Below are 220,031 nucleotides of genomic sequence, written 5' to 3'. Positions count from 1 at the left end.
GGCGTAGTGGTCCATGTCGTTGCCGTCCCAGGGCTGGCTGGAGCGGCCGTGGCCGCGGCGGTCGTGGGTGATGACGCGGAAGCCGTTGTTGGCCAGGTGGAAGGCGGCCGATTCCCAGCTGTCGGCGTTCAGCGGCCAGCCGTGGCTGAGCACGACCGGTTGGCCGGTGCGCGGACCCCAATCCTTGTAGTAGATCTCGACGCCGTCGCGGGTGGTGATGGTGCTCACCGAGTGGGCCACCGGGCCGCCTTTGGCGGCGGGCGCCGCTTCGGCAGCCGTGGTCACGGCGGCCAGCGGCAGCGCGGTGGCGACGGCCGCCGCCGCGGCGACGGCGCCGCCGACCATGGCGGAGCGGCGCGCTGGATTGACTTGGTTGTTTTCGTTATTGGACACGGTGTTTTCCTTATTGGTGATTGCCGTCAGGGGTTGAATTCAGTTCAGGTGCCGCGTGAAGAAGGCGTCGGTGCGGCCGTTGGCCAGGGTCGCGGCGGCGGCGTCGTAGTGGTCGCCGCCCGGGCGCGCGAAGGCGTGGTTGCAGCCCGGGTAGGTGTGCATCTCGATGTTGGCGTTGTCCTTGAGGGCGGCGTGGATGACCGCCTGGGCGTCCTTGCCGATATATTCGTCGTCGCCGGCCAGGTGGTAGAGCAGCGGGCGTTTGACGCCGGCGCCTTCGGCCGCGTAGTTTTCGGTGGCGCCGCCGTAGTAGGCGACGAAGGCGTCGGCGTCGGCGCGGGCGGCGGTCAGGAAGGTCATCAGCCCGCCCAGGCAGTAGCCGGTCACGCCGACCTTGCCGGAGGCGCCTTGCATGGCGCGGGCGGCGGCCACGGTGGCGGCGACGTCGCCGACGCCGGCGCCGAAGTCGTAGGCGCCGTACAGCGCGAAGCCGCGCTCCCAGTCGCCGGGATTGGCCTCGGACATGTCCAGCCCCGGCGCGGCGCGCCAGAACAGGTCGGGGGCGACGGCGATGTAGCCCTTGGCGGCGTAGTCGTCGCAGATGCTGCGGATGCCGGCGTTGACGCCGAAGATCTCCTGCAGCACAACGATCACCGGCGTGGCCGGCGCGCCGCCGCTGCCGGCCGGCCGCGCGACGTAGCACTGGAAGCTGCCTTCGGCGACCGTGACGGTGAGGGATTCGTTGGAGGATGCGTTCATGTTTTTGCTCCGTGGTGTTGGGCGCTGCCACACAGTTGCGGGCTGCCGATCGAGTGCATGGTAGGGCCGAATTGCGCCGCTGGGAACGGCCATTCGTGCAAAGCTGGATTGCAAAAATGCATATCCCGACATCGGGGTGCCGGGGCCCATCCCCTAAGTGATACGCGCCGCCATCCCGGTCCGAGCGACGACGATTTTCAGCGCCGGATTGCGTTTTTTGCAAAACTGCTCAATACTTGCCGGGCCGATCCGCATATGGCCGGATCTCCCCTATGAGACAGACGAAAAACGATGGCCTTTTTCACCAAGAAAAAGATCGCGCTGGCGGTTGGCGCGATCGTGATCGGCGGCGCCGCGCTGGCGTTCTATACCAAAAGCCAGACCCCCGTGGTGGAGCCGCCACGGTTCCGCGTGGCGGCGGTCGATACCGGCACCATCACGCAGACGGTGACGGCCACCGGCACCATCAACCCGGTCGCCCTGATCAACATCGGCTCCCAGGTCTCGGGCACCGTCAACGTGCTGAAGGCGGACTTCAACGACCGCGTGAAAAAGGGCCAGGTCCTGCTGACGCTCGACCCGACCATCTTCAACGCGCAGATCCGCCAGGGCGAGGCGCAGCTGGCGTCGGCGCGCGCCTCGCTGCGGCTGGCCCAGGCCACGCACCAGCGCAACCAGACCCTCGTGACGCAGAGCTTCATCTCGCCGCTGGCGCTGGACCAGTCCAAGCGCGAGGTCGACGTGGCGCTGGCCAACATCCAGCTGACGCAGGCGCAGCTGGCGCGCGCGCAGGCGGACTTGAACAACAGCGTGATCCGCTCGCCGATCGACGGCGTGATCATCAAGCGCACCGTCGACCTGGGGCAGACGGTGGCGGCGTCGTTCACCACGCCGACCTTGTTCCAGATCGCGCAGGACCTGACCAAGATGCAGATCGACACCAGCGTCTCGGAGGCGGATGTCGGCGCGTTGAAGGAGGGGCAGCAGGCGCGCTTCGTGGTCGACGCCTATCCGGACCGGGAATTCGAGGCGCGCATGCGCCAATTCCGCCTGGCGGCCAACGTGGTGCAGAACGTCGTCACCTACAACGTGGTGCTCGACGTCGACAACCAGGACGAACTGCTCAAGCCTGGCATGACGGCGCAGGTGCGCCTGTTGGTGGGCAACCGCGAGAACGTGCTGCGGATTCCGACCGCCGCGCTGCGCTTCCGCCTCAGCGACGAGGAACTCGAGCGGCAGGCCAAGGCGGCCAAGGGCAAGGGTGCGGCCGGCGCCGACGCCGACAGCGCGCTCGACGCGCCGCCGCCGGACGACGATGCGGCGTTCCGCACCAAGGCCGACCTGACGCGCACCTTCAAGATCTACACGCTCGACGCCAAGAATCAGCCGCAGCCGGTCGACGTCAGGATCGGCCTGTCGAACTTCCGCTACACGGAGGTGGTGGGCGGCGCCCTGAAGAAGGGCGACAAGGTCGTCACGCGCGCGATCGTCGAGAACAAGGACGGTGTGCGTTGAGGACGCCACACGCCGGCGCCGAGGCGACCAACGCGGCCGATGCCTTGATCGACATCCGCGGCGTCACCAAGAGCTACTTCTCGGGCGGCGTCGAGACCCGGGTGCTGTTCGGGATCGACCTGGCGGTGCCGCGCGGCGACTTCCTGGCGGTGATGGGGCAGTCCGGCTCGGGCAAGTCGACCTTGATGAACATCTTCGGTTGCCTCGACCAGGCCACCGGCGGCAGCTACTTCCTCGACGGCGTCGATACCCTGACCTTGTCGCGCGCCGAACTGGCCACCATCCGCAACCGCACCATCGGCTTCGTGTTCCAGAGCTTTAACCTGATCAAGCGCATGAGCGTGGCGGAGAACGTCGCGCTGCCGCTGATCTACGCCGGCGTGTCGCGCGCCAGGGCGCACGCCAAGGCGCTGGTGGAGCTGGAGCGCGTCGGGCTCAAGGAGTACGCCAGGCGCACGCCGAACCAGCTGTCCGGCGGCCAGCAGCAGCGCGTGGCGATCGCCCGCGCGCTGGTCGGCGATCCGCCGCTGATCCTGGCCGACGAGCCGACCGGCAATCTCGATACGCAGACCAGCGAGGAGATCATGCGCTCGTTCCAGCAGTTGAACCAGGAGCGCGGCATCACCATCCTGCTGGTCACGCACGAACCGGACATCGCCGCCTACAGCAAGCGGCTGATGCGCCTCAAGGACGGCCATGTGCTGTATGACGGCCCCGCCGCCGAAGGCCTGCGCGAGATGGCGCTGAGCCAGGAGGCGGCGCTGAACCTGCCACCGATCAGCACGGCGGCGCCATGAATCCCCTGCAGATCACCATCGAGGCGTTCCGCTCGATGCTGGCGAACCGCCTGCGCACCTTGCTGACGATGCTGGGCATTATCATCGGCATCGCCTCGGTGGTGCTATTGCTGGCCGTCGGCGACAGCATGAAGCGTTTCATCTCCAAGCAGCTGGAGCAGCTGGGCACCAACATGCTGTTCATCTCCCCCGGCGGCGATCGCGCGCAGCAGCAGCGCCTGCGCAACGGCGCCGCGCCGGCGCTGACGATGCTCGACGCGGCGGCGCTGAACCGGCTGCCGTCGCTGGCCGGCGCGGCGCCGACCTTGCAGGGCGGCTTCAATCTGGCGGTCGGCAACGAGAACGCGTCGAAGACGGTGCACGGGGTCACGCCGGACATGTTCAAGATCCGCGGCTGGAAGATCGACAAGGGCAGCGCCTTCAGCGACGCCGACGTGCGCGCGGCCGCGCGCATGGTGGTCATCGGCCGCAAGATCGCCGACCAGTTCTTCTACAAGATCGACCCGCTGGGCAAATACATCCGCATCGAGAACGTCTCGTTCCAGGTGGTCGGGGTGCTGTACGGCGAGGGCAAGCAGGTCGACGGCGGCGATTTGAGCGACTACGTGCTGGTGCCGATCACCGCCGCCGCCGCCAACCTGGTGAAGATGCCGTTCCCCGGCAATGTGCACTACGTGGTCGCGCAGGGCAAATCCGGCGGCAACCTGCAGGACGCCATCCAGGACATCAACGACACGCTGCGCGACCGCCACCGCATCAAGTTCGAGCAGCCGGACGATTTCCGCATCGATAACCTGGCCTCGTTCGCGGAGACGGCCAAGACCATCAGCGCCGGCCTGGCCGCGCTGCTTGGCCTGATCGGCGCGATCTCGCTGATCGTCGGCGGCATCGGCATCATGAACATCATGCTGGTGTCGGTGACCGAGCGCACCCGCGAGATCGGCATCCGCATGGCGATCGGCGCCAAGCCGCGCGACGTGCTGCTGCAGTTCCTGACGGAGGCGGTGGTCATCTGCCTGGTGGGCGGGGTGTTCGGCATTCTGGTGGCCACGGGCGCGGCGGCGGCGATCACGGCGAGCGGCAAGTTCGACGTGTTCATCACCTTGCAGGCGGTGGTGGTGGCGTGCGGCTTTTCCAGCCTGGTGGGCGTGTTCTTCGGTTTTTACCCGGCGCGGCGGGCCTCGAAGCTGCTGCCGGTCGATTGCCTGCGCTACGAGTGACGTGGCGCGGTGGCCGAACTTAGTAGTCGAATTTCTTGCTGCGCGCGGCGCTCTTGAAGAACAGCACCGGGTCGCGGTCCTCTTCCAGTTTCTTGCGCCGCTCGCGGGCCTCGAGCGCCCGCTGCGCGCGCCGCTCGTTGTGCTCGTCGATGCGCAGCTGGACTTGGAAACCCTGTTTGCTGTTCGCCAGCAGCCCCATTTTTTGCCGCATCGCGGCCACCCAGATACAGAAAATGATCAGCAGGGAGAGCAGATAAGCGGCTTGCCAGATGCCATAATTCTGGCTGATGACGGGAAACAGCGGCGCCGCGTGCTCCAGCCAGCCTTGGCCCAGCACGCCGAGCACGGCCGCGCAGGCGCCCAGCCCGATGGTCTTGGTGATCAACCAGCGGCTGGCTTTGATGCGCTGCTGCCAGAATGCCAGGGCGGCGTCTTGCGGCGGAGTGTCGGGGATGTCAGTAGTCATGGCGGCATTTTTTAGGCGCGGGTGAGGCGGGTGACATTATATGTCATATTTTCCAATGGGAAACTAAGGTTGCAATTGATGTGGGTCAATGAGGATGCCAAGATGAGGAAAAGCTGGTGGTCGGCGGCGTTGCTGGCCGTCTGCATCGCCGCCGATGCCGAGGCGGTCGAGCGCGCCACGGCGCCGGTGGAATCGGTGGTCGGCCCCGGCTGGGCCAACAATTCGGTCAACGCCGTGGTGTTCCGCAAGAACTCGCTCGTCTCCGACCGGCACACGCAGTACGTCGGCTACTACGACGCCGAACGCTATCTGGTGCTGGGCAAGCGCAAGCTGGGCACGTCGCGCTGGACCACGCGCCGCACGCCATACCGCGGCAACGCCGCCGACGCCCACAACGCCATCAGCCTGATGCTCGATGGCGCCGGGTATTTGCATGTGTCCTGGGACCACCACAACAACGCGCTGCGCTACGCGCGCGGCGTCAAGCCTGGCTCGCTGGAGCTGGGTGCCAAGCTGGCGATGGTCGGCGCCGACGAGGAGTCGGTGTCGTATCCCGAGTTCTACCGCCTGCCGGACGGCAACCTGCTGTTTTTCTACCGATTGGGCGGTTCCGGCCGGGGCGACCTGGTCATCAACCGCTACGACGCGCAAACGCGGCGCTGGTCGCGGCTGCACACTAACCTGATCACCGGCGAGGGCCGGCGCAACGCCTACTGGCAAGCCTTCCTCGACCACCGGGGCACCTTGCACCTGTCCTGGGTGTGGCGCGAATCGCCGGACGTGGCCAGCAACCACGACCTGGCCTACGCGCGTTCGCGCGACGGCGGCGTGACCTGGGAAACCTCCGCCGGCCGGCCGTACGCCTTGCCGATCAGCGCCGACAGCGCCGAGTACGCGCTGCGCATTCCGCAAAACAGCGAACTGATCAACCAGACCTCGATGGCGGCCGACAGCGACGGCCATCCCTACATCGCCAGCTACTGGCGCGACGCCGGCTCGGCGGTGCCGCAGTACCACGTGGTGTTTCATGACGGCGACGGCTGGACGGTGCGCCCCTTCGATTTCCGCAAGACGGCGTTTTCGCTGAGCGGGGAGGGCACCAAGCGCATTCCGATCGCGCGCCCGCAAATCATGGTCGATGCCGGACCCGGCACCGGCAAGCCGGGCGGCCTGCTGGTGTTCCGCGACGAGGAGCGCGGCAGCAAGGTGTCGGTCGTCAGCATCAGCGATTTTGTCGGCGGCAAGTGGCAAGTCGGCGATCTGACCGCCGCGTCGGTGGGCGCGTGGGAGCCGAGTTTCGATACCGAGTTGTGGCGGCGCAACGGTATGCTCAGCCTGTTCGTGCAGGACGTGCAGCAGGTCGACGGCGAGGGACAGGCGGCGGCGCCGCCCCGGCCGGTGCGGGTGCTGGACTGGCGGCCGCGTTGACACCGCATTGACACCGTCTTGAAACAATACGTGACAAATCGGCACCGCCGGCAGCACGTATTTTGTTGTCGGTTGGTATTTGATTGGACTACCATTGATTTTTTAACGTCAAGAGTAGCCCATGAAATCCACGCTTGCCCTCCTGCTGCTGGCCCTCAGCGCCGCCGTCTGCGCCCAGGACCACGAGTCCGACAAAGCCGACAAAGCGGCGTCCACGCCGGCGCCGGGCAAGGAGCGCGCGGCCGATCTGCTGGCCAACGAGCGCGTCATCAAGGCCGACTCGCGCGTGAGCAAAACCGCGACCGTCACCATCAAGGGCAAGGCGGTGCCGTACAAGGTCACGGCCGGCACGCAGCCGGTGTGGGACAAGGATGGCAAGGTCAGCGCGACCCTGTTTTATACCTACTACCAGCGCACCGACGTCGCCGACAAGAGCAAGCGTCCGCTGGTGCTGTCGTTCAACGGCGGCCCGGGATCGGCGTCGGTGTGGATGCACGTCGCCTACACCGGCCCCAAAGTGCTGAACCTCGACGCCGAAGGCTATCCGACCCAGCCCTACGGCGTGCGCGACAATCCGCACTCGATCCTCGACGTCGCCGACATCATCTTCATCGATCCGGTCAACACCGGCTTCTCGCGCGTGTTGGATGGCAAGAGCGACCGCGCGCGCTTCTTCGGCGTCAATGCCGACATTTCCTACCTGGCCGAATGGGTCAGCACCTTCGTCTCGCGCGAAGGCCGCTGGACGTCGCCTAAATACTTGATCGGCGAGAGCTACGGCACCTCGCGCGTGGCCGGCCTGGCGCTCGAATTGCAGAACGCCCAGTGGATGTACTTGAACGGCGTGGTGCTGGTGTCGCCGACGGAGCTGGGCCTCAAGCGCGACGGCATCGTTGGCGACGCGCTGGCGCTGCCGTACTTCGCCGCCACCGCATGGTATCAAAAGGTGCTGCCGGTCGACCTGCAGGCGCGCGACTTGAAGGATCTGCTGCCGGAGGTCGAAGCCTTCACCGTCGACGAACTGCTGCCGGCGGCGGCGCGCGGCGGCTTTATCGATCCGCAGAAGAAGGCGCAGATCGCGGCCAGGTTCGCGCGTTACTCCGGCTTGTCGGAAGCGTATGTGCTGCAGAATAACCTGTCGGTGCCGGTCGATAGTTTCTGGAAGGAGCTGTTGCGCAAGCAGGGCAAGACCGTCGGCCGCCTCGACTCGCGCTATCTGGGCATCGACAAGACCGATTCCGGCGACAAGGTCGATTACAACGCCGAGCTGACCTCGTGGCTGCATTCGTTCACGCCGGCCATCAACCAGTATCTGCGGGTGGACCTGGGCTACAAGACCGACATCAAGTACAACCTGTTCGGCGACGTCCATCCATGGGATTTCAAGAACGAAAAGACCGGCGAGAACCTGCGCCTGGCGATGGCCGCCAATCCCTACCTGAAGGTGATGATCCAGTCGGGCTACTACGACGGCGCCTGCACCTATTTCGACGCCAAGTATACGATGTGGCAGCTGGACCCGAGCGGCAAGATGAAGGACCGCCTGCGCTTCGAAGGCTACCGCAGCGGCCACATGATGTATCTGCGGTCGGAGGATCTGGCGCGCGCCAACGACGATCTGCGCGACTTTATCCGGCAGGCCACGCCGGCGCCCAACGCGCCGGCCAAGTACTAAACCGAATCGCGGTCCGGCGTGTGCGAACGCCGGACCGCGCGGTCGTCATTATTGTTGTTGCTGGTTGCGCTTGGCGATCTCGTTGCCGGCGTAGGCGCCGCCCATCGCGCCGGCGATGGTGGCCAGCGTCCTGCCCTTGCCGCCACCCACCTGGTTGCCCAGCAGCCCACCCACCACCGCACCCAGGCCGATACCGACCGCGCTGTTCTGTGGCGCCGGCGCGGGCGCGCGCTGCGGCGGCGCTTGCGCAACCTCGTTGCGGTCGTCATTGCGGCTCGCCTGGCGGGCCGGCGCATAGGTGTGATGGACCACCGTGCGATGCTCGACCACCTGGCGTGGCTGCGGCTGCGGCGCCTGTCCTTGCGCGCTCAGCGGCTGGTTCGCCTGCATCATTGGCGCGGTGGCGCTGATCTCTGGCTGCACGCTGCCTTTCGCTTGCGAGTACGGCAGCAGGCCGAGGATGGAGGCGGCGCCCACCAGGCTCACCAGGGTGACGGAAAACGCGGCGACGGCCAGCAGCGGGTGCATGCGGTTAGGTAGGGTATGTTCCATTTTCTTCTCTCCAGATATCGCCATGGCTGGCGCTTGCTCCTATAACGGGGCCGGGAGCGAACAGGGTGACCAGGAAAGTGTTTCCGGAGTAAGCAGATGTTACGGCGCGCTCTTGGCGGCGCCGCGTCGCTCCAGCCATTCGCGTCCGCCCCGGTCGAGCGCGCGTTCGACCACGGCCGCCGGCAGGCTGTAGACGGTGGCCCAGGTGGCGCGGCCATCGGCGCCGTTCGACGGAAAGCTGCTCACCTCGACCGGCCAGTGATATTTGCGCTTCAGGCTCTTGATGATGGCGGCCAGCGAGGTGCGGCCTTGCAGCGGCGGGTTGCCGGACTGGTCGCTATCGGAAAGCAGCACCGCCAGCACGGCGCCGCGCGCCGTCAACGGACCGGGAAAGGTGGGGGATTTCGGGGATTTGGTAGCCATGGCGACATTCTACGCCGGGGGCGGACCCCACGCGACGGCGAGGCCCGCCCCGCGGCGCCCGCTCAAGCGCGCAACTGACGCCTGCGCGCGTAGCCGACCATGCCCAGTCCGAACGCCATCATCATGTAGACGCTTGGTTCGGGCACGGCGGCGGCGCTGATTTGCACCGTGTCGATACCGATGTAGTTCGAATTGGCGCCAAACAGGCCGCCGTCGGTGACCGTGTAGCGGAACGCGAACGCGCCCGTGGTCGGGCCGGTCAGGCCGCTCAGGGTGGCGCTGTAGCGGGTCCATTCCTCCGGATAGCCGCCCACCTGCAACGTCGGATTGATGCTGATGAGGAGCGTCGAGAAGGTGCCCACGCTGGTCGCCGTGCTGCCGACATCGGTCCCGCCGGCGTTGCTGAAGCGGACCTCCAACCGGTCCGGCCATTCGGAGAACTCGGCGGTGCGGCTGTAGAAGGACAGCGTGTCGCCGTTGCGGTAGGTGGAGGTGGGCAGTATCAGCCAGGTGCTGATGGTGGAGAACTCGGCGCCGGATTCAAAATTGGCGGCCAGGTAGGAGTTCGGCGCCCCCTGCTGCGCGTCGAAAACGAACTCGTTGCCCTGGAACCAGGCGAGCGTGCCCGGCGGTTGACTCAGGTTGTTGACGGTCCAGCCCGCGGGCAGGCCGGTGTCGAAGTTTTCGGTCAGCGGATCGGCCGAGGCGCCCGTGCTCAGGCCCAAGGTCAATGCCAACGCGAAAGCGGACAGCAAAGCGGATTTGAATGAAACAGCCATCTTAACCTCCAGTAAGTGGAAAACGGCGAGCGGGCGCCCGCCGTCATGGCCAAAATAGCATGCTTAATTAATTGTCATTAAACCCAGAACAACCGGGCCGTAGTTTGATCGCCGCTTTGCCGCTTCGGCGCCCCTTGTTAATGCACCTGGGCCATCTTGCCCAGCGCGACCTTCAGGCTGGCGCTGTCCAGCAAGTTGACCAGCTGCGGGTGGTCGGCAAAAAAGGTCGCGACGCGCTCGACCACGCCCGGGTTGTGCTGCTGCGCGGTGGTGGCGATTTCGGCCACTTGCGGCGGCGTGATCTCGGCGACTTGCTGGGGCGTGAGCTGGGCGTGGCCGTTGGCGGTGAACAGTTCGCCGACGCTGCCGGCGAGGGCGGTGAGCATCGCCGGACTGACGTGGTCCAGCAGCTGGTTCAGCAAGGCAGTCTGCAACTGCGGATCGCTGCGCACGAACAACTGGCTGACCAGCTGGCCGAACGGCGGCGTTTCGTTCGACAAAAAGGCGGACGCCAAGCCTTGCGCGATGGAAGAGCGCGGCGTATCGCCGACCACGTGCGAGAACGCCTGCGCGACGCCTTCCGGATCGGCCGCGGTTGGATGTCCCGCGAACTGCTGCAATAAGTTTCCAAGGTCAAAGCCCATGACTGCTCCCGTGTTTAAAACCCCAGCGTAAGGCGGAAGCCGGGCGGCGTCTGTTCGGGGCCTAACGGAGGGTTGGCGGCATGGTTGCGGAAATTGTCTTTTTATACAGTATAATATGGCACTATAGTTCGCATGCTACATTGTTTTTATTTTTATGATAACTTGCGTGTCTATTGGGAGAGAGCACATGCAAACAGAGCAACGACACAACGCTTCGCTGAGCGCGGCGGTGGAACATGGAATTTGGTTGGCCGAGTCGCAAGGCAGCGCGATCGCCTGGGCCTATATGCAAACGTATAAGGTCCCTGCGGAAGCGATTCGCCGCGTGCTGGCCTATCCGGAGACACGCCGCAAGAGCGACGCGCTGCGCCGCTATCAGTGATGTGGCTGGCGCGCTGACGCCATACGCAAAAAAAACCCGCGGAGCCTGTTGGCGCTGCGGGTTTTTTTTTGGTGACGCTGTGTCACGCGTATGCAATTCGTATTCATGGTGCCGGGAGCCGGAATCGAACCGGCACGCCTTGCGGCGCGGGATTTTGAGTCCCGTGCGTCTACCTATTCCGCCATCCCGGCAACGCGACCCGCATTATCACTGATTTGGTTCGCAGCCGCAAGCCTTGATGCGCACTATTTGGTTTTTAAGCAAGTGGCAGGCCGTCCCGGCCAACACCGCTCCTGCTCGACGCAGATCAAAGCGCGCTGTTTTTGTCGGATGAGCCCGTTTTTTCGGGCCCCATAATGGCTGCTTGAACGACCATCGTATTGCCGCAAACAGTGTAAACTTGTGTCGTGCACCGGAAAGAGCGGAGGGGCGCTATGGAATTGTCCGAGAGAGTGGATATGCTGGCCGCGCGGGTCGATGCGCTCACCGACCTGGTGAACGCGGCGCACACCGAGCAACTTGAATCCCACGGCGAGCAACTGGGCGATCAGGACGAGCGCCTGGCTGCACTCGAGCGGGTGCTGCACACCCACAGTGAAATGGTGGGCGCGATGCGCAAGGAGGTCGCCGCGCTGACGGTCAAAGCGACGGTGCTGGAGGAGCGGCTGAACGGTTTGGTTTGGCGCTTGCAGACGCTCGAACACGAGGTCTCGCTATTGCGTGCCGATGTGGCGGCCCTGTCCGCCAGGATCGACAACCTGACCACGCGGGTTGACAAGCTCGACCAGCGGGTCGAAGGGGTCGACCAGCGGGTGGAAAGGGTCGATCAGCGGGTCGGAGGGGTCGACCAGCGGGTGGAAAGGGTCGACCAGCGCGTCGGTAGTGTGGACCATCGGCTCGGCCGCGTCGAACTCATCATGTGGCTCTTGGTCGCGGTCAACGTTTCCCAACTGGTGCTGGCCCTGTCCCAGGGATTGAGCCGCTAGGCGGCCTTCAACAAGCGCTGCTGATGCTGCTGCTCCAGCAGCGCGAAGATGGCGTCCTTCGACAGCACATACTGATCCATCAGAACATCCTTGAGTTCGTTGATCTGTTCGCGGTAGTCGTTGATCGACTGCAAGGTATATGTGTAGAGCTCGTCGGCCTTGGCCTGAACCTGGTCGAGGTCGTTTTCCTTGTTCTTGAATTGCGAATAGTCCAGCTTGGAGCGCGAGTACATCGACAGCTTGTTGACCATCATGTCGAGCATCGAAGTGGCCTTCTGGATATCGTTCTGGCTGCCGACCGAGATGCCGCGCGCGCCGTAGAACAATTCCTCCGCCGCCACGCCGCCGTACAGCTGGATCACGTCGCGCTCGAGCTCCTCGAGCGTGCGCAGCGCGACGTCGTCCGACGCCGACAACACATAGCCGAGCGCGCCGAGCTTGGATACCGACTCGGTGCTGATCTTGAGCAGCGGCGAACGTTCCTTCACCTCGGCCAGCGGCAAGCCTTCGCGCAGCCACGGATCGATCTGCATGAAGAAGTGGCCCAGCTCGTGCAGCGCGACGCGTTCGCGCTGGCGCGTCTTCTCGGCCGTGGTGGCACGGTCGGTCAGGCCGATGGTGGCGCGCTCGAAGGCGCGGAACATCAAGTCGGTGTTGATCATGGCCTTCTCCTGGATGGCGATCATGCTGGCGCGCTCGACCACCGTCTGCAGCAGCGCCGGGCTGAGGTTGGCGGTGATCTCGGCCACGTGGTCGAGGTTGAGCGCGTCCCAATCGACGCAGCCCTCGGCCTTGCGCGACAGGAAGGAGCGCAGCAGTTCGCTGCGCTCGCCCTTGTTGGGCAGGCGGAAGTTGATCTTGACGGAGAAGCGGCGCAGCATCGCCTCGTCCATCTGCGACGAGGCGTCGTCGAAGTTGGAGGCGACCACCCAGATGACGCCGGCGCCCTGGTCGCTGCGCACGCCGTCGAGCAGGCCCAGCAGCGTGTTGGCGGTGTCGTCTTCCCATTTTTTTTCGCCGCGGCCGCGCGGCATGAACAAGCCCTGCGCCTCGTCGAGGAAGATGATGCAGCTGCCGCGCGCGCACGCCTTGCGGTGCAGCGCGTGCAGCGCCTTGGAGCCGCCGCCGATATAGCCCGATTCGAGCGCCGACGCCGACGCCTGGATCAGCGGCACGTTGAGGCGCTTGGCCAGGTAGCCGGCCAGCTTGGTCTTGCCGGTGCCGGCCGGGCCCGTCAGCATGACGTTGAACGGCTTGTCGATGTCGTGCTCGCGGTAGACGGCGCGGTTGCGGATCATGTCTTCCAGGTGCAGCACTTCCTGCTTGATATCCTCCATGCCGATCAGGTCGTCCATATTGCCCTTGAGCTGCTCCGGATTGAGCACGGTGGCGCTGACGCCGGTGCCGGGGATGCCATGGCGCAGCAGGAACAGCACCAGCCCGATCAGCAGGATATCGACCGCGTGGCGGCGCAGGAAGCCGCCGGCGCGCGCCAGCTTGCTGTCGTCCTCGTCGACCAGCACCGCCTTGTGCGACGCCAGGTAATCCTCGCGCGCGATGGAATAGGGGATGTTATTGCGCAGCAGGACTTCGCGCTCCAGGCTCAGGTGCGAGGTGCTCGGCACCTTGATCACGCGCAGCATCGGGTCGCCCTTGAGCTTGAAGATGTAGCGCGGCGCCTCCGACAGCGGCGCGGCCACCATCAGGTATTCGAGCTTGTCGCGCTGGGCCGCCAGCGCGGTGATCTGCGAAATGTCCTGCGAGCGCATGATCGGGCCGGTGTCCTGCGGCACGTCGCTGCGCCAGCTGAACAGCGCGGCGGCGGCGAGCGCGGCCAGCAGCAGCGCGGCGCGCACGTAATTGTTGCGTAGTGCGGATTGAAGTTTGTGAAGAGTAAACATATGCGCTATCCAACCTGGAGTGGGCAGCTAAGTGTCGGGCTGGTGCGCGGGAGTCGGGCGCAGCAGCCGAGGCCGCCGTTGCCGGTGCGCGGTGTGGCGCAGCCGGGTGTTGCTAAGGGTTAACTTGGGACGAATCTTGTGAAACTAACATGCCGTGCGGCAACTCGTCGTAGGTGAACTATAGCGGTCCTTTTTCGTTTTGTCTCGCGTTTGCTCAACAAAAAAGCGTGGCGCGCAACAGCCGGCGGCGCGCGCCGCCCGCCGCCGCGGTACGGCCCGGGCGCGGTCTGCGCGGCTCCGGTTTGTCGCCGTTTTTTGCTTTTGACGCCCGCCGTTTTACCGCTCGTCGCAAACGCCGGATATCGGCGCCGGCATTTGCTAATGTGATCACGTCAGCCGCTGAACAGCACATTCCAGCGGTGATCCCCGAGCAGTTTATTGAACCAACAACCTTACGGAGCACACCATGAAAAAGACCCTGTCCAGCATCGCCGCCGCCGCCCTCGTCATGACCTCGCTGGCGTCCATGGGCGCCGCCCACGCCGAAGACAGCAGCGTGCACATCAATGCCAAGCCGACCCGCCATTACATGACGCCCGGCGATTTTGCCGAATTCAAGAACACCTATGAGTTGACCAACGGCCAGATGCTGCAGTTCACGCAGAACGGCAACCATTTCTACACGCAGCTCGACAATGGCGAGCGCGTGCGTATTTTCGCGTCGTCGCCGACCGAGTTCGTCACCGAGGCCGGCACCCGCATCAAGTTCACCGACGAAGGCGACACGGTGGGCCTGAGCAACTTCGAAAAGCTGCCGATGGCGGCCAAGCTGCCGGCCAACACGATCATGATGGCGCGCCGCTGATGCGGCCGCGCTGCGGGCGGACGCCGGCCGCCGGCGTGCGGGTTTTTCCGCCGGGTTAGTCGACCCGGCGGTACAGGCGGAAGCGCTCGGAGCGGTCTGCCGGACGGCGGCCTTCCCAAATCAACACCCACTGCTTGCCGCGATGTTGCGGCTGGATCTCGCGGTTGTCGCGCACCTTGGTGCTGTCCTGCAGCAGCAACAGTTCGCAGCGCCCGCCCTCGACGCCGGTGAACGGCAGTTGCGCGTAGTAGGCGAACGAGGCGCGTTGCGCCGGTCCCACATTGGTTTCGATGCAATCGGCCTTCGACGGAATTTTCTGGGCGATCTGGCGCGCCACGCTGGCGTAGCTCTTGCTGTAGTTGACGTCCGGCAGGAACAGCGTCATCAGCAAGATCCAGATCAGGATCACGCCGCCGGACGACAGCACCACGGCGCGCCACAGCACGGTAGGACGGCGCGACACGCGCCAGTGCACCAGCGCGAACCAGCCGGCCGTGGCCAGCAGCGCCACCGGCACCGCCACCAGTCCCACCTCGGGCGTGAAGCCCGGCACCAGTTTCAACGCGTTCTTGGCGAACTGCGCCGGCCAGCCGGTCAGCTTGGCGATCCAGAACAGCCAGATGACGGCCCCGCACAAGGTCAGCGCCATCACCGAGAACCAGTCGATGGCGTTGATGGCGCCGCGCTTCATCGTCAGCAGGCCGAACGCGGCCATGACGGCCAGCGGCGGCAGCAGCACCAGCAACTGGCCCTGCTCGGGCGTCTCGGTGGACAGGCTCAGCAGCGTACCCATGGTGACGAAGGCCAGCGGCACGACGATGTGCAGCGCCAGCCGCTGGCGGCGCCAGGCCCAGACGGCCCAGCCGGCGAACGGCCACGCCGGCCAGAAGAACCAGACGCCGACGCGGAAGAAGTATTTAAAGGCGGCCAGCGTGGGCAGCGCGACCTGGTGCAGGTTCCAGTCCATCCACGCCTGCAGCGGCTGCTGGTGGTAGGGGTGCAGCGCCTCGGCCGGCACCAGCCACACGGCGGCGACGGCGGCGGCCACCAGCAGCGCCAGGCCGAGGTCGCGCAGCGCGCGCAGCACCGGCTGGGCCAGCAGGCGGGTGCAGGCGAACACGGCCAGCATGAGGAACACCGGCGTGACCCAGCCGCGCGTCAATGTCAGCAGGCCGATGGCCAGGCCGCTGAGGGCGGCGTTGCGCAGCGACGGCGCCTCGACGTAGCGCACGGTGCGGTACAGCATGAACGCCGTCAGCGACACCTGCAGCGCCTCGGAGGTGGTCTCGTGGCTGTGCAGCAGCAAGCCCAGGCAGCCGAGGTAGATCAGGACGGCGGCGTCGGCCAGCGTGCGGCCGAAGTCGTCCGGCTCGGGCTGGCCGCCGAATGCCAGGCGCAGCGGTTGCGCGTCCTGGCGGCGGCCCAGGTTGAAGGTGGCGAACCACAGCGACGATACGCCGATCAGGAAGATGGCGATGGTGCCGACGCGGGCGGCCATGACGTCGCCCAGCAGCCAGCCGAACAGTTTCATGCCCAGCGCGCCGAGCCAGAACGCCAGCGGGCCCTCGTCGGGCATCGACAGGCCGGCGATGTTGGGCCACAGCCAGTCCTGCCAGGTGCCGTGCGCCATCGTCCACATGATGCCGAAGCTGGCGGCGTCGTCGTTCTTCCACGGGTCGCGGCCGATCAGGCCGGGCAGGATGTAGAGCAGGCCGAGGGCGAACAGGGCCCAGCGTGGCAGCGCCAGGGTGGCGGCGGCGGGAAGACGAACTGGCTTCATCGATCAGTGTGCAAATTGAGGTAGACGGGAGTATGAAGGAAAACCGGCGGCAGGCGAGGCCGACAAACAAAAAAAGCAGCCAGAGGCTGCTTTTTTCGATCGCGGGAAGGAATTAACCTTGGGCGACTTGGGTCTTCGAACCGACGGCGCCGAATTTCTGGCGGAATTTCTCAACGCGGCCAGCGGTGTCGACGATTTTGTGCTTACCGGTGTAGAACGGGTGCGATTCAGCCGACACCTCGATCTTGACCAGCGGGTATTCTTTACCTTCGTGCTGGATCTTTTCGCGGGTCTGGATGGTCGAACGGGTGACGAACTTGAAGTCGCACGACAGGTCGTGGAACACGACGTCGCGGTATTCTGGATGGATTTCTGGTTTCATGTTGAAGCCTCGGTAGGTTAGGTAGCCAAACAGCACTTCGTCGGTCGATCCTGCTTCTTGACCCGATTGCCGATCACTTGCCAGTGGTTTAGATAGTGCGACCGGGGATTATACAGCCGTAAACGCAAACAGGCAACCGAGGTTGCCTGTTTGTCATGATGCGCTTCGTTTTTCCCAACCCGGCCTCGCGCGGCGGTTAAAACCGCTCGCGGCGAGGCGCCCCGACGCAGCCAGTGCGAATAGCACGGCAAGGAGGGGCAACGAAGCTGCGGGCGGTTTTAACCGCCGCGGCGCATCATGTCGAAGAACTCACCGTTGTTCTTGGTGGCCTTCATCTTGTCGAGGATGAACTCCATCGCTTCGATCTCGTCCATCGAGTACAGCAACTTGCGCAGGATCCAGATCTTCTGCAGCTGGTCCGGCTTGATCAGCAGTTCCTCGCGGCGGGTGCCCGATTTGTTCAGGTTGATCGCCGGGTAGACGCGCTTCTCGGCCAGGCGGCGCTCCAGGTGCACCTCCATGTTGCCGGTACCCTTGAATTCCTCGTAGATGACGTCATCCATGCGCGAACCGGTTTCGATCAGCGCGGTGGCGACGATGGTCAGCGAGCCGCCTTCCTCGATGTTGCGGGCGGCGCCGAAGAAACGCTTCGGACGCTGCAGCGCGTTGGCGTCGACACCACCGGTCAAGACCTTGCCCGAGGCCGGGATCACGGTGTTGTAGGCGCGCGCCAGGCGGGTGATCGAGTCCAGCAGGATGACCACGTCTTTTTTCATCTCGACCAGGCGCTTGGCTTTTTCCAGCACCATCTCGGCGACCTGCACGTGGCGGGTGGCCGGTTCGTCGAAGGTCGAGGCGACCACTTCGCCGCGCACCGAGCGCTGCATCTCGGTCACTTCTTCCGGGCGTTCGTCGATCAGCAGCACGATCAGCGTCACGTCCGGGTGGTTGGCCGTGATCGCGTGGGCGATGTGCTGCAGCAACACCGATTTGCCGGATTTCGGCGACGCCACCAGCAGGCCGCGCTGGCCCTTGCCGATCGGCGCGATCAGGTCGACGATGCGGCCGGTGATGTTTTCGGTGCCGTTGATGTCACGTTCCAGGCGCAGCGGCTCGTTCGGGTGCAGCGGCGTCAGGTTCTCGAACAATATGCGGTGCTTCGAGGCTTCCGGCGATTCGCCGTTGACCTTGTCGACCTTGACCAGCGCGAAGTAGCGCTCGCCATCTTTCGGGGTCCGTACCTCGCCCTCGATCGAATCGCCCGTGTGCAGGTTGAAGCGGCGGATCTGGGAGGGGGAAATGTAGATATCGTCGGTGGAGGCCATGTAGCTGGCGTCCGGCGAGCGCAGGAAGCCGAAGCCGTCGGGCAGCACTTCCAGGGCGCCGTCGCCGAAGATCTGTTCACCGGATTTCGCGCGCTTTTTCAGGATCGCGAACATCAGTTCCTGTTTGCGCAGACGCGCCGCGTTGTCGATATCAAGACCGATGGCCATCTCCAGCAATGCCGAGACGTGTAGGGCCTTTAATTCAGATAGATGCATATGTGTTGAGTGTCCCGTGACGGGAAAGTAAAGGTAGGGGAGGGAACTGCGTGGTGTTGTCTGTTTAATTATAAAACGGGCTGCGGTCTGGCCGGGCCATCGTTTTCCGCCTGGTGAGCGACGGCGCCGCGGGCGCGGCGCCGTCGATGCAGGCAAATACTATCGTACTTAGATATTACTGTCGATGAAAGAAGTCAGTTGACCTTTTGCCATCGCGCCGACTTTTTGAGCGGCGGGAACGCCGTTCTTGAACAGGATCAGGGTCGGGATGCCGCGGATGCCGAACTTGGCAGGCACTGCCTGGTTCGAATCGACGTCCATCTTGGCGATCAGGATCTTGCCGTCGTATTCCTTGGCCACTTCTTCCAGGATCGGGGCGATGCTCTTGCAAGGACCGCACCATTCGGCCCAGAAATCGACCAGCACGGGGCGGTCGGACTTCAGGACGTCGGCGTCAAAAGAAGTATCGGTGATGTGTTTGATATTTTCGCTCATATATTCCTCAATCGAGGTCTGTGTGGGTCAATAACGCCTGGAGATTATGCCATGTTGTCCGCAATCGCCTACAACGTTGCCGGTTAGAGGCAACAGATGGTGGCCAATTGCGCGAATTCAATGTCTTGGATGGGATGGCAACAAGGTCGGCAGGCGGGGATGGCTGAAATAATAACCCATTTTTTAAAAATGTGCGGCGGAATGTCGAAAGACCTCAATTGTCGTCGGCGAAGGTGGTGTTGGTCATGATCTGCTCGGTGATCTTTTCCAGCAGCGGCCACAGGTCCGCCAGCAGCGCGCGCGCCTTCGCGGCGCTGGCCGGATCGTCCGGCGCCAGCTCCTCGAGCTCGAGCAGCAGCTCGCCCATGCCCAGCGCGCCGACGGTGCGCGCCGGCGATTTCAGGCGGTGGCTCAGGTCGCGCACCGCCGTCATGTCGCCGCGCTTGAGCGCCGATTCCATGCGGGTGATGACGTCCTGGCTGTTTTGCAGAAACTTGAAGGCGAATTTGCGCACCTTGTGCGGGTGGTAGCCGAGCAGCTTGGCCAGGATCGACAGGTCGATCACCGCCGGATCGCCGCCCAGCGTGGTCTTGAAGGCCGGCCGCGCCGGCGCCGGCGGCCGGTCGCGCGCGCCGTCGCGCTCGGGCAGCCAGTTGGCGATGGTCTGGTACATCAACGCCGGCTGGATCGGCTTGGAGATGAAATCGTCCATGCCGGCCTCGATGCAGCGCACCCGGTCCTCGCTGGTGGCCGTGGCCGTCATGGCCAGCACCCGGATGTCGGCCAGGCGCGGGTCGGCGCGGATGCGGCGGGTCGCCTCCAGGCCGTCCATCAGCGGCATTTGCACGTCCATCAGCACGCAGTCGAAGGCGGTCTGGCGCAGCAGCTCGAGCGCCTCCATGCCGTTGGCGGCCAGGCACACCGACGAGCCCACTTCCTCCAGCATCTCGAGCGCGATCTGCTGGTTGAAGGTGTTGTCCTCGACCAGCAGGATGCGGGCGTTCTTCAGCGCCGCCATCACCGCCGCGCTGCGCGAGGACGCCAGCAGCTCGGCGGCGGCGTCCTTGACCCGGTCGATCAGCGCCGGCACGCTGGCGCTGGACAAGCCCAGGCGGGCGGTGAACCAGAAGGTGCTGCCGTGGCCGGGCCGGCTGCGCACGCCGACCTCGCCGCCCATCAGCTGCGCCAGTTGCTTGCAGATCGACAGGCCCAGGCCGGTGCCGCCGTATTCGCGCGTGGTGGAGGTGTCGGCCTGCTGGAACGACTGGAACAGCTTGTCGATCTCGCCCTCGGACAGGCCGATGCCGCAGTCGCTCACCTCGAAGCGCAGCAGGCAGCCGGTGGCGTCGGCGGCGACCTGGCGCACGCGCACGTCGATGCGGCCCTTTTCGCTGAACTTGATGGCGTTGTTGGTGTAGTTGATCAGCACCTGGCCGAGCCGCAGCGGATCGCCGCGCAACACCCTGGGCAGGGTCGGGTCGAGGTCGAACACCAGTTCGAGCTCGCGGCTGGCGGCCTTGGGCGCGACCACCGTGGTCAGGGTCTGGATCACGTGTTCGAGCGCGAAGTCGACCTGCTCGATCTCCAGCTTGCCGGCCTCGATCTTGGAGATGTCGAGGATGTCGTCGATGATGCCCAGCAGGTGCTCGCCGGCGAAGCGGATCTTTTCCAGGTAGTCGCGCTGGCGCGGATCGAGGTCGGTCTTGAGCGCCAGGTAGGCCATGCCGATCACGCCGTTCATCGGCGTGCGGATCTCGTGGCTCATATTGGCCAGGAACTGGCCCTTGGTCTGGCTGGCCTCCTCGGCCACCTGGCGCGCCTGGTCCAGTTCCAGCGTGCGCTGGGCCACGCGCTCCTCCAGGTGTTCGTTCAACTCGCGCAGCGCGTCCTCGCCGCGTTTGCGGTCGGTGATGTCGGTCAGGCTGGCCACCACCAGCGGCACCGCGCCGCCCTGGTCGGGAATCGGTTCGGCGTTGATCGACAGCCAGTGCAGCGCGCCGTCGGGCTGGGCGATGCCCATCACCACGTCGCGCACCGACAGGCCGGTGACGATCGCCAGGCGCACCGGATGGCTGGCGGCGTCGACGCGGGTGCCGTCCTCGCGCACCCCGCACCATAGGCCGCCGCCGCCGCCGTCCCGGCCGCACGGCTCGATCGGCAGCGCGTGCGCCAGCATGCGGGCGGCGGCGGCGTTGCGCTCGAGGATGGCGCCGTTGCCGTCGACCATCACCAGGCCGTTGGTGACGGCGTTGAAAATCGACGCCAGGCGCTGGCTCGAGCCGCGCAGCGCGCCCTCGGCCTGGCGCCGCGCCGTGATATCGGTCAGCATGGCCAGCGTGCCGGCGTAGTGGCCGGCGTCGGAGTTGATGACGGTGGTCGACAGCAGGCACCAGACGGTGGTGCCGTCGCTGCGGCGGAAGCTGACGTCGCCCTGGATCGCCTCGCCGGCCAGGCGCCGTTGCAGGTGGTGGTGCAGCTGCAGGCGACCGTCGGCGTCCATGAAGTCGGTCATCGCGCGGCCCATGATCTGCTCGACGTCGTAGTCGAGCATGCGCGCCATGGTCGGATTGACGAACGTGGTGCGGTCGTCGGCGTCGCTCATCCAGATGCCCTCGGCGGCGGTCTGCACGATCAGGCGGTAGCGCTCGGAGCTGGCGTGCAGCGCCTCCTCGGCGCGCTGGCGCTGGGTCATGTCGCGCAGCGCCATGATCACCAGCTCCTGGCCGCCCAGCTCCACCTGCGAGATATGCACCATGGCCGGGAAGGTGCTGCCGTCGGCGCGGTGCGCGCTCAGCACCCGGCCCGGCAGGTTGCGGCGGGCGAACAGCTCGCGTCCGCGGCCGTTGCTGCGCATCGCTTCCGGCGCCAGGTGGTCGACCGAGCGTCCGGCCATGTCGCCCTCGTAGCCGAAGCTGGCGGCGCAGGCCGGATTGGCGTGGCGCACGCGCCCGCTCTTGTCGGCGATCAGCACCGCGCCCGGGGTGGCGTCGACCACCGCGCACAGGCGCGCGTGCTCGGCGGCGGCGCGGTCGCTGATGTCGGCCAGCGTGCCGACCGCGCGCAGCGCCCGGCCGGCGGTGTCGCGTTCGATGACCATGCCGCGCATCAGCACCCATTTCCAGGCGCCGTTCTGGCAGCGCATGCGGTGTTCGCTGCTGATCTGGACGTTGCCGTCGGGCGCGGCGGTCAGGCAATCCTGGATGCGGCGTTCGACCTGCGCCAGGTCGTCGGGATGGACGTGGCCGCGCCACTGGTCGATCGACTGCGCGAACGGTTGCGCCAGCGGCGCCGTGGTCGCGCCGTGGCCGCCGCCGTAGCCGAGCAGCTCGCAATAGCGCGCCGACAGCTTCAGCGCGCCGGTGTCGACGCGCCATTCCCACATGCCGGCGCCGGAGCCTTCCAGCGCCAGGCCGGCGATGCGCTCCGCGCTGTTTTGTTCGGCGCGCGCCGCGCCCAGCGCGGCCGCTTGTTTGCGCAGGCGCCAGGCGCCGGCCACGGCCACCAGCAGCAACAGCGCGCCGAGCGCGGCGCCGCCCTGGCGCAGCAGCCGGTTCGATCCCTCGGGCTGGTACAGGAAGCCGTCGAGCTTGAAACCGGCCGGCAGCATGCCGTGCTGGATGTAGGCGCCGGCGATGGCGCTCCAGCGTTCGGGATTGCTGTAGCCGGGTTCGATCAAGTCCTGCTCCAGCAGCGCGGCGATCTGGCGCGCCTCGAACATCAGCAGCTCGCGGCTGTTGCGTTCCGGGTAGCGGGCCCGTATCAGGTCGGCGATCTCGCCCGGGTGGGCCATGGCGTAGCGCCAGCCGCGCAGGGTCGCCTCGCGCACCGCGCGCGCGCGCGCCGGATGCTCGCGCAATTCGCTTTCTGTCGTATAGAGCACGTCGCCGTAGAAATCGAGGCCGAGGGCGCGCGGCGACTGGATCTCGTAGGACAGGTTGGTGCGTTCGAGGACGAACGGCGCCTCGGTGGTGTAGACCGACATGGCGTCTACACGGCCCTGCAACAGTTCTTCGTAGCCGTGGGTGTGGGCGAGCTGGTACACGCTGTCGCCGCGCACGCCCAGCCTTTGCAGGTAGACCGTCAACTCTTCGTTGTTGGGCGCCAGCATGACGCGGCTGCCGGGCCAGGGGCGCGGCTTGCCGTCGGGGCCATGGCGCACCAGCAGCGCCGCGCCGGAATGCTGGAAGATCGAGGCCAGCACCACCACCGGCTGGCCGGCGCCGCGCGCCAGCAGCAAGCCGGTGTTGCCGACCCCGTACTGCGCGGCGCCGCCGACGACGTTTTGCAGCGGATCGCTGCCGGGCACCGCCTCGGCCAGGGTGACGTCGAGGCCGGCGTCGCGGTAGTAGCCCTGGTCCTGGGCGGCGTAGTAGCCGGCGAACTGGAACTGGTGCCGCCACTTGAGCTGGATGGTGACTTTTTCGGCCGCCTGCGCGCCCGCGACCGCGCAGGCGAGCAGCAGGACGAGCAGCAGGGCGAGCGCCGCCACCTTGCGCGGTAAACGGCGCCAGGAGCTCGTGCGAACGCGGGGACGGCTGTGCAACAAGAGCTTCCCTTTCCGATGACAGTGGGTGGCCTTGGGGGCAGCCAACTATAGCAGTTTTAACCGCTGTGATCTCATCGACAAGAAAAGAAGGGAATGGCGCCGCGGCGGGGCCGCCGCGCCCCGAAAAAGACACATTTCGCGCCTGAAAACGGCCGTTGCGGACATCCCCGCGTGACATTCGGTGAGAATGCGGCGCGCACCGCGACTTGCCGGCTGCGAGTCACGCGCCGGGGCCGGGCGTTTGCGGCGGCTAGTGGGCGAAGCTGCCGGCGAACTGGTAGCGGTGGCCGGGGTGCCACATGGTGGCGATGCTGGCGATGCGTCCGCCCGACAGCGTCTGGCGCCGCAGCACCAGGCAGGCCTGCCGGGTGTCGATGGCCAGCATGTCGGCGATGTCGCGCGGCGTGGCCAGCGCCTCGATGCTGTAGGTGGCGCCCTGCAGCGGCGCCGCTTTCATCAGGTATTCGTTGGGGGTGGTGCTGGCGAAGTCCTGTTCCATGTAGTCGGGCGCGCACAGCGGGTTGACCCAGCGGTCCTCGACCTGGATCGGCACGCCGTTCTCGAAATGGATGATCACCGAATGGAACAGCGGGTGGCCGGCCGGCAGGTCGAACTGCTTGGCCATCAGGTCGCTGGCCTTGGCGCGCTCGAGCTGTTGCAGGCTGCTGCGGTGGACGTGGCCGCGCGCGCGCACCTCGTCGGCGATCGATTTGATCTCCAGCAACGTGGCCTGGTATTTTTGCTGGGCGACGTAGGTGCCGGAGCCCTGGCGGCGCGTGAGCACCTGTTCGGCCGTGAGTTCGCGCACGGCGCGGTTGACGGTCATGCGGGAGACGCCGAATTGCTTGACCAGCGCCTGTTCGGACGGGATCACGTCGCCTTCCTTCCAGACGCCGGCGGCGATCTGCGCCAGCAAATGGTCTTTGATGCGCTGGAAAATAGGGATGCCGTCCGGGATGGCCGGCGAGGGGGCTGCTTGCTGATGCTGATCGCTTTGATCGTCCAACGGGTTCTCCTGGCGCGCCTCCGCAGGCGGCGGAGCGGGGCATTTTAGCATCGGCGCGGGTACAATTCAAAAGCAAGGATTCAAAAGCAAGAGTTGAGGTGCGCCGCCATCCGCCGCCCGCTAGCATGGCACCATTCCAATTCAACGATGGAGTCCGCGATGGACAAGGTAATCGATAAACCAAGCGTGCCCTACGCCGACGAGCAGTCGCGCTGGGCGGCCGTGCAGGGGCGCGACGCCGGCGCCGATGGCGTGTTCTGGTATTCGGTGCGCAGCACCGGCGTGTACTGCCGGCCGTCGTGCGCGGCGCGGCCGGCCCTGCGCAAGAACGTGGCGTTCCACGACAGCCGCGAGGCGGCGCTGCAAGCCGGGTTCCGGCCCTGCCTGCGCTGCAAGCCCGAGCAGCCGCCGCTGGCCGAGCGCCGCGCCGCGCTGGTGGCCGAGGCCTGCCGCCTGATCGACGCCGCCGACGAGGCGCCCGACCTGGACCGCCTGGCCGCCGCCGTCGGCGTCAGCCGCTTCCATTTCCACCGGCTGTTCAAGGCCGTCACCGGCATCACCCCCAAAGCCTACGCCCAGGCGCGGCGCGCGCGGCGGGTGCAGGACGGACTGGCGCGGCAAGCCACGGTGACCGAGGCGATCTACGACGCCGGCTTCAATTCCAGCGGCCGTTTCTACGCCAGTTCGCCGGCGGTGCTGGGCATGACGCCGACCGCGTTTCGCGCCGGCGGCGCCGGCACCGTGATCCGCTTCGCCATCGCCGCCTGCTCGCTGGGCGCGATCCTGGTGGCCAGCACGGCGCGCGGCATCTGCGCGATCCTGATCGACGACGATCCGGACTTCCTGGTGCGCGACCTGCAGGACCGCTTTCCGAAAGCGGAGCTGATCGGCGCCGAGGCCGAATACGAACAGGTGGTCTCGCGCGTGGTGGGCATGGTCGAGCGGCCGGAAATCGGCCTCGATCTGCCGCTGGACGTGCGCGGAACGGCGTTCCAGCAGCGGGTATGGCAGGTGTTGCGCGAGATACCGGCCGGGCGCACCGTCAGCTACGCCGAGCTGGCCGAGCTGGTCGGCTCGCCCAACGGCGCCCGGGCCGTGGCCGGCGCCTGCGCCGCCAACGCGCTGGCGGTGGCGATTCCCTGCCACCGGGTGGTGCGCAACGACGGTTCGATTTCCGGCTACCGCTGGGGCGTGGACCGCAAGGCGGCGCTATTGGACAGGGAGCGGCCGGGCAATGAGTAGTAATAATGGCGAGTTCGATTTCGGCGCCGGCGCGCCGGCGCGCCAGCCGCGCAAGACGCCGCCGGTGAGCGTGGCGCCGGGCAAACCGGCCACGGCGCTGGCCGCCGGCACGGCCGAAATCGCGGCCCCGGCCGGCGCCGATGCCGCCGCCGTCGCCGACCCGGCGGCCGGCGCGCTGGCGCTGGCCAACGCGCGCCGGGCGGTGGGGGCGGCCGCCGGCATCGCCGTGCACGTGGCGGGGCTGGACTGGCAAGCCATCGCCGACGAGCTGACCGCGCACGGCTACGCCATCGTCCCCGGCATGCTGAGCGCCGACGAAAGCGCCGCCATGGCCGCGCAGTACGCGCAGCCGCGGCTGTTCCGCAGCCGCGTGGTGATGGCGCGGCACGGCTTCGGCAGCGGCGAGTACCAGTACTTCCGCTATCCGCTGCCGTCGATGGTCTCGGCGTTGCGGCAGGCGCTGTACGGGCCGCTGGCGGCCATCGCCAACCGCTGGCACGCGGCGCTCGGCATCGACAGCCGTTTTCCGGCCGAGCACGCCGATTTCCTGGCGCGCTGCCACGCCGCCGGCCAGCACCGCCCGACGCCGCTGCTGCTGCAATACGGCGCGGGCGACTACAACTGCCTGCACCAGGACTTGTACGGCGAGCACGTGTTCCCGCTGCAGGCGGCCATTTTGCTCAGCGAACCGGGAACCGACTTCGGCGGCGGCGAGTTCGTGCTGACCGAGCAGCGTCCGCGCATGCAGTCGCGGGTGGAGGTGGTGCCGCTGCGGCGCGGCGACATGGTGATTTTCCCCGTCAACCACCGGCCGGCGCAGGGCGCCCGCGGCGTCTACCGTGTTGCCATGCGGCATGGCGTGAGCCGGGTGCGCGCCGTGGCCGGCGCCGCCGGCCCCGACGCCGGGCCGCTGCGCCATACCCTGGGCGTCATCTTCCACGACGCCCTCTGAATTTTCGAATATTCCCTCGGTTTCCCCGCCACGCCGGCTTGCCGCCTGTTATGCTGCATGCGCGGCGGCGCACGCGTGGTTAATTGAACATCGAAATGCCGCAATGCTTTGGTACTATTAGTTGCTACTATTTAATTTGCACGACAACATTCCGGGGATTTGATGACCACCAACGATAACGCGCGCCGTATCAGCGCCCTGATTCAACAGCACCAGGCCGAGATCGGCGCCGATTGGATCGCCAATCTGGAAAGCATGGCCTTCCGCAGCGACAGCGCGTCGCAGGAACAATTGCGCCGCCACTGCCGCCAATTGCTGGCGCTGTTGCCGGAAGCGTCGCTGAATGGCGGTTTCGACAGCATCGAAGGCCGCGCCTGGGACGAGGTGCGCGACCAGCTGACCGAGATCTCCGGCCAGCGCGCCAAGCAGGGCTCGACGCCGAGCGAGACGGCCACCTTCGTATTCTCGCTCAAGCAGTCGTTGTTCGGCAGCCTGCGCCAGTCGCTGGCGGCCGAGCCGGAACTGCTGGCCGAGGCGCTGTGGAACGTCAGCACGCTGCTCGACAAGCTGGGCCTGTTCACCATCGAAGTGTTCCAGAAGAGCCGCGACCAGATCATCGTGCGCCAGCAGCAAGAGCTGCTGGAGCTGTCGACGCCGGTCGTCAAGCTGTGGACCGACATCCTGGCGCTGCCGCTGATCGGCACCCTCGACAGCGCCCGCACCCAGGTGGTGATGGAGAGCCTGCTCGAGAAGATCGTCGAAACCGGCGCCGCCATCGCCATCATCGACATCACCGGCGTGCCCACCGTCGACACGCTGGTGGCCCAGCACTTGATGAAAACCATCGCCGCCGCCCGCCTGATGGGCGCCGACTGCATCATCAGCGGCATCCGCCCGCAGATCGCCCAAACCATCGTCCACCTGGGCGTGAACCTGGACGACGTGGTCACCAAGGCGACCCTGGCCGACGCCTTCATCGTGGCGCTGGCGCGGGTCGGCTCGACCATTTCCCGCAAAGCCTGAGGCGCCGATGGAACGCATACCTATTCTGCGTATCGGCGACCTGCTGCTGGTGACGATCCAGGTCGACATGCATGACCGCCTGGCGATGACCTTGCAGGACGACTTGACCGAGCGCATCGTCAAGGACCAGGCCAAGGGCGTGCTGATCGATATCTCGGCGCTCGACCTGGTCGACTCGTTCATCGGCCGCATGATCAGCAACACGGCCGCCATGGCGCGCGTGCTCGACGCCCAGACCGTGCTGGTGGGCATGCAGCCGGCCGTCGCCATCACGCTGGTCGAGCTGGGCTTGACCCTGCCGGGCGTGAAAACCGCGCTCAATGTCGAAAAAGGCATGGCACTGCTTGGCAAGAGTTATCAATGAACGGTGCGTCGTCAGCGGACCCGGTCCGCTTCGCCTCGCCGTTGCTGGAAGCGGACCGCACGGTGCGCGCCAGCCAGACCTTGCCGTTGCGCACCGACGAGCACGTCGTGGCCGTGCGCCGCGTGGTGCGCGAGCACGCGCTGGCGCTCAAGCTGAGCCTGGTCGAGCAGACCAAGCTGGTCACGGCCGCCAGCGAGCTGGCGCGCAACACCATTAAATATGGCGGCGGCGGCATGGTCGTCGCGCAGGAATTGACCGACGGCGTGCGCCACGGCCTGCGGCTGGTGTTCGCCGACGACGGTCCCGGCATCGCCGACATCGCGCAGGCGCTGCGCGACGGTTTCACCAGCGGCGGCGGCCTGGGCCTCGGCCTGGGCGGCGCCAAAAGACTTGTTGACGAGTTCGACATCGATTCACGCAGTGGAGAGGGCACCGCGGTCGCGGTCGTCAAATGGAAAAAATAGCCAGTTCGTTCGACGGTCAGCAGTGGTTTTCGATTGTGCACCCGAGTGATATCGCCAGCGCCCGCCGTTGCGGCCAGCGCATGGCGCAGGACGCCGGCTTCGACGATGTGCGCAGCGGCCAGGTGGCCATCGTCATCAGCGAGGCCGCCACCAACGTGTTGAAGCACGCCGGCGAGGGGCGCATCGCGCTGGCGCCGGTGTTCAGCGGCGGCAGCGCCGGCGTCGAGGTGCTGGCGCTCGACAAAGGGCCCGGCATCGCCAACCTGGGGCAGGCGCTGCGCGACGGCGTCTCCAGCGCCGGCACCGCCGGCACCGGCCTGGGGGCGATGCGCCGCTTGGCCGACGAATTCGACGTCTACGCCGTGCCGGGCAAGGGCGCGGTGTTTTGCATGCGCCTGTGGCCGCGCGCCGGCGCCGGCGCGCCGCTGCCGTCGGCGGCGCCGGCGCCGTCCCTGTCCGGGGCGGTGTGCCTGCCGCTGGCCGGCGAGACCGAGAGCGGCGACGCCTGGCTGGTGGCGCGCCAGCGGCACGCCATCGCGCTGATGGTGGTCGACGGCCTGGGACACGGACCGGAGGCGGCCAAGGCCGGCCGCGCCGCCGTCGACACCATGGCGCTGCAGCCGGGCATGCGTCCGGCGCAACAGATCGAGGTGTGCCACGCGGCGCTGCGGGCCACGCGCGGCGCCGCGCAGGCGATCGCGCTGCTGGACCTCGAGGCGCGCCAGCTGTCGTTCGCCGGCGTCGGCAACATCGGCGCCTGCATTATCGATAGCGACGGCGACGTGCGCCGCCAGATGATGTCGCACAACGGCATCGTCGGCCATAACATCCGCAAGGTGCAGGAGTTCGTGCTGCCATGCCCGCCGGGCGCGCTGGTGATCCTGGCCAGCGACGGCATCGCCACGCAGTGGGACCTGGCGCAGTATCCGGGCCTGGCCGCGTGCGATCCGGCGATCGTGGCGGCGGTGCTGCTGCGCGACCATGCGCGCGCGCGCGACGACGCCTGCGTGCTGGTACAACGCTGTCCGGGAGAACGTTGATGTCGCTTACCCGCATCCTGCAAGTCGGCATCGACAGCGAGCCTGACGTGGTGCTGGTGCGCCAGCGCGCGCGCCAGATCTCCGGCCTGCTCGGCTTCAGCGTGCAGGACCAGGTGCGGGTGGCGACGGCGGTGTCGGAGGTGGCGCGCTGCGCCTACGGCCGGCTGTCGGGCGGGCGCGGGCAGTTCGCGCTCGACCAGCGCGGCGCGGTGGCGCAATTGACGGTGTCGATCCGCGCCGAGAACCGGCCCACGGGTTCGGTGTCCGGCGCCGCCGCCGCGCCGGCGCCGGCGGGCGGCGTCGAGATGGAATCGGCAGCGGCGCAGTTCGACAACGCCATCCTCACCGCCCGCCGGCTGATGGACGACTGCGAGGTCGAACACGCGGCCGGCGGCGGCCTGACGGTGGTCATGCGCAAGGACCTGCCGGCCGGCCACCGCATCGATGGCGCCGGCCTGGCGCGCGTCGGCGCCGAGCTGGCGGCCAGCCCGGTGCAGAACACCTACTCGGAGATGCAACAGCAAAACCGCGAACTGGGCGCCGCGCTGGCCGAGCTGCGCGAGCGCCAGGACGACCTGCTGGCGCTCACGCGCGAACTGGAGGACACCAACCGCGGCGTGGTGGCGCTGTACGCCGAGATCGAGGAAAAGGCCGAGCGCCTGCGCAAGGCCGACGAGATGAAGTCGCGCTTCCTGTCCAACACCAGCCATGAACTGCGCACGCCACTGAGCTCGATCCGGGCGCTGGCCAAGCTGCTGCTCGACCGCATGGACGGCGACCTCACGCCCGAGCAGGAGCGCCAGGTCGGCTTCATCGCCAGCGCCGCCTTCGACCTGTCGGAGCTGGTCAACGACCTGCTGGACCTGGCCAAGATCGAGGCCGGCAAGGTCGAACTGACGATCGCGCCGGTCGACATCGAAAACCTGTTCAGCACCCTCAAGGGCATGCTGCGCCCGCTCACGCGCAACCCCGACGTCGAACTGGTGTTCGTGGCGCCGGCGGCGCCGCGCCGGTTGCTGTCGGACGAGCCCAAGGTGGCGCAGATCCTGCGCAACTTCATCTCCAACGCGCTCAAGTTCACCCAGGCCGGCCAGGTGACGGTGGCGCTGCACGACGACGGCGCCGACCAGGTCACCTTCACCGTCACCGACACCGGCATCGGCATCGAGGCCGACAACCTGCAACTGATTTTCGAGGAATTCAGCCAGATCGCCCATCCGCTGCAGGCCGGCGCCAAGGGCACCGGCCTGGGCCTGCCGCTGTGCCGCCAGCTGGCGCAGCTGCTGGGCGGTTCGGTGGACGTGGCCAGCGTGATCGGCGCCGGTTCGACCTTTTCGCTGCACCTGCCGCGCCGGCCCGAGGGCGCGATCGACGGTGCCCCATGAAAGACAAATCCATGAGCAATGACAGCATATTGATCCTGAATGTCGACGACAACGACGGCGCGCGCTACGTCAAGACGCGCATCCTGCACGGCGCCGGCTTCCGGGTGGTGGAGGCGGCCAACGGCACCGACGGGCTGGCGCTGGCGCGCCAGATGCTGCCGGCGCTGGTGCTGCTGGACGTCAAACTGCCCGACATCAACGGCATCGAGGTGTGCCGCCGGATCAAGGACGATCCGCTGACCGCCGGCGTGCTGGTGCTGCAAACGTCGGCCGCGCTGACGGGGCGCGACGACAAGATCCGCGGCCTGGAGGGCGGCGCCGACAACTACCTGGCCGCGCCGATCGAGGCCGACGAACTGGTGGCCAACGTCAACGCGCTGCTGCGCCTGCAGCGCACCCAGACGGAGCTGCGCAACAGCGAGGAGCGCTTCCGCCAGCTGACCGAGAACATCGAGGACGTGTTCTGGATGTTCGACCTGCAAAGCGGCGCCGTGCTGTACGTGAACAACGCCTACGATTCCTTCTGGGGCCGGGCGGCGGCGCAGCTGCAGCAAAACACCGGCGACTGGCTCGGCGCCATCCACGCCGACGACCGCGTCGCCGTCGCCGCCCGCTGGGAAGCGGCGCAGCACGGCGAGCATTACGACGAGGAGTACCGCCTGCTGCTGGCCGACGGCACCCTGCGCTGGGTGCGCGACCGCGCCTTCCAGGTGCGCGACGCCGCCCACACGCCGTACCGCATCGCCCGCATCAGCAGCGACATCACGCAGCGCAAGACCATGGAAGGCCTGCTGCGCGCGGCCGACGACAACAAGAACGACTTCCTGGCGACCCTGGCGCACGAGCTGCGCAACCCATTGAGCCCGATCCGCAACGCGGTCGCGCTGATGGGCGTGGCCGACGCCAGCCAGGTCGAGGTGCACCGCAAGGCGCGCCAGGTGATCATGCGCCAGGTCGGCCATCTGGCGCGGCTGGTGGACGACCTGCTCGACGTGGCCCGCATCTCCGAGGGCAAGCTGGCGTTGAAGCTGGAGGACCTGGAGCTGCAGTCGGTGCTGGAGCCGGCGCTGGAGACGGCGCGGCCGTTGATGGAATCGCGCGGCCACACCTTGACCGTCGCCGTGCCGCCGCAGCCGATCCGCCTGCACGGCGATCCCGTTCGGCTGGCGCAGGCGGTCGGCAACCTGCTGCACAACGCCGCCAAGTTCACCGTCGTCGGCGGCGAGATCCGGCTGGAGGTGACGTTGCCGGCGCCGGACCGCGTGCGCATCGCCGTGCGCGACAACGGCATCGGCATCTCGACCGAGAACCTGCCGCGCATCTTCGACATGTTCGCGCAGGGCGCGTCGGCGCACGACCGCGCGCACGACGGCCTGGGCATCGGCCTGTCGCTGGTGTCGAAGATGGTGCAGATGCATGGCGGCACGGTGTACGCCGAGAGCGCCGGCCCGGACCAGGGCAGCAGCTTCGTCATCGAACTGCCGCTGCTGGCCGCGCCCGGCGCGGCGGCGGCCCCGGTGGCGGGCGCCGGTGCGCCGGCGCCGGCGTCGGCCAAAGGCTTGAACCGGCTGCTGGTGGTCGACGACAACGTCGACTCGGGCGAGGTGCTGAGCGACCTGCTGCAGTTGCTGGGTTACGAGGTGCGGCTGGCGCACGACGCGGCGGCCGCGCTGGCGAGCGCGCGCGAATTCGCGCCGCACGCGATGATCCTCGACATCGGCATGCCCAACATCGACGGCTACGCGCTGGCGCGCATGCTGCGCGCCGATTCGGCGCTGTCGCGCATCCGGCTGATCGCCCACACCGGCTTCGGCTCGGCCGAGGACCGCGAGAAGACCGCCGCCGCCGGCTTCGATTTCCACCTGGTCAAACCGGCCGCGCTCGACGAGCTGCAGCAGACCTTGCGCCTGCTTTAAGCCGTTTGCACGCTCTTTTGCGTCTGGTATAAGCGCGCGTAGATGCCGTTTTGCGCCAGCAGCGCGGCGTGGCTGCCCGCTTCGGCGATGCGGCCGCCGTCGAGCACCACGATGCGGTCGGCGTTCTCGATGGTCGACAGGCGGTGCGCGATGACCACCGTGGTGCGGCCCTTCATCAACACTTCCAGCGCCGACTGCACCAGCCGCTCCGATTCGGTGTCGAGCGCGCTGGTGGCCTCGTCGAGGATCAGGATCGGCGCGTTCTTGTACAGGGCGCGGGCGATCGCCAGGCGCTGGCGCTGGCCGCCGGACAGGCGCAAGCCGTTTTCACCGACCGGCGCCAGATAGCCGCCCGGCTGGCGCTCGATGAATTCGTGCGCGTGCGCGGCGCGCGCGGCCGCCTCGATGCGCGCCATCGACGGCGCCGGGTCGCCGTAGGCGATGTTGGCCGCCAGGGTATCGTTGAACAGCACCACATCCTGGCTGACCAGCGCGATCTGGCTGCGCAGCGACGCCAGCGTGTACTCGCGCAGGTCGACGCCATCGAGCTTGATGGCGCCGGCGCCGACGTCGTAAAAGCGCGGCAGCAGGCCGGCCAGGGTGGTCTTGCCGCTGCCGGAGCTGCCCACCAGCGCCACCGTTTCGCCGGCGGCGATGTCGAGCGAGACGTGGTCCAGCGCGGGGTGCGCGTCCGGCGCCAGCGGCCGGCCGTCGGCGCCGCGGTAGTGGAAGCTGACATCGTCGAGTTGCAGGCGGCCCGCGGCGCGCTCCAGCGTCCTGGTGCCGGTGTCGGCCTCGGTGTCGGTGTCGATCAGGCCGAACACCGATTCGGCGGCGGCCAGGCCGCGCTGCATCGGTTCGTTAATCTTGGTCAGGTTCTTGATCGGCGACTGCATCGCCATCAGCGCCGACATGAAGGCGACGAAGTCGCCCGGCGACAGCGCGCCGGCCTGGCTGCGGATCAGCGCGAAATAGATCACCGACGACAGCGTGATGCCGATCAGCAGCATGATGATGCCGGAGTTGAGCGCCGACGTCGCCGCGTGCTTGACGGCCAGCTGGCGGTTGGTCTTGACCACGCTGTCGAAGCGGGTCTGCTCGTAGGTCTGGCCGCCGAAGATCTTGACCACGCGCTGGCCGCTGATGCTCTCGTCGAGCACATTGGTCAGCTCGCCCATGGCCGCCTGCGCGCTTTTGCTCAGGTGGCGCATGCGCCGGCCGGTGAAGGTGACGATGGCCGCCACCAGCGGCAGCAGGCCGAGGCAGAACACCGCCAGCTGCCAGTCGACGACGAACAGGGTGATCAGGTAACCGATGGTGGCCACCGAGTCGCGCACGGCGACGTTGACGACGTTGAGCACGGCCTGCGACACCTGGGCCGCGTCGAACGCCACGCGCGAGAGCGTGGTCCCGGTCGAGGACTGGTCGAAGTAGCCGTTCGGCAGGCGCATGATGCGGGCGAACATCTGCTCGCGCAGGTTGGCCTGCACCCGGCTGCTGAGCCAGGCGGCGCCGTATTCGCCGACGAAGCTCGAGACCATGCGCATCACCGCCAGGCCGAGGATCACGGCCGGGATGGTCCACAGCGCCACGCGCGCCGGGTCGCTCGGCAGCAGGGGGGCGAGCACTTCGCGTACCCAGGCCAGGATGCCGGTGGCGGGGGCGCCGCCGGCGTTGTGGGCCGGCGCCAGCGCGTCGATCACGTTCTTCAGCTGGTTAATCAGCAGCACGTCGGTGGCCGCCGCGACGCCGACCGCGAACAGCGTGACGGCGACGATCCCGGCGTAGGGACGGAACTGGTTGAGCAGGCGGATATAGAGTAGGCGGCTGGACACGTGTGGCGTTCTGAGAGCGGCGAATCCGCCATTGTACCCCTCCGGCCCGGGCGCCAGCGTGTAAAACCCCGACACCCGTGGCGAGTTCGGTTGACCCGGGCGCAAACTTGGTTACACTCTGATCTTGCTTCCGAATGGAGAGATTTGATGCGCACCGCCCCTTTGCAACCTTCCCCGCTGGCAGCGGCAATGGCTTTTGCCCTGTCCACCTTCCTGGCGCCGGCCCACGCCGACACCATCATCGACCACGCCAACGGCTACACGCTGACGGCGGCGGGCGCCTTGCAGCGCTTCACGTCGCTGGGGTTCGACGATCTGGGACGGGTGATCGCGGTGGGCAGTGAAAAGGACACGGCGGCCAGGCTGCCGGACGCGCAGCACATCGACGCCCAGGGCAAGACCCTGCTGCCGGGGCTGATCGACGCCCACGGCCACGTGTTCGAGCTGGGCGAGATCGCCTCCGGCGTCGACCTGTTCGGCGCGACCAGCCTGGGCGGCGCGGTGCGCGCGGTGGCCGAATTTAGCCGGACCCATCCGAAGAACGCCTGGATCGTCGGCTACGGCTGGAACCAGGAAGTGTGGAAGCTGGGCCGCTTCCCGACCGCCGCCGAACTCGACGCCGTGGTCAACGACCGGCCCGTGCTGCTGCACCGGGTCGACGCCCACGCCAGCTGGGTCAACACCAAGGCGCTGGAAATGGCCGGCATCGGCAAGGATACGCCCGATCCGGCCGGCGGCAAGATCGAGCGCGACGCCACAGGCAAGCCGACCGGGGTGCTGGTCGACAGCGCCATGGAGCTGGTCAACAAGGTGGTGCCGCTGCCGACGCCCGCGCAGGCGCGCGGCACGCTCGACAACGCGCTGGCGGCGCTGGCCAAGGTGGGCCTGACCAGCGTGCACGACGCCGGCATCAAGGTGGCGCAGGACGATCTGTACCGCGACTACGCCGACCACGGCAAGCTGACCACGCGGGTGTATGCGATGATCGGCGACACCGCCGGCGACTTCGACGAGCTGGCCAGGGAAGGGCCGCTCAAATCCTACGCCAACGACGTCTACGCGCTGGCGGCGGTCAAGCTGTATTCGGACGGCGCGCTGGGCAGCCGTGGCGCGGCGTTGCTCTCGCCCTACAGCGACATGCCGTCGACCAAGGGCTTGCTGTTCTACCCGAACGCCGAGATGCTGGTCAAGATGAACAAGGCGATGAAGGCCGGCTACCAGGTCAATATCCACGCCATCGGCGACGCCGGCAACCGCCAGATCCTCGACGCCTACGCGCAGCTGATCCCCCAATATAAGAACGTGCAGCTGCGCCACCGGATCGAGCACGCGCAGGTGGTGGCGCCGGAAGACATCCCGCGCTTCAAGGCGCTGGGCATCATCCCGTCGATGCAGCCGACGCACGCGACGTCGGACCAGAACATGGCCGAGCACCGCGTCGGCCCGGAGCGCATCAAGGGCGCCTACGCCTGGCGCACCTTTTTGGACCAGGGTTCGCGGATCGCCTGCGGATCGGACTTCCCGGTGGAGTCGCCCAACCCGTTCGAGGGCTTGCACGCCGCCGTCACGCGCCAGAACAACGCCGGCGTGCCGGCCGGCGGCTGGTACAAGAACCAGGCGATGACGATGACCGAGGCGTTCCGCTGCTTCACGCTGGACGCGGCCTACGCGGCCAGCCAGGAGAACGTCATCGGCTCGCTGGAGCCGGGCAAGTGGGCCGATTTCATCCTGGTCGACCGCGATATCTTCAAGGTCGCGCCCGAGCAGATCGGCAAGACGGTGGTGCTGCAGACCTGGATGGGCGGTAAGCGCGTGTACAAAAGGTAACGGTCAGGCGCGGAAATAGTGGCTTGACTTGGTTGTCTATACAACTTATCCTTGTGGCTATCATCCACAGGAGGAGGCCCCATGACCAGCCATTTAGACAGCGATCCACGCTACGACGCCAGCCGCGAGATCCGCGCGCCCCGTGGTCCGGAACTGACTTGCAAGAACTGGGGCGCCGAGGCGGCCTACCGCATGATCCAGAACAATCTGGACAAGGAAGTGGCGGAAAATCCCAGGCATCTGGTGGTCTACGGCGGCATCGGCCGCGCCGCCCGCAACTGGGCGTGCTACGACCAGATCCTGGCCTCGCTGCGCGAGCTGGAAGACAATCAAACCTTGTTGATCCAGTCCGGCAAGCCGGTCGGCGTGTTCCAGACCCACGAGGACGCGCCGCGCGTGCTGATCGCCAATTCGAACCTGGTGCCGAAGTGGGCCAACTGGGAGCACTTCAATGAACTGGACCGCAAAGGCCTGTTCATGTACGGCCAGATGACCGCCGGCAGCTGGATCTACATCGGCACCCAGGGCATCGTGCAGGGCACCTACGAAACCTTCGCCGAGGCGGGGCGCCAGCATTTTGGCGGCGACCTCAAAGGCCGCTGGGTGCTGACGGCGGGCCTGGGCGGCATGGGCGGCGCGCAGCCGCTGGCCGCGACCATGGCCGGCGCGGTGTCGCTGACCGTCGAGTGCCAGCAAAGCAGCATCGACTTCCGCCTGCGCACCCGCTACCTGGACAAGCAGGCGCACAGCATCGACGAGGCGCTGGAGATGATCAAGCTGCACAAGGCCAACGGCGACGCGATTTCGATCGGCCTGCTGGGCAACGCCGCCGACGTGCTGCCGGAGCTGGTGCGCCGCGCCAAGGCCGGCGCCGATGGCCTGGTGCCCGACATCGTCACCGACCAGACCTCCGCGCATGACCTGATCAACGGCTACCTGCCGCAGGGCTGGAGCGTCGATGAATGGAAGGCGGCGCAGCACGACGAGGCGCGCCACGCGGCGCTGAAGGAAGCGGCCACCGCCTCCTGCGCGGTGCACGTGCGGGCGATGCTGGACTTCCAGACCCTGGGCGCCAGGGTGGTCGATTACGGCAACAATATCCGCCAGGTGGCGTTCGACCATGGCGTGCAAAACGCCTTCGACTTCCCCGGCTTCGTGCCGGCCTATATCCGCCCGCAGTTCTGCGAGGGGCGTGGTCCGTTCCGCTGGGTGGCGCTGTCCGGCGACCCGGAGGATATCTACAAGACCGACGCCAAGATCAAGGAACTGTTCCCGCACCACGCGCAGGTGCACCGCTGGCTCGACATGGCGCGCGAGCGCATCGCCTTCCAGGGCCTGCCGGCGCGCATCTGCTGGCTCGGACTGGGCGAGCGCCATATCGCCGGCCTGGCCTTCAACGAGATGGTGCGCAGCGGCGAACTGAAAGCGCCGGTCGTCATCGGCCGCGACCATCTGGATACCGGCTCGGTCGCCAGCCCCAACCGCGAGACCGAGAGCATGAAGGACGGCACCGACGCCGTCTCCGACTGGCCGCTGCTGAACGCCTTGTTGAACACCGCCGGCGGCGCGACCTGGGTGTCGCTGCACCACGGCGGCGGCGTCGGCATGGGCTATTCGCAGCACTCCGGCGTGGTGATCGTTGCCGACGGCACCGAGGCCGCGGCGCGCCGCCTGGCGCGGGTGCTGGTCAACGACAGCGGCACCGGCGTGATGCGCCACGCCGACGCGGGATACGAGACGGCGGTCGCCTGCGCCAAGCGCAACGGCCTCAATCTGCCGATGATCAAATAATTAGAGAACCTACATGACCACCAATGCATTGACCTTGAAGCCCGGCGCGATGACGCTGGCCGAATTGCGCGCCGTATGGACGAGCGCCGCTCCGCTCTCCCTGGCCGCCGAAGCCTGGCCGGTGATCGAGGCCTCGGCCGCCGCCGTGCGCGCCATCGTCGCCAAGGGCGACGCCGCCTATGGCATCAACACCGGGTTCGGCCTGCTGGCCAAGACCCGCATCCCGGACGACAAGCTGGAACAACTGCAGCGCAACCTGATCCTGTCGCATTCGGTCGGCACCGGCGAGCTGCTGCCGAACGCCGTCTGCCGCCTGATCATGCTGATGAAGATCGGCAGCCTGGCGCGCGGCTACTCCGGCGTGCGCCCGCTGATCGTCGAGACGCTGATCGCGCTGTACAACGCCGGCATCATGCCCGCCATTCCGGCCAAGGGCTCGGTCGGCGCCTCGGGCGACCTGGCGCCTCTGTCGCACATGACCTTGGCCATGCTGGGCGTGGGCGACGTGCGCTTCAATGGCGAGATCACGCCCGCCGCCGACGCCCTCAAGGCCGCCGGCATCGCGCCGGTGGTGCTGGCCGCGAAAGAAGGCCTGGCGCTGATCAACGGCACCCAGGTGTCGGCCGCGCTGGCGTTGCATGGCCTGTTCATGGCCGAGCGCCTGCTGGAGGCGGGCATGGTGTCCGGCGCCTTGTCGCTGGACGCCGCCAAGGGCAGCGATTCGCCGTTCGACGCCCGCGTGCACGAGGTGCGCGGCCAGCCCGGCCAGATCGCCGCCGCGTCGATCTACCGCCAACTGGTGAGCGACAGCGCGATCCGCGCCTCGCACCTGGTCGGCGACGAGCGCGTGCAGGATCCGTATTGCCTGCGCTGCCAGCCGCAAGTCATGGGCGCCTGCTGGGACATCATCGGCAACGCCGCCCGCACCTTGCTGATCGAGGCCAACGCCGTGACCGACAATCCGCTGCTGTTCAAGGATGGCGAGCTGTCGGTGGTGGTCTCGGGCGGTAACTTCCACGCCGAGCCGGTGGCCTTCGCCGCCGACACGCTGGCGCTGGCCATCGCCGAAATCGGCAGCATCTCGGAGCGCCGCATCGCGCTGCTGATCGACGCGACGTTGTCCGGCCTGCCGCCGTTCCTGGTGCGCGAGCCGGGCTTGAATTCCGGTTTCATGATCGCCCATGTGACCGCCGCCGCGCTGGCGTCGGAAAACAAGTCGCTGGCCCATCCGGGCAGCGTCGACACCATCCCGACCTCGGCCAACCAGGAGGACCACGTCAGCATGGCGACGTACGCGGCGCGCCGTCTGGACGACATGGCGCAGAATACGGCGGTGATCATCGGTATCGAGCTGCTGGCGGCGGCGCAGGGGATCGATTTCCATCGTCCGCTGACGACTTCCCCGCATCTGGAGCACGTGCACGCCCAGCTGCGCCAAAAGGTGGCCGTCTATGAACAGGACCGCTTCTTCGCGCCGGATATCGAAGCGGCCAAGGGCATGGTCATGCGCGGCGAGTTGAGCGCGTCGTGCAAGGAGTTGTTCGCATCGCTGCATCCATAACCGGGGGCGCCATGGATTATCAGTTCAAAGCAGGCAGCATTCCCTTGCTGGTGTCCATGCCGCACGTGGGCACGGATATTCCCGACGACGTGGCGGCGGCGATGACGCCGGCCGCCGTCGACAAGCAGGACACCGACTGGCACCTGGCGCGCCTGTACGACTTCCTCGGCGAGATGGGGGCGTCGACCTTGTCGGCGCGCTGGTCGCGCTACGTGATCGATTTGAACCGGCCGCCGGAGAACACCAACCTGTATCCGGGGCAGGACACGACCGGTTTGTGCCCGGTCGACACCTTCCACCGCGAGCCGCTGTATCTGGAGGGCCGCGTGCCGGACCAGGCCGAGGTCGAGCGCCGCCTGGGCCTATACTGGAAGCCGTACCACGAGCGCCTGCGCGCGGAGCTGGACCGCTTGCTGGCGCTGCACGGCGCGGTGGCGCTGTGGGACGCCCATTCGATCGCCTCCCACGTGCCGCGCTTCTTCGAGGGCAAGCTGCCCGACCTGAACTTCGGCACCGCCGACGGCGTCAGCTGCGCGCCGGGGCTGGGCGAGGCGGTGGTGTCGCGCGCGCTGGCGCAGCGGCGCTACAGCGTGGCCGTCAACGGCCGCTTCAAGGGCGGGCATATCACGCGCTTCTACGGCAAGCCGGAGGCGAACGTGCACGCGATCCAGCTGGAGATGTGCCAATCCACCTATATGGACGAGGAAGCGCCGTACGGCTACCGCGCCGACCGCGCCGACCAGGTGAGGGGGCTGCTGCGCGAGATGACGCGGGCCGCCGCCGACTGGGTGCGCCGATGAACAGGCTCTTGGCCCGGAACGCGCTGCTGCCCGACGGCTGGCGCACCGACGTGCTGATCGAGTGGGATGCGGCGGGCGCCATCACGACGGTGCGGGAAGGCGGCGCGGGGGAGGGCGCGGAAACCGTCGAGTATGCGCTGCCGGGCATGATCAACCTGCATTCGCACAGCTTCCAGCGGGCGCTGGGCGGGCGCACCGAAAAGGCCGGACCGCACAAGGCCGGCGGTGTGCACGACAGTTTCTGGACCTGGCGCGACCTGATGTACCGCTTCGCCCGCAATATCACGCCGGCGCACATCGAGGCCATCGCGGCCCAGCTGTTCTCCGAATGCCTGCGCCACGGCTACACCTCGCTGTGCGAATTCCACTATGTGCAACGGGCGCCGGACGGCGCCATGTACCCGCGCCCAGCCGAGACGGCCGAGCGCGTGATAGCCGCCGCACGGTTGGCCGGAATCGGCGTGACGGTGCTGCCGGTGTTGTATAGTTATTCCGGTTTTGGCGAAAGCGCGCTGAAACCGGAACAGCAGCGTTTCAAGACCGACGTCGCCGATGTGCTGCGCGTGATCGAGGCGCTGGAGCCGTTGCGCGACGCGCAAACCGAGGTCGGCGTGGCGCCGCATTCGCTGCGCGCGGCGTCGGTGGGGCAGATCAACGCCGTGCTGGCGGCCTTGCCGCCGGACCGTCCGGTGCACATCCACATCGCCGAGCAGCAGCCGGAGGTGCGGCAGTCGCTGGACTGGAGCGGGCGGCGTCCGGTCGAATGGCTGCTCGACCATGTCGATGTCGACCAGCGCTGGTGCCTGGTGCACGCCACCCACCTGACGCGCGCCGAAGTCGACCGCATGGCCGATAGCGGCGCGGTGGCCGGCCTGTGCCCGACCACCGAGGCCAACCTGGGCGACGGCCTGTTTCCGCTGGAGCATTTCCTGGCGGCGGGCGGGCGCTTCGGCATCGGCAGCGACAGCCATATCTCGCAAAGCCCGGTGGAGGAATTGCGCTGGCTGGAATACGGCCAGCGCCTGCAGCACCAGCGCCGCAATATCGCGGTGTCGGCCGCGCAGCGCAATGTCGGCGACTTTTTGTGGCAGGGCGCCTTGCGCGGCGGCGCGCAGGCGGCGGGACGGCCGGTCGGCGCCTTGGCGCCGGGTCGCCGCGCCGATGTGATCGTGCTCGACGGCGATCACCCGAATCTGTATGGCTTGGCGCTGGACGAGGTGCTCGGCAGTTTTGTCTTCAGCGGCAACGACAATCTGGTCAAGGACGTCATGGTCGGCGGCCAGTGGGTAGTACGCAACCAGCAGCACGTGGCGCAGCAGGCGATCGCTGCGCGCTTCAAGCAGACGATGGCCGAACTGAGGGAGTTCCGATGACCCAGCTGATCCAGTATGCAAGCCTGATGCCCGCGCCGTGGAAGAACGGCGGCGGCAGCACCACCGAAATCGCGGTCTCTCCTGCCGGCGCCGGTTTCGACGATTTCGACTGGCGCGCCAGCCTGGCGACCATCAGCCAGGACGGGCCGTTTTCTATTTTCCCCGGCATCGACCGCACCCTGGCGCTGGTCGACGGCGACGGCGTGCTGCTCGATTTCGGCGACGAGCGCGTGGTGCTCAGTCCCAGCGAACCGCTGATCGAATTCGCCGGGGAGGACGCGGTACACGCCACCGTCACCGGCGCCAACACCACCGATTTCAATGTGATGACGCGGCGCGGCCGCTGCCGCCACCGGCTCGAGGCGTGCGTCGTGCGCGGCACCCTGGAGCTGAACCGGCGCGCCAGCACCACGCTGGTGTTCCTGGCCGACGGCGAAAGCCTGTCCGTCAGCAGCGCGCGCGAACGCATCGCCATGGTGCGCTACGACATGCTGGTGATCGAATCCGAACAGGTGTGGAGCCTGGAGGCGGCGCAGGCGACCGTGTTCGTGGTCGATATCGTCAACAACTAGAACCAGAATAATTCGAAGGCATGGCATGACCGCGTGGGATGTGTTGTTTACCAATGTGCACCTGGCCACCATGGACCGCGGCTACGGCGAAATCCGCGATGCCGCCATCGCCGTCAAGGATGGCCGCATCACGTGGCTGGGACCTGTGGCGGCGCTGCCGTCCGACGCGCGCGCCGCCGCCACGCATGACGGCGAGGGCTGCTGGCTGACGCCCGGCCTGATCGACTGCCATACCCATATCGTCCACGCGGGCAACCGCAGCGATGAATTCGAGGCGCGCCTGAACGGCGCCACCTACGAGGATATCTCCCGCGCCGGCGGCGGCATCATGTCCACCGTGCGCGCCACCCGCGCCGCGTCCGAGGACGAATTGCTGGCGCAAAGCCTGCCGCGCGTGCGCAGCCTGCTGGCCGAAGGCGTGACGACGATAGAAATCAAATCCGGCTATGGGTTGACCCTGGAATCGGAAGCGAAGATGCTGCGCGTGGCGCGCCGTATCGGCCGCGACGAGTCGGGCAAATTCCCGGTCGCTGTCGCCACCACCTTCCTCGGCGCGCACGCGCTGCCGCCGGAGTTCGCCGGCCGCGCCGACGCCTACATTGACGAAGTTTGCGCCATGATCGCGCCGCTGGCGCAAGAGGGCCTGGTCGACGCGGTCGACGCCTTCTGCGAACGGATCGGCTTTTCGCACGAGCAGACCGATCGCGTGTTCCAGGCCGCGCAGGCGCACGGCTTGCCGGTCAAGCTGCACGCCGAACAGCTGTCCGACCAGCGCGGCGCGCAGCTGGTGGCGCGCTACGGTGGCCTGTCGGCCGACCACCTCGAACATTTGAGCGGCGACGGCGTCGCCGCGATGGCGGCCGCCGGCACGGTGGCGGTGCTGCTGCCGGGCGCCTACTACTTCCTGCGCGATACCACGCCGCCGCCGGTGGCCGCCTTGCGCGCGGCCGGCGTGCCGATGGCCGTCGCCACCGACTGCAATCCCGGCACCTCGCCGATGACATCCCTGCTGCTGGCGATGAACATGGCCTGCACCTTGTGGCGATTGACGCCACTCGAGGCGCTGGCCGGCTGCACCGCGCACGCGGCGCGCGCGCTGGGCCGGCAGGGAGATATCGGCACCCTGGAAGTGGGCAAGCGGGCCGACTTCGCGCTGTGGCGCATCGCCCGGCCGGCCGACCTGTGCTACGCCATCGGCATGAATCCCTGCGCGGGCGTGGTCAACGCCGGCGTATGGCGTGCGCCACACGGCTAGGCGTGCGCAGGGCGGGTTTGCAAAAAAACGTTCCGTTGCCGGGGCTTTCGGTTACATTATCCCGATCCCACAACCTGTAACAGGACACCATGTTTGCCTTGAATTCGCTGCGCGTCGCCGTTTTGCTGTCATTGGGCGCGCACGCGCTGGCGTTCGCGCAGGAACCTGCGCCGCCGGCGCCGCCGGCGCCACCTGCGCCGTCGCCGTCGACCGAGGTGCCGGTGGTCGCCACCACGCCGCTGCAACCGGCCGCCGCGCCGGCGCCGGCCGTGGCGGCGCCCGCGGCCACCCGGCCTTTCGCGGAGCTGGTGCGCGGCGCCAGGCAGCACCCGGGCTTCCTCAATCTCTATCAGAAAGAAGAAAAGGTCTGGATCGAGCTGCGGCCCGACCAGTTCGACCGTCCGCTGTTCATGTCCGTGAACATGCCCAACGGCCTCGGTGAGCGCGGCGTCTACGGCAGCCAGATGGGCTTCAGCCGGGTGGTGACGTTCCACCGCATCGGCAACCTGGTGCAGATGATCGCCAAGAACACGCAGTTCAAGGCCATTGGCGGCACACCCGAGGCGAAAGTGGTGGCGCAGGGTTTCTCGGACAGCCTGGTGGCGATCGCGCCGGTGTCGAGCGGCCCCAATCCGAAGAACCAGTCGGTGCTGATCGACGCGAACATCCTGCTGTTCGGCGACATTCCCGGTTTTTCGACCCGGCTGGAATCGGCCTTCCGCCTGCAGTACGCGATGGATGCGCGCAACAGCAGCTTCACATCGGTGCGCAGCGACGAGGCGATGACGGGATTCCAGGTCAACGCGCATTACGCGGTGGCGCGCATCCCGGCGCCGCCGCCGGTCATGCCCGCCATGCCGGCGGCGATCGCCAGTCCGCCCACCACGTTGCCGGACCCGCGCAGCATGTTCCTTGGCTTCTATTACACCTTCATGCCGCTGCCGGCCGAGCCGATGGCGAGCCGCCGCGCGGATGACCGGGTCGGTCATTTCGTCACCACCAACCAGGACTTCTCGGACGACGTGGCGCCGACGACGGCGGTGCACATGGTGTCGCGCTGGCGCCTGGAAAAGAAGGACCCGGCGCAGGCATTGTCGGAGCCGAAGCAGCCCATCGTCTACTGGATGGACGCGAACATCCCGGACAAATACCGCGAGTCGGTGCGCCAGGGCATACTGGCCTGGAACGCGGCGTTCGAGAAGATCGGCTTCAAGGACGCGGTGGTTGTCAAGCAGCAGACCGCCGCCGACCGCTTCGATACGATGGACGCGCGCCACGCGTCGGTGCGCTGGTTTGTCGGCAGCGACGTCGGTTTCGCCATCGGACCGCGCCAGGTCGATCCGCGCACCGGCGAGATACTCGATGCCGACATCGGCATGTCCGACGGCTTTTCGCGCACCGCGCGGCGCATGGTGAGCGAGGATGGCATGGGCGGGACGGTAGCTTTCGCGCCCCATGACGGCGACGCGGCACATGAAGACCGCTGCGATTACATGCTTCAATCCGGCGACGAGATGGGCTTCGCCATGGGCTTGCTGGAGGCGCGCGGGGAGCTGGAAATGGGCAGCCCGCAGGCGGACGCCGTGGCGCAGGCGTACGTGCGCTCGGTGATCATGCACGAGGTGGGACATACGCTGGGATTGCGGCACAACTTCCGCTCGTCGACGATCTACACCATCAAGCAGTTGCAGGATGCGGCGTTCACCAGGGAGCACGGCATGACCGGCTCGGTGATGGATTACACGCCGTTCAACCTCGCGCTCAAGGGCGAGCGGCAGGGCGAGTATGTGGCGTCCGCGCTGGGGCCTTACGATTACTGGGCGATCGAATACGCGTACAAGCCGATCGAGCCGGCGCGGGAGAAGCAGGAGCTGGCGAGGATCGCGGCGCGCTCGAACGAGCCGCTGCTTGCCTTCGGCACCGACCAGGATGCGGGCGGTTTCAATTCCGATCCGGACGTGAATGTGTTCGATCTGGGCAGCGATCCGCTGGCCTACTTCCAGCGCCGCCTGGCCATTTCGCGCGAGCTGTGGGACCGGATACAAAACCGCACGCTCAAACCGGGCGAGAGCTACGAATCGCTGCGCCGCAGTTTCGACTACGGCTTCCAGCAATTCGCGCGCACCATGCCGGTGGTGGTCAAGTACGTGGGCGGCGTGACCTATCTGCGCGACCACGCCGGCACCGGCCGCGCCACCTTCACCCCGGTGCCGCTGCCGCGCCAGCGGGCGGCGTTGAAAATGCTGACCAATAGCCTGTTCAAATCCGACAGCTTCACCTTCACCCCGGCGATGATCAGCCGCCTGGGCGCCGACACCTTCGCCATGCGCGGCAAGGCCGACGTGTCGGTGGGCGGCAGGGTGCTTGGCTTGCAGGCCGGCGTGCTCGATCAGTTGATGTCCGACGCCGTCGCCGTGCGCCTGATCGACTCGCGCGAGAAGTTGGACAACCCCGGACTGGGCCTGGGCCTCGACGAGTTGTACTCCACCGTGCAGGACGCGGTGTGGAGTGAACTCAAGACCGGCAAGGACATCACCGGCATGCGCCGCAATCTCCAGCGCGAGCATCTGAAGCGCGTCGCGGTCATGCTGCTGCGCGCCACGCCGTCGATGCCGGCCGACGCGCGCAGCCTGCAACGCGAGAATTCGCTGGCGCTGCAGCGCGATCTGCGCGGCGCGATGGCGCGGCCGGCGAGCCGCGAGGTCAAGGCGCACCTGTCCGAGAGCTACGAGACGCTGAGCCAGGCGCTGAAGGCGCCGATGCTGCGGGTGGGCACCTGATGCGGGGCTGGTTGGGCGGGGCGCTCTTGATGCTTGGGCTGTTGAGCGGCGGCGCGGCCGTGGCGCAGCAGGGGGACACGCTGCATATCGGTTCCAAGCGTTTCACCGAATCGTACATCCTCGGCGAGGTGCTGACGCAGACGGCAGCGCCGCACGCCAAGGTCACGCACTTGCAAGGGCTGGGCAACACGGCCATCGTGCTGGCGGCCTTGCAGGCGGGGCGCATCGACGTCTACCCGGAATATCTCGGCACCATCGATCTGGAAATCCTCAAGCACACCAAGGCCGCGCCGCTGGAGCAGATACGGCGCGAACTGGCGCCGATGGGGCTGGGCGTGGCGGTGCCGCTGGGGTTCAACAACACCTATGCGCTGGCCACGCGCGGCGACGCCGAGGGGGTGCGAAAACTGAGCGACCTGACCGCGCGCGACAAGCTGCGTTTCGGGCTGTCGCACGAATTCATCGGCCGCGCCGACGGCTGGCCGGGACTGGCCGCCCGCTACGGTTTGAAGCAGCGCCCCGAGGGCCTCGATCACGGCCTCGCCTACGAGGCGTTGATGCAGCGCCAGGTCGACGTCATCGATATCTATTCGACCGACGCCAAGATACGCCAGTACGGGCTGCGGGTGCTGGACGACGACGGCGGCTACTTCCCGCGCTACGACGCGGTGCTGCTATACCGGCTCGATGCGGCGCGGCGCTTTCCCGCCGCGTGGAAGGCGATCGGCCAGTTGGAGGGTCGCATCGGCGCGGACGACATGATCGCCATGAACGCCGCCGCCGAAATCGACGGCAAGAGCTTCACCAACGTCGCGCGCGACTGGCTGGCCGCGCGCGCCGCCAAGGCCGGCGCAACGGCCGCAGCGACGGCCGGCGCCCACCCGCCACCGGCCGCGCGCGACGGCCTGCTGGCCAAGATCTTCGACAAAAATCTGTGGACGCTGACGCGCCAGCATCTGACCTTGGTGCTGTTCGCGGTGGCGATGGCGTGCGTGATCGGCATTCCGCTAGGCGTGATGGCGGCGGTGTTCCCGCGCCTGCGGCAACTGGTGTTGGGGTTGACGGGCGTGCTGCAAACCGTGCCGTCGCTGGCCCTGCTGGCGCTGCTGATTCCCTTGCTGGGGCGCATAGGCACGGTGCCGGCGCTGGTCGCGCTGGTGGTCTACGCGCTGCTGCCGATCGTGCGCAATACCTGCACCGGCCTGCTGCAGGTATCGGCGGGGCTGCGCATGGCGGCGCTGGCGCTGGGCCTGCGGCCGTCGCAGCGGATGATGCTGGTGGAGCTGCCGCTGGCGCTGCCGGTGATCCTGGCCGGCGTCAAGACGGCGGCGGTGCTGAGCGTGGGCACGGCGACCATCGCCGCCTTCATCGGCGCCGGCGGCTACGGCGAGCGCATCACGATCGGCCTGGCGCTCAACGACAACGACATGCTGCTGGCCGGCGCGATTCCGGCGGCCGTGCTGGCGTTGTTGACGCAGGCCGTGTTCGAATTGCTGGAGCGGCTGGCCGTCGGTTCCCGGTCAGGCGGCAAGGTCGGTGGATAATCTTTCGCTGAATCAAGTTGCTCGTTTTTGTAAAGCAAATGTAAGCGGATTTGAAGGCGGGTAAGGGTTTGTAAGGGGGGAGGCGGGGCGCCGGCGGCGCGGCTATAGTGAAGCCGTTGATTCAATCTCCCTCCCACTGACACCGGGTTCTTCCCACGGGCGCACACGCCGCGTGGGATTTTTTTTGCCGGTGTCCGCCGCTATGCTTGCGCCGACAGCTCGGTCAGCGCCTCGCCGGTGACGCGGCAGATGCGCCACTCCGGCATGACGGTGGCGCCCATGCCTTCGTAGAGTTTGATGGCGTTGGTGTTCCAGTCCAGCACCGACCATTCGAAGCGGCCGCAGTCGCGCTCGACGGCCAGGCGCGCCAGCGCGACCAGCATCTGCTTGCCGTAGCCCCTGCCACGGCAGGCTTGCTTGACATACAAGTCTTCCAGGTACAGCCCCTTCTTGCACAGGAAGGTGGAGAAGTTGTGGAAGAACAGCGCGAAGGCGACGACCTCGCCGTTGGCTTCGCCGACCAGCGCCTCGCAGCCCGGCTTGTCGCCGAACAAGCTTTCGTGCAACATGGACTCGTTGGCCACGACCATGTGTTCGAGTTTTTCAAACACCGCCAGCTCGAAGATCATGCCGAAAATGGCGGAGACGTCGGCCGGCTCGGCCGGGCGGATGGTCAGGTCGGAGTTGTTCATCAGGCTGCTTCTACACTTTCTTTTCTAACGGGGGAATCGGATTTGAGCGCCGATGCGACGCTCGCCAAACACAATACCATGCCGATCCATTCCAGCGGTCCGGGACGGAAGTGTTCGAGCTGGATCGACAACAATACCGAAATCACCGGCGTGACCACGCCTATGTAGACGGCCTTGTCCGAACCGATGCGGTGGATCAGCGTGAAATAGGCGGCGAACGCGATGACCGAGCCGAACAGCGACAGGTAAAGCAGGCCGCCCCAGTATTTCGGTTCGCTCGACAAGGTGAACGCCTGGCCGCTGGCGAGCACCCAGGCGGCGACGATCAGGGTGCCCCACATCATCGACCAGGCCATCGTCAGCAGCACGTTGGACGACTCCACGCGCACCTTGACGACGACCAGGTTGCCGACGGTGCTGGCGATGGTGGCCGTCAGCGCCAGTCCCAGGCCAAGCAGGAAATGGCCTTCGCCGCCGGCCATGATGTCTTTCCAGGCGCCCTGGATCGAGTGGAAGAACAGCAAGGTGACGCCGGCGATGGCGATGATGCCGGCGTTCCAGGTGCGCCAGCTGACCGGCGTGCCGAAGGCGATGCGGTTGAGGATGGGACTCCAGAACACCATCAGCGCGAACAGTACGGCGACCAGGCCGGACACCAGGTATTGCTCGGACGAGTAGGTGCAGATGTAACTGAGCGCGAAGGTGGCGCCGCCCTGCAGCATCAGCCAGCGCTGGGCGCGCCAGGGCAGCATCAGCTTGTCGCCGCGCACGGCGCACCAGGCGAACAGCGCGGCGGCGGCCAGGCCGAAGCGGTAAGCCACCGAGACGGCCGGCGCGACGTCGCCCAGTTGCAAGGTGATGGCGAAGAAAGTGGAGCCCCAGATCAGGCAGGCGATAACGAAGAGCAATGGGGAGGACATCGGCCAAGTATAGCTGGCTTGATGGCAGCTTGCCTAGCGGCCATCTTTTTGGCGCCGGTTCCTCTAAACCACGTAGGGCGGATTAGCGCAGTGTAACCCGCCAAGCGCCGCCTGCGGCTCCTGATGAACTGCTAATAAGCGAGCTTATATCGCCGGTACAAAAAACCCAGCACGAACAGCGGCCCGATCAGCAAAAAGCGCAAGTCGTCGAAGAACGACGGTTTCTTGCCTTCGATTTTATGGCCGATGAACTGGCCGATCCACGCCAGCACGAATATCGCCAGCGACAGCGGCAGCACCGCTGGCTGCGGCAGCGCGGCCAGCACGGCGAGCATGACGGCGGACATCGCCAGCATGCCCAGCGCGAACGGTTTGGACAGCGTGAAGTAGTAGACCAGCGAGGCCACCGTCACCGCCACGGCGGCCAGCGGATGGATGGCCCACACCAGTCCCAGCAAGGTGAACACGATGACCGGCACGCAGATGAAATGGATCACTTCGTTGGTGGGGTTCAGATGACTCTCGCTGTACTTGGCGAGCAACAGATCGATGGTGCGCGGTTGCGGCATGGTGGTCTCCTCCGATTTGTTTTTATGGCGGTCTGGCCGCCGGTAAATTCTACACCCGTTTTTCACGGATGCGGCAGAGGCCGATTACGCCTGCGACGCGCCGTGGCCGGCTCCGGTAAAATGCCGGCATGCCCGACGACACCGATTTGATCTCCCCGGCGCTGGCCGGCCTCGCGCCCGTGATCGACGCGCGCACGCGCATCCTGGTGCTGGGCAGCTTTCCCGGCGCCGCCTCGTTGGCCGCGCAGCAGTATTACGCGCATCCGCGCAATTTGCTGTGGCCGATCCTGTCGGCGTTGACGGGGGAGCCGCTGGCCGAGTTGCCCTATGCCGAGCGGTTGCCGCGTCTGCTGGCCCATGGTTTCGGGTTGTGGGATGTGCTGGGGGCGTGCGAGCGCCAGGGCAGTCTCGACTCGGCGATCCGCAAACCGGCGGCCAACGACTTCGCTCGCTTGCGCGAGCTGTGTCCGCTGCTGGAGACTGTCGGCTTCAACGGGCAGACTTCCGGCAAGTTCGCACCGCAGTTTGCCGCAGAGGGCTACAGGGCGCTGGTGCTGCCATCGACATCTCCGGCACATGCCTCGCTTACTTTGGCTCAAAAGCTGGAGCGTTGGAAAGTGCTGCTGTAGTCAATCATCTCCCCATTGTCGGAAGCTTCTGCAGCGCTTCATGAGTCCTTGCCTGAGGCTTGTGCCGATGTCCATTTTGCCTCAGCAGTCTCAACAAGTTGTCGAATTGCCTTGAGGTCGGCTACTGCGAACCCATATGTGAAACTCGGTTCAACATGATTTTTCTTAGACTTGCTCAAATCGCGATGAACATGGTCTGGACCATATTCGACTTCGTGGTGATCCGCCGAGTCTATCCGCGAAATCGGCTTCCTCGTCGGGTCTTGAATATTGTATGCGTAATCATTTATCGCATCTTGGCGAATGATCACGCGAAACCCTGACTTGCGCACGGCAGTTATGGTTTGACCGTCAATTTTCTCAATCACGCAATTCAATTCGTCGCGCACCGCATCGCAGGTCATGTCGATGGTTTTCTGCCCGTGCCGCACGATCTTTGCACCCACGAGGAAGGGGACAGGCACGCCCATCTTTTCTGAAATGTAATTTAACAGTGTTGAGTGATCCATAGCTTCGGCCTCATGCTGGCCGCAAAGCTGCAAACCAATCATTATGCCCGTCGCGCCGATAACTGTAGTCGTAGACATCAGATCAGTCTTGTCTCCACACATCATACAACCGCCATTGGAAGACAACCAAATACCTTGCTCGACAGCTGTGTTCTTGACCCGCCCGTCCAGCAAGCCCTTGAATGCCTTGCTGTTCGCCTCCCACCGTGTATGCCATTGCTGGTAACGTTCGGCATAGCGCTGGTCCTCGATCAGTGGCGAGAACCGTTGGTCGTTCATAGGTGTAAGCGCCACACCGTGCTGCTGCATGTATGTGCCAATCGCGCCGACAGCGGTCAGGTCAGCCGCCTTCATATAGTAAATTCGTGGTGCAGGGAAGTTATCGGCTGCTGCATAGAAAGCATTGAAGTGGAATACGCCGGCACCGATGTAGATGTGGGTATTATCGGCTGTCTTCATCATTCGCAGAAGATCACTTTGACTCTTCATCTCAATTGCGACCACGGGCATGTTCGGCTTTAGCACGTTTACCGCCATGCTCTTTACGCATGTGTCCGTATTTCGTCCGTCAAGGCCATGACTGAAACAAATCTGGATCAATTGGTTGATGCTCAAGTTATTCCTTCATTTTCAACTGGTGGAGTACCGAACCGATATGTGTCTACATTATACAAACCAAGTAGATATCCGAAGCCTCTAGGTACGTCGAGATTCCATCGGCGGAAAACTCGAAGGACAAGCGAGACCTTGGGCAAGGCGTGGAAAACCGGGGTGCGCGGCGGGGGGGATTTCATTTGGAGTCGCGGCACACCGTTGCGCGTGGCATGGCTGGTCGCCTGTGGTTGAAGTGCTTGCCGGGGAGAATAGAGATAACTTCACCGATGCTTTTGCGATGGAACGATGCTAGCTCCTTGGCGGCAGCGAGGGACATCGTCGTCAGTTGCTAAAATATGGTGCGCATGTTCCCTCTGGTGATTGAGCGATCAACATCGCTCGTCTTGCGCCACTTGAATACGCCGGTCCTGCATCACAAATCAATGCGCGACAATACGAAACTCTGTGGCTTTGGCTACTGGGCGAACTTGATTCCGCTCCCGTCTCAATTCCACGATGCCGTAGTTGGACATGGTTTTCAACGTGCGCGACAAGTTGCTTGGTTTGCGGCCGGTCACTTCCGCCAATGCCGAGATGGATTCGGGTTGGGTTTCCATAATCACGTGAAGCAATGCCCGGTTTTCGTCGCTCAGGACCTCGGCAAGCGATTTCATGGAGGTGAACCAAACCTTTGGCTCGTTTGGCTTCGGTTTGTAACTGCCGCGGGCGATCGCGAGCACGCGCTCGCGCATTTTTTCTTGCGACAAGATGCCAATAAAAATCGGTTTCATCACTTCCTTACCTCCTGCAGTATGCGGTCCACGTCCGCAAAGAAATCGTTGATGAGTTGCTGCGCATCCCTGAACTCATATGGCACTCCTAGATCTGATGGATGCCTGTGTTTGTGGTCGAAAGCCAAGATGCGTCCTGCATATTTGAATTTCTTCGGCGGCTTTACCATGTGGGCATTGTCGTAACCCAGAATGCGTTTTCCATATGGTTCGTGCAGCGTCAGCGAGTAGCGGACGCCATGCGGGACCTCGATTGAGACGTCAGTCCGCCTGGCCTATATTTTGATCCAATAGCCGTTACCTTGGTCGAGTATTGACCCGTCCAAGTCGAGCAAGGTGTCAATGGCAGGATCCGTCCTCATGAGGTAAGTTTATCATCTGCTGATACGCAGCTCCCAACTTGGTGCCAATAATTCATGCATTGTCGCTGGGTGAGACGTAAGTAGCAACACCATGGGGGCTGGCTTGGATGTGAGTGGCATCAACGGACCGAGGTTTCTTCGCGCACCACCACCCGCACCACCGTCTCCAGATAGTCCTCGAAGCCCATGCGCAGATACACTTCGTGCGCCGGGTTGGTGCGCATGACGTGCAGGAAGGGCGTGTCGCCGCGCAGCATGTGGCGCCGGATCAGCTTGCCGATCAATTGCTTGGCCAGTCCGCGGCCCTGGTGGTCGGGATGCGTGCACACGCCGCTGATCTCGCACAATTCCGGCGCGCGCAGGCGCTCGCCGGCCATCGCCACCAGCCGCTCGCCGTCGAAGTAGCCGAAGTAGTCGCCCAGCTCGATGGTGCGGATGCCGAACGGGCCCGGCTTGCACAACGTCGCCAGTTCCAGCGCCTGCTGCGCGTGGTGCGTTTGCAGCGGCAACGCCTCGGGCGCGGGATCTTCGGCCGGCATGGCGCCGGCCCAAACCATGCGGAACATCGTCGTTTCCGCGTCGATGCGCCAGCCCGGCGGGGCGGCGCCGGTCCAGTTTTCGCAATAGAAGTGTTCGCCCGGCGCGCAGTGCGGCGCGAGCGCGCCGAAGTCCGGCGCGGCGCTGTCGGCGAAGGCGAGGATGGGCGAGAAGCCGGCGGTGTAGCGGCGCGCGCCGCCGTCGCCGCTGGCGTGGCGGGCGTGCGCGCCGGTCAAGGTGTGCCAGAAGATGTGGTCGAGGAGTTGGTTGTTTTGCATGTCCTCCAGATTACCATTACTTGATCACCTTCGCTTCATGGGCGCGGATGCGGTCGAGCTTGGCGGCGTACAGGTCGTTCTGCCCGCGCGTCGTGCTGTTCTCCAGCGCCTTGCGCATGTGCTTGTCTGCGGCGCGCAGGTTGCCCAGCTGGTAGTGGGTCACCGCCAGCCAGTAGTGGAACTCGTGGTAGTCGGGCGAGCGCTCGAGCTCGCGTTCGAACAGGTTGCGGGCGCGCTGGTAGTCGCCGAGTTCGACCGCTTCCAGGCCCAGCCGGAAGAAGTGGAACGGCGGGAACGGTTCGAGCCGCGCCAGCCGCTCGCGCACCGCCGCCGCTTCGGCCGGACGCTGCAGCGACTCCAAGGTCTGCGCCAGGTTCGACAGGTAGATGGTGTTGTCGGGCGCTTGCCGCAAAGCGTAGCGCAAGGTCTGCTCGGCCTGCATCGGGTTGCCGTGGTTCTGGTAGATGACGGCCAGGGTGTTGTAGCCGTTCATGAAGCCCGGGTCCGCCTGGACGGCTTGCCGCGCGGCCCAGTAGGCGTCGTCGATGCTGCCGGCCGACAGCAGTTCGGCGGCGCGGTTGTTCAGGTACATGGCGACGATGGTGTGCTCCTCGAGCAGCCGCGCGCTTTCGCGCGCCTTGGGCGGGATCGGGATGAAGTCCACCGTCAGCGCGTTCGCGGTGTTGACCTGGTAGCCGTCGAGGTAGGCGGTGCGCTTCTTGCCGAGCATCAGGTTGACGTGGTTGGCGGCGAAGTACAGGTTGCCCGAGCGGCTCCAGCTTTCGTCCATCTGGATTTGCTGGAATTGCACGGTGAAATTGAGCTCGCGCGCCAGGGCGGCCGTCATGATGACCAGCGACAGGCAGTTGCCGGCGCGCGCGTCGAAGGTCTCGGCGGCGTTGCGCGTCATGGCGGAGTCGTATTCAAGCTTGAGCTGGTCGCGCGTGTAGAGAGCGTCGAACAGCGCCCGGCGCGGGTCCTGGCCGGCGCCGCGCTGCACTAGGTTGTGCTTGAGGTAGTCGCGCATGCGCTCGCTGACGGCGAAGATGGCGGTGGTGTCGATCGGCGCGGCGGGCGCCTGGAACAGCTGGTCGTGGAAGAGTTCGGATAGCGGCGCGCGCTGCGCCGCGGTGTGGCTGGCGCAGCCGCTGACACAGAACGCGACGGCGCACCAGAGCATGGCCCATGGCTTCATGACATGTCTCCCTTTGCTGCGGAGCACAAGGCCGGCGCCGCACCAGGCAGCGGACTCTGTGTTCCGCTTCAGGAAAGTATCTGCCGCTAATCCGGTGCTGTCAACGAGTATCCATGTTGCGTCGCGGGCGGTTTAAGCTACCCCAACGGGCGCACATCGACCGCCTGCCCCTGGCTGTCGAAACGCAGCGCGACCGACACCGCCTCGATGCCGATGCTGGCGAGCGCGTCGCGCAGGTCGTCGACTTCCACTTCGAGGTCGGCGGTGATGTCGAGCGGCTTGTCGCACGTGGCCAGCACCTCGGCGCCGGCCGACAGTTGCACGCGCAGCAGCATTTCATCGTCGACATCGGTGGGCGCGATGATGGCGCCGACCTGGTCCGGCGCGTGCGCGCCCAGCGCCTGGTTGAGCTCGGACAGGATGCGCAGCATGTCGTACTCGGACTGGCCTTGCGCGCGGGCGCCGAAGAACAAGTCCTGATAGAGGAAATTGAGCGTCAGCGCCGGATCGGCGCCACGGCCGCGTCCCAGGCAGCGCGCCACCAGCGCGCCGTATTGTTCCGTCCATTTCTGGTAGCGCTCGGCGCGCTTGGCGAAGTAGGCGTCGGCCGCCTTCTCGCCGGCCGGCACCTGGTAGAAGGCGTCGTCGGCGCGCTTGAGCGAGAAGCCGAGCAGGAAGCGCAGCTCGACGGCGCTGTCGTCCGGGCCGAAGCCGGCCGACGTCCAGCCGGCCGCCATGCTGCGCTCGAGCGCCGGCGCGGCGGTGATTTTCTTCTCCGTCAGCGACTGCGCGGCCTCGCGCACCATGCTGTGCAGCTGGCCGTAGCTGACCCGTTCGAACTCGGTCAAATCGTAGGCGTGGCTGACCAGCACCACCTTGGCCTTCGGGCTTTCCAGGCCGGCGTCGTTGAAGCTGGCGAGCAGCGCCTCGTAGGCGTCGCCGTCCTGGAAGTCGGCGGCCGGGTCGAGCCCGCCCTGGCTGTGCACGAACACCGGAATGGCGAAGGCGTCGATCTCCATCTCGGGCGCGCCCTCGCGCCGCAACAGCAGGCTGGCGGCGCCTTCCTCGACGGCGGTGCGCAGGTAGCGGTAGCCGTCGACCGATTCGTCGCGCGCCAGCTCGATGGCGCCGTACAGCACCTCGTCCTTGCCCTGGTTGAGCAGCTTGCGCAGCAGGCGCTGGAAGTCGAGCGCCTTTTGCGCCAGTTCGGCGCGGGTGCTCTCGGCCACGATATCGTTGTTGAATTCACCGTCCGACAGGTCCAGCGCGAGCGCGCACAGTTCGGTGGTTTGCTGCTCGTCCTTGAGCTCCGGCGAGTTGGCGGATTTGCGCGGTACGGGGCGCTTGTTCTTAGGCATGTAGGTGGGGTCGTCTTATCGTTCGTGGTGGAAGGCTTCGTGCAGTTCGTCGAGCAGGTCGGCGGTTTCGTCCTCGGTCAGGCCGAGGTGCTGGCAGGCCAGCGCGCCGCCTTTTTCCCATTCGCAGGACATGCGGCGGCCGTGGAAGCGTTCGATGCCTTTTTCGGCCAGCAGCGACAGCGCCACCAGCGAGCGCACGGCGTCGTCGGTGGCCGGGTCGTCGAGCACGCGGTAGTCGTGGTGCAGCAAAATCGCCCACGAGACGTCCGGCGACAGCCCCCAGTTGCGCGCCAGCAGGCAGCCGATGGCGGCGTGGTTGGTGCTGTAGCGCTGGTCCTCGACGGCGGTGAACGGCAGCTCGGCCTCGTGGCAGGCGTCGGCGTAGGTCTCGGCGTAGTCGGTGAAGCGGTTCATCAGCAGCGGCACGCCGATGTCGCAGAACAGGCCGAAGGTGTGGGCGATGTCGGGCGGGGCGATGCGCAGCTTGCGCGAGATGAACACCAGCGCCTGGGCGCGCCGCGCCGACACTTCCCAGAACGCGTTCAGGTCCGATTCCTTGCCGTCGATGGCCTGGCGCGCGAGCAGCCCGGTCAGCAGCGCGGCGCACTGGTCGACGCCGAGGAAGTTGATGCCCTGTTCGACCGACTTGGCCTTGCGGGCGGCGCCGAAGAACGGCGAGTTGGCCAGTTTGAGCAGCGCGCCGGACATGCCGACGTCGTTGCCGATGATGCGGGCGATGCGGCGCGGCGACGGGTCGGACTGGGCCAGCTCGCGCTGCAGGTCGACAAGCAGGCTGGGCCTTGGAGGAATCCGGATGGAGCGCATCAGCGCTTCTTCCACCGCGTTTTCGACTGGCATGGCTGGGGCTGCAACTGGCGTCATGTTGTTCTTCAGGGGTAAGGCTGCGCGCGGCCCCGATGGACGGCCGACGCGGGCAAATGTTAGGCGTGCGAATGAGCATGCATGCCCAACATTATCGCCGCAACTGTGCGCCGGTTGCGCGAATTTCTCCCAATTTTGTTGCTCCAGGGCTAGACCGATTTGAAATTTGTCGTAAATTTTCGCCCATGACACAAATTCGATGGTGCTTTGACAACGATTCGATAGGCCGCCCGTGGTCGCGCGGTCCAGATTGGCATTTACAATATCGCCCATGACCAATGTTATCGCAGGGATTAATTTTGCCGCGCCGGCGCACGAGGTGGCGCGCCGGCTCATCGGCGTGACGGTGCTGGTCGACGGTGTCGGCGGGCGCATCGTCGAGACCGAGGCCTACGACCGCGAGGAGCCCGCTTCGCACTGCCATATCGGCGAGACGCCGCGCAATTTCTCGATGTTCGGCCCGCCCGGGCGCAGCTATGTCTACCGCTCGCACGGGCTGCACTGGTGCCTCAACTTCGTCTGCCGCGAGCAGGGCCATGGCGCCGGGGTGCTGATCCGCGCGCTCGAGCCGGTGGCCGGGTTGGACTTGATGCGCGCGCGCCGCGGCATGGACGACGAGCGCCTGCTGTGCGCCGGGCCGGGGCGGCTGTGCCAGGCGCTGGGCGTGACGCGCGCGCATAACAACCTGCCGCTCGACGCGCCGCCGTTCCTGCTGCTGCCGCCCGACCGCGCGTTGCCGGCGGCCGAGCCGATCGTGGTGCTAGCCGGCCCGCGCATCGGCATTTCGAAGGCCATGGAGCTGCCGTGGCGCTTCGGCGTGGCCGGTTCGCGGTTTTTGAGCAAGCCCATGCGCGCCTGACGCCGGCGCGGGGGCGGGCGTGGCCGCCGGCGGTTCGACCTTGAACACCGACACCGCCTGCGACAGGTGCACCGCCTGGTCCTGCAAGCTTTCCGCGGCCGCCGCCGCCTGTTCCACCAGCGCCGCGTTCTGCTGCGTGACGTCGTCCATCTGGCCGACCGCCTGGTTGACTTCGGCGATGCCCAGCGCCTGCTCGGCGCTGGCGTCGCTGATGCGGGCGATGATGTCGTTGACCTCGCGCACCGAATCGACGATGTCGCCCATGCGCTCGCCGGCCTGGTGCACCGAGGCGCTGCCGCTGTCGATGGTGGCCACCGAGGCCGCGATCAGGGTTTTGATTTCCCTGGCCGCCGCCGCCGAGCGCTGCGCCAGGGTGCGCACCTCCGACGCCACCACCGCGAAGCCGCGCCCCTGTTCGCCGGCGCGCGCGGCCTCGACGGCCGCGTTGAGCGCGAGGATATTGGTCTGGAACGAGATGCTGTCGATGACGCCGATGATGTCGACGATCTGGCGCGAGCTGGCGCGGATCGACGTCATCGTCTGCACCGCCTGCTGCACGGCGGCGCCGCCGCGCTGGGCCATGTCGGTGGCGCTGGCGGCCAGCCTGCAGGCCTGCTGGGCGTTGGCGGCGTTCTGCTGCACCGCCCGGGTCAGGCTGTCCATCGCGCTGGCCGTTTGTTCGAGCGAGCTGGCCTGCATTTCGGTGCGGGTCGACAGGTCGAGGTTGCCGCTGGCGATCTCGTGGGCGGCGGTGTCGATCGAGCGCACCGCCGTCAGGATCGTGCCCAGGGTTTGCGTCAGGTTGCTCATGGTTTGGTCGAGCATGCGCGCGGTGTCGGCGATTTCATCGCGCCCGTCGTTGCGCCGGCCCGTGCCGAGCCGGCCCGCCGCCAGCGCCACGACGACGTCGGCGATGCCGCGGATGTCGCGCAGCATGGCGCCGCGCACGGCCATCGTCACGCCCAGCGACAGCGCGATCGACAACAGCACGATGACGGCCATGGTGGTGGTGAGCGTGGCGAAGTCGCCGGTGGCGCGGGCGTGCGCCTGTTCGCTCAACTGCTTTTGCAGCGCCGACAGTTTCGCCAGCTGGTCGTTCAGTTGCAGGAACTGCGTCTCGGCCTTGGCCATCGAATTGGTTGCGATGCTCTGGTCCATCTGCGCCATCTCCATCGTCTCGAGCACGGCCTTGCGGTAGGCCGTCAGCGACTGCAGCGATTGCTCGATGATTTTGCGCTCGGCCGCGTCGACGCCGGATTCGGCGGCCAGCCGGCGCAGGCCGGCCTCGACGCCGGCGTGGCGCGCCTTGATCTGCCGGCCCAGCGCGTCGAGCCGGGACTGCGCGAAGCTGCCGTTGACCCAGGCCAGCAACTGGTAGATGTGGGCATGGGCGTAGCGCGCCTCGCCGGAGACGTCGGCCGCCGCCTTGAGGCGCTCGGCGCGCACCTGCACCAGGTTCTGCATCGAGGCGTTCTGGCGCACCATGCCGTAGTAGCCGGCGGCGGCGGTGAGGATCAACAGCACCAGCACCAGGCCGGGCGCGAGCAGCAGTTTGGGACCGATACGTAATTTCTTCAACATGGCGCCCTCCGGCGGTTGCGTCGCGATTACTTCTTGTAGATGCCCGCCTCCAGCACGACGTCGCCGACGCGCAGGATGTAGGTGGTCTTCGGCTCGATCTTGCCGGTGGTTGGATTCTTGTACTGGTAGTCGACCCAGCCGCTGCCTTTTTTGGCGGCCAGCTCGATGATCTCGCGGCGGTATTTCTTGCCGCTGGCGTCGGGCACGTCGGTCAAGTCCTTGCCGACGATCGACGGGTTGATCGGATGCGCCAGCACGATGCCGGTGTTGATGTCGCGCATGTCGACGTACAGCGAACCCTGCACGTAGTCGGGGTCCTTGGCGCTGATCTTTTTGATCATCGCTTCCTTGCCGTTGGCCTTCATGAAGGCGGCGCCTTTTTCGGCCATGGCGATGGCGTCTTTCTCGGTCGGCTCGGCGGCGTCGGCGGCCGGCAGGGTGAACAGGGCGGTCGCGGCGACGGCGGCCGTGGCGAAGTGCGCGAAGTGAAATTTCATGGCGGTTCCTTGTCAGGTGGGGGGATTGCTCGGGTCAACTTTACGCGTCCGCCGGTCGCCGGGATTGCGCTGCCGCAAGGTGTGGCCGTATGGCAATTGCAGACGTGGTTTTCTTGCCGCTTGCTCCGGGTCCCTAAGTATTTCCAATTGTCACTTGATTTTGGGCAATTTGAATGGGCTTGGGGCAGCCTAGCATGCAGTTTCCGCCACCCAACAAAAGCGATAGGAAACCGCCATGACCACCATCCTGAATCCGTCCGGGACCCCCAGCGCCGAGCAGGCGCCCAAATTCAAACCGTTCATCCGCCAGACCATCGCCAATTCGCGCCAGTGGGAATGGATACCGCCCGATTTGCAGGAGGCGGTGCAGGTGGTGTCGCATGTGCTGCCGTTCCGCACCAACGAATATGTGCTCGACCACCTGATCGACTGGAACAACATCCCCGACGACCCGATCTACCGCCTGGTGTTCCCGCACAAGGACATGCTGCAGGCGGACGACTACGCCCAGTTGCGCGAACTGGTGCTGGGCCGCGCCAACCAGCCGGCGATGGCCGAACTGGTGCGCAAGATCCGCATGCGCATGAACCCGCACCCGGCCGGGCAGATGACGCACAACGTGCCGCGCGTGAACGACGCGCCGGTCAAGGGCCTGCAGCACAAGTACAAGGAAACGGTGCTGTTCTTCCCCAGCGCCGGCCAGACCTGCCACGCCTATTGCACCTTCTGCTTCCGCTGGCCGCAGTTCGTCGGCATGGACGACATGAAGTTCGACGCCCGCGAGTCGCACGAGCTGGCGGCCTACCTGAAGCTGCATCCGGAGGTGACCGATGTGCTCATCACCGGCGGCGATCCGTTGATCATGAACACCCGCTCGCTCGAGGCCTATATCGAGCCGCTGCTGGTGCCGGAGCTGGCGCACATCCAGAACATCCGCATCGGCACCAAGTCGGTGGCCTACTGGCCGCAGCGCTTCGTCACCGACCGCGACGCCGACGACTTGCTGCGCCTGTTCGAGCGCGTGGTCGCCAGCGGCAAGAACATGGCCATCATGGGCCACTACAACCACGCCGTCGAGCTGCGTCCGGAGATCGCCCAGCGCGCCGTCAAGCGCATCGTCGGCACCGGCGCCACCTTGCGCATGCAGGGCCCGCTGATCCGCCACATCAACGAAGACCCGAAAAGCTGGGCCGAGTTGTGGCAGACCGGGGTGCGCCTGGGCGCCATTCCCTACTATATGTTCGTCGAGCGCGACACCGGCCCGCGCGAGTATTTCGAGCTGCCGCTGGCGCGCGCGCACGAGATCTTCCAGCAGGCCTACCAGATGGTGTCGGGCCTGGCGCGCACCGTGCGCGGCCCGTCGATGAGCGCCTTCCCCGGCAAGGTGGTGATCGACGGCGTGGTCACCATCGGCGGCGAGAAGGTGTTCGCGCTGCAGTTCCTGCAGGCGCGCAATCCGGACTGGGTGCGCCGTCCGTTCTACGCCAAGTACGATCCGAAAGCGACCTGGATGGACCATCTGAAACCGGCCTTCGGCAAGGAGAAGTTCTTCTTCGAGGAGGAGGGCGGCAGCCGCAGCGAGTACGGCATCGAGGCGCCGGGCCAGCGCAAGGTGATCCCGCTGATCTCGGCGCGGCAGGAGGCCGCCGCCGCCGCGGTGTCCGCCGGTTGCAGCGCCCCCAACGCCGCCTAGGTGACGCCATGCTGACCGGCGAAAGGACGCGCGAGGGCATGGTGGGCATGCCGCCACCGGCGGCCCGCAATGCGGCCACGGGGGCCGGCCCGCGCGCGGGGGCCGCGACCCCGGCGCCGGCGGGCGCGGTGGGCGGGGCGCCGAAGCTGTCGGGAAGCGCCGTGTTCCTGCTGGTGTTTCTGCCGTTCGCGCTGGGCCACTATTTGTCGAGCCTGATGCGCACCGTGAACGCGACGCTGGCGCCGCAGCTGGTGACGTCGCTGGCGCTGACGCCGGGCCAACTGGGGCTGCTCACCAGCGCCTTCTTCTTTTCGTTCGCGCTGGTCCAGCTGCCGGTCGGCATCGCGCTCGATCGCTGGGGGCCGGCCAAGGTGCAGCTGCCGATGTTGATCGTGGCGGCGCTGGGCGCGCTGGCCTTCTCGGGCGGCCACACCTTCGTCGAACTGCTGGTGGCGCGCGCCGTCATCGGCCTGGGCGTCGGCGGCTGCTTCATGTCGGCGGTGAAGGCGATTTCGACCTGGATCGCGCCGTCGCGCATGCCGTCGGTGCAGGGATACCTGATCGCCGTCGGCGGCCTGGGGGCGGCGTCGGCCACGTTGCCGGTGCGCCTGGCCTTGCACTACACGGACTGGCGCGGCCTGTTCGTCGTGCTGGCCGTGGCGGCGGTGACCACCGGCCTGCTGATCCGGGCGCTGGCGCCGTCGCAGCCGGTGTCGCCGGCGGCCGGAGCGGGCAAGGCGTCGGTGCTGGCGGCGATGGCGCAGGTGTACCGCCATCCGGCCTTCCGCGAGGTGGCCATGCTGGTGCTGATCCCGCACATGGTGTTCTTCGGCATGCAGGGCCTGTGGATCAGCCGCTGGCTGACCGACGTGGCGCGTTTTTCGGAAGACGCGGTCGCCTATCTGCTGTACCTGGGCATGGCCGCGATCATCTTCGGCGCCATCGCGGTGGGCATGATCACCGAGTGGGCCGGCCGCCGCGGCGTGCCGCCGATCCGTGTGGCGGCGGCCGGCGTGGCGCTGTTCATCCTGGTGCAACTGGGCTTCGTGTTCAACTGGTCGCCCAGCTACCAGACCTTGTCGGTGCTGTTTACGCTGGTGGGCACGGTCACCGGCATCGAGTACGCGATCGTCGCGCAGAACCTGCCCGGCCACTTGACGGGACGGGCCGCGACCTGTCTGAACCTGCTGATTTTCCTGGGCGCGTTCGCGGTGCAGGCGGGCTTCGGCATGGTGGTCGGCTGCTGGCGTCCCAACCTGCTGCAGCAGTACCCGGCCCTGGCCTACCAGGTCGGCTTCGCGCTGCTGGTGTTGCTGCAATTGCCCGGGTTGGGCTGGTTCGTCTGGCGCCACTGGAGACGGCCGGCCGGTTCCGGTAGAATGGAAGTCCATTCCGGCAACCCGGCGACCAGCCCTCCATGACGCGATGACCACACTTCAACAGGCCCAGAACGGAAACGGCGCGGACGACGCGTTCACCTCGCTGCCGCGCAGTTGGCAGGATTGGATCACGGAGAACCTGGCGCGCGCGTGCAGCCCGCTGGACATGGCCAACAGCATGGCCCGCTCGGGCCAGTACGGCATGGCCGCGGCCAGCGCCGCCATCGACGTAGCCTTGCGCATGCGGGCCGCGGCCGATGCCGGCGCCGGGTTCGTTGCGCCGGCGGCGCAGAGCGTGTTCGTGGCGCCGCAGCAGATGCCGTTCATCGACATCGAACGCAATCGGGTCGCCGCCCCGGACCGCGAGGTGGAGCTGCTGTTCGTGCTCAAACAGCCACAGGTGATCCTGCTCGGCAATGTGCTCAGCATGGAGGAATGCGACGCCATCGTCGCCCACTGCGGCTCCCGTTACACGCGCTCGACCGTCACCGGCGAGGCCGACGGCGCCAGCGTGGTGCACGAGGGCCGCACCAGCGAGATGGCCTTCATCCAGCGCGGCGAAGCCGAGGTGGCCGAGCGCATCGAACGGCGCCTGGCGGCGCTGGCGCACTGGCCGGCCGAATGCGGCGAGCCGTTCCAGCTGCAGAAGTACAACAGCACGCAGGAGTACCGGCCGCACTTCGACTGGCTCGACCCGGACAGCAGCGGCCATCAAAGCCACCTGCAGCGCGGCGGCCAGCGCCTGGCCACGTTCATCCTCTACCTGAGCGATGTCGAGCAGGGCGGCGGCACCGTGTTCCCCGGCATCGGCCTGGAGGTGTACCCGAAAAAGGGCAACGCGCTGTGGTTCCTCAACACCGACGCCAACCACCAGCCGGACCGCCAGACGCTGCACGGCGGCGCGCCGGTGGTCAGCGGCACCAAGATCATCGCCAACAAATGGTTGAGACAGGGACGCTACGGTTAGAATGTCGCAGACATCTTAACCAAGGAACTGTATGAGACTTGTGCGTTACGGCCGTCCCGGCAAAGAGAAACCAGGCCTGATCGACGACGAAGGCAAACTGCGCGACCTGTCCGGCGTGATCGACGACATCGGCCCCGAGCAGCTGTCGGCCAAGGCGCTGCGCAAGCTGGAGAAAATTGCGCAGGCGTCGCTGCCGCTGGTGCGCGGCAATCCCCGCTACGGCGTGCCGGTCGCGCGCGTCGGCAAATTCATCGGCATCGGCCTCAATTATTCGGACCACGCGGCCGAAATCGGCATGCCGCCGCCGAAGGAGCCGGTGGTGTTCATGAAGGCCGTCACCTGCGTCAACGGCCCGGACGATCCGGTGATGCTGCCGCAAGGGTCGAAGAAAACCGACTGGGAAGTGGAGCTGGGCGTGGTGATCGGCACGCGCGCGCGGTACGTCAGCGAAGAGGACGCGCTGAAATACGTGGCCGGCTACTGCGTGGTCAACGACGTCTCGGAGCGCGCCTTCCAGCTGGAGATGGGCACGCAGTGGGACAAGGGCAAGGGCTGCGACACTTTCGGCCCGATCGGTCCGTGGCTGGTGACGCAGGAGGACATCTACGACGTGCAAAAGCTCGACCTGTATCTCGATCTGAACGGCAAGCGCATGCAAACCGGATGCACCGAAACGATGGTGTTCTCGGTGGCGCAGATCATCAGCTACCTATCGAAGTTCATGACGCTGGAGCCGGGCGACGTGATCGCCACCGGCACGCCGCCGGGCGTGGGCCAGGCGCGCAAACCGCAGCGCTTCCTGAAAAAAGGCGACACGCTGCGCCTGGGCATCGCCGGCTTGGGCGAACAGCAGCAGGACGTCATCGCCTGGCAAGCGCGCTAAGCTTGCTGTCATCAACGCCGGGGTCAAGTCTGTCATTCGGACACGGGTTCAACCGTCGCAGTGGCTTTACCGACGGGGTCGTGTCCGAATGACAGACTTGACCCCGATGTTGCGTTGTTTACAGCACGCTGGCGAACGCCCGTTTGACGGCATCGGCTAGCCGCGTGGTGATCTCGGCCAGCTCCGCCTCGGTGCTGGTGAACGGCGGCGCCAGCAAGATATGGTCGCCCAGCCGGCCGTCGATGGTGCCGCCCATCGGATATACCATCAACCCCACCGCCATCGCCTGCTCCTTGATCGCCGCGTGCAGCTTGAGCTCCGGATCGAACGGCGCCTTGCTCTCGCGCTCCTTGACCAGCTCCATGCCGATGAATAGCCCGCGCCCGCGAATGTCGCCCACGTGCGGGTGCTCGCCGAACGCCTCGCGCAGCATGCGCCGGAACGCCGCGCCGCGCACCGTCACCTCGCCCAGCAGGTTGTCGCGCTGGATCACCTTCTGCACCGCCAGCGCGGCGGCGGCGGCGATCGGATGGCCCATGTAGGTGTGGCCGTGCTGGAACGCGCCGCTGCCCTCGCGCAGGCGTGCGACGATGTGGTCGCGCGCCAGCACCGCGCCGATCGGCTGGTAGCCGGCGCCCAGGCCCTTGCCCAGCACCACCAGGTCGGGCAGCGCGCCCTCCTGCTCGAACGCGTACAGCGTGCCGGTGCGGCCCATGCCGCACATGACTTCGTCGGCGATCCACAGGATGCCGTACTGGTCGCACAGCTGGCGCACGCCGCGGAAGTAGCCCGGCGTCGGCGGCACGGCGCCGGAGGTGGCGCCGACCACCGTCTCGGCGCAGAAGGCGATCACGCGCGACGGCCCGGCGGCCAGGATGCGCGCCTCCAGCTCGCGCAGCAAGCCGTCGGTGTAGTCGTCGACGCTCTGGTCCTTGGCGCGGTGCCGGTATTCGTAGCAGGGCGACACGCGCGGCACGTTCATCAGCAGCGGCTCGAAGGGCCGGCGGCGCCACTCGTTGCCGCCGATGGCCAGCGCGCCTAGCGTGTTGCCGTGGTAGCTCTGGCGGCGGGCGACGAAGACGCTGCGTTCGGTGTCGCCCGCCTCGACGAAGTACTGGCGCGCCAGCTTGAGCGCCGTCTCCATCGCCTCCGAGCCGCCGGAGACGAGGTAGACGTGATCGAGGTCGCCGGGGGCGTCGTTGGCCAGGCGGGTGGCCAGTTCCTCGGCCGGCTCGCAGGTGAAGAAGGCGGTGTGGGCGTAGGCGTTGCGGTCGATCTGGGCGTGCATCGCGGCCAGCACGTCGGGGTGGCCGTGGCCCAGCGACGAGACGGCGGCACCGCCGCTGGCATCGAGATAGCTATTGCCCCGGCTGTCGCGCACCGTCAGCCCGGAGGCACTGACGGCCAGCGGCGGCGGGCGGCGCAGGTTGCGGTGGATGATGTGGCTCATGGCGTCCTTTCTGGCGTGGGGAAGAGTGTGACCGACAGCAGAAGATAGCGCCGATCGGCTTGTATTCCCTTGATAAATGCCTGAACATAAGTAAATTGTTTCCCAAAGCCACAAGGAAGAATGTTATGAACGATCGACTGGGCCCGATTCCCTTCGCACACATGAGCGCGAGCCAGCAGGTGGCGGCGCAGGCGGTCATCGACGGTCCGCGCGGCGCGTTGTACGGGCCGTTCGTGCCGCTGATCCGCAGCCCGGAATTGATGGCGGCGGCGCAGCGCATGGGCGAGTACCTGCGCTACCGCAGCGCCATCGGCACGCGGCTGACGGAGCTGGCGATCCTGGTGACGGCGCGCCAGTGGAGCCAGCAGGTCGAGTGGGCGATCCACGAGCCGATCGCGCGCGACCATGGCATCGGCGACGGCGTGATCGCGGCGATCGCGGCGCGCCGGCGACCCGGGGACATGGCGCCGGACGAAGCGCTGGTGCACGACTTCTGCGTGATGCTGCACCAGCGCCAGCGGGTCGATGACGACACGTACGCGGCGGCGTTGGCGATGTTCGGCGAGCACGGCGTGGTCGATTTGATGGGGATCAACGGCTACTACACGTTTCTGGCGATGGTGATGAACGCGGCGCAGACGGAGGTGCCGGCATCGGCCGCCGTGCCCTTGCCGGAATAGTTTTATACTGGTGCCTAACGTTCAAGGAGATCGTCATGGCGGAAATCAATGTGAAGGAGGCGGTGAAAGCTGCCAAGGGCGCGTTGCTTGAGTTATACGAGGACGATCCTCCGAAGGCGATGGCCTTGGAGGAGATCGAGAAGATCAAGGATAACGGGCGTGAGCTGTGGGCGGTAACGCTGGGCTTTCTACGGCACAATGGGGTGGACGTGCAAACCCCGAACACTATCGGCGCCATCTTTAATCCTGCGCCCAGCCACATCGAACATCGCGTTTATAAAACTGTTTTTATCGATGCTGCTTCGGGTCAGTTCGTCAAAATGGATATTCGGCAGGTATCGTAATGTCGAGCCTGGAGCAACAATTGCTCAAGTTGGTCAGTAAGCATAGCGCGCGTGGCATTCTTATTGATACCAATGTCTTGCTGCTATACCTATTCGGCAATCTGTTGCCGTCGGCGATAGGCCAAAAGCGGTTGTCCAAATATGGCACGCAGGATGTGGACCTCGTATCCCAGTTTGTCGGCCGGTTCGGCCAACTTCTCACCACGCAGCATGTACTGGCGGAGACGAGCAATTTGGCCAGACAGATCATCGGCGGCGGGCTGAGACATGAACTGTCGTTGCGGCTGCATCCCTTGTTTTGTTTGGAAAAACCCGGCTCGCTCAAGTCCTGCAATGTGGATGGCGCAGCGATCGATGCCGACCTGTTTGCGCGGCTAGGGTTGACCGATGCCGGTCTGACTTCTTTGGTGCAGGCCGACACCTTGTTGTTGACGGACGATCTCGATCTATACGTTTCCGCTGTCTCGGCTGGTGGTGACGCCATTAATTTTACGCACATGCGCGAGGCCGCAGGCACCGTGTAGCGCTAGAATGGCGCTTCAAATCATCTTGTTCTGAAGCACAATGTCACCGTCAATCATTCCTCATTTTTCACGCTTACAATCCACCTTGCCCCCCGATGGCCCCGGGTTCAGCGCCGTGGTAGTGCAAGACGGCGAGATCGTCTTTGAGTTGCATCATGGTTTGGCGTCGCTGGAGCTGGAGGTGCCGCTGTCGGCCCGCTCGGCGTACTACCTCGCCTCGGAGTCCAAGCAGTTCATGGCGGCGGCGATCCTGGCGCAGGTGCGCGCCGGCGCGATCGGGCTCGATGACGACGTCCGCGCCTACTTGCCGGAACTGGCCGGCTTCGAACAACCGTTCGCGTTGCGCGGCCTGCTCAACCACAGCAGCGGTATCCCAGACTACTTCCAGTTCCTGCAATGCCAGCGCGGCCGCCACGACGACGACTACTTCTGCAACGCCGACATCCTGGCGCTGATCGCGCGCATGGATACGGTGGCGTTCCCGAGCGGCAGCGCGCACCGCTACAGCAACAGCAATTACATCCTGCTGGCGGCGCTGCTGGAACGCTTGACGGGGCAAACGGCTGCGCGCCACGTACGCGAGACGCTGCTGCTGCCGCTGGGGATCACGCGCATGGGCTTCGACGACGATCGCGGTGCCGTGCTGCCGCAGCGCGTGGCCAGCTACGAGATCGACGAGGCGCGCCCGGGCGGCTACCGTCAGCACCTGGGCAACGCCAACACGGTGGGCGACGGCGGCATCTATGCCAGTACCGGGGAACTGGTGTTGTGGGAGCGCGAATGGCACCGCCAATGGGCGCAGCCGGACAGCCTGCTGCAGGCGATGCTGCAACCGTCGCCGCTGGCCGACGGCACGGTGCCGGACTACCGCTTCGGCCTGGAATGGACCCGGCGCGGCGGCCAGGACGTCATCTTCCACGGCGGCTCGCTATGGGGCTTTCACACGCTGCTGCTGCGCCTGCCGCAGCAGCGCATGTCGGTGATCCTGCTCTCCAATTCCGACCGCGTCGAGCCGGACTGGGATCAACTGGCCGACGCCGGTATCAGAGAATGCGCTTGAGCCAGGCGCTGATGTCGACGATCTCCTGCTGGCACAGCGAGTGCTGCATCGGATACTCGTGCCATTCGACGTCGTAGCCGAGCTGCTTCAGCGCGTCGCGCGACTGCTCGGCGCGTGCCAGCGGCACCACCGGGTCCATGCGGCCGTGCGCCATGAAAACCGGCGTGGCCAGGCTTTCCCTGGTGTGCTCGGCGCCGGCCTTGGCGGCGATCGGCAGATAGCCCGACAGGCACATCATGCCGGCCAGCTTTTCCTTTTGACGCAAGCCGGTTTGCAACGTCATCGCCGAGCCTTGCGAGAAGCCGGCCAGGATGATGCGCGAGGTGGGAATGCCGCGCGCGTTTTCGCGGGCGATCAGCGCTTCCACCTTCAGCTGCGAGGCGCGCAGGCCCGCTTCATCCTCCTGGCGACCCAGGTCGCTGGCGACGATGTCGTACCACGAGCGCATCACGTAGCCGCCGTTGACCGTGACCGGCATCGTCTCGGCGTTGGGGAAGACGAAACGGATCGGCGGCAAGCCGCGCAGGTCGAGCTCCTGCGGCATCGGCGCGAAGTCGTTGGCGTCGGCGCCCAGGCCGTGCATCCAGATGATGGCGACACTTGGATTGGCGCCGGTTTCTTTTTCGATCGTTTGCAGCAGCGTGCTCATGGGGCTCCTTGGGGATGCGGATAGTCGTTGGGCGAAATATAGCAGGCCGGCGGCCCCGGCGGCGCCCAGCCAGCGGCGGCGCCTCGGACCCGGTGGGCGCGGGCCGGCCATCGGGTGTCGCTTCAGGCGGCCGGCTGCGGGCGCAGCGCGGATTTGGGACGGAACGCCTTGCACACGGCCGGGTCGGTTTCCATGTACGGGCCGCCGATCAGATCGATGCAGTAGGGCACGGCGGCGAAGATGCCGCCAGTAATGATCGCGCCGTCGGCGTCCTTCAGTCCGCCCAGCGTCTCGGCGATGGCCTTCGGTTGCCCCGGCAGGTTCATGATCAGCGCCGCGTGCCCGGGCGTCTCGCGGATCACCGCGGTCTGGCGCGACAGGATCGCGGTCGGCACGAAGTGCAGGCTGATCTGGCGCATCTGCTCGCCGAAACCGGGCATTTCCTTGGTGCCGACGGCCAGCGTGGCCTCCGGCGTGACGTCGCGCCGCGCCGGGCCGGTGCCGCCGGTGGTCAGCACCAGGTGGCAGCGGTCGATGTCGACCAAATCGGTCAGCGTCGCTTCGATCAGCGCCCGTTCGTCGGCGATCAGGCGGGTTTCAAGCCGATAGGGGGTGGTCAGCGTGCGCGCCAGCCAATCCTCCAGCGCCGGGATGCCCTGGTCTTCATAGACGCCGCCGCTGGCGCGGTCCGAGACCGACACCAGGCCGATGACCAGCAATTGCGCCGGATCGACGGCGGTGACGGCGTCGGTGGTGGTATTACTTGTCATCTATTACTCGTCATCCTGCTCGTCGTCGACCGCGTTGTCGCTTTCGTCGGTGGCCGCCTGCTTCTTCTTGCCGTCGATCTGCTTGAGGATCTGGAAGATCTCGCGGTAGGCCTTCGGCGGCTTGTTCTCGGCCTGCTCCTTGCGGGCGTTGCGGATCAAGGTGCGCAGCTGCTGCACGTCCAGTTCCGGGTTCTCCTCCAGCAGCACGGTCAGCGCCTTGTCATCGGCAAGCAGCTTGTCGCGGCGGCGTTCCATCGCGTGCATGGCGGCCGTCTCCGACTTGGAGGCGCCTTTCCAGCTGTCGATGGCTTTCTGGATCTCGGCCACTTCGTTCTCGTCGAGGGTGCGCATCTTCTTGCCGACGAACTGCATCTGGCGGCGGCGGCCCTCGTGGTTGGTGATTTGCTGGCACTCGAGGATGGCGTCGCGCACGTCCTCGGGCATCGGCACGCGCTTGACGCGGTCACGCGCCGCTTCGACCAGCGTTTCGCCCATTTTCTGCAGGGCGTCGGACTGGCGCTTCATCTCGGATTTGGAAGGGCGTTCGTATTCTTGCTCGAATTCGGTGGAGCTGAAGCCGACCGCGCCGCGATTTGGATTTACCATAATATCAACTTTCGGTGGGGCGTGTACCTGCCCCTGTAAACTGTAAACGACTGCTATGATAACTGTTTTAGCGGCCAACCGACGAAAACAGCCCATGAGCGATACCCATTTCACCCACACCCAGGACCAGTTAAGGCAGCTCGCGCGCGATGTGCTGGCGTTTGCCAAGGCGCAGGGCGGCACCGATTGCGCCGTCGAAATCAGCGAAGGCAGTGGTCTGTCGGTGTCGGTCCGCAAGAGCAAGATCGAGACGATCGAGCAAAACAAGGACAAGGGGATGGGTGTGACGGTGTTCATCGGCCAGCGGCGCGGCAACGCCAGCACCTCCGATTTTTCGCCGGCGGCGCTCAAGGCGACGGTGGAAGCAGCCTACAACATCGCCCGCTTCACCGCCGACGACGATTGCGCCGGCCTGGCCGACGAGGACATGCTGGAAATGTCGCCGCGCGACCTGAAGCTGTTCCATCCGTGGGATTTGAACACCGAGCAGGCCGTGGCGCTGGCCCAGCGCGCCGAGGCGGCCGCCTTCGACGTCGACCCGCGCGTGACCAATTCCGAAGGCGCCAACGTGCATGTGCAGCAGTCGCATTTCGTGTCGGCCAACTCGCGCGGCTTCATCGGCGGCTATCCGTTCTCGCGCCACACGCTGTCGGTGGCGCCGATCGCCGGCAAGGGCTCCAAGATGCAGCGCGACGACTGGTATTCGTCGGTGCGCGACGCCAAAAAAATGGCGTCGCCCGAGTCCATCGGCCGTTACGCCGCCGAGCGCGCGCTGGCGCGCCTGAACGCGCGCACGATCGATACGCGCACTTGCCCGGTGCTGTTCGAGGCGCCGCTGGCGGCCGGTCTGCTGGGCGCGTTCGTGCAGGCGACGTCCGGCGGCGCGCTGTACCGCAAGTCGAGCTTTTTGATCGATTCGCTGGGCAAGCAGGTGCTGCCCAAGCATGTGCAGATCATCGAGGACCCGCACATCGTCGGCGGCGTCGGTTCGGCGCCGTTCGACGACGAGGGCGTGCGCACCGCCCGGCGCGACGTGGTCAAGGATGGCGTGGTGCAGGGCTACTTCCTGTCGACCTACACCGGCAGGAAACTAGGCATGAAGACCACCGGCAACGCCGGCGGTTCGCACAACCTGTCGCTGACGTCGACCTCGACCAGGAAGAACGACGACTTCGTGGCGATGCTGAAAAAAATGGGCACCGGCCTGCTGGTGACCGAGTTGATGGGCCAGGGCACCAATTACGTGACCGGCGACTATTCGCGCGGCGCGTCCGGCTTCTGGGTCGAGAACGGCATCATCCAGTATCCGGTCGAGGAGATCACCATCGCCGGCAATATGAAGGACATGCTGGCGCAGATCGTCGCCGTCGGCACCGATACGCTGGTGCGCGGCAACAAGGAAACCGGCTCGATCCTGATCGAGAACATGGTGGTGGCCGGCGGCTGACGTTCCGCCGCCCGCGCTACTCCCGCTTGCAAAGCCGGCTGGACGGCAGGCCGCAGGCGATCAGCCGGCCGACGTCGGGATTGTCCAGGTATTCCAGGTGGGCGCGGTCGGGGCGTTCAAGCAAGCCCAGCCATGTCGGCGCGTTGGACACGAGGATGTTGTAGACCGTGACTTCCTCGCTGGCGTAGCGCTCCACCGGCAGCGTGTACGACAACAGATCGTTGGGATCGGTCAACGCCACCAAGGTCAGGCGCCGATCCAGCAGGGAACGGGGCCGCCTTGCCCGGCGCTCTTGCAACAGCACCTGCAAACTATCGGGCGGAACCGGCACAGCCTGGATGAACGCGCCGACACCCCCTGATCCAATCTGCTGCTCGGCCAGCGACAGCAGCGGCGCCGGATTCGCCGCCATCACCAGAAAGCGCAAGCGGTCGACTGCGCGCCGCGCCAGTTGCGATGCAGGCGAGCCGGCTTGCTCGTGCGTCATGTTGAGCAACGTATCCCACAGGATCTTGCTGCCCAGGCTCTCCGACACCACCATCAGCGGCAGGCCGGCCGGCGCGTCGCTGGCGGCCAGCACCTGCAAGATCGCGTCCCGCATGCGGCGCTGGATGTCGTCGCGCGCCACGCCCTGATAGATCAAGGGATCGGGCAGGCAATCGTCGATCAGCACATCCTTGACGCGGGCGTTGATGCGCGCGCGGATGAACGGATACGGCGGCTCGCCCGCGCAGATGGGCGACTTGTCGGTCTGGTCGTAGCATAGCTGGCGTTTGAGCGGCACCGTCAACGGCGACCAGATCAGCGCATCGAAACGCAAACGGCCGGCCGGGGTCTCGACCGTCGACGGCACGATCTGGATCTGCGGATCGACGGCGGCAAAGGTCGGTGGCCTGGCGCCTGGCGGCGTGGTGGCGTCCGTCAGCGCCCGCGTCAGTTGGCCGACCACGTGCGCCGCCCAGCCGGCGTCGTGCGTGCACATGCCGTGCACCAGCAACACGTCGGCGACTCGGCCTTCGGCGCCCGCGGCGAGATCGATCAGGCCGGGAAACTGCGGGTCGGGTTCGACAAATTGTGGCGGCCGGTAGGGTGTGCCGCAGGCGCCCAGCAGCAACACGGTCGCGGGCAATATGGCGCACGCGAGCGCGCGGCGCATCGACGATATCAAGGTGATCATGCTGAACCTCCCGAAACGGCACGCGGGATGCGCCGTATGAGGTTCAGTGTATTTTTCCCTGCGACAGGCACATTGTCGCGCCGCAGGGCTTGGGCTCAAGCGCAGCTCAAGCGCAGCTCAAGCGCCGGCCGGACCGCCATGGCGGCGGTCCGGGTTTTCAGCGTTACTGCTGCGCCAGCAGCGACTGCAACACCGGCTGCAACACCGCGCGGCCCAGCTCGGCGCTGCGGGCGCCGTTCCAGCCCGTGTCCGGGTCCGGATCGTTGGCGTTGTCCTTGAACGGCAGCTCCACGGTCAGCGACAGGCAGCCGAACGCGTGGGTGATGTGCGGCGAGCCCATCGTCAACGTCTCGGGCGTGTACGGCGTTTCGCCGTAGCCATATTCGTCCTGGAAGTCCGGGCTGGCGATCAGGAAGTTGTCGATGAAATACTGTTGCGCCTCGGCCTGATCCGCCGTGAAATTGGGCAACGACTCGCTGCCGGCCACGAACACGTACGGCAAGCCTTCGTCGCCGTGGATGTCGAGGCACAGGTCGCAGCCGATTTCCAGCATCTTGTTCTTGACCAGGAACACTTCCGGGCTGCGTTCCATCGTCGGATTGAGCCATTCGCGGTTGAGGTTGGCGCCGGCCGCGTTGGTGCGCAGGTTGCCGCGCACCGAGCCGTCCGGATTCATGTTCGGTACGACGTAGAACACCGCTTCCTTCAGGCACTGGCGGCCGAACGGATTGGCCGGGTCGAGCAGGGCGTCGACCATGCCTTCGACAAACCACTCGGCCATCGTCTCGCCCGGATGCTGGCGCGCGATGACCCATACCTTTTGCTCCGCTTCCGGATCGCCGATGACCAGCATGTTCAGGTCGCGGCCGTCGATGGTGCTGCCCAGGTCGACCTGCTTGACCAGCGGCGACAGTTGCGCGTTGTCCAGCAGCGCCAGGTGGCGTTCCCACGAGTACGGCTCGAAATAGGCGTAGTAGACGCTGTCGTATTCCGGCGTGTGGTTGATCGTCATGACCTGGCCGTCATAGGTGGTCGGCACGCGGAACCAGCTGTCGCGGTCGTAGCTGGCGACGGCCTGGTAATCCTTCCAGCCGTCCGGGTAGGCGGCCGAACCGGCGTTGAGGAAACGCAGGTTCAACGGCGTGGCCTGGGCGCCCTGGACGCGGAAATAAAACCATTGCGTGATGTCGGCGTGGGAATCCTTGCGGATGTTCAGGTCGATGGCCGCCGGATCGTCGGCGCGCACGACTTCGATGGCGCCGGCGTCGAAGTGCTGGCTGATTTTGATAGACATTGCGTAAGTCCTGGTGGATTCAGTGTAAAGAGTATTTTTGCACTTTTGGCGCAGTGCCGACATCATACAGGCTCGCGGCGGCGCCGGGCGCCCGCCGATGGACGGCTGGTCAAAGTGCGCCTGCGCCAGCGCAAGCCGGAGCGCGGCCGGTTTGCTAAGTTGAAGTGACTTCAACGCCGCGCAGGAGCCCGCCATGAACCCGCCGCTATTCCAGGCCGACGACTTCCGGTATTACTTTTTCGCCCGTGGCGACAAGCGCATGCACATCCACGTCTCGCACCCGGACGGCACGGCCAAGTTCTGGCTCGAGCCCGATGTGGCGCTGGCGTGGCACACCGGCTTATCGAACGGGCAACTGCGCGAGGCCGAGCAATTCATCGCCGACCATGTTGTGCAAATGCGCCAGATCTGGCGCACGTGGCTACGCTAGTGCTTACCCCAGGCCGCCAAAGCGGTCGAAGAACGCCGGCTCGGCGGCGGGCGCGGCGTCATCCTCGCGCCGCAACACCGCTTCGACATGCCGCTCGGCGTCCGCATAGACGGCTTGATAAACGCCGCGCGCCAGCTCATAGGCCAGCGCGCCCGGCCACGGCGTCGGCAACAACTCCACCGGCAGTTGCGGATCGTGCAACTGCACGCGCCGGTAGGCGTGGATCAACAGTGTCCGTATCACAAACGCCTGCTCCGGCGTCGGCTGCGCGTCGCCATCTTGCCCGCGCAGCGCTTCCAGCAGCGGCTCGAAGCGCTGGATGAATCCCTCGTATCCCAGCGCGACGTCGCTGACATCCCAGCCGCTGGCGACCAGATCGCTCAACGGCCGGCCGGCGACGCGCTCCATCGACTTGGCTTGCACCACGAACAACTTCCCGGCCACGCCCAGCCGCTTGAGCAGCTCGTTGAGCGCGCCGCCGTCGGCCGCCGGATGCCCCATGATGCCGGGCGCGATCACGCTATAGCCTTCCCACAGCAATTCCTTGCGCACGGCGCTGCGCTCGGCCGCGTTGAGCGCGCCGTCGCCGTTCAGCACCAAGGTCCAGCTGCCATCCCAATGCACGTTGAGCGGCGCATAGATGCGGCGGTAGGCGTGCACGAAGCGCGCCATCGCGTCCGGCGTGATCGCGTACGAACTGCGCCGGCCATCTCGCTGTGCGCCCAGCCAACCTTCCTGCGCCAGCCGGAACACGGACGTGCGCAGCAGCCGGTCGTTGACGCCGAACGGCGCCAGCAGCTCGATCAGGCTGCCGAGCCACACCATGCCGCCGTGCGGCACGATGGCGTCGCCGAAGATGGTCACCACCAGCGACTTCGAGCGCGGCGGATCGCCGGCAAGGCAATTCGCTATCCAATCGGAATAATTCATAGGCAAACGTCGGGTCTTTTCATGGAAACAATAGTTTACTTTGCCCCGGCCGCGGCGCAGCATTTATTTGTGGCCGCTTGTGGCCTCTTTCTCTCGGGATACTCTATTCTAATATGATTCAAAAAAATCGTAGCAAAATCAGATTGCGTATCGTAATATGATGTGACACGAGGAGACAGCTATGTACGCACAAATGGTGGAAACCGGCCTGAGCACCGTACGCACGGCCGACGACATGGCCGCCGACGAGCGCGCCTTCCAGGCCCGCATCGACGACGGCGTCAAGATCGAAGCCAAGGACTGGATGCCGGACGCCTACCGCAAAACCCTGATCCGCCAGATTTCGCAGCACGCGCACTCGGAGATCGTCGGGCAGCTGCCGGAGGGGAATTGGGTCACGCGCGCGCCGACGTTGAAGCGCAAGTCCATCCTGCTGGCCAAGATCCAGGACGAGGCGGGCCATGGCCTGTATTTGTACAGCGCCGCCGAAACCCTGGGCGTCTCCCGCGACGAGTTGCTGGCGGCCCTGCACAGCGGCAAAGCGAAGTATTCCAGCATCTTCAACTACCCGACCCTGTCGTGGGCCGACATGGGCGCCATCGGCTGGCTGGTCGACGGCTCGGCCATCATCAACCAGATTCCGTTGTGCCGCTGCTCGTACGGACCGTACGCCCGCGCCATGATCCGCGTCTGCAAGGAGGAGTCGTTCCACGCCCGCCAGGGCTACGACATCATGATGTCGCTGGCGCGCGGCACGCCGGAGCAGAAAGCGATGGCGCAGGACGCGCTCAATCGCTGGTGGTGGCCGTCGCTGATGATGTTCGGTCCCTCGGACGCCGAATCGGTCAACAGCGCGCAATCGGCGCAGTGGCGCATCAAGCTGTTCTCCAACGACGAACTGCGCCAGCGCATGGTCGACCAGACCGTCCCGCAGGCGGAGTTCCTCGGCCTGACGGTGCCGGACCCCGACCTGAAATTCAACGCGGAGACGGGCCACTACGAATTCGGCGCCATCGACTGGAGCGAGTTCCACAATGTCTTGAAGGGCAACGGCCCATGCAACCGCGAACGCCTGCGCACGCGCGTCAAAGCCTGGGAAGACGGCGCATGGTTCCGCGAAGCGCTGGTCGTCCACGCCGAAAAACATGCCGCTAAAGCCGCCGCCTGAGTCGAATCACCCACGGCGGATTGGCGAAGCGTATTCGGCCAAGCGCCGCCACCAGAATAAAAAGTTGAGGAGCACAACATGAGCAAAGAATGGCCCCTGTGGGAGGTGTTCATCCGCAGCCAGCATGGCCTGGCGCACAAGCACGTGGGCAGCCTGCACGCGCCGGACGCCGAAATGGCGGTCAACAACGCGCGCGACGTCTACACGCGCCGCAATGAAGGCGTCAGCATCTGGGTGGTGCGCGCCGCCGACATCGTCGCCAGCAGCCCGGGCGACAAGGGCGCGCTGTTCGAGCCGGCCAACAGCAAAGTCTATCGCCACCCGACCTTCTTCCCGATGCCGGCCGAAGTCAAGAACCTGTAAGCGGAGCTTAGCGTGGACACCAAAGTAAACTATCTGCTGCGCCTCGGCGACAACGCCCTGATCCTCAGCCAGCAGCTCTCGCAGCTGTGCGGCAAAGGTCCCGCGCTGGAAGAGGACATGGCGTTGACCAACGTCGCGCTCGACCTGCTCGGCCAGACCCGCCTGTGGTACGAATACGCCGCCGAACTGGAAGGCGCCGGCCGCGACGAGGACAAGCTGGCCTACCACCGCGACGCCCACGATTTCAAGAACTGCCTGCTGCTCGAACAGCCGAACGGTAACTACGCCGACACCATGATGCGGCAGTTTTACTTCGACACCTGGCACTACTTCCTGATCGAAGGTCTGACGCGCAGCGCCGACCCGCGCATCGCCGCCATCGCCGAGAAGTCGCTCAAGGAGGTCACGTACCACCTGCGCCGCAGCGGCGACTTGATCGTGCGCCTGGGCGACAGCACCGAGCTGGCGCACGCGCGCACGCAGAGCGCCGCCGACGAGCTGTGGATGTACAGCGGCGAAGTGTTCGCCTACGACGCCATCGACAACGCCATGGTGGAAGAGGGCATCGCGCCGCCGGCCGACGAACTGCGCGCGCACTGGCTGGCGCACGTGGCGGAGATCTTCGCCGAGGCCACGCTGACCATGCCGGCGGCCGACGCCTGGATGCAAAAGGGCGGCAAACAGGGACGGCACACCGAACACCTGGGCTACATCCTGGCGGAGATGCAGTTCCTGCAGCGCGCCTATCCCGGCGCCGAGTGGTAGGAGTGTCGCGATGACAGCCGCCGTTGTGGAAGCCCCCGTGTTGAGCGCAGCCCAGGTCTGGTCCTGGCTGGCCGAGGTATCCGATCCCGAGATCCCGGTCATTTCGATCGTCGACCTGGGCATCGTGCGCGACGTGCGGCTGGACGATGCGGTCTGCACGGTCACCATCACACCGACATATTCAGGCTGCCCGGCGATGCAGGTCATCGCCGACGCGATCACCGAGGCGCTGCACGCGCATGGCGTCCCGGATGTGCGCCTGCAAAACCAGCTCTCGCCCGCCTGGACCACCGACTGGATGAGCGAGGAGGGCAAGGCCAAGCTGTCGGGCTATGGCATCGCGCCGCCGGCCGAACAGGTGATCGACATCAGCGGCCTGCGAGCTGGGACGCGCGGCGGCGCGCTGGCGGCCATCTCGCGCAGTCCGCGGCCGCGTGTTGCCATCGTATGTCCCAACTGCGGCTCTTCCCACACCGGGATCACCAGCCAGTTCGGCTCGACGCCCTGCAAGGCGCTGTACAAGTGCCTGGATTGCCGCGAGCCTTTCGACTACTTCAAGTGCCACTAACGACCATGAGCAAATTCCACCCGCTGACCGTCTCGCAAGTGCGCAACGAAACGCGCGACACCATCGCCGTCACCTTCGCCGTGCCGCCCGAGCTGCAAGACAGTTTCCGCTTTCAGCAAGGGCAGCACCTGACCCTGCGCGCCATCATCGATGACGAGGACGTGCGCCGCTCGTACTCGATTTGCTCGGCCGTCCACGAGGGTGCGCTGCGCGTTGCCATCAAGCGCACGCAGGGCGGGCTGTTCTCCAGCTGGGCCAACGAATCGATCAAACCCGGCTTGACGCTTGACGTCATGCCGCCGATGGGGCACTTCAACGTGCCGCTGGATGCCGCCAACCACAAGCACTATCTGGCCTTCGCCGCCGGCAGCGGCATCACGCCGATCCTGTCGATCATCAAAACGACGCTGGCGGCCGAACCGCACAGCCGCTTCACGCTCTTTTACGGCAACCGCGCTTCGTCGTCGGTGATCTTCAAGGACGAACTGTCGGACCTCAAAGACACCTACATGGATCGCCTGAAGCTGGCCTACGTCATGAGCCGCGAGCAGCAGGACATCGAATTGTTCAACGGCCGGATTACCAAGGAAAAATGCGCGCAGTTCCTGCGGCATTGGGTGCGCGTGGACGACATCGACGTCGCTTTCATCTGCGGCCCGGAGGACATGATGCTGGGCGTGTCAGAGGCGTTGCAGGAAGCCGGCATGCCGAAGTCGAACATCAAGATCGAACTGTTCGCCGCGAGTATCCCCAAACACCAGCACAAGCCGCGCGCGCTCGATCCGGCAGCGGCGCGCCATGAAACCGAGGTCACCGTCATCATGGACGGTAGCGCCAGCAGCTTCACGATGGACCAGGACAAAGAGTCGCTGCTCGACGCCGGCCTGCGCGCCGGTATCGACATGCGCTATTCCTGCAAGGGCGGCGTGTGCTCGACCTGCCGCTGCAAACTGCTCGAAGGTAAAGTCGACATGGACGTCAACTACGCGCTGGAAGACTACGAGATCGCGCGCGGCTATGTCCTCAGCTGCCAGAGCTTCCCCATCACCGACAAAGTCGTCATCGACTTCGACCAGGCCGAATAAAACGGAGACGCCATGAACTACGAGAACATCCTTTTTGAGATCACCGACGGCATTGCCCAGCTCACGTTGAACCGTCCCGATAAGCTCAATAGCTTCACGCAGGCGATGCACGACGAGGTGCGCCACGCTGTCAATAAAGTCGGCGGCGACAAGAGCGTGCGCGTATTGATCCTGACCGGCGCCGGACGCGGTTTCTGCGCCGGCCAGGACCTGTCCGACCGCGCGGTGGAGCCGGGCGCGCGCGCCGTCGACCTGGGCGACTCGGTCGAGAAGAACTACGCGCCGCTGGTGCTGGCGCTGCGCGGCTTGCCGATGCCCGTCATCTGCGCCGTCAACGGCGTGGCCGCCGGCGCCGGGGCCAATCTCGCGCTGGCGTGCGACATCGTCCTCGCCGCCAAATCGGCGTCGTTTGTCGAAGTGTTCTGCAAACTGGGACTGATTCCGGATACCGGCGGCACCTACTTCCTGCCACGCCTGATCGGCAGCGCGCGCGCGATGGGCCTGACCATGCTGGGCGAGAAACTGAGCGCCGAGAAGGCCGAAGCCTGGGGCCTGATCTGGAAGGCCGTGCCGGACGAGGAGTTGGCCGCCGAGACGATGGCCATGGCGCGCCATTTCGCCACCGCGCCGACCAAGGGGCTGGCCTTCACCAAACAGGCGCTGTACGCCAGCCCCCACAACACCTTGCAGCAGCAGCTGACGCTCGAATGCGGCATGATGAGCGAACTGGGTCGCACCGAGGACTACCGCGAAGGCGTCGCCGCCTTCATGGAAAAACGCGCACCGCAATTCCAGGGGAAATGAGCATGGCAGCTTTGAGCAAGGACCATCTGGTCGCCGTCATCGGCAGCGGAGCGATGGGCGCCGGCATCGCGCAGGTGGCCGCCGTCGCCGGCTACACCGTCAAGTTGTACGATACCCGTCCCGAAGCGGTGGCCAAGGCCATCTCCGATATCGCGCTGGTGTTCAACAAGCTGGTGGCGAAGGAGCGCATGAGCGCCGTCGCCGCGGCCGCCGCCATCGCCCGCCTGCGGGCCGCCGTCACGCTGGACGACGTGGCCGGCGCGGGGCTGGTGGTCGAGGCCATCGTCGAGAACCTCGACGCCAAACGCGGCCTGTTCGCGCAGCTGGAAGCGATCGTAGGCGACGACTGCATCCTCGCCACCAATACGTCGTCGATCTCGGTCACCGCCATCGCCGCCAAGCTGCGCAAGCCGGAGCGCCTGGTCGGCATGCACTTCTTTAATCCGGTGCCGTTGATGGCGCTGGTCGAGGTGATCAGCGGCCTGGCGACCGACGCCGCCGTCGCGCAAGCCGTGTGCGACACCGCCGCCGCGTGGGGCAAGAATCCCGTGCACGCCAAGTCGACGCCGGGCTTCATCGTCAATCGCGTCGCGCGGCCGTTCTATGCCGAAGGCTGGCGCCTGCTCAGCGAGCAAGCCGCCGATGCCGCCACCATCGATGCCGTCATGCGCGAAGCGGGCGGGTTCCGCATGGGGCCATTCGAGTTGATGGACTTGATCGGACATGATGTCAACTTCGCGGTCACGCAGTCTGTGTTCCACGCCTACTTCAACGATCCGCGGTTCACGCCGTCGGTGCTGCAGCAGGAGATGGTCAACGCCGGATATCTCGGTCGCAAATCGGGGCGGGGTTTTTATAGTTACGGCGATGGCTCCACCGCCTTGCCGCAGCCTCAAACCGAGCCTGCGCGGCCGGTTCCGGAATTCGTCAGCTACACCGTCGAGCAGGGCGCGAAGGCCGGCGCGCCGCGTGTGGCGGGTAGCTCCGTGGCCGATGCGCTGGCCGAGCGTCTGCGTGCGGCTGGCATCACCGTCACCCATCGCCAGTCGCCCGAGGCGCGCGGACACGCCGCCGGTGCGGACGGCGCGCCGGCGTTTCACTGCAACGGCGCGGCGGTCTACCTGACCGACGGCCGCAGCGCCACCGAGCGCGCGCGCGACAACCAGCATCCGGATACCGTGTTGTTCGATTTGTCGCTGGATTACGCGAGTGCCACCCGCATCGCCGTCACTTGCGCCGATCAATGCTCGCCGGCCGCTTATCAGTCGGTGGTGGGGCTGTTCCAGGCCGCCGGCTTCGCCGTGACGCGGCTGGACGACGTTCCCGGCATGGCCGTCATGCGCACCGTCGCCATGCTCGCCAACGAGGCGGCGGATGCCGTCAACCAGGGTGTTTGCAGCGCCGAGGCGGCGGACATCGCCATGCAAAAGGGCGTCAACTATCCGCGTGGACCGCTGGCGTGGGCCGATGCGATAGGCATAGGCCAGATCGTGACCGTGTTGACCAATCTCGCCGCCAGCTATGGGGAGGAACGCTATCGCGTCTCGCCACTGCTGCGCCGCAAGCACGCCAGCGGAGCGGTTTTTCATGCATAACCCACATTCCTCGTCTGCGGTCCCGTCGTCCGCCGATGCGCAAGCATTGGCGGAAAAGGTCGCCGACGCGATGTTCTCGCGCGATCCCGCCTCAAAGGGGCTGGGCATGACGATCAACGCGGTCGGTCCCGGTCGCGCCATCATGTCCATGACGATCCGCGCCGATATGCTCAATGGGCACCAGAGCTGCCATGGCGGCTTTATCTTCACGCTGGCCGACAGCGCTTTTGCCTTCGCCTGCAACAGCTACAACCTGAACACCGTCGGCGCGGCCTGCACCATCGATTACCTGGCGCCGGGCAGGCTGCACGACGTCCTCACGGCCGAAGCGGTGGAGCTGGCGCTGAGCGGCAAGAGCGGCGTCTACGACGTCAAGGTCAGTAATCAGGAAGGCCGGACGGTTGCCCTGTTCCGGGGTAAGTCGTTGAGGGTCGGCGGCGAAGTCATATAAAAAATACGGAGGAGACACCGATGGTCCAACGCATCCCCGAACTGTCCGAGCTGGAACCGATCGAGCGCGCCAGCAAGGACGAGCTGCAAGCCTTGCAGCTGCAACGCATGCAATGGTCGCTGAAGCACGCCTATGACAACGTCCCGCACTACCGCGCCGCCTTCGACGCCGCCGGCGTGCATCCGCACGACCTGCGCACGCTGGCCGATATCGCCAAGTTTCCGTTCACAGGCAAGAAGGAACTGCGCGACAACTACCCGTTCGGCATGTTCGCCGTGCCGCGGGACCGCGTGGTGCGGGTGCACGCGTCTAGCGGCACCACCGGCAAGCCGACGGTGGTCGGCTATACGCAGAACGATATCGACACCTGGGCCAACGTGGTCGCGCGATCGATCCGCGCGGCGGGCGGGCGTCGCGGCGACATGGTGCACATCTCCTATGGCTACGGCTTGTTCACCGGCGGCTTGGGCGCGCACTATGGCGCCGAGCGGCTTGGCTGCACGGTCATTCCCATGTCCGGCGGCCAGACCGAGAAGCAGGTGCAGTTGATCGAGGACTTCAAGCCGTCGATCATCATGGTCACGCCGTCGTACATGTTGAACATCATCGAGGAGTACCAGCGCCAGGGGCTCGATCCGGCCGCCAGTCCGCTCAAGGTGGGCATCTTCGGCGCGGAACCGTGGACCGACGCCATGCGCGCCGAGATCGAACGGCGCGCCGGTATCGACGCGGTCGACATCTACGGGCTGTCGGAGGTCATGGGACCGGGTGTCGCCAGCGAATGCATCGAAAGCAAAGACGGTCCGGTGATATGGGAGGACCACTTCTACCCGGAGATCATCGATCCCGAAACGGGAGAGGTGTTGCCGGACGGTGAGGAGGGCGAGCTGGTATTCACGTCGCTGAGCAAGGAGGCGCTGCCGATCATCCGCTACCGCACGCGCGACCTTACGCGGCTGCTGCCCGCCACCTCGCGCTCGATGCGCCGCATCGGCAAGATCACCGGCCGTTCGGACGACATGCTGATCATCCGGGGCGTCAACGTCTTCCCGTCGCAGATCGAAGAACTGATACTCAAGATGCCGAAACTGGCGCCGCAATACCAGTTGATCGTGTCCCGCGACGGCCATCTGGACAAGCTCGATGTGCTGGCCGAACTGCGCGCCGAAGCCGGCGACCTGCCGGCCGGCGAAGACGAGGCGCTGGCCCGCGAGCTGGAACAACGCATCAAAACCAACGTCGGCGTCACCACCAAGGTGCGGGTGATGGCGCCCGACGGCATCGAACGCACGCTGACCGGCAAGGCGCGGCGCGTGGTCGACCAGCGGCCGCGCGACCGGGCCTGAGGAGCGGACATGGTCAAGGTCTATGAGATCAATGGCGTCACCCCGGTGGTCCACCCGACCGCCTACGTACATCCCAGCGCGGTGCTGATCGGCGACGTCATCGTCGGGCCGCGCTGCTATGTCGGCCCGTTGGCGGCGCTGCGCGGCGACTTCGGACGGTTGATACTGGAGGAGGGCGCCAACCTGCAGGACACCTGCGTCATGCATGGCTTCCCCGGCGCCGACACCGTCGTCGAACAGGACGGCCATATCGGCCATGGCGCGGTGCTGCACGGCTGCCGCGTCGGCCGCAACGCGCTGGTCGGCATGAACAGCGTGATCATGGATAACGCCGTCATCGGCGCCGACAGCATCGTCGCCGCCATGACCTTCGTCCGCGCCGGCATGGAGGTGCCGGCGCGCAGCCTGGTGGTCGGCACGCCGGCCAAGGTGGTGCGCGAGCTGCGCGACGACGAAATTCAATGGAAGAGCGCCGGCACCGGCCAATACCAGGAGCTGGCCGTGCGGTCCATGCAAACCATGCGCGAGGTCGACGCGCTGACCGAAGTGGAAGCGGACCGCAAGCGCATCGAGTGGGAAAGCTCGCTGCCGCTGCATCTGCACAAAAACGCCTCGGCATAAATCACGGAGAACACCTATGACCCAAGTATCAACCCTGCAAAGCCTGATCGGCGGCCGCTGGATCGGCCGCGAAGCTTCGACGCCGCTGCACAACGCCTTGAACAACTCGCTGATCTACCATACCCACGCCGAGCGGATCGACTTCGACGAAGCCGTCACCTACGCCCGCAAGACCGGCGTGCCGGCGCTGATGAAGCTCGACTTCCAGCAGCGTGCCGCGCGACTGAAGGCGCTGGCGCTGTATCTGGTCGGCCGCAAGGAGGAGCTGTACGCGATCTCGCACCTGACCGGCGCCACCCGCGCCGACAGCTGGGTCGACATCGAAGGCGGCACCGGCACCTTGTTCGCTTATGCCAGCATGGGCGGGCGCGAACTGCCGTCGTCGAACGTGCTGCACGAAGGCCCGGCCATGGCACTGGGTAAGAACGGCGGCTTTTCCGGCACCCACATCCTGGTGCCGCGTGGCGGACTGGCGGTGCACATCAACGCCTTCAACTTCCCGATCTGGGGCCTGCTGGAGAAGTTCGCGCCCAGCTTCCTGGCGGCGATGCCGTGCATCGGCAAGCCCGCCACCGCGACCAGCTACCTGACCGAGGCGGTGGTGCGCATGATGCACGAATCCGGCCTGCTGCCGGAGGGCGCGCTGCAGCTGGTCATCGGCGGCACCGGCGATTTGCTGGACCGCCTCGGTGGCGCCGACGTCGTCACCTTCACCGGGTCCGCCGACACCGCCGCCAAGCTGCGCGTCAACCGCAACCTGATCGCCAACTCGGTGCCGTTCACCGCCGAGGCGGATTCGCTCAACTGCGCCATCCTGGCGCCGGACATCACGCCGGACGACGCCGAGTTCGACCTGTTCGTCAAGGAGGTCGCGCGCGAGATGACCGGCAAGGCGGGCCAGAAGTGTACCGCGATCCGACGCATCATCGTCCCCGAGAACCTGGTCGACGCGGTCGGCACGCGGCTGCGCGAGCGCCTGGCCAAGGTCAGCGTCGGCGACCCGTCGGTCGACGGCGTGCGCATGGGCGCGCTGGCGTCCCGGGACCAGCAGCGCGACGTCGCCGAGCGGCTGGCGATGCTCGCGCGCGGCAACGAGGTGCTGTTCGGCGAAGGCGACGGCTTCAGGCCGGTCGGCGAGGGCGTCGCCGATGGCGCCTTCTTCGCGCCGACGCTGCTGCTGTGCCGCGACGGCATGGCCAACGACGCCGTGCACGATGTCGAAGCCTTTGGTCCGGTCAGCACCATCATCAGCTACAACGGCATCGACGAAGCGCTGGCGCTGGCCGCGCGCGGCAAGGGCAGCCTGGTTTCTACCCTGGTGACCAAGGAGCCGGCCATCGCCGCCTATGCGGTGCCGGTGGCCGCAGCCTCGCACGGCCGCGTGTTGATACTGGAGCGCGAAGCGTCGGTCGACTCCACCGGCCACGGCTCGCCGCTGCCGCAGCTTAAACACGGCGGCCCGGGACGCGCCGGCGGCGGCGAGGAACTTGGCGGTATCCGCGCGGTGCGCCACTTCCTGCAGCGCGCGGCGGTGCAGGGTTCGCCGACGATGCTCGCCGCCGTCACCGGCGAATACGTGCGCGGCGCCAGGGTGCAGGAAAGCGAAGTGCATCCGTTCCGCCGACACTTCGAGGAGCTCAAGATCGGCGACTCGCTGCTCACGCACCGCCGCACGGTCAGCGAGGCGGACATCGTCAATTTCGGCGGCGTTTCGGGCGACTACTTCTACATGCACTTCGATGACATCGCCGCCAGGGACACGCAGTTCGGCAAGCGCATCGCGCACGGCTACTTCGTGCTGTCGGCGGCGGCCGGCCTGTTCGTCTCGCCGGCGCCGGGGCCGGTGCTGGCCAACTATGGGCTGGACAATCTGCGCTTCATCACGCCGGTCGCGATCGGCGACACCATCCGCGCGCGGCTGACCTGCAAGCGCAAGGTGGACCGCAACCGCACCGACGACAAGGGCGTCGGCCAGGGCGTGGTCGCGTGGGATGTGCAGGTCACCAACCAGCATGACGAACTGGTTGCCAGTTACGACATTCTCACCCTGGTGATGAAGCGCGCTTGATGGGGGAGGGTGCTTTCCTTTTTGGCCGTCGCCGGTCACAATAGCGCTTTATTTTTAAGCAGGCGGCAGTCATGGCGAGCACCATCACCCAACACAAGATCGTTCTCAACCCGCTGGAAAACCCGCGCAGCTGGCTGACCATCGCCGTGGCGGTGTTATGTCTGTTTGTGGTGACGCAGCTGCCACGCGGCTGGGATCTGGTCGGCGTGCTGCGGATAGTTTTGCTGGGTTTTGCCGGCTACATCGCCTCGGCGGCGATCGAGCATCTGCCGGTGCGCGGCATGGTGTCGGCGGAGGCCGGCACGGCCTTCCTCGGCCGGATCGCCCAATTCGGTTACATCCCGGCGGAGGAGACGGCGCAGGGCCGCACCTTCGTGCGCAAGAGCGCCTCGCCGCTGCGCGCGATGTTCGGCCCGATCATCGTCGGCCGGCCGCTAGGGAACGAATTCCCCGTCACCGTCCCGCTGCGCTTCCACCGCGCCCTCAAACGCATCCAAGCCTAAAATCGGGGTCAAGTCTGACATTCGGACACGGACTGAAGCACTATGCTGCCCAGCTCGTGTCCGAATGTCAGACTTGACCCCGTTTCTCGTTTCTTTTTTCAGCTGAGGACGACCTTGCGGAAAACCTCGTAGCCCACCAGCGCGAAAAAGATATACGCGCACCAGGGGATGACAAACGCCGGCACCGCCGCGATGTAGATCGCCTTATCCAGGATCGTGTAGATCGAGGAGAACGCGAAAGCCGCCGCCAGCACCCAGTTCTTCTGTTTCGTGAAAAGGCCGACACACGTGATCGATGCGGCCAGGCTGAGTATTGTCGCAGTCTGCATCGCCACTCTCAACGCGCCAGGCCGAAAGGATCGTCGATGCTGTGCGCCGGCTCGGTGAACCACTTCGGACCGTTCTCGGTCATGTAGAAATGGTCCTCGTGGCGCACGCCGAATTCGCCGGGGATGCAGATCATCGGCTCGTTCGAGAAGCACATGCCCACGTCCAGCGGCGTCTTGTTGCCGCCGACCAGATACGGCCACTCGTGGATATCCAGGCCGATACCATGACCGGTGCGGTGCGGCAGGCCTGGCAGCTTGTAACCGGGGCCGAAACCGTCGGCCTCCAGCGACCGCCGCGCCGCCTGGTCCACTTCCTCGCACGGCACGCCCAGTTGCGCGGCGTTGAAGGCCGCCAGCTGCGCCGCCTTCTCGCTGTTCCACACCGAACGCTGACGCTCGCTGATTTCGCCGTACACGTAGGTGCGGGTGATGTCGGAGATGTAGTTGTGCAGCTTGCAGCCGGTATCGATCAGCACCGTGTCGCCCGGCTTGAGCGTCTGCACATAGCTCACGCCATGCGGATACGCGGTCGCCTCGCCGAACAGCACGATGACGAAATACGAACCCGAGGCGCCGACCTTGCGGTGCGCGCGGTCGATGAATTCCTCCACTTCGACCGTGGTGATGCCTTCGCGCAGAATGCTGGCGGCGGCCACGTGCACCGCCATCGTCATGTCCTTGGCACGCTGCATCAGGGCGATTTCGTTGGCCGATTTGCGAGTGCGGCAATGCGCGGTCACGCTGCTGGCGTTTTCCAGTGCGTAGCCCTCGGCCAGCGGACGGATGCCGTCGTATATGAAGAATGCGGCGCTTTCGCAAATGCCCACGCGCGGCGCGGCCTCGCCTGCGGCGGCGGGCGCGATACCCATGCGCTTGAGCGTATCGATGAACAGCTGGTACGGGCTTTCATGCTCTTGCCAGCAGTTGACCGCGCCGTCGACCAGCATGAAGTCCTTCAGCGTGCTTTCCTCGAACGCCGGGGCGATGTATTCGACCGCGCCACTGGCGGGGATGATCGCGCCGACCATGCGCTCGCTGGCATGCCACTTGGTGCCGGTGAAGTAGGTCATATTGGCGCCGGCATTGACATAGATCGCCGCGATGCCCTGCTGGCGCATGAAGACCTGGGCGCGTTGAACGCGCTGCAGATGCTCTTCCTTGCCGATCGGGACCGCGCCCGCGGTCATATCGGATAACGTCGACAAAGCCTGCTCCATGGTCTTTCCGCCAATAGTCATTTTTCTAACATCCCTGTTTGAGTTTTCGAACGCGCGCGGAGCCGGGCCGCGGCAGTCCACGATGATAGCAGTTTTGCGACCGGCGCTTGCCGCTCCGTCATCGTGCCGTAACACGCAAATGCTAGTGTGCCGGCTTCTCCGCATTCACTTTCAGGACAATAGCATGCAGCGCAAAAAAGCCTTCTCCACCCGTCTCCTGTTGATTCCGACGGCCGCCGCGATCCTGGTGGCGGCCGTCGCCTGCGGCGGTGGCGATCAGCCGATCGGCGGTAACGCGCCGCCGTTGCCGAGCGGCCGCTGGATCGCCGGCGATCTGCATACCCACACCACGCAGTCGGCCGACGCGGACGTCAGCCAGACCCTGGACAAGGTGCTGGGCAAGGCATTTACCACTTTTGGCCTGGACTGGATGGCCGTGTCCAACCATCTGCGCGTATCGACGCGCGACGAGAAGGGCGCCAAGCTCGATACCTCGATCCCGATGTCGATCGGCGCGGAGCGCTACGAGATCCCGCGCCTGCAGGCCTTGCAGGCGGCCGGCACCTACGCCGATAAACTGGTTTTCAGCGGCTTCGAATGGGACATGCCGACCCACGACCATATCGGCGTGGGCATCTTCCAGGGCGCCGACAAGCTGACCACCAGCACCAAGGGTATGAAGGAATTCGAATACCTGTTCACCACCCGCGAGCCGGCCATGTTCGACGCCGCCGACGTCGCCGCGTGGAAGGCGAAGTACGGCGAGACCCGCTACAACAAGACCGCCGACGACGCGCTCAAGGCGATCAGCTGGTTGAAGGACAACTACCCGGACACCAGCTACGCGGTGATCAACCATCCGTCCCGCAACAAGGGCAGCTACACGGTCGACGACTTCCGCCGCTTCAACGACATCGCGCCGAACATCATGTTCGCCATCGAAGGCATGGTCGGCAACCAGATGGAGCCCGATCGCGGCGGCTACACCGCCGCCTACACGCCGGAAAACGCGCCGCTGCGCGCCTACGGCGGCGTCGATTACGTGGTGGCCAAGGTCGGCGGCGTGTGGGACGCGCTGCTGGGCGAGGGACGCCGCGTCTGGAACCTGACCGATTCCGACACCCACTTCAAGATCGTCAACGGCAACAGCAGCGGCTACTTCCCGGGCGAGTACGCGAAGAACTATGTGTTCAACGCCGCCCTGGGCGCGCCGGCGGTGAAGGACCTTCTGCAAGGTCTGCGCTCGGGCAAAATGTTCTCGGTTTACGGTGATCTGATCAACGCGCTGGACTTCAACCTGGCCAGCAAGGACGACCGCAAGGAGATGGGCGGCGAGTTGAAGGTCGCCAGCGGCGAGAAGGTGGTCGTCACGATCCGCTTCAAGACCCCGGCGAAGAACAACTACGAGAAGCCGGTCGACAGCGGCACCGCCGCCAACGTCAAGCCGGTGGTCGACCACGTCGACCTGATCGTCGGCGATGTCGGGCCGAAAGCTGCGCAGGGCAGCGCGGCCTACGGCGTGGCCACCAACGCCAGCGCCAAGGTGGTCAAACGCTTCACCAGCGCCGACTGGAAGGTCGACGCCGATGGCTACTTCACCGTCACCTACGAGACCACCGCCAGCAAGAACCAGTACTATCGCCTGCGCGGCACCAATCTCGGCACCGATGTCGCCGGCTTGACACAAGGCGGCGAGCCGCTGGCCGACCAGCGCACCGGAACCACCGACAACACCCAGCGCTTCAACGACATCAACGACCGTAACTACCGCAGCCTGTGGTTCTATTCGAACCCGGTGTTCGTCACGCTGCGGTAATCGGGACGGCTCCTATTTGGCGAGCAGGCTGACCTTGTCGAGGACGAAGGAGGTTTTCAGCGACGCGTTTTCGCGCATCGCGAAGTGCAAGGTGACCTGCCTGCCCTTGAACTCGCTGAGATCGAAACTGCGGATTTTGTAGCCATCCGCGGCATCGACGTTGGAGTAGGTGGACAAGGTCCGCAGTACCCGTCCCAGGCTGCCGCGCACGGTGACCGTCAGCGTGTCGTGCGCGGTGTCGGTGGTGTCGGCGCTGTCGACATGCAGCGCGAAGCTCAGCTCCGCGCTGGCCGCTTCCGCCGGTATCGTCACCGCCTGCGACAACGTCTGGGTGGTCTTCCTGCCCTTGCCGCCCATCCAGGCAAAGCGGGTGCCTTCGTGCGCGGGTTGACCGGGCAGGCTGCCGATGGTGCTGGTGGTGCCGCGCCAGCCGCTCGTCCCGTCTTCGAAGCCGCCGTTGACCACAAGTTCGGTGGCGTCCCCGCCACCGTCACCACCCGATTCGTCGATGTCGGCGCCGACGTTGATGGCCGCGTAGGCGCGCTTGACGGCGATGGCTTCCTTGGAATTGGCGCCATACAGTTCCTGCGCCGACGCCAGTACCTTGTTGCGTGCATCCGCGTAATTGGTCGACGACGTGAACTTGGTGGTCAACGCCTTGAACCAGATGCGATAAGCCTTATCGTTGCCGATGCCGCTCATCGCCGCCGGCTGCTTGACCAGGTATTTGCTGTAATAGTCGCTGGCGGGATCGGCGTTCGAGCCCTGCGACAGGAAGTAGAACATGCGGTTATTCGGTCCGCTGGAGTAGTGGACGTCCAGATTCTTCAGTGAGCTGTTCCAGGCGTCCGGACTGCTTCCGTCCTTGCTTGGCTTGTACATCCAGCGCAGCGGCTCGCCGCTTTTGCTGATCTCTTTGCCCGTCATCCAGTCGTTGCCGGTCGCCGGCACGACGTTGCCCGTGCCGCCGGCGCGCGCATAGGCCTCCACCATGTCGCCACCGATGTCGGAGTTCGATTCGTTCAAGCCACCCGACTCGCCGGCGTAGACCAGGTCCGCCGTGGCCGCGGTGACGCCGTGCGACATCTCGTGGCCGATCACGTCGATCGATCCCAGGCTGTAGAAAAAGGAACCGTCGCCGATGTACATGCACCTGCAACTGTCGTCGTAGAAGGCGTTGTCGTAGTCTTTGTCGACGTGGACGGCGATGTAGGTCGATGTGTTGTTCCCGTCCAGCGACTGCCATCCCAGCACGTTCTTGTTGGTGTCGTAGGTGTTCATCAGGCCCCACAAGGCGTTGACGGCGGCGGTCTGGCCGTTGGCGTCCGTGGTGCTGCCACCGGTGTATTGCAAGCCGTCGCCCCAGTCGTTGGTGCTGTTGGTGTAGACGCTGCCGGGGTTGGGATTGTTGGACGAGCTGTGATTGGCGTTGGTGATGGCCATGCCGCCGAATTTGCCGCCTGTGCCGCGCGTCGCGTCGAGCATCTGGAACATGGCGCCCGATTGCGAGGTACTGATCGGCACCACGCCGTTGTACTGGCTCTTGCCCTGGCCGATGGCGGTTTGCAGCGCCTGCCATTGGGCGATGATGGCGCCGGTTTTGGCGTTGACGACGGTGTCGTAGTAGTACGGTTTGCCGTCTTGCGCCATGCGGGTCTGCACGTAGTAGGCCAGCTCGTGGCGTTCGACCACTTCCTGCACATCGAGTGCATTGAGTTCGGCTTCGGGCTTGCCGGCCGCCGAGGCCACGCGCACAGTTTTCATGATCGGATAGAGCAGCAGTTCGGCGCTCGGCGTCCAGCGGTGCACGCCGCGCGGCGATACCGACCTCACGGCGACGTCGATCGCCTGTTCGGACGTCAGCGCCGGCGTCATGTCCACCGGCGTGGCGGCCGCGCTGGGGACCAGGCCGGGTCTGCGGTCCGAGACCGAGGAGCTGACGATTTCGCCGGCGCTGTTGGTCACCACCACCGACTCCGACCCGAACACCCGCAGGCCCTTGAAGGTGTGCTGCGCGCGCGTGATCTTTTGGCCGACGACGCCGGGGTGCTGCCCGCTGATGCGGAAGCTGTAGTCGGCCGGGATGCCGCGCGACCTTTCGAGCGCCGTCAACTTCGATACCAGGCCGGCGCTCTCCTGCTGGGAGGGCGGCGCGATCGGCGCCGCCATCAGTTGGATACCCGGTTGCGCGCCGGCGCTTGTGGCCATGGCGGCCATCGCGATACATGCGGCGACGGGTGTGGTAATGCGTGTGATAAGTAAGGGCGTGTGCGGCTTCATCTCATCCTCCCGAATCCGTTCCGGCGGGCATCGATTGATGGCGCCGAGTCCGCGAAAGCGGATGAGTCACGCTAGACCGTCCGCGCCCGTGGCGTTATGTCACAGATCAAAATATTATTAATTATGCACTACTTCTTGTCGCCACCTTGGGATACCGTGAAAAGGTCGTGGGGATAGGTGAAGAGCCAGTCGGCGTAGCGCGACTTTCGGGCCAACCCCGCATCGTCATCGTCGAAGTTATCCTGCTTGATCGGCCGTTGCGTCGACGTCGACCGGATGCCGACGATGCGGCCCTGCTGCCGCTCCAGATGCCATTCGGCCTTGCCGGTGACCGGGTCGGTGTACAGCCGGCGCAGGTGGCGCCTGGGCTGGGCGAAGCGCGGGTCCTTGAGCAAATCCTCGATCGTCAGCGGATACTGGTTCTGGCCCGCCGCGCCGGCGTTGTAGTAGCGCTCCAGCGCGTGACGGAACTCGTGGCCAATGAAGAGCAGCTCGCGCTCCTTGTCCCGCCGCGCGGCGGTTGCGTACAGGTCCGCGCCGATGGTCAGGCCGACGCCCATGAACGCCACCAGCATCAGCGTCCACAGATAGGCAAAGCCGCGTTGGCGGCGCTTTGCGCATGGTCTAGAGCTGTTGATACGGCGTGCCATCGCGTGTCTTTCCCTTTGCTCCGCTGCGGACGTCGGCCACGCCGGGCTTCTCGGCGTCGGCGGACGGCAGCAACTGCCAGGTCGATGCGGATTCGGTCACCGGGTCCAGCGGGATCTTACGAAAGTAGTGGTGATTCACCAGATCGGCCAGCGCGGCCGGGTACTCGCCCTTGTCGGCGTAGTATTTGTCGATGCCGCTGCGTAGGACCTGGAGGTTCTCCCTCAGCGCGATCTCCCTCGATTTGTCGACCGAGCTGAAATAGCGGGGCAGCGCGATCGTCAGCAGCAGCGATATGATCGCCAGCACCACCAGCAGTTCGACCAGCGTAAATCCCTTGTTTAGACGGTTCATTTGTTCACCATAGACGGAGCGGAATGCCGTTCAATCCCGTTTTCGTGGAGCGGGAACTGATGTCGAAAACGTCCTCGCCTTCGGTCGGGTTGTCCGGCGGCGACGCGTAGGAACGCAGCGCCCAGCCGCCGCCAGCGCCGCCGCCGGCGAAACCGTGGCCGTTGCCCTCGGGCGGCGCGAAGGGATCGCGCGGCAGGCGGCGCAGGAAGTACATATTCTGTTTGCGCGGGCTGCGCAGGTCCGGCACGCCGTTGACCAGGTCTTCCAGCTTCTTCGGATAGCCGGAGTCGCCGATCGCCAGTTTGATGCGGCCATTGTCGGCGGCCCGCTTGTAGGCGTCGATGGCTTCGCGGATCTCGATCAGCGCGGTGCGCAGCTGGCGTTCGTGCTCGCGCTGCACCGCCACCTGCGCCATCGGCGCGGCCACCATCGCCAGCGTGGCGAGGATGGCCAAGGTGATCATCAGTTCGATGAATGTGAAACCGCGCTGGCTTGCGCGAGGCATGTCATTGTCCTTTCTTCGGCGCGTATGGCGCCTGGCCGGTGGGCTCCGGCTTGGCCGCCTGCGGCGTCAAGGCGCTATCGGCGCCGGTCATGCCGGATCCGCCGCCGCCCGTCGCCGGGTTGTCGACCGTGGGTTGCGTCGGCACGCCGTCTTGCGCCGCGCCCTGCGCCATGTCACCGGTCGAGGCCAGGGCAAGGCCGGACTGGCCGCGCCCGCCGACATCGGATTCCGTGCCCGAGTAGAATTCCGCCGCCGGCAGCTCCGGACGCTGTATCGAGCGCAGGATGCGGGGCGTGATCGACAGCACGATCTCGCTGCGGGTCGAGTCGTCCTTCTGGCTGCCGAAAAGGCGGCTCATCATCGGCAGATCGCCGATGCCGGGGATCTTGTTGGCCGTGGTTCTGTCCTCGTCGTTGATCAGGCCGGCCAGCACCTGGGTCTCCCCGTCCTTCAGCCGCAGTACGGTAGCCGCGCTGCGGGTACCGATCTGGTAGGCCTGTGTGCCGGACTTGCTGATGATCTCCTTGACCACGCTGCTCACTTCCAGGTTGATCTTGATCGCCACCTCGTCGTCCAGATACACATTGGGTTCGACATCGAGTTTCAGGCCTACGTCCACGTAGTTGACGCTGTCGGCGCTGACGCCATTGTTGGTGGTCACGGTGATCACCGGCACGCGGTCGCCGATCAGCACCTTGGCCTTGTCCTTGTTGCGCACGCGGATGCGCGGATTGGCGAGGATATTGCTGTCCGTGTCGGTCTTGTTGGCGTTTAGTTTGACGGAGCCCAGCTCGAGGCCGATCTTGCCGCTGTTGATGTGCCGCAGATCTCCCACGTTCAAGGCCCCGAATTCGCCGCTGCCCAGCAGGGTCAAGCCGGCCGAATCGGGCCAGCGGATACCCAGCTCCTGGCCGCGCGTGCGTTTCACCTCCAGCACTTCCACCTCCAGCATGACTTCCGGATCGGCCACGTCCTGCATGGAGATGATCCGTTCGGCCATGCGTATCATGGCCGGGGTGTCGCGCATGATGATACTGCCGATACGTTCGTCGGTGACGATGTCCCTGGCCTTGAGCAGCGTCTTGAGCGAGAACGCGACCGTTTTGACGTCGGCGTTCGCCAGAAGGAAATTGCGCACCACCAGCTGCTGGTAGTCCTTCACCTTTTGCGGATTGTTCGGATAGATGGTGATGGAACGGTCGCCGGTGACGCTTTGCTCGAGCTGATTGGCGCTCAACAGCATGCCGATGGCCTCCTCGATGCTGGTGTCGCGCACCGAGATCGTCGCGCGCAACGCGGGATCGACCTCGCGGTCGAAAACGAAATTCAGGCCAGACACCTTGCCGATGAAATCGAACACCGCCCGCACCGGGGCGTCGCGGAACTCCAGCGTCACCGGTTTGCGGTAGGCTGCGGCCAGCCGTCCGTTGGCCGGCCGCAGGCGCGTTTGCGCGTCGTTCAGGCGCGTTTTGAGCCGCAGCAGGTCGCGCTGGCCGGGACGCTCGGCGAGCAAGGGGCGCAGCAGTTCCTGCGCCTGGGCCAGTTCCGCTTCGCCGCCACGCTGGTAAAGCGCTTCGGCGTCCGCCATCACCTGCTGGTGGCGACTATCCTGCGTCAGCGCGGACAGTCCCTGGCGCGCGACCTGGTTGGCGGGATCGATCGTCAGCGCCCGTTCATACAGCTTGGCCGCGTCCGCGCCCTGTCCCTTGAGGCGCAGCGCGTCGGCGCGGCTGTTCATCGCGTTGACCAGTTTGAGCCTGCGGTTCAACAGCACGATGCGGTACTCGGCGTTGTGCGGATCTTCCTGCGCCGCCTGTTCCAGCTTGGCCAGTCCCTGGTCGATCTGGCCGGCATCCAGCAGCGCGTTGCCTTCCTTGAAAGTCTGGTTGCCGGCGCAGGCGCACAGCAGCAGGCTGGCGGCGATCGCGTGGAAGCGCGTGGCGATGGTCTTGTTCAATTGGTGTCCCCTACGGCGAGAGATTGTTTTTGATTGAGCGGCAGGTAGATGAAATTCATCGTGTCGCCGCTGACGCTGTCGAGCAGGTAGCTGTCGTTGATCTTTTCGCCGGGGCGGGCGACGACGTTCTGGCCGTCGATTTGCAGGAAGTATGCGGTCTTGCCATCGTCGGTGAAGCGCCCCATGAACTGGAACGGCAGCGGCGGAGGACCCGATGGCGTCGCACCCTGGCGTGGCGGCGCCGTTTGTTCCGCCATCACCTTGAGCGGGGACTGTGGCGCCCAGCTTTGTTTGGCGAAGACGTTACCCAGTTCATCGTCCGCCACGCGCGAGTGGATTTGCAGATCGACGCCGGGCGCAGGCGCCATTTCCGCCGCGCTGATTTCAGCTGGAGCCACGTCCGGCCGCGGCGCTATGGCGGGGGCGGACAGCTCGCGGGGGGTGGCTGCCGCCGGCCCGACCACGCCTCCATCCTGCTCGGGCGCGAACCACGCCGCCAGCAACGTCGCCACGGCTGCCGTGCCAAGTACGATTTTCCTCATCGCCGCTCCTCCTGCCGCCGCACCAGCAGAACGAACTGGATGCGGGCCTCGACGTCGCCCGCCTCGATCTGCTCACGCTTGAACGTGACCGACTCCAGCGTCAGCGTCGGCAGTGTTTGCAGCGCGGTGATGAGGAAGCTTTGCACATTGGCGAAATCGGCCTTGACGGGCAGCGTGATTCGGTAGCGCAGAAATCCCGCGCTGGCGTCCTGCTCAGGCTTGTATTCCGCCTTGGACAGGGGGATGCCGCTTTGCTGCGCCACCCGCACCAGTTCCTTGAGCTGGTCGGGAATCATGTCGTGGGGCGGCAAGTGATTGAAGAACGCGGCGACGCCGCTGGCGGTGGTCACCACCGGGGCGCGGGGTGTCGCGGCCGTGCGCGCCGCGGTGTTCAGCTGCGCGGTCAGTGCGGCCTGTTGTTGTTCCAGTTGGGTCGCGTGCCATTGGGCCAGCAGCGCGAGCATGGCGCTCGCCACGCCGATGACCGCGCCGGCGCCGGTGAGACGCAACTGGCGCCGCGCTTCCCAAACCACGCGGCTCGCCACATTCGGGGCTATTCCCAGCTTGGTAGCTTTGCCGGTTTTTACTGCCGCCATTGCGCCTCCAGCTGGAATTGATACGGGCGTTCCCCGCCACCGACTGGCGGCGCGCCGGTCATCTCGTGCTTGAGTAAGTAGACGGACCGGAACATCCGCTGCTGATTCAGGAAAGCGAGGTAATTGATCATGTCTTGCGCGGTCTCCGCTTCGGCGCTGATTTTTAAAGTACCGGCCGGCGTCGATGGCGCGGCCGCTTCCACGTCCGGGGCCGGTTCGCCATTCAGATCGAGTCCCAACAGCGCGATGCGCATATCCTCGCGGGCTTCGATGGTCTTGAGCAGGCGCGTGACAGGCAGGTTCAGTTGACGCACCGCCTCCGCCACCGCCTTCACCTGAAGCTCGATTTGTTGTTGCTGCGCCGGCGCCAACGCGGGGCGGGTAAGGCGCTGCGGTTGCAGCGCCGCCGACTGCGCGTCCAGGCGTGCCTGCAGGCGGGCGACGGTTTGCCATTGCGCCGTCCAGTTGATGGCCGCGGGTAGCAGCATCAGCACGCCGATGGCGAGCATCGCCAGGCGCCAGCCGGCAAGCGGCACGCCGCGCGGAACGAAGTCAAGGCGCGTCATGCCGCGACTCGCGCTGACGCAACGCCGGGGCATGGCTCCGCCAAGGACGTGTCGGCAACGCCGAATGGGTGGTCCAGGAGGCGGAACCGGGGCGGCAGCGTCTCCGCGACCAGTTGCGCGATGGCGCCCGGCGCGATGTCCGCCGTCGCTCCAAGATCCACAACGGCGACGCGTTCGATGGCGGTCAACTCCGGCACGCGCAAGGTCCAGCGCTGCCAGGCTTGCGGCAGCTCCTGCCGCCATGCGCCGCCGGCCGGTTGCGACTGGATAGCCACGATACGTCCGCGATCCAGCGCCGCCATCGTGATACGTCCCGTTTCGATCAGCGCCAGGGCGGCGGAACGGGCGCGGGACTCCTCCGCAGGCAGACAACGCAGCGCGGTGCAAAGCAGCGGCTCGATGACGCGGCAGAAGCGGCCGCAATCACCGGCCAGCTCCGCGAGCGCCCGCAGCAGCGTGGCGTCGATGCCGCAGACCGTGCGCGCCTGGCCGTACGGCGCATCGTCGCCGACGACATGCCAGCCGCGCGCGGCGTCGCCATACAGCGCGGTCAGCTGCGATTGCAGGAAGCGTGCCGCACCCGGCTCCGACAGCAGCGCGTCGCTCCACGGCGCCACCACCATGTGGCTCCAGCGGCCGGACAGGCTGATCTCCAGCGGCAGACCCGCCCATGCCTTCGTCGTTCCGTTCAGCATCGCGCCCAGCGCATCGAGGCCGGCTTGCCAATGCCCGCCTGGATTAACCAGCGCGATGCGCTGGGCGCTGCCCTCGACCACACGCCGGCCCTGGCGCGCGACGCAAGACAGCTGTCGGGGCGCCAGCATAATATGCAGGCTGCGTGCGGCCAGCGGGCCTGGCGTGGCCGCGCGCAGAGGCCGGGTTAGACGTTCAATAAGTGACACGATTGAGCTCCAGTAGCGTGGTTTCGCCTTGCCGCACCAGATCCAGCCCGGCGCCGCGCGCCAGACGGAAGCCCATCGTCGCCGCTTCCTCCTTCATGCGGGAGACCGGGGCGCGGGTGCAGATCATTTCGCGCATGGCGTCGTTCAGTATCAGTACTTCAGCGACCGCCTTGCGGCCCTTGTAGCCGGTGCCCCGGCAATGACCACATCCCGCGCCGGCCTTGAAGCGCCACTCGCCGAGGTCCTCGCGCGCCAGGCCGCTGTCCTTCAAGTCCTGCGGATCGGGTTCGATATCTGCGGCGCAGTGTTCGCAATTGAGCCGCAGCAGCCGTTGCGCGACGATGCCGTTCAACGCGGCGGCAAAGCTGTAAGGGTCCACGCCCATGTGCAGGAAGCGGCCGACCACGTCGAATACATTGTTGGCGTGGACCGTCGTGAAGACCAGGTGGCCCGTCAGCGAGGCCTGCACCGCGATCTGCGCCGTTTCGTCGTCGCGGATCTCGCCGATCATGATCTTGTCCGGATCGTGCCGCAGGATCGAGCGCAGGCCGCGCGCGAAGGTCAGGCCCTTCTTTTCATTGACGGGGATTTGCAGCACGCGCGGCAAGCGGTACTCAACCGGGTCTTCGATGGTGACGATCTTGTCGCGCCCCGTGTTGATCTCGGTGATGGCCGCGTACAAGGTGGTGGTCTTGCCGGAGCCGGTCGGCCCGGTCACCAGCAGCATGCCGTGCGGCTTGGCGGCCAGGCGCCGGATTTGCACGATGGCGTCGCTGTTCAGGCCGAGGTTCTCCAGCCGCAGCGCCTGCGCGGCCTCGGTCAGCGCGCGCCGGTCCAGCAATCGCAGTACCGCGTCCTCGCCGAAGATGTTGGGCATGATGGAGACGCGAAAGTCGATCTCGCTGCCTTTCACGCGCACCTTGAAGCGGCCGTCCTGCGGGATGCGGCGTTCGGCGATGTCCAGTTCCGCCAGCACCTTGATACGGGAAATGATCTGCTCCGCCATCTGCAAGCCCTGCACCTGGCCGGCCTGCACCAGCACCCCGTCGACGCGGTATTTGATGATCAGGCTCGCCGCGTCGCACTCCAGGTGGATATCGCTGGCCTGGAATTTGAGCGCGTCGTAGATGGTGGAGTTGACCAGCTTGACGACCGGGCTGCTATCCTCGCTGATGCGTATCAGCGAGATGTCCTCAATGCTCTGATCGAGGCCGGACAGCTCGCCGTGGCTGCCGTCCTCCATCATGTCCTGCATGGCCTGCTGCACGTTCTCCTGCTGCGCCAGATAGGCGGTCAGGTCGTCCGGGTGCGCCAGCGCCACGGTGTAGCCGGCGCCGATCGCGTATTCGGCCCATTGCAAGGTGTCGTCGGCGAACGGATTGCCGATCACCAGCACCAGGGCGCCGCCGTCGATGCGCAGCAGTACGCATTCGCGCTGGGCGCAGTCGGTGAAGGGCAGCAGGTCGAAGGCCGGCGGCGCCGCCTGCAGGCTGGCCATCGGCCAGGCCGGGTAGCAGAACAGCCGCGCGAGCTGGCGCGTGAACTCCTCCGGCGTCAGGCCGGACATTTCTTCCATCACCGTCATCGGCGCACGGCCCTGCGCCAGCGCGGCGGCGCGCGCAACGTGCAGCATGTCGGGGCCGAGGACGGCCGGTTCGCGTGCATTCATGACAAACTCCCCGCCAACTCGAAGATCGGCATGTACATCAACACCACCACGCCGCCGATCACCACGCCGATCAGCGTCATCAAAACCGGTTCCAGCAGGCGCGAAGCCCAGTCGACCCAGCGCGCGAACTCCTCGTCGTGGAATTTGGCCGAGCGTTCCAGCATGTCGCCCAGGCGGCCGGTATTCTCGCCGACCTTGAGCAGCGATTGCGCCACCGGGGTGGCGAGCGCGTTCTGTTCCAGCGCGGTGGAAAAGGGCAGCCCCTGTTCGACCGCGCGGCGTGTTTGCACCAATTGTGGTTGCTGCGACGGCAGCAGCATGGCGTTGGTCATCGCCAGCGCCCTGGCCAGCGGTATGCCCGCGTGCAGCAGCAAGCTAAGGGCGCGGTAAAAGCGCGCCAGGCGGAATTCCGCCGCCTTGGCCGACAGTACCGGTAGCCGCAGCAGCGCCAGCACCAGCCGCTGGCGCAGCGCGGCATTGGTCAGGCCGAGCACCGCCGCCAGGCAAACGGCGGCCAGCGCGCCGGCGCACAGCCAGGGATGGGCGGCCAGCGCCTGGCCGAAGCCGAGCAGCATCCGCGACGCCCAGGGGATGTCGCGGCCGGAGCCTTCGTACACCACGCTGAATTTCGGCACCACGTAGCCGAGCAGGAACAACGTCACGAGGCCGCCGACCACCAGCAGCATGGCGGGGTAGATCGCGGCCGAGACGAGTTTTTTGCGGATGGCGTCGAACTGCAGCTGGTAGCCGACGAAGCGCGCCAGCGCCTCCGGCAGGTTGCCGGAGCGTTCGGCCGCCCGTACGGTGGCGACGTACAGTTCCGGGAACACGGCGGGGAAGTCCGCCAGCGTGTCGGAAAAGCTTTTGCCTTGCTGGAGCGAGCGCTGGATCGCCGTCAGCGTCGCGCGCGCGCCGGCGCGGGTTTCCTTGTTGAGCAGCGTGGCGGTGGCCTCGCTCAGATTGAGCCCCGCTTCGAGCAGCGCCAGGAGCTCCTGGCTGAATTGCAGCAGCGGGAAGGGCTGCTTGCGGAGGCCGGAGCGCGCACGCTCCCCCGCACCCGCGTTGTTGGTGCCGATGGTGCTATCGATGGCCAGCACGCGCCAGCCGCCGCGCGCCGCTTGCCGGACCGCTTCCGCCTCGCTGGCGGCGTCGATCGCTATGGTTTGCCGGCCCCCAGGCCCGCCCTGCACTTGTAATCGAAACTGCATCGCATACTTTGCATACCGAGTGGCTTCAAAAACAGGGCGGCGACGATGCTGCCGTCGCCGCCCACGTCCGCGCTTATTGCGTGACCAGGCTGACCTTATCGACCACGAACGAGGTTTGCAGCGACGAGTCCTCGGTGGCCGCGAACGACACGGTCACGGTCTGGCCCTTGTAGGCGGCCAGGTTGAAGGTGCGCGTCTGATAGCCGCTGGCCGCGTTGGCGTTCGAGTACGTGGCCAGGGTCCCCAGCACGCTGCCGGCGCTGTTCTTCACGGTCACCACCAGTTTGTCGTAGGCGGTGGCGCCGCTCTCGGCGGTGTCGATGTGCAGCGCGAAGGTCAGCGTGGCGCTGGTGGCGGCCGACGGAATCGCCACGCTTTGCGTCAGCGTCTCGGTCGCGGTCCGGCCGTTGCCGCCCAACCAGGCGTAGCGCGCGCCTTCGAAGGCCGTCTGGCCGGTGAAGGTGCCGATCGCGCCGGTGGTACCGGCCCATCCGGTGGTGCCGGATTCGAAGCCGCCGTTGACGATCTTCTCGGCCCCGCCGCCGCCGCTGCCGACGGTCAAGGTGGCGTTGCCCGACGTCGCGGTCTTGACCGGCGACGACGAGTCGCTGACGACGGCGTTGAAGACCGCGCCGTTGTCGGCCGCTTGCGCGGTCAACGAATAAGTGGCCGAGGTGGCGCCGCTGATCTGCGCGCCGTTGCGGTACCACTTGTAGGTGTACGGCGAGGTGCCGCCGCTGGCGCCGACGCTGAACGATGCGGTCGCGCCAGCGGCCACGGTCACGCTGGCCGGCTGGGTCGAGATCGAGACGCCGGAGCCGCCAGCCGTTTCGTCGACGTCGGCGCCGACGTTGATGGCCGCATAGGCGCGCTGCACGGCGATGGCTTCCTTCGAACCGGTGCCATACAGCTCTTGCGCCGCCAGCAGCACCTTGGCGCGGGCGTCGGCATAGTTGGTCGACGACGTGAACTTGGTGGTCAGCGCCTTGAACCAGATGCGATAGGCCTTGTCGTTGCCGATGCCGGTCATCGCGGCCGGGCTCTTGACCAGATACTGGCTGTAGTAGTCGCTGGTGGTGGTGGCGTTCGATCCCTGCGACAGGAAATAGAACATGCGGTTGTTTGGACCGCTCGACAGGTGGACGTCGATGTTCTTGATCGTGCTGCTCCAGGCGTTCGGGCTGCGGCCGTCCTTGCTCGGTTTGTACAGCCAGCGCAGCGGCTGTCCGTTGCGGGCGATCTCCTTGCCGGTCATCCAATCGTTGCCGGTGGCCGGGATCACGGTGCCGGTGCCGCCGGCGCGCGCGTACGCTTCAACCATCTCGCCGCCGATGTCCGAGTGCGATTCGTTCAAGCCGCCCGATTCACCCGCGTAGGTCAGGTTGGAGGTGGCGTCGGTGATCCCGTGCGACATCTCGTGGCCGATCACGTCGATCGAACCGAGGTTGTAGAAGCTGCTGCCGCCGTCGCCGATGTACATGCATTTGCAGTTCGGATCGAAGAAGGCGTTGTCGTAGGCGGTATCGACGTGGGCGGCGATGTAGGTCGCCGTGTTGTTACCGTCGAGCGATTGCCAGCCCAGGACGTTCTTGTTGGTGTCGTAGGTGTTCATCAGGCCCCACAGCGCGTTGACGGCGGCGGTCTGGCCGTTGGCGTTGGTGGTGCTGCCGCCGTTGATGTACTGCTGGCCGTCGCCCCAGGTGTTGCTGCTGTTGGTGTAGATGGTGCCTGGCGTCGGATTGTCGGCCGATGCGTGGTTGGCGTTGGTGATGGCCATGCCGCCGAATTTACCGCCGGTGCCGCGCGTCGCGTCGAGCATCTGGAAGCTGCTGCCGGACTGCGAAGTGTTGATCGGGACCGCGCCGTTGTACTGGCTGTTGCCGGTGCCGACCACCGTTTGCAGCGCTTTCCACTGCGCGACGACGGTGCCGGTCTTGGCGTCGACGATGGTGTCGTAGTAGACCGGCTTGCGGTCCTGCGACATGCGGGTCTGCACGTAGTAGGCCAGCACGTAGCGGTCGACCACTTCCTCCAGGTCCAGCGCGTTGAGCGCGGCCTCCGACTTGTTGACGGCGGAAGGCACGCGCACCGTTTTCATCACCGGGTAGATCAGCAGTTCGGCGCTCGGCGCCCAGCGGTGCACGCCGCGCGGCGCGACGGTCTTGGCTACCTTGTCGATCGCGTCGCTGGAACTCAGCGCCGGCGTCAGGTCCGTCACGGGCGCGGCGAGCTGGCGGCCCGCTTCCGCGCCAGCGGCGCTGGTGCGGTTGGCGTTGGCGTCCAATCCGGCGCGGCGGTCCGCCACCGACTCGCTGACGATGTCGCCGGCGCCGTTGGTCACCACCACCGATTCGGAGCCGAACACGCGCAGGCCTTTGTAGGTGTGCTGCGCGCGGACGATCTTCTCGCCGACGACGCCGGGATGCTGGCTGGCGATCCGGAAGCTGTTGTCGCTGCCGACGCCGCGCCGGGCGTCGAGCGCCGCCAGTTTGGCGACCAGTCCCGCGCTCTCTTGTGGAGAGGCGGGGTTGACCGGCGCCGCCATCAGCGGGCCGGCGGCGCAGGCGGCGTTCGAGGCCAGGACCGACAATGCGGCGACGACGGATGCGGCAAGTAGGGTCTTACGTTGGTTCATCTCTTCTCCAGGTGGGTGGGTGCGCGAAGGGTTGCCTGGCCATGGTGGCGGCCGACTCGGCGTCTGCGGCGCCGCGCCGGCGGATGGCTGCGCGACGGTTCGTATGTGTCAAAAACGGCGAGTAGGGCCGACACTATTCGTTTCGCGATTGCGTTGTCAAAAAACTTTGAAAATTGGTCGCGGACGAAAAAAATGTCTCAAATGAGACATGGCGGTGGCGGCGCCCATGCTTTGGAGGGACCGGGCGCTAACACGGAAGGCGGGTTAGCACGCGCACGATTGCCGTGTTTTGTCGTAAATCAATCATGAACATGATCGTCGATCCAAGTTTCGGTTGCTACGCAACACTATGCTCATGTTTTCAGCAAGCCTGTTGCAAATTTTTAATCTTGCGAATTAAACTAGGCCACACCAGCCGCGGCTTTTTGCCACGAGCCGGTGCATAAAAAGCGCAGGGGCACGACCCCGCAAGCGCGACCCGGGAACTTCAGGAAAAGAGAAAATGACCACACACCCTCGACACGTTTGCCCCGCTCCCCGCGCCCTGCGCGCCAACCGCACCGCGCTGCCGCCTCCCGCCTAGCGCCACCGCGTAGTTCGTCACGTTAGCTGCATACCGGCCGCCGGCCAGTCCCTATCCGGGACGCCGGCGCGGGTATCGCATCGTCCGCGGCAGCCGATCACGGTGGGCCGCAGGACGCAGCGCCAGCTAGTTGTTCAGGTTTTGTCCGCCGGCGCGCGGGCAGGGGGATCTTTTATGCTGTCGATTGCCACCAAGGTGGAACGCATTGTTATGGAGTCGTCCTTTCTGACGGAAGGACTGAGGCGGGGATTGATCAATTTGTCGGAGCTGGCGCGCCAGCTGCAGCCGCAGATCGAGAGCGATCTGTGGAAGCCTGTGGGGCAGGCCGCCGTCGTGATGGCGCTGCGGCGCGTGGCCGAACGGCTGCCGCAGCAGCCAAGCCGGGGGATCTCGCTGGTGCACAAAACCGGGGAGCTGACCACCCGCACGGAGCTGACCGAATACACGTTCCGCAACTCCGACAGCATTCACGAATGCCATCGCGAATTGCTGGCCAAGGCCGAGCCCTTGCGCGGCGCCTTCGTGACGGTGACGCGCGGCGTCAACGAGGTGATGGTGATCTGCAGCCGGGTGCTGATGCCGGTGGTGGAGGAGGTGTTCGCCGGCGAGCGCCTGCTCGCGCGGCAGGACGATTTGAACGCCGTGACCTTGCACCTGAATCCCGACACCAGCCGCGAGTCGGGCATCTACCACGCCATCCTCAAGCAGCTGGCGTGGGACAAGATCAACCTGGTCAACATGATCTGCACCTACACCGAGCTGACCATCCTGCTCAAGCAGGAGCAGACCGGCGCGGCGTTCTCGGTGCTGTCACGGCTGGCGATGCACTAGCCTTTTTTGCTGCTTGGTTGGCCGCTTACCTGGCCAATTGCCCGCGCACGCGGGCGATGGCCTTGCGCACCTGGTTCGGGGCGGTGCCGCCGACGTGGTCGCGCGCGGCCACCGAGCCCTCGAGCGTGAGCACGGCGAAGACGTCGTCCCCGATCAGGGTCGAATAGGCGCGCAGCTGCTCCAGCGTCATTTCGGACAGGTCGATCTTCAGATCGTCGCAGGCGCGCACCGCGTGGGCCACGGCTTCGTGGGCGTCGCGGAACGGCAGGCCTTTCTTGACCAGGTAGTCGGCCAGGTCGGTGGCGGTGGCGTAGCCTTGCAGCGCGGCGGCGCGCATCGCCTCCGGCTTGACGCTGATGCCGCCGGCCATGTCGGCGAAGATGCGCAAGGTGTCGACCACGGTGTCGACGGTGTCGAACAGCGGTTCCTTGTCTTCCTGGTTGTCCTTGTTGTAGGCCAGCGGCTGGCCCTTCATCAGGGTCAAAAGGCCCATTAGGTGGCCGTAGACGCGGCCCGTTTTACCGCGCGCCAGTTCCGGCACGTCCGGATTTTTCTTTTGCGGCATGATCGACGAGCCGGTGCAGAAGCGGTCGGCGATGTCGATGAAGCCCACGCGGGGGCTCATCCAGATCACCAGCTCCTCGGACATGCGCGACACGTGCGTCATGATCAGCGCGGCGGCGGCGGTGAATTCGATCGCGAAGTCGCGGTCCGAGACGGCGTCGAGCGAATTGTGGCAGACGTCGTCGAAGCCCAGCGTTTTGGCCACGCGCTCGCGGTCGATAGGGAAGGTGGTGCCGGCCAGCGCGGCGGCGCCCAGCGGCAGGCGGTTGACGCGCTTGCGGCAATCGAGCATGCGCTCGGCGTCGCGGCCGAACATCTCGACGTAGGCCAGCATGTGGTGGCCGAAGGTGATCGGCTGCGCCACCTGCATGTGGGTGAAGCCGGGCATGATGGTGTCGGCGTTTTTCTCGGCCAGGTCGGTCAGCGCGCCGCGCAGGGCGCCGAGCAGTTCGACCACGTCGTCGATAGCGGCGCGCACGTACAGGCGGATGTCGGTGGCCACCTGGTCGTTGCGCGAGCGGCCCGTGTGCAGGCGCTTGCCGGCGTCGCCAACCAGCTCGGTCAGGCGTTTTTCGATATTCAGGTGGACGTCTTCCAGGTCGAGCAGCCATTCGAACTGGCCGGCCTCGATCTCGGACGAGATTTGCGCCATGCCGCGCTCGATCTCGGCGCGGTCGGCGGCGCTGATGATGCCCTGCGCGGCCAGCATTTCGGCGTGCGCCAGCGAGCCCTGGATGTCGGCCTTGGCCAGGCGCTTGTCGAAGAAGACGGAGGCGGTGTAGCGTTTAACGAGGTCGGAAACAGGTTCGTTGAAGCGGGCCGACCAGGCTTCGCTCTTTTTGGAAAGTTGTGCGGTCATAGTGGTGGGATGGTTTTCGCGGTATTGGTGTGACGGATTATAAACCGTCAACTGCTCAAAAATATGTCATTATTGCCATTTTGGCCACGTAAAACATGACTACCTTGCAGATCAGCACCGACAAGGGGCAACTCGATGTGCCCCTGATTTACCAATTCCTCAGCGAGCAATCGACGTGGGCGGTCGGCATGCCGCGCGCGGTGCTGGACCGGGCGATCGCCAATTCGCTGTGTTTCGGGGCGTATCTGGACGGGCGCCAGGTCGGCTTCGCGCGCGTGGTGACCGACTGCGCCACCTTCGCCAACATGGTCGACGTGTTCGTGCTGCCGGCGCACCGGGGCCACGGCTACAGCAAGCGGCTGGTCGAGGCGATCGTCGCGCATCCGGATCTGCAGGGCCTGCGGCGCTTCACCTTGGCCACCTTCGACGCCCACGGGTTGTACGCGCAGTTCGGCTTCACGCCGCCGGCGCGGCCGGCGACGCTGATGGAACGCTACTGCCCCGACGTCTACCGCAACTAACCGCGGGGGTTATTGCCAATTCATCAGGACCGGCGGCACCAGCAGCGCCAGCGCCATGACCGCGTAGATCAGCTGCAGCGGGATCATCCACTTGGCCCACGTGATCCACGGCACCCGCGCCAGCGCCAGCACGCCCACCGTGATGCCGGAGGTCGGGATCATCGGCGTGGTCAGCTCGCCGAACTGGAACGCCAGGATCGCGGTCTGGCGCGTCACGCCCACCAGGTCCGCCAGCGGCGCCATGATCGGCATCGTCAGCGCGGCCTGGCCGGTGCCGGAGTGGATGAAGAAGTTGATCACCGTCTGGATGCCGAACATCTTCCACGCCGTGAAGATGGGACTGGACGATTGCACCAGCGGCGTCAGGCCGTGCAGCATGGTGTCGATGATTTGCGCGTCGCGCGCCAGGATCATCGTGCCGCGCGCCAGCGCGATCACCAGCGCCGTGCCGACCAGGTCGCGCGCGCCCTGGATGAAGCCGTCGACGATCTGCCCCGAGTCGAGCCGTCCCACCAGGCCGATGACCACGCCCATGGTCAGGAACAGCGCGGCGATTTCGTCGATGTACCAGCCGTAGTGCACCACGCCGGCCACCATGATGGCCAGCGAGCCGGCGAAGATCCACAGCACGCGCTTGTGGCGCGCCGTCATGCCGTGCAGTTCGCCCAGCCCCTCGGGCTGCTCCTTGCGCTTGTCCAGGTCGAGCGCGTAGGTCGGGCTCAGTTGCGGGTTCTTTTTCACGCGCGCCGCGTACCACATCAGGAAGGCGGCGGTGACGGCGGTGGCGATGGTCCAGGCGATCAGCCGGTAGCCCCAGCCCGAAAACACCGGCACGCCGGCGATGCCCTGCGCGATGCCGACGTTGAACGGGTTGAGGAAGGCGGCGCCGAAGCCCACCTGCGAACCGAGGAACGGGATCGAGACGCCGGTGATGGTGTCATAGCCCAGCGCCAGCGCCAGCGGCACGAAAATCAATATAAACGGTATGGCCTCTTCGTTCATGCCGAAGGTGGCGCCGCCCAGCGAGAACAGGGTGACGAACACCGGGATCAGCGCCTTCTGGATGAACGCCGAATCCTTGTGCGCGCGCGCCAGCGCCCGGATCATCGAGTCGACCGCCTCGGTCTTTTGCAGCACCGCGAAGGCGCCGCCGACGATCAGCACGAAGCCGATGATCTGCGCCGCCTCGACGAAGCCCTTGATCGGCGCCTTGAGCAGCGCCACCACGCCCTGCGGCGCGCTCGGCACGTAGTGGAAGCTGTCGGGCACGATCAGCTGCTTGCCGTCGACCAGGTGGGTGTCGTATTTGCCGCCCGGGACCAGCCAGGTGGCGGTGGCGATCAGCGCCAGGATGATGAACAGCAGGACGAAGGTGTGCGGCAGTTTGAATTTTTTGGTGGTCATGGGGCGTCGTTGTCGTTCTGGTTATTGGCTCAGCAGATCGCCGGCGCGGTAGGCCTGCGCGCCGGCCACTTTGCCGATGTTCATCCCGCGCAGCACGTGGCGGTGGGCGCTGCGGGCGAAGAACACGCCGGCCACGCCGGCGCGCACCACCGTCGTCTCGCCGCTGACCGGGTCGATCAGATCGGCGATGGCGTCGCCGGGCGCGACGCGCTCGCCCAGGTCGCGGGTGTAGACCAGCACCCCGGCGTGCGGCGCGTACAGCGGCTCGACGCCTTCCAGCGGCGTGGCCTCGCACAGCGGCACCGGCAGCGGCGCGGCGGCGATGGCGGCGGCGCCGGCGCCGCTGCCGTCGTCGAGCAGCACGCCGCTCAGAACCAGGAAGCGCAGCAGGCCGGCGGCGTCCTTCTCGGCCAGCTGGTAGCTCACCTCCATCTCGCCGCGCAGCTCCACGGTGGTCGACAGGCAGGCCGGCGGAATCGGATATTTGCCCTCGAAGTGGCGCTCCAGGTCCCACCACAGGCGGCTGCACGCCTCGTCGAACGGTTCGCCGCCGGCCTGGTAGGCCAGCAGCAGCGCGTGCGCGCCCATCAGGGCCGACAGCGGCGCGATGGCCGCGGCCAGCGGCGTGCCGGCGTAGATGTGCATCACCGCCTCGTTGTCGCAGTGCAGATCGAGCACGATGTCGGCGTCGACCGCCATCGTCATCAGCGCCTTTTTCAGCGTGTCGGCGTCGGTCGACGGGCGCCACTCGGCGATCGAGGCGCGCGCGTGCGCGCGGATCAGGCGCACGTTGGCGTCGGCGTCCGGCCCGAGCAGGCCGTCGAGCGATTTTTTCAGGTCCTCGAACACGTGCTTGTAATTGCGGTTGAAATTGACGCCGGTGGTCAGGTCGAAGCGGCCGAAGGCGGCGCCGTGGATCGCCTGCGCCAGCCCGATCGGGTTGGCCGCCGGCACCAGGATGACTTCCCCGGCGACCTGGCCGGCCGCTTCCAGCGCGGCCAGCCGCTGGCGCAGGAACTGCGCCACCAGCATGCCGGGCACCTCGTCGGCGTGCAGCGAGGCCTGGATGTAGACCTTTTTGCCGGCGCCGGGGGTGCCGAAGTGGAAACTGGTCAGTTCGAAGGCGGTGCTGCTGTGCGGGCCGGAAAGGGGGTGTTTTTGTACGTGCATGATGGTCTGGCAGGGAAGGTTGACGGTGGCGGCGATGGGCGTAACGGTGCTTGGCGCGTGCTTTGGTGCTTGAGTATGTAGCACTATTTTCACAAAGTAAATCGTTCGGCCCGAATCGGGACGCGCTTTCTTGAGTTTTCCGCGCGAACTGCGTACAGTTAGTTGATTGGAATTATTTACATATAACATAACCACCCGCGGAGAGAGAATTTATGGCTGAATTGCACGGCATGCGAATTTCCACGATGGCGCGCTCGGTGCGCCGCGCAATCGGTCTGGGCGCGGTGATCGGCGTGCTCGGCCAACCCGGCCTGACCCTGGCGCAGGACGCGTCCGCGTCCGACGCGCCCGCCGCCAAGCCGATGCCCCGGGTGGAGATCACCGGTTCGGCGATCAAGCGCATCGAGGCGGAAACGGCGCTGCCGGTGCAGGTCATCACCCGCGAGGAAATCGAGAAGGTGGGCGTGACCACCGCCTCCGAGATCCTGGCCCGGCTGTCGGCCAACGTCGGCGGCCTGACCGACGGCGCCAGCATCAACGTCGGCGGCGACCAGCGCGGCTTCAACAGCGCCAACCTGCGCGGCATCGGCACCTCGTCGACCCTGGTGCTGCTCAACGGCCGCCGCATGGCCAACTTCGCCTCGCCCGGCGACGACGCCGGCGTCGATCTGAACAACATCCCGGCCGCCGCCATCCAGCGCGTCGAAGTGCTGCTCGACGGCGCCTCGGCGCTGTACGGCACCGACGCCATCGGCGGCGTAATCAACTTCATCACCCGCAAGGACTACCAGGGCGTGGAACTGAACGCCTACGGCCTCAAGACCGACGAGGGCGGCGCCGGCAAGCGCAAGGCCAGCATCACGGCCGGCTTCGGCGACCTGGCCAAGGACGGCTTCAACGTGTTCGCCGTGGCCGACGTGCAGAAATCGAACGCGCTGAGCACCTCGCAGCGTGAATTCATCGGCGACCTGCGCGTGCCCGAGCGCCTGCCGCACCTGCTGTCGGGCTACACGTCGCCGGCCAACATCCGCCTCTCCAGCGCCCAGCGCGACGAGCTGCAGGAACAGAACTTCCTCGTCAACGGCAAGCCGATCACCAACCGCACCATCAATCCGTCGGTGCCCACGTGCGCGGCGCCGGCCAACCTGTACCTGCCGGCCGGCATCGGCGGCGTCGACGCCTGCACCTACGATTACATGCGCGACACCGAGTTGTTCCCCAAGTCGGACAAGTCCAACCTGCTCACGCGCGGCGTGTTGCAGATCACGCCGAACAGCCAGCTGTACGCCGAGGTGGCGCTGAGCCGCTCGAAAACCTGGTACATCGGCTCGGGCGCGCGCGCCGACGACGCCGAGATCGACTACAAGAAGATTCCGGCCTTCGCCGGCTTCACGCTGTCGCCGGAGGAGGACGCCGACCCGGACGCGCCGGTCACCGTCGGCCTGCGCATGCGCATGAACGAGGCCGGCCGCCGCGCCACCGAGTTGACCAGCGAAAGCCAGCGCTACGTGGTCGGCCTGACCGGCACCGCCAACGGCTGGGACTATGACGTCGGCGTCAACCACAGCGTCAACAAGATCAAGGACCGCGACACCCACGGCTACCTGTTGAAGGACAAGATGCTGCAGGGGATCTCCGACGGCTTGATCAACCCGTTCGGGCCGTCGAGCCAGGCCGGCATCGACCTGCTCAACAGCATCCAGGTCGACGACGTCGCCCGGCGCGCGCGCGGCACCATGGATTCGGTCGACTTCAAGCTGTCGCACGCGATCGGCGCGCTGGCCGGCGGCGACGCCGCGCTGGCCGTCGGCGGCGAGTACCGCCGCGAGCGCACCAGCTATACGCCGTCCGAGCTGCTGTTGAGCGACAACATCAACAACGATGCGGCCCCCGAGGAGGAGCGCGCCTACAGCAACAGCCGCAAGGTCAAGGCGGTGTACGGCGAGCTGCTGCTGCCGTTCACCAAACAGTGGGAGGCGCAGCTGTCGGCCCGCTACGACCATTACCAGGTGGTCGGCGGCGCCGCCAGTCCGAAGGTGGGCGTGAGCTACACGCCGACCAAGACCATGCTGTTCCGCGCCTCGGCCGGCCGCGGCTTCCGCGCGCCGTCGATGACCGACCTGTATCGCGCCAACATCTACAGCGTCACGGCCACCCTGCCCGATCCGGTGGCCTGCGCCGTGGAAGACGCGACCCTGGCCGATTGCGCCGACAACTGGAGCACGCGCCGCTATTCGAACGCCAACCTCAAGCCCGAGCGCAGCCGCCAGTTCTCGACCGGCATGGTGATCCAGCCTTCCAAAAACGCGTCGATGACGATCGACTACTGGAACATCGAGCGCACCGATTTGATCAGCGAGATCGGCGACGACATCATCCTCGGCAACCTGGCCAAGTACGGCAACCTGGTGCACCGCGACGAGGACGGCGCGATCGACTACATCGAACTGCGCAAGGAAAACCGCGGCGCGCAAAAGGCCTCGGGCATCGACGTGATCCTCGACTACAACGGCGTGCGCACCTGGGCCGGCAATTTCGGCGGGCGCCTGTCGGGCACCTATGTGCTCACGTCGAAGATCCAGAACGACGTCGGCGACCCGTATGTGAGCAACCTGGGACGCTTCGTCACCGATGGCGTGGTGCAGCGCTGGCGCCATACGATCAACTTCGACTGGGACAAGGGACCGTATTCGGCCACGCTGTCGAACACCTTCTCGAGCGGCTACCACGACCAGAATTCGGCCATCAACACCGACGACGGCACGGTGGTGGCGCCGAACCACGTGACCTCGTACTCGCTGTGGGATCTGTCGGGCGCCTGGCAGGTGAACAAGGCGTTCAAGCTGCGCGCCGGCATCCAGAACCTGTTCGACAGGTCGCCGCCGTTCTCCAACCAGGCCTACTTCTTCCTGTCCGGCTACGATCCGACCTACACGGATCCGCGCGGCCGGCGCTTCTTCGCCAGCGCCAGCTACGCCTTCAAATGAAAGCCCTCCACAATGTAATACATGCTTAAGTAATTGATTGGTATCATCTGTATTACCACGGCGCCGCGCGCAAGCCCCGGCGCCGGTTTCATCATTGGAAGGGCAACATGAAATTTACAGGTTCAACGTTCCAGCGCCTTTGCTTGCTTTGGCTGCTGGTGTTCGCCGGCGTCAGTGCGCATGCGGCCCAGGGAGCGGCCGCCACGTCGTCGGCCAAGGCGCAGTCGGGGACCAAGGCCAGCAAGCCGGCCAAGGCGGTGCCGCCGCCCAAGCCGGTGCTGGCGCCGCCGGCGGGCAACCTGGTGATCATCGGCGGCGGCCTGCGCGCCGACAACGCGGAGGTCTGGCAGCGCATCGTGCAGCTGGCCGGCGGCCGTGGCGCGCGCATCGGCGTGTTCGGCTCGGCCTCGATCAATCCGGAAAAATCGGCGCAGAACACGGTTAACAAACTCAATCAATATGGCGCCCAGGCTTTCTTCATCCCGCTCGGCGTGACGCTGCCCAACAGCGACTACCGCAAGGCCGCCGAGGACCCGGAGGTGGTGGCGCTGATCCACTCGGCCACCGGCATCTACTTCACCGGCGGCGACCAGGCCCGCATCACCAAGGCGCTGGTGCGCCCGGACGGCTCGCGCACCCTGGCGCTGGAGGCGGTGTGGGACGTGTACCGCGACGGCGGCGTGGTGGCCGGCTCCAGCGCCGGCGCGGCCATCATGAGCACGACCATGTTCTACGACGCCAAGGCGACGCTGGACATGCTCAAACAGGGTGTCACCGACGGCAACGAGATCGCCCCGGGCCTGGGCTTCATCGGCGACGACGTCTTCGTCGACCAGCACCTGCTGGTGCGCGGCCGCTTCGCCCGCATGATCCCGGTGATGTTGAAAAAAGGGTATCAGATCGGCCTGGGCATCGACGAGAACAGCGCGATGGTGGTCAACGCCCGCCGCGACGTGGAAATCATCGGCTACAGCGGCGCGCTGCTGCTCGATCTGTCGGCGGCGATCACCGACCGCGGCATCAAGGGTTTCAATATCAGCAACGCCACCATCAGTTATCTGGATCGGGGCGACAAATTCAACCTGGTCACGCGCGAGTTCACGCCGTCGGCCGACAAGGCGGACAACAAGCTCGATCCGAACCAGCCGGACACGCGCGGCACCGTCTTCACCAATGACATCCTGGGCAACAACGCGGTGCTGGACCTGATGGTCAACCTGATCGACAACGCCCAGCAGGAGGCCATCGGCATCGCCTTCGGCAATCCGCGCGACTCGGCGCCGGACATCGGCTTCGAGTTCCGCTTCAGTAAAACCATCAATAGCGTCGGTTACAGCTCCACCGAAGTGGAGGCGTATTCGGTGCTCAAGCTGCGGATGGATATCCGGCCGATCCAGCTCCAGCAGCCGCTTTACCGGTACCGGTAGCGGGCAAATCGGGTTATATTGAAAGGGACGGCGAAAGGGGCGGGGCTCCAAGCGCCGTCCCTTTTTATTTGGGGAGTCGGCCATCATGCGCACACCGGGCATCATGTTGAAGCACCTGATCGGGGCGGTTCTGATGCTGGCCGTTCCGCTGCAGGGCGCCGCCGGCCTGGCGGCGACGCTGCCGGCGGCCAAGCCGGCGCCGGCCGCTCCCAAGGGGGCGCTGGTGATCATCGGCGGCGGTCTGCGGGGCGACAACGCCGACGTCTGGCAGCGCATCGTCGCGCTGGCGGGCGGGCCGGGCGCGCGCATCGCCGTGCTGCCGTCGGCGGCGGCCGATCCGCAGAGGACGGGAGACCGGATCGCCGAACGCCTCAATGCCTACGGCGCGGCCGCCTTCGTGGTGCCGCTGGCGGTGCGCTTGGACGGCAGCGATTTCCGCCGGGTGGCCGAGGATGCCGAACTGGCGGCGGCCGTGCGCGGCGCCGGCGGCGTGTTCTTCTCCGGTGGCGACCAGTCCCGCATCACGCAGGCGCTGGTGCGCGAGGACGGCAGCCGCAGCGCGGTGCTGGAGGCGGTGTGGGACGTCTACCGCAACGGCGGCGTGGTGGCCGGCGACAGCGCCGGCGCCGCCATCATGAGCAGCACCATGTTCTATTCGCCCCAATCGGTGTTCGGCACCTTGCGCGGCGGCGTCAATGACGGCCGCGAGATCGCGCCCGGCCTGGGTTTCATCGGCGACGACGTCTTCGTCGACCAGCACCTGCTGGTGCGCGGACGCTTCGCCCGCATGATCCCGGCGATGCTGAAGAAGGGCTACAAGTTCGGACTGGGCATCGACGAGAACACCGCGATGGTGGTCGACAGCCGCCGCAACGTGGAAATCGTCGGCCACAAGGGCGCGCTGCTGATCGACCTGTCGCGCGCCACCACCGATAGCGCCAGCGCCGGCTTCAATGTCTCCAACGCGGTGATCAGCTATCTGGACCGGGGCGACCGCTACGACCTGGCTTCGCATATCTTCACGCCGTCCGAGGCCAAGGCCGGCGGACGGCTGCGGGCGGAGCACGCGGTGCTGCACCAGCCGGTGTTCTCGCCCGATATCCTGGGCAGGAACGCCGTGGTGGAGCTGATGGAAAGCCTGATCGTCAACCGCCGCGTCGAGGCGATCGGCATCGCCACCAGCGGTCCCCAGTCGCTGCTGCCGGAGCTGGGCTTCCAGTTCACCTTCAGCAAAACGCGCGACAGCGTCGGCTACGCGTCGGCGTCGTCGGCGGCGCAAAGCTATTCGATCCTCAACGTCCGGCTCGATATCCGTCCGCTCGACATCGGACAGTCGCTGACGACGCGGAAAAACTAGTCCGGGGCGCGGCGGGATTAAAATAGCGGGCACGTTTTCAACCGACCGCCAGGAATCCCATGACACTCTTTGCACGCTCCCGAGGCTTGATCGCCGCGCTGTTTTTGTCGGCGCTGTCCGCAGGCGCCGTTTCCGCCGTTGCCGCCCCGGCGCCGGACGCCCAGCCGGCCACCGTCCGCCTCGACTACATCCACAGCGGCAACGCCCTCAACGAACAGTACGCGATGGAGCGCGTGGTGATCGAGCCGCTGCCATGGCCCGGCGACATGCGCCGCACCCTGGACGACACCAATCGCGGCAACAACCTGGTGGAGGTGGCCGACGCCGCATCCGGCAAGGTGCTGTACTCGCGCGGTTTTTCGACCGTCTTCGCCGAGTGGGCCAGTACCGAGGAAGCCGGCAAGACCAATCGCGGCTTCCAGGAGTCGGTGCGCTTCCCTAAGCCGGACAAGCCGGTGAAGGTGCGCATCCTCAAGCGCGACGAGCGCGGCGCCTTCTCCGTGGTGTGGACGACCAGCGTCGACACCGACGCGATGGACGTGGTGCGCAAGCCGGCGCCCGCGCCGGCCAAGCCGATCGGCATCCGCGTCAACGGCCCGTCGAAGGACAAGGTCGACCTGCTGATCCTCGGCGACGGCTACACGGCCGGCGAGATGAAGAAGTTCGAGGCGACCGCGCTCCGGCTCGCCGACCACCTGTTCAACACCTCGCCGTTCAAGGAACGCGCCAAGGACTTCAATGTCTGGGCGCTGGCCTTGCCGACGCAGGAATCGGGCGTGTCGCGTCCATCGACCGGCGTGCACCACGCGTCGCCGCTGGGCACCCGCTACGACATCTTCGGCAGCGAGCGTTATGTGCTAACCACCGACAACCGCGCGCTGCGCGAGCTGGCGCAGAACGCGCCGTATGAATTCATCGAGATCCTGGTCAACAACGACACCTACGGCGGTGGCGGCATCTTCGGCCAGTTCAGCACAGCGGCGGCCAACAACGATTGGGCCAACTACCTGTTCGTGCACGAATTCGGCCACCACTTCGCGGGACTGGCGGACGAGTACTACACCTCGCCGGTGGCCTACGCCACGGGCGGCGCCACGCGCCAGGAGCCGTGGGAGCCGAATGCGACGGCGCTGCACGATCCGGCCAACGTGAAGTGGAAGAAGTTCGTCAAGGACGGCACGCCGTTGCCGACGCCGTGGAAGAAGGACGAATACGAGGCGGCGTCGCGCGCGTACCAGAAGGAGAGGGTGGCGCTGCGCCAGGCCAACCGGCCGGAGTCGGAGATGAGCGCCTTGTTCCACAAGGACCTGCAGCACACCAATGAGCTGTTCTCGCGCGATCCGAACCGCCATGTGGTGGGCGCTTTCGAAGGCGCGAACTACGAGGCCAAGGGTTATTACCGTCCCGAGATGCAGTGCATCATGTTCGACCGCAGCGACAAGTTCTGCTCCGTCTGCGCGGATGGGATCAGCGCCATCATCGACCTCTATTCCCGGCCCAAAAGCGAATAATCGGTTTAAGTACGGTAGCGTACAGAGCTCATCCGTACGGGTTGCTATTCTGGATACGTGATCTGGCGCTTCTAAACAAGAGCGCGACGCAGGCGGGGCCCAAGGCCTCGCCTTAATAAGATAAGAACGCATCCAAATTAAACTTGAGAGGAAATATCATGAGCAAAATCATCGCTACCCTGATCGCCGGCCTGTTCGCAACCGCAGCTTTCGCACAAACCCCTGCACAGACCAACGAAGTCAACAAGGCACAGCAAGAAGCCAACAAGGACGTCGCCAAGGCTGAACAGAAAGAGCTGAAAGTTGATGCCAAAGCCGACAAAAAAGCCAACAAGGCCGTCGCTAAAGCCAACCAGACCCATGACGAAGCCCAGGCTAAAGTAAACGTGGAAGCCGCTAAGGCGAACGAAAAAATCGCCAAGGCAGATCCAGAAGACAAAGCCAAAGCAGCGGCCAAAGGCGAAAAGAACATCGCTAAAGCCGAAGAAAAAGCCAACAAAAAGGCCGTGAAAGCCGACGCTAAAGCCATCAAGGCAACCGTCGACGCTACCGAAGACAAAGCGCTGGCCGCCAACAAGACCGACGCAGTGAAAGCCAAATCGGCTGCTGAAGTCAAAGAAGCCGCCGCCAAGCATTAATTAGCGCGCAATAGAAAAAAGACGGGCTTGCCCGTCTTTTTTTTCGTCCAGAAATTCGTAACGCCGCGGTCGGGTTTTACCCGACCCGGCGTCGCGGTTAGACGATAGGGGTGAGCGAGGTTGGCTTGATCTTGGTCGCCAGCGCCTTGCCTTTGCGCGCGCGCTTGCCGAAGTGGACCGCCAGGGCCGACGCCGACAGACGTTCTTCCTGCGCCTTGCCGCCACGGCCGATGCCGGAGACGATCACGCCTTTCTGGCTGATCGGCTTGGCCGCGATCAAGGTCTCCTTGTCGTCCAGCTCCATCAGGATGACGCCTCGGCCGCCGTTGGTCAGCACCTTCATTTCGTCCATGCCGAACACCAGCACCCGCGCGTTGGCCGACAACACCGCGACCGCGCTGGCGCCATCCGCCACCACCGCCGGCGGCAGCGGTACGTCGCCTTCGTCGAGGGTGACGAAGGCCTTGCCGCCCTTGATGCGGCTGACCATGTCGCCCGCTTTGGCGATGAAGCCGAAGCCCGCGCTGGTGGCCATCATCAACTGCGTGGCGGCCGGACCGGCGAAGTAGTGCTGGATGCGCGCGCCCGACGCCAGGTCGATGAGGGTGGTGACCGGCACGCCGTCGCCGCGCGCGTTGGGCAGCGCGGCCACGGGCACCGAGTACACCTTGCCGTTGCTGCCGAAGGCGAGCAGGTTGTCGACGGTGCGGCATTCGAACGCGCCATACAGCGCGTCGCCGGCTTTGAACGTGAATTGCGTGGCGTCGTGGCCGATGCCGGTGCGCGCGCGTATCCAGCCTTTTTCCGAAATGATGACGGTGACCGGTTCGTCCACCACCTTCTGTTCGACCACGGCTTTCTGCGCTTCTTCGATCAAGGTGCGGCGGGCGTCGCCATACTGCTTGGTGTCGGCTTCGATTTCCTTGATGATGGCGCGCTTCATCGACGCCGGATTGTCGAGCAGGTCCTGCAGCAGCTGCTTCTCTTTGCGCAGTTCGGCCAGCTCCTGCTGGATCTTGATCGCTTCCAGACGCGCCAGTTGGCGCAAGCGGATTTCCAGGATGTCTTCGGCCTGGATGTCCGACAGGCGGAAGCGCTCCATCAGCGCCGCTTTCGGTTCGTCCGAGTTGCGGATGATGTGGATTACTTCATCGATGTTCAGCAGGATGGTCTCGCGGCCTTCCAGGATATGGATGCGCGCGTCGACCTTGCCCAGCTTGAATTTGGTGCGGCGGGTGACGGTGATGAAGCGGAAGTCGATCCATTCCTGCAGGATCTCGCCCAGGCCCTTCTGGCGCGGACGGCCATCGCCGCCGATCATCACAAGGTTGATCGACGCCGACGATTCCAGCGACGTATGCGCCAGCAGCATCAGCATGAATTCGGTCTGGTCCTGGTTCTTCGACTTCGGTTCGAACACCAGGCGCACCGGCGCCGCGCGGCCCGATTCGTCGCGGATGGTGTCGAGCGAGTTGAGGATCAGCGACTTGAGCGCCAGCTGTTCCGGCGACAGCGCCTTCTTGCCCATCTTGATCTTGGGATTGGTCAGCTCTTCGATCTCTTCGAGCACCTTCTGCGACGAGGTGCCCGGCGGCAGTTCGGTGACCACCGCCTGCCACTGGCCGCGCGCCAGCTCTTCGATCTTCCAGCGCGCGCGCACCTTCATGCTGCCACGTCCGTTGGCGTACATGTCGCTGATCTGCGCCGCCGGCGTGATGATCTGGCCACCGCCCGGGAAGTCCGGACCCGGCACCAGCGCCATCAACTCGCTGTGCGAGATCTTCGGATTACGGATCATGGCGACGGCCGCCTGCGTGACCTCGCCCAGGTTGTGCGACGGGATTTCCGTCGCCAGGCCGACCGCGATACCGGAGGCGCCGTTCAGCAGCACCATCGGCAGGCGCGCCGGCAGCAGGCATGGTTCCTCGGTCGAGCCGTCGTAGTTGGCCTGGAATTCCACGGTGCCGAGATTGATCTCGTCGAGCAGCACCTTGGCGATCGGCGTAAGCCGCGCTTCGGTGTATCGCATCGCCGCCGCGCCGTCGCCGTCGCGCGAGCCGAAGTTACCCTGGCCGTCGACCAGCGGATAGCGCAGCGAGAAGTCCTGCGCCATGCGCACCATGGCGTCGTACACCGACTGGTCGCCGTGCGGGTGCAATTTACCCAGCACGTCGCCGACCACGGTGGCCGATTTGCGCGGCTTGGCGGTCGGGTTCAGGCCCATTTCGTTCATCGCGTACAGGATGCGGCGCTGCACCGGTTTCTGGCCGTCGCACACGTCCGGCAGCGCGCGGCCCTTGACCACCGAGATGGCGTAATCGAGGTAGGCGCGTTCGGCGAAGGTGGACAGGGTCAGCGTTTCGCCGCCATCGCCGCCGTCACCGCCGTCTGGCGGGCCGCCGCCGTCGCCGCCTTGCGGTGGGACGGGAGGCACGGGGGGCTGTGGCGGCTGGCCGGCTTGCGCCGGCGCCTGCGCGGATTCGTCAAAGAGATTTGCTTGAGTCATAGTCGTTCAAAATTAAATATCGGCTTCGGCTTCGTTGCCATGTTCTTCGATCCACGCGCGGCGGGCGGCGGCTTCGCCTTTACCCATCAGCATATTGAAGCGCGCGGCCGATTCGCCGTGGGCGAAGGCGCCCAGCGACACCGGCAGCAGGCGGCGGGTGTCCGGATTCATCGTGGTTTCCCACAGCTGTTCGGCGTTCATCTCGCCCAGGCCCTTGAAGCGGGAGATCGCCCAGGCGCCTTCCTTCAGGCCGTCCTTGCGCAGCTTGTCCTCGATGGCCACCAGTTCGCCCGGGTCGAGCGCGTAGAGCTTCTGGATCGGCTTCTTGCCGCGCGCCGGCGCGTCGACGCGGTACAGCGGCGGACGCGCGATGCAGATGTTCCCGTTGGCGATCAGGCCGGGGAAGTGCTTGAAGAAGAGCGTCAGCAGCAACACCTGGATGTGCGAGCCGTCGACGTCCGCATCGGAGAGGATGCAGATTTTGCCGTAGCGCAGACCGGACAGGTCGGGCGTGCTGTCGACCGTGTGCGGATCGACGCCGATCGCCACCGAGATATCGTGGATCTCGTTGTTGGCGAACAGGCGGTCGCGGTCCGTCTCCCACGAGTTGAGCACCTTGCCGCGCAGCGGCAGGATGGCCTGGAATTCCTTGTCGCGGCCCATCTTGGCCGAACCGCCCGCCGAGTCACCCTCGACCAGGAACAATTCGGTGCGGTGGACGTCGGTCGATTCGCAGTCGGTCAGCTTGCCCGGCAAAACGGCGACGCCGGACGATTTCTTCTTCTCGACTTTTTGCAGGGAGCGCAGGCGCGATTGCGCCTGTTTGATGACCAGCTCCGCCAGCTTTTTGCCGTAGTCGACATGGTGGTTCAGCCACAGCTCGAGCGCCGGCTTGGAGTAGGTCGACACCAAACGCACGGCGTCGCGCGAATTGAGGCGCTCCTTGATCTGGCCCTGGAACTGCGGGTCCAGCACCTTGGCCGACAACACGAACGAGACGCGCGCGAACACGTCCTCCGGCAGCAGCTTGACGCCTTTCGGCAGCAGCGAGTGCATCTCGACGAAGTTCTTCACCGCGCCGTACAAGCCGTCGCGCAGGCCCGATTCGTGGGTGCCGCCGTTCGGCGTCGGAATCAGGTTGACATACGATTCGCGCACCACGGCGCCTTGTTCGGTCCAGGCCACCACCCAGGCCGCGCCTTCGCCCTCGGCGAAACCTTCGGCGTCCGGGCCGGCGAACTGCGCGCCCTCGAACAGCGGGATCAGCGTCTCGCCGTCGGTCGCTTGCGCCAGCGCCTCGGTCAAATAGCCGCGCAGGCCGTCGTTGTACTGCCAGGTTTGCGATTCGCCGGTCTTGGCGTTGGTCAGCGTGACCGTCACGCCGGGCAGCAGCACCGCCTTGGAGCGCAGCAGGCGCTGAAGTTCGGTCTGCGAGATGACGGGCGAATCGAAGTATTTGGCGTCCGGCCAGGCGGTGACGCGGGTACCGGACTTTTTGCCGTCGCGCGGCGCGACCACGGAGGACAGCGGCTCGACCACGTCGCCGTGCTCGAAGGCCAGCTTGTGCAGGCCGGTGCCATCGGGTTCCTTGCGCCAGACGGTGATCTCCAGGCGCTTGGACAGCGCGTTGGTGACCGACACGCCGACGCCGTGCAGACCGCCCGAGAAGGCGTACGCGCCGCCCGAGCCCTTGTCGAACTTACCGCCGGCGTGCAGGCGGGTGAAGACGATTTCCACCGTCGGCACGCCTTCTTCGGGGTGCAGGCCGACCGGGATGCCGCGGCCGTCGTCTTCGACGGTGATGCTGCCGTCGGCGTTTTGCGTCACGACGATGTTCTTGCAATGGCCGCCCAGCGCCTCGTCGGAGGCATTGTCGATGACTTCCTGGATGATGTGCAGCGGATTTTCGGTGCGGGTGTACATGCCCGGACGTTGCTTGACTGGTTCCAGGCCCTTGAGGACCCGGATGGATGATTCGCTGTAGTCGGAAACTGGTTTTTTAGTGGCCATACGTTCAAGCTTGTGATTTTAATACTGGGTTTATGTACAGTTTTATACGTTCGTTTGCGTATTCTATCCTCAACCGGACGTGATCGAGGCCTAAAACGGGACAAAAAATAGCTGCGGGCCAATTTATACACGATGTTTACAACGGGGGCGTGACTTTTTAGACCGTTTTTACGGGCGCCTCGATAAGCTGATTCGTATCGCAACGATCAATCAGGAGTTCGATATGCACGCTTTTTCCACCTCCCGCCCCGCTACAGGCACCTGCCTGATGCTGATGACGGTCGATACCGGCGCCGTGACGGCGCTGCGCCGCATGGTCATGCGCCTGTGCGGCGAGTCGCTGGAGTTCATGCGCATCGAGGCCTGCGAGCATGGCGCGCGCATGAAGGTGTGGCTGTGCGTGGGCCCGGCCATGGTGGCGCGGGTGATGGAGGCGGTGATGCAGGCGCTGCCCGGCGCCGAATTCGGCCGCTTTGTCGAGCGGCCGGCCCATTGATCGCGGCGATTTCGCCGCCGAATTTTGTCAACCACTGGAAGAAAGAACCGCAACATGAACAAATTAGTACTCGTCGCGGCGATCAGCGCCGCCTTCGTCTGCGGCCAGGGCCGTGCCGAGGATGCGCCGGCCGCCGTCGCCGCCAAGCCGGATAACGAAACCAGCTTCAATGCGGCCGTCGTCTCCGACTACCGCTATCGCGGCATATCGCAGACCCGCCTGAAGCCCGCGCTGCAGGGCGGCCTCGATTTCGTGAATAATCCGACCGGCGTGTATGCCGGCGCCTGGCTGTCGACCATCAAATGGACCAAGGACGCGGGTGGCGATGGCGATGTCGAAGTGGATATCTACGCCGGCAAGCGCGGGCAGGTGAGCGAGGCGGTCTCGTACGACATCGGCGTGCTGACCTATGTGTACCCGTCCAACGACCTGAAAAACGTCCGTGGCTTCGCCAACGCCGACACCATCGAGATTTACGGGCAGCTGGGTTTTGGTCCCGCCTATATTAAGTATTCGCACGCGGTGACCAATCTGTTCGGCTTCGTCGACAGCAAAAACAGCGGCTACGTGGACGTCGGCGCCAACATCGCGGCGGCGGAGGGTGTGACCATCAACCTGCACGCCGGGCACCAGAAGGTAAAGCATAACGATGCCTCCAGCTATACCGACTGGAAGGTCGGCGCCACCAAGGACTTCGGCGTGGTGACCGGCGCGCTGGCGGTGATCGGCACCAACGCCGACAAGACGGCCTACGCCTCGCCGGCCAACGGTAAATTCCTCGGCAAGACGGCTTTGCAGCTGACGATCAGTAAAGTGTTTTAAGTCTCCAGGGCCCGATTGGCGGGCCACGCCCGCCAATCCAGCCTACCTGTTGAATACTTCCCTGTAGAGATGCCGCACTTCCGGCGCGCACAGCACGTTCGCGGTCTTGTACATCGCCGGTTCCAACTCGCTGTGGTGCGAGTGATAGGCGCCTTGCTCGTCCAATATCAGCATGTCCGCCAGCCGCGCGCCCGGCAACTGCGCCACGAACACCAGCACGCACCCCGTTTGATGCGCCGACAGCGGCTCGCTGCCATGTGCCACCGTCACCAGCACGCGCGCCCCCGGGTTGGCCCGTTGCGCCTCGCGCAGGCGCTCGAGCAGCGGCGCGTGGTTCGGCCGCTCCAATTCTTCCCGGCGCAGCAGCGCCACGATCACGCCTGCCCGCGCCAGCGCCGCATCGGCCGGGGAAGCGCCGCAATCCACGGGCCGGGAGGCATCGACCACCAGATCATCGTATAGCTGCGGATCGTAGGCGCCAGGGTCCGGGCAGACCAGCAGCACGCGATTCCCCGCCGCGACCCGCAGCAGCGCCAGTTCCTCGGCCAGGTCGGAGACATCCCGGTTGCCGTCCATGCCGGTGAGCGCGACGATCATATCGCCTCCGCCGCGACCAGGATACGCGCGGCCGGTTGTGCCGCCGCCTCGGAGCGATAAACAGGGATGTCTTCCAGTTCCTCCAGCGCGGCGCCGATACCGAGCTTGCATTCGGTGCTGGCCGGCGTCATCGGCAACCGCAGCTCATCGCCCATGCGGCCCTGAATCGATAGCGCGGCCTTGAGCGGCGCCGGATTCGGCTCGGAGAACAGCAGGCGGATCACCGGCAGCAGTTGGTCGAACAGGCCGCGCGCCTCGGTCAGGCGCTGTGCGCGAACCAGATCATATAGTCGTACGTACAAATCGAGCCGTATATGCGCGGCGGCCGAGATGGCGCCATGCCCGCCACCGCACAGGGCGGCGAACAGCAGCGCGTCGTCGCCGCATAGCATCGACAGCGGCGTGCGGCGCACCAGCTCCGTCATCTGATTCAGGCTGCCGCCGGCTTCCTTGATGCCGATGAACTGCGGGTTGACGGCCAGCCGGCGCGCCGTGGCCAGCTCCAGATTGACGCCGGTGCGCGCCGGTACGTTATAGAGTACGATCGGCTGCGCGGTGGCGTCGGCGATCGTCTCGAAGTGGCGCACCAATCCGTCCTGCGACGGCCGCACGTAGGCCGGCGTCGAAACGAGGTAGCCGGCCAGCCCGGAGTCGTCGAACCGCAGCGCCTTGCCGGCGGCGGCGAAGGTGTCGCTGCCGCCGATGCCCATCAGGACCGGGCAGCGCTTGTGCGCCACCTCCAGCACCGCCGCCAGCGCCGAGTCCTGCTCGTCGACGTCCAGCTGCGAGGCTTCGCCGGTGGTGCCGCAGACCACCAGGCCGTGCGCGCCTGCGGCAATCAGGCCGTCGGCCAGGTTCTGCAGGGCGGCCAAATCGATTTCGTCGTGACGCAGCGGCGTGGCCAGCGGCACCCAGATGCCGTGTAGGGAAGTAAGCATGATCTTTTCAGGTAGTGGCAATGCTCAAAGCTTAGGCCGACGTTTGTAAAAAATCTCTAAAGAGTCGCGGCGCAGGTGTAAACAACCCGTAAACATGCGGGTGGGCGCATGGCTGCAAATCGATTTTTACGGTTTGTTTACACCCCCTCTCCAAGTCTTTACAAAATCTTTAGACCCTTCCCGCTAACCTTCCCACTATCAAAACAAGACCTGTGAGGGTGTGATGGACATAGTATTTATCGGTGCGATGGTGGTGTTCTTTGCCGCGTCGGTGGCCTTTGCCGCCGGTTGCGACAAGCTTGGAGGCCAGCCATGAGCCTGTTCTACGTGATCGGCGCGGCGGCCGCCGCCGGCCTGCTGGTGTATCTGATCGTGGCGCTGCTGAAAGCGGAGGAGCTATAATGACCCTGCAATCGACCGTTTTACTGGTGGTGTTCCTGGCCGCCGTCATCGCGCTGGGCTACCCGCTCGGTATTCTGCTTGCGCGTGTCGGCGACGGCGGCGCCATCCCCGGCATGGGCTGGATCGGCAAAATCGAGGCGCTGCTATACCGCGCCGCCGGCATCGCCGGCAAGGACGGCAAACCCGAAGGCCAGAACTGGAAAGCCTACGCCATCGCGCTGCTGGCTTTTAACGGCATCGGCGCGCTGGCCGTCTACGCGCTTCAGCGTTTGCAGGCCTTCCTGCCGCTCAATCCCCAGGGCCTGGCCAACGTCAGCCCCGACTCGTCGTTCAACACCGCCGTCAGCTTTGTCGCCAACACCAACTGGCAGGGTTACAGCGGCGAACAGACCATGAGCTACCTGACCCAGATGCTGGCGCTGACCGGCCAGAACTTCTTCTCTGCCGCCACCGGCATGGCGGTCGCCTATGCGCTGATCCGCGGTTTTTCGTCTCGCTCGGCCAAGTCGATCGGTAATTTCTGGGTCGACGCCACCCGTTCGACCTTGTATGTGCTGCTGCCGCTGGCGCTGGTCCTGGCCGTGTGCCTGATGGGGCAGGGCGTGATCCAGAATTTCTCCGCCTATAAAGAAGTGACCTTGCTCGATCCGGTCACCTACACCCAGCCCAAAGTCGGCGCCGACGGCCAGCCGCTGAAGGACGCCAAGGGCGAGCCGGTCACCGAGACGCTGACCGCCAACACGCAAACCATCGCCATGGGACCGGTCGCGTCGCAGGAATCGATCAAGATGCTGGGCACGAACGGCGGCGGCTTCTTTAACGCCAATTCGGCGCACCCGTATGAGAATCCAACGCCGCTGACGAACTTCATGCAGATGCTGGGGATTTTCCTGATTCCGGCCGGCTTGTGCTTCGCCTTCGGCCGCATGGTGGGCGATCCGCGCCAAGGCTGGGCGGTGCTGGGCGCGATGACATTGCTGTTCGTCGTCACCACCGTGGTGGTGCTGGGCGCCGAGCAGCAGGCGCATCCCGCGCTGCAGGCGCTCAACGTCGACCAGGCCATGAGCGCGCTGCAATCGGGCGGCAATATGGAAGGCAAGGAGACCCGCTTCGGCATCAGCGCCTCGGCGCTATTCGCCGCCGTGACCACGGCCGCCTCCTGCGGCGCCGTCAACGCCATGCACGATTCGTTCATGCCGTTGGGCGGCATGATCCCGATGCTGCTGATCCAGTTCGGCGAGGTGATCTTCGGCGGCGTCGGTTCGGGCCTGTACGGCATGCTGATCTTCGCCATCATGGCCGTCTTCATCGCCGGCCTGATGATCGGCCGCACGCCGGAATACCTGGGCAAGAAGATCCAGGCCTACGAAATGAAGATGACCTCCATCGCCATCCTGGTGACGCCTACGCTGGTGCTGGTGGGGACGGCCATCGCCGTCATGACGGATGTCGGCAAGGCGGGCATCGCCAATCCCGGCGCGCACGGTTTCTCCGAGATCCTGTACGCGTTCAGCTCCGCCGCCAACAACAACGGCAGCGCCTTCGCCGGCCTGTCCGCCAACACGCCGTTCTACAACAGCATGCTGGCGGTGGCGATGTGGTTCGGCCGCTTCGCGATGATCGTGCCGATCCTGGCGATCGCCGGATCGCTGGCCGGTAAGAGCCGGTTGCAGGCGAATGCCGGCACGATGCCGACCCACGGCCCGATGTTCATCGGCCTGTTGTGCGGCGTGGTGGCGCTGGTCGGCGTGCTCAATTACGTTCCGGCGCTCGCGCTCGGCCCAGTGGTCGATCACTTGCAGCTGTTTGCAAAATAAGGATTCATCATGTCGCAGACTATACAAAAAGAGATGACCATCTTCACCAATCCACCGGTCAAAAAGCAGGGCATGTTCGATAGCGAGCTGCTGATGCCGGCCATCGCCGATTCGTTCCGCAAGCTCAGTCCCGCCACGCAGTTGCGTAGCCCGGTGATGTTCGTGGTCTACGTCGGCAGCATCATCACCACCTTGCTGTATGTGCAGGCATTGCTCGGCAAGGGCGAGACCAGCCCCGGTTTCATCCTGGCGATCACCGTCTGGCTGTGGTTCACGGTGCTGTTCGCGAACTTCGCCGAGGCCATGGCCGAGGGCCGCAGCAAGGCGCAGGCGGCGTCGCTGCGCAGCCTGAAGCAAACCGTGGTCGCCAAGAAGCTGGCCAGCCCGAAGTACGGCACCACCTGGCTGCCGCAGCCGGCGCTCGATCTGCGCAAGGGTAACTACATTCTGGTCGAGGCGGGCGACGTGATTCCGATTGACGGCGAAGTGATCGAAGGCGTGGCCTCGGTCGACGAAAGCGCCATCACCGGCGAATCGGCGCCGGTGATCCGCGAGTCCGGCGGCGATTTCTCGTCCGTCACCGGCGGCACCCGCGTGCTGTCGGACTGGCTGGTCGTCAAAGTCACCGCCAATCCGGGCGAGACTTTCCTCGACCGCATGATCTCGATGGTTGAAGGCGCCAAGCGCCAGAAAACCCCGAACGAGATCGCGCTGACGATCCTGCTGGTGGCGTTGACCATCGTTTTCCTGATCGTCACCGTGACCCTGTTGCCGTTCTCGCTGTTCTCAGTGGCCGCCAGCGGCAGCGGCACGCCGGTCACCATCACGGTGCTGATCGCGCTGCTGGTATGCCTGATCCCGACCACCATCGGCGGCCTGCTGTCGGCCATCGGCGTGGCCGGCATGAGCCGCATGATGCAAGCCAACGTGATCGCCACCTCCGGCCGCGCGGTGGAGGCGGCCGGCGACGTCGACGTGCTGCTGCTCGATAAAACCGGCACCATCACGCTCGGCAACCGCCAGGCGTCGGCATTCGTGCCGGCGCCCGGCGTGACCGACCAGCAGTTGGCCGACATCGCGCAACTGGCCTCGCTGGCCGACGAGACGCCGGAAGGGCGCAGCATCGTGGTGCTGGCGAAGCAGAAGTTCAACCTGCGCGAGCGCGAGATGGTGTCGCTGAATGCGGTGTTCGTGCCGTTCACCGCGCAGACCCGCATGAGCGGCGTCGATATCGGCGACCGGGAGATCCGCAAGGGCGCGGCCGACACCGTGCGCAAGTATGTCGAGGCGCTCGGCCTGCCGTATCCGGCGGAAGTGACCCGCGCCGTCGACGACATCTCGCGTCGCGGCAGCACGCCGCTGGTGGTGGTCGACGGCGGCCGCGTGATGGGCGTGGTCGAGCTGAAGGACATCGTCAAGGGCGGCATCAAGGAGCGCTTCGCCGAACTGCGCCGCATGGGCATCAAGACCGTCATGATCACCGGCGATAACAAGCTGACCGCCGCCGCCATCGCCGCCGAGGCGGGCGTGGACGACTTCCTGGCCGAGGCGACGCCGGAGGACAAGCTCAAACTGATACGCAGCTACCAGTCCGAGGGCCGCTTGGTCGCGATGACCGGCGACGGCACCAACGACGCGCCGGCCCTGGCGCAGGCCGACGTCGCCGTGGCGATGAACTCGGGCACGCAGGCGGCCAAGGAGGCCGGCAACATGGTCGACCTGGATTCGAATCCGACCAAGCTGCTGGAGATCGTCGAAATCGGCAAGCAGATGCTGATGACGCGCGGTTCGTTGACGACGTTCTCGATTTCGAACGACATCGCCAAATACTTCGCCATCATCCCGGCGGCTTTCGTCGGCACCTATCCGCAATTGAAGGCGCTCGACATCATGCATCTTGCCAGCCCGTCGTCGGCCATCATGTCGGCGGTGATCTTCAACGCCTTGATCATCGTCGCGCTGATCCCGCTGGCGCTCAAGGGCGTGCGTTACCGCGCCATCGGCGCCGTCGCGCTGTTGCGCCGCAACCTGCTGCTGTACGGCGTGGGCGGCATCATCCTGCCGTTCGTCGGCATCAAGGCCATCGACCTGCTGCTGTCGGCGCTCAACCTGGTTTAAGGAGTTCATCATGTCGTTTTCCGCAATTCGTCCCGCCGTCGTCGTCTTCAGCGCCTTGACCCTGATCTGCGGCGTGGCCTACCCGCTCGCCGTCACCGGCATCGGCGCGGCCGTGTTTTCCGCCAAGGCGGCCGGCAGCCTGGTGGAGGTCGGCGGCAAGCAGGTCGGCTCCAAACTGATCGGCCAGTCGTTCTCGTCGCCGAAGTATTTCTGGGGCCGTCCGTCGGCCACCGGGCCGATGCCCAATAACGCGGCCGGCTCCAGCGGCTCCAACCAGGGACCGAACAACCCGGCGTTGCTGGACGCGGTCAAGGGCCGCATCGACGCGCTCAAGGCGGCCGATCCGTCCAACACCGCCGCCATACCGGTCGATCTGGTGACCGCTTCGGCCAGCGGACTCGATCCCGAGATCAGCGTGGCCGCCGCGCGCTATCAGGCCGGCCGCATCGCCGCCGCCCGCAAGCTGCCAACCAAGGACGTGATGGCGCTGATCGAGCGCCATCAGATTGCCCAGGTATTCGGTTTCTTCGGCGAGCCGAGGGTCAATGTGCTGGCGCTGAATCTGGCTTTGGATCAGGCGCCAAGTCCGGACAAGGGGTAAAATCAACGCATGTCCATGTTCCCCAACGAGAGCCAACGGCCCGACCCCGATGCGCTGCTGGCGCAGGTGCAGGCGCAGGAGCGCAAGGCCGCGCGCGGCAAGCTGCGCATCTACTTCGGCGCCTCGGCCGGCGTCGGCAAGACCTACGCGATGCTGGCCGCCGCCCGCAAGCAGAAGGCGGAAGGGCAGGTGGTGCTGGTCGGCGTGGTCGAAACCCACGGACGCGGCGAGACCGCCGCGATGCTGGGGGATCTGGACGTGCTGCCGCCCAAGCGGATCGACTATCGCGGCAAGACCCTGGCCGAATTCGATCTGGATGGCGCGCTGGCCCGGCGCCCGCCGCTGATCCTGATGGATGAACTGGCGCATTCCAACGCGCCCGGCTCGCGCCATCCCAAGCGCTGGCAGGACATTGAAGAACTGCTCGACGCCGGCATCGACGTGCTCACCACCGTCAACGTGCAGCACCTGGAAAGCCTCAACGATGTCGTCGGTGGCATCACCGGGATCCGCGTCGGCGAGACGGTGCCCGACACCGTCTTCGACCAGGCAGACGAGGTGGTGCTGGTCGATATCCCCGCCGACGAGCTTTTGGCGCGCCTCAAGAGCGGCAAGGTCTATCAGGAGCAGCAGGCCGAGCGCGCGTCGAAAAACTTCTTCCGCAAAGGGAACCTGATCGCGCTGCGCGAACTGGCGCTGCGCCGCACCGCCGACCGGGTCGAGGACGACGTGCGCGCCTACCGCGTCGAGCAATCGATCGCCGATATCTGGAAGACCGGCGCCGCGCTGCTGGCCTGCGTCGGGCCGCGTCCAGGCGGCGAGCACACGGTGCGCAGCACGGCGCGGTTGGCCGGGCAGCTCGGCACCGGCTGGCACGCGATCTATGTCGAAACGCCGTCGCTGCACCGGCTGCCGGCCGCGCGGCGCGAGCAGATACTCAAAACCCTCAAACTGGCCGAGAGCCTGGGCGCGACAACGGCGGTCATTTCCGGGCGCGACATCGCCTTGGCGGCGGTGGAGTACGCGCGCGGCCACAATTTATCCAAGATCGTGGTCGGACGCGCCCATTCAACCTGGCCTTTGCGCCCGCCCCACATCAAGCGCCTGGCGCTTTACGCGCCGGACCTGGACCTGATCGAAATCGGCCGCGCCAGCAAGGAGCCGGAGGCGGCATCGCCGGCGCCCATCGGCCGTGACGACGATGTCCCGACCGGCGACGCCGACGACACCGGCGTGAAAACACCCTGGCTGCGCAGCCGCGCCGCCGGCTACCTGATCGCGGCGGTGGCCAGCGTATCGACGGCGCTGGTGGCCACGCCGCTGGCGGTCTGGCTCGATCTGGCCAATATCGCCATGCTGTTCTTGCTGATGGTGGTGCTGGTGGCGGTGCGTTTCGGTCGAGGACCGTCGGTGCTGGGCACCTGCGTCAGCGTGGCCTGCTTCGACTTCTTCTTCGTGCCGCCGCGTTTTACTTTTGCCGTGACCGATTTCCAGTACGTGATCACGTTTGTCGTCATGCTGGCGGTGGGCCTGATCACCGGCCACCTGACCGCAGGCCTGCGCTTCGAGGCGCGCATCGCCTCGCAGCGCGAAAAACGTTCGCGCGCGCTGTACGAATTCGCCCGCGAGTTGTCCGGCGCGCTGCAAACCGAGCAAATCTTCGACACCACGCAGGCGGCGATCCAGCGCGCCTTCCACGCCCGTTCCACCTTGATGGTGCCTGACGACGGCGGCCGGCTGCGGATGCCGCCTCCCGGAAATGGTCGAGGCGCTGTTCAAACCGTCGATGCCGCCTACATCGAACACCGTTCCGCGCTTGACATCGGCATCGCCCAATGGTCATTCGACCACGCCGAAAGCGCGGGCCTGGGCACCGGCACCTTGCCGGCCAGCCGGATCTTTTACCTGCCGCTGGAGGCGCCGATGCGCACGCGCGGCGTGCTGGCGATCGAACCGGCAAACGCGCGCTGGATACTGATTCCCGAGCAGCGGCAGCAGCTCGACACCTTTGCAGCGCTGGCCGCCATCGCGCTGGAACGGGTGCACTACATCGAGGTGGCGCAAAACGCGCTGGTCAACATGGAGTCCGAACGGCTGCGCAATTCGCTGCTGGCGGCGTTGTCGCACGACCTGCGCACCCCGCTGACATCCCTGGTCGGCCTGTCCGAATCGCTGGCCGGCTCGAAACCGGGGCTGGCGCCCTCGCAGCTGGACATGGCGGCCGCGCTGCACGACGAGGCGCTGCGCATGAGCGCCCTGGTGTCGAACTTGCTCGACATGGCGCGCATCCAGAGCGGGGAAGTGAAGTTCAACCTGCAATGGCAGCCACTCGAAGAGGTGGTGGGCAGCGCGCTGCGTGCCAGCGCCTCGCTGCTGAAGGGCCATGTGGTGCGCACGCGGCTGCCGTCCGACCTGCCGCTGCTGCGCTACGACGCCGTGCTGATCGAACGGGTGCTGAGCAACCTGGTGGAAAACGCCGGCAAATACACGCCGCCGGGATCGCAGATCGTCATCGCCGCCGAGCTGCATGGCGCCTGGATTAATATCCTGGTCTATGATGACGGTCCGGGACTACCGCCCGGGCGCGAGGAAGCCATTTTCGAGAAATTCACGCGCGGTGAGCGCGAATCGGCCAAGCCTGGCGTCGGTCTGGGGCTGGCGATTTGCCGCGCCATCGTCGAGGCGCACGGCGGACGCATCGCGGCGGCGCCGTCGCCGTTGGGCGGCGCGGGCTTCGCGATCTCGTTGCCGCTTGGCACGCCGCCGGACATGCCGGAGATGCAGGAGCTGGAACAGGATAACTGAAATGAGTGACGTAAATGAGTGACGTAGCCACTGCCCCAATCGCCTTGCTGGTCGAGGACGAGCCGCAAATCCGCCGCTTCGTTCGCGCCGCACTGGAGGAGGAGGGCTGGCAGGTGCACGAGGCGGCGACCATGCAGCGCGGCCTGATCGACGCCGGCACCCGCAAACCGGACTTGATCGTGCTCGATCTGGGCCTGCCCGATGGCGACGGCATCGATTTCGTCGCCGACCTGCGCAAATGGTCGACGGTGCCGGTGATCGTACTGTCGGCCCGGGTCAACGAGGCCGACAAGATCCGCGCGCTCGACGCCGGGGCCGATGATTACCTCACCAAGCCGTTCGGCGTTGGCGAGCTGCTGGCGCGGGTGCGCGCCACCTTGCGGCGCCAGCGCCAGCCGGCGGCCGACAATGATGGCCTGATCGTGTTCGGCGACGTGGCGGTGGACTTGAAGAACCGCCGCGTCACACGCGCCGGGGAGAACGTCCACCTCACGCCGACCGAGTATCGCCTGCTTGCGGTCCTGGTGGCCAATGCCGGCCGCGTGATGACCAATCCGCAGTTGCTGCGCGCGGTCTGGGGGCCGTCGCAAGGGGAGAACGGCCACTATCTGCGCATCTACATGGGGCATCTGCGGCACAAGCTGGAGGCCGATCCCACCCAGCCGCGCCATCTGCTGACCGAGACGGCCGTCGGCTATCGCCTGCAATTCTAATTTCGCTCCGCGCCGAAGTGTCGCGGCGATCGCGCCGCTATAGTCCATGCATCGTTATAGAGGAGACTATATGCCCGAGCAGACACCCGTGCCGCGCGAGCGATTTTTTGTGACCTGCGCAGATGGACCGACGTTGGCGATGCAGGTGCGGCGCGCCGCCGGCTCGCGCGGAGATGTGCTGTACGTCCACGGCTCCACGTTCGGCGCCGATCTATCGGTGCTTTACGCGCTGGACGGCCGCAGTTGGGCCGATGCCTTACACGATGCCGGCTTCACCGTTTGGGCGTTCGACTTCGCCGGCTACGGAAAATCCGAGCGCTATCCCGCCGATTCCGGCCGCGCCGTCGGACGCCTGGCCGAGGTGCTGCCGCAATTGCGGCGGGCGGTGGCCGCGGTAAGGCAGCGCAATGGCAACCGCCGGCTATCGTTGCTGGGACATTCCTGGGGCGCGACGGTGGCCGCCGCATACGCATCCGAGTATCGGGATGAAGTCGATGCCTTGGTGCTGTTTGCGCCTGTGACGGTACGACCATCGGCAGCAGCCGCGCATTCGCCGGACGCCGGCCAGCCGTCGCATTATCCGCTCACGCTGTGGGCGCAGTATCGCCGCTTTGTCGAGGATGTGCCGCGCGGCCAGCCGCAGGTATTCGATGAAGCGCACTTCGAGAGCTGGGGAGAGGCCTTCCTGAAAACGGATTCCGATGCCCGCCTGCGCACGCCGCCGGCGGTGGGCACACCGGCCGGGCCGCAGTTGGATGTGCGGGCCATGTGGTCGGGGCAGGCGCTGTACGATCCGGCGCGCGTCGTGGCGCCGACCTTGCTGGTGCGTGGCGAATGGGACAGCGTCTGCGATGCCGGCGATGCCCGTCGCCTGCTGGACGCCTTGGGCGACGCCGTGCGGGTAGCTGCGACCATTCCTGGCGCCACGCATTTGATGCACCTCGAGGCGGGCCGCGGACTCCTCTACAATGAGGTGAACAAATTTTTGCTGGAGCGTGGCGGATGATGATGATTGAAGCGGTGCGACCATGATGGCGCCGGTGCAGCCGCGTTTCGCGCGCGTGGCCGCCGCCATTGGCGAACCGACGCGGGCGCTGATGTTGTCACGCCTGCTCGATGGCCGCTGTTATACGGCCACCGAACTGGCCGAACATGCCGGCGTGGCCGCGTCCACCGCTTCGCAGCACCTCAAGTTGCTGGTGGACGAGGGGCTGGCGCAGGTGCGCGCGCAAGGGCGGCATCGCTATTTCATGTTGGCCGATGCCGATGTCGCGCATGCGCTGGAGGCGCTGTTGCGGGTGGCCGACGGCGCGCTGCCGGAGACCACGCGTTGGCGGGGGACGGCGATGCGTGGGTTGCGTCATGCGCGTAGCTGTTATGGACACCTGGCCGGGGAGCTTGGGGTGCGGTTGTGCGAGGCGATGGTGGCGCGGGGCTGGGTGGAGGAGCAGGGCGGCCGTGATTATGCGCTGACGGCGGCGGGACGCGAGGGGTTGGCGCAATTGGGCGTTCCTGCCGAAGTGCTGGAAGCGCGCGCCGGCCGGCGCCAGTTGTACGGTTGCGTCGATTGGTCGGAGCGGCGCGATCATTTCGCCGGTCCCCTGGCGGTGGCGATGCTGGAGGCGTGGATCGCGCAGGGCTGGCTGCGCCGCCAGCGGGATTCGCGGGAGCTGACGCTGACCGCCACCGGGAGCAAGCGGCTGGCGAGTATTTCTGAAACACGTGGGGCGGATTAGGCGGAACGCGGTAATCGGCCATGCTTGAGCCGTTGACGGCGCATGGATGGCCGATTACGCGCTTTGCGCTAATCCTCCCTACGTGTTTTTAGAAGGGTTCGCACTTTTTCGGCGGTGCGCGGCGTGGCAGGAATTGACGGTTTTTCGTCTTTCTCCGGTTCGAATTAGCTGCTAGACTCGCGACCATCTTAACGGCCAAGGTCATCGATGAAGAACTGGATAGTGGCACTGCTGCTGGGGGCCGCGCTGACCGTGTCGGCCCACGAAATGAACATGCATATGGCGGCGGGCGAGAAGACGTTGAAGGTGGCCGTCGTCTTGTTCGACGGCGTCGAGGAAATCGACTACGCCGGGCCGATCGAAGTCTTTGGCGCCAGTGGCGCGACCGTGCTGACGGTGGGGCTGTCCAAGGCGCCCGTCACCTCGGTCTATGGCCTGCGGGTTCTCCCCGAATACGACACCGCCGATTTGCCCGACGTCGATGTCCTGCTGGTACCGGGTGGCGGCATCGGCGAGGCCTGGAAAAATCCCCAACTGCTCGCGTGGATCAAGGAGCGCAGCGCCAAGGTCAGGGTGACGATGTCGGTGTGCTCCGGCGCCTTCATTCTCGGCAAGGCAGGCTTGCTCGATGGCCGACAAGCCACCACCACGAGCAGCATGCGCGACGAGCTGGCCCGGCATTTTCCGAAGGCGCAAGTGATGCGGCAGCGCTTCGTCGACGCCGGAAAGCTCATCACAACCGCCGGCCTGTCGGCCGGCATCGACGGCTCGTTGTATCTGGTGCAGCGCGAGCTCGGCGCCGAACGCGCCAAAGCGGCGGCCGGCTACATGGAATACGACTGGCGCCCGCAACCCGAGTCAAAATAACCTTGGTATTTTGGGTTACTTGCTCAGCGTGCGCATGGCCCGCTCCAGCCCATCCATCGTCAGCGGGAACATCCGGTTGTTCATCAACTGGCGGATGATGCTGACCGATTGCCGGTACTGCCAAATCCCCTCCGGCTCCGGATTGAGCCAGACGAACTTCGGAAACGCGTTGGTGAATCGCGCCAGCCATTCGCTGCCCGCTTCCGCATTGTTATACTCGACCGAACCACCCGGGTGCAGCACCTCGTAGGGACTCATGGTCGCGTCGCCGACGAAAATCAGCTTGGTATCGGCCGGATACTTGCGCAGGATATCCCACGTCGGAAAACGCTCCGAATGCCTGCGCCGGTTGTTTTTCCACATATAGTCGTAAACGCAGTTGTGGAAGTAGAAAAAGTCCATGTTCTTGAACTCCGTCTTCGACGCCGAAAACAATTCCTCGGTGCGCTCGATATGGTCGTCCATCGTCCCGCCGACGTCGAACAGCATCAGCACCTTGATGTTGTTCTTGCGCTCCGGCTGCATCTTGATATCCAGGTAGCCGGCGTTGCTGGCCGTGGCGCGGATGGTGGCGTCGAGCGCCAACTCGTCCTCGGCGCCCTGGCGCGCGAACTTGCGCAGGCGCCGCAGCGCGACCTTGATGTTGCGCGTGCCGATTTCCTTGTCGCCGTCGTAGTCCTTGTAGGCGCGCGCCTCCCACACCTTGACCGCAGTGCGGTTGCCGCCCTTGCCGCCGATGCGCACGCCCTCCGGATTGGTGCCGCCGTTGCCGAACGGCGAAGTGCCGCCCGTGCCTATCCATTTGCTGCCGCCCTCGTGGCGCTCCTTCTGCTCCTTGAGCAGCTCCTGCAGGCGGTCCATCAGTTTGTCGTAGCCGAACTTCTCCAGCTCGGCCCTCTGCTCGTCGCTCAGTTCACGCTTCATGCGCTGCAGCAGCCAGTCCATCGGAATCGCGCTGTTGGTTTCGAAGACGTCGTTGATGCCCTTGAAGTACATGCCGAAGGCGCGATCGAACTTGTCGAAGTGCGCCTCGTCCTTGACCAAGGTGAGGCGCGACAGGTAATAGAAGTCGTCGAGCGAGGCGTCGATGACGTTCTTCTGCATCGCTTCGAGCAGGGTCAGGAACTCCTTGATCGTGACCGGGATCTTGGCGTCTTTCAGCGTAAAGAAGAAATCGATCAGCATTTCACACCCTCCCGTGCCGTTCCAGACGGTAGCGCAGCTGCGCCTTGATCTCGGGCCATTCGCCGCCGGTGATGCTGTACATGACCGTGTCTCGCACCGTGCCGTCACGGCGCAGCGCGTGGTGGCGCAGCACGCCATCCTTGCGCGCGCCCAGGCGCTCGATGGCCGCCTGCGAGGCGTGGTTGAAGTTATCGGTGCGCAGGCCGACCAGGGCCGCGCCCAGTTTTTCGAACGCGTGCGTCATCAGCAGCAGCTTGCAGGTGGTGTTGACGTGGCTGCGCTGGCGGCTCTTGGCGTACCAGGTGTAGCCGATCTCGATGCGGCCGACGTCCGGGACGATGTCGTGGTAGCTGGTCGAACCGATGACGGCGCCGCTGGCGGCGTCGATGACGGCGAAGGCCAGCCGGCCGGGCCGCATCTCCAGCGCCTTGTCGATGTAGGCGTCCACTTCGTTCGGCGCCGGCACGGAGGTGACGCGCAGGGTCCACAGCTCGCCGTCCCGGGCGGCGGCCAGCAGGCCCTCGGCGTGCTGCGGCCCGAGCGGCTCGAGGCGCACGCCGTTCAATTCCATCGAGAGCGGTGCGGGCGCCTTCATCAGCGGTTGGTCCTCGACATGAACACCAGGCGTTCGAACAGGTGCACGTCCTGCTCGTTCTTGAGCAGCGCGCCGTGCAGCGGCGGCACGATGGCCTTGGCGTCCTGGCTGCGCAGCGCCTCGGCGGGAATGTCCTCGGCCATCAAGAGCTTCAACCAGTCCAGGAACTCCGACGTCGACGGCTTTTTCTTCAATCCCGGCACGTCGCGCACCTCGTAGAAGCTTTGCAGCGCCTGCGCCAGCAGATCCTTCTTCAGGTTCGGGTAGTGCACGGCGACGATTTGCTCCATCGTGTCGCGGTCGGGGAATTTAATATAGTGGAAGAAGCAGCGGCGCAGGAAGGCGTCCGGCAGCTCCTTCTCGTTGTTGGAGGTGATGATCACCAGCGGCCGGTGCACGGCGCGCACCATTTCGCGCGTCTCGTAGACGTAGAACTCCATGCGGTCGAGCTCGCGCAGCAGGTCGTTGGGGAACTCGATATCGGCCTTGTCGATCTCGTCGATCAGCAGCACCACCGGCTCCGGCGCCGTGAAAGCCTGCCACAGCACGCCCTTGACGATGTAGTTCTGGATGTCGCGCACCCGCTCGTCGCCGAGCTGGGAGTCGCGCAAACGCGACACCGCGTCGTATTCGTACAAGCCTTGTTGCGCCTTGGTGGTCGACTTGATGTGCCATTGCATCAGCGGCATGTTCAGCGCGGCGGCCACTTCCTCGGCCAGCATGGTCTTGCCGGTGCCCGGCTCGCCCTTGATCAGCAGCGGGCGTTGCAGCGTCAAAGCCGCATTCACGGCCAGTTTCAGGTCATTGGTCGCGACGTACTGGTCGGAACCCTCAAAGCGTTGGGTGGCTTGCATGCGTGATGTCTCGGTGAAAAAGGGATGTGTCCAGTATAGGGGAGATTGACCGAAGCCGCCGGTGCGGCGCCGCCCCGCGAAATCGGCCTCTGTGGTGTGTTGTTCTGGCAATGATTCTGTGTAGCTTTGAAAAATTTCTTGAGTTAGAATCGCAGGCTAATAGTGCAAAAGTCAAGTTTTGCATCCGCGGTAGTATCCGATTACTTACCTTGCAAACACCATGAAAAAAATCACCGCACTTCTCGTGCTCGCAGGCCTCGCCCAGACCGCCCAGGTCGCCAACGCGGCGGAAATCGTCGGCAACGCCCAGAACGCCAAGGCCAAGATTGAAATGTGTATCGGTTGTCATGGAATTCCGGGTTACAAAGCCACCTTCCCGGAAGTGTTTCAAGTGCCGATGATCGGCGGACAGTCGGCCAAGTATATTGAAAACGCGCTGCAGGCCTATAAGAAGGGCGATCGCAAGCATCCATCCATGAAGGGCATCGCCGCCAGCCTGTCGGACCAGGATATCGCCGATGTTGCCGCGTTCTACGCGCAGCAGACGCGCACCGCCGCGAAATGAGGACCGCCACTATGAAAAAACTGATCGCCGCACTGTTTTGCTCCACCCTGTCGTTCGCCGCCGTCGCCGGCGGCAATGTCGCCGCCGGCAAGGCCGTGGCCGACAAATACAGCTGCTTCACCTGCCATGGCAAGGATTACAACTCGCCGATCGACCCCAGCTATCCGAAGCTGGCTGGCCAGCACAAGGATTACATCCAGCACGCGCTGACTTCCTACAAGCGCGGCGACGGCGCCAACGGCCGCAACAACGCCATCATGACCGGCCAGGTCAAACCGCTGACCAACCAGGACATCAAGGACCTGGCGGCGTATTTCAACAGCCTGCCGGGCAGCCTGGCGGTGCATCGCTAAACCGCCGGGCCGCCCGGCGTCGACCTCGTTTCGCCCCGAAAAGCCACGCGTTGCGTGGCTTTTTTGTATCTTTTGGCTGGTTTTTTTGTGTCCGTCTACGTAGTTTCTTCCGCCTTCCTTAAGTGTTATCCCTCATCTGGCGCCAACTTCGCGCTGCTAAAATCCTCTTTCTTGATAATATCTATGGACACTCGCCCAATTCTGTTGCCGGTTTTCGCCGCCACTCAGCACTGGGCAAGCATCGGCAGCCGTCACCCTCTTCGTCCGCGCAGTCACCGCCAAGGACGACCAGCCACCTTCGAATGCCACTTCCCGGCGCCCTCGGCGCGTGGGATGGCCGGCAACGCCAGTCCCGAATACAGTCGGTACCTATGAATGGAGTTACGTATGCGTAAGTCACTTGTAATTTTGATGTCGTGCCTGATCCTGGCGGCATGTAGCAAATCGCCGGCGCCCTCGGCCGACAAACCGGTCGACGTGCTGCTGGTCGGCGCCGGCACCATGAGCGCGACCCTGGGCGCGATGCTCAAGGAAATGGACCCGACCCTGACCATGGCCATCTACGAGCGCATGGATTCGGTCGCCGCCGAGAGTTCCGACGCGATGAACAACGCCGGCACCGGCCACTCGGCGTTCGCCGAGCTGAACTACACGCCGGAAGCGGCCGACGGCCACATCGAGACCAAGAAAGCGGTCGAAATCAACGAGCAGTTCGAGATTTCCAAGCAGTTCTGGGCCTACCAGGTCAAGAACAAGTACATCGGCGCGCCGCAAACCTTCATCAACAACGTGCCGCACATGGCCTTTGTCTGGGGCGACGACAACATCAATTTCCTGCGCAAACGCTATGCCGCGCTGCAGAAGGAAAACCTGTTCAAGGGCATGCTGTACTCGGAAGATCCGGCCGTCATCCAGCAATGGGCGCCGCTGATCATGACCGGCCGCGACAAGGGCCAGAAAGTGGCCGCCACCCGCATGGAGATCGGCACCGACGTCAATTTCGGCAACCTGACCCGCGCGCTGGTCAAGCACCTGACCGACACCCACGGCACCACCCTGAACCTGCGCCACCAGGTCGAAGACATCAAGCGCGGCGTCGACGGCAACTGGAACGTCACCGTCAAGAACCTGGCCGACGACTCGGTCAAGACCGTGCGCGCCAAGTTCGTGTTCATCGGCGCCGGCGGCGGTTCGCTGCCGCTGCTGGAAAAATCGGGCATCCCGGAAGCCAAGGGCTACGGCGGCGTACCGGTCGGCGGCCAATGGCTGGTCACCACCAACCAGGCGTTGATCGACCAGCACGCGGCCAAGGTGTACGGCAAGGCCTCGGTCGGCTCGCCGCCGATGTCGGTGCCGCACCTGGACACCCGCATCATCGACGGCAAGAAAGCGCTGCTGTTCGGCCCGTTCGCCACGTTCTCGACCAAGTTCCTGAAAAACGGCTCGTGGATCGACCTGCCGGCCTCGATCGACGGCGGCAACGTGCGCCCGATGCTGCAAGCCGGCTACGACAACATTCCGCTGACCAAGTACCTGATCGGCCAAGTGATGAATTCGCCTGAAGACCGCCTGGCCGCGCTGAAAGAGTACCTGCCGACCGCCAAGCTGGAAGACTGGACGCTGCAAAACGCCGGCCAGCGCGTGCAGATCGTCAAGGACGACCCCGAAAAAGGCGGCCTGCTGCAATTCGGTACGGAAGTGGTCGGTTCGGCCGACGGCAGCATCGTCGCGCTGCTGGGCGCGTCGCCTGGCGCCTCGACCGCGCCGCCGATCATGATCAAAGTGCTGCAAACCGCGTTCAAGGCCAAGCTGGCCACGCCGGAATGGGACGCGAAGATGAAGGCCATGGTGCCGTCCTACGGTCACAAGCTCAACAGCGATCCGGTCCTGGCGAACAAGATCCGCCACTACAGCAGCGACATCCTCGGCCTGAAGGCGTTCACCCTGGACGAGCCGGCCGTCGCCGCCGCGCCGGCGCAAACCGCCGCCAAGTAAAAGCGGCCCGCCGCAAAAACGAAAGCCACGCAATGCGTGGCTTTTTTCATGCGGGGTTGATTATCTGATGCGGCGTTTGACCGCTTCGATGTAGGCGTCGCCATCCGGCGGGGTGCCGGTGCGCTGGGCGTTCCAGATCATTTCGCCCAGGCATTCCATGATTTCGTGCTGCGCATCGTGGGCGGAGTCGAGTTTTAGCGTCAGGGCGGTGGCGGCGTCGCGGATGCCGCGCGGCTGGTCGATCGAGATCTGCTCGTCGATCGACAGGTGCATCGACAGGTGCAGGAAGGGATTGGCTTGCGCGCCTTCCACCGAGTAGTCGCGCGACAGCGCGGTGTCGACGTCGGCCAGCACGTCGTGGTATTCGGGGTGGTGGCGCGCCCAGTCGGCCGCCATCGCCTCGAGCGGTGTCAGGATTTCGTTGGCCCGCTGCTTGCGGTAGGCCTCGCAAAAGAAGCGGCGGACGTCGTCGGATGATGGATTGAACATGCCGCCATTGTACCTCCGGCGAAAAAAAAGCGGGACAGTGTGCCTGTCCCGCCTTTTTTATTGCCCGCTTGTTGCCGTCTCGCTAACTGCTCAGCTGTCGCTTTTGACCGGCTCGTCCGGTCCGGCGGCGACGGCGGCCACGGTGGCCGTCGATACCGCCTCGGCCGGTGCGCAGGCCGATCCCGGCGGTTCCGGGTTCGGACGCGGCGCGTGCGGCTGGCGCAGGTAGCGCGAGCCGTGCTGGCGCCGCTCGTGGCCGTTGGCCGGCCACGTCAGGAAGCGCGACAGCTCCTGTAGCGCGCGCTGGTAGACGTCGCGCTTGAATTCGATCACCACGTCAAGCGGCACCCAGTACTCGTGCCAGCGCCAGGCGTCGAATTCCGGATGGTCCGTCAGCCGCAGATTGACGTCGTTGTCGCGCGCGCACATGCGCAGCAGGAACCAAATCTGCTTCTGGCCACGGTAATGTCCGCGGATTTCCCGCTTGATGAAATGATCCGGCACCTCATAGCGCAGCCAGTCGCGCGTGCGGCCGACGATTTTCACATGTTCGGCCCGCAGGCCGATCTCTTCCTCCAACTCCCGGTACATCGCCTGCTCAGGCGTTTCTCCATATTTGATGCCACCTTGCGGAAACTGCCACGAATGCTCGCGCACGCGTTTGCCCCACCACACCTCGTTCTGCGCGTTGAGCAGGATGATGCCGACGTTGGGCCGAAACCCCTCCCGATCGAGCATATTGCACCTCAAACTTTCTGCGACTGAGCTCCCTGCTTATATTTTTGCCCATAAAAAGACTCTTCGGCTGGGTTTTCGGGGTACGAAAACGGTCGAAGGGCCATCTATTGAACGCATTTGTATAAAGTATGGACGCATCAGCCAGCTAATCCTTTAAAATTAGGTTGATTATAACTCTCTCTTTTTAAAAAGAATTCACCGTATGCGCGCCTCACGTTTTTTTATTTCCACGCTTAAAGAAGCGCCTTCCGACGCCGAGATCGTCAGTCACCAGTTAATGATGCGCGCCGGCATGATCAAGCGCCTGGGTTCGGGCATCTACACGTACATGCCGATGGGCCTGCGCGTCATCCGCAAGGTCGAAGCGATCGTCCGCGAAGAGATGAACAAGTCCGCCGCCATTGAGCTGCTGATGCCGCTGATCCAGCCGGCCGAGCTGTGGCAGGAAACCGGCCGCTGGGACAAGATGGGCGCAGAGTTGCTCCGCATCAAGGATCGCCACGGCCGCGAATTCGCCTTCCAGCCGACCGCCGAGGAAGTCATCACCGATGTTGTCCGCTCGGAAATTAAATCGTACCGTCAACTTCCGTTGAATTTTTACCACATCCAGACCAAGTTCCGCGACGAACGCCGTCCGCGCTTCGGCTTGATGCGCGGCCGCGAATTCACGATGAAGGACGCGTACTCGTTCGACCGCGACCTGGCCGGCATGCAGGCGTCGTACCAGATCATGTATGACGCCTATGTGCGCATTTTCAACCGTTTCGGCCTGAAATTCCGCGCCGTGGCGGCCGACAACGGCGCCATTGGCGGCACCGGTTCGCACGAATTCCACGTCATCGCCAGCACCGGCGAGGACGCGGTCGTCTACTGCCCGACTTCCGACTACGCGGCCAACATGGAAGCGGCCGAAGCCTTGCCGCTGAACGCCACCCGGCCGGCCGCCGCCCAGGCGCTGACCAAGGTCGCCACGCCGGACGCCACCAAGTGCGAGCTGGTCGCCGAGCAGCTCAAGCTGCCGCTGGCGCAGACCGTCAAAACGCTGGCGCTGACCGTCGAGACCGAAAAAGACGGCAAAGTCGCCAAACAGTATTTCATGCTGCTGCTGCGCGGCGACCATGAGCTCAACGAAGTCAAAATGGGCAAGGTGGCCGGCCTGGCCGCCCACCGCTTCTCGACCGAGGCGGAAATCCTCGAAGTGTACGGCTGCGTGCCGGGCTACCTGGGTCCGATCGGCACCAAGGCCCCGGTCACCGTGGTGGCCGACCGCACCGTCGCCAACATGGCCGATTTCGTTTGTGGCGCCAACGACGCCGGCTTCCACTACACCGGCGCCAACTGGGGCCGCGACGTCGCCGAACCGGCCATCGTCGCCGACCTGCGCAACGTCGTCGAAGGCGACGCCTCGCCGGACGGCAACGGCGTGCTGGCGATCGAGCGCGGCATCGAAGTGGGCCACGTGTTCCAGCTCGGCACCGCGTACTCGGAATCGATGAAGGCCACCTTCCTCGACGAGAACGGCAAGCCGGCGCCGCTGCAGATGGGTTGCTACGGCATCGGCATCACCCGCATCCTGGGCGCGGCGATCGAGCAGAACTTCGACGACAAGGGCATCATCTGGCCGACGTCGCTGGCGCCGTTCGAACTGGTGCTGTGCCCGATGGGCATGGACCGCAGCGAAGCGGTCAAGGAAGCGGCCGAGAAGCTGTACGCCGACGCGCAGGCGGCCGGCATCGACGTCATCCTCGACGACCGCGGCCTGCGTCCGGGCGGCATGTTCGCCGACTGGGAGCTGATCGGCGTGCCGCACCGCGTGGTGATCGGCGACCGTGGCCTGAAGGAAGGCAACCTGGAATACCAGGGCCGCCGCGACACCGAAGCGACCGCCGTGCCGGTGGCCGATGTGATCAGCTTCATCCAGGGCAAAATGTCGCAGTGAGCAAACGCAGTGTAGCCGGCGCCGCGTTGGCGCTGGCGCTGTCAGTGATGACGGCGCCGGCCGCGCAGGCCGGCAATCAGAAGGAGGAGGCGCTGGCCGATTCGGTCCGCGTCGCCCTCGCCAACAGCATCAAGGATGCGACGCCGCCACGCATCACCTTCCGCAACGACGCCGAACGGCTGCGTTACGAAGGCTGGCTGGCGCAGATGTCGGCGCGCCTCAAGCGCAAGCTGCCCGACGAGCAAACCCGCCACGAGTTCCTTGCCACCGTCTGGTACGAATCGCGCCGCGCCGGGCTGGAGCCGGGCATGGTGCTGGGCCTGATCCAGGTCGAATCGGCGTACCGCAAATACGCGGTCTCGCTGGTGGGCGCGCGCGGGTATATGCAAGTGATGCCGTTCTGGACCAACGTGATCGGCGACCGCGACCGCAGCGCCCTGTTCAACATGCAAACCAACTTGCGCTACGGCTGCGCGATCTTACGGATGTACATCGACATGGAGGGCGGCAACCTCTACCTCGCGCTGGGCCGTTACAACGGCAGCCGAGGGCGGCCGCAATATCCGAACGCCGTCCTCACGGCCTGGAATAACTGGAAATAACCCTGCTACACCAAAAAACATTGGGGTCAGTGCCGACATTCGGACATTGGGGAACTTTTGCGTCCAAAAAGAGTTCCTTTTTTTCGCCAAATGTCCGAATGTCGGCACTGACCCCGGGGTTTTTTTACAGTATCAGGATGCCTTGGAGCGACGAGATGTTTGCCGCGTCGGACCAGCTGCCGAGCAGGCGGCCGGCGCCGTCGAATTCGAGCAGTTGCCGTCCTTTGCCGCCATTGGCGGGGCCGTGGCCTTGCCAGTTGGCGACGATCAGACGTCCGTCGTCCAGCTGCTGGAATGTGGCATAGAAAAACGGCGCGACGTCGTCCGGCACCTCGCCTTCGCCGCCGAAGGTGCCGAGCAATTCCCCCTTCGCGTCGAAGCGGGCCATGAACCCGCCGTAGCCGGCCGAGACCAACGTCGTGCCATCCGCGCATTGCTCCGCCTTCCACGCGTGAACGAAGCCCGGCGCCCGCAATTGGCGCACGGCGTTGAGCGCGCCGTCGGTTTCCAGGATGTGATCGTTCATGCATAGCAGATAGCCGCCGGCGGCAGTGCGCCGCATCAGCCGGATGTAGTCGCCGTCGCGGCGGGCCGTGTGTGTCAGCGTGAAATCGCGGTCCAACGTCAGCACGTTGATGCCGCCGGTGCCATCGAGGTTGTGGCCCGTCACCAGGGTCGAGCCATCGTCCAGCCGGCGCACGGAGGTGACGTCGCTCCAGCGGTCGCACGCGGCCAGCACTTCGCCGGTGCCGATCCGCAGCTCGAGGAATCCCCGCTCGAAGCCGATCATAACGCGGTCGTCGTCAAGGCGCTGCATGTCGCGCGCCAGCGGAAAGTCGGCCAGGTCGCGCGACCATACCGCGCCCGCGCGCGTGGTGTCGATCAGCGAGATGTGCTGGCGGCCTTCGTCGATGGCGAGCAGTCTATGTGTCAATGTCATATGTCCTCGTTACCAGTAAGGTTCCCACGTGCGGCTCAGGCGCACCAGGGATTCGAAATAGAAGTAGTCGCCCCAGATGCAGCTCTCGTCGATGCCGATGCGGTGCGGCTTGTGATAGACCGCGTGCCGCAGCAGCCCGCCGCCCGGCGCGCCGTCCGTATTGGCATAGTGCTCGGACAGCTGGCCCACGGTGCGCAGGGCGGCGGCCTCGTAATCGGCGCGCAGCGGGTCGAGCAGCGGCAGGTTCTTGGCCAGCTCCAGCAGGCCGCAGGCGGCGATGGCGGCGGCCGAGCTGTCGCGCTCCTCGCCGCCCGACGTGAAAATCAAATCCCAGTAGCAAATGCCGTCTTCCGGCAAGCGGTTCAGATAGTAGTTGGCCAGCACCTTGGACAGGTCTAGCAAACGCGTGTCGCCATTGTGGCGGAACACCAGCGGGAAGCCGGAGATGCCCCATGCCTGGCCGCGCGCCCAGCACGAGTCGTCGGCGTAGCCCTGGTGCGTTTTGCCGTGGCGGGGCAGCCCGGTCGCGGTGTCGAAGAAGAAGGTGTGGAAGGTCGAGCCGTCCGGCCGCACGATGTGGCGCGCCGCCGCTTCGATATGCCGGTCGGCGGCCTGGCGGAAGCGCAGGTCGCCGCTGTGCCCACTGGCCCAGTACAACAGCGGCAAATTCAGGTTGCAGTCGATGATCATGCGGCCGCTTTGCTCGGGGTCGTTCAAGTCGCCCCAGGCCTGGATGATGCCGGCGCGCGGCTGGTAGCGCTCCAGCAGCAGATGGGCCGCGCCCATGGCCGCCTCGGCCGCGATGGTGCTGCCGGTGAGCTTGTATGCCGCCACGCACGACAGGCTGTACAAAAAGCCCAGGTCGTGGTGGTTGACGTCGATCTTTTCGGCCTGCCGTCGGTGGAAGCCGAGTACGTGGCGTGCGGCCACGTCGCGGTAGCGCCGCGCGCCGGTCGCTTCGTAGGCCAGCCACAGCATGCCGGTCCAGAAACCGTTGGTCCATTCGATATTGCCGATGGCCGGGTAGACGCCGGCGATGCTCGACGGCGCCGGAAAGTCGTCGCCGAAGTGGGCCAGGTTGCGGTCGATCGACGCCAGCGCCTGGTCGAGCGCGCGCGTCAGCATTCGCCGGCTTTGCTGGTCGGGCGGCGTGGCGCCTTGCAGCGGTTCGATGACGGCGGTGTTCAGGGATAAGGACATAAGGTTTCCTTGATGATTACTGAATTTTTTGCAGCGGTTCGGAGCTCGCGTCGACACCGGGCTTGCTGGCGCTGCGGCGCGGTATTTCCGCCGGCGTCGGTTCCAGCGCAAAGGCCGACAGCACGAGGAAGACCAGTCCCAGCCCCGCCAGCACCAGATAGGTCGACGGGAAGCCGATCAGGTCGTAGCTCTTGCCGACCATCGGCGACAGGATCGCCAGCCCCAGCGAGTGGCCGAAGCTGACGCCGACCATGTACAGGGTCGAGGCCAGCCGCGTGTCGAAGTGGTGGGCGATGTAGCGGAACACCGACACCACCAGTATCGGCAACTCGACCGAGTGCAGCATCTTGAGCACCGAGATCGACACCGGCCCGACGGCGAAGCTGGAGCCGCCGATGCGCAGCATCATGATGCAGCCCGCCAGCATCAGGCCGTTCTTGGCGCCGATGCGCTTGACCAGGATAGGCGCCAGGAACAGGCCACCCGCCTCGATGAAGATCTGCGCCGAGTTCAGGTAGCCGAACATGGCCGCGCCCATTTGCGGGGTCGGGAACAGCGAGGCGAAGTAGCTGGGGAATTGCTGGTCGAACACCAGATACAGATTCGTCACCCCCAGGATGAACACCATGAAGCGCCAGAACTTGGGATCGCGCAGCAGGCCGAGCGCGTCGCCCAGCTTGACCTTGTTGGCTTCGGTAACGGCGCCGGTGTCGGTTTCGGTGCGCCACACCAGCAGCATGGCGATCATCAGCAGGCCGGCGCCGGAGGCGATGAAGAAGTTGATGCCGGGATTGATGTTGAACAGGCGGCCGGTCAGCATCGCCGCGCTGGCGAAGCCGAGCGAGCCGCACAGGCGCACGCGGCTGTATTCGAAGCCGTAGCGGCGGCCGATGCGGTCGACATACGATTCGATCGCGTAGCTGCCGGCGATGAAGGTCACGCCCAGGTACAGGCCGCCGATGGCGGCGCCCAGCAGCAGATTGGCCTTGAGCAGCGGCGCGTAGACGAACATGAAGAACAGCCCGCACATGGTGCACAGCGCGCTGACGGTCCACAGGATGTGCTTGCGCATGCCGACCTTGTCGGAGATGAAGCCGTAGACCGGCTGCGAGCACATCGCGGCGATGAAGTTGGCGGCGAACACCACGCCGGCCTCGGCGCCGGACAGGTGCAGCGTGTTGCGCAGCCACAAGGTCAGCAGCGAGATGCTCATCGCCTGCGCGAAGAAGTAGACGAAGACGAAGACGCTCAGGAAGCGGAAATGCGATTGGGTCGGGGTCATGGTTGCGCCTCGGGCGTGATCCAGATGGCGATACCGCCGGAGGCGGATAGCCTGGCCTCGATGACACTGGCGGCATCGACCGCGCGCCGCTCGATGCCGACGCGGGTGGCCGTCGGTGCGGCGGCGTCATCGGCATACAGGGTCGCTTGATATTTCCTGCCCTTGTCCAGGAAGCTCAGCGGAATGTTCACCGTGCGCGCATCGTTGTTGGTGATGGCGCCGATGAACCAGTCGGCGCCGCTGCGGCGCGCGACGGTGACGGATTCCCCCGGCTTGCCCGAGATCACCTTGCTCTGGTCCCAGCTCACCGGAATCTTGTCCCAGAACGCCAGCTCCGGCTCGTTGTTTTCCATTTCGGGACGGTCGTACCAGTACAAAGTCTGCAAGGGGCTGTAGTAGATCGCCGCCAGCGCCAGCTGATGCGCGTGCGTGGTCTTGATGCGTGGATCGAAGTAGCAGATCGTGTAGTCGGCCGCGCCGGCCAGGTAGCGGGTGAACGGCAGCACCGTGTTATGCGTCGCGTCGGGCATTTCCTCGTTGCCGCGCACGCCTTCGGAGGTCAGCAGGTTGGGCCAGGTGCGCTGCTCGCCGGTGGGGCGCCAGTCATCGTGGATGTTGACCATGATCCGGGCGTCCGCCGCCTGCTGGATGGCCTTGTTGATCCACGTCGACCAGCGGTGCGAACCGACCTGCACGAACCCGAACTTCACGCCTTTTACGCCCCAGTCCTTGTAGGTCTTGAACAAGCTGTCCGACTGCGTCAGCAGCGCCTGCTGGTTGACGTAGAGCCAGATGCCGACGCCCCGGTCCTTGCCGTACTTGATGATCGCCGGCAGGTCGAAGTCCGGGATCGCCACCTTGGTCGCGTCCGAATCGAACGAGAACGCTGGGCCGTACCATTTCCAGTCGAACAGCACGTATTGCAGTTTGTGCTTGACGGCGAAATCGATGTTGGCCTTGGCGGCGGCGGTGGTCTGCGTCATCACGCGCATGATCTTGCCCGGCTTGATCCAGTCCGGCTGGGCGATCTTCGACGGCGGATTGAGGTTGAGGATGAAATGGCTGTTGTCGGCCAGCGCGCCAGCCGATTCGGCGACCATGATGCCGCGCCACGGCGTGGCGAACGGCGAGATCAGGTCGGCCGGATCGTGCATCGCGGTAACGATGGTGTTCGGCTTGGTCTTGCTCAGCTTGAACTTGGTGCGCGAGTAGTCGACCATCTGCGCTTCGAGCAGCGCGACGTGGATGCCGCCGAGCAGCTCCAGCGTCAGCGGACGTTCCGCTTCGTCGGGCCAGTTGGCGAGGTCCAGTTTTTTGTACGGCGCCTGCGCCCAGCCGGCGAACCAGGCTTTGGTTTCCACCGGCAGGGTGAACTCGGTGTTTTCCTGGGTGACGCGGTAGTAGCTGCCTTTGGGGTTTTCCGGAAACACGAAGCGGAAGGCGGCGCCCTCGTTGTAGGCGCGCACTTCCAGCTTCATCGCGTAGTCGGGATTGTCGTCCTTGACCAGGTTCACGGTCAGCTGGTTGTAATTGTCCGGGATTTCGGCTTGTTCGCCGTGCAGGGGTTTCCAGCTGGCGTTGTGGCTGGTGGTGCTGTTGCCGGTGATGGCCAGATTGTCGAACCATTTCTTGTGGCGATCGATGTTGAGCGCCATCGAGCTTTCGGACAGGTGGTTGTCCAGTTGCAGGTCCAGCAGCGAATCGAGGATGACGGGCTTGTGCTTGTAGTTGACGCGGTAGTACAGCTGCCGCCCGCCGGTGGCCGTCGTGGTTTGATAGAAGATGTACTGGAGGTTTTTGTCCGGCGACCGGACCGTGGCCAAATGCTGCTGCTGCGCCGCGTGGCTATGAGCCGCGGTCGCAAGCAGAAAAACCATGATTAAATGCGCGAACACTTGTTTCGTGCATGATGCCGGTGTTTTCATAATGTCTCGTTTATAGTTGTCTTATGGATCGATTGTAGACCGTCAAGGCTCGCTTGCGATCAGATTGAGCACCTCGTAACACGCGCCCATCGTGTGGTAATCCGTCTTGCCGGCCTGGCTCTTTTGGTTGCTGAGCTTGGCGTTCGACGGACTCAGCACCCGATACCACGCGCCATGCTCGTGATCGACAAAGTGCTCCCAGCTATACGCCCAGATCCTGTCATACCAACCCCAATACCTTGGATCGCCGGTGCGCTCGGCCAGCATGGCCGCCGCCGCGAAACTCTCCGCCTGCACCCAGAAATACTTGTCGCCGTCGCAGATCTCGTCGGCCGGACCGAAGCCGTAGCAAATCCCTCCATGCTGCGCATCCCACGCCTTGCCCAGCGCGATGTTGAACAATTGCGCGGCGCGCGGCGCCATCCACTCGACCTCGCCGTCGAGCGCCACCGGATGCCGTTCCAGCTGCAACAGCAGCTTGGCCCATTCGGTCAGATGCCCCGGTTGATAACCCCACGGACGGAAGATGTTGCTCTTGTCGTGGCGGTTGTAATCCCAGTCGACCGACCAGTCGGCGTGATAATGTTCCCAGATCATGCCGCCGGCCAGCCCCCCCTGGCGCATCGTGATGTTGCGCGCCAGGGTCACGGCGCGCTGCAGGTAATGCGTCTCGCCGGACGCCTCGAAGGCGGCGATCAGCGCCTCGCAGGCGTGCATGTTGGCGTTCTGGCCGCGATACGGATCGAGCACGCGCCAGTCGGCGCTGGCCTGGTCGGCGTACAGCCCGTGCTCGGGCTGCCAGAAACGCTTCTCCATCAGCTCGAACGTCTCCTTCATATGGGCGCGCGCCTCGGTGATGCCGGCCGCCAGCGCCTGCGCGTACGCCAGCAGCACGAAGGCCAGGCCGTAGCAATGGTTGTCGCCGTCGGTGACCTGCTTTTTGCCGCCGCGCCACGACAACTGCCACGCATAGCCGCCGGTGCGCGCGTTGCGGTGGACGTTGCGCAGGAAGGCGACGCCATGGTGCAGCGCCTCCAGATAGGCCGGGTCGCGGAACTGGCGGTAGGCTTTGGCATAGTTGAAAACGAAACGCGTGCTGCTGACCAGGTGCCGCGTGTGGCGGTCGTAGACGGTGCCGTCGTCAAGGAAGAAGTGGAAGAAGCCGCCGCTCGGGTCGATGCAGCGCGGATGGTAGAACCGCATGGTGTGCGCGATGTGCGAGAGCAGCATGTCGCGCGAGCGAAAGTCGGGATGCATGGTCCGGTTCTCCTTAGCGGGTGGGGGGCGTGGCGTTGGGCCAGGCGGCGATGCGGTAGCGCGTGCGCCACGGTTGTTCCGGACTCAGCGCCACGCCGAGCCGGTCGGCCAGCGGATGGCGGGCCGGCGCACGGGCGACACGGCCCAGGTCGAACAGGCTGTTGACCGGCTCGGCGCCGATCGCCAGGTGACGGCTCATCCACGGGTAGTTGATGCGGCCGGCGTTGCTAATCCACAGCATCAGGTCCGGTAGTTGCGCTGTGTCCCACCACATGCCGAGGAAGGCGTCGTAGTCGAGGTAGTGCAGCGCGAACGGCGGCGCGTCGCCGGCGCCTGTCAGTGTGCTGACCTGCATCAATTCCTCGGTCGGCATCGTCAGCGGCAGCCGCGCCAGGTCGAGCGCGCCGTCGACGCCGGCCATGGCCGACAGCGAAGCGGAGCGCGCGTCCGGCACCAGGCGCGACACGGCGCCCGGCGCGGCGGTCGGATAGCTGTGGATGCCGGCGTGCTCGCCGAGCACCACTTTGACCCGTCCCGGCGTCGGTGGAACGCGAAAGGTCGGATGCAGGCCGACCGGCGCCCGCGACGCGCGGCGCGACCAGATGCTCAAACTGATATCGAGCGCGGCGGCGCGCGGATCGACCGCGATCACCCGCTCGACGCGGGCGATGGCGCTGTCGGCCGGGTAGTCGATCGCCAGATGCACGCGCTGCGGCGTGGAGTCGATGCAGTGCCAGTGGTGATTGGCCGCGTAGCCGTGCATCCAGCCGTCGCCGCCGGCCTCGTCATCGTCTGCGGTGCGCCGCCAGCCGGCCGGCAGCGCGCCGGGATCGTCGGTGCGGCCGAAGGGCACGCACGGCCATTCGCCGCGCATGCGCCGCAGCAGGCCGGGCAGGGCGGACGCGCCGGTGGTGCTGGCCCATGGCGCCACGTGCATGATGTCGAGCTCGCGCTCGTCGTCGAGCCGCAGGCTGACCGGGCCGAGCATGCCGCCCAGCGCCTGCACCTCGGCGCTGCCGAAGTCCCATGCCAGTTGCCAGGCGCGGCGGCTTTCGTTGTCGCCCCGTTCGGCCATGCGGTTCGGGCCGTTCATCGCGCCAGCCATCCGCCGTCCACCGGCAAGGTGATGCCGTGCACGTAGTCGCTGGCGCGGCCGGCGAGGAACACCGCCGCGCCGGCCAGGTCGTCCGGCTTGCCCCAGCGTCCGGCCGGGATGCGCGCCAGTATCGCCTCGGAGCGCCGGGCGTCCTCGCGCAGCGCGGTGGTGTTGTTGGTGTCGAAGTAGCCCGGCGCCAGCGCGTTGACGTTGATGCCCTTGACCGCCCATTCGTTGGCCAGCGCCCGCGTCAGCCCGGCCAGCGCGCTCTTGCTGGCGGCGTAGGCCGGTACGCGGATGCCGCCCTGGAACGACAGCAGCGAGGCGACGTTGATGATCTTGCCGCCGTGGCCCTTCGCCATATGCCTGGCCACCGCCTGCGACAGGAAGAACACGGAGCGCAGGTTGGTGTTCATGACGGCATCCCAGTTTTCCTCGGTCACATCGAGACTGTCCGCGCGGTGGATGGTGCCGGCGTTGTTGACCAGGATATCGAGCTGGCCGTTGAAGGCGATCGCCTCGTCGACCACGCGCCGCACCGGCTCGGTCGAGCCGAAATCGGCCCGCGCGAACAGAAAGCGGCGGCCCAGCGCCTGGACTTGCGCGGCGGTGTCGTCGGCGGGGCTGCGGCCGGCCGCGACGATGTCGGCGCCGGCGCCGGCCAGCGCGATCGCGATCGCCTGGCCCAGGCCGGTGTTGGCGCCGGTGACCAGCGCAGTGCGGCCGGCCAGGTTAAACAGTTCGGACATCGATGCTCCTTATTTCAGCTGACAGATATCGAGCACGTTCATGTCGGTGTAGTCGAGGTTTTCGCCGCCCATGGCCCAGATGAAGGCGTAGTTGGCCGTGCCCGAACCCATGTGGATCGACCATGGCGGCGAGACCACCGCTTCTTCATTGGCGACGATGATGTGGCGCGCCGAATCCGGCTCCCCCATGAAGTGGAAGATGCGTTGCTGCTCGTCGAGATTGAAGTAGAAATAGACTTCGGAGCGGCGGTCGTGCAGATGCGGCGGCATCGTGTTCCAGACGCTGCCGGTCTTCAGTATCGTCAGGCCGAGCAGCAGCTGCGCCGACTTGCACACGCCGGGAATCACGTACTGGTAAATGGTGCGGGCGTTGGATGTCTCGGCGCTGCCGCGCTCGAGCGGAACGGCCTGGGCGTGGGTGATCTTGGTCAGCTCGTGGCGGGCGTGCGCCGGCGTCGAGGCCAGGTAGAAGCGTGCCGGATTGACCGGGTCGACCGATTCGAACGTGACCTCGTCGCTGCCCATCGGAATGTACAGGCCGTCGAGCGGAGCCATGTCGAACACCCGGCCGTCGACGGTGACCTTGCCGGCGCCGCCGGCGACGTTGATCACGCCCAGTTCGCGGCGCGACAGGAAGGGCTGGCCGAGCGCGGAGACCGGCTCGGTGTGCGTCGGCAGCTTGATCGCCCCGCCGACGGGCGCGGCGCCGCCGATCACGAAGCGCTCGTGATGGCAGTAATTGAGCTTGATCCGGTCGCTGACGAACAGGTTGCTGATTAAATAGCGCTCGCGCAGCTGTTCATTGCTTACTTGCGTCATCATGTCCGGATGCGTGGCATGAAATATTTTTTCGTACATCTAAGTCTCCTGAAAATGAATTCTACTGATATCTGTTATCGATAACAAGTATAATGGCATACTCGTTTGAAAAGCAACGCGCAGGATGCCGGGGACCGTGGTTTTCGGAGTCCGGCTTGATCAACTTGAAGATTGATTCGTGAGGAGTGGCCTGTTGAAATCCGCTGTCGCCCTGTTTCTTAGCCTGTGTTCCAGCCCGTGCTTCGCTGCGGAAGCCTCGGCCGCCGCGCAGCCGCCGTCCAGCCAGCCGTGGGTCGCCGACCTTGGCGACGGCCGGTATCAAAACCCCATCCTGTATGCCGACTATTCCGATCCGGACGTGATCCGTGCCGGGCAGATGTTCTACATGACGTCCTCCAGCTTTAGCAACGCGCCCGGACTGCCGCTGCTGCAATCGTCCGACATGGTCAACTGGGAGCTGGTTGGGCACGCGCTGCCGAAGCTGGTGCCGGGGGAGGTGTTCGCCAAGCCGCAGCCGGGCAAGGGCGTGTGGGCGCCGGCGCTGCGCCACCACGCCGGCAAGTTCTGGATCTTCTATCCGGAGCCGGATTTCGGCGTCTATGTGATGACGGCGCAAAACTTCGCCGGTCCGTGGAGCGCGCCGCATCTGCTGCTGGCGGGCAAGGGCATCATCGATCCGGCGCCGCTGTGGGACGACGACGGCAAGGCCTGGCTGGTGCACGGCTGGGCCAAGAGCCGCTCCGGCATCAACAACATCCTGACCTTGCGCCGCATGGACGCGGACGCCCGCAAACTGCTCGACGAGCGCGGCAAAGACATCATCAATGGCGACAAGTTGCCGGGCTATCACACGGTCGAGGGGCCTAAGCTGCACAAGAAGGATGGCTACTACTACATCTTCGCGCCGGCCGGCGGCGTCGAGCATGGCTGGCAGTCGGTGTTCAGGTCGCGCGACATCGAAGGACCGTACGAGGACAGGATCGTCATGGCGCAGGGCACTTCCACGATCAACGGGCCGCACCAGGGCGCGTGGGTGGATGGGGTGGACGGGCGCGACTGGTTCTATCATTTCCAGGATCGGGGCGCATATGGGCGGGTCGTCCATTTGCAGCCGATGCAGTGGCGCGACGGTTGGCCGGTGATCGGCGTGGACAAGGACAACACCGGTGTCGGCGAGCCGGTGCCGACGTTCGCCAAGCCGGCCGGAAAGGATCGCGGCATCCTGGCGCCGCCGACGGGGGACGAGTTTGGCGCCGGTCCGCTCGGTCTGCAATGGCAGTGGAATGCCAATCCGGCGTCCAACGCTGTCGGCGGCTGGTATTCGCTGAAGGCGCGGCCCGGCTTCCTGCGGCTGCCGGCCTTGTCCGCGCCGGAGGAGGGCAGCGCGCGCGAGGTGCCATCTGTGCTGACGCAGAAGTTTCCGGCGCCGGTCTTCGCGGTCGAGACGAAGATCGAGGCGCGCGGCGCCGATCTTCAACGGGCCGGACTGCTGGTGCTGGGGATTCGGTATGCGTGGCTGGGCTTGCGTCAGAGCGATGGCGTGACGCGGCTGGTGCTGTCCACCTGCGAGGAGCCGGCGCTGACGTGCAAGGAGGTTGTCGAACCGTTGCGTACCGTGGGCCGCGAGCCTGTGTATCTGCGCGCGGAGGTCGGAGATGGCGCGCTGGTGACGTTTTCGTACAGCCTGAACGGCAAACAGTTCACGCCGGCGGGCAAGCCGTTCCAGGCGACGGTGGGACGCTGGGTGGGCGCGCAGGTCGGCCTGGTCAGCACACGCTGGCCGTTAACCGGCAAGAAGCCAGTATCCCACTCGTATATCGACGTCGATTACTTCCGAGTCACACGTTAACGTGATAGCATCGGCGGCGGAGTAGTTATCGATAACATGACATTAAAAATCAGGAGACCCGCGTGTTCAAAAAGATTCTAGCGGCGGCAGCCGTGCTGTGGTGCGCCTCGTCCTCGGCGCAGGTGCAGGTATTCCCATTCCCCGAGCAGATCAGGTACTCGCACCACAGCGACGACTTCACGGTTCGCGTGCGCACCCCTGGCGGGGTCTGGCAGGACCTTTACGAATATAAGGTCAAAGTCGACCTCGACACCCAAAGCACCGCGTCGATGGTCTACTTCAACTTCGACGGTCCGGTGGAAGTGGCTGTGCAAAAGAACAACGGCCGCTTTTCTAACGTCGCGATTCGTCCGGACGCCAAGGGCATCAAACCGGTCATCAAGGGCCGGACCGCGTTCTTCACGCTGAACCGCCCCGTCAACCTCAGCATCGAATTCGACGACGACCGCCTGCATAACCTGCACCTGTTCACGCACGCGATCCGCAAGGACATGCCCAAGCCGCCGGCGCGCAAGTCCAACGAGGCGATCGGCAAGGGCGAGACGCCGGACTTCACCCAGCCGGTGGTGTACTTCGGCCCCGGCGTGCACGATGGCGATTTCAATCTGCGCTCCAACACCACCGTGTACATCGACGGCTCGGCCATGCTCAAGCGCCCGCTGATCATCAACGGCGTGCAAAACGTCAAGGTCGTCAGCGATGGCCTGTTCGACAGCGTCGATATGCTGACGATCAAGGATTCCAAGAACGTGGTGATCGACGGGCCGATCTTCTTCAACCAGACGCACGGGACGATGCGCTGCATTACGTCGCAAGATATCGAGGAGCGCAACATCCGCACCATCGGCGGCGGCAAGTGGTCTGACGGGCTGGGGCATTTCGCCTGCGAGCGCGTGACGGTCGCCGACAGCTTCATCCGCACGTCCGACGATTGCATCACCTTGTATAACCACCGTTGGGACATTTGGGGCAACACGCGCGACATCGTCGTCAAGGACTCGACCTTGTGGGCCGACATCGCGCACGCGGTCATGATCGGCATCCACGGCAACACGCCGTCGCCGGCGCATCCGGAGCCGGAGGTGCTGGAACGTATCCGCTTCAGCAATATCGACATCCTCGATCACGACGAGGACGACCCCGAGTACGAGGGCGCGATCGGCATCATGGCCGCCGACGACAATCTGGTGCGGGACGTGTTGTTTGAAGATATCCGGGTGGAGCGCATCGAGGAGGGCAAGCTGTTCAACCTGCACATCGCCTTCACGCCTAAATACAATACGAGTCCCGGGCGGGGCATCGAGAATGTCACGTTGCGCAACATTCATTTTTCAGGCAACGGCTCGCCCGGCGCGTCCGTGATCTACGGCTACGACGAGACGCGCAAGGTCAGGAACATCACCATCGACAACGTGACGGTCGGCGGCCGCAAGATCAACGGCGCCGAGGCGAACGTGCTCGATATCGGCAAGTTCGTCGAGGGCGTCACCTTCAAATAAAGCGCGATGCGATGGGATGCGGTGGGGCGGACAATCGTGCATTTTCGTTGGGAGAGCGGGGTTGCGTGACCTGACGAATTGATGCGGCACAATCCGCGCCACATTTTAGCGATCTATCCTGAAGGTTATCCTCCCCGACGAAGGTGACTTACATGGCAGATCCAATCTCTATCAAAGATTGCGAAGACAAAAAGCTATTTGACCAATCCATCAAAGCGTTAGAAACCCAGCTAGCGAACGTGGGAGCGCACGTAACCATCGAATCAGGCACACGGCTCGCCTACGCCCGTGAGATCAAACTGATGGCAAGAAAATTGGAAGCTGATGCGCACGCAGGAAAAATTAGCTGGGACGATGCGGCTAAGCAGGCGCAAGAAACCAGAAACCTGATCATGGAGATTTTTAGGAGGCAAAGCACGCCGGTAGGCAGAGCGATGGCGCAAAAATTCAAAGTGTCGGGTTACTCGTTAAATGAGTCGGTCGCGCGCCACACGTCCCTTCACTATGGAAAAGAAGCGATGTTCAAGAACCTTACGTCTGGTAAGAAGGACAAGGTGTACGCCTCGATAGTTAAATCGGCTGGAAAGTCCAATCAGAAGATAAGCGCAGCCCTGTCGCGCCTCTCGTATATCGGGCGCTCCTTGATCGTGATATCTCTCGGGATATCGGCATACAATATTGCAACATCGACCAACAAGCTTTCGACGACGAGGGCGGAACTTTTGGCAACTGGCGCAGGTATCGGGGGAGGGATCGCTGGCGGTGCCATGGCGGGACTTGTCTGCGGCCCCGCCGCGCCCGTTTGCGTCACAATGGGCGCGTTTGTGGGAGGCGCGCTGGCATCTTTCGGTATCGGCTTCTTTTAGCAGGAACAAACGTGAGACTGCTTCCGCCATCCGAATTTTCTCTCCGCTTGCTAGACTCGCCCTTCAGTGAAGAGATGCCGCAAAGTGAAATAGTGTCCAACGGTCAACCGACGGGGAAGATCGTCAACGGTGCGGTGTTAGAGACTGCCATACGATGGAACGACCTCGTGCTCGCTTTCGTCACTGACAACATCACAAATCAAGAAGCGATGCACATCTACCTTTTCGATGCCGGTTACCAAGTAATTGATTCCGCATGGCTTGGTTCGATTTACGCGAGCGGTGTCTTTTCGTTGGTCGATGTGTGCCCACCCAATGCCATTCGATTTCGCTTTCTCGGCGACATGGACTGGACCTTGGAGTTGCTGAGCAGAGATACCTTCGCGCTGCCGTATGTGCTTGAGCCTTGCGGCGTTAGTCGGCCTTTTGGTTTTCACCGCCGCTTTAGGATACGCGCCAAGCGTCGCCAGTATGACAGGCGCTAGGCATACGCAAGGGGCACGTAGGGCGGATTTGCGAAGCGTAATCGGCCGTGCATGCGCCATCAACGGCGCATGCATGGCCGATTACGGCGTTCCACCTAATCCGCCCAACGTGTCGCCGTGGTGACACCGGCGCCGCTGGCCAGATTAGATGATGATATCGCTCTTCGGCGCCGCCTTCGCTTCCAGTTCCGCCAGACGCGTTTCCAGCGTTTCCAATTTCGCGCGGGTTTTCGCTAAAACTTGCGTTTGAACATCAAATTCCTCGCGCGTCACCAGGTCCAGTTTGGAGAAGCCCTGCGTCATCATGGACTTGACGTTCTTCTCAATGTCCTTTGCTGGTGAGTTTTGGACGGCCTGGCTGATCTTGTTTTGCAAGTCATTAAAAAAAGTGTTCATATCCATAATATTCCTTGATCTGGTGGGGTTATGTCTGCACTATAAAAGTGCGCACTTGCGTCATTGTGGTGCAAAACCAAAGACTCTTGCGTTCGACACTTTCAAATTATCACTTTCGTGGGAGTACGTCCGTTGTCGCGGATGCTACGGCAGCTATCCAGCGAGCAACATTAGCTGGCACGCATTCTGCTAAAGAAGTCAATGAATGCCGCTCACTGCTTCGCCTCAAAAGGATTTTACCCGTAACCGTATTCCCTATCTGTGACTAAGTTCGATAACTACAAGGACAAAATTATGAAAAGCACGAACCTGACTCTTATCGCAGCATTGACCTTCGCATTCGCCACCATGAGCGCTTCGGCGCAGGCCCAGGAAGCGCAACCCGCGCCTGCGGCCCCGGCCGCTGCCGAACCGGCACCGGACCACCAAATCAGCTACAACGTTGGTGTGGTCAGCGACTACCGTTATCGCGGCATTTCGCAAACCCGTCTCAATCCAGCGCTGCAAGGCGGCGTGGATTACGTCAACAATCCGACCGGCCTGTATGTCGGCACCTGGGCCTCGACCATCAAGTGGGTCAAGGACGGCGGCGGCGACGCCGATGTGGAAATTGATGTCTACGGCGGCAAGCGCGGCGAGATCGCCCCCAATGTCACCTACGACGTCGGCGGCCTGTATTACTACTATCCGTCGAACAAACTGGCCACCAGCGCCAACACCTTCGAACTGTACGCCCAAATCGGCGTCGGCCCGTTCTCCGTCAAGTATTCCCGTTCGACCACCAACCTGTTCGGCACCGCCGACAGCAAAGACAGCGGCTACGTCGACGCCCAGCTCAACACCGACATCTATGACGGCTACTTCCTGAACGTCCACCTGGGCCGCCAGACCGTCAAGAACAACTCGGCCTTCAGCTACAACGACTACAAAATCGGCATCACCAAAGATTTCGGCGTCGTAACCGTGGCCGTGGCCGCGATCTCCACCGATACGGACGCCTATGTCGGCCGCGGCAAGAACCTCGGCAAAACCGGTGCCGTGCTTACCATTTCCAAAACCTTCTAAGCGAGGCTTAGCATGAAAATGATTACCGCCATTATCAAGCCGTTCAAGCTCGACGAGGTCCGCGAGGCCCTGTCGGCGATCAACGTGCAAGGTATCACCGTGACCGAGGTGAAAGGCTTCGGTCGCCAGAAAGGCCACACCGAGCTGTATCGGGGCGCCGAGTATGTGGTCGATTTCCTGCCGAAGACCAAGATCGAGGCGGCGGTGGACGATGCGATCGTCGAACAGGCGATCGAAGCGATCGAAGGCGCTGCCCGCACCGGCAAAATCGGTGACGGCAAGATCTTTGTGTACAACCTGGAACAGGTGATCCGTATTCGTACCGGTGAAACCGGCCACGAAGCTCTTTAAGGGGAAGATTGATGAAGAAAACTATAACAACATTGCTCGCTGGGGTATCCATCCTGTTTGCACTCGCCGCGCCGGTCCACGCTCAGGAGGCCAAGCCGGCCGACGCGCCCGCCGCAGCCACCGCGCCGGCCGCCGCCGCGCCTGAAGCGCCGGCCGCCGCGCCAGCCGCGCCCGCCGCAGCCGCGCCGGCCGCCGCCGAGGCCGCACCGGCACCGGCTCCCGCGCCACAGAAGGGCGACACCGCCTGGATGATGGTCGCCACCTTGCTGGTGATCCTGATGACGATTCCCGGCCTGGCGCTGTTCTACGGCGGCCTGGTCCGTTCCAAAAACATGCTGTCGATCCTGATGCAGGTGTTCATGGTCTTCGCCTTGATCGTGGTGCTGTGGTGCGTGTACGGCTATTCGCTGGCATTCACCGAAGGCAACGCCTTCTACGGCAAATTCGACCGTGCCTTCCTGAACGGCATCTGGGATCCGACCAAGGGCGCGTTCTCGTACGCGGCCACCTTCAGCAAAGGCGTGGTCATTCCTGAATTTATCTACGTCGCCTTCCAGGCCACGTTCGCCGCCATCACGTGCGGCCTGATCGTCGGCGCCTTCGCCGAACGCGCCAAGTTCACCGCCGTGCTCGCCTTCGTGGTGCTGTGGTTCACCTTCGCCTACCTGCCGATCGCCCACATGGTCTGGTTCTGGACCGGTCCGGACGCGATCAAGGACGCGGCCACCGCCGCCACCGAAGGCGCCAAAGCCGGCTTCCTGTTCCAAAAAGGCGCGCTGGACTTCGCCGGCGGCACCGTGGTGCACATCAACGCCGCTGTCGCCGGCCTGGTCGGTGCCTACATGATCGGCAAACGCGTCGGCTACGGCCGCGAATCGATGGCTCCGCACTCGGTCACCATGACCATGATCGGCGCTTCGCTGCTGTGGGTCGGCTGGTTCGGTTTCAACGCCGGTTCGGCGCTGGAAGCCGCTGACATCGCCGCGCTGGCCTTCATCAACACCTTGCTGGCAACCGCCGCCGCCACCGTGGCGTGGGTGTTCGCCGAGTGGATCTTCAAAGGCAAGCCATCGATGCTGGGTGGCGCCTCGGGTGCGGTGGCCGGTCTGGTCGCCATCACCCCGGCCTGCGGCTTCGTCGGTCCGATGGGCGCGCTGATCATCGGCCTGGCCGCCGGTGTGATCTGCCTGTGGGGTGTGAACGGTCTGAAACGCCTGCTGGGCGCCGACGACTCCCTGGACGTGTTCGGCGTCCACGGCGTCGGCGGTATCCTCGGCGCGATCCTGACCGGTGTGTTCGCCGCGCCATCGCTCGGCGGCCAGGGCATCTTCGACTACGTCGCCAACAAGGCATCGCCCGACTACTCGATTATGGGCCAGGTCACCACCCAGGCGACCGCCGTCGGCGTCACCATCCTGTGGTCGGCCGTGGTTTCGTTCATCGCCTACAAGCTGGTCGACGTGGTCATCGGCCTGCGCGTGCCTGAAGAGGAAGAGCGCGAAGGCCTGGACATCACCACCCACGGCGAGTCCGCTTACCACGCTTAATTATTGTCGTTGTACCAACCCGCTTCGGCGGGTGCCCACAAAAGCGCCTCGAATGAGGCGCTTTTTTCGTTTGTGCGGCATTTCCACCTTTAAAATAGGGTTTTCGCCCTGATTTGGGCTATCTGCAAGGTAATATTTGAGGTTCTGTTGCCTGGAGGGCCGTCCTCCCGCACATTTAAGGAAGTAATCATGGTTCCCCATCTCGTCACGGCTTTGACCGGTCCGCTGCTCGATCTCGAAGAAAAAATCCTGGCCGCCACGCCGGCCATTGAGCGCTGGTTCCGTCTGGAATGGCAGGAGCATACGCCGCCATTCTATTGCTCGGTCGATATGCGCAACGCCGGCTACAAGCTGGCGCCGGTCGATACCAACCTGTTCCCGGGCGGCTTCAACCACCTGGCCACGGAAATGCTGCCGCTGTCGGTGCAGGCCGCGATGGCCGCGATCGACAAATATTGTCCCGACGCGCGCAACCTGCTGCTGATCCCGGAAATCCACCAGCGCCATCCGACTTATTGGCAAAACGTCGCGCGGCTGATGCAGATCTTCCGCCAGACCGGCCTGCACGTGCGCCTCGGTTCGCTGTCGCCGGAGGTGACGCAGCCGACCCCGATCGCGCTGCCGGACGGCAACATGCTGGTGGTCGAGCCGCTGGTGCGCTCGGCCAACGGCCGCCGCGTCGGCCTCAAGGACTTCGATCCGTGCACGATTTTGCTCAACAACGACCTGTCGGCCGGCATTCCGGAGATTTTGCAGAACATCCACGAGCAGAGCCTGCTGCCGCCGCTGCACGCCGGCTGGGCCGTGCGCCGCAAGAGCAACCACCTGAACGCCTACGACGAGGTGGTCAAGAAGTTCGGCAAGCTGATCGGCGTCGATCCGTGGATGCTCAACCCGTTCCACGCCAAGTGCGACGCGGTCAACTTCCGCACCGGCGACGGTTATGATTGCCTCGCCGCCAACGTCGACGCGCTGCTGGCCAAGATCAAGAAGAAGTACAAGGAATACGGCATGAAGGAGCACAAGCCGTTCGTGATCGTCAAGCCGGACGCCGGGACCTACGGCACCAGCATCCTGACGATCAAGGATTCCAGTGAAATCAAGGACTTGAGCCAGGCCCAGCGTGACAAGATGATCGTCATCAAGGATGGCAAGGAAGTGACCGACTTCATCATCCAGGAGGGCGTGCCGACCTTCGAGAGCATCAAGGACGACGTCGCCGAGCCGGTGGTGTACATGATCGACCGCTATGTGGTCGGCGGCTTCTACCGCGTGCACGCGGAAAAGGGCGTCGACCAGAACCTCAACGCGCCCGGTTCGCAGTACGTGCCGCTGGCGTTCGCGCAGCAGCACGCGGTGCCCGATTTGAAGGCGAAACCGGGTACGGCGGCGCCGAACCGCTTCTACGTCTATGGCGTGGTGGCGCGGCTGGCGCTGCTGGCGGCGTCGCTGGAAATGGAACGCACCGATCCGAATCCGGAAGTGTATTAAGTCGATATTGTCGGCTTGGCAAGGGCCGCCGGCTAGCGAGCTCGTCCGCTCCCCGGTGCGGGTGGCGAATCTCGGCTAAAATCAGGCATTACCCAGACTGGATGCGCCCATGAAAATAGCTTTCCTCGCCGATCCCTTGGCCAGTTTCAAGACTTACAAGGATTCGACCTATGCCATGATGGTGGAAGCCGCCAAGCGCGGCCATACCGTCTACGCCTTCGAGCAAAAAGACATGGCCGTCGACGGCGGCGTGGCCTACGCCAAGGTTGCTGAAATCACCATCCTGGACGACCTCAAGGACTGGTATCGCGCGGCGCCGGCCGTGGAAACCAACCTCGGCGAGTTCGACGCCATCATCCAGCGCAAGGACCCGCCGTTCGACATGGAGTACATCTACGGCACCTACATGCTGGAGCTGGCCGAGAAGCAGGGCGCCAATGTCTTCAACAAGCCGTCGACCATCCGCGACCACAACGAAAAGCTGGCCATCGCCCAGTTCAGCGAGTTCACCTCGCCGACCCTGGTGACGGCCGACGAGGCGCGCATCCGCGCCTTCCAGGCCGAACATGGCGACGTCATCCTCAAGCCGCTCGACGGCATGGGCGGCACCGGCATCTTCCGCGTCAAGCCGGACGCCATGAACCTGGGCGCCATCATCGAGACGCTGACCGACAACGGCAAGCGCACCATCATGGCCCAGCGCTTCATTCCGGACATCGCCAAGGGCGACAAGCGCATCCTCGTCATCGGCGGCAAGCCGGTGCCGTTTTCGCTGGCGCGCATCCCGCAAAACGGCGAGGTGCGGGGCAACCTGGCGGCCGGCGGCCTTGGGGTGGCTCAACCTTTGACCGAGCGCGACTTCGAAATCGCCAATACGCTGGGTCCGGTACTGGCCGCGCGCGGCTTGTTGCTGGTAGGATTGGACGTGATCGGCGATTGCCTGACGGAAGTGAACGTTACCAGTCCGACCTGTTTCCAGGAAATCACCCAGCAGGCCGGTTTCCCGGTGGCGGCGATGTTCATCGATGCGGTGGAGGCGGCGGTGAAATCGGCGGCGACCACGGCGGCGATCCCGGCCCGATGATGGCTACTCAAAATAAATTTGCCGGACGGCCTCAAAAACCTCCGCGCTCACTGGCGGTTTAAGAATATGGTTGGCATACTGCTTATGACGCACGCTCCGCTGGGACAGGCTTTCATCGCCGCCTGCGCGCATGTGTTCCGTGGTCCGACCGAGCGGCTCGAGGCGATCGATGTGATCGCCGACCAGGATCTCGGTGAAGTGCAGTCGCTGGCGGCGGAGGCGATCAAGCGCCTCGACGACGGCGACGGCGTGTTGATCATGACCGATGTGAAGGGCGGTACCCCCGCCAATTGTTGCGACCGTTTGGCGGACGCGGGCCGGGTGGAGGTCATCGCCGGCATCAGTTTGCCGATGCTGCTGCGGGCCATCACCTACCGGCGCGACTCGCTCGACGTGGTCGTCGAGATGGCCCTGGCCGGCGCGCAAAGCGGGGCGGTGCGCGTCGACAACCGGATTCGCGTCGTGTAACGACGGCGCGGGAATTTTTTGTGCGGCTTATTTGCGCGGCGTGTTTTGTATAGCGCATGCCGCGCCGATTTCTCATTGAGACAAAAGAAAAATGATTCAACAAGAACTTGAGATTATCAACAAGCTTGGATTGCATGCCCGGGCTTCCGCCAAATTCACCCAGCTGGCAGCAAAGTTTCAAAGCGACGTATGGCTCACCCGCAACGCGCGCCGCATCAACGCCAAGTCGATCATGGGCGTGATGATGCTGGCCGCCGGCAAGGGCGCCAAGGTCACGCTGGAGGCCGACGGCCCCGATGAAAGCGAATGCATCGCCGCCTTGTCCGCACTGGTCAACGACAAGTTCGGCGAAGGCGAGTAATGCCCTCGGATCGTAGCCGTTCCCGCATTTTCACTGGTCCACCCATGGCTTCCTTCACCCTGCACGGCATTCCCGTCTCCCGCGGCATCGCCATCGGCCGCGCGCACAAGCTGGCGCCGGCGGCGCTCGACGTCAAGCATTACCTGGTGGCCGAGGAGCATCTGGAAGCGGAAGTGCTGCGGCTTCAACAGGCGCTGGCCCAGGTGCACAAGGAACTGCAAACGCTGTGGAACGAGCTGCCCAAGGACGCGCCGACCGAGTTGGGCGCCTTCATCGACGTCCACGCGCTGATCCTGTCGGACCCGATGATCTCGGAGGCGCCGCTCGACATCATCCGCGCGCGCCACTACAACGCCGAATGGGCGCTGCTGACGCAGATCGACGAGCTGTCGGCGCAGTTCGACGAGATCGAGGACCCGTACCTGCGCGAGCGCAAGGCCGACATCCAGCAGGTGGCCGAGCGCGTGCTCAAGGTCCTGATGGGCACCGCGCAGATCCTGCCGCCGACCACCAACAGCGGCGACGAATTCCAGGCGCAGATGATTATCGTCGCCCACGACATCTCGCCGGCCGACATGCTGCAGTTCCGCGACCGTTCGTTCATCGGCTTCGTCACCGACGTCGGCGGCCAGAACTCGCACACGGCCATCGTCGCGCGCAGCCTGGACATCCCTGCCGCCGTCGGCATGTCCGGCGCCTCCACCCTGATCGAGCAGGACGACTGGCTGATCATCGACGGCGACGCCGGCGTGGTCATCGCCAACCCCAGCGCGCTGGTGCTGGAGCAGTACCGCGAACGCCAGGGCGCCGCGCTGCGCGCCCGCAAAAAGCTCAATAAGCTCAAGAAGACGCCGGCCATCACCAGGGACGGCACCGAGATCACCTTGCTGGCCAACATCGAGCTGCCGGACGACTGCCCGGCGGCGATGGAGGCGGGCGCCAACGGCGTGGGCCTGTTCCGCTCCGAGTTCCTGTTCATGGGCCGCAACAGCAAGATCCCGTCCGAGGACGAACAGTTCGAGCAGTACAAGCGCGCGGTGGTGGCGATGAAGGGGCGGCCGGTGACGATCCGCACGCTCGACATCGGCGCCGACAAGCCGCTCGACCAGACCGAGCACACGGCGCTCAATCCGGCGCTGGGCCTGCGGGCGATCCGCTATTGCCTGGCCGAGCCGCAGATTTTCCTGACCCAGCTGCGCGCCATCCTGCGCGCGTCGGCGTTCGGCAAGGTGAAAATCCTGATCCCGATGCTGGCGCACGCGTTCGAGATCGACCAGTCGCTGGCGATGATCGCCCAGGCCAAGGCCGAACTGCGCGAGGCCAGGATCAAATTCGACGACACCGTGCCGGTGGGCGCGATGATCGAAATCCCGGCGGCGGCGCTGTCGCTGCCGATGTTCGTCAAGCGCATGAACTTCCTGTCGATCGGCACCAACGACCTGATTCAGTACACCCTGGCGATCGACCGGGTTGATTATGAGGTCGCGCACCTTTACAATCCGCTGCATCCGGCCGTGCTGCAATTGATCTCGATGACGATTGCGGCCGGGCATAAAGCCGGGATCGACGTCGCCGTATGCGGCGAAATGGCGGGCGACGTCAAGCTGACACGCCTGCTGCTGGGCATGGGACTGCGCGAATTCTCGATGCACCCGGCGCAGCTGCTGTCGGTCAAGCAGGAAATCCTGAACAGCGACCTTGCGCGGATCGTTCCGCAAACCCGCAAGATCATGCGCTCGATGGAACCAGGTGCAATTGCAGACGCGGTCGAACAATTGCAGCTGATGTAGCAAGTGGCGGAGCCCATCCTCGCGGTTCCGCCTTGATAGATGGCCCGCGGGGCCGCCCCAAAACCCTTATAAAAATATGTCATCCCTGGGATACGTCAAACCGCAAACCATGCATTTCGCGCAGCCGCTGCCGCTGCAAAGCGGCGCCGCGCTGCAAGACTACATGCTGATGTACGAAACCTACGGCACCCTCAACGCCGACAAATCGAACGCGGTGCTGGTGTGCCACGCGCTCAACGCCTCGCACCATGTCGCCGGCGAATACGAAGGCGTGCCGAAAAGCCTGGGCTGGTGGGACAACATGGTCGGTCCCGGCAAATCGCTCGACACCGACAAGTTCTTCGTCATCGGCATCAACAACCTCGGCTCCTGCTTCGGCTCGACGGGCCCGATGCACAACAATCCCGCCACCGGCAAGCCTTACGGCGCCGCCTTCCCGGTCGTCACCGTGGAGGACTGGGTGGCCGCGCAGGCGCGCCTGGCCGACGCGCTGGGCATCGCGCAATTCGCCGCCGTCATGGGCGGCTCGCTGGGCGGTATGCAGGCGCTGGCCTGGTCCATCATGTACCCTGAGCGGCTGCGCCACTGCGTGGTGATCGCCTCGACGGCCAAGCTGTCGGCGCAGAACATCGCCTTCAACGACGTCGCCCGCCAGGCCATCCTGTCCGATCCGGACTACCGGGGCGGCGATTTCTACGAATACGGCGTGGTGCCGAAGAACGGCCTGCGCGTGGCGCGCATGGTCGGCCACATCACCTACCTGTCCGACGACGACATGGCCGAAAAATTCGGCCGCCGGCTGCGCGCGGCGGTCGACGACATCGCCGGCGTCCCGGGCGACAATCCGGCCAATTACAAATTCGGCTTCGGCGTCGACTTCGAGATCGAATCGTACCTGCGCTACCAGGGCGACAAGTTCAGCGAGTACTTCGACGCCAATACCTACCTGTTGATCACCAAGGCGCTGGACTACTTCGACCCGGCGCGCCACCACGGCGGCGACCTGGCCAAGACGCTGGCCGGCACCCGCGCCAAATTCTTCGTGGCCTCGTTCACCACCGACTGGCGCTTCTCGCCCGAGCGCAGCCAGGAGATCGTGCAGGCGCTGGTGAGCAACCGCCGGCGCGTGACCTACGCCGAAATCGACGCGCCGCACGGCCACGACGCCTTCCTGCTGGAAGACCCGCGCTACCTGAAACTGGTGCGCGCGTATTACGAGCAGGTATGGAACGATATTAACGCTCCAGTGAAAGGCAGCGCATGAACTTCACCCAATTAAGCACGGCCCGGCCGGACCTGGCCTTCATCGCCCACTGGGTGCCCAACAACGCGCACGTGCTGGACGTCGGCTGCGGCGACGGCGTGATGATGGACTACCTGCAAAGCGACAAGCAGTGCAGCGGCTACGGCATCGAGATCGCCGACGACAAGGTATTGGACAGCACCAAGCGCGGCGTGCAGGTGATCCAGCAGGACATGGAGAACGGGCTGTCGCTGTTCGGCGATAACACCTTCGACACGGTGCTGTGCCTGTCGTCCTTGCAGATGATGAAGCACGTCGAGGCGCTGCTGCGCGATATCGTCCGCGTCGGCAAGGAGGCGATCGTCTCGTTCCCCAACTTCGCCTACTGGCCGCACCGCGTGTCGCTGCTCAAGGGCCGCATGCCGGTGTCCGAGTCGCTGCCGTACGAGTGGTACGACACGCCCAACCTGCGCTGCGCCACCATCAACGATTTCCGCGACCTGGCCGTCGAGTGCGGGCTGGAAGTGATCGAATACGTGGCCCTGGCGGAGGGCCGGCGCGTGTCGTTCCTGCCCAACCTGCGCGGCGACCTGGCGGTGTTCCGCCTGCGGAAAAAGGTAGCCACGGCGGTCGCCTCGAAAGCGGCGCACTGATGGCCGCCCGGGAGCAGAAGCGGCACTGGCTGTCGTATCTGAACGGCCGCACCATCTCGATTCTGTTCCTGGGCTTCAGCTCCGGGCTGCCGCTGTACACGCTGATCTACCTGATGCAGGCGTGGCTGGCCAAGTCCGGGCTGGACGTCAAGGCGCTCGGCCTGTTCGCGCTGGTGACGTTCCCGTACACCTTCAAGTTCCTGTGGGCGCCGTTCATGGACCGCTACACCATCGGCCCGCTGGGCCGGCGGCGCGGCTGGATGGCGGTCACGCAGATCGGCCTGTTCCTGGTCATCGGCGGGCTGGGCATGCTCGACCCGAAGCTGGAGCTGACCCTGATCGCCGTCTTCGTCGGCGTCATCGCCTTCCTGTCGGCCAGCCAGGACGTGGTGGTCGACGCCTACCGCCGCGAAATCCTGGCCGAGGACGAGCAGGGCCTGGGCGCGGCCATCATCGTCAACGCCTACAAGGCGGCCAGCCTGATCCCCAGCGCGCTGGGGCTGGTGCTGGCCGACACGATGTCGTGGCAGGCGGTGTTCTGGATCGTCGCCGCGTTCATGCTGCCGGGCTTCATCTGCACCCTGCTGGCGAAGGAGCCGGCCGTCTACGGCGCGCCGCCCAAGAACCTGCAGGAGGCGGTGGTGCTGCCGTTCCGCGAATTCATCCTGCGCGACGGCTTGAAACAGGCGCTCATCATCATTATGTTCGTCCTGCTGTACAAGATCGGCGACAGCATGGCGACCGCGTTGTCGACCAAGTTCTTCCTCGATATCGGCTTCAGCACCAAACAGATCGGCCTCGCGGCCAACGCCACCGGCTGGTGGGCCAGCCTGGCCGGCGGCGCCGTCGGCGGCATCTGGATGATCAAACTGGGCATCAACCGCGCGCTGTGGGTGTTCGGGGTGCTGCAGGCGATCGCGATCCTCGGTTTCGCCTGGCTGGCCAATGTCGGACCGGACCCGGTGCTGCTCAGCGCCGTGTTCGGGTTCGAGGCGTTCGCCAGCCTGGGGCTGGGATCGGCGGCATTGGTGGCATTTATGTCAAGGGCCACCGATCCCCGTTATACTGCCACCCAGTACGCGTTGTTTTCCAGTCTGGCAGCGGTCCCGCGCACATTCATTAATTCCTCCGTGGGTTATATTGTTGCCGAAACGGGTTGGTTCTGGTTCTTTATCGTCTGTTTCATCCTCGCCTTCCCGGCGATGATGATGCTGCCGAAAATCGCTCCTTGGAATAGTGCAAATGAAAAAGCTTAAATTGAAGAGCGCCGTGCTGGCGCTGGTGTGCGTGATGGGCGCCTTGCCCGTTTACGCCCAAAACGACGGTATTCCGGTCGAGAAGCTGTCGCGCATGCGCGGGCTGGGCGGCGATTCCGCGCAGTTCGATCAGCAATCGAAGCTTCAGTACGATCAGATGTTGAAGCAGGCGCACGACAAGGACGCCGTCGCCAGCGATGACAATCCGCAGCTGATCCGCCTGCGCGCCATCGCCAAGCGCCTGATTCCGTTCACCACGCGCTGGAATCCGGACGCGGCGCAATGGAAGTGGGAAGTCAACCTGCTCAGGTCCGACACCGTCAACGCCTTCTGCATGCCGGGCGGACGCATCGCCTTCTATAACGGCATCCTGACCAAGCTCAATCTGACCGACGACGAAGTGGCGGCGGTGATGGGCCACGAGATCGCCCACGCGCTGCGCGAACACGCGCGCGAGCAGGCCGGCAAGAACACCGTCACGCAGGTCGGCTCGCGCATCCTCGGCGCCATCGGTTCGGCCTATTTCGGCGTCGATCCGCGCCTGGGCGACGCCGCCGCCGGCATGGTCTCGCAGGGCGCGGCGCTGACGTTCTCGCGCGGCGATGAAAGCGAAGCCGACCTGGTCGGCATCGACCTGGCGGCGCGCGCCGGCTTCGACCCGCGCGCCGGCGTGGCGCTGTGGCAGAAGATGGGCGCGATCAACAAGAGCCAGCCGATCAGCTTCCTGTCGACCCACCCGACCGGCAAGGACCGCATCGCCAACATGAACAAGAACATGCCGCTGGTGTTGCCGGTCTACGCCCGCGCCAAGGGGCTGGACCCGAACAACCTGCCCAAGTACCACTCGCTGGCGCTGCCGAAGTCCTGATGTCGCGGCCACCGTTGCCGATGCGCGACGGGGTCGCGCCCAGCTATCTGTGGCTGCCGGAAGGGCAGTGGCCGGACCTGATCACCTTTCTGGCGGCGCGCTTTCCCGATGTCGAGGTATCGACCTGGTACGAGCGCATGGCGCGCGGCGAGGTCGTCGACGGCGACGGCAGGCCGCTGGCGCCGCACAGCCCCTTCAAGCGCGGCATGCGCATCTTTTACTACCGCGAGCTGGAGGCCGAGACGCCGATCCCGTTCACCGAGGAGATCCTCTTCATGGACGAGCACCTGGTGGTGGTCGACAAGCCGCACTTCCTGCCGATGACGCCGGGCGGGCGCTTCCTGCACCAGACGTTGCTGGTGCGGCTGAAGAAAACCCTGGGCGAGCCGGCGCTGACGCCGATCCACCGGCTCGACCGCGAGACCGCCGGCGTGGTGATCTTCTCGCGCAAGCCGGAAAGCCGTGGCGCGTACCAATCGATGTTCCAGAAGCGGGTGGTCGAGAAGGAATACGAGGCGCTGGCGCCGACATTACAGGGCGTGGAGTATCCGTTCACGTACCGCAGCCGGATGGTCGACGGCGACAAGTTCTTCATCATGAAGGAGGAGGCGGGCGAGCCCAACTCCGAAACCATCATCGAGGTCATCGAGCATCGCGCCGACTGCACCTTGTACCGGCTGTTTCCGCACACGGGGCGCAAGCACCAGCTGCGGCTGCATTTGTCGTCGCTCGGCATTCCGATCATCAACGACGCGTTCTATCCGGTGGCGCTGCCGTGCAAGGCGGACGACGTCTCGCAGCCGTTGAAGCTGCTCGCGCGCCGCATCTCCTTCCTCGACCCGCTGACCAACGACTGGCGCGAGTTCAGCAGTAAGCGCAATCTTTGATCACGTAGGGCGCATTAGTGCAGCGTAATCGGCCATGTACGCTCCGTTGACGGCTCATAAATGGCCGATTACGGCGTTCCGCCTAATCCGCCCTACGTGTCTCCGACGTGGTGCCCGGATCGCCGGCCTCAGTCGTGCGCGTACTCGATGATCAACGGCGCGTGGTCCGAGAACTTTTCTTCCTTGTAGATCGCCACCGTGGTGGCCTTGGCGGCGATGCCGGGAGTCGCCACATGGTAGTCGATGCGCCAGCCGACGTTCTTCGCATACGCCTGGCCACGGTTGCTCCACCACGTGTACTGCTCCTCGCGCGGGTCGAGGCCGCGGTGCACGTCGACATAGCCCACCTCGTCGAACACGCGCGTCATCCATTCGCGCTCCTCGGGCAGGAAGCCGGAATTCTTCTTGTTGCCCTTCCAGTTCTTCAAGTCGATCTCTTTGTGGGCGATGTTCCAGTCGCCGCAGATGACCACTTCGCGGCCTTCGGCGTGCAGTTGCTGCAGGTGCGGCAGGAACAGCGCCATGAAGCGGAACTTGGCTTCCTGGCGCTCCGGGCCCGACGAGCCCGACGGGCAATACACCGAAATCACGCTCAGATTGCCGAAATCGCAACGCACGTAGCGGCCCTCGGCGTCGAATTCCGGCGCGCCGAAACCGATGACCACGCGGTCCGGTTCGATCTTGCTGTAGACGCCGGTGCCGGAGTAGCCTTTTTTCTCGGCATAATGGAAGTGGCCGTGGTAGCCGCCCGGGTTCAGGAACTCGGGCGTCATGTCCGGCGCCTGCGCCTTGAGTTCTTGTACGCAAATGAAGTCGGCGTCCTGCGTGGCCATCCACTTGAAAAAGCCTTTGGAGGATGCCGAACGGATGCCGTTCAGGTTGGCGGAAATGATTTTTGGCATGGATGAGGTGCTTAAAAAGAGTGCGTAAAAATGAGACAGAATTTCAGAATGCATTAGTGTAGCGGTAAAATACGGCCACTTTAAAGAAATGAGGCAGCATGAATAATTTACGTCAGCAATTTATCGAGTTTTCGGTCGCCACCGGTGTGCTGCGCTTCGGCGAGTTCACCACCAAGGCCGGACGCCAGTCGCCGTACTTCTTCAACGCCGGCCTGTTCCACGACGGCGCCACCTTGGCCCAGCTGGCCCAGTTCTATGCCCAGACGCTGCTCGACTCCGGCGTCGAGTTCGACATGCTGTTCGGCCCGGCCTACAAGGGCATCACGCTGGCGTCGGCGACGGCGGTGGCGCTGGCCGGCAAGGGCCGCAACACCTCGTTCGCCTTCAACCGCAAGGAAGCCAAGGCCCACGGCGAGGGCGGCAGCCTGGTCGGCGCCAAGCTGCAAGGCAAGGTCGTCATCATCGACGACGTGATCTCGGCCGGTACCTCGGTGCGCGAATCGGTGGACATGATCCGCGCCGCCGGCGCCGAGCCGTGCGCCGTACTGATCGCGCTGGACCGCATGGAACGCTCGGGCGGCCCGGACGGCGTGCTGTCGCCGAACTCGGCGGTGCAGGAGGTGGCCAACCTCTACAAGATCCCGGTGATCTCGATCGGCAACCTCGACGATCTGTTCGCGTATTTGAACGGCCAGGGCGCCGATCCGCAGCTGCTGCAGCATAAAGACGCCGTGGCGGCGTATCGCGAACGCTACGGGATCGCCTGATTTATCGCCCGGTCCGGCGTTTATGGCTTGTCAGATAGACCATATTGCTAGACTTTGATATTTCTATGGTGTAACCTTTTAAGACGGCATCCGGACCGTCGACAAACAAGGCAGATCCATGAACATCGCAACAATGAAGGTGCACGGCGACGACGACGCATTGGCGGACGTTCGCGACGGCTTGCCAACCGAACCCGATAGCGACTGGCAAAAGGGCGACGTCAAGCCCGACGGCCGGGTGCGCATCGATTCGGGTTTCTATGTCGGCATCGGCACGGACCAGAACCCGGACGAGCTGCTCAAGAAGGTGCGCCACTACCTGGCCGAATGCCAGGCGCGCGGCATCCACTTCGAACGCTCGGACGTGGCCGCCGAGCTGCGCATCTCCTTCACCACCGAGCGTGGCGCGGCGACCCCCAGCCTGGACTTCATCCTGGCCGATTTGACCTTGCTGGTCGAAATGGGCATCACGCTCAGCATCATCGCCTGATGCGCTTCGCCGAAACGCGGCTTGCCGGTCTTCGGTGCGGGCAGGCCGAGCGGCGCATTCATATCTGGGAGCCGGCGACGCCGCCGCGCGCCGTGCTGCTCGCCATCCACGGCGGCATGGCGCATGGCGGCGACTACGTCACCCCGGCGCTGTACTTCCGCCAGCACGGCATCGCCACCGTCGCCCACGACCTGTGCGGGCACCAGGACGCGCGCCGGGTCGACATCCCCGGCTTCGACGTGTTCCTCGATGACAGCGTGCTGTGCCTGCAATGGGTCCGGCGCGAGTATCCCGGCGTGCCGGTGTTCGTCATGGGCCACTCGATGGGGGCGCTGATCGCCACCCATCTGGGACTGGGCCGCCTGGCCGGCGACACCGCCATCCAGGGGTTCATCCTATCGTCGCCGTACTATGTCAACGCGATCAAGGTGTCGCCGCCGCTGCTGGCGCTGGCCGGCGTGCTGGGCGCGCTGGCGCCGCGCATGAAGGTGCCGCTGGCGCCGTTGACCGACGTGCTCACCCACGACGGCGCCATCACCGCGCGCCATCACGCGGACGAGCGCGACGGCGTGCGCGCCACCGAGATCACGGTCCGCTTCGGCAACGCGCTGACGGCCGCGCAACGGGGACTGGCGGCGCGGCTGCCGGCGTGGAACCATCGCTTGTTCGCCGTCGTGGCGGGCGACGACAAACTGGCCGACGCCGACGCCTCCGAGGCCATGCTCAAGTCGGTGCCGGCGGCGCTGCTGACGTATCGGCGCCATCCGCACAACTATCACGAGAATTTCAACGAGCTCAATCGCGAGCAAATCTTTGCCGACATCCTCGAGTGGATGCGCCTGCCGCCGGCCGGCTGATCGTCAAGCCGGCAGCCGGATCGTGAAACGCGCACCGCCCAGCGGCGAGTCGTCGACCGCGATATCGCCTCGGTGCAGCCGCACCGCCTTGAGCGCGATCGACAGACCCAGTCCGTAGCCGCCGACGGCTTCGTCCTGCGCGCGCGCCAGCCGTACGAACGGATCGAACACCTTGCCGCGCGCGTCGGCCGGCACGCCCGGACCATCGTCTTCGACGACGATGACGACCGCCCCGGCGTTATCGTCGTCGCGCGCGGCGCGCAGCGTGACGCGCGCGGCGGCGTATTTCACGGCGTTGCCCAACAGGTTGTTGAGCGCGCGGGCCAGCAGCCGCTCGTCGCCATCGAGCTCTCCAAGGTCGGGCGCGATGCTGGCGTCATAGTGCAGCGCCGCCGACGGCGCGCAGCCGCGCAGCATCGGCGCCAGCGCGAAGCGTCGCCTCGACATGGCGCCGGCGTGATCGAGCCGGGTCAGATCGAGCAGTTCGTCGACCAGCGTTTTGAGCTCGCCGACATCGCTCTCCATCGCCAGCACGCGTTGCTCCAGCGCGGGATCGGCGGCGCCATGCCGATGGCGCAGCAGCTCGAGGGCGAATTCGAGCCGCGCGATCGGCGTGCGCAGTTCGTGCGACACCGAATGCAGCAAGTGCTTGCGCGTCTCGAGCAGCAGCGCGATGCGTCCGGCCATGTCGTTGATGCGGCCGGCCAGCGGGGCGACGCTGGAAGTGGCGCGCGGCGCGGCGCGCGCGGTCAGGTCGCCGCGGCCGAAATCGTCGGCGACCCGCGACAGCGCTTGCAGCTCGCGCCAGTGGCGGCGCGACCACCAGCCGATCGGCACCAGCAGGAACAGGGCGATCACGCCGAAGCGGATCGCCTCCATCGCCAGCGCCTGGCCGATGTCGATCGGCAGGCCCTGCGCATGGATCACGTCGTCCCCGCTGCCGATGTAGCGCGCGCCGGCCAGGTCGACGCGGCGGTAGAACGAGGCGGTGCCGGTGTCGATGACGATCGCGCCTTGATTGAGCCGCGCGCGTTTCGCCGCCGGCAGCGCGGCCAACGCGGCCGGCAGCGGCACCAGCTCGAACGTGGCCTCCGACACCTCGCGCACCTTGTTGAGGCGCGCCAGCCACTGGTCGGCCGGCGCCTGGTCGATGTATTGTTCGAGCAGGAAAATCTGGCCGGTGGCCTGGCGCCTTGCGATTTCCTCGACCGGATCGCCGAACAGCGCGCTGAAGGTGGCGTAGACGACCACCGTGCCGAGGCTGATGGCCAGCAGCACCAGCGCCGCGAAGCGCGGGAAAATACGGTTCATTCCCAAGCCGATGGGCTGAACAGATAGCCTTCGCCCCAGACGGTTTTGATGCGTTCGGCGGCGCCGTCGTCGAATTTGCGGCGCAGCCGCGAGATGCAATTGTCGATGCTGCGGTCAAGGCCGTCGAACTCGATGCCACGCATTTTGATCAGGATGTCGTTGCGCGACAGGACCTTGCCGGCCGCCTCGGCCAGGATCAGGAACAGCTTGAACTCGGCGCCGTTCATCGCCACCTCGCCGTCGCGCCAGAACACGGCGCGGTTGGCGCGCGAGATGCGCAGCGCGCCGACCACGACGTCGCTGTCGACCGGCGCGCTGCCGCGCCGCTGCAGCGCGCGCAGCCGCGCCAGCAATACGCGCGGCTGGATCGGTTTGTTGACGTAGTCGTCGGCGCCTTGTTCGAGTCCGGAGACTTCGTCGAACATGTCCTCGCGCGCGGTCAGGATCAGTATCGGCACGGGGCTGAGCTGGCGCAGTTGGCGGCAAACGACCATGCCGTCGATGCCGGGCAGCGTCAGGTCAAGGATCACCAGGTCGGGCCGGGTGGCGCCGAAGCGCTCGAGCGCGCGGTCGCCGCGGGCGACCACATCGACCTCGTATTCGAACTCGCCCAGATATTCCTTGACCAGCGCTGCCAGGCGCGCATCGTCTTCCACCAGCATCACTCGCTGCATCGGGCCTCCCTTTTGGATCAGCATTGTAGCGGCACGCGGCGCCGGTGTGGCAAATTAGACAATCGCATACAGATTCGTACACTTTCTATACAAATGCGCCCTACAAATTGACGACAATTGACAGACAGTCCGGGGAGGATTTCAGCGCTGGCCGGTTTTAACATCGAGGCTCTTATCTCAACCCGGAAATCCATCGTGAAAAAACTCTTTGCCAGCATCCTCGCCGCCATCGTTCTCACCCCCTGCGCACAGGCCGAAGACCTTTACCTGGGGGCCAACATCGCCGGCCGCACCGACGGCTATCTCAATGAGCGGGAAGGCGGGGTGACGACGCGCCGCGACGCGGTGGGCAAGCAGCGGCGTTTCGGCCTGTTCGCCGGCTATGTGCTGTCGCCCGAGTGGTCGCTGGAGACGGGCTACGACGGCTTCGGCGGCTCGACCGATTACGACGTCGCCGGCGGGCGGCTGGAACTGCGCACCAGCATGGCGTATCTGGCGGCGCGCCGCACCTGGCGGCTGGGCGAGAGCTGGTCCTTGTTCGGCAAGGCCGGCGTCGCGCGCGGCCGTCTCGGACTCGATTTCGGCGGCGCCGGCGCCAGCGACGCCAGGACGGTGCACGAGAACAGCGCGTACCTGAGCGCGGGCGCGGCGTACCTGGTGACCAGGGATGTGTCGCTGCAAGTGGAATTCCAGCACACGGGCACAATCGAATACGAAGGCTTGACGGCGAAGATGAACAAGTTGTCGCTCGGCGCGCGCTTCGGCTTTTAAGGAAAACATGAACAAGCTGTCCCCGCTATTCGCGTTACTTTCCCTGGCGGCGCTCCCCGCGCTGGCCGACGACGGCGCCGTTGGCATGATGCCGGACGGGAGCACCGATATGTACGTGGGACTGGCGATCGCCTCCCGACTGTCGTCGGTCGACGACCACGAGCCGTCGATGGCGCTGCGGCCGCTGCTCCAGGTCCAGTGGAGCAACGGTATCTTCGTTTCCGCCAGCGGCGTGGTCGGCATGCATCTGTCGCACACGCCGGGGGTCGAATACGGGCCGCTGCTATTGGATAGCAACGGGCGCGAACCGGGCGACAACCGCCGGCTGGCCAATACCCATTCCATCAAGGGCTCGTGGGACGTCGGGGGATTCTATAACTACTATCTGGGTTGGCGGGTGCGCCTGCTGACCAGCGCCGCCTACGATACCAGCGCCCATGGCCTGGCCGGCAGCGTTGGGCTGCAAAAGACGCTGGCGCCGTTGGCGCCGCATCACACCATCACGTTTTCGGCCGGCGCCACGCTGGGCGGCGGGGCCGTCATGCGCGAGCGCTACGAGGTGTTCGGCGCCTACCGTCCGTCCGGCGGCGTCATGGCGGTGAACGCGGGCGCCAACTGGAACTGGGAGTTGAGCAGCCGCTGGTTGATCAACACCGCCGTGTCGGCCCAGCGCCTGGGCGACGCCCCCGCCGCCAGCCCGGTCGTCGGGCGGCGCAATGTCGTGACGTGGTCCAGCGGGCTGGCGTACCGGTTCTAGCACGCCATGGTCAAATCGCTCATGCTTTGGCTTGCCGTCGCTCCAACGCTCTGTTGGGCGCAGCAGACGTCGGACTGGATCAGCTACCGTGACGTCTACCGGCAGATGATCTGGTTTGAAAAGTATGGCAAGCCAAAGCAGTTTTTGCAGAATCACTTTCGCCTTCGTCAGCGCGAGGCGGGGGCACACGGGGAGGGACTGCGCCTGACGCTGGTGGGCAAGACGACGCGCGTCGATCTGCCGCTGGACGCGTTGGGGCGGGCGGTGTTCCCGTTTTCCAAGGCAGCCTATGACGAGAACGCGGAGCTGGTGTTGAACCGGCCGGCGCGGCAGTTTTCTTCCGGGCCCTGGGTGTCGCTGGTGACGCGCGCCGATGGCGTGTACGCGGTGGCCGACCTGGTGGCGGCGTGCGAACAGATGGCGGCCTATTTGCGCTACGCCGGCGTGGCCGGCGGCAAGAGCTGCGCCGGCGTGCAGTTCTCCTACGCGGCCGGCGACGCGCCGCAGCTGAAGGTGGTCAAAGGCGAGGGCGCGGCCGCGGTGGTGTTGGCGGGCCGGGAAGGTCCGGCCTTTGCCGGCGACGCGCCGACCGGCTTCCGCAACTTCGCCTATCGTTTTGCCGCCCATCCCGGCGGCGTCCAGGTGCTCGCCAGCGGCACGCCGCTGGCGATCAGCGCCTTGCTGGAGTAGCGCGCCGCGCGGTCCGAAAAAAAGCCGCGCATCGCGCGGCTGGTTCATTGTCAGCCCGCCACGAGCTTCCGGTTCGCCGCTCCCGGCAGCATGCGCAGGGTCTTGCCGACCGATGCCGTGTAGCCCTTCGACTGGATGGTGTCGACGTAGCGGTACTCGGCGCGCGTTTCGGTCGGCGTGACGGTCAGCACCACGAAGCCGCGCAACGACGTCTCGGCATATTGCAATGGTCCGATCAGCTGTTCCATGCCGCCGGCCACGGTCGCTGGCGCGGCGCCCGGGAAGTAGCTCTCGAAGCCGGGCGAGGTCACCGACGGCACGCCGAATTCGACGCCGACCGCCTGGCCGTTGACATCGGCCAGGTCGCTGGCCCAGGCGTTGTGGGTGTCGCCGGCCAGCACCACCAGGTTCTTGTTGAGCGTGCGCGACATGTTGAGCACCGCCTCGCGCGCGGCGGCGTAGCCGTCCCACGCGTCCAGGTTGTACGGCACCGTCGGCGCGGCCAGCTGCTGCTTTTCGGTCTCGCTCAGCGCCACGCCAGCGCGCACCTTGGCGGCGATGCCGAGGTAGGTCGGGTAGCCGACGGTGCCGAGCACCATCGGCGCCGGCAGCATCATGCGCGCCATCAGCACCTGCTGGCCCAGGATCTGCCAGGTGGCGCTCGACTTGCTCATCTGGCCTTGCAGCCACGTGGTCTGCTCGGCGCCCATCAGCTGGCGCGCCGGGTTGGACACGTCGGCCGCGAAGGCGGCGCTGTTGAAGCTCTTGTCGGCGCCGACGTAGCTGGCGAACGCCAGCTGCTTGTCGCGGCCGATGACGCGCGTGTCGAGCATGTGCAGCGACAGCAGGTTGCCGAAGTCGAAGGAGCGGTAGATGCGGTCCGGGCGCGCGGCGTCGGGCACGCGGATCGGCATCCATTCGTGGTAGGCCTGGATCGCCATCTTGCGCCGCGCCGACCACAGGCCCTCGGTGAGCGGGTCGTGGTTTTCCGCGCCGTCGCGCCAGGTGTCGTTCGACAGCTCGTGGTCGTCCCAGACGGCGATGAACGGGATGCGCGCGTGCACCGCCTGCAGGTCGGCATCGGTGCGGTATTGCTGGTAGCGGCGGCGGTAGTCGGTCAGGGTGATGATCTCGGTGGCCGGCTGCGACACCCGGTTGAGCGTGGCGGCGTTCTGCGAGGCGTAGCCGCCGGCCGCGTATTCGTAGATGTAGTCGCCCAGGTGCAGGCCGACGTCGATGTCGTCGAATTTGGCGGCGTCGCCGTAGACGTTGAAGTAGCCGGCCGGATAGTTCGAGCAGCTGAACACGGCGAAGCGGGCGCGCGCGACGGCACCGGTCGGCAAGGTCTTGGTGCGGCCCACCGGCGAGTCCACGCCCTGGCAGCGGAAGCGGTAGTAATAGCCGCGGTTGGCCGACAGCCCGGTGGCGTCGACCTTGACCGTGTAGTCGCCGGCGGCGCCGGCGCGGACGGTGCCCGAGGCGACGGTCTTGGTGAAGGCGCTGTCCTCGGCCACCATCCAGCCCACGTCCATGTCGTCGGCGCCCTGCGCCGCCGTGACGCGGGTCCACAGGATCACGCGGTCGCTCAACGGGTCGCCGCTGGCGACGCCATGCGCAAAACTGATCGGCTGGTAGTACGGGTCGCCGCCACCGCAGGCGGTGAGCGAGATGGCGGCGGTGCCGACGGAGAAGTTGCGGATGAACTTGCGACGCGAATTCGATGGTGTCATGGATGGGCTGTTGCCGAAAGTGAAAGAACGCGTATCTTAGATAGCCCGCGTGACGCGTTGATGACATGGCGCGGGCGGCGTCCCGGACGCCACCACCATTGCGCGGGGCGAAACGATGTGTTGCGCGGCGCGGGGATTCTGGTTCGGTCCGGGATTGCGCAAAATGCCGTCTTCACCACCCACCTGGAATCGAATGGACCGTCGACAATTTATCGCCACCGGCATCGCCGTGGCCTCCCCGGCCGCTGGCGCCGCGTCCCGCCCGGCGCCGCAGGCGCCCACCATCGCCAAGCCCGACGGGCTCAATCCGCCGGGCGTCAGGACGGCCGGCGTGCGCATGGTCCCGGTAGTGGGCGGCAAGTACAAGGTCTGGACCAAGAAGATCGGCAGCGGGCCGGTCAAGGTGCTGCTGCTGCACGGCGGGCCGGGCTTCTCGCACGAGTACCTCGAGGCGATGGAGTCGTTCCTGCCGCAGGCGGGCATCGAGATGTATTACTACGATCAGCTCGGCTGCGGCAACTCGGACCGTCCCGACGCCCCCGCGCTGTGGACGCTGCCGCGCTACCTGGACGAGGTGGAGGAGGTGCGCGCCGGCCTGGGCCTGGAATCGTTCGTGTTGTACGGCCACTCGTGGGGCGGCGTGCTGGCGATCGACTACGCGCTGCGCCATCCGGCCCGTTTGCGCGGCCTCGTCATCTCCAACATGACGGCCGGGATGCAGGCGCTGAAGCGGCATCTGGCCGTGCTCAAACGGCAGTTGCCGCCGGCCGCGCTGGCGCGGCTCGAGGCGCTGGAGGCGGCCGAGGCCTACGATTCGCCCGACTACGAGCGCATCATGATGGAGGAACTCTATCCCAAATTCATCTGCCGCCTCGCGCCGTGGCCGGACGCGGTCAACCGCACGTTCGCCCACGCCAACCTGAAGATCTATCACCAGATGCAGGGGCGCAGCGAATTCGTCATGACGGGAAACCTGAAGGACTGGGAGCGTTGGGACCGGCTTGGCGAGATCAAGGTCAAGGCGCTGGTGATCGGCGCCACCCACGACGAGATGGACCCGCGTGACATGCCGAAGATGGCGTCGGCGATGGGCAACGCGCAGGCGGTCATCTGCCCCGACGGCAGCCATTTGTGCATGTGGGACGACCAGGCGTTTTATTTCGAACGGCTGCTGGCGTTCCTCAAGCGGCTGTAGCCGCCGGCTTCAACGGCGATGCTTGTCGAGGAAGCGCCAGATGACGTCGTTGGCGTCGATGTCGCGCGTGGTTTTCCCGATCGGCAGGCCGACGTTGAACGGGTCGGCGCCGGGCCACGTGTGGCCGCCCTCCCTGATCGTCGCCAGCGCCACGCTTTGCCGGCCGTTGCCCTGTTCGACCCAGGTGACGTCGGTGCCGTCGCCGGCATCGGCGTCGATCACACGGCGGCTGGCGCTGTCGGCGCCGGCGCCGTTCCATGTCGCCCAATAGCGGAACGACTCCTCGGCCGACAGATAGCCGCCCGGCTTGCCGCCGTAGGCCACCACCTGGTCGGCGGTGCCGTGCAGCAGCAGCACGCCGACTTTGCCGGGCTTGGCGTGGTGTTGCAGCACCGGCGCGGGCATCGGCGCGCCAACCGAGGCGACGGCCGCGAACAGGTGGGGCAACTCGGCGGCGATCCGCAGCGCGAAGAAGCCGCCGCGCGACAGGCCGGTGGCGTACACGCGTTCGGCGTCGACGCGGTAGTCCTGTTTCAGCCGGGCGAGCAGCGCTTCGGTAAAGCCGATGTCGTCGATGCCGTCGGCGTACGACATGCCGAAACCGACGTTCCAGTCCTGCTTGATCCCGGCCGGATAGACGACGATGAACTGGTGGCGGTCGGCGGCGCGGTTCATCTGCGTGTAGAGCATTTGTTCGGCCATGGTCATGCCGCCGCCGTGGAAGTTGAACACCACCGGAAAGGCCTTGCGCGGCTCGCTGTCATAGGACGGCGGCGTGTAGACCAGGTAGCGGCGTTTTTCCTCCTTGTGGGGAAGGGATTTCACCTGCGCGAAAGTGGCCTGCGAAGCGCAGGCGAGGACCAGCAGGCCGATAAGGATTTTCATGGTGCGTACCCGGGAAGTCGAGGAGTAAGCAGCATAGAAAACCGGCGGTGAAATCCCGGTGAAATCGGGCCGGTTTCAGCGCCGGCGCGGCGGCACGGGAGGCAAGATAGGAACGATATCGACCCGGTAGGCCGCCGCCTCGGCGTGGAAGGCGATTTCCCAATCCATGGCCTTGGCGATGCGCCGCAACAGATGCTGGCCGTGCAGGAAGCCTTGCATCGCGCCGGCGCGCGCCGGATCGACCGTGTTGGCGAGACTGAGCACACCGTCGGCGAACGACAACCGCAGCCGGCAGCCGGCGCCGCCATGGAACAGCGCGTTGCCTAGGCAGTTGTTCAGCAACAGCATCGACAGATGGCGGTTTCCCGTCACCTCGAGCCGGTCCGGCAACCGCAGCGCCACGCGGTCGTCGTCCCAGTCGGATTGCTCCAACAGGCGCAGCAGGCTGTCCTCGATACAGCCGCGCAGATCGACCGTCGCGTTCGGAATGTGTTCCGCGCGCGCCAGCGCGAACAGCACGTCGACGGTGGCGCCGAGTTCGCCCAGCCCGGCCCGCAGCTGCGCTAGCTCATGCGCTTGCAGCGGGCGGGACGCGGCCTGGCCGAGGACATTGTTCATGACCGTCAGCGGAGTGCGCAACTCATGGCCGACGTCGCGCGTGAAGGCTTGTTCGCGGTGCAGCGCCGCGTGCAGCGCGGCGAGCGTGGTGCCGAGCTTGTCCGCCAGGTAGCCTATTTCATCGGGCCGCCGCCGCGCGCTGAAGTGGATCGGTGCTTCCGGCTGCAGGCTCTTTACCTCGTCCGCCAGCACTTGCAGCGGCAGCACCAGGCGCCGCGACAGCAGATAGGCGAGCAGCAGCGCCAGGGCGATCAACCCCAGCGCGACCGCGACCAATACGCCGCCGACGTCCTGGAACAGCTTGGACACCACCAGCAGCGGCCCGACGTCGGCCAGCAGGTAGAGGCGGCGCGGCCCGGCCTGCGCGCCCAGATCGAGCACGCGCAAATGATAGTGCTGGCCGGTGTCGGTAAAGATCTCGCCGCGTTCGCGGCCGGCGGCGACCTGCGCGCGCACGATCGGCGGCAACGCGGCGGCGTCGCGGTACACGCGTATCAGGTCGTCGCCGGTCGCTTGAATGTCGCCGCGCAGCTGGTATCGGGCGGTCACTGCGGCCGCCTCGCGCTGCAGCAGGCGGTCGACCAGCATGTCCTCGGTCACGTAGGAGATGAGCAGCGCCAGGCCGGTATAGCCGACGCACAGCAGCACCGTGAAGCCGGCCAGCGCGGCGAACAGGCCGTGGCGGATCGATCTAAACATGGTCCGCCGCTTCCAGCGCGAGGCGGTAGCCGAGCTGCGGGATGGTGACGATCATGTCCGGCGCGCCGGCCAGTTGCAGCTGCTTGCGCAGCGCGTAGATGTGCGATTTGAGGGCGTCGCTATCGGGCGGGTTGGTGCCCCACAGCGCGTGCGTCAGCGCCGACCGCGATACGGCGTGCGGCTGCGCGGCGCACAGCGCGGACAGAATCTTGAACCCGGCCTGGGTCAGCGGCACCGGGGTGCCGTTGTGGAGCGCGCGCCGTTCCCTGGTCAGCAGTGTCAGCGGGCCGACGCGCAGCGCCTGGCCGACATGCAGCTGTCCGCGCCGCGCCAGCGCCTCGCACCGCAGGGCCAGTTCGCGCAGGTCGAACGGTTTGGTCAGGTAATCGTCGGCGCCGCCGTTGAAGCCGCGCGCCTTGTCTTCGAACGCGTCGCGGGCGGTGAGCATCAACACCGGCACGTTGCGCGGCGCGCGCGCCTTGATCGCGCGGCAGACGTCGATGCCGTCGATGTCGGGGAGGTTGAGGTCGAGCAGGATGACATCGTACGTTTCGCGCGTGGCCAGGTCGATCGCCAGCGCGCCGGTGGCGGCGTGGTCGGTTTGCCATTTCAGCCCGTCGAGGAAATCGACGATCTGGCGCGCGATCGTCGGGTGGTCTTCCACCACCAGGATGGTCAGGGAGCCCGGACTCATTTACAGCGCCGCTTTTTTCCTGAACTGCGCCGCCTTGTGGCGATTGCCGCACAACGCCATGCTGCACCAGCGGCGCTTGTGGGCCTTGGTGCGGTCATAAAACCACAGCACGCATTCGGGATGCTGGCATTGCTTGACGAGGTCGAAGTCGCCGTCCACCAGCAGTTGAGCGGTCGCTTCGGCTAACCGCCCCAGCATCGAGGCGACCGGCTCGGCGCGGGCCTGGCGGGTGAGCGTCAAGCCGCCTTCGCTGTCGCGCGCCAGGTGCGGCGCGCTGACGTGGGCGCGCAGATACGCGTCCAGCGCGGCTATCGGGGCGGTGTCGCCCACGCTTCCCTGCTTGCGTTGCTCGACGAGCTGCCGCACCAGCGTGCGCAGGGTTCTTCCCCGCGCCAGCAGCGCCTCCAGGTCAAGCGGCCCGTCCGCGTCCGCCGGGGCGATGCCGTGCCGCGCCATCCATCCCAGCACATCCTCACCGCTGCCCCAGTAATCGACCGTTTTTCCGTCGACCATGGCCTCGGTGTTGAGCAAGTCCATCGCCAGATGATCCCCCAACATCGGCGCTTCCGACGGATTGCTAGCGGGGTGTTTTTCTGCTTTCATCATAAGTAACCATTAAAATAGATGTTGACAGGTTATTTAAAACTGAGGATACTTCAAATCAAGTAACCATCTTGGTTGAATTATAGCGGTTATCCACCTCCGTCGCTTATCCTTTGAAGGAATTATCATGAACACCAAATCGTCGCTGTTTGCCGCCGCCAGCCTGGCCGCCGCGCTTGTCGCCAATGCCGCCGACAATCCCGCGCAAGTTCATCACCGCAATCTGGAGGTCCAGGGTGTCAACGTCTTCTATCGCGAAGCCGGACCGGCCGAGGCGCCTGTCGTGCTGCTGTTGCACGGCTTCGGCGCCTCGTCGTACATGTTCCGCAACCTGATCCCGCAACTGGCCGGCAAATACCACGTGATCGCGCCGGATCTGCCCGGCTTCGGACAGACCAGCGTGGGGCCGGGCGCCAAGTTCACCTACACGTTCGACAATCTGGCCGGCGTGATCGACGCCTTCACCGTGGCCAAGGGAGTGGACCGCTACGCCATGTACGTGTTCGACTACGGCGCGCCGGTGGGCTGGCGCCTGGCGGTGAAGAATCCGCAAAAGATCACCGCGATCGTCAGCCAGAACGGCAATGCGTACGAAGAGGGCTTGAGCGCCGGCTGGGCCGATATGCGCAAGGCGTGGGCGGAGCCGACCGCCGCCAACCGCGAGTCGCTGCGCCGCTTCAACACGCTGGATATGACCAAGTGGCAGTACACCGAAGGCGTGCGGGACGCGTCGCTGATCGCGCCGGAGACCTGGCAGCTGGCGCACGCCGCCATCGAGCGCATCGGCGTGGAGGCGCAGATGGATTTGCTGTTGGACTACGGGCAGAACATCAAGCAGTACGGCCAACTGCATGAGTTCTTCCGCCGTAACCATCCGCCGACATTGGCGATCTGGGGCAAGAACGATCCGTTCTTCGTGCCGGCCGGCGCCGAGGCGTTCAAGCGCGACAACCCGAACGCCGAAGTGCGCTTCCTGGACACGGGCCATTTCGCCATCGAAACCCACGGCGACGAGATCGGCAAGGAAATGCTGGAGTTTTTGAACCGCAATGTTAAACGCTGAGCGGTGCCCAAGCGGCGCGTGTATGCGATTTTCGTAGGGCCGATTACGGCGTTCCGCCTAATCCGCCCTACGTGGTTTCGATGGACGCTTGGTTGGGTGGAGCTCCGCGTAATAAAAACGCCCCGCAAGCTTTGTCGCTTGCGGGGCGTTTCACCGTACCGATGGTGATCGGTTTAACCGGCCAGCTTGGCCTTCAGCAGCTCGGTCAGCTGGGCCGGGTTGGCCTTGCCGCGCGACGCTTTCATCGCCTGGCCGATCAGCGCGTTGAGCGCCGCTTCCTTGCCGGCGCGGTACTGCTCCACCGACTTGGCGTTGGCGGCGATGACGTCGTTGACGATCGCCTCCAGCGCGCCGGTGTCCGAGATCTGCTTCAGACCCTTGGCTTCGATGACGGTGTCGACCAGGTTTTCATCGGCCGATTTGGCTTCCCACATGCCGGCGAAGACTTCCTTGGCGGCCTTGTTCGAGATGGTGCCGTCGGCGATGCGCTTCAACAGCGCGGCCAGCTGCGCGGCCGATACCGGCGAGTCGTCCAGGTCCACGCCTTCGCGGTTCAGGGTCGACGAGACGTCGCCCATCAGCCAGTTGGCGGCGGCCTTGGCGTTTTCCTTGCCGGCTTTTTCCACCACGGCGACGAAGTAGGTCGCCATCGCTTTCGACGCCGTCAGTACCAGCGAGTCGTATTCCGGCAGCGCGTATTCGCTGACAAAACGCGCGCGCATGGCGGCCGGCAGTTCCGGCATCGAGGCCTTCACCTGCGCGATCCATTCGTCCGAGATCACCAGCGGCGGCAGGTCCGGGTCCGGGAAGTAGCGGTAGTCCTGGGCGTCTTCCTTGCTGCGCATCTCGCGCGTCTCCTTGCGGTCCGGATCGTACAGGCGCGTGGCCTGCACCACTTTGCCGCCGTCTTCGATCAATTCGATCTGGCGGCGCACTTCGACGTGCACGGCTTCCTCGATGAAGCGGAACGAGTTCAGGTTCTTGATCTCGCAGCGGGTGCCGTATTCCTTCTGGCCCTTCGGACGCACCGAGACGTTGACGTCGCAGCGGAACGAACCTTCCTGCATGTTGCCGTCGCAGACGCCCAGCCACATCACCAGCGAGTGCAGCGCCTTGGCGTAGGCCACCGCCTCGGCGGCGCTGCGGATTTCAGGCTCGGAGACGATTTCCAGCAGCGGCGTGCCGGCGCGGTTCAAGTCGATGCCGCTCATGCCGGCGTAGTCCTCGTGCAGCGATTTGCCGGCGTCTTCTTCCAGGTGCGCGCGCGTCAGGTTGACGGTCTTGGTGACGAATTCGCCATCCTTCTCGTAGCCGAACGTCAGCGAGCCGCCGATGACCACCGGGTCTTCGAACTGGCTGATCTGGTAGCCCTTGGGCAGGTCCGGATAGAAGTAGTTCTTGCGGGCGAAGATCGAGGCCGGCGCGATTTTGGCGCCGACGGCCAGGCCGAAGCGGATCGCGCGGTCGACCGCCTGCTTGTTCATCACCGGCAGCACGCCGGGCAGCGCCAGGTCCACCGGACTGGCTTGCGTGTTCGGCTCGGCGCCGAACTTGATCGGCGAGCCGCTGAAGATTTTTGATTCGGTCGTGAGCTGCACGTGGTTCTCAAGACCGATGACGACTTCCCATTCCATATGATTCTCGCTCTGTTCTATGTTAGATGCCGGCCGGAGCGCGGGTGTGCCAGTCGGTCGCCAGCTGGTACTGGTGGGCGACGTTGAGCAGCTTCGCTTCGCCGAAATGCTTGCCGATGATTTGCAGTCCCACCGGGCGGTTGGCGTTCTTCTCGCCCTGGCCGAAGCCGCACGGGATCGACATGCCGGGCAGGCCGGCCAGGCTGGTCGACAGGGTGAAGATGTCGGCCAGGTAGGCGGCGACCGGGTCGTCGGACTTGTCGCCCAGGTCCCAGGCGACGGTCGGCGCCACGGGGCCCATGATGACGTCGCAGACGGCGTTCGGGCCGTTGAGCACCGCTTCGAAGTCTTGCGCGATCAGGCGGCGGATCTTTTGCGCCTTCAGGTAGTAGGCGTCGTAGTAGCCGTGGCACAGCACATAGGTGCCGACCATGATGCGGCGCTTGACTTCGGCGCCGAAGCCTTCGGCGCGGGTCTTGCGGTACATCTCGGACAGGTCCTTGTATTCGGCGGCGCGGTGGCCATAACGCACGCCGTCGAAGCGCGACAGGTTCGACGACGCCTCGGCCGGGGCGATCATGTAGTAGGCCGGGATCGACAACGCGGTGTTCGGCAGCGAAATGTCGACCAAGGTCGCGCCCAGCGCCACGTACTGCGCCAGCGCGGCGCGCACGGCCTGTTCGACGTCGGCGGCGAGGCCTTCGCCGAAGTACTCCTTCGGCACGCCGATGCGCAGGCCGGTCAGCGGCTGGCCCAGTTCGCGCGTGTAGTCTTCGTCGACGCCGCCCAGTTCCGGCGTCAGCGAGGTCGAGTCGCGCTCGTCGAAGCCGGCCATGGCGTTGAGCAGCAGCGCGCAGTCCTCGGCCGTCTGCGCCATCGGGCCGCCCTGGTCGAGCGACGAGGCGAAGGCGATCATGCCGAAGCGCGACACGCGGCCATAGGTCGGCTTGATGCCGGTGATGCCGCAAAACGCGGCCGGCTGGCGGATCGAGCCGCCGGTGTCGGTGCCGGTGACGGCCGGCGCCAGGCGCGCGGCGACGGCGGCGGCCGAGCCGCCCGACGAGCCGCCCGGCACGGCGTTCTTGTCCCACGGGTTCTTGACCGGACCGAAGGCCGAGTTCTCGTTGGCCGAGCCCATGGCGAATTCGTCGCAGTTCAATTTGCCCAAGGTGACCATGCCGGCCGCGCGGAACTTCTCGACGACGGTGGCGTCGAACGGGCTGACGTAGTCGGCCAGCATCTTGGAGCCGGCCGTCGAGCGCCAGTCGCGCGTGACGAAGATGTCCTTGTGGGCGATCGGCACGCCGGTCAGCGGGGTGGCGGTGCCGGCGGCGATGCGGGCGTCGGCGTCGGCGGCCTGCGCCAGCGTCAGCGCGCGGTCCACGTGCAGGAAGGCGTTCAGGTCGCTCTTCTCGATGCGGTCGAGGAAGTGCGTGGCCAGCTCGGTGGCGGTGACGGCTTTGCTCTGCAGGAGCGCGGACAGCTCTTTAAGGGTTTTGGTGTGCATGGCGGTTCAATTCAATTCGGGGAGGATCGAGGCGAAGATGGGGGCAAACACGTGGCAAACCACGACGCTTTTTGCTTATTCGATCACTTTCGGCACCAGGTACAGGCCATCCTGTGTCTTCGGCGCGACGGCCTGGTAGTCCTCGCGGCGATTGGCCTCGGTGGCCGCGTCCTCGCGCAGGCGCAGCGCGATGTTGTTCATGTGCGCCGCCAGCGGGTGGCTCAGCGGGGCGACGCCGTCGGTGTCGACCGCCTGCATCTGTTCGGCCAGCGCGAAAATGCCATTCAGCTGCTCGAGCGCGGTGGCGCTCTGCGGCTCGCTCATCTCCAGTTGGGCCAGTTTGGCAATGCGTGTTACGTCGGATAGGGTCAGGGACATAGCGAATGGCGCGGACGGGCCGCGCGGGGTTTAATTGTTACATTGATAAAAAACTTGAAGTTCTGGCTAATCGCTGGCAAAAGCGGACGATTGCCGCTTAACTTGCAAGCTGAGCCGATACACTTTTGGGTGGATTTTCGGCAAATCGCATTCAAATTATAAGGTAGAATGGCGGGTTGATGCGTTGCCGGGGCTGAATCATTGCCGCCGCCGCTCACCACAGGACATCTTTCGACAGCTTACGCGCACCCAGCGGCGCCACAGGACACACATGTTTGGTTTTTTACGCAGGTATATTTCCACCGATCTGGCCATCGACTTGGGCACGGCCAACACCTTGATTTACGTTCGCGGCCAGGGCATCGTTCTGGATGAACCATCGGTCGTCGCGATCCGCCAGGAGGGCGGCCCGAACGGCAAGAAAACGATCCAGGCAGTTGGTAAGGAAGCAAAGCAGATGCTGGGCAAAGTCCCCGGCAACATCGAGGCGATCCGCCCGATGAAAGACGGCGTGATCGCCGACTTCACCGTCACCGAGCAAATGCTCAAGCAGTTCATCCGCATGGTGCACGACTCCAAATTCTTCCGTCCTTCCCCGCGCATCATCATTTGCGTGCCGTGCGGCTCGACCCAGGTCGAGCGCCGCGCGATCCGCGAATCGGCGCTCGGCGCCGGCGCCTCGCAGGTGTACCTGATCGAAGAACCGATGGCCGCCGCGATCGGCGCCGGCCTGCCGGTGTCGGACGCCACCGGCTCGATGGTGGTCGACATCGGCGGCGGCACCACCGAGGTGGGCATCATCTCGCTGGGCGGCATGGTCTACAAGGGCTCCGTGCGCGTCGGCGGCGACAAGTTCGACGAGGCGATCGTCAACTACATCCGCCGCAACTACGGCATGCTGATCGGTGAGCAGACCGCCGAGGCGATCAAGAAGGCCATCGGTTCGGCCTTCCCGGGGTCGGAAGTCAAGGAGATGGAAGTCAAGGGCCGCAACCTGTCCGAGGGCATTCCGCGCTCGTTCACGATTTCGTCGAACGAGATCCTCGAGGCGCTGACCGATCCGCTCAACAACATCGTCTCGGCCGTCAAGAACGCGCTGGAACAGACGCCGCCCGAACTGGGCGCCGACATCGCCGAAAAAGGCATGATGCTGACCGGCGGCGGCGCGCTGCTGCGCGACCTGGACCGCCTGCTGATGGAGGAAACCGGCCTGCCGGTGCTGGTGGCCGAAGACCCGCTGACCTGCGTGGTCCGCGGCTCGGGCATGGCGCTGGAACGGATGGACCAACTGGGCTCGATCTTCTCCTACGAATGATCAAGACGGGGCCGCGAAACAGCGGCCCCGGTGCTTTGGGTGAGTTGACAGTCTCGTTGGCGCGGGAGCGCCGGATTATTGGAAGTCATGGAATACAGTCCTCCGCCACTTTTCAAGCAAGGCGCTTCGGCCCGGGTCAAGATGACGGTGTTCGCGTGCATATCGATTGCACTGCTGTTGGTCGACGCGCGCATGCGCACGCTGTCGACCGTGCGCCAGGTCGCGGGTACCGTGCTGTATCCGCTGCAAATGGTCGCGCTGCTGCCGCGCGACGCCATCTACGGCGTCGGCGACTACTTCTCCACGTTGTCGTCGATGAAAAAGCAGGTCAATGAGCTCAAACGCCAGCAGATCGCCGACGCCCAGGCGCTGCAGCAGGCGCAGCTGCGCACCGTCGAAAACAACCAGCTGCGCAAGCTGATGGGCGCGCGCGAGCAGCTGCCCGTCAAGTCGATGCTGGCCGAGGTGCTGTACGACGCGCGCGACGCCAACAGCCGCAAGATCATCCTCGACCGCGGCATCAAGAGCGACGTCATGCTCGGCATGCCGGTGATCGACAACCAGGGCGTGGTCGGGCAGGTGACGCGGGTGTTCCCGTTCACCTCCGAGGTCACGCTGCTGACCGACAAGGAGCAGGCCATCCCGGTCCAGCTGCTGCGCAACGGCTTGCGCAGCGTCGCTTATGGACGCGGCAAGGTCGGCGCGCTGGAGCTGCGCTTCACCGCGCCCAACGCCGACATCCAGGTCGGCGACATCGTCGTCACCTCCGGCCTGGACGGCATTTATCCGGCCGGCCTGGCGGTGGCGCGCGTGACGCAGGTGGAAAACAGCGCCGGCGGCTCCTTCGGCGGCGTGATCTGCCAGCCGCTGGCCGGCGTCGCCAACAACACCCAGTTGCTGATCCTGATGTCGACGCCGGAGCTGCCTCCGCGCCCGCCCGAGGAAGAGCCGCGCACGCCGAAAAAGGGCAATAACAAGATGGCGCCGGTGAAGGACCCCGCGAAAGAGGGCGCCGACGGCCAGGCCGCGCCGGCCGCCGCCGCGACCGCGCCGGCCACCAACGCCGCGCCGGGATTGATGCCGGTGATGCCGCCGCCGCTGGCGCCGAAAGCCGCGCCGGCCGAAGGCGCCGCCACCGCGCCCGCCACCGGAGCGGGCGCCAAACCCGCGACGACCGCGCCGGCGACGGCCGCACCGGCAGCCGGCGGAGCCGCCGGCGCCGCTGCGGCGACCACGGCGCCGGTCCGCGCCGGCGTCGCGCCGGCCGCCACCGCGCCGGCGCCGACCGCCGCCCGCGCCGCCGCACCGGCCGGCCAAGGCCAAACGCCGGCCGGCGCCACCACACCGAAGGAGCCGGCACGATGAATCGTCCGCACTATATTCTGCTGCCGGTCAGCCCGCTGTTCATCGCCTTCAGCCTGTTCTGCGCCTTTTTACTGAACCTGCTGCCGTGGGGGCAGTTCGTCGGCGTGCCCGACTTCGTCGCGCTGGTGCTGGTGTTCTGGGGCGTGCACCAGCCGCGCAAGGTCGGCATCGGCACCGCCTTCTTCCTCGGCCTGCTGATGGACGTCCACGACTCGACCCTGCTGGGCGAGAACGCGCTGGCCTACACCTTGCTGTCGTACTTCGCCATCATGCTGCACCGGCGCGTGCTGTGGTTCCCGTTGCTGACGCAGGCGATGCACGTGTTCCCGCTGCTGCTGATGGCGCAGTCGATCCAGCTGGTGATCCGCTTCTTCGTTTCCGGTAAATTCCCGAGCTGGTACTACTTCGTCGAAAGCGTGATCGCCGTGGCGCTGTGGCCGATCGCCACCTGGTTGCTGCTGGCGCCGCAGCGGCGCGCGGTCGACCGCGACCACACCCGCCCGATCTGATTCCAGTCCCGCCATGACTGAACTCAAGGACAACCAGCGCGAACTTCACAAGTTCCGTCTGCGCCTGACGGTACTGGGCGGGCTGGTGTTCATTTGTTTCGGGCTGCTGCTGGCGCGCTTCATCTGGCTGCAGGTGGTCAAGCACGCCGACTACGCCGTCAAGGCGGAGGACAACCGCATCGCCATCGTGCCGATCGCGCCCAACCGGGGCCTGATCCTGGACCGCAACGGCGTGGTCCTGGCGCGCAATTACTCGGCCTATACGCTCGAAGTGACGCCGTCCAAGCTGGCCATGACGCTCGATGAGACGATCGACGAACTGGCCAAGCTGGTGCTCATCGAGGTCAAGGACCGCAAGCGCTTTAAAAAGCTGCTGGAGGATTCCAAGCGCTTCGAGAGCGTGCCGCTGCGCACCCGCCTGACCGACGAGGAGGTGGCGCGCTTCTCGGCGCAGCGCTTCCGCTTTCCCGGCGTGGAGATCCAGGCGCGCCTGTTCCGCCAGTATCCGCTTGGCGAGGTGGCCTCGCACGTGATCGGCTACATCGGCCGCGTCAACCTGGCCGAGGCCCGCGCCATCGCCGAGACCGACGATGCGGCCAACTACAACGGCACCAACCAGATCGGCAAGGAAGGGCTGGAGAAAAGCTACGAAAAGCACTTGCACGGCACCACCGGCTACGAGGAGGTGGAGGTGTCTGCGGGCGGCCGCGCGATCCGCACGCTGTCGCGCACCAACGCCACGCCCGGCGCCAACCTGATCCTGTCGATCGACATCGAACTGCAGAAGGTGATCGAAGAGGCCTTCGGCGAGTGGCGCGGCGCGCTGGTGGCGATCGAGCCGGAGACCGGCGACATCCTGGCCTACGTCTCGCGCCCCGGCTACGATCCCAATCTGTTCGTCGACGGTATCGACGCGCAAAACTGGAACGAACTCAATACCTCGCTGGACCGGCCGATGGTCAACCGTCCGCTGTCGGGCACCTACCCGCCGGGATCGACCTTCAAGCCGTTCATGGCGCTGGCGGCGCTGGAACTGGGCAAGCGCACCCCGCACCAGGCCATTTCCGACCCGGGCCACTTCACCCTGGGCGGCCACCGCTTCCGCGACGACAAGCCGGGCGGGCATGGCACGGTCGATATGTACAAGTCGATCGTCGACTCGTGCGACACCTACTACTACATGCTCGGCAACGACATGGGCATCGACGCGATCCACGATTTCATGAAGCCGTTCGGCTTCGGCCAGCTGACCGGCATCGACCTGGAACACGAGAAGCAGGGCGTGCTGCCGTCGAAGGAGTGGAAGCGCAACCGCTTCAAGAAAAACGTGGCGGCGCAAAAGTGGGTCGGCGGCGACACCATCTCGATCAGCATCGGCAACGGCTACAACAACTACACGCCGCTGCAGATGGCGCACGCCACGGCCAACCTGGCCAACAACGGCGTGGTGATGAAGCCGCACCTGGTCAAGATCATCGAGGACCCGGCCACGCGCGCGCGCCGGCTGACGGTGCCCAAGGAAAGCTACCGCATCGCCCTCAAGCAGGACAACATCGATTTCATCAAAAGCGCGATGGTGGGCGTGACCACCGGCGGCACGGCGGCGCGCGCGTTCGCCGGCGCCGGTTACACCTCCGGCGGCAAGACCGGCACCGCGCAACTGTTCGCCATCAAGAAGAACGAGAAGTACAATGCCGCGCTGGTGTCCGAGCGGTTGCGCGACAACGCGCTCTACACCGCCTTCGCGCCGGCCGACAAACCGCGCATCGCCATCGCGGTGGTGGTGGAAAACGGCGGCTTCGGCGCCGCCGTGGCCGCGCCCATCGTGCGCAAGGCCCTGGACTACTACATCCTTGGCAAACGCTCCGGCGACAAGGACACGACGCCGGTGCCGAAGGAGGACGCGGTGCTGCGCTCCGTGACCGAACTCCAGGCCGAACAGGGCGTGGTCGATGAAAAAAAGCCGGGTGCTGAAACCCCGGGCAACACCGAATAAAAGGATCTGCATGCGCATCAACGAAAGGCGTTCCCTGTGGCGCCGCCTTCGCCCGTACTTCACCGTTTTCGACGGGCCGCTGACCTTCATCATCCTGATGCTGCTGACGGTCAGTTCGGTCACCCTGTACTCGGCCAGCATCGGCATTCCGGGCAAGATGGAGGACCACCTGCGCAACATCCTGCTGTCGTTCGCGGTGATGTGGGTGGTCGCCAACATCTCGCCGCAGATGATGATGCGCATCGCGGTGCCGGCCTACACGGTCGGCATGATCCTGCTGGTTGCGGTGGCGCTGGTCGGCACCATCAAGCTGGGCGCGCGGCGCTGGCTGCACGTGGGGATCGACATCCAGCCGTCCGAGTTCATGAAGATCGTCACGCCGATGATGCTGGCCTGGTTCTTCCAGCATCGCGCCGGGCATCTGCGCTGGCAAAGCTATTGCATCGCCGCGCTGCTGTTGATGATGCCCGTGGGCCTGATCGTCAGGCAGCCGGACCTCGGCACCGCGCTGCTGGTGGTGGCGGCGGGCTTCTCGGTCATCTTCCTGGCCGGTCTGTCGTGGAAGGCGCTGGCCGGGCTGCTGGCCGCCTTCGCCGCCAGCTTGCCGGTGATCTGGTCGCTGCTGCACGACTACCAGCGCGAACGCGTGATGACCCTGATCGACCCGACCTCCGACCCGCTGGGCAAGGGCTTCCACATCATCCAGTCGACCATCGCGGTCGGCTCCGGCGGCATCACCGGCAAGGGCTGGACGCAGGGCACGCAGGCCCACCTGGAGTTCATCCCGGAGCGCACCACCGACTTTATCTTCGCCGTCTACTCCGAGGAGTTCGGCCTGGTGGGCAACCTGGTGCTGATGCTGCTGTTCCTGCTGCTGATCGGACGCGGCCTGATGATCGCCGGGAACGCGCCCAATTTCTTCAGCCGCCTGATGGCCGGCGCCATGACGATGATTTACTTCACCTACGCGTTCGTCAACATGGGCATGGTCAGCGGCATCCTGCCGGTGGTCGGCGTGCCGCTGCCGTATATGAGCTACGGCGGCACCGCGCTGCTCACCTTGGGCATCGCCGGCGGCATTTTGATGAGCATCCAGCGTCACCGCAAGCTGGTGCAGACGTGATGCGCGCCGATACCGTGACCCACGACGGCGACGCGCGCCGCTTCCGCCGGCGCCTCAAGGGCCTGGCGCTGGTGGCGTTCATCGGCCTCGGGCTGCTGATGGCGCGCATCGTCTGGTTGCAGGTGGTGCGGCATGACGACTATGCCGTCATGGCCGAACAGAATCGCGCCGCGGCGCAACCGTCGGGGCAGCCGCCCGCCGGCGCCAGGTAAGGGCCGCCGCATGTATTTCAACGACGGGCGCTCGCCTTGGCGGCGCATCCGCCCCCATGTCATGGTGTTCGACATTCCGCTGGCGCTCATCATCCTCGCCTTGCTGTCGGTGGGACTGGTCACGCTGTATTCGGCCGGCATCGCCATTCCGGGCAAGGTGTCCGACCAGCTGCGCAATATCGCCGCCGCCTTTTTCGTCATGTGGCTGGCCGCGAACATTGCGCCGCCAACGCTGATGCGCATCGCCGTGCCGGTGTACGCGCTGGCCGTGGCGTTGCTGCTCGCCGTCGCACTGGCGGGCACCATCAAAGGCGGCTCGCGGCGCTGGATCACCATCGGCATCCAGCTGCAGCCGTCCGAATTCATGAAGATCGCCATGCCGTTGATGCTGGCGTGGTTCTTCCAGCGCCAGGCCGGCCAGCTGCGCTGGCAGGCGTACGCCGTCGCCGCGCTGCTGCTGGCGGTGCCCGTGGTCCTGATCGCGCGCCAGCCCGATCTCGGCACGGCGCTGCTGGTGGTGGCGGCCGGCGCCTGCGTGATCTTCCTGGCCGGCCTGTCGTGGAAGGCCCTGGCGGCGCTGGCGGCGGCCGCCTGCGTGGGCATGCCCTTGCTATGGTCGGCGATGCACGACTACCAGCGCGAGCGCGTGCTGACGCTGATCGATCCTTATCATGACCCGCTGGGCAAGGGCTTTCACATCATCCAGTCGATGATCGCGATCGGTTCCGGCGGCGCGGCGGGCAAGGGCTGGACCCAGGGCACGCAAACGCACCTCGAGTTCATCCCGGAGCGCACCACCGATTTCATTTTCGCCGTCTTCTCCGAGGAATTCGGCCTCACCGGCAATCTGGTGCTGATGGTGCTGTACCTGCTGCTGATCTGGCGCGGGCTCTCCATCGCCCTCAATGCATCCACTTTCTTTACGCGCCTGCTGGCGGGCGCCATTACGATGATTTACTTTACCTACGCTTTCGTCAACATGGGCATGGTCAGCGGTATCGTGCCGGTGGTCGGCGTGCCGCTGCCTTTCATGAGCTATGGCGGCACCGCGCTGCTCACACTGGGCCTGGGCGCCGGCATTTTAATGAGCATCCAGCGGCATAGCCGCGGTGTGCGTGGCGGTTCCGGCGCGCCGGCCTGGGGTGGGATGGCATGATGGAGATCAAAGACACCGAGCGCGAACTGAAGGAGTTCCGCACGCGGATCGCCGTGCTGGGCCTGGCGGTGTTCGTCTGTTTCGGATTGCTGCTGGCGCGCTTCATCTGGCTGCAGGTGATCAAGCATGACGACTTTGTCGTCAAGGCCGAGGAGAACCGCATCGCCATCGTTCCGATCACGCCGAATCGCGGTCTGATTTTGGACCGCAACGGCGTCATCCTGGCGCGCAACTACTCGGCCTACACGTTGGAGATCACGCCGTCCAAGCTGACGGCCACGCTGGATGAAACGATCGACGAGTTGTCCAAACTGGTCAACATCGAGGTCAAGGACCGCAAGCGCTTCAAGAAGCTGATGGAGGAATCCAAACGCTTCGAGAGCGTGCCGCTGCGCACCCGCCTGACCGACGAGGAGGTGGCGCGCTTTTCGGCGCAGCGCTTCCGGTTCCGCGGGGTCGAGGTGCAGGCGCGCCTGTTCCGCCAGTACCCGCTCGGTGAGACGGCGTCGCACGTGATCGGCTACATCGGCCGCATCAGCCGCGCCGAGGCCAACGCCATCGACGAAGGCGACGACGCCACCAACTACAAGGGCACCGACCATATCGGCAAAGAGGGGCTGGAAAAAAGCTACGAGGCGCAGCTGCACGGCCGCACCGGCTATGAAGAGGTGGAGGTGACGGCCGGCGGCCGGGCGGTGCGCACGCTGTCGCGCAAGCCGGCCATCCCGGGCAGTAATCTGATCCTGTCGATCGATATCGAGTTGCAGAAGGTGGTGGAAGACGCCTTCGGCGACCGCCGTGGCGCGCTGGTGGCGATCGAGCCGTCCACCGGCGACATCCTGGCCTATGTGTCGCGGCCCGGTTACGATCCCAACCTGTTCGTCGACGGTATCGACTCGCAGAGCTGGAACGAGCTCAATACCTCGCTGGACCGGCCGATGGTGAACCGCCCGCTGTCGGGCACCTACGCGCCGGGGTCCACCTTCAAGCCGTTCATGGCGCTGGCGGCGCTGGAGCTGGGCAAACGCACCACCACCCAGGCCACCTACGATCCGGGTTATTACTACCTCGGTGGCCACAAGTTCAACGACGACGTGGTCGGCGGCCATGGTTCGGTCGCCATGCACAAGTCGATCGTCGTCTCCTGCAACACCTATTACTACGAGCTGGGTCATGACATGGGGATCGACATGATCCACGATTTCATGAAGCCCTTCGGTTTCGGGCAAAAGACCGGCATCGATCTTTTCAACGAAAAGATCGGCGTGCTGCCGTCGCAGGAATGGAAGCGCAGACGTTTCAAGGGTGCGGCGGGGCGCTGGGTGGGTGGTGATACGATCTCGGTCAGCAACGGCTCCGGCTACAACGCCTACACGCCGCTGCAGATCGCGCACGCGGTGGCCAACCTGGCCAACGACGGCGTGGTGATGAAGCCGCACCTGGTGAAGATACTGGAGGACGGCGGTACGCGCGCGCGCACGCTGACCGTGTCGAAGGAGAGCTACCGGATTCCGCTCAAGCAGGAGAACATCGATTTCATCAAGAACGCGATGGTCGGGGTGACCACGGAAGCCGGCGGCACCGGCGTGCGCGCGTTCGCCGGCGCCCAGTACCGCGTCGGCGGCAAGACCGGTACCGCACAGGTGATCACCATTAAGAAGGGCGACAAGTACAATGCCGCCAAACTGGCCGAGCGCCTGCGCGACAACGCGCTGTTCACCGCCTTCGCGCCGGCCGAGAAGCCGCGCATCGCGATCGCGCTGGTGGTGGAAAACGCCGGCAAGGGCGGCCTGGAAGCGGCGCCGATCGCGCGCAAGGCGCTCGACTATTACCTGCTGGGCAAACGCCCGGCCGGAAAGGATACGACCAAAGTGGAAAAGGAAGACGCGGAAGAAATCGTGCCGGTGGAGGGACAGACCCTGGAAGAACAGGCCGCCGCCGCGCGGCTGCAGGGCGCCGCCGGTGACGGCACGGCGCCGGCCCAGCCGGCGACGCCGGGCGCACCGGCCGCGCCGGCGCCGGCACCCGCCGCCCCGGCGCCCGCCACGCAACCGGCACCGGTGGTGCGGAAGAACCAATGAGGATGACGCCATGCGTATGAACCGAAGCCAACTGCGGAACGCCTGCGCGGCACTGGCCCTGCTGGTGCTGGCCGGCTGCGGCACCGTTCCGACATCGGACGAGACGATCTCCAGGACGCCACGCGCCTCGGGGCCGGTGATCAAGGCGCCGTCCACCACCAAGCCGGCCACCGGCCTGCCGACGCTGCCGCCGGCCAACTCGGGGCGGGGTGGCTACTACCAGGATGACGGCCCTGGCGATTCGCCGCCGGAGAACCTGGCCGACGTGCCGGATGCCGACGTGCGCAACGATCCGCTGCTGCCGCGCTCCAATCGTCCCTACGTCGTCTTCGGCAAGACCTATACCCCGATCACGGACAACGAGCCGTTCACGCAGGTTGGAATGGGCACCTGGTACGGGAAGAAATTCCACGGCCAGCGCACCTCGTCCGGCGAGCTTTACGACATGTACAAGATGACGGCGGCGCATCCCACGCTGCCGATTCCATCGTATGCGCGGGTGTCGAATATGGTCAGCGGGGCGACGGTGATCGTGCGTATCAACGACCGCGGACCGTTCCATGCCAAGCGCGCCATCGACGTGTCGTACACGGCGGCGTTGAAACTGGGATTGCTGGGCAAAGGGAGTCATGAGCTGAAGATCGAGCGCATTCTGCCCGAGGAGATCGATCGCATGCTGGCCACGAAGGAGGGCGTGTCTGGCACGAAGGCGCCACGGTTGCAGACGGCGTCGCAGTCCGGGGCACGGCTGTCGTCGTATGCGGGCGAGGGGAGCAAGCAGCCGTCGACGACGCCGCAGCCGTTGGTGCTGACGCCGAAGGCGGTATCGAGCGGGGCGACGAATGCGGCGCCGGTGGTCGCCGCGGCAGCTGCAGCGGCCGCACCGGCCGCGCCGGCGGGCGCCAAGCCGGAGATCGAGGCGTTGATGCTGGCCGATAGCGTGCCGGCGGCCACCAGCGGGTTTTATCTGCAGCTTGGCGCCTACACCCGCGCCGAGAACGCGGAAGCGGTGCGCGGCAAATTGGCGGGCAGTGGTTTTTCGACCCTGGAGGTGGTGCAGAGCGGGCCTGTGCATCGCTTGTTCGGCGGGCCGTTCGCCAGCCGCCAGGAAGCGTTGCAGGCGGCGCAGGCGTTGCCGGCGGCGCTGAGTCTCAAGCCGATCGTGGTTCAGCGCTGAGGCGAAACCTTATTTGCAGCCGTGGGTTTGCGCGTTCGGGAAATCGGCGCGGATCTTTTCCAGGTTGGCTTGCAATTCGGCGTCGACGTCGCGGAACTGGAACGCCAGCAGTTTGCTGCCGCTCATGCGCGGCGTGACGCGCGCGCTGCGCACGCCTTGTTTGACCAGCGCCGCGAGCTGGTTCTGCGCCGCCGTTTCGCTTTTGAACACGCCCAGCGAGATCGCCCAGCGCATCGGGGTGTTGTCGGACATGACGAAGTAGTTGGTCACCCCCAGCCCGCGCAATTCGGCCGCTTTCTTGTCGGCGGCTTCCTTGCTGCCCGTCGGCGGAATGTGCACGATGTAGCTCGAGATCTCGGTGCCCGGCAGGTTGCGGCGCGATTGGCGGTCGCCCAGGTTCAACCCGGCCAGACGGGCTTCGAACCGGCGCGCGTCGGCCAGGATGAAGCTGCCGATTTCCACGCACGCCAGCGGCGCCGGCGCGGCCTTGCCGTCGACCGGCACGCCGGCGCCGTCGGCCGCCGAGGCGCCCGTTGGCGCATGGCCGGCGCGCTCCGCGGAAACGATGGTCAGCTGATTGGCGTTGAGCTGATTCAGAAGACGCGCCGGCTCGCGTTCGTTGCCGCTGAAATGACCGAGATAGCCCTGTCCATACGCGAACAGCGCGGCGTTGACGGCTAACAGCGACCAGAAAATAAACTTCAGCACGGGCTTCCTCGGTGGGGCTATTCGATTCAGTGGGCGCGCGCCGCATCGGCTGCGGCGGCGTGCAGGCCTATCAACACGATATTCTCGACGATACGGTGCGGCACCTTGAGCATCGGCGCGATGTAGGGCGCCGCGCCGCCGGAGATGATGCACTCCGCCGCCTGGTGCCGCGCGAACGCGTGCTCGATGGCGCCGCTCTGCGCGGCCAGGCAGCCGCTCAAGATGGCGTCGTCGGTATTGTCGGCGAATCCGTCAGGCAGCTTACCGTCTTGCGCAATTTGCGGCAACTGCGCCGTATTGCGCGCCAGCGAGCTGGCCATCAGGCCCAGGCCGGGCAGGATCATCCCGCCCAGGAAGACGCCGTCGGCGGTGATGGCGTCGATGGTGGTGGCGGTGCCGCAGTTGGCGACGATGATGGCGCGCCCCGGCGCCAGCGTGTGGCCGGCGATGGCGGCGGCAAACCGGTCGCAGCCCAGTTGCGCGGGATTGCGGTAGCCGTTGGTCAGTCCCGCCAGCGACGGCAGCGATTCGAACCAGCTTATCGCTCCCCCCTGCGCCTGCGCCAATGGCATGTCGGGGAAGGTCCGCTGCAGCACATATTCGAGATGGACGCGCAGCGCGTTGCCGGCGACGTTGGCGATGAGGATACGCTCGACCGGGCGCCGGCCGGCGGCCTCGCCCCAGATCAACTCAAGCTGCGTCAGGTCCGCGTGGACCACGGCGCCATGGGCCAGCCATGCGCCGGGTTGCGCGCCGGCGTCGGCCAGCGCCCATTTGACGCGGGTGTTGCCGGCGTCGATCAGTAAAATCATGATAATCCGATGGAGGAGGGGATGGTTGAAGACAACCGCAGCGAGACGTCGCCGGACAGCACCTCGACCCGGCCGTGCTCCGTGTCGAGCATCAGCCGCCCGATGGCGTCGACGCCGGCCGCGCGGCCCTGTTGCAGCACCTGACCGTGGTCGAGGATGACGACGTCCCGTCCCTGCCATGCGTGCAGCAGGTTCCAGCGCTCGGCGAAAGGGGCGAAGCCGGTGTCGTCGAATTCGGCCAGCACGGCGGCCAGGCGGCTCAGTAACGCGGCCATCAATTCGCTGCGGTCCATTTTCGCCAGCCACGGCGCGGCGGCCACCGCGCGGCCGATCTGTTCCTCCAGTTCGTCGGGCATCAGCAGGTTGATGCCAACGCCGATGACGGCCCAGACGGCGCCGTCGCCGTCCTTGCGGGCGGCCTGGGTTTCGACCAGGATGCCGGCCAGTTTTTTACCGTCGCGCAGCAGGTCGTTGGGCCATTTGATGCGCACCGGCACGCCCAGCGAGGCGATGGTTTCGGCCAGCGCCACGCCGACCGCCATCGGCAGGCCGCTCATGCGGTGCAGCGGTCCCTTGAAGCGCCAGGCCAGCGAGAACATCAGCGCGGCGCCCGGCGTCGACAGCCAGCTGCGGCCGGCGCGGCCACGGCCGGCGGTCTGGTTTTCGGCGATGCGCAGCAGCGGGCCGTCGAGCGTGTCGAGGCGCGCCAGCAGGTCGGCGTTGGTGGAGCCGGTTTCGGCGACGACTTCGATCGCCACATGGGTGGCGCTGGTGGCGCAGCGGGCGGCGATGGCGCCGGGGGTGAATGTGGAAATGGTCATGGTCCAGCCTTGCGCGGTTTGTGCGGCGCCCTGGCGAAGGCGAAATCGTAGACGGCGTTCGGCAGCAGGCGCAGCGCCTTGGCGACCACCCCCATCTGCCACGGGATGACGGCATAACTGGCGCCGGCGGCGATGGTGCGCGCGGCCCTGGCGGCGAATTTGTCCGGCGCCATCAGGAACGGCATCGGATACGGGTTCACCTTCGTCATCGGCGTGTCGATGTAGCCGGGGCAGAGCGTGACGACCTTGATGCCATAGGGTTTCATCTCCAGCCGCAGCGATTCGCAATAGCTGATCACCGCCGCCTTGGAAGCGCTGTACGCCTCGGCGCCGGGCAGGCCGCGTATGCCGGCCACGCTGCCGATGCCGACCAGCCGCGCCGGCGTGCGCTGCGCCCGCATCGCCGCGATGAACGGCGCGAAGGTGGCGGCGGTGGCGACGACGTTGGTGGCGATGATGTTTTCGAACACCGCGATGTCCTCGGCGAATTCGGTCAAGGTGCCGACCGAGATGCCGGCGTTGGCGATGACGACGTCGATGCCGCCGGCGTGAATCAGGAAGTCGCGCGCGGCGGCCGCGATGGCGGCGTGGTCGCGCACATCGACCACGTAGGCGCGGTGTTGTTCCGGATGGGGGAGCGAGGCGATCAGGCGATCGAGCGCGTCGCCGCGCCGGCCCAGCAGCCCGAGGACGGCGCCTTGCGACGCATATTGCGCCGCGAGCGCGGCGCCGATGCCGCTGGAGGCGCCGGTGATGAAGACGCGCTGACCGCTCATGCGCGGGCGCCGGGTGGCGCCGGCCGCCGGGCCGAAGCCGTTGTCAACGCGTCTTTGGACGACATGCTTACTTCTTTTCCGCTTTCGCTTTGGCGACCAGGATATCCATCACCTGCAGGCCCTGGGCATGCAGCTGGGCTTCGCTGGTGGCGGTCTTGGAACCTTCGTCGGACATCGATGGCGACGTCACGTACTTGCCGTCGATGGCGAACATCGGCCACGAGTCGACGCCGTAGGTGTCCATCATCGCGGTGGCCTTGCGGATGCGGCCCTGCACGCCGAAGCTGCGATAGGTGTCGATGAATTTCTGGCGGTCGATGCCCTGCTTGGCGATGAAGTCGAACACCAGCTCGTCGCGGTTCATGCGGTTGCGGTTGACGTGCATCTCGCTGAAGATCTTGGTGTTGATCGCCTCGTTCATCAGGCCCATGGCTTCGAGCGTGAAGAACATTTTTTGCTGTGGCAGCTCGGTGCCGGTGCGCGAAATGTGCGTGCGCTTGAAGACGATGTTGTCGCCTTGCTTCTTGACCCAGGCCGTCAGCGACGGGTCCAGCGCGTGGCAGTGCGGGCAGGCATAGTCGAAGAACTCGATCACTTCCACCTTTTTGCCGGTGTCGACGGGCTGCGGCGTCGGCAGCGTTTTGTATTCGACGCCGTTCTTAGGGTCGGCCGGGGATGCCGAAGCCGACATCGGTGAAAAGGCGACGGCGCCCAGCATCAGCGCGCTCACAACGTATTTCAGAATTCGCATCATTACTCCTGGCTTGGTTCGTTACTTTTGATTGCGCACGACTGCGACGTCGACGCCGTTTTCAGACAACTTGCTGCGCACTTTGTTCATCGCCTCGACCTGGTTGAACGGGCCGATGCGAACCCGGTGCAGCACGCCGGTGTCGGTGGTGCGGTCCGACAGGTTGGCCTCGAAGCCGAGCAGCGCCAGCTTGGCGCGGGCGCTTTCGGCGTCGGCCACCTCGCGGAAGGCGCCGGCCTGCAGATAATAGATGTACTTCTCGTCGCCGCCGCTGGCCGGCGTGGTGGCGCCGGCCGCCGGCGCGGCGGTGTTGGACGGGGTCTTGGCGACCGGCGTCGGCGTCACGTTCGACGCCGAAGGCGTGGTTTTCGGCTTGTCGGCCGCCGCGCCCTGGATGCGGTCGACCACCGCCTGCAGCGGATCGGCCGCCGGCGCCTTCGGTGCCGGCGCAGGGGCGGCCGGCGCCGCCGGCGCGGTTGGCGCGTCGCGGTTCAAGTCCTTGGCCGCCGCGCGTGCCGCTTCCTTGCTGCCGTACATAGGCTTGTTCGGATCGGCCGCCTGGCCCGCGGTCGTTTCCGTACTCTTGTTGCTGCGTCCCTTGTCGGTGAACGGGGAGGCCCCCTTGTTGATCACCAGCGCGACGACGACGGCGACGGTCAGGCCGATGACCAGGCCGATGACGATGCCGATGAAGGTGTTGCCCTGTTGGCGCGAACGCGAAGCGAGACGGGTACGGAAATTCATTGTGCGGGATATCCTTCGGAGTTACATTTTGTTTGGAGCCGAGACGCCGATCAGCGCCAGGCCGTTTTGCAGCACCTGGCGGGTGGCGACCATCAGCGCGATGCGGGCGGCCTTGAGCGCCTCGTCGTCGACCAGCACGCGCTCGGCGAAATAGAAGCTGTGCAGGTTGGCGGCCAGGTCGCGCAGGTAGAACGCGATCTGGTGCGGGCCCAGTTCGGCCTGGGCGCGCGCCAGCGTCTCCGGGTACGCGGCCAGCGTGGCCAGCAGCGTCGCCTCGGTCGGCGCGGTCAGCGGCGACAGGTCGACATCGGCCAGCGCGGCGACGTCGCCGGTGAACTGTTCGAGCATGCGGCAGATGCGCGCGTGCGCGTACTGCACGTAATACACCGGATTTTCATCCGAGGTTTTCAGCGCGACGTCGACGTCGAACACGAATTCGGTGTCGGCCTTGCGCGAGATGAGGAAGAAGCGCACGGCGTCGCGGCCCTTGGTGATGTCGCCGCCGCCGGACCATTCGATCAGGTCGCGCACGGTGACGTAGGAACCGGCGCGCTTGGAGATCTTGACCTCCTCGCCGCCCTTCATCACGGTGACCATTTTATGCAGCACGTAGTCGGGGAAGCCTTGCGGGATGCCCAGGTTGACCGCCTGCAGGCCGGCGCGCACGCGGGCGATGGTGCCGTGGTGGTCGGAGCCCTGGACGTTGATGGCCTGGCCGAAACCGCGCTGGAACTTGACGATGTGGTAGGCCACGTCCGGCACGAAGTAGGTGTAGGTGCCGTCCTTCTTGCGCATCACGCGGTTCTTGTCGTCGCCGTAGTCCTCGGTGCGCAGCCACAGCGCGCCTTCCTCTTCGTACGTCTTGCCGGATTTGTTGAGCATGTCGACGGCCGCGTCGACCTTGCCGTCGGCGTACAGCGACGATTCGAGGTAGTAGTTGTCGAACTTGACGCCGAAGGCCTGCAGGTCGATATCCTGCTCGTTGCGCAGGTAGGTCACGGCGAAGGCGCGGATCGAGTCGATGTCGTCGATGTCGCCGGAGGCGGTGGCCGGGGCGCCGTCGGAGGCCGAAACGGTTTTCTTGGCCTTGAAGTCCTCGGCGATGTCGGCGATGTAATCGCCGTTGTAGGCCGATTCGGGCCACTGGGCGTCGCCCGGCTTGAAGCCGCGCAGGCGCGCCTGGACCGAATTGGCCAGGGTCTGGATTTGCACGCCGGCGTCGTTGTAATAGAACTCGCGGGTGACCTGGTAGCCCTGGGAGCCGAACAGCGACGACAGCGCGTCGCCCAGCGCGGCCTGGCGGCCGTGGCCCACGTGCAGCGGGCCGGTCGGGTTGGCCGAGACGAATTCGATGATCACGCTCTTGCCGTCGCCGGCGTCGCTGCTGCCGTAGGCGGCGCCCTGCGCCAGCACGGCCTTGACCACGGCCTGCTTGGCGGCGGCGCTCACGCGCAGGTTGATGAAGCCCGGGCCGGCGATGTCGGCCGACTCCACCAGGCCTTTGCCGGCCGGGTTGGCCAGCAGCGCCTCGACCACCTTGGTGGCCAGTTCGCGCGGGTTCATTTTGAGCTGCTTGGCCAGTTGCATGGCGATGTTGCAGGCGACGTCCCCGTGCGACGGGTCGCGCGGGCGCTCCAGCACGACGTTAGCGACGACGCCGGTGCCGGCCAGGATCGGTGCGAGGGCGGCCTGGAACAGGGCGGTGATATCTTGTTTTTGTTGGGCGAGCATGAGCGAAATGGCGGCCGGGCCGCGCTAAAAAATTCATCCGAAAGCGAAAACGGCCGGCGAACTGGCACCGGCCAAACAGTGGCCATTATACTGGTTTGCACGCGGCCGGTGAGGGTAGCCGAGCGCCCGCGCCGAAGTGCGGGCGACCTCCGGCTAACCGACTTTTACATTCTTGTCAGCGACTTGTCATATGCGCTGCTGTGGCACTACTGTATACTGCGCGATCACGGCTGCCGGCCGCTCTCTGGAATTAGCATATGAACAAGCAGCGCCCGACGCTCTCACTGAAGTCACCCGCCAAGGCGGCAGCGCCCACGCTGCGCGCCAGCCATGCGCGTGACCTGAAACCGGCGCTGCAGACGGGCTTCCAGACGGGATTGCGGCCCGATTCGCTCGCTTTCAGCCTGATCGGCGCCGCCCACGCGGTGGCCCAGGTCCGCACCGGCACCAACCTGCCGCAGGCGCTGGCCCAGGTGTGGAGCAAGCTGGAACAAGGCAAAAACGAGCTGACCCCGCAGGCGCGCGGCGCCATGCAGGACATCGCCTACCGCTGCATGCGCCAGCTGGGCCAGAGCGAGACCCTGATCGGGCTGATGGCGCCCAAGGCGCCGGACCCGCTGGTCGGCGCGCTGCTGGCCTGCGCGCTGGCCTTGATGACGGCGCCGGACACGGTCCAGCCGTACGAGGAATTCACCGTTGTCGACCAGACCGTGACGGCGGCCGACGCCCACCCGGACACCGCGCGCGCCAAAAACATGGTCAACGCCGTGCTGCGCCGCTTCCTGCGCGAGCGCAAGGCGCTGCTGGAGACGGCGCTGCTGCAGCCGCTGGCCAAGTGGAACTACCCGCAATGGTGGATCGACGCGGTGCGCGCGGCCTGGCCGCAGGACTGGCAGGCGGTGCTGGCGAGCGGCAACATCGCGCCGCCGCTGACGTTGCGCGTCAACGTACGCAACACCTCGGTGGAGCAGTATCTGGCGACGCTGGCGCAAGCCGGCATGGACGCCACGCAAATCGGCCCCTACGCCGTGCGCCTGGCCAAACCGGTCGGCGTGGGCCTGATTCCGGGCTTCGCCGACGGCCTGGTGTCGGTGCAGGACGCCGCCGCCCAGCTGGCCGCGCCGCTGCTCGACGTGCAAAAGGGCATGCGCGTGCTCGACGCCTGCGCCGCGCCCGGCGGCAAGACCTGCCACATCCTGGAACTGGCCGGCGCCGACGCCGAGGTGCATGTGACGGCGCTCGACGCCGACCCCAAGCGCCTGGCGCGGGTCGACGAGAATTTGCAGCGATTGCAGCTGACGGCGGCGTTGCAGGCGGCCGAGGCGCAAACGTCGACCTGGTGGGACGGCAAACCGTTCGACCGCATCCTGGCCGACGTGCCGTGCACGGCGTCGGGCATCGTGCGCCGCCACCCGGATATCCGCTGGCTGCGGCGCAAGGGCGACACGCTCCAACTTGCAACACTTTCGGCCAAAATCCTCGACAATCTTTGGCAGATGCTTGCCCCGGATGGTAAATTGCTGTTCGTAACGTGTTCCTTGTGGCCGCAGGAATCGGAAGCGCAGGCGGCCGCCTTCGCCGTGCGCAACAATGCGGTGCGGCTCGACGCGCCCGGTCAATTGCTGCCGGCCGGCGGCGACGGCCGGGACCACGATGGTTTGTTCTACGCGCTTTTCCAGAAAAATGCGTAAGCGTTTTGCCCGTTTTTTTGCCTGTTTTTTTGCTGCATTTCCTGTCGCACCCCCGCGTATTACGCACCTATTGAGCACCGGCCCACACGTGATACAACGATTTTTTCGCCTGCTGATCGGGCCCTTGCTGCTGATACTGGCCTGCGCGCTGCCGCAGGCGGCCAGCGCTGCCGACGGCGTCGAGATCAAGCGGGCCTATGTGGAGGCCACCGACGAAGGCTACCGCCTGTCGGCCAATTACGGCTTCGACCTCAGCCATGGGCTCGAAGACACCCTGCAATACGGCGTGGTGCTGTATTTCACCACCAGCATCGAATTCACCCGTCCGCGCTGGTACTGGTTCGACGAGAAGGCCATCGTCGCGCGCCAGACCATCAGCCTGTCGTACAACGTGCTCACCCGCCAGTACCACGTGGCCGTCATCGGCAGCGTGCGGCAAAGTTTCTCGTCGCTCGACGACGCGCTGTTCCTGATCCGCCGCCCCAACCGCTGGATTGTCGCGCCGCGCGGCGCGCTCAAGGTCGGCGAGACCTACAGCGTCAAGCTGAGCATGGGGCTGGACCCGAACTACCTGCCCAAGCCGATCCAGATCAACGCCCTCAACAATAATGAATGGCGCCTGGCGTCCGACAAGAAAACCTTCCTCTACAGGGCCGAGTAGGTGAGCACAGCGCTCCGGTATTTTGCCGTCATCGGCGGCGCCGTCGTCAGCATCCTGCTGTTCCTGCTGGCCTCGGCCTCCGATAATTCCGGATTTTTCGACCGCTACTACGCCTGGCTGCTGGGCCTGAACGCGGCGGTGGCCGGCGCGCTGCTGCTGCTGGTGGCGGTGTCGCTGTTCCGGCTGTACGCGCGCTACAAGAGCGGCAAGTTCGGCTCGAAGCTGATGACGCGGCTGGTCTTGCTGTTCGCCGCCGTCGGCGTGCTGCCGGGGCTGGTGATCTTCCTGGTGTCGGTGCAGTTCGTCTCCCATTCGATCGAATCGTGGTTCAACGTGCCGGTCGAGGAGGCGCTCGAATCGGGCATCAACCTGAGCCGCGAGGGCCTGGACCGTTCCCTGAACGAGCTGACCGCCACCGCCGCCCGCACCACGCAGCGGCTGGCCGGCGAGGGCGACGGCACCGAGCGCCTGATCCTGGCCCAATTGGTCAAGGAGCAGCCCGGCATGCAGAACGCCATCATCGTCGACGCCGAGGGCGGGCTGGTGGTCAGCGCCCGCGCCAGCCGCAGCGGCAACCTCAGCGCCGACCTGCCGACCCGCGAAATGATGGCCAAGGCCAAGAGCGACGAATCGTACGGCGCGCCCGAGGGCGGCAACGAACTGCGCAGCGACCTGGTCGACGCCCCCGTCAACGCCCAGGACAGCGTCAGCCAGCTGCGATTGCGGGTGGTGATGGCCATTCCCGACCGCGTGCGGCCCAACGGCACGCAGCTGGCGCCGCGCTACCTGCAACTGATCCAGCTGGCGCCGGCGCAACTGGCCGCCGACGGCGAGACCATCCGCAGCGCCTATTCCAACTACAAGGAGCGTTTCGTCGCCCGCGTCGGCCTGCGCAAGATGTACATCGTCACCTTGACCTTGACCTTGCTGCTGGCCGTGTTCGGCGCCATCGCCAGCGCCTTCCTGATCGCCAGCGACCTGGCGCAGCCGCTGCTGCTGCTGGCCGAGGGCACGCGCGCGGTGGCCGAGGGCGACCTGTCGCCGCGGCCGATCGTGGCCACCTCCGACGAGCTGGGCACGTTGACGCAGTCGTTCAATACGATGACGCGCCAGCTGTCGGACGCGCGCAGCGCCGTCGAGCGCAACCGCGCGGCGCTGCAAAACGCCAAGGCCCACCTGGAATCGGTGCTGGCCAATATGTCGGCCGGCGTGATGGTGCTCGACCACGAGTTCCATTTAATCAGCTTCAACGACTCGGTCGAGCGCATCCTGCAGCAGGCCGGCGTGACGATGATCGGCCGCAAGCTCGACGAGGTCGAGGGCATGCAGGAATTCGGCGCCGCCATCGTCGCCGCGTTCGCCGCGCAAAGCGCGCAGTCGGCCGCCGGGCGCAACCTGCAACGCATGCACTGGCAGCGCCAGATCGAGGTGCCGCGCCGCTCCACCAGCCTGGACGACAACGATTTGACCCTGCTCACGCGCGGCTCGCGCCTGCCGATCGAGGGCGGCAGCGGCTACCTGGTGGTGTTCGACGACATCTCCGACGTCATCTCGGCGCAGCGCTCGATCGCCTGGGGCGAGGTGGCGCGCCGCCTGGCGCACGAGATCAAGAATCCGCTGACGCCGATCCAGTTGTCAGCCGAACGCCTGCAAATGAAACTTGAGGGTAAGCTGGCGCCGGACGACGTGCTGCTGCTCAACAAGGGAACCGCGACCATCGTCAACCAGGTGGCGGCGATGAAGCGCATGGTCGACGACTTCCGCGACTACGCGCGCACGCCGCCGGCGGTGCTCGAGCCGCTCGACCTGAACGCGCTGGTCGAGGAGATCCTGCACCTGTACGTGAGCGGCGAGGGCGACGACATCATCCATCCGCAGCTGGCCGCCGGCCTGCCGCTGGTGATGGGCGACGCCACGCAGCTGCGCCAGGTGATCCACAACCTGCTGCAAAACGCGCAGGACGCGATGGCCGAGCAGGCGGCCGGGCGGCCGGACATGCAGCCGCGCATTGACGTCGTCAGCGAAGCCATCCATTATCAGGGTGCGGACGGCAGCACGCGCGTGGCGGTGCGGTTGGCGATCGTCGACAACGGTCCCGGATTCGCGCCCAAGATCCTGGCGCGCGCGTTCGAGCCGTACGTGACGTCGAAGGCGCGCGGCACCGGCTTGGGGTTGGCGATGGTAAAGAAAATTATCGATGAGCATGGGGGTAGGATTGATATCCAGAATCATGTCGATGGAAGTGGCGCGTCAGTATTGATTTTGCTGTTAAAGTTGGCGCCGACGACGCACAATACTTAAAGTTAAGTTCAATACAAAATCATTTGCCGCACGCTGGCGAAAATGAGGAAGGCAAGGGAAGATGGCAAACATTCTGGTAGTGGACGATGAGATGGGTATCCGCGAGTTGCTCTCGGAAATTTTGAGCGACGAGGGACATGCGATACAGCTGGCCGAGAACGCCCAGCAGGCACGCGAAGCGCGCGCCGGCGGCGCGCCGGATCTGGTGCTGCTCGATATCTGGATGCCGGATACCGACGGCGTCACCTTGCTCAAGGAATGGCAGCGCGACGGCTTGCTGACCATGCCCGTGATCATGATGTCCGGCCATGCGACTATCGATACGGCAGTCGAGGCCACGCGCATCGGCGCGCTCAATTTCCTCGAGAAACCGATCGCGCTGCAAAAGCTGCTCAAGGCGGTCCAGCAGGGCTTGACGCGCGCGCAGGAAACGGTGCGCGCGCCGGTGCTGGCGCCGCGTCCGGCGGCGGTGCAGCAGGAGGAGGCGCCCAGCGCCGGCTTCAACCCGCCCAATCCGGCCGCCGCGATCGCGGTGCGCGGCGGCGCCACCATCGCCGGCGCCGACAACCACATGTTCAACCTGTCGTTCGACCTGCCGCTGCGCGAGGCGCGCGACGCCTTCGAGCGCATGTACTTCGAGCACCATCTGGGCCGCGAAGGCGGCAGCATGACCCGCGTGGCCGAGAAGACCGGCCTCGAGCGCACCCACCTGTACCGCAAGCTCAAGCAGCTGGGCGTGGAGCCGGGCAAGCTGGCAAAAAAAAACCTCTGACGCCGTGAGCGGCGTGGATCCGGCCGGCGGCGCAGCGGTGGCCGTGCGGGCGCCGGTGCCGACCTGGCTGGTGACCGGCGAGCGCGCCGGCCGGCGCGAGGCGGCCATCGCCGCGCGCCTGGCCCACGATGACGGTGCGGGCGGCCTGGAATTGCCCACGGTTATTATTCTGGAAGGCTTGTCGGACGGCGGTTCGGCACTCGCCTTCGACCCCGCCGACGGTTCCGTCGGTGTTGCTCCTGTTCCAAAAGTGTTGCGAATTGCCCCGGGCTGTCTCCATTGCAGCGGGAATCTCGTTTTGCGGGTAACATTGAATCGTGTGCTGCGTCATCCACCGGCGCGGCTCTACATCAGTCTGGCCACTGCTGAACACCTCGAACTGCTGCGTGCATGGCTGTCCGAGCCCCCGTACGGCGACTTGCTAGACTTGCAATCCGACATCGCGGCCTAAGCCCTGCCTGCAGATCGGGTCCTGTTCTTTAGACTTGAATCGACCACTTTGAACCCCATGTGGGTAGTGAAGTGAAACCGAGCAGTGTTTCGCCCCTGGAGAAAGGAAGCAAAATGAACCTCATCTATAACAGCGAGCAATACAGCGTTGTCGAATTCGGCGCCGATCGTAGTCTGGATGCATTGCGCTTTGGCGGCTATGAAATCGTCGACAAAGGCGGCAAGCGGGAGATTTTTATCAACGGCATCCTGGCACAGAATTTCCGCCGCGACGTCAACGAACTGATCGCCGGCGAGCCGACCATGGCCGAGATTGATGAATTTTTGGGCAGTTATGATGAACTGATGAGTCATCCGGTGCTGTTGCACTGACGACCAAATCTGGCGTGTTGCAGCGATCGTCCGACAGGGCGGGTCACCTCACGGTGATCCGCCCTGTTCGTTTGTGTGGCCGCTGTTGCCGGGGTGCCAGCGGTAGTGTCCGGTGATCGAATAGGCGAAGAGGATGTCGTCCTCCTGCGTGCCGGCCCCGATGTTGTGGATGATGAGCGGTATTCCCCGCTTGGACACCTGGTCGGACACGATGCCGATGTGGGTCATGCCTTGCGGCAGGTTCCAGGTGACGATGTCGCCCGGGAGGTAGGTTTTGACGTCTGTGCCGTTTGCCACCGTCGCGCCCTGGCGGGCGAAAAACGTGGCCAGATTGGGCACGCGCCGGTGGTCGATATTCCGGTCCGGCGCCTTCAATTGCCAGCGCGACTGGTGCGGATAGGCGCCCCATGCCTTTTTCAAATCCTGGTGCACCAGCACCTGGAGGTCGGCGCCCAGCTGGCGATAGGCCCGCACCACGACGTCGGTGCACACGCCGCGCTCGAGGGGAACGTCGCCGTTGGGGTAGGCGAGCCGCTGGTAGGCAGGATCGTAGCTCAAGGTGACGCCGATCTGGCGGCGGGCGGCCTCGACCAGATCGAGCGGCGCTGCCGCCGTCCGTGGGGTCTTCGGCGCGGCGTCGACCGCGGTGCAGAGCAGTGAAAATAGCAGGGCGGACAGTATTTTGAACATATCGGATGGGGTGTGCGGCGAATCTTATTAATAGGTTAATGGAGTCACGAGCCGGTGTCATTGGTTTTTCGACCCCACCTGTTATATTGTCTGTCGCAAGTCAATCGCTAGAAGAGAAAAGAAATAATGTGTCAGCTACTCGGCATGAACTGCAATGTCCCGACCGACATCGTGTTCAGTTTTACCGGCTTCGCCATGCGCGGCGGCCATACCGACACCCACCATGACGGCTGGGGCATCGCCTTCTTCGAGGGCGCCGGCGTGCGCCACTTCGTCGACCACCAGGCGGCCATCGCCTCGCCGATCGCCGAGCTGATCAAGCGATATCCGATCAAATCCACCAACGTCATCGCGCATATCCGCAAGGCCACGCAGGGCCAGGTCGCGCTGGAAAACTGCCACCCGTTCGTGCGCGAGCTGTGGGGGCAGTATTGGGTCTTCGCCCATAACGGCGACCTCAAGGAGTTCAATCCGCTGCTGAACCGCGCCTTCCGCCCGGTCGGCACCACCGACAGCGAGCGCGCGTTTTGCTATATTTTGCAGCAGTTGCGCGCCCGTTTCGGCGAGCAGCGGCCGGCGCTGGCGGCGCTGCGGGCGGCGCTGGGCGCGCTGGTCGACGAAATCGCCGCCCATGGCACCTTCAATATGCTGCTGTCGTCCGGCGCCGAACTGTTCGCCCATTGCTCGACCAACTTGTTCTATTTGGTGCGCAAACATCCGTTCGACACCGCCAAGCTGTCCGACGAGGATGTCAGCGTCGATTTCTCCCAGGTGACCACGCCCAACGACCGGGTGGCAATCATCGTTACCCAACCGCTAACGACCAATGAACAATGGACAGCATTCGCCAGCGGCGAACTGAAGCTCTTTATCGACGGCGTACCACAAGCGCTTGATTGAACATTGAAATGTCAACACAGTGGCGATTATTGCTGTCAAAATCTTAGTACAGCGAAATATTCGCTCCCTGACAAGAATGGCAGAAGCAATGATCGATCTCTCCCAACATGACGCCGGCCCGCGCAATTTGCGTGTGCGCGAATTCTATCTGGGACGCCAGCCCATCCTCGACCGCAACCAGAACCTGTTCGGTTACGAATTGCTTTTCCGAAATGCGCCGGTCGGTCCGGCCCATATCACCACCGAGCTGTCGGCGACGGCGGCGGTGATCGCCCACGCGTCGCAGCTGGGCATGGAGCGGACCGTCGGCGACGCGCTCGGTTTCGTCAATGTCGACGCCGATGTGATCATGACCGACATTTTTGCCTTCCTGCCGCGCGAAAAAATGGTGCTGGAGATTTGCGCCACCGAGCCGGTCACGCCGCTATTGCTGGCGCGCGTGGAGGAACTGGCCGGCCAGGGTTTGCGCTTCGCGCTTGCCGATGTCAGCGGCGAGAACGAGACCATCGTGGCGCTGCTGCCGTGGATCGAGTACATCAAAATGGACATGCGCACGCCGCTGTCGACCTTGATGAAGCTGGCGCCGCGCTTCCGCCAGCAGAAAAAGAAGTTGGTGGCGGAGAAGGTCGAAACCCGCGAGGACTTCAAAAACGCGTTGGACCTGGAGTTCGATTATTTCCAGGGCTATTATTTCTCGCGGCCCGTCATCATGAGCGGCAAGAAGTTGTCGCCGTCGCAGCTGGCGGTGATGGAGTTGATGACCCTGGTGACATCGGACGCCGACAATATCGACATCGAGCGCGCGATCAAGCGCGACGTGTCGTTGGCGCTCAATCTGCTGCGGCTGGTGAACACGCCGGCGGTGGGCGCGCGCCAACGCATCGAGTCGCTGAGCCAGGCGGTGACCCTGCTGGGCCGGCGCCAGTTGCAACGCTGGCTGCAGATCATGCTGTATGCCGAACCGAGCAAGCGCGGCCACAGCATGACGCCGTTGCTGATGCTGGCGACCACGCGCGGGCGCCTGCTGGAACTGTTGGCCGGCAAGTTGCGGCCGAGCCAGCGGCATGTCGCCGACGTCGCCTTCACGGTCGGCATCATGTCGTTGATGGATACCTTGTTCGGCATGCCGATGGCCGAGATCCTGGCGCAGATACCGGTCAACGACGACGTCTCGCAAGCGCTGCTGGCACGCGACGGTTTCCACGGCGACCTGCTCAAGCTGGCGGAATGCATCGAACGCATCGAAGAGATGGACGATCACATCGTGCCGGCGCTGCGCAATCTGGCCATGTCCGCCGACGAGCTGGTGGAGCTGGAGCTGGCCGCGTTCGAGTGGAGCGACAACGTGGTGCGCTACGCGCTGTGATGACGATGGCAGCGGCGCGCAACCGCGGGGACTGCGGGAATCACGCAGGGCGGATGAGCGCGGCGTAGTCGGCCATGCATGCGCCGTCGATAACGCATGCATGGGCCGATTAAGGCGTTCCGCGTAATCCACCCTACGTCGCGTGCCCGGCTCCCGGCCAATGCTTGACCAGCTCCGGATCGGTGCGCATCTCCCACAGCGCCAGCACCGCCACCGCGACGCCGACGATCAGCGAGTTCCACATCAGCGCTACGTTACCGGCAAGCCCCAGCACCCACGGCGACACCGCCACCCAGATGCCCACCAGCAGATTGATCGTCACCGCCCAGAAGTAGGTCTTGTACAGATCGAACGCCGCCAGCAGCGCGATCACCGCGCCCGAGATGAACGCGGTCCAGGCTTGCAGCGACGGTATCGGATAGCCGAACACCCAGGGCGTGATAAAGAACCACAAGCCCAGTAGCAGGATTAGCTGGTCCTGCCAGCGGCTGGCGGACGTGTTGGTTGTAGTTGCCATATTTGCCTCCCTGGTATCCCGTCGAATGACGGTGTACTTCGTTAGTCCGTCGGCATGCTTAAAAGTTCAACGTTGCCAGACCCGAAACCGCCGTACCGCTCAGCGTTTCAGACCGTCGACGAAGCCGGCCAGATCGCGGTTGAAGCGGTCCGCCTCCTCGATGAACGGCGCGTGGCCCGAGGCGTCGTACAGCTTGCTGCGGATACGCGGATTGACCTCGGCGGCCCTGGCGATCGACGGCCGCGCCTTGACCAGCGCATCTTGCGCGCCGTAGATCAGCAGCACCGGCACCTCGGCCTTGCCCAGGCCGCCGGCGAGGTCGACCCGCATCGACTGCACCGCGCGCTGCATGTCCCAGGAGGCCACGGCGGCGTTAGCCAGCAGCCGCTCGAAGTCGGGCGCGGCGGGCTGCGTATGGAAGCACAGGCGCA

General features: G+C 65.4%; 205 protein-coding genes and 1 tRNA gene (1 of these 206 cut by a window edge). 115 read left to right on the top strand and 91 right to left on the bottom strand.

Features of this window, described 5'->3' with window-relative positions; translation table 11 throughout:
- On the bottom strand, nt 1-345 hold a 345-nt coding region (locus BMX85_RS11845), incomplete at its 3' end, for an alpha/beta fold hydrolase (protein WP_373923541.1).
- Between the two features lie 87 nt (nt 346-432).
- Entirely contained in the window at nt 433-1,152 is a 720-nt protein-coding gene (locus tag BMX85_RS11840) for a dienelactone hydrolase family protein (protein ID WP_090317494.1), read from the bottom strand.
- 291 nt (nt 1,153-1,443) lie between these two features.
- Here BMX85_RS11840 and BMX85_RS11835 point away from each other — a divergent pair, with 291 nt between their 5' ends.
- Genes BMX85_RS11835 through BMX85_RS11825 form a run of 3 tightly spaced genes read left to right on the top strand, consistent with a single transcriptional unit; the run spans nt 1,444 to nt 4,684 of the window.
- Nucleotides 1,444-2,667, top strand: coding sequence for an efflux RND transporter periplasmic adaptor subunit (locus BMX85_RS11835; protein WP_090317491.1), 1,224 nt, complete (start codon nt 1,444-1,446; stop codon nt 2,665-2,667).
- The gene (locus BMX85_RS11830; RefSeq protein WP_304529054.1) at nt 2,664-3,464 is read left to right on the top strand and encodes an ABC transporter ATP-binding protein; all 801 of its coding nucleotides are present in this window, start codon (nt 2,664-2,666) and stop codon (nt 3,462-3,464) included. Before BMX85_RS11835 ends, BMX85_RS11830 begins: the two co-directional genes overlap by 4 nt.
- Entirely contained in the window at nt 3,461-4,684 is a 1,224-nt protein-coding gene (locus tag BMX85_RS11825; RefSeq protein ID WP_229210402.1) for an ABC transporter permease, read from the top strand. Before BMX85_RS11830 ends, BMX85_RS11825 begins: the two co-directional genes overlap by 4 nt.
- 19 nt (nt 4,685-4,703) lie before the next feature.
- On the opposite strand, the gene BMX85_RS11820 is transcribed toward BMX85_RS11825, so the two are convergent.
- Complete coding sequence (locus tag BMX85_RS11820) at nt 4,704-5,150, bottom strand: hypothetical protein (protein ID WP_090317488.1); 447 nt, start codon at nt 5,148-5,150, stop codon at nt 4,704-4,706.
- Between the two features lie 102 nt (nt 5,151-5,252).
- Between BMX85_RS11820 and BMX85_RS11815 the strand changes: the two genes are divergently transcribed.
- Complete coding sequence (locus BMX85_RS11815; RefSeq protein ID WP_090317760.1) at nt 5,253-6,578, top strand: BNR repeat-containing protein; 1,326 nt, start codon at nt 5,253-5,255, stop codon at nt 6,576-6,578.
- A gap of 121 nt (nt 6,579-6,699) precedes the next feature.
- Nucleotides 6,700-8,253 carry a S10 family peptidase gene (locus BMX85_RS11810; RefSeq protein ID WP_177196710.1) on the top strand — a complete coding sequence of 518 codons (1,554 nt, stop codon included), beginning with the start codon at nt 6,700-6,702 and terminating at the stop codon, nt 8,251-8,253.
- 48 nt (nt 8,254-8,301) lie between these two features.
- Here BMX85_RS11810 and BMX85_RS31420 read toward each other — a convergent pair whose 3' ends face one another.
- The 4 genes from BMX85_RS31420 to BMX85_RS11790 form a co-directional block, all read right to left on the bottom strand.
- On the bottom strand, nt 8,302-8,805 hold the full coding sequence (locus BMX85_RS31420; RefSeq protein ID WP_090317485.1) for a glycine zipper 2TM domain-containing protein: 504 nt from the start codon (nt 8,803-8,805) through the stop codon (nt 8,302-8,304).
- A 99-nt stretch (nt 8,806-8,904) separates the two neighbouring features.
- Entirely contained in the window at nt 8,905-9,228 is a 324-nt protein-coding gene (locus tag BMX85_RS11800; protein ID WP_090317482.1) for a hypothetical protein, read from the bottom strand.
- Between the two features lie 62 nt (nt 9,229-9,290).
- Complete coding sequence (locus BMX85_RS11795) at nt 9,291-10,007, bottom strand: choice-of-anchor J family PEP-CTERM protein (protein ID WP_090317480.1); 717 nt, start codon at nt 10,005-10,007, stop codon at nt 9,291-9,293.
- 137 nt (nt 10,008-10,144) lie between these two features.
- Nucleotides 10,145-10,651: a hypothetical protein gene (locus BMX85_RS11790; protein ID WP_143067951.1), complete on the bottom strand. Its 507-nt coding sequence runs from the start codon at nt 10,649-10,651 to the stop codon at nt 10,145-10,147.
- A 187-nt stretch (nt 10,652-10,838) separates the two neighbouring features.
- Here BMX85_RS11790 and BMX85_RS11785 point away from each other — a divergent pair, with 187 nt between their 5' ends.
- Nucleotides 10,839-11,033 (top strand): hypothetical protein, encoded by a 195-nt coding sequence (locus tag BMX85_RS11785; protein ID WP_090317474.1) that lies wholly within the window; start codon nt 10,839-10,841, stop codon nt 11,031-11,033.
- Nucleotides 11,034-11,139: 106 nt separating this feature from the next.
- Here BMX85_RS11785 and BMX85_RS11780 read toward each other — a convergent pair.
- Nucleotides 11,140-11,224, bottom strand: a tRNA-Leu gene (locus BMX85_RS11780).
- 243 nt (nt 11,225-11,467) lie between these two features.
- Here BMX85_RS11780 and BMX85_RS11775 point away from each other — a divergent pair.
- Nucleotides 11,468-12,019, top strand: a complete 552-nt coding sequence (locus BMX85_RS11775) for a hypothetical protein (RefSeq protein WP_090317471.1) — start codon at nt 11,468-11,470, stop codon at nt 12,017-12,019.
- Here the strand turns inward: BMX85_RS11775 and BMX85_RS11770 are convergent.
- A complete protein-coding gene (locus tag BMX85_RS11770; protein ID WP_090317468.1) occupies nt 12,016-13,920 on the bottom strand; it encodes an AAA family ATPase in 1,905 nt (634 codons plus the stop codon). The two genes, BMX85_RS11775 and BMX85_RS11770, sit on opposite strands and share 4 nt — an antisense overlap.
- Nucleotides 13,921-14,386: 466 nt before the next feature.
- On the opposite strand from BMX85_RS11770, the gene BMX85_RS11765 reads away from it, so the two are divergent.
- Nucleotides 14,387-14,785, top strand: a complete 399-nt coding sequence (locus BMX85_RS11765) for a hypothetical protein (RefSeq protein WP_090317465.1) — start codon at nt 14,387-14,389, stop codon at nt 14,783-14,785.
- 55 nt (nt 14,786-14,840) lie between these two features.
- Here BMX85_RS11765 and BMX85_RS11760 read toward each other — a convergent pair whose 3' ends face one another.
- The 6 genes from BMX85_RS11760 to hutC form a co-directional block, all read right to left on the bottom strand.
- Complete coding sequence (locus BMX85_RS11760) at nt 14,841-16,565, bottom strand: ArnT family glycosyltransferase (RefSeq protein ID WP_090317462.1); 1,725 nt, start codon at nt 16,563-16,565, stop codon at nt 14,841-14,843.
- A 112-nt stretch (nt 16,566-16,677) separates the two neighbouring features.
- Nucleotides 16,678-16,947 carry a type B 50S ribosomal protein L31 gene (locus BMX85_RS11755; RefSeq protein WP_090317457.1) on the bottom strand — a complete coding sequence of 90 codons (270 nt, stop codon included), beginning with the start codon at nt 16,945-16,947 and terminating at the stop codon, nt 16,678-16,680.
- A gap of 278 nt (nt 16,948-17,225) precedes the next feature.
- Nucleotides 17,226-18,488: a transcription termination factor Rho gene (gene rho / locus BMX85_RS11750; RefSeq protein ID WP_090317455.1), complete on the bottom strand. Its 1,263-nt coding sequence runs from the start codon at nt 18,486-18,488 to the stop codon at nt 17,226-17,228.
- Nucleotides 18,489-18,656: 168 nt separating this feature from the next.
- Entirely contained in the window at nt 18,657-18,983 is a 327-nt protein-coding gene (gene trxA, locus BMX85_RS11745) for a thioredoxin TrxA (RefSeq protein WP_090317452.1), read from the bottom strand.
- Between the two features lie 214 nt (nt 18,984-19,197).
- Nucleotides 19,198-23,472, bottom strand: a complete 4,275-nt coding sequence (locus BMX85_RS11740; RefSeq protein ID WP_229210401.1) for a PAS domain S-box protein — start codon at nt 23,470-23,472, stop codon at nt 19,198-19,200.
- A 307-nt stretch (nt 23,473-23,779) separates the two neighbouring features.
- A complete protein-coding gene (gene hutC / locus BMX85_RS11735; RefSeq protein WP_373923527.1) occupies nt 23,780-24,586 on the bottom strand; it encodes a histidine utilization transcriptional repressor HutC in 807 nt (268 codons plus the stop codon).
- 108 nt (nt 24,587-24,694) lie between these two features.
- Here hutC and ada point away from each other — a divergent pair, with 108 nt between their 5' ends.
- From ada to BMX85_RS11695, 8 genes are all read left to right on the top strand, one after another.
- The gene (gene ada / locus BMX85_RS11730; protein ID WP_229210400.1) at nt 24,695-25,777 is read left to right on the top strand and encodes a bifunctional DNA-binding transcriptional regulator/O6-methylguanine-DNA methyltransferase Ada; all 1,083 of its coding nucleotides are present in this window, start codon (nt 24,695-24,697) and stop codon (nt 25,775-25,777) included.
- Nucleotides 25,770-26,729 (top strand): 2OG-Fe(II) oxygenase, encoded by a 960-nt coding sequence (locus BMX85_RS11725; RefSeq protein WP_177196709.1) that lies wholly within the window; start codon nt 25,770-25,772, stop codon nt 26,727-26,729. The genes ada and BMX85_RS11725 overlap by 8 nt, the downstream gene beginning before the upstream one ends.
- 162 nt (nt 26,730-26,891) lie before the next feature.
- Complete coding sequence (locus BMX85_RS11720; RefSeq protein ID WP_090317443.1) at nt 26,892-27,752, top strand: STAS domain-containing protein; 861 nt, start codon at nt 26,892-26,894, stop codon at nt 27,750-27,752.
- Between the two features lie 7 nt (nt 27,753-27,759).
- Complete coding sequence (locus tag BMX85_RS11715; RefSeq protein WP_090317440.1) at nt 27,760-28,116, top strand: STAS domain-containing protein; 357 nt, start codon at nt 27,760-27,762, stop codon at nt 28,114-28,116.
- Complete coding sequence (locus BMX85_RS11710; protein WP_090317437.1) at nt 28,113-28,580, top strand: anti-sigma regulatory factor; 468 nt, start codon at nt 28,113-28,115, stop codon at nt 28,578-28,580. The genes BMX85_RS11715 and BMX85_RS11710 overlap by 4 nt, the downstream gene beginning before the upstream one ends.
- Nucleotides 28,568-29,620, top strand: coding sequence for an ATP-binding SpoIIE family protein phosphatase (locus BMX85_RS11705; protein WP_090317434.1), 1,053 nt, complete (start codon nt 28,568-28,570; stop codon nt 29,618-29,620). Before BMX85_RS11710 ends, BMX85_RS11705 begins: the two co-directional genes overlap by 13 nt.
- Nucleotides 29,620-31,005 carry an ATP-binding protein gene (locus BMX85_RS11700; RefSeq protein WP_090317431.1) on the top strand — a complete coding sequence of 462 codons (1,386 nt, stop codon included), beginning with the start codon at nt 29,620-29,622 and terminating at the stop codon, nt 31,003-31,005. The genes BMX85_RS11705 and BMX85_RS11700 overlap by 1 nt, the downstream gene beginning before the upstream one ends.
- Nucleotides 31,006-31,016: 11 nt before the next feature.
- Nucleotides 31,017-32,921, top strand: a complete 1,905-nt coding sequence (locus BMX85_RS11695; RefSeq protein WP_090317748.1) for a hybrid sensor histidine kinase/response regulator — start codon at nt 31,017-31,019, stop codon at nt 32,919-32,921.
- On the opposite strand, the gene msbA is transcribed toward BMX85_RS11695, so the two are convergent.
- Nucleotides 32,918-34,756, bottom strand: a complete 1,839-nt coding sequence (msbA, locus tag BMX85_RS11690; protein WP_090317428.1) for a lipid A export permease/ATP-binding protein MsbA — start codon at nt 34,754-34,756, stop codon at nt 32,918-32,920. The two genes, BMX85_RS11695 and msbA, sit on opposite strands and share 4 nt — an antisense overlap.
- A 189-nt stretch (nt 34,757-34,945) precedes the next feature.
- On the opposite strand from msbA, the gene BMX85_RS11685 reads away from it, so the two are divergent.
- The 9 genes from BMX85_RS11685 to BMX85_RS11645 all read left to right on the top strand — a co-directional run bounded on the left by BMX85_RS11685 (nt 34,946) and on the right by BMX85_RS11645 (nt 48,259).
- The gene (locus BMX85_RS11685; RefSeq protein ID WP_229210399.1) at nt 34,946-36,583 is read left to right on the top strand and encodes an amidohydrolase; all 1,638 of its coding nucleotides are present in this window, start codon (nt 34,946-34,948) and stop codon (nt 36,581-36,583) included.
- Nucleotides 36,584-36,664: 81 nt separating this feature from the next.
- A complete protein-coding gene (gene hutU / locus BMX85_RS11680) occupies nt 36,665-38,374 on the top strand; it encodes a urocanate hydratase (protein ID WP_090317423.1) in 1,710 nt (569 codons plus the stop codon).
- A gap of 13 nt (nt 38,375-38,387) precedes the next feature.
- Nucleotides 38,388-39,935, top strand: coding sequence for a histidine ammonia-lyase (gene hutH, locus BMX85_RS11675; RefSeq protein WP_090317421.1), 1,548 nt, complete (start codon nt 38,388-38,390; stop codon nt 39,933-39,935).
- An 11-nt stretch (nt 39,936-39,946) separates the two neighbouring features.
- Nucleotides 39,947-40,735 (top strand): N-formylglutamate deformylase, encoded by a 789-nt coding sequence (gene hutG, locus BMX85_RS11670; protein WP_090317418.1) that lies wholly within the window; start codon nt 39,947-39,949, stop codon nt 40,733-40,735.
- A complete protein-coding gene (locus BMX85_RS11665; RefSeq protein WP_090317415.1) occupies nt 40,732-42,108 on the top strand; it encodes a formimidoylglutamate deiminase in 1,377 nt (458 codons plus the stop codon). The genes hutG and BMX85_RS11665 overlap by 4 nt, the downstream gene beginning before the upstream one ends.
- Complete coding sequence (locus tag BMX85_RS11660; protein WP_090317412.1) at nt 42,105-42,680, top strand: HutD/Ves family protein; 576 nt, start codon at nt 42,105-42,107, stop codon at nt 42,678-42,680. The genes BMX85_RS11665 and BMX85_RS11660 overlap by 4 nt, the downstream gene beginning before the upstream one ends.
- A 25-nt stretch (nt 42,681-42,705) precedes the next feature.
- Complete coding sequence (gene hutI / locus BMX85_RS11655) at nt 42,706-43,935, top strand: imidazolonepropionase (protein ID WP_090317410.1); 1,230 nt, start codon at nt 42,706-42,708, stop codon at nt 43,933-43,935.
- Nucleotides 43,936-44,024: 89 nt separating this feature from the next.
- Nucleotides 44,025-46,715 carry a zinc-dependent metalloprotease gene (locus BMX85_RS11650; RefSeq protein ID WP_090317407.1) on the top strand — a complete coding sequence of 897 codons (2,691 nt, stop codon included), beginning with the start codon at nt 44,025-44,027 and terminating at the stop codon, nt 46,713-46,715.
- Nucleotides 46,716-46,744: 29 nt separating this feature from the next.
- Nucleotides 46,745-48,259 carry a glycine betaine ABC transporter substrate-binding protein gene (locus tag BMX85_RS11645; protein ID WP_229210398.1) on the top strand — a complete coding sequence of 505 codons (1,515 nt, stop codon included), beginning with the start codon at nt 46,745-46,747 and terminating at the stop codon, nt 48,257-48,259.
- Nucleotides 48,260-48,459: 200 nt separating this feature from the next.
- Here BMX85_RS11645 and BMX85_RS11640 read toward each other — a convergent pair whose 3' ends face one another.
- From BMX85_RS11640 to BMX85_RS11630, 3 genes are all read right to left on the bottom strand, one after another.
- The gene (locus tag BMX85_RS11640) at nt 48,460-48,951 is read right to left on the bottom strand and encodes a GNAT family N-acetyltransferase (protein WP_090317400.1); all 492 of its coding nucleotides are present in this window, start codon (nt 48,949-48,951) and stop codon (nt 48,460-48,462) included.
- The gene (locus tag BMX85_RS11635) at nt 48,951-49,871 is read right to left on the bottom strand and encodes a DMT family transporter (RefSeq protein WP_090317397.1); all 921 of its coding nucleotides are present in this window, start codon (nt 49,869-49,871) and stop codon (nt 48,951-48,953) included. The genes BMX85_RS11640 and BMX85_RS11635 overlap by 1 nt, the downstream gene beginning before the upstream one ends.
- 131 nt (nt 49,872-50,002) lie before the next feature.
- Nucleotides 50,003-50,440 carry an Mpo1 family 2-hydroxy fatty acid dioxygenase gene (locus tag BMX85_RS11630; protein ID WP_090317393.1) on the bottom strand — a complete coding sequence of 146 codons (438 nt, stop codon included), beginning with the start codon at nt 50,438-50,440 and terminating at the stop codon, nt 50,003-50,005.
- A 128-nt stretch (nt 50,441-50,568) separates the two neighbouring features.
- Here BMX85_RS11630 and BMX85_RS11625 point away from each other — a divergent pair, with 128 nt between their 5' ends.
- Entirely contained in the window at nt 50,569-51,069 is a 501-nt protein-coding gene (locus tag BMX85_RS11625) for a DNA-deoxyinosine glycosylase (protein ID WP_090317390.1), read from the top strand.
- Nucleotides 51,070-51,107: 38 nt separating this feature from the next.
- Here BMX85_RS11625 and BMX85_RS11620 read toward each other — a convergent pair whose 3' ends face one another.
- From BMX85_RS11620 to BMX85_RS11590, 7 genes are all read right to left on the bottom strand, one after another.
- On the bottom strand, nt 51,108-52,193 hold the full coding sequence (locus BMX85_RS11620) for a toxin-antitoxin system TumE family protein (RefSeq protein WP_143067950.1): 1,086 nt from the start codon (nt 52,191-52,193) through the stop codon (nt 51,108-51,110).
- A 419-nt stretch (nt 52,194-52,612) separates the two neighbouring features.
- Nucleotides 52,613-52,963 carry an HVO_A0114 family putative DNA-binding protein gene (locus BMX85_RS11615; protein WP_090317744.1) on the bottom strand — a complete coding sequence of 117 codons (351 nt, stop codon included), beginning with the start codon at nt 52,961-52,963 and terminating at the stop codon, nt 52,613-52,615.
- A complete protein-coding gene (locus BMX85_RS30940; protein WP_373923539.1) occupies nt 52,963-53,217 on the bottom strand; it encodes a toxin-antitoxin system TumE family protein in 255 nt (84 codons plus the stop codon). The genes BMX85_RS11615 and BMX85_RS30940 overlap by 1 nt, the downstream gene beginning before the upstream one ends.
- A gap of 227 nt (nt 53,218-53,444) precedes the next feature.
- Nucleotides 53,445-54,140, bottom strand: a complete 696-nt coding sequence (locus BMX85_RS11605) for a GNAT family N-acetyltransferase (RefSeq protein WP_090317384.1) — start codon at nt 54,138-54,140, stop codon at nt 53,445-53,447.
- Nucleotides 54,141-54,156: 16 nt separating this feature from the next.
- Nucleotides 54,157-55,335, bottom strand: coding sequence for a tetratricopeptide repeat protein (locus tag BMX85_RS11600; protein WP_090317381.1), 1,179 nt, complete (start codon nt 55,333-55,335; stop codon nt 54,157-54,159).
- 137 nt (nt 55,336-55,472) lie between these two features.
- Nucleotides 55,473-56,693 carry a hypothetical protein gene (locus BMX85_RS11595; RefSeq protein WP_090317378.1) on the bottom strand — a complete coding sequence of 407 codons (1,221 nt, stop codon included), beginning with the start codon at nt 56,691-56,693 and terminating at the stop codon, nt 55,473-55,475.
- Nucleotides 56,694-56,708: 15 nt separating this feature from the next.
- Nucleotides 56,709-57,575: an HDOD domain-containing protein gene (locus BMX85_RS11590; protein WP_090317375.1), complete on the bottom strand. Its 867-nt coding sequence runs from the start codon at nt 57,573-57,575 to the stop codon at nt 56,709-56,711.
- Between the two features lie 271 nt (nt 57,576-57,846).
- Here BMX85_RS11590 and BMX85_RS11585 point away from each other — a divergent pair, with 271 nt between their 5' ends.
- A complete protein-coding gene (locus BMX85_RS11585; RefSeq protein ID WP_090317372.1) occupies nt 57,847-58,434 on the top strand; it encodes a DNA-3-methyladenine glycosylase in 588 nt (195 codons plus the stop codon).
- On the opposite strand, the gene BMX85_RS11580 is transcribed toward BMX85_RS11585, so the two are convergent.
- Complete coding sequence (locus BMX85_RS11580) at nt 58,336-60,015, bottom strand: methyl-accepting chemotaxis protein (protein WP_090317369.1); 1,680 nt, start codon at nt 60,013-60,015, stop codon at nt 58,336-58,338. The two genes, BMX85_RS11585 and BMX85_RS11580, sit on opposite strands and share 99 nt — an antisense overlap.
- A 26-nt stretch (nt 60,016-60,041) precedes the next feature.
- On the bottom strand, nt 60,042-60,512 hold the full coding sequence (locus BMX85_RS11575; RefSeq protein ID WP_090317366.1) for a cache domain-containing protein: 471 nt from the start codon (nt 60,510-60,512) through the stop codon (nt 60,042-60,044).
- A 235-nt stretch (nt 60,513-60,747) separates the two neighbouring features.
- Here BMX85_RS11575 and BMX85_RS11570 point away from each other — a divergent pair, with 235 nt between their 5' ends.
- The 4 genes from BMX85_RS11570 to BMX85_RS11555 are packed head-to-tail and all read left to right on the top strand — an operon-like array spanning nt 60,748 to nt 65,434.
- On the top strand, nt 60,748-62,205 hold the full coding sequence (locus tag BMX85_RS11570; RefSeq protein WP_090317363.1) for a KamA family radical SAM protein: 1,458 nt from the start codon (nt 60,748-60,750) through the stop codon (nt 62,203-62,205).
- Nucleotides 62,206-62,213: 8 nt separating this feature from the next.
- Entirely contained in the window at nt 62,214-63,626 is a 1,413-nt protein-coding gene (locus BMX85_RS11565; protein WP_229210396.1) for an MFS transporter, read from the top strand.
- A gap of 4 nt (nt 63,627-63,630) precedes the next feature.
- Nucleotides 63,631-64,551 (top strand): 2OG-Fe(II) oxygenase, encoded by a 921-nt coding sequence (locus tag BMX85_RS11560; protein WP_090317360.1) that lies wholly within the window; start codon nt 63,631-63,633, stop codon nt 64,549-64,551.
- Between the two features lie 31 nt (nt 64,552-64,582).
- Nucleotides 64,583-65,434: a fumarylacetoacetate hydrolase family protein gene (locus BMX85_RS11555; protein ID WP_090317358.1), complete on the top strand. Its 852-nt coding sequence runs from the start codon at nt 64,583-64,585 to the stop codon at nt 65,432-65,434.
- A gap of 118 nt (nt 65,435-65,552) precedes the next feature.
- On the opposite strand, the gene BMX85_RS11550 is transcribed toward BMX85_RS11555, so the two are convergent.
- A complete protein-coding gene (locus BMX85_RS11550) occupies nt 65,553-66,884 on the bottom strand; it encodes an aspartate aminotransferase family protein (RefSeq protein WP_090317355.1) in 1,332 nt (443 codons plus the stop codon).
- 125 nt (nt 66,885-67,009) lie between these two features.
- Here BMX85_RS11550 and BMX85_RS11545 point away from each other — a divergent pair, with 125 nt between their 5' ends.
- Genes BMX85_RS11545 through BMX85_RS11530 form a run of 4 tightly spaced genes read left to right on the top strand, consistent with a single transcriptional unit; the run spans nt 67,010 to nt 69,492 of the window.
- Nucleotides 67,010-67,564, top strand: a complete 555-nt coding sequence (locus BMX85_RS11545) for a carboxymuconolactone decarboxylase family protein (RefSeq protein ID WP_090317352.1) — start codon at nt 67,010-67,012, stop codon at nt 67,562-67,564.
- Between the two features lie 35 nt (nt 67,565-67,599).
- The gene (locus tag BMX85_RS11540; RefSeq protein ID WP_090317349.1) at nt 67,600-67,908 is read left to right on the top strand and encodes a hypothetical protein; all 309 of its coding nucleotides are present in this window, start codon (nt 67,600-67,602) and stop codon (nt 67,906-67,908) included.
- Nucleotides 67,908-68,432, top strand: a complete 525-nt coding sequence (locus BMX85_RS11535; protein WP_090317346.1) for a PIN domain-containing protein — start codon at nt 67,908-67,910, stop codon at nt 68,430-68,432. The genes BMX85_RS11540 and BMX85_RS11535 overlap by 1 nt, the downstream gene beginning before the upstream one ends.
- A gap of 40 nt (nt 68,433-68,472) precedes the next feature.
- Nucleotides 68,473-69,492 carry a serine hydrolase domain-containing protein gene (locus tag BMX85_RS11530; protein WP_090317342.1) on the top strand — a complete coding sequence of 340 codons (1,020 nt, stop codon included), beginning with the start codon at nt 68,473-68,475 and terminating at the stop codon, nt 69,490-69,492.
- Here BMX85_RS11530 and BMX85_RS11525 read toward each other — a convergent pair.
- The 3 genes from BMX85_RS11525 to yjgA all read right to left on the bottom strand — a co-directional run bounded on the left by BMX85_RS11525 (nt 69,476) and on the right by yjgA (nt 71,517).
- Nucleotides 69,476-70,141, bottom strand: a complete 666-nt coding sequence (locus BMX85_RS11525; RefSeq protein WP_090317339.1) for an alpha/beta hydrolase — start codon at nt 70,139-70,141, stop codon at nt 69,476-69,478. The two genes, BMX85_RS11530 and BMX85_RS11525, sit on opposite strands and share 17 nt — an antisense overlap.
- Nucleotides 70,142-70,263: 122 nt before the next feature.
- The gene (mog, locus tag BMX85_RS11520; protein WP_090317336.1) at nt 70,264-70,911 is read right to left on the bottom strand and encodes a molybdopterin adenylyltransferase; all 648 of its coding nucleotides are present in this window, start codon (nt 70,909-70,911) and stop codon (nt 70,264-70,266) included.
- Between the two features lie 3 nt (nt 70,912-70,914).
- On the bottom strand, nt 70,915-71,517 hold the full coding sequence (yjgA, locus tag BMX85_RS11515; protein WP_090317333.1) for a ribosome biogenesis factor YjgA: 603 nt from the start codon (nt 71,515-71,517) through the stop codon (nt 70,915-70,917).
- 94 nt (nt 71,518-71,611) lie between these two features.
- Between yjgA and pmbA the strand changes: the two genes are divergently transcribed.
- On the top strand, nt 71,612-72,964 hold the full coding sequence (gene pmbA / locus BMX85_RS11510) for a metalloprotease PmbA (protein ID WP_090317329.1): 1,353 nt from the start codon (nt 71,612-71,614) through the stop codon (nt 72,962-72,964).
- A gap of 16 nt (nt 72,965-72,980) precedes the next feature.
- Here the strand turns inward: pmbA and BMX85_RS11505 are convergent, their stop codons facing one another.
- Both BMX85_RS11505 and BMX85_RS11500 read right to left on the bottom strand, forming a co-directional pair.
- Nucleotides 72,981-74,141: a hypothetical protein gene (locus tag BMX85_RS11505; protein WP_143067949.1), complete on the bottom strand. Its 1,161-nt coding sequence runs from the start codon at nt 74,139-74,141 to the stop codon at nt 72,981-72,983.
- 163 nt (nt 74,142-74,304) lie between these two features.
- A complete protein-coding gene (locus BMX85_RS11500; RefSeq protein ID WP_090317323.1) occupies nt 74,305-75,435 on the bottom strand; it encodes a M14 family metallopeptidase in 1,131 nt (376 codons plus the stop codon).
- Nucleotides 75,436-75,628: 193 nt separating this feature from the next.
- Between BMX85_RS11500 and BMX85_RS11495 the strand changes: the two genes are divergently transcribed.
- The gene (locus BMX85_RS11495; RefSeq protein ID WP_090317320.1) at nt 75,629-75,865 is read left to right on the top strand and encodes a DUF4160 domain-containing protein; all 237 of its coding nucleotides are present in this window, start codon (nt 75,629-75,631) and stop codon (nt 75,863-75,865) included.
- A 3-nt stretch (nt 75,866-75,868) separates the two neighbouring features.
- Here BMX85_RS11495 and paaX read toward each other — a convergent pair whose 3' ends face one another.
- Entirely contained in the window at nt 75,869-76,795 is a 927-nt protein-coding gene (gene paaX / locus BMX85_RS11490) for a phenylacetic acid degradation operon negative regulatory protein PaaX (RefSeq protein WP_090317317.1), read from the bottom strand.
- A 181-nt stretch (nt 76,796-76,976) separates the two neighbouring features.
- Here paaX and paaA point away from each other — a divergent pair, with 181 nt between their 5' ends.
- From paaA to BMX85_RS11430, 12 genes are all read left to right on the top strand, one after another.
- Nucleotides 76,977-77,963, top strand: coding sequence for a 1,2-phenylacetyl-CoA epoxidase subunit PaaA (paaA, locus tag BMX85_RS11485; RefSeq protein ID WP_090317315.1), 987 nt, complete (start codon nt 76,977-76,979; stop codon nt 77,961-77,963).
- Between the two features lie 78 nt (nt 77,964-78,041).
- The gene (gene paaB, locus BMX85_RS11480; RefSeq protein ID WP_090317313.1) at nt 78,042-78,326 is read left to right on the top strand and encodes a 1,2-phenylacetyl-CoA epoxidase subunit PaaB; all 285 of its coding nucleotides are present in this window, start codon (nt 78,042-78,044) and stop codon (nt 78,324-78,326) included.
- Between the two features lie 12 nt (nt 78,327-78,338).
- Nucleotides 78,339-79,091 (top strand): 1,2-phenylacetyl-CoA epoxidase subunit PaaC, encoded by a 753-nt coding sequence (gene paaC, locus BMX85_RS11475; protein ID WP_090317311.1) that lies wholly within the window; start codon nt 78,339-78,341, stop codon nt 79,089-79,091.
- A gap of 10 nt (nt 79,092-79,101) precedes the next feature.
- Nucleotides 79,102-79,659 (top strand): 1,2-phenylacetyl-CoA epoxidase subunit PaaD, encoded by a 558-nt coding sequence (gene paaD, locus BMX85_RS11470; protein ID WP_090317309.1) that lies wholly within the window; start codon nt 79,102-79,104, stop codon nt 79,657-79,659.
- 5 nt (nt 79,660-79,664) lie between these two features.
- Nucleotides 79,665-80,744: a 1,2-phenylacetyl-CoA epoxidase subunit PaaE gene (gene paaE / locus BMX85_RS11465; protein ID WP_090317307.1), complete on the top strand. Its 1,080-nt coding sequence runs from the start codon at nt 79,665-79,667 to the stop codon at nt 80,742-80,744.
- Between the two features lie 12 nt (nt 80,745-80,756).
- The gene (gene paaG / locus BMX85_RS11460) at nt 80,757-81,548 is read left to right on the top strand and encodes a 2-(1,2-epoxy-1,2-dihydrophenyl)acetyl-CoA isomerase PaaG (RefSeq protein WP_090317305.1); all 792 of its coding nucleotides are present in this window, start codon (nt 80,757-80,759) and stop codon (nt 81,546-81,548) included.
- 2 nt (nt 81,549-81,550) lie between these two features.
- On the top strand, nt 81,551-83,143 hold the full coding sequence (gene paaH / locus BMX85_RS11455) for a 3-hydroxyacyl-CoA dehydrogenase PaaH (RefSeq protein ID WP_090317303.1): 1,593 nt from the start codon (nt 81,551-81,553) through the stop codon (nt 83,141-83,143).
- On the top strand, nt 83,136-83,594 hold the full coding sequence (gene paaI / locus BMX85_RS11450; protein WP_090317301.1) for a hydroxyphenylacetyl-CoA thioesterase PaaI: 459 nt from the start codon (nt 83,136-83,138) through the stop codon (nt 83,592-83,594). The genes paaH and paaI overlap by 8 nt, the downstream gene beginning before the upstream one ends.
- A 20-nt stretch (nt 83,595-83,614) precedes the next feature.
- Nucleotides 83,615-84,940 carry a phenylacetate--CoA ligase PaaK gene (gene paaK / locus BMX85_RS11445; RefSeq protein WP_090317298.1) on the top strand — a complete coding sequence of 442 codons (1,326 nt, stop codon included), beginning with the start codon at nt 83,615-83,617 and terminating at the stop codon, nt 84,938-84,940.
- 9 nt (nt 84,941-84,949) lie between these two features.
- A complete protein-coding gene (gene paaY, locus BMX85_RS11440; protein ID WP_090317296.1) occupies nt 84,950-85,561 on the top strand; it encodes a phenylacetic acid degradation protein PaaY in 612 nt (203 codons plus the stop codon).
- A 16-nt stretch (nt 85,562-85,577) separates the two neighbouring features.
- Complete coding sequence (gene paaZ, locus BMX85_RS11435) at nt 85,578-87,629, top strand: phenylacetic acid degradation bifunctional protein PaaZ (protein ID WP_090317293.1); 2,052 nt, start codon at nt 85,578-85,580, stop codon at nt 87,627-87,629.
- A gap of 71 nt (nt 87,630-87,700) precedes the next feature.
- Nucleotides 87,701-88,132, top strand: coding sequence for a hypothetical protein (locus BMX85_RS11430; protein ID WP_090317291.1), 432 nt, complete (start codon nt 87,701-87,703; stop codon nt 88,130-88,132).
- Between the two features lie 98 nt (nt 88,133-88,230).
- On the opposite strand, the gene BMX85_RS11425 is transcribed toward BMX85_RS11430, so the two are convergent.
- Together BMX85_RS11425 and BMX85_RS11420 are read right to left on the bottom strand one after the other, a co-directional pair.
- Nucleotides 88,231-88,461 (bottom strand): hypothetical protein, encoded by a 231-nt coding sequence (locus BMX85_RS11425; protein WP_143067948.1) that lies wholly within the window; start codon nt 88,459-88,461, stop codon nt 88,231-88,233.
- Between the two features lie 8 nt (nt 88,462-88,469).
- Complete coding sequence (locus BMX85_RS11420) at nt 88,470-89,699, bottom strand: M24 family metallopeptidase (protein ID WP_090317284.1); 1,230 nt, start codon at nt 89,697-89,699, stop codon at nt 88,470-88,472.
- Between the two features lie 163 nt (nt 89,700-89,862).
- On the opposite strand from BMX85_RS11420, the gene BMX85_RS11415 reads away from it, so the two are divergent.
- Nucleotides 89,863-91,494 carry a CehA/McbA family metallohydrolase domain-containing protein gene (locus tag BMX85_RS11415; protein WP_090317281.1) on the top strand — a complete coding sequence of 544 codons (1,632 nt, stop codon included), beginning with the start codon at nt 89,863-89,865 and terminating at the stop codon, nt 91,492-91,494.
- A 12-nt stretch (nt 91,495-91,506) separates the two neighbouring features.
- Here the strand turns inward: BMX85_RS11415 and BMX85_RS11410 are convergent, their stop codons facing one another.
- From BMX85_RS11410 to BMX85_RS11355, 12 genes are all read right to left on the bottom strand, one after another.
- Nucleotides 91,507-93,702, bottom strand: a complete 2,196-nt coding sequence (locus BMX85_RS11410; protein WP_229210394.1) for a M4 family metallopeptidase — start codon at nt 93,700-93,702, stop codon at nt 91,507-91,509.
- Nucleotides 93,703-93,902: 200 nt separating this feature from the next.
- Complete coding sequence (locus BMX85_RS11405) at nt 93,903-94,424, bottom strand: type II secretion system protein (RefSeq protein WP_090317275.1); 522 nt, start codon at nt 94,422-94,424, stop codon at nt 93,903-93,905.
- Nucleotides 94,399-94,776, bottom strand: a complete 378-nt coding sequence (locus tag BMX85_RS11400; protein WP_090317272.1) for a type II secretion system protein — start codon at nt 94,774-94,776, stop codon at nt 94,399-94,401. The genes BMX85_RS11405 and BMX85_RS11400 overlap by 26 nt, the downstream gene beginning before the upstream one ends.
- A gap of 4 nt (nt 94,777-94,780) precedes the next feature.
- Nucleotides 94,781-95,281: a type II secretion system protein gene (locus BMX85_RS11395; protein ID WP_090317269.1), complete on the bottom strand. Its 501-nt coding sequence runs from the start codon at nt 95,279-95,281 to the stop codon at nt 94,781-94,783.
- A gap of 1 nt (nt 95,282) precedes the next feature.
- Nucleotides 95,283-97,238, bottom strand: a complete 1,956-nt coding sequence (locus tag BMX85_RS11390) for a secretin and TonB N-terminal domain-containing protein (RefSeq protein ID WP_090317266.1) — start codon at nt 97,236-97,238, stop codon at nt 95,283-95,285.
- Nucleotides 97,235-97,780: a hypothetical protein gene (locus tag BMX85_RS11385; protein ID WP_090317263.1), complete on the bottom strand. Its 546-nt coding sequence runs from the start codon at nt 97,778-97,780 to the stop codon at nt 97,235-97,237. The genes BMX85_RS11390 and BMX85_RS11385 overlap by 4 nt, the downstream gene beginning before the upstream one ends.
- Nucleotides 97,777-98,376: a type 4a pilus biogenesis protein PilO gene (locus tag BMX85_RS11380; RefSeq protein ID WP_090317261.1), complete on the bottom strand. Its 600-nt coding sequence runs from the start codon at nt 98,374-98,376 to the stop codon at nt 97,777-97,779. The genes BMX85_RS11385 and BMX85_RS11380 overlap by 4 nt, the downstream gene beginning before the upstream one ends.
- Nucleotides 98,364-98,942, bottom strand: a complete 579-nt coding sequence (locus BMX85_RS11375; RefSeq protein ID WP_090317258.1) for a hypothetical protein — start codon at nt 98,940-98,942, stop codon at nt 98,364-98,366. The genes BMX85_RS11380 and BMX85_RS11375 overlap by 13 nt, the downstream gene beginning before the upstream one ends.
- Nucleotides 98,939-99,718, bottom strand: coding sequence for a hypothetical protein (locus tag BMX85_RS11370; RefSeq protein ID WP_229210393.1), 780 nt, complete (start codon nt 99,716-99,718; stop codon nt 98,939-98,941). The genes BMX85_RS11375 and BMX85_RS11370 overlap by 4 nt, the downstream gene beginning before the upstream one ends.
- 112 nt (nt 99,719-99,830) lie before the next feature.
- Nucleotides 99,831-101,513 (bottom strand): GspE/PulE family protein, encoded by a 1,683-nt coding sequence (locus BMX85_RS11365; protein ID WP_090317251.1) that lies wholly within the window; start codon nt 101,511-101,513, stop codon nt 99,831-99,833.
- Nucleotides 101,510-102,721: a type II secretion system F family protein gene (locus tag BMX85_RS11360; protein ID WP_090317248.1), complete on the bottom strand. Its 1,212-nt coding sequence runs from the start codon at nt 102,719-102,721 to the stop codon at nt 101,510-101,512. The genes BMX85_RS11365 and BMX85_RS11360 overlap by 4 nt, the downstream gene beginning before the upstream one ends.
- A 73-nt stretch (nt 102,722-102,794) precedes the next feature.
- On the bottom strand, nt 102,795-105,356 hold the full coding sequence (locus BMX85_RS11355) for a M4 family metallopeptidase (protein ID WP_090317245.1): 2,562 nt from the start codon (nt 105,354-105,356) through the stop codon (nt 102,795-102,797).
- A gap of 832 nt (nt 105,357-106,188) precedes the next feature.
- Here BMX85_RS11355 and BMX85_RS11350 point away from each other — a divergent pair.
- On the top strand, nt 106,189-106,770 hold the full coding sequence (locus BMX85_RS11350; protein WP_229210392.1) for a hypothetical protein: 582 nt from the start codon (nt 106,189-106,191) through the stop codon (nt 106,768-106,770).
- A gap of 25 nt (nt 106,771-106,795) precedes the next feature.
- On the opposite strand, the gene argH is transcribed toward BMX85_RS11350, so the two are convergent.
- On the bottom strand, nt 106,796-108,193 hold the full coding sequence (gene argH, locus BMX85_RS11345; protein WP_090317738.1) for an argininosuccinate lyase: 1,398 nt from the start codon (nt 108,191-108,193) through the stop codon (nt 106,796-106,798).
- Nucleotides 108,194-108,288: 95 nt separating this feature from the next.
- Here argH and BMX85_RS11340 point away from each other — a divergent pair, with 95 nt between their 5' ends.
- Nucleotides 108,289-108,714 (top strand): GNAT family N-acetyltransferase, encoded by a 426-nt coding sequence (locus BMX85_RS11340; protein ID WP_090317239.1) that lies wholly within the window; start codon nt 108,289-108,291, stop codon nt 108,712-108,714.
- 9 nt (nt 108,715-108,723) lie between these two features.
- On the opposite strand, the gene BMX85_RS11335 is transcribed toward BMX85_RS11340, so the two are convergent.
- Complete coding sequence (locus BMX85_RS11335) at nt 108,724-110,118, bottom strand: YfcC family protein (RefSeq protein WP_090317236.1); 1,395 nt, start codon at nt 110,116-110,118, stop codon at nt 108,724-108,726.
- Between the two features lie 21 nt (nt 110,119-110,139).
- Nucleotides 110,140-111,288 carry a succinylglutamate desuccinylase/aspartoacylase family protein gene (locus BMX85_RS11330; protein WP_090317233.1) on the bottom strand — a complete coding sequence of 383 codons (1,149 nt, stop codon included), beginning with the start codon at nt 111,286-111,288 and terminating at the stop codon, nt 110,140-110,142.
- Nucleotides 111,289-111,500: 212 nt separating this feature from the next.
- On the opposite strand from BMX85_RS11330, the gene BMX85_RS11325 reads away from it, so the two are divergent.
- From BMX85_RS11325 to BMX85_RS11305, 5 genes are all read left to right on the top strand, one after another.
- Nucleotides 111,501-114,275, top strand: coding sequence for a TonB-dependent receptor (locus BMX85_RS11325; protein WP_229210391.1), 2,775 nt, complete (start codon nt 111,501-111,503; stop codon nt 114,273-114,275).
- A gap of 107 nt (nt 114,276-114,382) precedes the next feature.
- Nucleotides 114,383-115,702, top strand: a complete 1,320-nt coding sequence (locus BMX85_RS11320; RefSeq protein ID WP_090317227.1) for a cyanophycinase — start codon at nt 114,383-114,385, stop codon at nt 115,700-115,702.
- 85 nt (nt 115,703-115,787) lie between these two features.
- A complete protein-coding gene (locus tag BMX85_RS11315) occupies nt 115,788-117,059 on the top strand; it encodes a cyanophycinase (protein ID WP_090317225.1) in 1,272 nt (423 codons plus the stop codon).
- A 59-nt stretch (nt 117,060-117,118) separates the two neighbouring features.
- Nucleotides 117,119-118,570, top strand: a complete 1,452-nt coding sequence (locus BMX85_RS11310) for an IgA Peptidase M64 (protein WP_090317223.1) — start codon at nt 117,119-117,121, stop codon at nt 118,568-118,570.
- 158 nt (nt 118,571-118,728) lie between these two features.
- Complete coding sequence (locus BMX85_RS11305) at nt 118,729-119,208, top strand: hypothetical protein (RefSeq protein ID WP_090317219.1); 480 nt, start codon at nt 118,729-118,731, stop codon at nt 119,206-119,208.
- A 97-nt stretch (nt 119,209-119,305) separates the two neighbouring features.
- Here BMX85_RS11305 and parC read toward each other — a convergent pair whose 3' ends face one another.
- The gene (parC, locus tag BMX85_RS11300) at nt 119,306-121,714 is read right to left on the bottom strand and encodes a DNA topoisomerase IV subunit A (protein ID WP_373923510.1); all 2,409 of its coding nucleotides are present in this window, start codon (nt 121,712-121,714) and stop codon (nt 119,306-119,308) included.
- Between the two features lie 12 nt (nt 121,715-121,726).
- The gene (locus BMX85_RS11295) at nt 121,727-123,724 is read right to left on the bottom strand and encodes a DNA topoisomerase IV subunit B (protein WP_090317216.1); all 1,998 of its coding nucleotides are present in this window, start codon (nt 123,722-123,724) and stop codon (nt 121,727-121,729) included.
- A 223-nt stretch (nt 123,725-123,947) separates the two neighbouring features.
- Here BMX85_RS11295 and BMX85_RS11290 point away from each other — a divergent pair, with 223 nt between their 5' ends.
- Nucleotides 123,948-124,220 carry a hypothetical protein gene (locus tag BMX85_RS11290; RefSeq protein ID WP_229210390.1) on the top strand — a complete coding sequence of 91 codons (273 nt, stop codon included), beginning with the start codon at nt 123,948-123,950 and terminating at the stop codon, nt 124,218-124,220.
- A 54-nt stretch (nt 124,221-124,274) separates the two neighbouring features.
- On the top strand, nt 124,275-125,042 hold the full coding sequence (locus BMX85_RS11285) for a TorF family putative porin (RefSeq protein WP_090317210.1): 768 nt from the start codon (nt 124,275-124,277) through the stop codon (nt 125,040-125,042).
- Between the two features lie 42 nt (nt 125,043-125,084).
- Here the strand turns inward: BMX85_RS11285 and BMX85_RS11280 are convergent, their stop codons facing one another.
- Both BMX85_RS11280 and dapA read right to left on the bottom strand, forming a co-directional pair.
- Nucleotides 125,085-125,639, bottom strand: a complete 555-nt coding sequence (locus BMX85_RS11280; protein WP_090317207.1) for a hypothetical protein — start codon at nt 125,637-125,639, stop codon at nt 125,085-125,087.
- Nucleotides 125,636-126,577, bottom strand: coding sequence for a 4-hydroxy-tetrahydrodipicolinate synthase (gene dapA / locus BMX85_RS11275; protein WP_090317203.1), 942 nt, complete (start codon nt 126,575-126,577; stop codon nt 125,636-125,638). Before dapA ends, BMX85_RS11280 begins: the two co-directional genes overlap by 4 nt.
- A 312-nt stretch (nt 126,578-126,889) precedes the next feature.
- Between dapA and BMX85_RS11270 the strand changes: the two genes are divergently transcribed.
- The 9 genes from BMX85_RS11270 (at nt 126,890) to BMX85_RS11230 (ending at nt 137,636) form a co-directional block, all read left to right on the top strand.
- Nucleotides 126,890-126,979, top strand: coding sequence for a potassium-transporting ATPase subunit F (locus BMX85_RS11270; RefSeq protein WP_090317198.1), 90 nt, complete (start codon nt 126,890-126,892; stop codon nt 126,977-126,979).
- Nucleotides 126,979-128,796, top strand: a complete 1,818-nt coding sequence (gene kdpA / locus BMX85_RS11265; RefSeq protein ID WP_090317195.1) for a potassium-transporting ATPase subunit KdpA — start codon at nt 126,979-126,981, stop codon at nt 128,794-128,796. Before BMX85_RS11270 ends, kdpA begins: the two co-directional genes overlap by 1 nt.
- A gap of 33 nt (nt 128,797-128,829) precedes the next feature.
- Nucleotides 128,830-130,914 carry a potassium-transporting ATPase subunit KdpB gene (kdpB, locus tag BMX85_RS11260; RefSeq protein ID WP_090317193.1) on the top strand — a complete coding sequence of 695 codons (2,085 nt, stop codon included), beginning with the start codon at nt 128,830-128,832 and terminating at the stop codon, nt 130,912-130,914.
- A gap of 10 nt (nt 130,915-130,924) precedes the next feature.
- Nucleotides 130,925-131,515 carry a potassium-transporting ATPase subunit KdpC gene (gene kdpC, locus BMX85_RS11255; RefSeq protein ID WP_090317190.1) on the top strand — a complete coding sequence of 197 codons (591 nt, stop codon included), beginning with the start codon at nt 130,925-130,927 and terminating at the stop codon, nt 131,513-131,515.
- Between the two features lie 15 nt (nt 131,516-131,530).
- Nucleotides 131,531-134,320, top strand: coding sequence for a two-component system sensor histidine kinase KdpD (gene kdpD / locus BMX85_RS11250; RefSeq protein ID WP_090317731.1), 2,790 nt, complete (start codon nt 131,531-131,533; stop codon nt 134,318-134,320).
- Nucleotides 134,321-134,334: 14 nt separating this feature from the next.
- Nucleotides 134,335-135,033 carry a two-component system response regulator KdpE gene (gene kdpE, locus BMX85_RS11245; protein ID WP_090317187.1) on the top strand — a complete coding sequence of 233 codons (699 nt, stop codon included), beginning with the start codon at nt 134,335-134,337 and terminating at the stop codon, nt 135,031-135,033.
- A gap of 70 nt (nt 135,034-135,103) precedes the next feature.
- Nucleotides 135,104-136,039, top strand: coding sequence for an alpha/beta hydrolase (locus BMX85_RS11240; protein WP_177196708.1), 936 nt, complete (start codon nt 135,104-135,106; stop codon nt 136,037-136,039).
- Between the two features lie 22 nt (nt 136,040-136,061).
- Nucleotides 136,062-136,769, top strand: a complete 708-nt coding sequence (locus BMX85_RS11235) for an ArsR/SmtB family transcription factor (protein ID WP_229210389.1) — start codon at nt 136,062-136,064, stop codon at nt 136,767-136,769.
- Nucleotides 136,770-136,976: 207 nt separating this feature from the next.
- Nucleotides 136,977-137,636 (top strand): DJ-1/PfpI family protein, encoded by a 660-nt coding sequence (locus BMX85_RS11230; RefSeq protein ID WP_090317184.1) that lies wholly within the window; start codon nt 136,977-136,979, stop codon nt 137,634-137,636.
- Nucleotides 137,637-137,651: 15 nt separating this feature from the next.
- Here the strand turns inward: BMX85_RS11230 and BMX85_RS11225 are convergent, their stop codons facing one another.
- From BMX85_RS11225 to BMX85_RS11215, 3 genes are read right to left on the bottom strand one after another with little or no spacing between them, the layout of a single operon-like run.
- Nucleotides 137,652-138,821 carry a vWA domain-containing protein gene (locus tag BMX85_RS11225; protein ID WP_090317182.1) on the bottom strand — a complete coding sequence of 390 codons (1,170 nt, stop codon included), beginning with the start codon at nt 138,819-138,821 and terminating at the stop codon, nt 137,652-137,654.
- A 1-nt stretch (nt 138,822) separates the two neighbouring features.
- Nucleotides 138,823-139,416 carry a GNAT family N-acetyltransferase gene (locus BMX85_RS11220; protein WP_090317179.1) on the bottom strand — a complete coding sequence of 198 codons (594 nt, stop codon included), beginning with the start codon at nt 139,414-139,416 and terminating at the stop codon, nt 138,823-138,825.
- Nucleotides 139,416-140,270 (bottom strand): AAA family ATPase, encoded by an 855-nt coding sequence (locus tag BMX85_RS11215; protein ID WP_090317177.1) that lies wholly within the window; start codon nt 140,268-140,270, stop codon nt 139,416-139,418. Before BMX85_RS11215 ends, BMX85_RS11220 begins: the two co-directional genes overlap by 1 nt.
- A gap of 220 nt (nt 140,271-140,490) precedes the next feature.
- Here BMX85_RS11215 and BMX85_RS11210 point away from each other — a divergent pair, with 220 nt between their 5' ends.
- The 3 genes from BMX85_RS11210 (at nt 140,491) to mqo (ending at nt 143,183) form a co-directional block, all read left to right on the top strand.
- Nucleotides 140,491-140,835: a c-type cytochrome gene (locus tag BMX85_RS11210; RefSeq protein ID WP_090317176.1), complete on the top strand. Its 345-nt coding sequence runs from the start codon at nt 140,491-140,493 to the stop codon at nt 140,833-140,835.
- 11 nt (nt 140,836-140,846) lie between these two features.
- Nucleotides 140,847-141,188 (top strand): c-type cytochrome, encoded by a 342-nt coding sequence (locus tag BMX85_RS11205; RefSeq protein ID WP_090317174.1) that lies wholly within the window; start codon nt 140,847-140,849, stop codon nt 141,186-141,188.
- A 387-nt stretch (nt 141,189-141,575) separates the two neighbouring features.
- Nucleotides 141,576-143,183, top strand: a complete 1,608-nt coding sequence (gene mqo, locus BMX85_RS11200; RefSeq protein WP_090317172.1) for a malate dehydrogenase (quinone) — start codon at nt 141,576-141,578, stop codon at nt 143,181-143,183.
- 60 nt (nt 143,184-143,243) lie between these two features.
- On the opposite strand, the gene BMX85_RS11195 is transcribed toward mqo, so the two are convergent.
- A complete protein-coding gene (locus BMX85_RS11195; protein ID WP_090317169.1) occupies nt 143,244-143,672 on the bottom strand; it encodes a DUF1841 family protein in 429 nt (142 codons plus the stop codon).
- A 90-nt stretch (nt 143,673-143,762) separates the two neighbouring features.
- Entirely contained in the window at nt 143,763-144,410 is a 648-nt protein-coding gene (locus BMX85_RS11190) for an RNA pyrophosphohydrolase (RefSeq protein ID WP_090317166.1), read from the bottom strand.
- Nucleotides 144,411-144,612: 202 nt separating this feature from the next.
- On the opposite strand from BMX85_RS11190, the gene BMX85_RS11185 reads away from it, so the two are divergent.
- Nucleotides 144,613-146,349, top strand: coding sequence for a proline--tRNA ligase (locus BMX85_RS11185; protein WP_090317163.1), 1,737 nt, complete (start codon nt 144,613-144,615; stop codon nt 146,347-146,349).
- Between the two features lie 47 nt (nt 146,350-146,396).
- Nucleotides 146,397-146,951, top strand: a complete 555-nt coding sequence (locus BMX85_RS11180) for a lytic transglycosylase domain-containing protein (RefSeq protein WP_090317726.1) — start codon at nt 146,397-146,399, stop codon at nt 146,949-146,951.
- A gap of 124 nt (nt 146,952-147,075) precedes the next feature.
- Here BMX85_RS11180 and BMX85_RS11175 read toward each other — a convergent pair whose 3' ends face one another.
- The 8 genes from BMX85_RS11175 to kduI all read right to left on the bottom strand — a co-directional run bounded on the left by BMX85_RS11175 (nt 147,076) and on the right by kduI (nt 156,258).
- A complete protein-coding gene (locus tag BMX85_RS11175; RefSeq protein ID WP_090317160.1) occupies nt 147,076-147,891 on the bottom strand; it encodes a hypothetical protein in 816 nt (271 codons plus the stop codon).
- Between the two features lie 9 nt (nt 147,892-147,900).
- On the bottom strand, nt 147,901-149,091 hold the full coding sequence (locus BMX85_RS11170; protein WP_090317157.1) for a glycoside hydrolase family 88 protein: 1,191 nt from the start codon (nt 149,089-149,091) through the stop codon (nt 147,901-147,903).
- A 16-nt stretch (nt 149,092-149,107) separates the two neighbouring features.
- Complete coding sequence (locus BMX85_RS11165) at nt 149,108-150,373, bottom strand: oligosaccharide MFS transporter (protein WP_090317154.1); 1,266 nt, start codon at nt 150,371-150,373, stop codon at nt 149,108-149,110.
- A complete protein-coding gene (locus BMX85_RS11160) occupies nt 150,370-152,250 on the bottom strand; it encodes a glycoside hydrolase family 97 protein (protein ID WP_090317723.1) in 1,881 nt (626 codons plus the stop codon). Before BMX85_RS11160 ends, BMX85_RS11165 begins: the two co-directional genes overlap by 4 nt.
- Before the next feature lie 90 nt (nt 152,251-152,340).
- Nucleotides 152,341-153,555, bottom strand: a complete 1,215-nt coding sequence (locus tag BMX85_RS11155) for an AGE family epimerase/isomerase (protein ID WP_090317151.1) — start codon at nt 153,553-153,555, stop codon at nt 152,341-152,343.
- 13 nt (nt 153,556-153,568) lie between these two features.
- Entirely contained in the window at nt 153,569-154,660 is a 1,092-nt protein-coding gene (locus BMX85_RS11150) for an aldose epimerase family protein (protein WP_143067947.1), read from the bottom strand.
- On the bottom strand, nt 154,645-155,400 hold the full coding sequence (gene kduD, locus BMX85_RS11145; RefSeq protein ID WP_090317145.1) for a 2-dehydro-3-deoxy-D-gluconate 5-dehydrogenase KduD: 756 nt from the start codon (nt 155,398-155,400) through the stop codon (nt 154,645-154,647). The genes BMX85_RS11150 and kduD overlap by 16 nt, the downstream gene beginning before the upstream one ends.
- Before the next feature lie 9 nt (nt 155,401-155,409).
- On the bottom strand, nt 155,410-156,258 hold the full coding sequence (gene kduI, locus BMX85_RS11140) for a 5-dehydro-4-deoxy-D-glucuronate isomerase (RefSeq protein WP_090317143.1): 849 nt from the start codon (nt 156,256-156,258) through the stop codon (nt 155,410-155,412).
- 154 nt (nt 156,259-156,412) lie between these two features.
- On the opposite strand from kduI, the gene BMX85_RS11135 reads away from it, so the two are divergent.
- The 4 genes from BMX85_RS11135 to BMX85_RS11120 all read left to right on the top strand — a co-directional run bounded on the left by BMX85_RS11135 (nt 156,413) and on the right by BMX85_RS11120 (nt 160,918).
- Nucleotides 156,413-158,068 (top strand): glycoside hydrolase family 43 protein, encoded by a 1,656-nt coding sequence (locus BMX85_RS11135; protein WP_090317141.1) that lies wholly within the window; start codon nt 156,413-156,415, stop codon nt 158,066-158,068.
- Between the two features lie 62 nt (nt 158,069-158,130).
- Entirely contained in the window at nt 158,131-159,567 is a 1,437-nt protein-coding gene (locus tag BMX85_RS11130) for a glycoside hydrolase family protein (protein ID WP_090317138.1), read from the top strand.
- A 152-nt stretch (nt 159,568-159,719) separates the two neighbouring features.
- Nucleotides 159,720-160,433, top strand: coding sequence for a hypothetical protein (locus BMX85_RS11125; RefSeq protein ID WP_090317135.1), 714 nt, complete (start codon nt 159,720-159,722; stop codon nt 160,431-160,433).
- 11 nt (nt 160,434-160,444) lie between these two features.
- A complete protein-coding gene (locus BMX85_RS11120; RefSeq protein WP_143067946.1) occupies nt 160,445-160,918 on the top strand; it encodes a hypothetical protein in 474 nt (157 codons plus the stop codon).
- A gap of 144 nt (nt 160,919-161,062) precedes the next feature.
- On the opposite strand, the gene BMX85_RS11115 is transcribed toward BMX85_RS11120, so the two are convergent.
- Entirely contained in the window at nt 161,063-161,320 is a 258-nt protein-coding gene (locus BMX85_RS11115; protein ID WP_090317130.1) for an accessory factor UbiK family protein, read from the bottom strand.
- A gap of 288 nt (nt 161,321-161,608) precedes the next feature.
- Between BMX85_RS11115 and BMX85_RS11110 the strand changes: the two genes are divergently transcribed.
- From BMX85_RS11110 to BMX85_RS11050, 13 genes are all read left to right on the top strand, one after another.
- On the top strand, nt 161,609-162,379 hold the full coding sequence (locus BMX85_RS11110) for a TorF family putative porin (RefSeq protein WP_090317721.1): 771 nt from the start codon (nt 161,609-161,611) through the stop codon (nt 162,377-162,379).
- A gap of 12 nt (nt 162,380-162,391) precedes the next feature.
- Nucleotides 162,392-162,730, top strand: a complete 339-nt coding sequence (locus BMX85_RS11105; protein ID WP_090317127.1) for a P-II family nitrogen regulator — start codon at nt 162,392-162,394, stop codon at nt 162,728-162,730.
- A gap of 11 nt (nt 162,731-162,741) precedes the next feature.
- Nucleotides 162,742-164,277 carry an ammonium transporter gene (locus BMX85_RS11100; protein ID WP_090317124.1) on the top strand — a complete coding sequence of 512 codons (1,536 nt, stop codon included), beginning with the start codon at nt 162,742-162,744 and terminating at the stop codon, nt 164,275-164,277.
- Between the two features lie 189 nt (nt 164,278-164,466).
- Entirely contained in the window at nt 164,467-165,768 is a 1,302-nt protein-coding gene (gene gshA, locus BMX85_RS11095) for a glutamate--cysteine ligase (RefSeq protein ID WP_090317122.1), read from the top strand.
- Nucleotides 165,769-165,877: 109 nt separating this feature from the next.
- The gene (gshB, locus tag BMX85_RS11090) at nt 165,878-166,852 is read left to right on the top strand and encodes a glutathione synthase (protein WP_090317120.1); all 975 of its coding nucleotides are present in this window, start codon (nt 165,878-165,880) and stop codon (nt 166,850-166,852) included.
- Nucleotides 166,853-166,918: 66 nt separating this feature from the next.
- Nucleotides 166,919-167,320: a PTS sugar transporter subunit IIA gene (locus BMX85_RS11085; protein WP_090317117.1), complete on the top strand. Its 402-nt coding sequence runs from the start codon at nt 166,919-166,921 to the stop codon at nt 167,318-167,320.
- A 91-nt stretch (nt 167,321-167,411) separates the two neighbouring features.
- Nucleotides 167,412-167,681, top strand: coding sequence for an HPr family phosphocarrier protein (locus BMX85_RS11080; RefSeq protein WP_090317115.1), 270 nt, complete (start codon nt 167,412-167,414; stop codon nt 167,679-167,681).
- Nucleotides 167,682-167,725: 44 nt separating this feature from the next.
- Entirely contained in the window at nt 167,726-169,471 is a 1,746-nt protein-coding gene (gene ptsP / locus BMX85_RS11075; protein WP_090317112.1) for a phosphoenolpyruvate--protein phosphotransferase, read from the top strand.
- Between the two features lie 76 nt (nt 169,472-169,547).
- A complete protein-coding gene (locus BMX85_RS11070) occupies nt 169,548-170,735 on the top strand; it encodes a homoserine O-succinyltransferase MetX (RefSeq protein ID WP_090317111.1) in 1,188 nt (395 codons plus the stop codon).
- Nucleotides 170,732-171,367, top strand: coding sequence for a methionine biosynthesis protein MetW (gene metW, locus BMX85_RS11065; RefSeq protein ID WP_090317108.1), 636 nt, complete (start codon nt 170,732-170,734; stop codon nt 171,365-171,367). The genes BMX85_RS11070 and metW overlap by 4 nt, the downstream gene beginning before the upstream one ends.
- Nucleotides 171,367-172,623 (top strand): AmpG family muropeptide MFS transporter, encoded by a 1,257-nt coding sequence (locus BMX85_RS11060; protein ID WP_090317105.1) that lies wholly within the window; start codon nt 171,367-171,369, stop codon nt 172,621-172,623. Before metW ends, BMX85_RS11060 begins: the two co-directional genes overlap by 1 nt.
- Nucleotides 172,610-173,491, top strand: a complete 882-nt coding sequence (locus tag BMX85_RS11055) for a M48 family metallopeptidase (RefSeq protein WP_090317102.1) — start codon at nt 172,610-172,612, stop codon at nt 173,489-173,491. The genes BMX85_RS11060 and BMX85_RS11055 overlap by 14 nt, the downstream gene beginning before the upstream one ends.
- Complete coding sequence (locus BMX85_RS11050; protein ID WP_090317090.1) at nt 173,491-174,378, top strand: pseudouridine synthase; 888 nt, start codon at nt 173,491-173,493, stop codon at nt 174,376-174,378. The genes BMX85_RS11055 and BMX85_RS11050 overlap by 1 nt, the downstream gene beginning before the upstream one ends.
- Before the next feature lie 128 nt (nt 174,379-174,506).
- Here the strand turns inward: BMX85_RS11050 and BMX85_RS11045 are convergent, their stop codons facing one another.
- Nucleotides 174,507-175,280 (bottom strand): exodeoxyribonuclease III, encoded by a 774-nt coding sequence (locus BMX85_RS11045; RefSeq protein WP_090317087.1) that lies wholly within the window; start codon nt 175,278-175,280, stop codon nt 174,507-174,509.
- A 98-nt stretch (nt 175,281-175,378) separates the two neighbouring features.
- Here BMX85_RS11045 and pyrE point away from each other — a divergent pair, with 98 nt between their 5' ends.
- The 3 genes from pyrE (at nt 175,379) to BMX85_RS11030 (ending at nt 177,394) form a co-directional block, all read left to right on the top strand.
- Nucleotides 175,379-176,047 carry an orotate phosphoribosyltransferase gene (gene pyrE / locus BMX85_RS11040; RefSeq protein WP_090317083.1) on the top strand — a complete coding sequence of 223 codons (669 nt, stop codon included), beginning with the start codon at nt 175,379-175,381 and terminating at the stop codon, nt 176,045-176,047.
- A gap of 118 nt (nt 176,048-176,165) precedes the next feature.
- Nucleotides 176,166-176,537 (top strand): hypothetical protein, encoded by a 372-nt coding sequence (locus BMX85_RS11035; protein ID WP_090317080.1) that lies wholly within the window; start codon nt 176,166-176,168, stop codon nt 176,535-176,537.
- Nucleotides 176,537-177,394, top strand: a complete 858-nt coding sequence (locus BMX85_RS11030; protein ID WP_090317077.1) for an alpha/beta fold hydrolase — start codon at nt 176,537-176,539, stop codon at nt 177,392-177,394. Before BMX85_RS11035 ends, BMX85_RS11030 begins: the two co-directional genes overlap by 1 nt.
- 3 nt (nt 177,395-177,397) lie before the next feature.
- Here BMX85_RS11030 and BMX85_RS11025 read toward each other — a convergent pair whose 3' ends face one another.
- Both BMX85_RS11025 and BMX85_RS11020 read right to left on the bottom strand, forming a co-directional pair.
- Nucleotides 177,398-178,705: an ATP-binding protein gene (locus BMX85_RS11025; protein ID WP_090317075.1), complete on the bottom strand. Its 1,308-nt coding sequence runs from the start codon at nt 178,703-178,705 to the stop codon at nt 177,398-177,400.
- The gene (locus BMX85_RS11020; protein ID WP_177196707.1) at nt 178,702-179,379 is read right to left on the bottom strand and encodes a response regulator; all 678 of its coding nucleotides are present in this window, start codon (nt 179,377-179,379) and stop codon (nt 178,702-178,704) included. Before BMX85_RS11020 ends, BMX85_RS11025 begins: the two co-directional genes overlap by 4 nt.
- 195 nt (nt 179,380-179,574) lie before the next feature.
- Here BMX85_RS11020 and BMX85_RS11015 point away from each other — a divergent pair, with 195 nt between their 5' ends.
- Genes BMX85_RS11015 through BMX85_RS11005 form a run of 3 tightly spaced genes read left to right on the top strand, consistent with a single transcriptional unit; the run spans nt 179,575 to nt 181,597 of the window.
- Nucleotides 179,575-180,150 carry an outer membrane beta-barrel protein gene (locus BMX85_RS11015; protein WP_090317073.1) on the top strand — a complete coding sequence of 192 codons (576 nt, stop codon included), beginning with the start codon at nt 179,575-179,577 and terminating at the stop codon, nt 180,148-180,150.
- Nucleotides 180,151-180,157: 7 nt separating this feature from the next.
- On the top strand, nt 180,158-180,907 hold the full coding sequence (locus BMX85_RS11010; RefSeq protein ID WP_090317070.1) for a MipA/OmpV family protein: 750 nt from the start codon (nt 180,158-180,160) through the stop codon (nt 180,905-180,907).
- A 21-nt stretch (nt 180,908-180,928) separates the two neighbouring features.
- Nucleotides 180,929-181,597, top strand: a complete 669-nt coding sequence (locus BMX85_RS11005) for a hypothetical protein (RefSeq protein WP_229210387.1) — start codon at nt 180,929-180,931, stop codon at nt 181,595-181,597.
- A 50-nt stretch (nt 181,598-181,647) separates the two neighbouring features.
- Here the strand turns inward: BMX85_RS11005 and BMX85_RS11000 are convergent, their stop codons facing one another.
- Entirely contained in the window at nt 181,648-183,327 is a 1,680-nt protein-coding gene (locus BMX85_RS11000) for an alkaline phosphatase D family protein (RefSeq protein WP_090317063.1), read from the bottom strand.
- 193 nt (nt 183,328-183,520) lie between these two features.
- Here BMX85_RS11000 and BMX85_RS10995 point away from each other — a divergent pair, with 193 nt between their 5' ends.
- Nucleotides 183,521-184,522 (top strand): proline iminopeptidase-family hydrolase, encoded by a 1,002-nt coding sequence (locus BMX85_RS10995; protein ID WP_090317060.1) that lies wholly within the window; start codon nt 183,521-183,523, stop codon nt 184,520-184,522.
- A gap of 9 nt (nt 184,523-184,531) precedes the next feature.
- On the opposite strand, the gene BMX85_RS10990 is transcribed toward BMX85_RS10995, so the two are convergent.
- The 4 genes from BMX85_RS10990 to BMX85_RS10975 form a co-directional block, all read right to left on the bottom strand.
- Nucleotides 184,532-185,407 (bottom strand): extracellular catalytic domain type 1 short-chain-length polyhydroxyalkanoate depolymerase, encoded by an 876-nt coding sequence (locus BMX85_RS10990; RefSeq protein WP_090317057.1) that lies wholly within the window; start codon nt 185,405-185,407, stop codon nt 184,532-184,534.
- Nucleotides 185,408-185,482: 75 nt separating this feature from the next.
- Nucleotides 185,483-186,724 (bottom strand): sensor histidine kinase, encoded by a 1,242-nt coding sequence (locus BMX85_RS10985; RefSeq protein ID WP_090317054.1) that lies wholly within the window; start codon nt 186,722-186,724, stop codon nt 185,483-185,485.
- Entirely contained in the window at nt 186,717-187,418 is a 702-nt protein-coding gene (locus BMX85_RS10980; RefSeq protein ID WP_090317051.1) for a response regulator transcription factor, read from the bottom strand. Before BMX85_RS10980 ends, BMX85_RS10985 begins: the two co-directional genes overlap by 8 nt.
- The gene (locus BMX85_RS10975) at nt 187,419-187,976 is read right to left on the bottom strand and encodes a CGNR zinc finger domain-containing protein (protein WP_229210386.1); all 558 of its coding nucleotides are present in this window, start codon (nt 187,974-187,976) and stop codon (nt 187,419-187,421) included. It lies immediately after the preceding gene.
- A gap of 172 nt (nt 187,977-188,148) precedes the next feature.
- Here BMX85_RS10975 and BMX85_RS10970 point away from each other — a divergent pair, with 172 nt between their 5' ends.
- A complete protein-coding gene (locus tag BMX85_RS10970; RefSeq protein WP_090317047.1) occupies nt 188,149-189,084 on the top strand; it encodes an alpha/beta fold hydrolase in 936 nt (311 codons plus the stop codon).
- A gap of 173 nt (nt 189,085-189,257) precedes the next feature.
- Here BMX85_RS10970 and gatB read toward each other — a convergent pair whose 3' ends face one another.
- From gatB to gatC, 3 genes are all read right to left on the bottom strand, one after another.
- Nucleotides 189,258-190,718, bottom strand: a complete 1,461-nt coding sequence (gene gatB, locus BMX85_RS10965; protein ID WP_090317043.1) for an Asp-tRNA(Asn)/Glu-tRNA(Gln) amidotransferase subunit GatB — start codon at nt 190,716-190,718, stop codon at nt 189,258-189,260.
- Between the two features lie 22 nt (nt 190,719-190,740).
- Complete coding sequence (gatA, locus tag BMX85_RS10960; RefSeq protein ID WP_090317040.1) at nt 190,741-192,225, bottom strand: Asp-tRNA(Asn)/Glu-tRNA(Gln) amidotransferase subunit GatA; 1,485 nt, start codon at nt 192,223-192,225, stop codon at nt 190,741-190,743.
- A 75-nt stretch (nt 192,226-192,300) separates the two neighbouring features.
- Nucleotides 192,301-192,603 (bottom strand): Asp-tRNA(Asn)/Glu-tRNA(Gln) amidotransferase subunit GatC, encoded by a 303-nt coding sequence (gatC, locus tag BMX85_RS10955; RefSeq protein WP_090317037.1) that lies wholly within the window; start codon nt 192,601-192,603, stop codon nt 192,301-192,303.
- Nucleotides 192,604-192,874: 271 nt separating this feature from the next.
- Between gatC and BMX85_RS10950 the strand changes: the two genes are divergently transcribed.
- The 9 genes from BMX85_RS10950 to BMX85_RS10910 all read left to right on the top strand — a co-directional run bounded on the left by BMX85_RS10950 (nt 192,875) and on the right by BMX85_RS10910 (nt 203,537).
- A complete protein-coding gene (locus BMX85_RS10950; RefSeq protein WP_008445008.1) occupies nt 192,875-193,918 on the top strand; it encodes a rod shape-determining protein in 1,044 nt (347 codons plus the stop codon).
- A gap of 87 nt (nt 193,919-194,005) precedes the next feature.
- On the top strand, nt 194,006-195,283 hold the full coding sequence (gene mreC, locus BMX85_RS10945) for a rod shape-determining protein MreC (RefSeq protein WP_090317034.1): 1,278 nt from the start codon (nt 194,006-194,008) through the stop codon (nt 195,281-195,283).
- The gene (mreD, locus tag BMX85_RS10940) at nt 195,280-195,792 is read left to right on the top strand and encodes a rod shape-determining protein MreD (protein WP_090317031.1); all 513 of its coding nucleotides are present in this window, start codon (nt 195,280-195,282) and stop codon (nt 195,790-195,792) included. The genes mreC and mreD overlap by 4 nt, the downstream gene beginning before the upstream one ends.
- 13 nt (nt 195,793-195,805) lie before the next feature.
- Nucleotides 195,806-197,788 carry a penicillin-binding protein 2 gene (gene mrdA, locus BMX85_RS10935; RefSeq protein WP_090317028.1) on the top strand — a complete coding sequence of 661 codons (1,983 nt, stop codon included), beginning with the start codon at nt 195,806-195,808 and terminating at the stop codon, nt 197,786-197,788.
- A gap of 10 nt (nt 197,789-197,798) precedes the next feature.
- A complete protein-coding gene (gene rodA, locus BMX85_RS10930; protein ID WP_090317025.1) occupies nt 197,799-198,911 on the top strand; it encodes a rod shape-determining protein RodA in 1,113 nt (370 codons plus the stop codon).
- Nucleotides 198,911-199,123 carry a hypothetical protein gene (locus tag BMX85_RS10925; RefSeq protein WP_143067945.1) on the top strand — a complete coding sequence of 71 codons (213 nt, stop codon included), beginning with the start codon at nt 198,911-198,913 and terminating at the stop codon, nt 199,121-199,123. The genes rodA (BMX85_RS10930) and BMX85_RS10925 overlap by 1 nt, the downstream gene beginning before the upstream one ends.
- Before the next feature lie 10 nt (nt 199,124-199,133).
- The gene (rodA, locus tag BMX85_RS10920) at nt 199,134-200,279 is read left to right on the top strand and encodes a rod shape-determining protein RodA (protein WP_090317019.1); all 1,146 of its coding nucleotides are present in this window, start codon (nt 199,134-199,136) and stop codon (nt 200,277-200,279) included.
- Nucleotides 200,276-202,360 carry a penicillin-binding protein 2 gene (mrdA, locus tag BMX85_RS10915; RefSeq protein WP_090317016.1) on the top strand — a complete coding sequence of 695 codons (2,085 nt, stop codon included), beginning with the start codon at nt 200,276-200,278 and terminating at the stop codon, nt 202,358-202,360. Before rodA (BMX85_RS10920) ends, mrdA (BMX85_RS10915) begins: the two co-directional genes overlap by 4 nt.
- Before the next feature lie 10 nt (nt 202,361-202,370).
- Nucleotides 202,371-203,537: a septal ring lytic transglycosylase RlpA family protein gene (locus BMX85_RS10910; RefSeq protein ID WP_090317012.1), complete on the top strand. Its 1,167-nt coding sequence runs from the start codon at nt 202,371-202,373 to the stop codon at nt 203,535-203,537.
- A gap of 9 nt (nt 203,538-203,546) precedes the next feature.
- On the opposite strand, the gene BMX85_RS10905 is transcribed toward BMX85_RS10910, so the two are convergent.
- The 7 genes from BMX85_RS10905 to argS form a co-directional block, all read right to left on the bottom strand.
- A complete protein-coding gene (locus BMX85_RS10905) occupies nt 203,547-204,245 on the bottom strand; it encodes an SPOR domain-containing protein (RefSeq protein WP_090317009.1) in 699 nt (232 codons plus the stop codon).
- A 26-nt stretch (nt 204,246-204,271) separates the two neighbouring features.
- The gene (locus tag BMX85_RS10900) at nt 204,272-205,057 is read right to left on the bottom strand and encodes a type III pantothenate kinase (RefSeq protein ID WP_090317006.1); all 786 of its coding nucleotides are present in this window, start codon (nt 205,055-205,057) and stop codon (nt 204,272-204,274) included.
- Nucleotides 205,054-205,878 carry a biotin--[acetyl-CoA-carboxylase] ligase gene (locus tag BMX85_RS10895; protein ID WP_090317003.1) on the bottom strand — a complete coding sequence of 275 codons (825 nt, stop codon included), beginning with the start codon at nt 205,876-205,878 and terminating at the stop codon, nt 205,054-205,056. Before BMX85_RS10895 ends, BMX85_RS10900 begins: the two co-directional genes overlap by 4 nt.
- Complete coding sequence (locus tag BMX85_RS10890) at nt 205,875-206,654, bottom strand: SDR family oxidoreductase (protein ID WP_090317000.1); 780 nt, start codon at nt 206,652-206,654, stop codon at nt 205,875-205,877. Before BMX85_RS10890 ends, BMX85_RS10895 begins: the two co-directional genes overlap by 4 nt.
- A gap of 67 nt (nt 206,655-206,721) precedes the next feature.
- Nucleotides 206,722-207,405 carry a thiol:disulfide interchange protein DsbA/DsbL gene (locus tag BMX85_RS10885; protein WP_090317716.1) on the bottom strand — a complete coding sequence of 228 codons (684 nt, stop codon included), beginning with the start codon at nt 207,403-207,405 and terminating at the stop codon, nt 206,722-206,724.
- Between the two features lie 21 nt (nt 207,406-207,426).
- Entirely contained in the window at nt 207,427-208,149 is a 723-nt protein-coding gene (locus BMX85_RS10880) for an SPOR domain-containing protein (protein WP_090316997.1), read from the bottom strand.
- Between the two features lie 21 nt (nt 208,150-208,170).
- A complete protein-coding gene (gene argS / locus BMX85_RS10875) occupies nt 208,171-209,880 on the bottom strand; it encodes an arginine--tRNA ligase (RefSeq protein WP_090316994.1) in 1,710 nt (569 codons plus the stop codon).
- A 257-nt stretch (nt 209,881-210,137) separates the two neighbouring features.
- Here argS and rsmB point away from each other — a divergent pair, with 257 nt between their 5' ends.
- From rsmB to BMX85_RS10845, 6 genes are all read left to right on the top strand, one after another.
- The gene (gene rsmB / locus BMX85_RS10870) at nt 210,138-211,571 is read left to right on the top strand and encodes a 16S rRNA (cytosine(967)-C(5))-methyltransferase RsmB (protein ID WP_090316991.1); all 1,434 of its coding nucleotides are present in this window, start codon (nt 210,138-210,140) and stop codon (nt 211,569-211,571) included.
- Complete coding sequence (locus BMX85_RS10865; protein ID WP_177196706.1) at nt 211,564-212,232, top strand: DUF4390 domain-containing protein; 669 nt, start codon at nt 211,564-211,566, stop codon at nt 212,230-212,232. The genes rsmB and BMX85_RS10865 overlap by 8 nt, the downstream gene beginning before the upstream one ends.
- Nucleotides 212,233-214,533: a sensor histidine kinase gene (locus tag BMX85_RS10860; protein WP_090316986.1), complete on the top strand. Its 2,301-nt coding sequence runs from the start codon at nt 212,233-212,235 to the stop codon at nt 214,531-214,533. It begins immediately after the preceding gene.
- A 61-nt stretch (nt 214,534-214,594) separates the two neighbouring features.
- On the top strand, nt 214,595-215,305 hold the full coding sequence (locus BMX85_RS10855) for a response regulator (RefSeq protein WP_090316983.1): 711 nt from the start codon (nt 214,595-214,597) through the stop codon (nt 215,303-215,305).
- Nucleotides 215,306-215,318: 13 nt separating this feature from the next.
- Entirely contained in the window at nt 215,319-215,756 is a 438-nt protein-coding gene (locus BMX85_RS10850; protein ID WP_090317713.1) for a GTPase, read from the top strand.
- Between the two features lie 113 nt (nt 215,757-215,869).
- Complete coding sequence (locus BMX85_RS10845; RefSeq protein WP_090316980.1) at nt 215,870-216,127, top strand: BTH_I0359 family protein; 258 nt, start codon at nt 215,870-215,872, stop codon at nt 216,125-216,127.
- 48 nt (nt 216,128-216,175) lie between these two features.
- On the opposite strand, the gene BMX85_RS10840 is transcribed toward BMX85_RS10845, so the two are convergent.
- Nucleotides 216,176-216,817 carry a DUF1287 domain-containing protein gene (locus BMX85_RS10840; protein WP_090316977.1) on the bottom strand — a complete coding sequence of 214 codons (642 nt, stop codon included), beginning with the start codon at nt 216,815-216,817 and terminating at the stop codon, nt 216,176-216,178.
- Between the two features lie 126 nt (nt 216,818-216,943).
- On the opposite strand from BMX85_RS10840, the gene BMX85_RS10835 reads away from it, so the two are divergent.
- Nucleotides 216,944-217,717, top strand: a complete 774-nt coding sequence (locus BMX85_RS10835) for a class II glutamine amidotransferase (RefSeq protein WP_090316974.1) — start codon at nt 216,944-216,946, stop codon at nt 217,715-217,717.
- A gap of 88 nt (nt 217,718-217,805) precedes the next feature.
- Nucleotides 217,806-219,083, top strand: coding sequence for an EAL and HDOD domain-containing protein (locus BMX85_RS10830; RefSeq protein WP_090316971.1), 1,278 nt, complete (start codon nt 217,806-217,808; stop codon nt 219,081-219,083).
- A 133-nt stretch (nt 219,084-219,216) separates the two neighbouring features.
- Here BMX85_RS10830 and BMX85_RS10825 read toward each other — a convergent pair whose 3' ends face one another.
- Together BMX85_RS10825 and BMX85_RS10820 are read right to left on the bottom strand one after the other, a co-directional pair.
- Nucleotides 219,217-219,600, bottom strand: coding sequence for an SPW repeat protein (locus tag BMX85_RS10825; RefSeq protein ID WP_090316968.1), 384 nt, complete (start codon nt 219,598-219,600; stop codon nt 219,217-219,219).
- 99 nt (nt 219,601-219,699) lie between these two features.
- Nucleotides 219,700-220,031, bottom strand: the 3' end of a protein-coding gene (locus BMX85_RS10820) for an alpha/beta fold hydrolase (RefSeq protein ID WP_229210412.1). It continues 544 nt past the right edge of the window; the window shows 332 of its 876 coding nt (coding positions 545-876); its start codon lies beyond the right edge, outside the window; its stop codon occupies nt 219,700-219,702.

It is taken from the genome of Duganella sp. CF517 (genome assembly GCF_900110275.1).
Lineage (GTDB): Bacteria > Pseudomonadota > Gammaproteobacteria > Burkholderiales > Burkholderiaceae_D > Rugamonas.
The sequence above is the reverse complement of the archived record's forward strand: the minus strand, read 5'-3'. Positions and strand labels throughout refer to the sequence as shown.

Coding starts and splice junctions, on each gene's coding strand:
- BMX85_RS11770 (WP_090317468.1), bottom strand. CDS start 13,920: ATGTTTACTCTTCACAAACTTCAATCCGCACTACGCAACAATTACGTG.
- dapA (WP_090317203.1), bottom strand. CDS start 126,577: ATGCTTACTTCCCTACACGGCATCTGGGTGCCGCTGGCCACGCCGCTG.
- paaI (WP_090317301.1), top strand. CDS start 83,136: ATGCATAACCCACATTCCTCGTCTGCGGTCCCGTCGTCCGCCGATGCG.
- BMX85_RS11785 (WP_090317474.1), top strand. CDS start 10,839: ATGCAAACAGAGCAACGACACAACGCTTCGCTGAGCGCGGCGGTGGAA.
- ptsP (WP_090317112.1), top strand. CDS start 167,726: ATGGCTTCCTTCACCCTGCACGGCATTCCCGTCTCCCGCGGCATCGCC.
- BMX85_RS11650 (WP_090317407.1), top strand. CDS start 44,025: ATGTTTGCCTTGAATTCGCTGCGCGTCGCCGTTTTGCTGTCATTGGGC.
- paaZ (WP_090317293.1), top strand. CDS start 85,578: ATGACCCAAGTATCAACCCTGCAAAGCCTGATCGGCGGCCGCTGGATC.
- hutC (WP_373923527.1), bottom strand. CDS start 24,586: ATGCTAAAATGCCCCGCTCCGCCGCCTGCGGAGGCGCGCCAGGAGAAC.
- hutU (WP_090317423.1), top strand. CDS start 36,665: ATGACCAGCCATTTAGACAGCGATCCACGCTACGACGCCAGCCGCGAG.
- BMX85_RS11025 (WP_090317075.1), bottom strand. CDS start 178,705: ATGAACCGTATTTTCCCGCGCTTCGCGGCGCTGGTGCTGCTGGCCATC.
- BMX85_RS10835 (WP_090316974.1), top strand. CDS start 216,944: ATGTGTCAGCTACTCGGCATGAACTGCAATGTCCCGACCGACATCGTG.
- BMX85_RS11560 (WP_090317360.1), top strand. CDS start 63,631: ATGACCACACTTCAACAGGCCCAGAACGGAAACGGCGCGGACGACGCG.
- BMX85_RS11820 (WP_090317488.1), bottom strand. CDS start 5,150: ATGACTACTGACATCCCCGACACTCCGCCGCAAGACGCCGCCCTGGCA.
- BMX85_RS11700 (WP_090317431.1), top strand. CDS start 29,620: ATGTCGCTTACCCGCATCCTGCAAGTCGGCATCGACAGCGAGCCTGAC.
- BMX85_RS11405 (WP_090317275.1), bottom strand. CDS start 94,424: ATGGCACGCCGTATCAACAGCTCTAGACCATGCGCAAAGCGCCGCCAA.
- BMX85_RS11375 (WP_090317258.1), bottom strand. CDS start 98,942: ATGACGCGCCTTGACTTCGTTCCGCGCGGCGTGCCGCTTGCCGGCTGG.
- BMX85_RS11235 (WP_229210389.1), top strand. CDS start 136,062: ATGATGGCGCCGGTGCAGCCGCGTTTCGCGCGCGTGGCCGCCGCCATT.
- BMX85_RS11525 (WP_090317339.1), bottom strand. CDS start 70,141: ATGAGCACGCTGCTGCAAACGATCGAAAAAGAAACCGGCGCCAATCCA.
- BMX85_RS11790 (WP_143067951.1), bottom strand. CDS start 10,651: ATGGGCTTTGACCTTGGAAACTTATTGCAGCAGTTCGCGGGACATCCA.
- BMX85_RS11400 (WP_090317272.1), bottom strand. CDS start 94,776: ATGAACCGTCTAAACAAGGGATTTACGCTGGTCGAACTGCTGGTGGTG.
- BMX85_RS11305 (WP_090317219.1), top strand. CDS start 118,729: ATGAGCAAAATCATCGCTACCCTGATCGCCGGCCTGTTCGCAACCGCA.
- BMX85_RS11325 (WP_229210391.1), top strand. CDS start 111,501: ATGGCTGAATTGCACGGCATGCGAATTTCCACGATGGCGCGCTCGGTG.
- BMX85_RS11500 (WP_090317323.1), bottom strand. CDS start 75,435: ATGTCTATCAAAATCAGCCAGCACTTCGACGCCGGCGCCATCGAAGTC.
- kdpD (WP_090317731.1), top strand. CDS start 131,531: ATGTTCCCCAACGAGAGCCAACGGCCCGACCCCGATGCGCTGCTGGCG.
- argS (WP_090316994.1), bottom strand. CDS start 209,880: ATGCTCGCCCAACAAAAACAAGATATCACCGCCCTGTTCCAGGCCGCC.
- BMX85_RS11810 (WP_177196710.1), top strand. CDS start 6,700: ATGAAATCCACGCTTGCCCTCCTGCTGCTGGCCCTCAGCGCCGCCGTC.
- BMX85_RS11775 (WP_090317471.1), top strand. CDS start 11,468: ATGGAATTGTCCGAGAGAGTGGATATGCTGGCCGCGCGGGTCGATGCG.
- BMX85_RS11335 (WP_090317236.1), bottom strand. CDS start 110,118: ATGACCACCAAAAAATTCAAACTGCCGCACACCTTCGTCCTGCTGTTC.
- BMX85_RS11330 (WP_090317233.1), bottom strand. CDS start 111,288: ATGCACGTACAAAAACACCCCCTTTCCGGCCCGCACAGCAGCACCGCC.
- BMX85_RS10990 (WP_090317057.1), bottom strand. CDS start 185,407: ATGAAAATCCTTATCGGCCTGCTGGTCCTCGCCTGCGCTTCGCAGGCC.
- BMX85_RS11005 (WP_229210387.1), top strand. CDS start 180,929: ATGCTTTGGCTTGCCGTCGCTCCAACGCTCTGTTGGGCGCAGCAGACG.
- BMX85_RS31420 (WP_090317485.1), bottom strand. CDS start 8,805: ATGGAACATACCCTACCTAACCGCATGCACCCGCTGCTGGCCGTCGCC.
- BMX85_RS11165 (WP_090317154.1), bottom strand. CDS start 150,373: ATGACCCCGACCCAATCGCATTTCCGCTTCCTGAGCGTCTTCGTCTTC.
- ada (WP_229210400.1), top strand. CDS start 24,695: ATGGACAAGGTAATCGATAAACCAAGCGTGCCCTACGCCGACGAGCAG.
- BMX85_RS11355 (WP_090317245.1), bottom strand. CDS start 105,356: ATGAACCAACGTAAGACCCTACTTGCCGCATCCGTCGTCGCCGCATTG.
- BMX85_RS11585 (WP_090317372.1), top strand. CDS start 57,847: ATGACCAATGTTATCGCAGGGATTAATTTTGCCGCGCCGGCGCACGAG.
- BMX85_RS11550 (WP_090317355.1), bottom strand. CDS start 66,884: ATGAGCCACATCATCCACCGCAACCTGCGCCGCCCGCCGCCGCTGGCC.
- BMX85_RS11665 (WP_090317415.1), top strand. CDS start 40,732: ATGAACAGGCTCTTGGCCCGGAACGCGCTGCTGCCCGACGGCTGGCGC.
- trxA (WP_090317452.1), bottom strand. CDS start 18,983: ATGAGCGAAAATATCAAACACATCACCGATACTTCTTTTGACGCCGAC.
- BMX85_RS11320 (WP_090317227.1), top strand. CDS start 114,383: ATGAAATTTACAGGTTCAACGTTCCAGCGCCTTTGCTTGCTTTGGCTG.
- rsmB (WP_090316991.1), top strand. CDS start 210,138: ATGAACAAGCAGCGCCCGACGCTCTCACTGAAGTCACCCGCCAAGGCG.
- hutI (WP_090317410.1), top strand. CDS start 42,706: ATGACCGCGTGGGATGTGTTGTTTACCAATGTGCACCTGGCCACCATG.
- BMX85_RS11625 (WP_090317390.1), top strand. CDS start 50,569: ATGCCCGACGACACCGATTTGATCTCCCCGGCGCTGGCCGGCCTCGCG.
- BMX85_RS11100 (WP_090317124.1), top strand. CDS start 162,742: ATGAAGAAAACTATAACAACATTGCTCGCTGGGGTATCCATCCTGTTT.
- BMX85_RS11365 (WP_090317251.1), bottom strand. CDS start 101,513: ATGAATGCACGCGAACCGGCCGTCCTCGGCCCCGACATGCTGCACGTT.
- BMX85_RS11760 (WP_090317462.1), bottom strand. CDS start 16,565: ATGAAGCCAGTTCGTCTTCCCGCCGCCGCCACCCTGGCGCTGCCACGC.
- BMX85_RS11080 (WP_090317115.1), top strand. CDS start 167,412: ATGATTCAACAAGAACTTGAGATTATCAACAAGCTTGGATTGCATGCC.
- BMX85_RS10895 (WP_090317003.1), bottom strand. CDS start 205,878: ATGACCATTTCCACATTCACCCCCGGCGCCATCGCCGCCCGCTGCGCC.
- gatC (WP_090317037.1), bottom strand. CDS start 192,603: ATGTCCCTGACCCTATCCGACGTAACACGCATTGCCAAACTGGCCCAA.
- paaE (WP_090317307.1), top strand. CDS start 79,665: ATGAGCAAATTCCACCCGCTGACCGTCTCGCAAGTGCGCAACGAAACG.
- BMX85_RS10855 (WP_090316983.1), top strand. CDS start 214,595: ATGGCAAACATTCTGGTAGTGGACGATGAGATGGGTATCCGCGAGTTG.
- BMX85_RS11195 (WP_090317169.1), bottom strand. CDS start 143,672: ATGTTCAATCCATCATCCGACGACGTCCGCCGCTTCTTTTGCGAGGCC.
- BMX85_RS11085 (WP_090317117.1), top strand. CDS start 166,919: ATGGTTGGCATACTGCTTATGACGCACGCTCCGCTGGGACAGGCTTTC.
- BMX85_RS11010 (WP_090317070.1), top strand. CDS start 180,158: ATGAACAAGCTGTCCCCGCTATTCGCGTTACTTTCCCTGGCGGCGCTC.
- kduD (WP_090317145.1), bottom strand. CDS start 155,400: ATGTCCGAACTGTTTAACCTGGCCGGCCGCACTGCGCTGGTCACCGGC.
- mqo (WP_090317172.1), top strand. CDS start 141,576: ATGCGTAAGTCACTTGTAATTTTGATGTCGTGCCTGATCCTGGCGGCA.
- BMX85_RS11565 (WP_229210396.1), top strand. CDS start 62,214: ATGCTGACCGGCGAAAGGACGCGCGAGGGCATGGTGGGCATGCCGCCA.
- BMX85_RS11530 (WP_090317342.1), top strand. CDS start 68,473: ATGTCACCGTCAATCATTCCTCATTTTTCACGCTTACAATCCACCTTG.
- BMX85_RS10865 (WP_177196706.1), top strand. CDS start 211,564: ATGCGTAAGCGTTTTGCCCGTTTTTTTGCCTGTTTTTTTGCTGCATTT.
- gshA (WP_090317122.1), top strand. CDS start 164,467: ATGGTTCCCCATCTCGTCACGGCTTTGACCGGTCCGCTGCTCGATCTC.
- BMX85_RS11220 (WP_090317179.1), bottom strand. CDS start 139,416: ATGAAGGCGCCCGCACCGCTCTCGATGGAATTGAACGGCGTGCGCCTC.
- BMX85_RS11070 (WP_090317111.1), top strand. CDS start 169,548: ATGTCATCCCTGGGATACGTCAAACCGCAAACCATGCATTTCGCGCAG.
- BMX85_RS11835 (WP_090317491.1), top strand. CDS start 1,444: ATGGCCTTTTTCACCAAGAAAAAGATCGCGCTGGCGGTTGGCGCGATC.
- BMX85_RS11540 (WP_090317349.1), top strand. CDS start 67,600: ATGGCGGAAATCAATGTGAAGGAGGCGGTGAAAGCTGCCAAGGGCGCG.
- BMX85_RS11315 (WP_090317225.1), top strand. CDS start 115,788: ATGCGCACACCGGGCATCATGTTGAAGCACCTGATCGGGGCGGTTCTG.
- paaD (WP_090317309.1), top strand. CDS start 79,102: ATGACAGCCGCCGTTGTGGAAGCCCCCGTGTTGAGCGCAGCCCAGGTC.
- BMX85_RS11755 (WP_090317457.1), bottom strand. CDS start 16,947: ATGAAACCAGAAATCCATCCAGAATACCGCGACGTCGTGTTCCACGAC.
- BMX85_RS11160 (WP_090317723.1), bottom strand. CDS start 152,250: ATGGTTTTTCTGCTTGCGACCGCGGCTCATAGCCACGCGGCGCAGCAG.
- BMX85_RS11635 (WP_090317397.1), bottom strand. CDS start 49,871: ATGTCCTCCCCATTGCTCTTCGTTATCGCCTGCCTGATCTGGGGCTCC.
- BMX85_RS11840 (WP_090317494.1), bottom strand. CDS start 1,152: ATGAACGCATCCTCCAACGAATCCCTCACCGTCACGGTCGCCGAAGGC.
- BMX85_RS11180 (WP_090317726.1), top strand. CDS start 146,397: ATGACGGCGCCGGCCGCGCAGGCCGGCAATCAGAAGGAGGAGGCGCTG.
- kduI (WP_090317143.1), bottom strand. CDS start 156,258: ATGTACGAAAAAATATTTCATGCCACGCATCCGGACATGATGACGCAA.
- BMX85_RS10995 (WP_090317060.1), top strand. CDS start 183,521: ATGGACCGTCGACAATTTATCGCCACCGGCATCGCCGTGGCCTCCCCG.
- BMX85_RS11310 (WP_090317223.1), top strand. CDS start 117,119: ATGACACTCTTTGCACGCTCCCGAGGCTTGATCGCCGCGCTGTTTTTG.
- yjgA (WP_090317333.1), bottom strand. CDS start 71,517: ATGGTAAATCCAAATCGCGGCGCGGTCGGCTTCAGCTCCACCGAATTC.
- mrdA (WP_090317016.1), top strand. CDS start 200,276: ATGATGGAGATCAAAGACACCGAGCGCGAACTGAAGGAGTTCCGCACG.
- BMX85_RS10825 (WP_090316968.1), bottom strand. CDS start 219,600: ATGGCAACTACAACCAACACGTCCGCCAGCCGCTGGCAGGACCAGCTA.
- paaH (WP_090317303.1), top strand. CDS start 81,551: ATGGCAGCTTTGAGCAAGGACCATCTGGTCGCCGTCATCGGCAGCGGA.
- BMX85_RS11705 (WP_090317434.1), top strand. CDS start 28,568: ATGGAAAAAATAGCCAGTTCGTTCGACGGTCAGCAGTGGTTTTCGATT.
- hutG (WP_090317418.1), top strand. CDS start 39,947: ATGGATTATCAGTTCAAAGCAGGCAGCATTCCCTTGCTGGTGTCCATG.
- rho (WP_090317455.1), bottom strand. CDS start 18,488: ATGCATCTATCTGAATTAAAGGCCCTACACGTCTCGGCATTGCTGGAG.
- BMX85_RS11215 (WP_090317177.1), bottom strand. CDS start 140,270: ATGCAAGCCACCCAACGCTTTGAGGGTTCCGACCAGTACGTCGCGACC.
- BMX85_RS11695 (WP_090317748.1), top strand. CDS start 31,017: ATGAGCAATGACAGCATATTGATCCTGAATGTCGACGACAACGACGGC.
- BMX85_RS11660 (WP_090317412.1), top strand. CDS start 42,105: ATGACCCAGCTGATCCAGTATGCAAGCCTGATGCCCGCGCCGTGGAAG.
- BMX85_RS11725 (WP_177196709.1), top strand. CDS start 25,770: ATGAGTAGTAATAATGGCGAGTTCGATTTCGGCGCCGGCGCGCCGGCG.
- BMX85_RS11815 (WP_090317760.1), top strand. CDS start 5,253: ATGAGGAAAAGCTGGTGGTCGGCGGCGTTGCTGGCCGTCTGCATCGCC.
- BMX85_RS10900 (WP_090317006.1), bottom strand. CDS start 205,057: ATGATTTTACTGATCGACGCCGGCAACACCCGCGTCAAATGGGCGCTG.
- BMX85_RS11175 (WP_090317160.1), bottom strand. CDS start 147,891: ATGACATTGACACATAGACTGCTCGCCATCGACGAAGGCCGCCAGCAC.
- paaY (WP_090317296.1), top strand. CDS start 84,950: ATGGTCAAGGTCTATGAGATCAATGGCGTCACCCCGGTGGTCCACCCG.
- BMX85_RS11115 (WP_090317130.1), bottom strand. CDS start 161,320: ATGGATATGAACACTTTTTTTAATGACTTGCAAAACAAGATCAGCCAG.
- BMX85_RS11595 (WP_090317378.1), bottom strand. CDS start 56,693: ATGCCTAAGAACAAGCGCCCCGTACCGCGCAAATCCGCCAACTCGCCG.
- rodA (WP_090317025.1), top strand. CDS start 197,799: ATGCGCATCAACGAAAGGCGTTCCCTGTGGCGCCGCCTTCGCCCGTAC.
- BMX85_RS11285 (WP_090317210.1), top strand. CDS start 124,275: ATGAACAAATTAGTACTCGTCGCGGCGATCAGCGCCGCCTTCGTCTGC.
- BMX85_RS11415 (WP_090317281.1), top strand. CDS start 89,863: ATGCAGCGCAAAAAAGCCTTCTCCACCCGTCTCCTGTTGATTCCGACG.
- BMX85_RS10845 (WP_090316980.1), top strand. CDS start 215,870: ATGAACCTCATCTATAACAGCGAGCAATACAGCGTTGTCGAATTCGGC.
- BMX85_RS11545 (WP_090317352.1), top strand. CDS start 67,010: ATGAACGATCGACTGGGCCCGATTCCCTTCGCACACATGAGCGCGAGC.
- BMX85_RS11710 (WP_090317437.1), top strand. CDS start 28,113: ATGAACGGTGCGTCGTCAGCGGACCCGGTCCGCTTCGCCTCGCCGTTG.
- BMX85_RS10885 (WP_090317716.1), bottom strand. CDS start 207,405: ATGCGAATTCTGAAATACGTTGTGAGCGCGCTGATGCTGGGCGCCGTC.
- BMX85_RS10840 (WP_090316977.1), bottom strand. CDS start 216,817: ATGTTCAAAATACTGTCCGCCCTGCTATTTTCACTGCTCTGCACCGCG.
- pyrE (WP_090317083.1), top strand. CDS start 175,379: ATGAATAATTTACGTCAGCAATTTATCGAGTTTTCGGTCGCCACCGGT.
- BMX85_RS11170 (WP_090317157.1), bottom strand. CDS start 149,091: ATGTCCTTATCCCTGAACACCGCCGTCATCGAACCGCTGCAAGGCGCC.
- BMX85_RS11590 (WP_090317375.1), bottom strand. CDS start 57,575: ATGACGCCAGTTGCAGCCCCAGCCATGCCAGTCGAAAACGCGGTGGAA.
- BMX85_RS11185 (WP_090317163.1), top strand. CDS start 144,613: ATGCGCGCCTCACGTTTTTTTATTTCCACGCTTAAAGAAGCGCCTTCC.
- BMX85_RS11505 (WP_143067949.1), bottom strand. CDS start 74,141: ATGATCACCTTGATATCGTCGATGCGCCGCGCGCTCGCGTGCGCCATA.
- BMX85_RS11645 (WP_229210398.1), top strand. CDS start 46,745: ATGCTTGGGCTGTTGAGCGGCGGCGCGGCCGTGGCGCAGCAGGGGGAC.
- mreC (WP_090317034.1), top strand. CDS start 194,006: ATGGAATACAGTCCTCCGCCACTTTTCAAGCAAGGCGCTTCGGCCCGG.
- BMX85_RS11295 (WP_090317216.1), bottom strand. CDS start 123,724: ATGGCCACTAAAAAACCAGTTTCCGACTACAGCGAATCATCCATCCGG.
- BMX85_RS11800 (WP_090317482.1), bottom strand. CDS start 9,228: ATGGCTACCAAATCCCCGAAATCCCCCACCTTTCCCGGTCCGTTGACG.
- BMX85_RS11410 (WP_229210394.1), bottom strand. CDS start 93,702: ATGGCCACAAGCGCCGGCGCGCAACCGGGTATCCAACTGATGGCGGCG.
- mrdA (WP_090317028.1), top strand. CDS start 195,806: ATGACTGAACTCAAGGACAACCAGCGCGAACTTCACAAGTTCCGTCTG.
- pmbA (WP_090317329.1), top strand. CDS start 71,612: ATGAGCGATACCCATTTCACCCACACCCAGGACCAGTTAAGGCAGCTC.
- gshB (WP_090317120.1), top strand. CDS start 165,878: ATGAAAATAGCTTTCCTCGCCGATCCCTTGGCCAGTTTCAAGACTTAC.
- argH (WP_090317738.1), bottom strand. CDS start 108,193: ATGACCGCACAACTTTCCAAAAAGAGCGAAGCCTGGTCGGCCCGCTTC.
- BMX85_RS11060 (WP_090317105.1), top strand. CDS start 171,367: ATGGCCGCCCGGGAGCAGAAGCGGCACTGGCTGTCGTATCTGAACGGC.
- BMX85_RS11535 (WP_090317346.1), top strand. CDS start 67,908: ATGTCGAGCCTGGAGCAACAATTGCTCAAGTTGGTCAGTAAGCATAGC.
- BMX85_RS11575 (WP_090317366.1), bottom strand. CDS start 60,512: ATGAAATTTCACTTCGCGCACTTCGCCACGGCCGCCGTCGCCGCGACC.
- BMX85_RS11570 (WP_090317363.1), top strand. CDS start 60,748: ATGACCACCATCCTGAATCCGTCCGGGACCCCCAGCGCCGAGCAGGCG.
- BMX85_RS11000 (WP_090317063.1), bottom strand. CDS start 183,327: ATGACACCATCGAATTCGCGTCGCAAGTTCATCCGCAACTTCTCCGTC.
- BMX85_RS11155 (WP_090317151.1), bottom strand. CDS start 153,555: ATGCATCCCGACTTTCGCTCGCGCGACATGCTGCTCTCGCACATCGCG.
- BMX85_RS11765 (WP_090317465.1), top strand. CDS start 14,387: ATGAAAAAGACCCTGTCCAGCATCGCCGCCGCCGCCCTCGTCATGACC.
- BMX85_RS11030 (WP_090317077.1), top strand. CDS start 176,537: ATGCGCTTCGCCGAAACGCGGCTTGCCGGTCTTCGGTGCGGGCAGGCC.
- paaX (WP_090317317.1), bottom strand. CDS start 76,795: ATGAATTATTCCGATTGGATAGCGAATTGCCTTGCCGGCGATCCGCCG.
- gatB (WP_090317043.1), bottom strand. CDS start 190,718: ATGGAATGGGAAGTCGTCATCGGTCTTGAGAACCACGTGCAGCTCACG.
- BMX85_RS11125 (WP_090317135.1), top strand. CDS start 159,720: ATGGCAGATCCAATCTCTATCAAAGATTGCGAAGACAAAAAGCTATTT.
- kdpB (WP_090317193.1), top strand. CDS start 128,830: ATGACCATCTTCACCAATCCACCGGTCAAAAAGCAGGGCATGTTCGAT.
- BMX85_RS11555 (WP_090317358.1), top strand. CDS start 64,583: ATGAGACTTGTGCGTTACGGCCGTCCCGGCAAAGAGAAACCAGGCCTG.
- BMX85_RS11020 (WP_177196707.1), bottom strand. CDS start 179,379: ATGCAGCGAGTGATGCTGGTGGAAGACGATGCGCGCCTGGCAGCGCTG.
- BMX85_RS10880 (WP_090316997.1), bottom strand. CDS start 208,149: ATGAATTTCCGTACCCGTCTCGCTTCGCGTTCGCGCCAACAGGGCAAC.
- paaB (WP_090317313.1), top strand. CDS start 78,042: ATGAGCAAAGAATGGCCCCTGTGGGAGGTGTTCATCCGCAGCCAGCAT.
- BMX85_RS11380 (WP_090317261.1), bottom strand. CDS start 98,376: ATGGCGGCAGTAAAAACCGGCAAAGCTACCAAGCTGGGAATAGCCCCG.
- BMX85_RS11230 (WP_090317184.1), top strand. CDS start 136,977: ATGAAGAACTGGATAGTGGCACTGCTGCTGGGGGCCGCGCTGACCGTG.
- BMX85_RS11205 (WP_090317174.1), top strand. CDS start 140,847: ATGAAAAAACTGATCGCCGCACTGTTTTGCTCCACCCTGTCGTTCGCC.
- BMX85_RS10980 (WP_090317051.1), bottom strand. CDS start 187,418: ATGAGTCCGGGCTCCCTGACCATCCTGGTGGTGGAAGACCACCCGACG.
- BMX85_RS11045 (WP_090317087.1), bottom strand. CDS start 175,280: ATGCCAAAAATCATTTCCGCCAACCTGAACGGCATCCGTTCGGCATCC.
- BMX85_RS11280 (WP_090317207.1), bottom strand. CDS start 125,639: ATGATCGTCGCGCTCACCGGCATGGACGGCAACCGGGATGTCTCCGAC.
- parC (WP_373923510.1), bottom strand. CDS start 121,714: ATGACTCAAGCAAATCTCTTTGACGAATCCGCGCAGGCGCCGGCGCAA.
- metW (WP_090317108.1), top strand. CDS start 170,732: ATGAACTTCACCCAATTAAGCACGGCCCGGCCGGACCTGGCCTTCATC.
- BMX85_RS11050 (WP_090317090.1), top strand. CDS start 173,491: ATGTCGCGGCCACCGTTGCCGATGCGCGACGGGGTCGCGCCCAGCTAT.
- BMX85_RS11720 (WP_090317443.1), top strand. CDS start 26,892: ATGACCACCAACGATAACGCGCGCCGTATCAGCGCCCTGATTCAACAG.
- BMX85_RS11395 (WP_090317269.1), bottom strand. CDS start 95,281: ATGCCTCGCGCAAGCCAGCGCGGTTTCACATTCATCGAACTGATGATC.
- BMX85_RS11210 (WP_090317176.1), top strand. CDS start 140,491: ATGAAAAAAATCACCGCACTTCTCGTGCTCGCAGGCCTCGCCCAGACC.
- BMX85_RS11150 (WP_143067947.1), bottom strand. CDS start 154,660: ATGGCTGGCGCGATGAACGGCCCGAACCGCATGGCCGAACGGGGCGAC.
- BMX85_RS10975 (WP_229210386.1), bottom strand. CDS start 187,976: ATGTTGGGGGATCATCTGGCGATGGACTTGCTCAACACCGAGGCCATG.
- BMX85_RS11360 (WP_090317248.1), bottom strand. CDS start 102,721: ATGCAGTTTCGATTACAAGTGCAGGGCGGGCCTGGGGGCCGGCAAACC.
- BMX85_RS11615 (WP_090317744.1), bottom strand. CDS start 52,963: ATGAAACCGATTTTTATTGGCATCTTGTCGCAAGAAAAAATGCGCGAG.
- BMX85_RS11385 (WP_090317263.1), bottom strand. CDS start 97,780: ATGAGGAAAATCGTACTTGGCACGGCAGCCGTGGCGACGTTGCTGGCG.
- rodA (WP_090317019.1), top strand. CDS start 199,134: ATGTATTTCAACGACGGGCGCTCGCCTTGGCGGCGCATCCGCCCCCAT.
- BMX85_RS10890 (WP_090317000.1), bottom strand. CDS start 206,654: ATGAGCGGTCAGCGCGTCTTCATCACCGGCGCCTCCAGCGGCATCGGC.
- mreD (WP_090317031.1), top strand. CDS start 195,280: ATGAATCGTCCGCACTATATTCTGCTGCCGGTCAGCCCGCTGTTCATC.
- BMX85_RS10910 (WP_090317012.1), top strand. CDS start 202,371: ATGCGTATGAACCGAAGCCAACTGCGGAACGCCTGCGCGGCACTGGCC.
- BMX85_RS11110 (WP_090317721.1), top strand. CDS start 161,609: ATGAAAAGCACGAACCTGACTCTTATCGCAGCATTGACCTTCGCATTC.
- hutH (WP_090317421.1), top strand. CDS start 38,388: ATGACCACCAATGCATTGACCTTGAAGCCCGGCGCGATGACGCTGGCC.
- BMX85_RS11240 (WP_177196708.1), top strand. CDS start 135,104: ATGCCCGAGCAGACACCCGTGCCGCGCGAGCGATTTTTTGTGACCTGC.
- BMX85_RS11640 (WP_090317400.1), bottom strand. CDS start 48,951: ATGAACAACTCCGACCTGACCATCCGCCCGGCCGAGCCGGCCGACGTC.
- BMX85_RS10970 (WP_090317047.1), top strand. CDS start 188,149: ATGAACACCAAATCGTCGCTGTTTGCCGCCGCCAGCCTGGCCGCCGCG.
- BMX85_RS11580 (WP_090317369.1), bottom strand. CDS start 60,015: ATGTTGAAGAAATTACGTATCGGTCCCAAACTGCTGCTCGCGCCCGGC.
- paaA (WP_090317315.1), top strand. CDS start 76,977: ATGTACGCACAAATGGTGGAAACCGGCCTGAGCACCGTACGCACGGCC.
- BMX85_RS10985 (WP_090317054.1), bottom strand. CDS start 186,724: ATGTTTAGATCGATCCGCCACGGCCTGTTCGCCGCGCTGGCCGGCTTC.
- BMX85_RS11190 (WP_090317166.1), bottom strand. CDS start 144,410: ATGCTCGATCGGGAGGGGTTTCGGCCCAACGTCGGCATCATCCTGCTC.
- kdpE (WP_090317187.1), top strand. CDS start 134,335: ATGAGTGACGTAGCCACTGCCCCAATCGCCTTGCTGGTCGAGGACGAG.
- BMX85_RS11600 (WP_090317381.1), bottom strand. CDS start 55,335: ATGAAGCCATGGGCCATGCTCTGGTGCGCCGTCGCGTTCTGTGTCAGC.
- BMX85_RS11715 (WP_090317440.1), top strand. CDS start 27,760: ATGGAACGCATACCTATTCTGCGTATCGGCGACCTGCTGCTGGTGACG.
- BMX85_RS11105 (WP_090317127.1), top strand. CDS start 162,392: ATGAAAATGATTACCGCCATTATCAAGCCGTTCAAGCTCGACGAGGTC.
- BMX85_RS10925 (WP_143067945.1), top strand. CDS start 198,911: ATGCGCGCCGATACCGTGACCCACGACGGCGACGCGCGCCGCTTCCGC.
- BMX85_RS11425 (WP_143067948.1), bottom strand. CDS start 88,461: ATGCAGACTGCGACAATACTCAGCCTGGCCGCATCGATCACGTGTGTC.
- BMX85_RS10830 (WP_090316971.1), top strand. CDS start 217,806: ATGATCGATCTCTCCCAACATGACGCCGGCCCGCGCAATTTGCGTGTG.
- kdpA (WP_090317195.1), top strand. CDS start 126,979: ATGACCCTGCAATCGACCGTTTTACTGGTGGTGTTCCTGGCCGCCGTC.
- BMX85_RS11430 (WP_090317291.1), top strand. CDS start 87,701: ATGGCGAGCACCATCACCCAACACAAGATCGTTCTCAACCCGCTGGAA.
- BMX85_RS11270 (WP_090317198.1), top strand. CDS start 126,890: ATGAGCCTGTTCTACGTGATCGGCGCGGCGGCCGCCGCCGGCCTGCTG.
- BMX85_RS11630 (WP_090317393.1), bottom strand. CDS start 50,440: ATGCCGCAACCGCGCACCATCGATCTGTTGCTCGCCAAGTACAGCGAG.
- BMX85_RS11495 (WP_090317320.1), top strand. CDS start 75,629: ATGAACCCGCCGCTATTCCAGGCCGACGACTTCCGGTATTACTTTTTC.
- paaG (WP_090317305.1), top strand. CDS start 80,757: ATGAACTACGAGAACATCCTTTTTGAGATCACCGACGGCATTGCCCAG.
- BMX85_RS11825 (WP_229210402.1), top strand. CDS start 3,461: ATGAATCCCCTGCAGATCACCATCGAGGCGTTCCGCTCGATGCTGGCG.
- mog (WP_090317336.1), bottom strand. CDS start 70,911: ATGACAAGTAATACCACCACCGACGCCGTCACCGCCGTCGATCCGGCG.
- BMX85_RS11035 (WP_090317080.1), top strand. CDS start 176,166: ATGAACATCGCAACAATGAAGGTGCACGGCGACGACGACGCATTGGCG.
- paaK (WP_090317298.1), top strand. CDS start 83,615: ATGGTCCAACGCATCCCCGAACTGTCCGAGCTGGAACCGATCGAGCGC.
- gatA (WP_090317040.1), bottom strand. CDS start 192,225: ATGCACACCAAAACCCTTAAAGAGCTGTCCGCGCTCCTGCAGAGCAAA.
- BMX85_RS11340 (WP_090317239.1), top strand. CDS start 108,289: ATGACTACCTTGCAGATCAGCACCGACAAGGGGCAACTCGATGTGCCC.
- BMX85_RS11420 (WP_090317284.1), bottom strand. CDS start 89,699: ATGACTATTGGCGGAAAGACCATGGAGCAGGCTTTGTCGACGTTATCC.
- BMX85_RS11795 (WP_090317480.1), bottom strand. CDS start 10,007: ATGGCTGTTTCATTCAAATCCGCTTTGCTGTCCGCTTTCGCGTTGGCA.
- BMX85_RS11055 (WP_090317102.1), top strand. CDS start 172,610: ATGAAAAAGCTTAAATTGAAGAGCGCCGTGCTGGCGCTGGTGTGCGTG.
- BMX85_RS10950 (WP_008445008.1), top strand. CDS start 192,875: ATGTTTGGTTTTTTACGCAGGTATATTTCCACCGATCTGGCCATCGAC.
- BMX85_RS11290 (WP_229210390.1), top strand. CDS start 123,948: ATGCACGCTTTTTCCACCTCCCGCCCCGCTACAGGCACCTGCCTGATG.
- BMX85_RS11685 (WP_229210399.1), top strand. CDS start 34,946: ATGGCTTTTGCCCTGTCCACCTTCCTGGCGCCGGCCCACGCCGACACC.
- BMX85_RS11225 (WP_090317182.1), bottom strand. CDS start 138,821: ATGCTGATCGATTTCTTCTTTACGCTGAAAGACGCCAAGATCCCGGTC.
- BMX85_RS11605 (WP_090317384.1), bottom strand. CDS start 54,140: ATGCAAAACAACCAACTCCTCGACCACATCTTCTGGCACACCTTGACC.
- kdpC (WP_090317190.1), top strand. CDS start 130,925: ATGTCGTTTTCCGCAATTCGTCCCGCCGTCGTCGTCTTCAGCGCCTTG.